At 64.0% G+C, this 219,358-nt stretch carries 217 protein-coding genes, 4 tRNA genes and 1 pseudogene; 88 read left to right on the top strand and 134 right to left on the bottom strand.

Annotated elements, in window-relative coordinates:
- The 3 genes from J2S96_RS14015 to J2S96_RS14005 form a co-directional block, all read right to left on the bottom strand.
- Window positions 1-207: hypothetical protein (locus J2S96_RS14015; RefSeq protein WP_306864534.1), on the bottom strand; the 207-nt coding region annotated here is incomplete at its 3' end.
- A gap of 24 nt (window positions 208-231) precedes the next feature.
- Window positions 232-3,315, bottom strand: coding sequence for a S8 family serine peptidase (locus J2S96_RS14010; protein ID WP_306864531.1), 3,084 nt, complete (start codon window positions 3,313-3,315; stop codon window positions 232-234).
- Window positions 3,316-3,716: 401 nt separating this feature from the next.
- Window positions 3,717-3,902: a hypothetical protein gene (locus J2S96_RS14005; RefSeq protein WP_306864528.1), complete on the bottom strand. Its 186-nt coding sequence runs from the start codon at window positions 3,900-3,902 to the stop codon at window positions 3,717-3,719.
- A 352-nt stretch (window positions 3,903-4,254) separates the two neighbouring features.
- On the opposite strand from J2S96_RS14005, the gene purS reads away from it, so the two are divergent.
- The 3 genes from purS to purL are packed head-to-tail and all read left to right on the top strand — an operon-like array spanning window position 4,255 to window position 7,578.
- Window positions 4,255-4,506, top strand: a complete 252-nt coding sequence (purS, locus tag J2S96_RS14000) for a phosphoribosylformylglycinamidine synthase subunit PurS (RefSeq protein ID WP_306864524.1) — start codon at window positions 4,255-4,257, stop codon at window positions 4,504-4,506.
- A gap of 1 nt (window position 4,507) precedes the next feature.
- A complete protein-coding gene (purQ, locus tag J2S96_RS13995; protein WP_306864521.1) occupies window positions 4,508-5,263 on the top strand; it encodes a phosphoribosylformylglycinamidine synthase subunit PurQ in 756 nt (251 codons plus the stop codon).
- Window positions 5,260-7,578, top strand: a complete 2,319-nt coding sequence (gene purL / locus J2S96_RS13990) for a phosphoribosylformylglycinamidine synthase subunit PurL (protein WP_306864518.1) — start codon at window positions 5,260-5,262, stop codon at window positions 7,576-7,578. The genes purQ and purL overlap by 4 nt, the downstream gene beginning before the upstream one ends.
- Before the next feature lie 63 nt (window positions 7,579-7,641).
- Here purL and J2S96_RS13985 read toward each other — a convergent pair whose 3' ends face one another.
- Window positions 7,642-8,586 carry a hypothetical protein gene (locus J2S96_RS13985; RefSeq protein ID WP_306864516.1) on the bottom strand — a complete coding sequence of 315 codons (945 nt, stop codon included), beginning with the start codon at window positions 8,584-8,586 and terminating at the stop codon, window positions 7,642-7,644.
- A 124-nt stretch (window positions 8,587-8,710) separates the two neighbouring features.
- Complete coding sequence (locus J2S96_RS13980) at window positions 8,711-9,004, bottom strand: DUF503 domain-containing protein (RefSeq protein WP_306864512.1); 294 nt, start codon at window positions 9,002-9,004, stop codon at window positions 8,711-8,713.
- 82 nt (window positions 9,005-9,086) lie between these two features.
- On the opposite strand from J2S96_RS13980, the gene J2S96_RS13975 reads away from it, so the two are divergent.
- Window positions 9,087-9,941, top strand: a complete 855-nt coding sequence (locus J2S96_RS13975; protein ID WP_306864510.1) for a DUF1206 domain-containing protein — start codon at window positions 9,087-9,089, stop codon at window positions 9,939-9,941.
- 101 nt (window positions 9,942-10,042) lie between these two features.
- Here the strand turns inward: J2S96_RS13975 and J2S96_RS13970 are convergent, their stop codons facing one another.
- The 10 genes from J2S96_RS13970 to J2S96_RS13925 form a co-directional block, all read right to left on the bottom strand.
- Window positions 10,043-10,936: a carbohydrate ABC transporter permease gene (locus J2S96_RS13970; RefSeq protein WP_306864507.1), complete on the bottom strand. Its 894-nt coding sequence runs from the start codon at window positions 10,934-10,936 to the stop codon at window positions 10,043-10,045.
- Window positions 10,936-11,961 carry a carbohydrate ABC transporter permease gene (locus tag J2S96_RS13965; protein ID WP_306864505.1) on the bottom strand — a complete coding sequence of 342 codons (1,026 nt, stop codon included), beginning with the start codon at window positions 11,959-11,961 and terminating at the stop codon, window positions 10,936-10,938. Before J2S96_RS13965 ends, J2S96_RS13970 begins: the two co-directional genes overlap by 1 nt.
- Window positions 11,958-13,367 carry an N-acetylglucosamine/diacetylchitobiose ABC transporter substrate-binding protein gene (gene ngcE, locus J2S96_RS13960; protein WP_306864502.1) on the bottom strand — a complete coding sequence of 470 codons (1,410 nt, stop codon included), beginning with the start codon at window positions 13,365-13,367 and terminating at the stop codon, window positions 11,958-11,960. The genes J2S96_RS13965 and ngcE overlap by 4 nt, the downstream gene beginning before the upstream one ends.
- Window positions 13,368-13,569: 202 nt before the next feature.
- Window positions 13,570-14,199 (bottom strand): hypothetical protein, encoded by a 630-nt coding sequence (locus tag J2S96_RS13955; RefSeq protein WP_306864499.1) that lies wholly within the window; start codon window positions 14,197-14,199, stop codon window positions 13,570-13,572.
- An 82-nt stretch (window positions 14,200-14,281) separates the two neighbouring features.
- Window positions 14,282-14,683, bottom strand: coding sequence for an MmcQ/YjbR family DNA-binding protein (locus J2S96_RS13950; protein ID WP_306864497.1), 402 nt, complete (start codon window positions 14,681-14,683; stop codon window positions 14,282-14,284).
- A 47-nt stretch (window positions 14,684-14,730) separates the two neighbouring features.
- A complete protein-coding gene (locus J2S96_RS13945; RefSeq protein WP_306864494.1) occupies window positions 14,731-15,558 on the bottom strand; it encodes a polysaccharide deacetylase family protein in 828 nt (275 codons plus the stop codon).
- A 69-nt stretch (window positions 15,559-15,627) separates the two neighbouring features.
- Window positions 15,628-16,053, bottom strand: coding sequence for a CoA-binding protein (locus J2S96_RS13940; RefSeq protein WP_306864491.1), 426 nt, complete (start codon window positions 16,051-16,053; stop codon window positions 15,628-15,630).
- Between the two features lie 12 nt (window positions 16,054-16,065).
- Entirely contained in the window at window positions 16,066-16,863 is a 798-nt protein-coding gene (locus J2S96_RS13935; RefSeq protein WP_306864489.1) for a hypothetical protein, read from the bottom strand.
- Window positions 16,860-17,414: an RNA polymerase sigma factor gene (locus J2S96_RS13930; protein WP_306864571.1), complete on the bottom strand. Its 555-nt coding sequence runs from the start codon at window positions 17,412-17,414 to the stop codon at window positions 16,860-16,862. Before J2S96_RS13930 ends, J2S96_RS13935 begins: the two co-directional genes overlap by 4 nt.
- A gap of 388 nt (window positions 17,415-17,802) precedes the next feature.
- Window positions 17,803-19,092 carry an adenylosuccinate synthase gene (locus J2S96_RS13925; RefSeq protein ID WP_306864485.1) on the bottom strand — a complete coding sequence of 430 codons (1,290 nt, stop codon included), beginning with the start codon at window positions 19,090-19,092 and terminating at the stop codon, window positions 17,803-17,805.
- 443 nt (window positions 19,093-19,535) lie between these two features.
- Between J2S96_RS13925 and J2S96_RS13920 the strand changes: the two genes are divergently transcribed.
- Together J2S96_RS13920 and J2S96_RS13915 are read left to right on the top strand one after the other, a co-directional pair.
- The gene (locus J2S96_RS13920; protein ID WP_306864483.1) at window positions 19,536-21,227 is read left to right on the top strand and encodes a phospholipase C; all 1,692 of its coding nucleotides are present in this window, start codon (window positions 19,536-19,538) and stop codon (window positions 21,225-21,227) included.
- Between the two features lie 207 nt (window positions 21,228-21,434).
- Complete coding sequence (locus J2S96_RS13915; protein ID WP_306864480.1) at window positions 21,435-22,067, top strand: uracil-DNA glycosylase; 633 nt, start codon at window positions 21,435-21,437, stop codon at window positions 22,065-22,067.
- 80 nt (window positions 22,068-22,147) lie between these two features.
- On the opposite strand, the gene J2S96_RS13910 is transcribed toward J2S96_RS13915, so the two are convergent.
- From J2S96_RS13910 to J2S96_RS13895, 4 genes are all read right to left on the bottom strand, one after another.
- The gene (locus J2S96_RS13910) at window positions 22,148-22,567 is read right to left on the bottom strand and encodes a DUF3151 domain-containing protein (protein WP_306864477.1); all 420 of its coding nucleotides are present in this window, start codon (window positions 22,565-22,567) and stop codon (window positions 22,148-22,150) included.
- Entirely contained in the window at window positions 22,567-23,598 is a 1,032-nt protein-coding gene (fbaA, locus tag J2S96_RS13905; protein WP_306864567.1) for a class II fructose-bisphosphate aldolase, read from the bottom strand. Before fbaA ends, J2S96_RS13910 begins: the two co-directional genes overlap by 1 nt.
- Window positions 23,599-23,774: 176 nt before the next feature.
- Window positions 23,775-24,707 carry a hypothetical protein gene (locus tag J2S96_RS13900; RefSeq protein WP_306864474.1) on the bottom strand — a complete coding sequence of 311 codons (933 nt, stop codon included), beginning with the start codon at window positions 24,705-24,707 and terminating at the stop codon, window positions 23,775-23,777.
- A gap of 128 nt (window positions 24,708-24,835) precedes the next feature.
- Complete coding sequence (locus J2S96_RS13895; protein WP_306864471.1) at window positions 24,836-25,537, bottom strand: TrmH family RNA methyltransferase; 702 nt, start codon at window positions 25,535-25,537, stop codon at window positions 24,836-24,838.
- A gap of 105 nt (window positions 25,538-25,642) precedes the next feature.
- Between J2S96_RS13895 and J2S96_RS13890 the strand changes: the two genes are divergently transcribed.
- Together J2S96_RS13890 and J2S96_RS13885 are read left to right on the top strand one after the other, a co-directional pair.
- Window positions 25,643-26,473, top strand: coding sequence for an HAD-IIA family hydrolase (locus J2S96_RS13890; protein ID WP_306864468.1), 831 nt, complete (start codon window positions 25,643-25,645; stop codon window positions 26,471-26,473).
- Window positions 26,474-26,484: 11 nt separating this feature from the next.
- The gene (locus J2S96_RS13885) at window positions 26,485-27,216 is read left to right on the top strand and encodes a tyrosine-protein phosphatase (protein WP_306864564.1); all 732 of its coding nucleotides are present in this window, start codon (window positions 26,485-26,487) and stop codon (window positions 27,214-27,216) included.
- Window positions 27,217-27,250: 34 nt separating this feature from the next.
- On the opposite strand, the gene J2S96_RS13880 is transcribed toward J2S96_RS13885, so the two are convergent.
- Window positions 27,251-28,303, bottom strand: coding sequence for an alpha/beta fold hydrolase (locus J2S96_RS13880; protein ID WP_306864465.1), 1,053 nt, complete (start codon window positions 28,301-28,303; stop codon window positions 27,251-27,253).
- 65 nt (window positions 28,304-28,368) lie between these two features.
- Entirely contained in the window at window positions 28,369-28,941 is a 573-nt protein-coding gene (gene pyrE, locus J2S96_RS13875) for an orotate phosphoribosyltransferase (RefSeq protein ID WP_306864462.1), read from the bottom strand.
- Between the two features lie 125 nt (window positions 28,942-29,066).
- Between pyrE and J2S96_RS13870 the strand changes: the two genes are divergently transcribed.
- Window positions 29,067-29,708 carry an NADPH-dependent F420 reductase gene (locus tag J2S96_RS13870; protein WP_306864459.1) on the top strand — a complete coding sequence of 214 codons (642 nt, stop codon included), beginning with the start codon at window positions 29,067-29,069 and terminating at the stop codon, window positions 29,706-29,708.
- Between the two features lie 54 nt (window positions 29,709-29,762).
- On the opposite strand, the gene J2S96_RS13865 is transcribed toward J2S96_RS13870, so the two are convergent.
- The 6 genes from J2S96_RS13865 to J2S96_RS13840 form a co-directional block, all read right to left on the bottom strand.
- Window positions 29,763-30,662, bottom strand: coding sequence for a sugar phosphate isomerase/epimerase family protein (locus J2S96_RS13865; RefSeq protein ID WP_306864456.1), 900 nt, complete (start codon window positions 30,660-30,662; stop codon window positions 29,763-29,765).
- Window positions 30,659-31,879 carry a Gfo/Idh/MocA family protein gene (locus J2S96_RS13860; RefSeq protein ID WP_306864454.1) on the bottom strand — a complete coding sequence of 407 codons (1,221 nt, stop codon included), beginning with the start codon at window positions 31,877-31,879 and terminating at the stop codon, window positions 30,659-30,661. The genes J2S96_RS13865 and J2S96_RS13860 overlap by 4 nt, the downstream gene beginning before the upstream one ends.
- A complete protein-coding gene (locus J2S96_RS13855; RefSeq protein WP_306864451.1) occupies window positions 31,876-32,721 on the bottom strand; it encodes a sugar phosphate isomerase/epimerase family protein in 846 nt (281 codons plus the stop codon). Before J2S96_RS13855 ends, J2S96_RS13860 begins: the two co-directional genes overlap by 4 nt.
- A 2-nt stretch (window positions 32,722-32,723) precedes the next feature.
- A complete protein-coding gene (locus tag J2S96_RS13850) occupies window positions 32,724-33,557 on the bottom strand; it encodes a carbohydrate ABC transporter permease (protein ID WP_306864561.1) in 834 nt (277 codons plus the stop codon).
- Window positions 33,558-33,640: 83 nt separating this feature from the next.
- A complete protein-coding gene (locus J2S96_RS13845) occupies window positions 33,641-34,636 on the bottom strand; it encodes a carbohydrate ABC transporter permease (protein ID WP_306864449.1) in 996 nt (331 codons plus the stop codon).
- Between the two features lie 12 nt (window positions 34,637-34,648).
- The gene (locus J2S96_RS13840) at window positions 34,649-36,004 is read right to left on the bottom strand and encodes an ABC transporter substrate-binding protein (protein ID WP_306864447.1); all 1,356 of its coding nucleotides are present in this window, start codon (window positions 36,002-36,004) and stop codon (window positions 34,649-34,651) included.
- 185 nt (window positions 36,005-36,189) lie between these two features.
- Between J2S96_RS13840 and J2S96_RS13835 the strand changes: the two genes are divergently transcribed.
- The 4 genes from J2S96_RS13835 (at window position 36,190) to J2S96_RS13820 (ending at window position 40,759) form a co-directional block, all read left to right on the top strand.
- On the top strand, window positions 36,190-37,209 hold the full coding sequence (locus J2S96_RS13835; protein ID WP_306864558.1) for a LacI family DNA-binding transcriptional regulator: 1,020 nt from the start codon (window positions 36,190-36,192) through the stop codon (window positions 37,207-37,209).
- 166 nt (window positions 37,210-37,375) lie between these two features.
- Window positions 37,376-38,197, top strand: a complete 822-nt coding sequence (gene nadE / locus J2S96_RS13830; protein ID WP_306864444.1) for an ammonia-dependent NAD(+) synthetase — start codon at window positions 37,376-37,378, stop codon at window positions 38,195-38,197.
- Between the two features lie 253 nt (window positions 38,198-38,450).
- Window positions 38,451-40,226: an AMP-binding protein gene (locus J2S96_RS13825; RefSeq protein ID WP_306864441.1), complete on the top strand. Its 1,776-nt coding sequence runs from the start codon at window positions 38,451-38,453 to the stop codon at window positions 40,224-40,226.
- Window positions 40,227-40,252: 26 nt separating this feature from the next.
- Window positions 40,253-40,759, top strand: a complete 507-nt coding sequence (locus J2S96_RS13820) for a MarR family winged helix-turn-helix transcriptional regulator (RefSeq protein WP_306864438.1) — start codon at window positions 40,253-40,255, stop codon at window positions 40,757-40,759.
- 71 nt (window positions 40,760-40,830) lie between these two features.
- Here the strand turns inward: J2S96_RS13820 and J2S96_RS13815 are convergent, their stop codons facing one another.
- The 7 genes from J2S96_RS13815 to J2S96_RS13785 all read right to left on the bottom strand — a co-directional run bounded on the left by J2S96_RS13815 (window position 40,831) and on the right by J2S96_RS13785 (window position 48,420).
- Window positions 40,831-41,610 carry an enoyl-CoA hydratase gene (locus J2S96_RS13815; protein ID WP_306864435.1) on the bottom strand — a complete coding sequence of 260 codons (780 nt, stop codon included), beginning with the start codon at window positions 41,608-41,610 and terminating at the stop codon, window positions 40,831-40,833.
- Between the two features lie 40 nt (window positions 41,611-41,650).
- Complete coding sequence (mmsB, locus tag J2S96_RS13810; protein WP_306864433.1) at window positions 41,651-42,571, bottom strand: 3-hydroxyisobutyrate dehydrogenase; 921 nt, start codon at window positions 42,569-42,571, stop codon at window positions 41,651-41,653.
- On the bottom strand, window positions 42,564-43,610 hold the full coding sequence (locus J2S96_RS13805) for an enoyl-CoA hydratase/isomerase family protein (RefSeq protein ID WP_306864428.1): 1,047 nt from the start codon (window positions 43,608-43,610) through the stop codon (window positions 42,564-42,566). Before J2S96_RS13805 ends, mmsB begins: the two co-directional genes overlap by 8 nt.
- On the bottom strand, window positions 43,610-45,109 hold the full coding sequence (locus tag J2S96_RS13800) for a CoA-acylating methylmalonate-semialdehyde dehydrogenase (RefSeq protein ID WP_306864425.1): 1,500 nt from the start codon (window positions 45,107-45,109) through the stop codon (window positions 43,610-43,612). The genes J2S96_RS13805 and J2S96_RS13800 overlap by 1 nt, the downstream gene beginning before the upstream one ends.
- Before the next feature lie 241 nt (window positions 45,110-45,350).
- Complete coding sequence (locus J2S96_RS13795; protein WP_306864423.1) at window positions 45,351-46,736, bottom strand: cryptochrome/photolyase family protein; 1,386 nt, start codon at window positions 46,734-46,736, stop codon at window positions 45,351-45,353.
- Window positions 46,737-46,819: 83 nt separating this feature from the next.
- The gene (locus J2S96_RS13790; RefSeq protein WP_306864420.1) at window positions 46,820-47,509 is read right to left on the bottom strand and encodes a fasciclin domain-containing protein; all 690 of its coding nucleotides are present in this window, start codon (window positions 47,507-47,509) and stop codon (window positions 46,820-46,822) included.
- Between the two features lie 137 nt (window positions 47,510-47,646).
- On the bottom strand, window positions 47,647-48,420 hold the full coding sequence (locus J2S96_RS13785; RefSeq protein WP_306864555.1) for an IclR family transcriptional regulator: 774 nt from the start codon (window positions 48,418-48,420) through the stop codon (window positions 47,647-47,649).
- Window positions 48,421-48,669: 249 nt separating this feature from the next.
- Here J2S96_RS13785 and J2S96_RS13780 point away from each other — a divergent pair, with 249 nt between their 5' ends.
- The 6 genes from J2S96_RS13780 (at window position 48,670) to J2S96_RS13755 (ending at window position 53,700) form a co-directional block, all read left to right on the top strand.
- Window positions 48,670-49,386, top strand: a complete 717-nt coding sequence (locus tag J2S96_RS13780) for a CoA transferase subunit A (RefSeq protein ID WP_306864417.1) — start codon at window positions 48,670-48,672, stop codon at window positions 49,384-49,386.
- A 27-nt stretch (window positions 49,387-49,413) separates the two neighbouring features.
- The gene (locus J2S96_RS13775; protein WP_306864415.1) at window positions 49,414-50,097 is read left to right on the top strand and encodes a CoA transferase subunit B; all 684 of its coding nucleotides are present in this window, start codon (window positions 49,414-49,416) and stop codon (window positions 50,095-50,097) included.
- A complete protein-coding gene (locus tag J2S96_RS13770; RefSeq protein WP_306864413.1) occupies window positions 50,094-51,314 on the top strand; it encodes an acetyl-CoA acetyltransferase in 1,221 nt (406 codons plus the stop codon). Before J2S96_RS13775 ends, J2S96_RS13770 begins: the two co-directional genes overlap by 4 nt.
- 48 nt (window positions 51,315-51,362) lie before the next feature.
- On the top strand, window positions 51,363-51,929 hold the full coding sequence (locus J2S96_RS13765) for an HdeD family acid-resistance protein (RefSeq protein WP_306864410.1): 567 nt from the start codon (window positions 51,363-51,365) through the stop codon (window positions 51,927-51,929).
- A 64-nt stretch (window positions 51,930-51,993) separates the two neighbouring features.
- Window positions 51,994-52,800 carry an exodeoxyribonuclease III gene (locus tag J2S96_RS13760; protein WP_306864407.1) on the top strand — a complete coding sequence of 269 codons (807 nt, stop codon included), beginning with the start codon at window positions 51,994-51,996 and terminating at the stop codon, window positions 52,798-52,800.
- 30 nt (window positions 52,801-52,830) lie between these two features.
- Window positions 52,831-53,700 carry a hypothetical protein gene (locus J2S96_RS13755; RefSeq protein ID WP_306864404.1) on the top strand — a complete coding sequence of 290 codons (870 nt, stop codon included), beginning with the start codon at window positions 52,831-52,833 and terminating at the stop codon, window positions 53,698-53,700.
- A gap of 153 nt (window positions 53,701-53,853) precedes the next feature.
- On the opposite strand, the gene J2S96_RS13750 is transcribed toward J2S96_RS13755, so the two are convergent.
- The 5 genes from J2S96_RS13750 to J2S96_RS13730 all read right to left on the bottom strand — a co-directional run bounded on the left by J2S96_RS13750 (window position 53,854) and on the right by J2S96_RS13730 (window position 58,560).
- Window positions 53,854-54,912, bottom strand: a complete 1,059-nt coding sequence (locus J2S96_RS13750; RefSeq protein WP_306864402.1) for a LacI family DNA-binding transcriptional regulator — start codon at window positions 54,910-54,912, stop codon at window positions 53,854-53,856.
- Between the two features lie 119 nt (window positions 54,913-55,031).
- Window positions 55,032-55,238 carry a hypothetical protein gene (locus J2S96_RS13745; RefSeq protein WP_370873110.1) on the bottom strand — a complete coding sequence of 69 codons (207 nt, stop codon included), beginning with the start codon at window positions 55,236-55,238 and terminating at the stop codon, window positions 55,032-55,034.
- A 62-nt stretch (window positions 55,239-55,300) separates the two neighbouring features.
- Entirely contained in the window at window positions 55,301-56,167 is an 867-nt protein-coding gene (locus J2S96_RS13740) for a carbohydrate ABC transporter permease (RefSeq protein ID WP_306864397.1), read from the bottom strand.
- 5 nt (window positions 56,168-56,172) lie between these two features.
- Window positions 56,173-57,192 (bottom strand): carbohydrate ABC transporter permease, encoded by a 1,020-nt coding sequence (locus J2S96_RS13735; protein ID WP_306864393.1) that lies wholly within the window; start codon window positions 57,190-57,192, stop codon window positions 56,173-56,175.
- Between the two features lie 87 nt (window positions 57,193-57,279).
- On the bottom strand, window positions 57,280-58,560 hold the full coding sequence (locus tag J2S96_RS13730) for an ABC transporter substrate-binding protein (protein ID WP_306864391.1): 1,281 nt from the start codon (window positions 58,558-58,560) through the stop codon (window positions 57,280-57,282).
- 128 nt (window positions 58,561-58,688) lie between these two features.
- On the opposite strand from J2S96_RS13730, the gene J2S96_RS13725 reads away from it, so the two are divergent.
- Complete coding sequence (locus J2S96_RS13725; RefSeq protein WP_442319934.1) at window positions 58,689-60,554, top strand: glycoside hydrolase family 13 protein; 1,866 nt, start codon at window positions 58,689-58,691, stop codon at window positions 60,552-60,554.
- A 34-nt stretch (window positions 60,555-60,588) separates the two neighbouring features.
- Here the strand turns inward: J2S96_RS13725 and J2S96_RS13720 are convergent, their stop codons facing one another.
- The 8 genes from J2S96_RS13720 to J2S96_RS13685 all read right to left on the bottom strand — a co-directional run bounded on the left by J2S96_RS13720 (window position 60,589) and on the right by J2S96_RS13685 (window position 63,613).
- The gene (locus J2S96_RS13720; protein WP_306864388.1) at window positions 60,589-61,200 is read right to left on the bottom strand and encodes a hypothetical protein; all 612 of its coding nucleotides are present in this window, start codon (window positions 61,198-61,200) and stop codon (window positions 60,589-60,591) included.
- Window positions 61,197-61,916, bottom strand: a complete 720-nt coding sequence (locus J2S96_RS13715) for a hypothetical protein (protein ID WP_306864384.1) — start codon at window positions 61,914-61,916, stop codon at window positions 61,197-61,199. Before J2S96_RS13715 ends, J2S96_RS13720 begins: the two co-directional genes overlap by 4 nt.
- Window positions 61,913-62,296: a hypothetical protein gene (locus tag J2S96_RS13710; protein WP_306864381.1), complete on the bottom strand. Its 384-nt coding sequence runs from the start codon at window positions 62,294-62,296 to the stop codon at window positions 61,913-61,915. The genes J2S96_RS13715 and J2S96_RS13710 overlap by 4 nt, the downstream gene beginning before the upstream one ends.
- Window positions 62,293-62,484: a DUF2273 domain-containing protein gene (locus J2S96_RS13705; RefSeq protein WP_306864378.1), complete on the bottom strand. Its 192-nt coding sequence runs from the start codon at window positions 62,482-62,484 to the stop codon at window positions 62,293-62,295. Before J2S96_RS13705 ends, J2S96_RS13710 begins: the two co-directional genes overlap by 4 nt.
- On the bottom strand, window positions 62,481-62,954 hold the full coding sequence (locus J2S96_RS13700; RefSeq protein ID WP_306864375.1) for an Asp23/Gls24 family envelope stress response protein: 474 nt from the start codon (window positions 62,952-62,954) through the stop codon (window positions 62,481-62,483). Before J2S96_RS13700 ends, J2S96_RS13705 begins: the two co-directional genes overlap by 4 nt.
- Window positions 62,955-63,255: 301 nt before the next feature.
- A tRNA-Phe gene (locus J2S96_RS13695) sits at window positions 63,256-63,331 on the bottom strand.
- Window positions 63,332-63,382: 51 nt separating this feature from the next.
- Window positions 63,383-63,456: transfer RNA gene (locus J2S96_RS13690), tRNA-Asp, on the bottom strand.
- Window positions 63,457-63,540: 84 nt separating this feature from the next.
- Window positions 63,541-63,613: transfer RNA gene (locus J2S96_RS13685), tRNA-Glu, on the bottom strand.
- 264 nt (window positions 63,614-63,877) lie between these two features.
- Here J2S96_RS13685 and J2S96_RS13680 point away from each other — a divergent pair.
- Window positions 63,878-64,786: a DMT family transporter gene (locus J2S96_RS13680; protein ID WP_306864372.1), complete on the top strand. Its 909-nt coding sequence runs from the start codon at window positions 63,878-63,880 to the stop codon at window positions 64,784-64,786.
- A gap of 36 nt (window positions 64,787-64,822) precedes the next feature.
- Here the strand turns inward: J2S96_RS13680 and J2S96_RS13675 are convergent, their stop codons facing one another.
- Window positions 64,823-65,743, bottom strand: coding sequence for a carbohydrate kinase family protein (locus J2S96_RS13675; protein WP_306864367.1), 921 nt, complete (start codon window positions 65,741-65,743; stop codon window positions 64,823-64,825).
- Between the two features lie 28 nt (window positions 65,744-65,771).
- Window positions 65,772-66,827: a LacI family DNA-binding transcriptional regulator gene (locus J2S96_RS13670; protein WP_306864364.1), complete on the bottom strand. Its 1,056-nt coding sequence runs from the start codon at window positions 66,825-66,827 to the stop codon at window positions 65,772-65,774.
- Window positions 66,828-66,985: 158 nt separating this feature from the next.
- On the opposite strand from J2S96_RS13670, the gene J2S96_RS13665 reads away from it, so the two are divergent.
- Both J2S96_RS13665 and J2S96_RS13660 read left to right on the top strand, forming a co-directional pair.
- Window positions 66,986-67,528: a metallopeptidase family protein gene (locus J2S96_RS13665; RefSeq protein ID WP_306864361.1), complete on the top strand. Its 543-nt coding sequence runs from the start codon at window positions 66,986-66,988 to the stop codon at window positions 67,526-67,528.
- Between the two features lie 10 nt (window positions 67,529-67,538).
- Window positions 67,539-68,459, top strand: a complete 921-nt coding sequence (locus J2S96_RS13660) for a cation diffusion facilitator family transporter (RefSeq protein WP_306864359.1) — start codon at window positions 67,539-67,541, stop codon at window positions 68,457-68,459.
- Window positions 68,460-68,539: 80 nt separating this feature from the next.
- Here J2S96_RS13660 and J2S96_RS13655 read toward each other — a convergent pair whose 3' ends face one another.
- Together J2S96_RS13655 and J2S96_RS13650 are read right to left on the bottom strand one after the other, a co-directional pair.
- Entirely contained in the window at window positions 68,540-71,338 is a 2,799-nt protein-coding gene (locus J2S96_RS13655; RefSeq protein ID WP_370873112.1) for a PEP/pyruvate-binding domain-containing protein, read from the bottom strand.
- 42 nt (window positions 71,339-71,380) lie between these two features.
- Complete coding sequence (locus J2S96_RS13650) at window positions 71,381-72,430, bottom strand: universal stress protein (RefSeq protein ID WP_306864356.1); 1,050 nt, start codon at window positions 72,428-72,430, stop codon at window positions 71,381-71,383.
- A gap of 397 nt (window positions 72,431-72,827) precedes the next feature.
- Between J2S96_RS13650 and J2S96_RS13645 the strand changes: the two genes are divergently transcribed.
- On the top strand, window positions 72,828-73,568 hold the full coding sequence (locus tag J2S96_RS13645) for an FAD-binding protein (protein ID WP_306864546.1): 741 nt from the start codon (window positions 72,828-72,830) through the stop codon (window positions 73,566-73,568).
- A gap of 97 nt (window positions 73,569-73,665) precedes the next feature.
- On the opposite strand, the gene J2S96_RS13640 is transcribed toward J2S96_RS13645, so the two are convergent.
- Window positions 73,666-74,310 (bottom strand): copper resistance CopC family protein, encoded by a 645-nt coding sequence (locus tag J2S96_RS13640; RefSeq protein WP_306864354.1) that lies wholly within the window; start codon window positions 74,308-74,310, stop codon window positions 73,666-73,668.
- A 114-nt stretch (window positions 74,311-74,424) separates the two neighbouring features.
- Between J2S96_RS13640 and J2S96_RS13635 the strand changes: the two genes are divergently transcribed.
- From J2S96_RS13635 to J2S96_RS13625, 3 genes are all read left to right on the top strand, one after another.
- Window positions 74,425-75,867 carry an NCS2 family permease gene (locus tag J2S96_RS13635; protein WP_306864352.1) on the top strand — a complete coding sequence of 481 codons (1,443 nt, stop codon included), beginning with the start codon at window positions 74,425-74,427 and terminating at the stop codon, window positions 75,865-75,867.
- 74 nt (window positions 75,868-75,941) lie between these two features.
- The gene (gene hutG, locus J2S96_RS13630) at window positions 75,942-76,913 is read left to right on the top strand and encodes a formimidoylglutamase (RefSeq protein WP_306864349.1); all 972 of its coding nucleotides are present in this window, start codon (window positions 75,942-75,944) and stop codon (window positions 76,911-76,913) included.
- A gap of 129 nt (window positions 76,914-77,042) precedes the next feature.
- Window positions 77,043-77,264: a hypothetical protein gene (locus J2S96_RS13625; protein WP_306864347.1), complete on the top strand. Its 222-nt coding sequence runs from the start codon at window positions 77,043-77,045 to the stop codon at window positions 77,262-77,264.
- A gap of 118 nt (window positions 77,265-77,382) precedes the next feature.
- On the opposite strand, the gene J2S96_RS13620 is transcribed toward J2S96_RS13625, so the two are convergent.
- The 4 genes from J2S96_RS13620 to J2S96_RS13605 all read right to left on the bottom strand — a co-directional run bounded on the left by J2S96_RS13620 (window position 77,383) and on the right by J2S96_RS13605 (window position 82,168).
- A complete protein-coding gene (locus tag J2S96_RS13620) occupies window positions 77,383-77,631 on the bottom strand; it encodes a hypothetical protein (protein WP_306864345.1) in 249 nt (82 codons plus the stop codon).
- Window positions 77,632-77,814: 183 nt separating this feature from the next.
- Window positions 77,815-79,407, bottom strand: coding sequence for a histidine ammonia-lyase (hutH, locus tag J2S96_RS13615; protein ID WP_306864342.1), 1,593 nt, complete (start codon window positions 79,405-79,407; stop codon window positions 77,815-77,817).
- Window positions 79,408-79,493: 86 nt separating this feature from the next.
- Entirely contained in the window at window positions 79,494-81,236 is a 1,743-nt protein-coding gene (locus J2S96_RS13610) for a urocanate hydratase (protein ID WP_306864340.1), read from the bottom strand.
- Between the two features lie 128 nt (window positions 81,237-81,364).
- The gene (locus J2S96_RS13605) at window positions 81,365-82,168 is read right to left on the bottom strand and encodes an IclR family transcriptional regulator (protein ID WP_306864337.1); all 804 of its coding nucleotides are present in this window, start codon (window positions 82,166-82,168) and stop codon (window positions 81,365-81,367) included.
- A gap of 297 nt (window positions 82,169-82,465) precedes the next feature.
- Here J2S96_RS13605 and J2S96_RS13600 point away from each other — a divergent pair, with 297 nt between their 5' ends.
- Both J2S96_RS13600 and J2S96_RS13595 read left to right on the top strand, forming a co-directional pair.
- Window positions 82,466-83,938 carry an amino acid permease gene (locus J2S96_RS13600; RefSeq protein ID WP_306864334.1) on the top strand — a complete coding sequence of 491 codons (1,473 nt, stop codon included), beginning with the start codon at window positions 82,466-82,468 and terminating at the stop codon, window positions 83,936-83,938.
- An 82-nt stretch (window positions 83,939-84,020) separates the two neighbouring features.
- Window positions 84,021-84,655: pseudogene (locus J2S96_RS13595) on the top strand (LysE family translocator).
- A gap of 27 nt (window positions 84,656-84,682) precedes the next feature.
- Here J2S96_RS13595 and J2S96_RS13590 read toward each other — a convergent pair.
- Entirely contained in the window at window positions 84,683-85,366 is a 684-nt protein-coding gene (locus tag J2S96_RS13590; RefSeq protein ID WP_306864331.1) for a hypothetical protein, read from the bottom strand.
- Window positions 85,367-85,652: 286 nt separating this feature from the next.
- On the opposite strand from J2S96_RS13590, the gene J2S96_RS13585 reads away from it, so the two are divergent.
- Together J2S96_RS13585 and J2S96_RS13580 are read left to right on the top strand one after the other, a co-directional pair.
- Window positions 85,653-85,904 (top strand): hypothetical protein, encoded by a 252-nt coding sequence (locus tag J2S96_RS13585; protein WP_306864328.1) that lies wholly within the window; start codon window positions 85,653-85,655, stop codon window positions 85,902-85,904.
- A 2-nt stretch (window positions 85,905-85,906) separates the two neighbouring features.
- The gene (locus tag J2S96_RS13580) at window positions 85,907-86,119 is read left to right on the top strand and encodes a helix-turn-helix domain-containing protein (protein WP_306864326.1); all 213 of its coding nucleotides are present in this window, start codon (window positions 85,907-85,909) and stop codon (window positions 86,117-86,119) included.
- On the opposite strand, the gene J2S96_RS13575 is transcribed toward J2S96_RS13580, so the two are convergent.
- A complete protein-coding gene (locus J2S96_RS13575; protein ID WP_306864323.1) occupies window positions 86,116-86,859 on the bottom strand; it encodes a 3-hydroxybutyrate dehydrogenase in 744 nt (247 codons plus the stop codon). The genes J2S96_RS13580 and J2S96_RS13575 overlap by 4 nt on opposite strands.
- Window positions 86,856-88,241, bottom strand: a complete 1,386-nt coding sequence (locus tag J2S96_RS13570; protein ID WP_306864320.1) for an MFS transporter — start codon at window positions 88,239-88,241, stop codon at window positions 86,856-86,858. The genes J2S96_RS13575 and J2S96_RS13570 overlap by 4 nt, the downstream gene beginning before the upstream one ends.
- Window positions 88,242-88,370: 129 nt before the next feature.
- Here J2S96_RS13570 and J2S96_RS13565 point away from each other — a divergent pair, with 129 nt between their 5' ends.
- Window positions 88,371-89,267 (top strand): LysR family transcriptional regulator, encoded by an 897-nt coding sequence (locus J2S96_RS13565; RefSeq protein ID WP_306864317.1) that lies wholly within the window; start codon window positions 88,371-88,373, stop codon window positions 89,265-89,267.
- 49 nt (window positions 89,268-89,316) lie between these two features.
- On the opposite strand, the gene J2S96_RS13560 is transcribed toward J2S96_RS13565, so the two are convergent.
- From J2S96_RS13560 to J2S96_RS13550, 3 genes are all read right to left on the bottom strand, one after another.
- The gene (locus J2S96_RS13560; RefSeq protein WP_306864315.1) at window positions 89,317-90,219 is read right to left on the bottom strand and encodes a spermidine synthase; all 903 of its coding nucleotides are present in this window, start codon (window positions 90,217-90,219) and stop codon (window positions 89,317-89,319) included.
- A gap of 90 nt (window positions 90,220-90,309) precedes the next feature.
- Entirely contained in the window at window positions 90,310-90,813 is a 504-nt protein-coding gene (locus tag J2S96_RS13555; protein ID WP_306864312.1) for a GNAT family N-acetyltransferase, read from the bottom strand.
- Window positions 90,814-90,828: 15 nt separating this feature from the next.
- Window positions 90,829-91,512, bottom strand: coding sequence for an O-methyltransferase (locus J2S96_RS13550; RefSeq protein WP_306864309.1), 684 nt, complete (start codon window positions 91,510-91,512; stop codon window positions 90,829-90,831).
- 146 nt (window positions 91,513-91,658) lie between these two features.
- On the opposite strand from J2S96_RS13550, the gene J2S96_RS13545 reads away from it, so the two are divergent.
- Entirely contained in the window at window positions 91,659-91,865 is a 207-nt protein-coding gene (locus tag J2S96_RS13545) for an antitoxin MazE family protein (protein WP_306864307.1), read from the top strand.
- On the top strand, window positions 91,862-92,182 hold the full coding sequence (locus J2S96_RS13540; protein WP_306864306.1) for a type II toxin-antitoxin system PemK/MazF family toxin: 321 nt from the start codon (window positions 91,862-91,864) through the stop codon (window positions 92,180-92,182). The genes J2S96_RS13545 and J2S96_RS13540 overlap by 4 nt, the downstream gene beginning before the upstream one ends.
- A 91-nt stretch (window positions 92,183-92,273) precedes the next feature.
- Here J2S96_RS13540 and J2S96_RS13535 read toward each other — a convergent pair whose 3' ends face one another.
- A complete protein-coding gene (locus J2S96_RS13535; protein ID WP_306864301.1) occupies window positions 92,274-92,600 on the bottom strand; it encodes a thiamine-binding protein in 327 nt (108 codons plus the stop codon).
- Between the two features lie 70 nt (window positions 92,601-92,670).
- Between J2S96_RS13535 and J2S96_RS13530 the strand changes: the two genes are divergently transcribed.
- Window positions 92,671-93,291 (top strand): TetR/AcrR family transcriptional regulator, encoded by a 621-nt coding sequence (locus J2S96_RS13530; protein ID WP_306864298.1) that lies wholly within the window; start codon window positions 92,671-92,673, stop codon window positions 93,289-93,291.
- A gap of 56 nt (window positions 93,292-93,347) precedes the next feature.
- Here the strand turns inward: J2S96_RS13530 and J2S96_RS13525 are convergent, their stop codons facing one another.
- The 4 genes from J2S96_RS13525 to J2S96_RS13510 form a co-directional block, all read right to left on the bottom strand.
- Window positions 93,348-93,659: an AzlD domain-containing protein gene (locus J2S96_RS13525; protein WP_306864295.1), complete on the bottom strand. Its 312-nt coding sequence runs from the start codon at window positions 93,657-93,659 to the stop codon at window positions 93,348-93,350.
- On the bottom strand, window positions 93,656-94,408 hold the full coding sequence (locus J2S96_RS13520) for an AzlC family ABC transporter permease (RefSeq protein WP_306864292.1): 753 nt from the start codon (window positions 94,406-94,408) through the stop codon (window positions 93,656-93,658). The genes J2S96_RS13525 and J2S96_RS13520 overlap by 4 nt, the downstream gene beginning before the upstream one ends.
- Window positions 94,405-94,899: a DoxX family protein gene (locus tag J2S96_RS13515; protein WP_306864290.1), complete on the bottom strand. Its 495-nt coding sequence runs from the start codon at window positions 94,897-94,899 to the stop codon at window positions 94,405-94,407. Before J2S96_RS13515 ends, J2S96_RS13520 begins: the two co-directional genes overlap by 4 nt.
- Window positions 94,900-95,048: 149 nt before the next feature.
- Window positions 95,049-95,948 carry a glycerophosphodiester phosphodiesterase gene (locus J2S96_RS13510; protein ID WP_306864287.1) on the bottom strand — a complete coding sequence of 300 codons (900 nt, stop codon included), beginning with the start codon at window positions 95,946-95,948 and terminating at the stop codon, window positions 95,049-95,051.
- A 50-nt stretch (window positions 95,949-95,998) separates the two neighbouring features.
- On the opposite strand from J2S96_RS13510, the gene J2S96_RS13505 reads away from it, so the two are divergent.
- Entirely contained in the window at window positions 95,999-97,360 is a 1,362-nt protein-coding gene (locus J2S96_RS13505; protein WP_306864285.1) for a DUF445 domain-containing protein, read from the top strand.
- A gap of 121 nt (window positions 97,361-97,481) precedes the next feature.
- Here the strand turns inward: J2S96_RS13505 and J2S96_RS13500 are convergent, their stop codons facing one another.
- From J2S96_RS13500 to J2S96_RS13485, 4 genes are all read right to left on the bottom strand, one after another.
- Window positions 97,482-98,387 (bottom strand): biotin-dependent carboxyltransferase family protein, encoded by a 906-nt coding sequence (locus J2S96_RS13500; RefSeq protein WP_306864282.1) that lies wholly within the window; start codon window positions 98,385-98,387, stop codon window positions 97,482-97,484.
- On the bottom strand, window positions 98,387-98,980 hold the full coding sequence (gene pxpB / locus J2S96_RS13495; RefSeq protein ID WP_306864280.1) for a 5-oxoprolinase subunit PxpB: 594 nt from the start codon (window positions 98,978-98,980) through the stop codon (window positions 98,387-98,389). Before pxpB ends, J2S96_RS13500 begins: the two co-directional genes overlap by 1 nt.
- 64 nt (window positions 98,981-99,044) lie before the next feature.
- Window positions 99,045-99,794 carry a LamB/YcsF family protein gene (locus J2S96_RS13490; protein WP_306864278.1) on the bottom strand — a complete coding sequence of 250 codons (750 nt, stop codon included), beginning with the start codon at window positions 99,792-99,794 and terminating at the stop codon, window positions 99,045-99,047.
- On the bottom strand, window positions 99,778-100,581 hold the full coding sequence (locus J2S96_RS13485; RefSeq protein WP_306864276.1) for a hypothetical protein: 804 nt from the start codon (window positions 100,579-100,581) through the stop codon (window positions 99,778-99,780). The genes J2S96_RS13490 and J2S96_RS13485 overlap by 17 nt, the downstream gene beginning before the upstream one ends.
- Window positions 100,582-100,714: 133 nt before the next feature.
- Here J2S96_RS13485 and J2S96_RS13480 point away from each other — a divergent pair, with 133 nt between their 5' ends.
- The 3 genes from J2S96_RS13480 (at window position 100,715) to J2S96_RS13470 (ending at window position 102,940) form a co-directional block, all read left to right on the top strand.
- Window positions 100,715-100,861 carry a hypothetical protein gene (locus J2S96_RS13480; protein ID WP_306864274.1) on the top strand — a complete coding sequence of 49 codons (147 nt, stop codon included), beginning with the start codon at window positions 100,715-100,717 and terminating at the stop codon, window positions 100,859-100,861.
- Between the two features lie 32 nt (window positions 100,862-100,893).
- Window positions 100,894-101,607: a DNA alkylation repair protein gene (locus J2S96_RS13475; protein WP_306864271.1), complete on the top strand. Its 714-nt coding sequence runs from the start codon at window positions 100,894-100,896 to the stop codon at window positions 101,605-101,607.
- A gap of 61 nt (window positions 101,608-101,668) precedes the next feature.
- A complete protein-coding gene (locus J2S96_RS13470) occupies window positions 101,669-102,940 on the top strand; it encodes a macrolide family glycosyltransferase (RefSeq protein ID WP_370873105.1) in 1,272 nt (423 codons plus the stop codon).
- A 14-nt stretch (window positions 102,941-102,954) separates the two neighbouring features.
- On the opposite strand, the gene J2S96_RS13465 is transcribed toward J2S96_RS13470, so the two are convergent.
- From J2S96_RS13465 to J2S96_RS13445, 5 genes are all read right to left on the bottom strand, one after another.
- Window positions 102,955-105,339, bottom strand: a complete 2,385-nt coding sequence (locus J2S96_RS13465) for a glycoside hydrolase family 65 protein (protein WP_306864265.1) — start codon at window positions 105,337-105,339, stop codon at window positions 102,955-102,957.
- 40 nt (window positions 105,340-105,379) lie between these two features.
- The gene (locus J2S96_RS13460) at window positions 105,380-106,117 is read right to left on the bottom strand and encodes an HAD family hydrolase (protein WP_306864262.1); all 738 of its coding nucleotides are present in this window, start codon (window positions 106,115-106,117) and stop codon (window positions 105,380-105,382) included.
- Window positions 106,118-106,134: 17 nt separating this feature from the next.
- Window positions 106,135-107,145, bottom strand: coding sequence for a LacI family DNA-binding transcriptional regulator (locus J2S96_RS13455; protein WP_306864259.1), 1,011 nt, complete (start codon window positions 107,143-107,145; stop codon window positions 106,135-106,137).
- A gap of 166 nt (window positions 107,146-107,311) precedes the next feature.
- Complete coding sequence (locus J2S96_RS13450; RefSeq protein WP_306864257.1) at window positions 107,312-107,929, bottom strand: alpha/beta hydrolase; 618 nt, start codon at window positions 107,927-107,929, stop codon at window positions 107,312-107,314.
- 134 nt (window positions 107,930-108,063) lie between these two features.
- Window positions 108,064-108,801, bottom strand: a complete 738-nt coding sequence (locus J2S96_RS13445; RefSeq protein WP_306864255.1) for a GAF and ANTAR domain-containing protein — start codon at window positions 108,799-108,801, stop codon at window positions 108,064-108,066.
- A gap of 728 nt (window positions 108,802-109,529) precedes the next feature.
- Here J2S96_RS13445 and J2S96_RS13440 point away from each other — a divergent pair.
- From J2S96_RS13440 to J2S96_RS13415, 6 genes are all read left to right on the top strand, one after another.
- Window positions 109,530-109,721, top strand: coding sequence for a hypothetical protein (locus J2S96_RS13440; protein WP_306864252.1), 192 nt, complete (start codon window positions 109,530-109,532; stop codon window positions 109,719-109,721).
- Window positions 109,722-110,219: 498 nt separating this feature from the next.
- Window positions 110,220-111,032 (top strand): DeoR/GlpR family DNA-binding transcription regulator, encoded by an 813-nt coding sequence (locus J2S96_RS13435; RefSeq protein WP_306864248.1) that lies wholly within the window; start codon window positions 110,220-110,222, stop codon window positions 111,030-111,032.
- On the top strand, window positions 111,029-112,036 hold the full coding sequence (locus J2S96_RS13430) for a 1-phosphofructokinase family hexose kinase (RefSeq protein WP_306864245.1): 1,008 nt from the start codon (window positions 111,029-111,031) through the stop codon (window positions 112,034-112,036). The genes J2S96_RS13435 and J2S96_RS13430 overlap by 4 nt, the downstream gene beginning before the upstream one ends.
- Window positions 112,037-112,038: 2 nt before the next feature.
- Entirely contained in the window at window positions 112,039-114,054 is a 2,016-nt protein-coding gene (locus tag J2S96_RS13425; RefSeq protein WP_306864242.1) for a PTS fructose transporter subunit IIABC, read from the top strand.
- A gap of 34 nt (window positions 114,055-114,088) precedes the next feature.
- A complete protein-coding gene (ptsP, locus tag J2S96_RS13420; protein ID WP_306864239.1) occupies window positions 114,089-115,810 on the top strand; it encodes a phosphoenolpyruvate--protein phosphotransferase in 1,722 nt (573 codons plus the stop codon).
- 34 nt (window positions 115,811-115,844) lie between these two features.
- Window positions 115,845-116,123, top strand: a complete 279-nt coding sequence (locus J2S96_RS13415) for an HPr family phosphocarrier protein (protein ID WP_306864236.1) — start codon at window positions 115,845-115,847, stop codon at window positions 116,121-116,123.
- Window positions 116,124-116,257: 134 nt separating this feature from the next.
- Here the strand turns inward: J2S96_RS13415 and J2S96_RS13410 are convergent, their stop codons facing one another.
- Window positions 116,258-117,211 carry a DNA topoisomerase IB gene (locus tag J2S96_RS13410; RefSeq protein WP_306864233.1) on the bottom strand — a complete coding sequence of 318 codons (954 nt, stop codon included), beginning with the start codon at window positions 117,209-117,211 and terminating at the stop codon, window positions 116,258-116,260.
- Between the two features lie 31 nt (window positions 117,212-117,242).
- Complete coding sequence (locus J2S96_RS13405) at window positions 117,243-117,722, bottom strand: Dps family protein (protein WP_306864232.1); 480 nt, start codon at window positions 117,720-117,722, stop codon at window positions 117,243-117,245.
- 324 nt (window positions 117,723-118,046) lie between these two features.
- Between J2S96_RS13405 and J2S96_RS13400 the strand changes: the two genes are divergently transcribed.
- The 4 genes from J2S96_RS13400 (at window position 118,047) to J2S96_RS13385 (ending at window position 119,284) form a co-directional block, all read left to right on the top strand.
- Entirely contained in the window at window positions 118,047-118,217 is a 171-nt protein-coding gene (locus J2S96_RS13400) for a hypothetical protein (protein WP_306864229.1), read from the top strand.
- Window positions 118,218-118,307: 90 nt separating this feature from the next.
- Window positions 118,308-118,484: a CsbD family protein gene (locus J2S96_RS13395; protein ID WP_306864225.1), complete on the top strand. Its 177-nt coding sequence runs from the start codon at window positions 118,308-118,310 to the stop codon at window positions 118,482-118,484.
- A gap of 66 nt (window positions 118,485-118,550) precedes the next feature.
- Window positions 118,551-118,979 carry a hypothetical protein gene (locus J2S96_RS13390; RefSeq protein ID WP_306864221.1) on the top strand — a complete coding sequence of 143 codons (429 nt, stop codon included), beginning with the start codon at window positions 118,551-118,553 and terminating at the stop codon, window positions 118,977-118,979.
- Between the two features lie 38 nt (window positions 118,980-119,017).
- Window positions 119,018-119,284 (top strand): DUF7218 family protein, encoded by a 267-nt coding sequence (locus tag J2S96_RS13385; protein ID WP_306864218.1) that lies wholly within the window; start codon window positions 119,018-119,020, stop codon window positions 119,282-119,284.
- A 174-nt stretch (window positions 119,285-119,458) separates the two neighbouring features.
- Here J2S96_RS13385 and ku read toward each other — a convergent pair whose 3' ends face one another.
- Entirely contained in the window at window positions 119,459-120,337 is an 879-nt protein-coding gene (ku, locus tag J2S96_RS13380) for a non-homologous end joining protein Ku (protein ID WP_306864216.1), read from the bottom strand.
- 38 nt (window positions 120,338-120,375) lie between these two features.
- Here ku and J2S96_RS13375 point away from each other — a divergent pair, with 38 nt between their 5' ends.
- Window positions 120,376-122,883 carry an ATP-dependent DNA ligase gene (locus J2S96_RS13375; protein WP_306864214.1) on the top strand — a complete coding sequence of 836 codons (2,508 nt, stop codon included), beginning with the start codon at window positions 120,376-120,378 and terminating at the stop codon, window positions 122,881-122,883.
- A 62-nt stretch (window positions 122,884-122,945) separates the two neighbouring features.
- Here the strand turns inward: J2S96_RS13375 and J2S96_RS13370 are convergent, their stop codons facing one another.
- Window positions 122,946-123,206 (bottom strand): hypothetical protein, encoded by a 261-nt coding sequence (locus tag J2S96_RS13370; protein ID WP_306864211.1) that lies wholly within the window; start codon window positions 123,204-123,206, stop codon window positions 122,946-122,948.
- A 664-nt stretch (window positions 123,207-123,870) separates the two neighbouring features.
- Here J2S96_RS13370 and J2S96_RS13365 point away from each other — a divergent pair.
- Window positions 123,871-124,674, top strand: coding sequence for a putative protein N(5)-glutamine methyltransferase (locus J2S96_RS13365; RefSeq protein ID WP_306864208.1), 804 nt, complete (start codon window positions 123,871-123,873; stop codon window positions 124,672-124,674).
- Window positions 124,675-124,928: 254 nt separating this feature from the next.
- Entirely contained in the window at window positions 124,929-126,515 is a 1,587-nt protein-coding gene (locus tag J2S96_RS13360; protein ID WP_306864205.1) for an MFS transporter, read from the top strand.
- Between the two features lie 107 nt (window positions 126,516-126,622).
- Here J2S96_RS13360 and J2S96_RS13355 read toward each other — a convergent pair whose 3' ends face one another.
- Window positions 126,623-127,150, bottom strand: coding sequence for a hypothetical protein (locus J2S96_RS13355; RefSeq protein WP_306864201.1), 528 nt, complete (start codon window positions 127,148-127,150; stop codon window positions 126,623-126,625).
- A 167-nt stretch (window positions 127,151-127,317) separates the two neighbouring features.
- On the opposite strand from J2S96_RS13355, the gene J2S96_RS13350 reads away from it, so the two are divergent.
- From J2S96_RS13350 to J2S96_RS13340, 3 genes are read left to right on the top strand one after another with little or no spacing between them, the layout of a single operon-like run.
- The gene (locus tag J2S96_RS13350) at window positions 127,318-128,037 is read left to right on the top strand and encodes a response regulator transcription factor (RefSeq protein WP_306864198.1); all 720 of its coding nucleotides are present in this window, start codon (window positions 127,318-127,320) and stop codon (window positions 128,035-128,037) included.
- Window positions 128,034-129,401, top strand: a complete 1,368-nt coding sequence (locus tag J2S96_RS13345) for a sensor histidine kinase (protein WP_306864196.1) — start codon at window positions 128,034-128,036, stop codon at window positions 129,399-129,401. Before J2S96_RS13350 ends, J2S96_RS13345 begins: the two co-directional genes overlap by 4 nt.
- Window positions 129,402-129,410: 9 nt before the next feature.
- A complete protein-coding gene (locus J2S96_RS13340; protein ID WP_306864193.1) occupies window positions 129,411-129,824 on the top strand; it encodes a VOC family protein in 414 nt (137 codons plus the stop codon).
- On the opposite strand, the gene J2S96_RS13335 is transcribed toward J2S96_RS13340, so the two are convergent.
- Window positions 129,821-130,339 carry a GNAT family N-acetyltransferase gene (locus J2S96_RS13335; protein ID WP_306864192.1) on the bottom strand — a complete coding sequence of 173 codons (519 nt, stop codon included), beginning with the start codon at window positions 130,337-130,339 and terminating at the stop codon, window positions 129,821-129,823. The two genes, J2S96_RS13340 and J2S96_RS13335, sit on opposite strands and share 4 nt — an antisense overlap.
- The gene (locus J2S96_RS13330) at window positions 130,336-130,791 is read right to left on the bottom strand and encodes an SRPBCC family protein (protein WP_306864188.1); all 456 of its coding nucleotides are present in this window, start codon (window positions 130,789-130,791) and stop codon (window positions 130,336-130,338) included. The genes J2S96_RS13335 and J2S96_RS13330 overlap by 4 nt, the downstream gene beginning before the upstream one ends.
- Before the next feature lie 216 nt (window positions 130,792-131,007).
- Here J2S96_RS13330 and J2S96_RS13325 point away from each other — a divergent pair, with 216 nt between their 5' ends.
- Window positions 131,008-132,102: an FUSC family protein gene (locus J2S96_RS13325; RefSeq protein WP_306864187.1), complete on the top strand. Its 1,095-nt coding sequence runs from the start codon at window positions 131,008-131,010 to the stop codon at window positions 132,100-132,102.
- Here J2S96_RS13325 and J2S96_RS13320 read toward each other — a convergent pair.
- From J2S96_RS13320 to J2S96_RS13275, 10 genes are all read right to left on the bottom strand, one after another.
- Window positions 132,068-132,844 (bottom strand): SDR family NAD(P)-dependent oxidoreductase, encoded by a 777-nt coding sequence (locus J2S96_RS13320; RefSeq protein WP_306864184.1) that lies wholly within the window; start codon window positions 132,842-132,844, stop codon window positions 132,068-132,070. The genes J2S96_RS13325 and J2S96_RS13320 overlap by 35 nt on opposite strands.
- Window positions 132,845-133,151: 307 nt before the next feature.
- Complete coding sequence (locus J2S96_RS13315) at window positions 133,152-133,361, bottom strand: YegP family protein (protein WP_306864181.1); 210 nt, start codon at window positions 133,359-133,361, stop codon at window positions 133,152-133,154.
- A gap of 62 nt (window positions 133,362-133,423) precedes the next feature.
- Window positions 133,424-134,386, bottom strand: coding sequence for a class C sortase (locus tag J2S96_RS13310; protein ID WP_306864179.1), 963 nt, complete (start codon window positions 134,384-134,386; stop codon window positions 133,424-133,426).
- A 100-nt stretch (window positions 134,387-134,486) separates the two neighbouring features.
- Window positions 134,487-135,959: a SpaH/EbpB family LPXTG-anchored major pilin gene (locus tag J2S96_RS13305; RefSeq protein WP_306864176.1), complete on the bottom strand. Its 1,473-nt coding sequence runs from the start codon at window positions 135,957-135,959 to the stop codon at window positions 134,487-134,489.
- Between the two features lie 43 nt (window positions 135,960-136,002).
- Window positions 136,003-139,389: a DUF7927 domain-containing protein gene (locus J2S96_RS13300; protein WP_306864174.1), complete on the bottom strand. Its 3,387-nt coding sequence runs from the start codon at window positions 139,387-139,389 to the stop codon at window positions 136,003-136,005.
- 171 nt (window positions 139,390-139,560) lie between these two features.
- Window positions 139,561-142,074 (bottom strand): SpaH/EbpB family LPXTG-anchored major pilin, encoded by a 2,514-nt coding sequence (locus tag J2S96_RS13295; RefSeq protein WP_306864171.1) that lies wholly within the window; start codon window positions 142,072-142,074, stop codon window positions 139,561-139,563.
- 592 nt (window positions 142,075-142,666) lie between these two features.
- Window positions 142,667-143,023 (bottom strand): GNAT family N-acetyltransferase, encoded by a 357-nt coding sequence (locus tag J2S96_RS13290; protein WP_306864168.1) that lies wholly within the window; start codon window positions 143,021-143,023, stop codon window positions 142,667-142,669.
- Window positions 143,020-144,318 (bottom strand): acyltransferase family protein, encoded by a 1,299-nt coding sequence (locus J2S96_RS13285; RefSeq protein WP_306864165.1) that lies wholly within the window; start codon window positions 144,316-144,318, stop codon window positions 143,020-143,022. Before J2S96_RS13285 ends, J2S96_RS13290 begins: the two co-directional genes overlap by 4 nt.
- Before the next feature lie 179 nt (window positions 144,319-144,497).
- A complete protein-coding gene (locus J2S96_RS13280) occupies window positions 144,498-145,724 on the bottom strand; it encodes an amidohydrolase (RefSeq protein ID WP_306864162.1) in 1,227 nt (408 codons plus the stop codon).
- The gene (locus tag J2S96_RS13275; protein ID WP_306864160.1) at window positions 145,721-147,148 is read right to left on the bottom strand and encodes an MFS transporter; all 1,428 of its coding nucleotides are present in this window, start codon (window positions 147,146-147,148) and stop codon (window positions 145,721-145,723) included. The genes J2S96_RS13280 and J2S96_RS13275 overlap by 4 nt, the downstream gene beginning before the upstream one ends.
- A 146-nt stretch (window positions 147,149-147,294) precedes the next feature.
- On the opposite strand from J2S96_RS13275, the gene J2S96_RS13270 reads away from it, so the two are divergent.
- Together J2S96_RS13270 and J2S96_RS13265 are read left to right on the top strand one after the other, a co-directional pair.
- Entirely contained in the window at window positions 147,295-148,296 is a 1,002-nt protein-coding gene (locus tag J2S96_RS13270) for an Lrp/AsnC family transcriptional regulator (protein WP_306864157.1), read from the top strand.
- Between the two features lie 276 nt (window positions 148,297-148,572).
- On the top strand, window positions 148,573-151,368 hold the full coding sequence (locus tag J2S96_RS13265; protein ID WP_370873111.1) for an aminotransferase class I/II-fold pyridoxal phosphate-dependent enzyme: 2,796 nt from the start codon (window positions 148,573-148,575) through the stop codon (window positions 151,366-151,368).
- A gap of 32 nt (window positions 151,369-151,400) precedes the next feature.
- Here J2S96_RS13265 and J2S96_RS13260 read toward each other — a convergent pair whose 3' ends face one another.
- On the bottom strand, window positions 151,401-151,793 hold the full coding sequence (locus tag J2S96_RS13260; protein ID WP_306864155.1) for a DUF1304 domain-containing protein: 393 nt from the start codon (window positions 151,791-151,793) through the stop codon (window positions 151,401-151,403).
- Between the two features lie 70 nt (window positions 151,794-151,863).
- Here J2S96_RS13260 and J2S96_RS13255 point away from each other — a divergent pair, with 70 nt between their 5' ends.
- Entirely contained in the window at window positions 151,864-152,142 is a 279-nt protein-coding gene (locus J2S96_RS13255; RefSeq protein WP_306864153.1) for a YciI family protein, read from the top strand.
- Window positions 152,143-152,358: 216 nt separating this feature from the next.
- Here J2S96_RS13255 and J2S96_RS13250 read toward each other — a convergent pair whose 3' ends face one another.
- Window positions 152,359-152,796, bottom strand: a complete 438-nt coding sequence (locus tag J2S96_RS13250) for a GAF domain-containing protein (RefSeq protein ID WP_306864150.1) — start codon at window positions 152,794-152,796, stop codon at window positions 152,359-152,361.
- A 45-nt stretch (window positions 152,797-152,841) separates the two neighbouring features.
- Window positions 152,842-153,828, bottom strand: coding sequence for a homocysteine S-methyltransferase (gene mmuM / locus J2S96_RS13245; RefSeq protein ID WP_306864147.1), 987 nt, complete (start codon window positions 153,826-153,828; stop codon window positions 152,842-152,844).
- 148 nt (window positions 153,829-153,976) lie between these two features.
- On the opposite strand from mmuM, the gene J2S96_RS13240 reads away from it, so the two are divergent.
- The 3 genes from J2S96_RS13240 to J2S96_RS13230 are packed head-to-tail and all read left to right on the top strand — an operon-like array spanning window position 153,977 to window position 155,973.
- Complete coding sequence (locus tag J2S96_RS13240) at window positions 153,977-154,426, top strand: hypothetical protein (RefSeq protein ID WP_306864144.1); 450 nt, start codon at window positions 153,977-153,979, stop codon at window positions 154,424-154,426.
- On the top strand, window positions 154,423-155,175 hold the full coding sequence (locus J2S96_RS13235; protein ID WP_306864141.1) for a cyclase family protein: 753 nt from the start codon (window positions 154,423-154,425) through the stop codon (window positions 155,173-155,175). Before J2S96_RS13240 ends, J2S96_RS13235 begins: the two co-directional genes overlap by 4 nt.
- Before the next feature lie 30 nt (window positions 155,176-155,205).
- The gene (locus tag J2S96_RS13230; RefSeq protein WP_306864138.1) at window positions 155,206-155,973 is read left to right on the top strand and encodes an IclR family transcriptional regulator; all 768 of its coding nucleotides are present in this window, start codon (window positions 155,206-155,208) and stop codon (window positions 155,971-155,973) included.
- Between the two features lie 9 nt (window positions 155,974-155,982).
- Here the strand turns inward: J2S96_RS13230 and J2S96_RS13225 are convergent, their stop codons facing one another.
- From J2S96_RS13225 to J2S96_RS13215, 3 genes are all read right to left on the bottom strand, one after another.
- Window positions 155,983-156,762: an IclR family transcriptional regulator gene (locus J2S96_RS13225; RefSeq protein WP_306864136.1), complete on the bottom strand. Its 780-nt coding sequence runs from the start codon at window positions 156,760-156,762 to the stop codon at window positions 155,983-155,985.
- A gap of 31 nt (window positions 156,763-156,793) precedes the next feature.
- Window positions 156,794-157,063 carry a hypothetical protein gene (locus J2S96_RS13220; RefSeq protein WP_306864133.1) on the bottom strand — a complete coding sequence of 90 codons (270 nt, stop codon included), beginning with the start codon at window positions 157,061-157,063 and terminating at the stop codon, window positions 156,794-156,796.
- 74 nt (window positions 157,064-157,137) lie between these two features.
- Complete coding sequence (locus J2S96_RS13215) at window positions 157,138-158,577, bottom strand: amino acid permease (RefSeq protein WP_306864130.1); 1,440 nt, start codon at window positions 158,575-158,577, stop codon at window positions 157,138-157,140.
- Window positions 158,578-158,896: 319 nt separating this feature from the next.
- Here J2S96_RS13215 and J2S96_RS13210 point away from each other — a divergent pair, with 319 nt between their 5' ends.
- The 3 genes from J2S96_RS13210 to J2S96_RS13200 are packed head-to-tail and all read left to right on the top strand — an operon-like array spanning window position 158,897 to window position 162,757.
- A complete protein-coding gene (locus tag J2S96_RS13210) occupies window positions 158,897-159,949 on the top strand; it encodes a homoserine dehydrogenase (protein WP_306864128.1) in 1,053 nt (350 codons plus the stop codon).
- Complete coding sequence (locus tag J2S96_RS13205) at window positions 159,942-161,363, top strand: aldehyde dehydrogenase family protein (RefSeq protein WP_306864125.1); 1,422 nt, start codon at window positions 159,942-159,944, stop codon at window positions 161,361-161,363. Before J2S96_RS13210 ends, J2S96_RS13205 begins: the two co-directional genes overlap by 8 nt.
- Window positions 161,360-162,757, top strand: coding sequence for an aspartate ammonia-lyase (locus J2S96_RS13200; protein ID WP_306864122.1), 1,398 nt, complete (start codon window positions 161,360-161,362; stop codon window positions 162,755-162,757). The genes J2S96_RS13205 and J2S96_RS13200 overlap by 4 nt, the downstream gene beginning before the upstream one ends.
- Window positions 162,758-162,779: 22 nt before the next feature.
- Here J2S96_RS13200 and J2S96_RS13195 read toward each other — a convergent pair whose 3' ends face one another.
- Complete coding sequence (locus tag J2S96_RS13195) at window positions 162,780-163,238, bottom strand: Lrp/AsnC family transcriptional regulator (protein WP_306864541.1); 459 nt, start codon at window positions 163,236-163,238, stop codon at window positions 162,780-162,782.
- Between the two features lie 75 nt (window positions 163,239-163,313).
- Here J2S96_RS13195 and J2S96_RS13190 point away from each other — a divergent pair, with 75 nt between their 5' ends.
- A complete protein-coding gene (locus J2S96_RS13190) occupies window positions 163,314-164,033 on the top strand; it encodes an HAD hydrolase-like protein (RefSeq protein ID WP_306864118.1) in 720 nt (239 codons plus the stop codon).
- A 61-nt stretch (window positions 164,034-164,094) separates the two neighbouring features.
- A complete protein-coding gene (locus J2S96_RS13185; RefSeq protein ID WP_306864117.1) occupies window positions 164,095-164,304 on the top strand; it encodes a dodecin in 210 nt (69 codons plus the stop codon).
- Window positions 164,305-164,393: 89 nt separating this feature from the next.
- Here J2S96_RS13185 and J2S96_RS13180 read toward each other — a convergent pair whose 3' ends face one another.
- The 3 genes from J2S96_RS13180 to J2S96_RS13170 form a co-directional block, all read right to left on the bottom strand.
- Window positions 164,394-164,666 carry a hypothetical protein gene (locus J2S96_RS13180; RefSeq protein WP_306864115.1) on the bottom strand — a complete coding sequence of 91 codons (273 nt, stop codon included), beginning with the start codon at window positions 164,664-164,666 and terminating at the stop codon, window positions 164,394-164,396.
- On the bottom strand, window positions 164,663-164,869 hold the full coding sequence (locus J2S96_RS13175) for a hypothetical protein (RefSeq protein WP_306864113.1): 207 nt from the start codon (window positions 164,867-164,869) through the stop codon (window positions 164,663-164,665). The genes J2S96_RS13180 and J2S96_RS13175 overlap by 4 nt, the downstream gene beginning before the upstream one ends.
- Window positions 164,870-165,013: 144 nt before the next feature.
- Window positions 165,014-165,901: a helix-turn-helix transcriptional regulator gene (locus J2S96_RS13170; RefSeq protein WP_306864111.1), complete on the bottom strand. Its 888-nt coding sequence runs from the start codon at window positions 165,899-165,901 to the stop codon at window positions 165,014-165,016.
- A gap of 165 nt (window positions 165,902-166,066) precedes the next feature.
- On the opposite strand from J2S96_RS13170, the gene J2S96_RS13165 reads away from it, so the two are divergent.
- The 5 genes from J2S96_RS13165 to J2S96_RS13145 are packed head-to-tail and all read left to right on the top strand — an operon-like array spanning window position 166,067 to window position 170,847.
- On the top strand, window positions 166,067-166,912 hold the full coding sequence (locus J2S96_RS13165; protein WP_306864108.1) for an aldo/keto reductase: 846 nt from the start codon (window positions 166,067-166,069) through the stop codon (window positions 166,910-166,912).
- Between the two features lie 38 nt (window positions 166,913-166,950).
- Complete coding sequence (locus tag J2S96_RS13160) at window positions 166,951-167,922, top strand: aldo/keto reductase (protein WP_306864105.1); 972 nt, start codon at window positions 166,951-166,953, stop codon at window positions 167,920-167,922.
- Complete coding sequence (locus J2S96_RS13155; RefSeq protein WP_306864102.1) at window positions 167,916-168,923, top strand: NAD-dependent epimerase/dehydratase family protein; 1,008 nt, start codon at window positions 167,916-167,918, stop codon at window positions 168,921-168,923. Before J2S96_RS13160 ends, J2S96_RS13155 begins: the two co-directional genes overlap by 7 nt.
- Window positions 168,924-168,942: 19 nt before the next feature.
- Entirely contained in the window at window positions 168,943-169,773 is an 831-nt protein-coding gene (locus tag J2S96_RS13150) for an aldo/keto reductase (protein WP_306864100.1), read from the top strand.
- A 3-nt stretch (window positions 169,774-169,776) separates the two neighbouring features.
- A complete protein-coding gene (locus J2S96_RS13145) occupies window positions 169,777-170,847 on the top strand; it encodes a lactonase family protein (RefSeq protein WP_306864097.1) in 1,071 nt (356 codons plus the stop codon).
- A gap of 32 nt (window positions 170,848-170,879) precedes the next feature.
- Here the strand turns inward: J2S96_RS13145 and J2S96_RS13140 are convergent, their stop codons facing one another.
- From J2S96_RS13140 to J2S96_RS13125, 4 genes are all read right to left on the bottom strand, one after another.
- Window positions 170,880-171,830 carry a carbohydrate kinase family protein gene (locus tag J2S96_RS13140; RefSeq protein WP_306864095.1) on the bottom strand — a complete coding sequence of 317 codons (951 nt, stop codon included), beginning with the start codon at window positions 171,828-171,830 and terminating at the stop codon, window positions 170,880-170,882.
- Between the two features lie 145 nt (window positions 171,831-171,975).
- Window positions 171,976-172,782, bottom strand: coding sequence for an ATP-binding cassette domain-containing protein (locus J2S96_RS13135; protein WP_306864091.1), 807 nt, complete (start codon window positions 172,780-172,782; stop codon window positions 171,976-171,978).
- Window positions 172,779-173,822, bottom strand: coding sequence for an ABC transporter permease (locus tag J2S96_RS13130; RefSeq protein ID WP_306864086.1), 1,044 nt, complete (start codon window positions 173,820-173,822; stop codon window positions 172,779-172,781). Before J2S96_RS13130 ends, J2S96_RS13135 begins: the two co-directional genes overlap by 4 nt.
- An 82-nt stretch (window positions 173,823-173,904) precedes the next feature.
- Window positions 173,905-175,023, bottom strand: coding sequence for a substrate-binding domain-containing protein (locus tag J2S96_RS13125; protein ID WP_306864084.1), 1,119 nt, complete (start codon window positions 175,021-175,023; stop codon window positions 173,905-173,907).
- 164 nt (window positions 175,024-175,187) lie between these two features.
- Here J2S96_RS13125 and J2S96_RS13120 point away from each other — a divergent pair, with 164 nt between their 5' ends.
- Together J2S96_RS13120 and J2S96_RS13115 are read left to right on the top strand one after the other, a co-directional pair.
- A complete protein-coding gene (locus tag J2S96_RS13120; protein WP_306864538.1) occupies window positions 175,188-176,195 on the top strand; it encodes a LacI family DNA-binding transcriptional regulator in 1,008 nt (335 codons plus the stop codon).
- Window positions 176,196-176,232: 37 nt separating this feature from the next.
- A complete protein-coding gene (locus J2S96_RS13115) occupies window positions 176,233-176,526 on the top strand; it encodes a putative quinol monooxygenase (RefSeq protein WP_306864081.1) in 294 nt (97 codons plus the stop codon).
- A 38-nt stretch (window positions 176,527-176,564) separates the two neighbouring features.
- Here J2S96_RS13115 and malQ read toward each other — a convergent pair whose 3' ends face one another.
- Complete coding sequence (malQ, locus tag J2S96_RS13110; protein ID WP_306864535.1) at window positions 176,565-178,715, bottom strand: 4-alpha-glucanotransferase; 2,151 nt, start codon at window positions 178,713-178,715, stop codon at window positions 176,565-176,567.
- A gap of 358 nt (window positions 178,716-179,073) precedes the next feature.
- Between malQ and J2S96_RS13105 the strand changes: the two genes are divergently transcribed.
- The gene (locus tag J2S96_RS13105) at window positions 179,074-180,102 is read left to right on the top strand and encodes a PHP domain-containing protein (RefSeq protein ID WP_306864078.1); all 1,029 of its coding nucleotides are present in this window, start codon (window positions 179,074-179,076) and stop codon (window positions 180,100-180,102) included.
- A 194-nt stretch (window positions 180,103-180,296) separates the two neighbouring features.
- On the opposite strand, the gene J2S96_RS13100 is transcribed toward J2S96_RS13105, so the two are convergent.
- From J2S96_RS13100 to J2S96_RS13060, 9 genes are all read right to left on the bottom strand, one after another.
- A complete protein-coding gene (locus J2S96_RS13100) occupies window positions 180,297-181,340 on the bottom strand; it encodes a HoxN/HupN/NixA family nickel/cobalt transporter (protein WP_306864075.1) in 1,044 nt (347 codons plus the stop codon).
- Window positions 181,340-182,332, bottom strand: a complete 993-nt coding sequence (locus J2S96_RS13095) for an urease accessory protein UreD (RefSeq protein WP_370873104.1) — start codon at window positions 182,330-182,332, stop codon at window positions 181,340-181,342. The genes J2S96_RS13100 and J2S96_RS13095 overlap by 1 nt, the downstream gene beginning before the upstream one ends.
- Window positions 182,329-182,946, bottom strand: a complete 618-nt coding sequence (ureG, locus tag J2S96_RS13090) for an urease accessory protein UreG (RefSeq protein WP_306864069.1) — start codon at window positions 182,944-182,946, stop codon at window positions 182,329-182,331. The genes J2S96_RS13095 and ureG overlap by 4 nt, the downstream gene beginning before the upstream one ends.
- A 16-nt stretch (window positions 182,947-182,962) precedes the next feature.
- Window positions 182,963-183,634 (bottom strand): urease accessory protein UreF, encoded by a 672-nt coding sequence (locus J2S96_RS13085; RefSeq protein ID WP_306864066.1) that lies wholly within the window; start codon window positions 183,632-183,634, stop codon window positions 182,963-182,965.
- 186 nt (window positions 183,635-183,820) lie between these two features.
- The gene (gene ureE, locus J2S96_RS13080; protein ID WP_306864063.1) at window positions 183,821-184,300 is read right to left on the bottom strand and encodes an urease accessory protein UreE; all 480 of its coding nucleotides are present in this window, start codon (window positions 184,298-184,300) and stop codon (window positions 183,821-183,823) included.
- A gap of 19 nt (window positions 184,301-184,319) precedes the next feature.
- Window positions 184,320-186,083 carry an urease subunit alpha gene (gene ureC, locus J2S96_RS13075; protein ID WP_306864061.1) on the bottom strand — a complete coding sequence of 588 codons (1,764 nt, stop codon included), beginning with the start codon at window positions 186,081-186,083 and terminating at the stop codon, window positions 184,320-184,322.
- On the bottom strand, window positions 186,080-186,463 hold the full coding sequence (locus J2S96_RS13070; protein ID WP_306864059.1) for an urease subunit beta: 384 nt from the start codon (window positions 186,461-186,463) through the stop codon (window positions 186,080-186,082). Before J2S96_RS13070 ends, ureC begins: the two co-directional genes overlap by 4 nt.
- A gap of 9 nt (window positions 186,464-186,472) precedes the next feature.
- Window positions 186,473-186,775, bottom strand: a complete 303-nt coding sequence (locus J2S96_RS13065) for an urease subunit gamma (RefSeq protein WP_306864056.1) — start codon at window positions 186,773-186,775, stop codon at window positions 186,473-186,475.
- 202 nt (window positions 186,776-186,977) lie between these two features.
- The gene (locus J2S96_RS13060) at window positions 186,978-187,586 is read right to left on the bottom strand and encodes a DedA family protein (RefSeq protein WP_306864053.1); all 609 of its coding nucleotides are present in this window, start codon (window positions 187,584-187,586) and stop codon (window positions 186,978-186,980) included.
- Between the two features lie 95 nt (window positions 187,587-187,681).
- Here J2S96_RS13060 and J2S96_RS13055 point away from each other — a divergent pair, with 95 nt between their 5' ends.
- Window positions 187,682-189,079, top strand: a complete 1,398-nt coding sequence (locus J2S96_RS13055; protein ID WP_306864051.1) for a CoA transferase — start codon at window positions 187,682-187,684, stop codon at window positions 189,077-189,079.
- Between the two features lie 55 nt (window positions 189,080-189,134).
- Here the strand turns inward: J2S96_RS13055 and J2S96_RS13050 are convergent.
- Window positions 189,135-189,207: transfer RNA gene (locus J2S96_RS13050), tRNA-Lys, on the bottom strand.
- A 218-nt stretch (window positions 189,208-189,425) separates the two neighbouring features.
- Between J2S96_RS13050 and J2S96_RS13045 the strand changes: the two genes are divergently transcribed.
- The 3 genes from J2S96_RS13045 (at window position 189,426) to J2S96_RS13035 (ending at window position 191,956) form a co-directional block, all read left to right on the top strand.
- Window positions 189,426-190,085: a hypothetical protein gene (locus J2S96_RS13045; protein ID WP_306864048.1), complete on the top strand. Its 660-nt coding sequence runs from the start codon at window positions 189,426-189,428 to the stop codon at window positions 190,083-190,085.
- Window positions 190,086-190,323: 238 nt separating this feature from the next.
- Window positions 190,324-190,941, top strand: a complete 618-nt coding sequence (locus J2S96_RS13040) for a DUF47 domain-containing protein (protein ID WP_306864045.1) — start codon at window positions 190,324-190,326, stop codon at window positions 190,939-190,941.
- A gap of 1 nt (window position 190,942) precedes the next feature.
- Window positions 190,943-191,956 carry an inorganic phosphate transporter gene (locus J2S96_RS13035; protein ID WP_306864043.1) on the top strand — a complete coding sequence of 338 codons (1,014 nt, stop codon included), beginning with the start codon at window positions 190,943-190,945 and terminating at the stop codon, window positions 191,954-191,956.
- Window positions 191,957-191,974: 18 nt separating this feature from the next.
- On the opposite strand, the gene pstB is transcribed toward J2S96_RS13035, so the two are convergent.
- The 4 genes from pstB to pstS form a co-directional block, all read right to left on the bottom strand.
- Window positions 191,975-192,754 carry a phosphate ABC transporter ATP-binding protein PstB gene (gene pstB / locus J2S96_RS13030; protein WP_306864040.1) on the bottom strand — a complete coding sequence of 260 codons (780 nt, stop codon included), beginning with the start codon at window positions 192,752-192,754 and terminating at the stop codon, window positions 191,975-191,977.
- 48 nt (window positions 192,755-192,802) lie between these two features.
- Window positions 192,803-193,912, bottom strand: a complete 1,110-nt coding sequence (gene pstA, locus J2S96_RS13025) for a phosphate ABC transporter permease PstA (protein WP_306864037.1) — start codon at window positions 193,910-193,912, stop codon at window positions 192,803-192,805.
- Window positions 193,912-194,844 carry a phosphate ABC transporter permease subunit PstC gene (gene pstC / locus J2S96_RS13020; RefSeq protein WP_306864035.1) on the bottom strand — a complete coding sequence of 311 codons (933 nt, stop codon included), beginning with the start codon at window positions 194,842-194,844 and terminating at the stop codon, window positions 193,912-193,914. The genes pstA and pstC overlap by 1 nt, the downstream gene beginning before the upstream one ends.
- 139 nt (window positions 194,845-194,983) lie before the next feature.
- The gene (gene pstS / locus J2S96_RS13015) at window positions 194,984-196,108 is read right to left on the bottom strand and encodes a phosphate ABC transporter substrate-binding protein PstS (protein WP_306864032.1); all 1,125 of its coding nucleotides are present in this window, start codon (window positions 196,106-196,108) and stop codon (window positions 194,984-194,986) included.
- Window positions 196,109-196,389: 281 nt separating this feature from the next.
- Between pstS and J2S96_RS13010 the strand changes: the two genes are divergently transcribed.
- Window positions 196,390-197,520, top strand: coding sequence for an FUSC family protein (locus tag J2S96_RS13010; protein ID WP_306864030.1), 1,131 nt, complete (start codon window positions 196,390-196,392; stop codon window positions 197,518-197,520).
- Window positions 197,521-197,562: 42 nt separating this feature from the next.
- A complete protein-coding gene (gene radA / locus J2S96_RS13005) occupies window positions 197,563-198,936 on the top strand; it encodes a DNA repair protein RadA (protein ID WP_306864028.1) in 1,374 nt (457 codons plus the stop codon).
- A 464-nt stretch (window positions 198,937-199,400) separates the two neighbouring features.
- On the opposite strand, the gene J2S96_RS13000 is transcribed toward radA, so the two are convergent.
- Window positions 199,401-201,014, bottom strand: coding sequence for a peptide chain release factor 3 (locus tag J2S96_RS13000; protein ID WP_306864025.1), 1,614 nt, complete (start codon window positions 201,012-201,014; stop codon window positions 199,401-199,403).
- Window positions 201,015-201,352: 338 nt separating this feature from the next.
- On the opposite strand from J2S96_RS13000, the gene J2S96_RS12995 reads away from it, so the two are divergent.
- Both J2S96_RS12995 and disA read left to right on the top strand, forming a co-directional pair.
- Window positions 201,353-201,649 (top strand): hypothetical protein, encoded by a 297-nt coding sequence (locus J2S96_RS12995; protein ID WP_306864024.1) that lies wholly within the window; start codon window positions 201,353-201,355, stop codon window positions 201,647-201,649.
- A gap of 235 nt (window positions 201,650-201,884) precedes the next feature.
- On the top strand, window positions 201,885-202,961 hold the full coding sequence (gene disA, locus J2S96_RS12990; RefSeq protein ID WP_306864022.1) for a DNA integrity scanning diadenylate cyclase DisA: 1,077 nt from the start codon (window positions 201,885-201,887) through the stop codon (window positions 202,959-202,961).
- Here the strand turns inward: disA and J2S96_RS12985 are convergent.
- Window positions 202,958-203,641 carry a hypothetical protein gene (locus tag J2S96_RS12985; RefSeq protein WP_306864019.1) on the bottom strand — a complete coding sequence of 228 codons (684 nt, stop codon included), beginning with the start codon at window positions 203,639-203,641 and terminating at the stop codon, window positions 202,958-202,960. The genes disA and J2S96_RS12985 overlap by 4 nt on opposite strands.
- Before the next feature lie 160 nt (window positions 203,642-203,801).
- Here J2S96_RS12985 and J2S96_RS12980 point away from each other — a divergent pair, with 160 nt between their 5' ends.
- A complete protein-coding gene (locus J2S96_RS12980; protein ID WP_306864016.1) occupies window positions 203,802-204,770 on the top strand; it encodes an A/G-specific adenine glycosylase in 969 nt (322 codons plus the stop codon).
- A 21-nt stretch (window positions 204,771-204,791) separates the two neighbouring features.
- Here J2S96_RS12980 and J2S96_RS12975 read toward each other — a convergent pair whose 3' ends face one another.
- Entirely contained in the window at window positions 204,792-205,448 is a 657-nt protein-coding gene (locus J2S96_RS12975) for a class I SAM-dependent DNA methyltransferase (protein ID WP_306864013.1), read from the bottom strand.
- A gap of 464 nt (window positions 205,449-205,912) precedes the next feature.
- Between J2S96_RS12975 and J2S96_RS12970 the strand changes: the two genes are divergently transcribed.
- Window positions 205,913-206,095, top strand: coding sequence for a hypothetical protein (locus J2S96_RS12970; protein WP_306864011.1), 183 nt, complete (start codon window positions 205,913-205,915; stop codon window positions 206,093-206,095).
- Window positions 206,096-206,115: 20 nt separating this feature from the next.
- Here the strand turns inward: J2S96_RS12970 and dhaM are convergent, their stop codons facing one another.
- From dhaM to lysS, 9 genes are all read right to left on the bottom strand, one after another.
- Window positions 206,116-206,811, bottom strand: a complete 696-nt coding sequence (dhaM, locus tag J2S96_RS12965) for a dihydroxyacetone kinase phosphoryl donor subunit DhaM (protein WP_306864008.1) — start codon at window positions 206,809-206,811, stop codon at window positions 206,116-206,118.
- Window positions 206,808-207,458 carry a dihydroxyacetone kinase subunit DhaL gene (dhaL, locus tag J2S96_RS12960; protein WP_306864006.1) on the bottom strand — a complete coding sequence of 217 codons (651 nt, stop codon included), beginning with the start codon at window positions 207,456-207,458 and terminating at the stop codon, window positions 206,808-206,810. Before dhaL ends, dhaM begins: the two co-directional genes overlap by 4 nt.
- Window positions 207,459-207,460: 2 nt before the next feature.
- Entirely contained in the window at window positions 207,461-208,462 is a 1,002-nt protein-coding gene (dhaK, locus tag J2S96_RS12955) for a dihydroxyacetone kinase subunit DhaK (RefSeq protein ID WP_306864003.1), read from the bottom strand.
- A 106-nt stretch (window positions 208,463-208,568) separates the two neighbouring features.
- Complete coding sequence (locus J2S96_RS12950; RefSeq protein WP_306864001.1) at window positions 208,569-209,078, bottom strand: amino-acid N-acetyltransferase; 510 nt, start codon at window positions 209,076-209,078, stop codon at window positions 208,569-208,571.
- A gap of 23 nt (window positions 209,079-209,101) precedes the next feature.
- Window positions 209,102-211,204 carry a S9 family peptidase gene (locus tag J2S96_RS12945; protein WP_306863998.1) on the bottom strand — a complete coding sequence of 701 codons (2,103 nt, stop codon included), beginning with the start codon at window positions 211,202-211,204 and terminating at the stop codon, window positions 209,102-209,104.
- Window positions 211,205-211,358: 154 nt separating this feature from the next.
- On the bottom strand, window positions 211,359-213,851 hold the full coding sequence (locus J2S96_RS12940; RefSeq protein WP_306863995.1) for an ATP-dependent Clp protease ATP-binding subunit: 2,493 nt from the start codon (window positions 213,849-213,851) through the stop codon (window positions 211,359-211,361).
- A 358-nt stretch (window positions 213,852-214,209) separates the two neighbouring features.
- Window positions 214,210-214,536, bottom strand: coding sequence for a histone-like nucleoid-structuring protein Lsr2 (locus J2S96_RS12935; protein ID WP_306863992.1), 327 nt, complete (start codon window positions 214,534-214,536; stop codon window positions 214,210-214,212).
- Window positions 214,537-214,674: 138 nt separating this feature from the next.
- Window positions 214,675-214,851, bottom strand: a complete 177-nt coding sequence (locus J2S96_RS12930) for a hypothetical protein (RefSeq protein WP_306863989.1) — start codon at window positions 214,849-214,851, stop codon at window positions 214,675-214,677.
- A gap of 2 nt (window positions 214,852-214,853) precedes the next feature.
- Window positions 214,854-216,380, bottom strand: coding sequence for a lysine--tRNA ligase (gene lysS / locus J2S96_RS12925; protein ID WP_306863986.1), 1,527 nt, complete (start codon window positions 216,378-216,380; stop codon window positions 214,854-214,856).
- 77 nt (window positions 216,381-216,457) lie between these two features.
- Between lysS and J2S96_RS12920 the strand changes: the two genes are divergently transcribed.
- Genes J2S96_RS12920 through J2S96_RS12910 form a run of 3 tightly spaced genes read left to right on the top strand, consistent with a single transcriptional unit; the run spans window position 216,458 to window position 219,074 of the window.
- Window positions 216,458-217,345, top strand: coding sequence for an alpha/beta fold hydrolase (locus J2S96_RS12920; RefSeq protein WP_306863984.1), 888 nt, complete (start codon window positions 216,458-216,460; stop codon window positions 217,343-217,345).
- Between the two features lie 9 nt (window positions 217,346-217,354).
- Window positions 217,355-218,209, top strand: a complete 855-nt coding sequence (locus J2S96_RS12915) for an alpha/beta fold hydrolase (RefSeq protein WP_306863982.1) — start codon at window positions 217,355-217,357, stop codon at window positions 218,207-218,209.
- A gap of 31 nt (window positions 218,210-218,240) precedes the next feature.
- Entirely contained in the window at window positions 218,241-219,074 is an 834-nt protein-coding gene (locus J2S96_RS12910) for an alpha/beta fold hydrolase (protein ID WP_306863979.1), read from the top strand.
- The last annotated feature ends 284 nt before the right edge of the window (window positions 219,075-219,358 follow it).

Here is a 219,358-nt window from a genome sequence, read left to right as displayed (position 1 = left end):
CCGCAACAAACCCACCGCGCCGGGAGCCCCTCCCACAGCCGGAATCAACAACAAACAAACCACCCCGCTGTCACAAACAGCTTGATAGATACCGCAAAAAAGGCCCAAAGGTGACCGGGCGTCGGTGAAACCCGCCCCAAAGGTGACCGGGCGTCCGGGGAAACAGGAAAGCGGCCGGCAGATATCCCGCCGGCCGCTTTCCTTCATAGCTGTCAGGCTGTCAACGCCGCGCTACAGCGCGTTGTTTGACTGGTCCTCTCCTTGATTCTGCAGTTTGCCCTTGCCATGCTGGCCTTCCTGGTCGTCGTTCGGCACCACGGACACGCTGCCGCTTGCCGAAACCAGGACGGACACGAATGTTGGCGAGCTCGTGCCGGCAAAGGTGAGTCGACCAATGTAGGAGCCCGGGGTCAGCTTGCTCCATGCGAAGGTGATCTTCCCGGATTTCCCGTTCTTCATCTTGATCGGGTTGGGTGTGACCGTGGCGTTGCCTTGGTCTGCGCCGAGAATCGCGGCATCAACACTGGCCTTGGTGGGCCGGTTGTTGGGGCTGGCATACAGGTTCGCGATGATGGTGTAGGTCCCGGGTTCCGGGTTGTCGAGCGAGAGGGACTCGCTGGCACTCGGAGTCGCTGCCGTGAACAACTGACCTGACGGCGACAGGACATACAGATCGAAATCCGCTGTGGGATCCGAGGAGATCACCGAGAACTTCGCGAAAGCCGTTCCGGGGGCAACCGTGGCGGTCTTGACGAAGTTCGAGGCGTTGTTTGCCACAGCCACGGGACCGGGAACAAGCTCAGCCGGCGAGGAATCGGCCTTGGAGAGCCCGTCAATGGTCACGGCCGTGGGCGAGTCGGAACCGGAGACGATGTTGATGTCCGCCGAACCGCTTGCTTGCTGGGACGTGAAGGCGACGCTCTTGGAGGCGAGTACCGACTGCGGGCGGACCGCAATCGGAGAGACCACCGACTTGTTGGCGCCTTCCCACTTGAGCGATCCCATCGCGAATGTACCCAGTGCCGCGCTCTTGTTTTCGAAGGTCACCGTGAAGGTCCTCTTCTGGCCGACTTCGTTGAAGTTGAGTACGGACGGAGTGACCTTGACGTCAACTCCAGGCACATTGGCCGTGGCCCGGTATTGGCCGGGGGTCAAGGCCGTGACGGTGCGGGTGACCTCGATCTTGCCCACGAGGTTACCCAGGGCGAAGGAGGGAAGGTTCATGTCGCGCGGCAGTGTAGAGCCAAGTCCCGGAATGCCGAGGTCCACGCCGGTGCCCTGGACGAACTTCTGGTAGTCCTCGGTTCCGGCGTCGTAGACCAGACCCGGTTCCAGCACACCGGCAGGGTTCATCTCTCCCGCACCAGTAGCGAAGACGTCCTGGTTCTTGGTTCCATTGGCCAGCTTGACGTCACTCGCCGTCGTCATCATGGCCGACTTGACCGTCGCCGGCGACCAATCGGGATTCTTCGCCAGGATCAAGGCGCCGAAACCGGCGATGTGCGGGGACGCCATGGAGGTTCCGGACATGAATCCGTATTCATCGCCATTGCTGCCGATGGGCGAAACCCCTGCCAGCACAGCAACGCCGGGAGCCGAAACGTCCGGCTTGAGCAGATCCGAATCGGTGGCGAGCAACGGGCCGCGGGAGGAGAATCCGGCGATCTGCGGCTGAGCCTCGAGGGGCAATCCGGTGGTGTCGTGGTCAATCAGGGAAACAGTAATTCCGGGGTTGGCGGCGACCTTGTCCTTGATGGCCTGTGAGTCCGGTGGATTCACATGCACGGTGGGCACTGCGTGCTTGTCCGTGTCCAACGAGGAGGTGGTGAGGTTGACGAGGATCATGCCCACCCCGCCGCCGCGGAGCACCTCTGCGCTCTTCGCGACCCGGTCGACCACCCCGCGGTCACACACCACTACCTTGCCGGCGATTTTCGCCGGGTCCAGGGACCCGGGCGCACAAAGTGCTGCGTTACCGGTTCCCGAGGCGGCGTTTGCGGAGAGCACGACGCCGGCCCCGCTCACCTGGTGGTTCATGATGCTGGCTCCACGGAACTTGGCGCCGTCGGAGAATTCGACGGTCCCCTGGAGTGCCTGGGAGAAGGAAGTAGCCGCAACCGTGGTCATCCAAGGTGCGCCGTGGTTGACGGTGCTGGCCTGCGGGCCCGAGTTACCGGCGGACGCGGCCACAAAGATGCCGGCAGACGCAGCTGAGAGGAACGCGAGCGAGACCGGGTCGGTGGTGGTGTCCGTCGCACCCGAAATGGAGTAATTCAGGACGTCCACGCCGTCGGCAATGGCCTGGTCAATGGCGGCGATGGCCGCGGAACTGTAGCAGCCACCCGAATTGGGGTCCGTGTCTTCCCAACAGACCTTGTAGATCGAGAGTTTGGCAGCTGGCGCCACGCCGCTCGTCTTGCCGAAGCTGCGGCCATCCACGAACGTTTCCACACCAGGGTTGCCTGCGGCCGTACTGGCCGTGTGCGTACCGTGGCTCGCGACGTCGATGGGCGAGATTTGTTCCTGGGGAGCCCGCTGGGCGGGCGGAACCGACTGCAGGAAAGCATCTGCAAAGTAGTGGGCTGCGAGCACTTTGGAATTGCAGGCCGTGCCGTCAAAGGAGGCTCCGGTGTCGGTGCCTTTCTGGCAGTCGCCTACGAAGGTATCTCCGTTGGCCTTCAGCATGGCGATCTTGCCGTCACTCGTGCGGTACGGGACGCCCACTTGGGGTTTCCCGACCAGCGGCTGGACGGGATCGCCGGCGAAGAACTTGCTTGTCGGCGTGTAGCCGGTGTCGATGACGCCCACCACGGTGCCCTTGCCGGCTTGGTCCTGGCCGCCGAACTGGGTATTCCAAACCCCGTTCGGTCCACTGAGGTTGAGGAAATCGGTGGTGGAGTAGTCAGGAGCTGACTGGGTGTCCGGGGCCACGAGGAGAACATCCGGGTTCTTCGCGAGATTGACGGCCTGGTTTGCGGAAAGGGTGGCGCTGAAGCCGTTGATCGCCGTGGTGTAGTCGCGATTGATGCTCACGTTCTGCTGCTTGGCCACGTCCTGCTGCTTCTGCTGCAAGTGGGCCTGGTATTGCTTCACTTCGGACTTGCCGACGTCGAGTTTCTTGCCCGCCTGCGGTTTGGTGGACACGTACCCAGGCGTTCCGCCGTCGTAAGTGGCCGCCGGCTTCTCTGCCAGCACCACGACGTAGCGGCCATCCTGATAAGACTTGGGGTCGACATTCCGGGCAATTCCGGTAGCGGTTGAACCGAAGGCCGTTGAGCCGGAAGCCGGCGCAGCTTGAGCGGGTGTCAACGCCACCGAGGAGAGCAGAACCGGTAATCCGGCGGCTAGTGCCGCAGCTTTTCGAAGCCCCCCGCGTCCAATAAAGCTCTTTCCTTGTGAATTCACGAGTGATTGCACCTTTCCGGGCGATCGTGGCGGTCATGTCAAGATCAAACAACTAAGGATGGACGCCGATTGACAGTTCTTGTAATCAGCTAAAGTCCAGCCGATTCATAGAGTACAGAGCGATAGTCGAATATGGCATAGGACTCATTTCACGTTTTTTGTCATGTCATTTGGCATCAGAATACATCCGCACGCAGCGGCAGGCACGAGCCGTCGGTACGGGCCTTGCCTGCTGTACCGATATTCGGATTTTGGTGACCATGACGGGTCGAAAGAGCCTCCGCGCTCCTGCCGAATTCGCGCCTTCAGCACTAAGAATGGACTCCTCGCAACGCGTCGCTGATTTTGGCCCTTGTCGAAGCATCCGGAGGAACGGAAATGCGGTTTTCACGGGCAGCCCGGTCCGCCCTGATTCTTTGGACGACCATCCGCCCCAGGCCCGCGAAAACAGCAGCAAGGACCACGGGCAAAACCATCGACTTAGCGTTCTCGGCCATGCCGCAATCCTAGTGACGCAAACCACCCCGGGCCAGAGTCCGCCGTCGCGCACTGTCCGGAACCGTCGGAGGCGCCTTGAAACCCCCGACGACGGCGGGTTACCGCCGCGAATTGGCGCACACGTTGTGGCTGGTTGCCGCCCCTTCACCGATCGCCCGCAAATAGGGTATGTAGCGATTTGGCCGGTAGAATGGGCATGCAAGCTCGCGGAGCGCCCCCTTATTCCGTAAGACACTGCCACCGAACACTGTTGCTGAACACTGTTCGGAAGCAGTTCAGGCGTGAGACGGCACCACTCCGCGGCAGCCTTTAACCAAGGTTTAACCAACGCTCACGCACAGGAGTTACCGGATGCCCCGGATCGTCGTCGACGTCATGCCCAAGCCCGAGATTCTGGACCCTCAGGGGAAGGCCATCGTGGGCGCACTGCCCCGCCTCGGCTTCACCAGCTTTAGCGCCGTCCGCCAGGGCAAGCGCTTCGAACTGACCGTCGACGGCGAGGTGACCGAAGCAATCCTCACCCAGGCCCGCGAGGCTGCCGAGACCCTGCTCTCCAACCCGGTGATCGAAGACGTCGTCAACGTCGAGGTCGTCGAGGCCTGACATGACTGAACTTCCTTTGATCGGCGGAGCCCCTGTGGCCGTCGAACCCCAATTGAGCGGGGCCAAGATCGGCGTCGTCACTTTCCCCGGCACCTTGGACGACCGCGACGCCGCCCGTGCCGTGCGCCTCGCAGGCGGCACCGCCGTCGCGCTCTGGCACGCCGACACCCACTTGGCCGATGTGGACGCCGTGATCATTCCGGGTGGTTTCTCCTACGGTGACTACCTGCGCGCCGGCGCGATTTCGCGCTTCGCTCCGCTGATGTCGCGCATCATTGATGCTGCCAACAGCGACGCCAAGCTGCCCGTGCTGGGTATTTGCAACGGCTTCCAGATCCTGACCGAGTCGCACCTGCTCCCGGGCTCCATGATCAAGAACGACCACTTGAAGTTCTTGTGCCGTGACCAGGTGCTGCGCGTGGAAAACAACAACACCTTCTGGACCTCGGACTACGAGGCCGGTGAAGAAATCACGGTTCCGCTGAAGAACCAGGATGGCCAGTACATCGCTGACGACAAGACCCTGGACGCCCTTGAGGCCGAGGGCCGCGTCGTGTTCCGATACGTCGGCTGGAACCCGAACGGTTCACGCCGCGACATTGCCGGCATCAGCAACGCCGCGGGCAACGTGGTAGGCCTCATGCCGCACCCGGAGCACGCGGTGGAGCCCGGATTCGGTCCGGAGTCCAACGCCGGCACGGATGGCTTGGGTTTCTTCACCTCCGTCCTGAACAAGATCGTGGGAGGCGCACAGTGACTACCTCAGCTGAAACCGTCAGCAAGAAGTTCAACATCGACACCGTCGAGAACGCGGCCAAGACGCCGGACACCGAGCTCCCCTGGGCCGAACTCGGCCTCAAGCAGAACGAGTTCGACGAGGTCGTGAAGGTCTTGGGCCGCCGGCCCACCGGCGCCGAGCTCGCCATGTACTCCGTCATGTGGAGCGAGCACTGCTCCTACAAATCCTCGAAGAACCACCTGCGCCAGTTCGGCGAAAAGGTGACCGAGGAGATGAAGAAGGACATGCTCGTGGGCATCGGCGAAAACGCCGGCGTCACCAACCTGGGCGACGGCTGGGCCGTGACGTTCAAGATCGAGTCCCACAACTCGCCGTCGTTCGTGGAGCCCTACCAGGGTGCCGCGACCGGCATCGGCGGTATTGTCCGCGACATCATCTCCATGGGCGCCCGCCCGGTGGCCGTGATGGATCCGCTGCGTTTCGGCGCGATCGACCACCCGGACACCGCCCGCGTCATGCACGGTGCAGTTGCCGGCATCGGCGGCTACGGCAACTCGCTTGGCCTGCCGAACATCGGCGGCGAAATGGTGTTCGACTCGGTGTACCAGGGCAACCCGCTGGTCAACGCGCTTGCAGTGGGCGTCATGCGCCACGAAGACATCCGCTTGGCTAACGCCTCCGGCAAGGGGAACAAGGTAGTCCTCTTCGGTGCACGCACCGGCGGGGACGGCATTGGCGGTGCCTCGGTGCTGGCTTCGGAGTCCTTCGACGACACCAAGCCCTCCAAGCGCCCCGCCGTCCAGGTAGGCGACCCCTTCGCCGAAAAGGTGCTCATTGAGTGCTGCCTGGAACTGTTCAAGGGTTCGCTGGTTGAAGGCATCCAGGACCTCGGCGCGGCCGGTATCTCCTGCGCCACGTCCGAGCTCGCCTCCAACGGCGACGGCGGCATGCAGGTTGAACTGACCTCTGTGCTGCTCCGCGACCCCACGCTGACGCCGGGCGAAATCCTGATGTCCGAGTCGCAGGAACGCATGATGGCCGTTGTCACCCCTGAGAACGTCGCTGCCTTCGAAGCCGTGATGGACAAGTGGGCCGTGGAGTACTCCTGGCTGGGCGAGGTCACCGATTCCGGCCGCCTCATCATCACGTGGGAAGGCGAAGTCATTGTGGACGTCGACCCGCGCACCGTTGCCCACGACGGACCGGTCTACGACCGTCCGTTCGCGCGTCCGTCCTGGCAGGACTCGGTCCAGGCGGACACCTTCACGGGGTCCGTCCAGGACGCCGGCCGGCCCTCGACCTCCGGGGAACTGGCGGCGGCCGTCACCGAGCTCATTGCTTCGCCGAACATGTGCAGCAAGGCCTGGATCACCAAGCAGTACGACCGCTACGTCGGCGGCAACACCGCCATGGCGTTCCCGGACGATGCCGGAGTGATCCGGGTGGACGAGGAAACCGGCCTTGGCGTGGCACTGGCCACCGACGCCAACGGCCGCTACACCTTCCTCGATCCGTACCACGGCGCACAGTTGGCCCTGGCCGAGGCCTACCGCAACGTCGCCACGTCCGGCGCTGTGCCGATGGCCGTCAGCGACTGCCTGAACTTCGGCTCCCCCGAGGACCCGGACGTCATGTGGCAGCTCGCCGAGGCTATCCGCGGTCTGTCCGACGCGTGCATGGAGCTCGGCGTCCCGGTCACCGGCGGCAACGTCTCGCTGTACAACCAGACCGGCACCGTCCCGATCCACCCCTCCCCTGTGGTTGCAGTGCTGGGCAAGCTCGACGACGTCGCGCGCCGCACCCCCTCGGGCTGGAAGGAAGACGGCCAGGCCATCTACCTTCTCGGCACCACGGCCGCGGAGCTGGACGGCTCGGAATGGTCCAACCTGCGCGGACACCTCGGCGGCTTGCCGCCGAAGGTTGACTTGGCCCTGGAGCGCCAGCTCGGCGAGATCCTCATCAACGCTTCGCGCGACGGCATGATCGATGCCGCGCACGACCTCTCCGAGGGAGGCCTTGCGGCTGCTCTGGTGGAATCCTCGCTTCGCTACGGCGTCGGCGCCCGGATTGCATTGGGCGAACTCATGGAGCGCGACGGCGTGGACCTGTTCACCGCATTGTTCTCCGAGTCCCAGGCCCGGGCCATCGTGTCCGTTCCGCGCTCCGAGGAAATCCGCTTCAAGGACATGTGCACGGCCCGCGGCTTCGCGCACCTCCGGATCGGCGTCGTGGACGCTGCCGGCGGCAAGCTGGAGATCAACGGCGTGGACGAGCTGTCCCTGGACGCGCTCAACGAAGCCCACGAGGCCACGCTGCCGAAGTACTTCGGATAACCGTCGAATGCTCCGTAACTGTCGTTTTGAACCCTCAGAATGACAGTTACGGAGCAATCGTTTTTAAGAACGGGCAGGACGCCAACCGGCTTGGATCAGTGCGGTCCGGATCTTCGCCACGGCTGGCTTGGCATCGTTCACCATGTGGCGCTTTGAGATCCGGACCTCCGTCCAGCCCAAAGCCGCATACCGTTCCGAGCGGCTGATGTCCCGCACCACCTGTGCTTCGTTGCCGTGGTTCTCGCCTTCGTACTCGATGCCGATCCTGTACCTTTTGTACGACAAGTCAGGCTGCAGGACCCTCCCGCCGTCCCGGGCCTCAACCGGCACGTTGAGTTCAGGCTCCGGCAAACCTGCCCTGACAACGGCTAGCCGGAGCAATGACTCCTGCGGAGAATCGGAGCCCACGCGGATCAAGCGGATCGCTTCCTTGGCTTTGCGCAGGCCCCGCTTGCCTTTGTGGCGATCAATCATCCGCTGAAGGTCCGCGAGAGTGCACAGCGGCTCGTGTCTTCCTTCGAATTCAACCCGTGGCATCCGCACACAACTGTCGCCCATCACCACCAACTCGTCGACGGTCAGCATCTCGGCCATGTCCAGCCAAGTGCGCTCCACGGTGGTGACAAGGACGCCATCAACCGTGGTGACCTCGTCGGCATAGAGCTTCATCCGATGGACGACGACGTGGGGACGGTTGAGGTGGGCGGCGCCCTCCGGTCTGATCACGTGGAACATGTGGGTTGGCTCCTTCTGGCGACGTCGGGGCAGGTCAAGAAGCTCTGCCGCGGTGAGATGGGACGCGGCGCATCGCTCATTGACCTCGACGAAAGGGCGCACGCGGATATACAAGGGGAGTTCCGCCGTCGGGGTCTCCGAACGGATCCCCTTGCCGAGCCTGTTCAGGGAACCGTGCCGCAGACGCCGGGGGCTGACACCTTCCCGGGCCGCCTCGGAAATAGTGAACGGCCGGGTCTGGAGAGTCAACGGCAGGCGACGCGGGGTTTTCATGGGCCCATCAGAACAGAAAAGAGCCCACCCCTGCAGAAGTTATCCACAGCCTCCATCGATTGCTCCAGAACGGTCGTTTTGGGCCCTGAAAACGACCGTTGCTCAGCAATCGATGCACAAAGGGTCAGTCTTCGCTGTGGAGATCCCGGCGTCGGGCGCTCAACAGCTCCAGTTCTGGGCGCGCAGCAACAAAGCGTTCGACGGCGTCGAGCACCTCCACGAGATGCGCGCGGTCTGCTGCCACTGCGGCTGCGCCAACGAGCGCACGGCGATGCTGCTCCATGTGCCCGGTCTCGGCGGCGGAGACTTCGAAACGCCGCTTCAACTCGGCGATCAGCGGACGCACGAGGGAGCGTTTCTCCTTCAGGCTGTGCACGTCGCCGAGGAGGATGTCGAACTCGATCCACGCGATCCACATGCGGCCATCGTATCCAGTAGTCAGCGCTCCCTCCCGCATCGGGGCCTACGGTGGCAAGATGAAGGCAGACTAAAGGAGCTCCATGGGCGCAGACGATCACACGAACAAGGCACGCAATGCAGTTTCACGGGGCGCCGGTTCGGTGGAGCACACAGTGGACGACGCCCGGGATTCACGGACCGTCCGGGTCGTAGCGCGGGCAGGCTTCGTTGCTTTGGGGCTGATACACCTCCTGATCGGGGGAATCGCTTTGGGGATTGCGTTGGGCTCATCCGGCCAGGCCGACCAAAGTGGAGCGGTAAGCCAGTTGGCAGCCACGCCCGGCGGCGTCGTCCTTTTGTGGGCGGGACTGGTGGCCTGCGGCGTCCTTGCGCTCTATATGGCGAGCGACGCCGTGCTGGGGTGGAGCGGGGGCAGCTCCAAGCCTTGGATGAATCGCCTCAAGGCCGCCGGGCAGGCGATCGTCTTCGCAGTGGTCGCGGTGACCTTCGGCAGTTTTGCGCTCAGCCGTCCCAGCAACAGCAGCGAGAAATCCCGTTCGACCAGCGCAGACCTCATGTCCAGCGCTCCCGGCACAATCCTCCTGGTCATCATCGGGGTGGCACTGCTGGCAGCCGCCGGCACGTATATCTTCCTGGGGATTACGCGCAAGTACGAAAAGAACCTGAAGGGAAAACCGTCCGGCGCCTTGGGAGATGCGTTTACGGTGCTGGGCGTCGTGGGCTATTGCGCAAAAGGGGTAGCGCTCGGCGCCGTCGGCTTGCTCATCCTAATCGCCACAGCTGCGCACGACCCCTCCCAACAAGGGGGCCTCGACGCCGCCCTCAAAGCCTTCCTGAAACAACCCTTTGGCGGATGGGTGCTGGTGTTCGTAAGCCTCGGACTCATGGCCTACGGCGTCTACTCTTTGTTCCGCTCCCGTTACCAGCGGCTCTGACGGCGGGCGCGCCTCTTGGAGCGAAGCAGCGGCAAAACGCCCGACGGCGGCACCCACCGAGGGTGGAAACCGCCGTCGAGTGTTTATTTAGCCGTGTTGTGCTACTTGGAGGTGCCTTGTGACACCGAACCTTGCAGCTGGCGTTGGAAGATGATGTAGACGATCAGCACCGGAACCACAGTGACCGTGACGGCTGCGAACAAGGCGCCGAAGTCCACTGCATAGCCCATCTGGCCGGCGAAGGCCGCCAGACCTTGCGACAGCACGCGGGGTCCGGCCGCGTTGATCGCCACCGGAATCAGGAACTGGTTCCACAGGCCCAGGAAGTTGAAGATGGCCACGGAGGCGAGTCCGGGCTTGGCCATCGGCAGCATGACCTGGAAGAACGTCCGCCATTCCCCTGCTCCGTCCAGGGCGGCCGCCTCGGTGATTTCATGCGGCAGCGATTTGAAGAAGGAGAAAAGGAAGAACACCGTGAACGGAAGCGCGAAGCCGACGTACACAAGGATGAGGCCGGGCAAAGTGTTGAGCAGGCCGATGTTCCGCATGACGAAGAACAAGGGCACCATGGCGAGGAAGATCGGGAAGGTGAGCCCGGCAAGCATGAGGTAGTAGATCGCTTTGCTGCCGAAGAAAACATAACGGGCCAAGACATAGGCACACATGGCGCCAAGCACCATGACGATCACCAAAGCGGACCCAACGACAATCACAGAGTTGAGGAAGTAGCTCCCGATTCCGGCCTCGGTCCATGCCCGGACGTAGTTGTCGAATCGCCACTGGGAAGGCAGGGCAAACGGCGAGGCGAAAATCTCGCTCGACGTCTTGAACGAGGACATGAAGGTCCACAGCAGCGGCAGGATCACGATGAGCGACCAGATGCTGAGCGCCGTGTGCGAAACCGCGCCGACCACCCGGTCTCCCGTGGTCATGGCTGGCTTGCGGGAGTTGAAGTGCAGGGCCTTCATTTCCGGGCCGGCGATTTTTGTAGTCATCAGAGGGACACATCCTTGTCGCCACCAGTGAGCCTGTTAACCAGGAACACCAGGCCGGAGAAAATCAGGGTGGCTACGGCGAGGACAACGCCCATGGCGCTGGCCAGGCCGAACTGGCCCTTCGTGAATGCCGTGAAGAAGAGCTGCTGGGACATCACCAAAGTCGAGTTGTCAGGTCCACCACCGGAGTTCAGGGCGGCCATGTAGACGAAGGCGTCCAGCGCCAGGATCCCCATATAGATGTAGGCGGTCTGGATGTTGTCCCGGATCAGCGGGATGGTGATGGACACGGCAGTGCGTAAACGCCCGGCCCCGTCAATCCTGGCCGCCTCAAACAGCTCGGCAGGGATTCCCTTGATGCCCGCGACGAACAGCACCATGTAGAAGCCGATGAAACCCCACACGATCACGAACATCGTGGCGATCATGGCGGTGCTCTTGTCGCCCAGCCAGGCGTAGGACCTGAACTGGTCCATCCCCAAGGAGGTGAGGATGCCGTTGAGCAGGCCTCCGGACGGATCGTAGATCTGGCCCCACATGATGCCGATGGCAATTGCCGGAATCGTATAGGGGAAGAAGGAGACAACCCGGTAGAAGCTGGAGTTGCGCAATCCCCTGATCTGGCCCTTGCTGCTGCCCCCCACAGTGACCAAGGTTGCGAGTACAAGGCTGAGGACGATGGTAATGATGGGCAGGAAGATGACCAACAGGATGTTGTTTCCCATGGCCTTCATGAAGACGTCATCCGAAAAGAGCCTCTGGTAGTTCTGAAGGCCAATGAAGTTTTGCTTGGGCGAGAACCCCGACCAGTCGGTCAAGGAGTAGCCGAAGGCCTGGATGAAGGGCCAGATCACAAACATGATGTAGATCGCCAGGGGCAGGCCAAGGAAGACCACAAAAAAGCTGACCTTGTCGAACGTCAGGGGTTTACGCCGCCTCTTGTAGACGGGTGGAGCGGTATCCGGACCGACGACGGCGGACGCACCGTCGCCGACCCGGATTGTTTTTGCTTTCACTGAAGTCACTTCACTTCAATCTTTGTGACCGAACTGTCGTTGCGGACCTTGTCGGTAATCTTCTGCAGGTCCGATGTCAAAGTGGCGACGTCGGACTTTCCATCGAGGAACGTGTTCCAGACAACCAACTGGTCCTTGTTCATACCGTAGAGGTCGACAAAGTTCCACGTGAAGATGTTCGATCCGGCATCGCTGAGCAGCTTGGTCTGGGAAACCAGTGCGGTGGAACCGAAACCGTCGGCGGGAATGGTGTCCTTGACGATGGTGGGGGCCAGCTTGGTCTTGGCAAAGTTGGTGGCAGCATCCTTGGACAGCATGACACGCAGCAGTTCCTTGCCGCCAGCAACGTTTTTGCCCTGGGACGGAACAACGAAGGGCTCGCCCGAAGCGCTGTGCATTGCCTCGTAAGGAAGTTTGGATCCTGAGGTCACGGTAGGAACAGGAGCCCCGGTCATCTTGAATCCGGACTTGGTCTGGTCCTTCATCTCGTTTTCTATCCACGAGCCGGACGGGTAGAACAGGGCGTCCTGGGCGTTGCTCCACTGCGCCTGCGCTGCGGTGAACTGCGTGCCCGAGCCACCTGGCTTGAAGTGGCCCGCCTTGACGATCTTGCCCAGGGCGGTGAAGACGCTCTGGATGGCCGGGTGGGACCAGGCATCCGGTTTCAGGTTTTCAAGGCCGAGGCGAACGTCGTTGCCGCCTTCCTTGATGGCGGAAGCGATCGCCATTTCCTGGTAGTAAGTGGCAGCTTCCTTGCCCCAGACGAACAGGTATTTGCCTTTGGCCTTGGCCTGCTCGCCGAGGGCGTACATGTCATCCCAGGTCTTCGGCACGGTCCAGCCGTTGTCCTTCAGGAACGAATCCGAATACCACATGGCGTAAACGGTCAGCACGTAGTTCAGGGCAGCCAGCTTGCCATTGAAAGTACCCGGGGCGAGTACTCCGGCATAAAGGGTGTCCTTGATGACCTTGCCTTCGAGGTTCTTGGCCTCGACCACGCTGGTGAGGTCTTCGAGCTGGGCCAGGATGGTGCTGAAGCCGATTGCCTTGGCGCCGGAGTTGTCGATCAGGTCCGGCGGGTTACCGCCAACGAATCGCGGCTGGAGTTCCTGCGCAATGTCCGTGGACGGGGAAATCTTGGCGGTGGAACCCGGATGGGCGTTCTCGAAGCCCTTGCCCGCGAACTCAACGTAGTCGATTCCATAGCCGCCTTTGAAGATCACGGCGTCAACGGTGGACTTGTCTGCCATGCCGAACGGATTGGTATCTGAAACGGTGCCCGTAGGACCGGTGCTTCCTCCGCCGCCACCTGCCGCGCAGGAGGCCATCGAGCCGGCCAACGGCACAAGCACGGCGGCGGCAAGCGCGCCGCGGAGGAAACCGCGGCGTGCAAGGGGCTGCTGCTGAACGTTCATCCTAAAACCCTCCAGAGACTCGTAGTGCCGAACTCTGACGGCTCCTTCGCCGGCAGTCGCTCGGTCCGGGCACCGCCGCTGCGACGCACCCTTCGTGTGACATACTTCACCACGAGTGATTGAAAAGCAATATTTGAGGGCAGTTTCAATCAACTTTTGTCAAAACGTGATCTGACGCTCCAGCCCTCCGTGCGTGAACGGTTTAGCCCTGTAAATCCAAGGAATTTGCGCACTGAGCGATGGCCTCACGCGCCCACTGCTGCTGTTGTTCGGTTCCTACCCGCTCAGCCCACTGTTCGGCGAGCTGAAACTCCACCATCGCCTGGGTGCGCCGCCCGTCGTCGTACATCGCCCACCCGAGGTTGCTGTGCAATGCAACCATCCACCGCTTGGTGCGGGAATCCTCGACGGCGGAGGCGTACTCAAGCGCGCTCCGCGTCCATGATTCCCGGTGCCCGGAGTCCGCGATCGCCAGCATATGAAGTGCGTCCACAGTGAGGAAATCTTCGCCCAGCAGGTCTCCCATCTCGGCAGCCTGCTCAAAGAGCGGAACTGCCATGGCCGGGTGCCCGGCGGAGTTCAGGAGGCGTCCGCGCTCCAAGAGTATCCGGACCGCAATGGTGGGCTCCTCTTCGGCGTCGATCCCGTCCAGGAGCGCATCCGCCTCCTCGAAACGGCCCTGCAGGCCGATGGCCCGGCCCAATTGGGTCGCCAGTTCGGCCCGCTCAAAGGGGTCGAAGGCAGGATCCGTCATGGCGTCGCGGAAGCGGGCTTCCGACAACGATGGGTCCTCGAAATTCCACAGCTCATCGAGGGTCTTTTGTTCCAGCATCTGGCTTCTCCTGGGTGGTTCGAGGGGATGGAAGGTGCGGTCCATTCACAATCTAGCCGAAGCTGCAGACGGGGTCCGCGTGTCAGTCCTTGGCGAGCCGGGCCCAGCCCAGTTGCTCCCGCTGCTTGCGGCTCAACGAGGAAACCACCAGGTCGTAGGAGTCCTCCACCATGTCCCGGACCATCGAGTCAGGGAGGGCCCCGTCCAGGCGCACGCCATTCCAGTGCGTCTTGTTCATGTGCCAGGCGCCGGTGATTTCCGGATGCGCCGCGCGTAATTGCACAGCCAAAGCGGGATCGCATTTGAGGCTTACCGCCAGGTCTTGCTCGTCCAAGGCAGAGGCTGCGAACATCTTGCCTTCCTGCTTGGGACCACCGGAAACGGTTGACCGGACTTTGAAGACCGAGGTCTCCGGACCGAACGGGAAGTCTTCATAGGCCCCGGGGAAGCCAAGGCAGATTTGTCGGAGTGTGGCAGCGTCCATGTAGCGAGACTAGCGGAGCGCGACGATGGATGAACGGACCGACCGCCTCACGCAACGCCCAGGAAGTCCTCGAGGAGCACCACTTCCAGTCCGGCAGCCACTTGCGCGGAGCGGAAAGCCTCGAAGTCAGCAGCAAATTCGGGGCGGAAGTGCATCAGGACAATGTCGCCGGGCCTCAGGGAATGGCCGTACTGGTAGTCCATGCGCCCTGCATTGGCCTTCGCCTCCCACGTGATGATGGCTTTCAGCCCGGCGGCGGCCACGGCTTGCCGCATGGCGGTCGAATAGGAACCCCCGGGAGGCCTGAACAGGGTGGGCTTGCGGCCGTACTGCTGGACCGCGAAATCCTGCATGCCTGTAATGTCGTCAAGCTGCCGCTGGTAGCCCCATTGCGTTGTCATATTGACGTTGTGGCTGACCGTGTGGTTTTCAACCAGGCTCCCCTGCTCCATGAATGCTTTGAAGAACGCAGGGTTGTCGCGGACGGTGTTGCTCGTCAGGAACAGTGTGGCCGGGTAGTCGTTCTCCTTGAGGAGCCGGACGCTTTCCGGCGATTTGACGGCCCCGTCGTCGATCGTAAGGAACACCACGGGATGTTTAGTGGGGATCTTGGTGATCACCGGAGCCAGGCCGCCTTGGATAGGCGGCAGCTTGAAGTCCGGCTCGAAAGGGTTCCGGAGCCGCCCGGGGGCGGCGGGGCTTGGTGTCGGACTCATCGCGGTGCTTGCGGACGACGACGGCGAGGGGCCCGCCGTCGGGCTTCCCGCGGACTGGTTACCGGGAACCGCGCATGCCCCGACTCCGGTCACGAGGGAAGCGCCGAGGAACCCGAGCGCAGTGCGCCGGCTGGCTGTAGAGGGGTGGTCGTCACACATGGGGACTTCCTGGTCTCGAGGGGTGGTTGCTCCCGGATGGTAACAGCGCCCGGTGAACGGTGGGCGACGTTAGATGCCCCTCCGCCAGCCCATCTGCGCAGGACAAGCGTTCATCACAACGTCGAGGCCCGCAGCTTTGGCCCGCTCTGCTGCATCCTCGTCAATGACTCCGAGCTGGAGCCACACGGCTTTCGCACCCACGGCAATCGCTTGGTCCACTACCGCGCCCACGCGCGAGGAGTTAACGAAGCAGTCGACGACGTCGATGGGCTGCTTCTCAAGGGGCACGTCCGCAAGGAACTTGTAGCCGGTCTCGCCGTGGACGTCTTCCCCTTTTTGGTTGATCGGGATGATCTCCATACCCATGGTGTCGCGAACGAAAAGAGCTACTTCGAACGCCGATCGCCATTCATTCGTGCTGAGTCCCACGATTGCCCAGCGTCCCTTTGTTCGCATGAGCCGGTCAATGACCGCCGGATCGTTGACGTGTGTCATGACTCCAGCCTACTAGCGGGACAGCAGTCCATGGAGCCAACGCAACGACTCCCCCGCGGGCTTCAGGGAAACGTCGTCTTGGGCCTTCCCGGCTGCTTGCTGAAACCCGTTTTGGAGGTCCTTCGCCGACGGAACGGACGGAATCGCAGACCTGGGCTGCGGCAGGATTTCCTGTGCGCCGTTCTTAGGTTCCGGGTGTGAGGCCTTGGGCTCTTCGGATTTCCCCCAGCGTGGCTGGTTATCCGGGGCGGTATCGGCCGATGGTCCTGTTTGCTCTTGCGCAACCTCGCCGGTGTTGGCCGGGGCGGGCGTCACCGGCTCCGCCGAGGGGACCGCCACTTGGGCCGCCGGCGGCAGATCCACGGGAGCCGGGCGCGTCGTGACTTTCGGGGAGTCCTGGGCGAGGGCTGGAGGTACCAGCGAAGGCGGAGCCGTGCTCCAACCGGGCGCCCACCCGGAAATCAGGACCTGCATGAATTCCGGTGTTCCCTCGCTGAATCCGCCACTCGCTGCCGCGACGCCACCAACACCCAGTCCCATGGCGGTCAGGACGGCAGCACCAATCAAAGCGGGGCGGTGCTTGCGCAAGTGACGGCGTTTGCCGAGCTCGTCGAAGGGAACACTGCTTGCAGGGTCACCAGCCAACATCGCCGCGAGTGCTGGCCCGGGGACCGGCGCCGGAGTGGCAGCGAAGGACTCCAGTGCTTTCAATGAGTCCTTGAGTTCGGGAGCGTCCGTGAGGCCAGCCTCAAGCATGAGCTCGAGGATGATCGCGTCGCGGTCAATGTCCTTGCAATCCCAACGCATCATGGGGCCACGTATTCCTTTACTACCGAGTGCTCACGGAGTGCATTCAACCCCCGGCGCTGCAATTGCTTGATTGCGCCCTGGCTTTTCCCCATGATTTCGGCGACTTGGTCAACAGTCAGACCGGCAACGATACGAAGCGTCAGCACTTCCCGCTGATCCTCCCGAAGAAGATCCAGCAGCGCCATGACTTCACCGGGCGCCACACGGTTCATCGCTTCGGCTTCGGCCGAATCCGACTGGCGGGTGTCACGCTCAGGTTCAAACTCGTGGTGCTCTGGCGCCCTGCTCTGCCGACGGTGGTCATCCACCATCCGGGCATGGGCCACCGAGAACACGAAGGTCCGCAGACCGTTGACGCCACCCGTGATCGTCCCGAGGCGGGGCAGCACGGCAACAAAAACGTCCTGTGTGACAGCCTCCGGATCCGAAACACCTTTTGCTGTCAGGTAGCCAAGCACCTGGCCTGCCAAGGCCTGGTAAACAGCGCTGAACAGTTCAGTCTCCCGGCCGCGAAGGTCCACCAATGCTGCATCGGTCAAGGCGTCGGTCACTGAAGCGTGGCTTTCGTTGGGGAGCGGATATCCGGATCGAGGAGAAATCCTCGGTGCCGCCCAAACGCCGCAGGGCCGGGCAACCTCACCTAGCTTAACCGCTGCTCCCGGCGTGCCCACGAACCAGCCTTCGGTTCCCTGGGCTTGCTTCTCCAGGATTTTCTGCACGTCCACAAACCCCTTCAGACATGAAAGGCCGAGCTGAAACATGATGGGGGACAAATTTCAGCTCGGCCTTTCAAAGAGGTAATCGCCAAGGCACCCCAAAGGGTTACGCGGATTCCAAAAGTTTTTTCCACGCCTGTTTTTTGGTGCGCATGCCGAGGAAACGTCGACGGCGGGCCGCCGAAAAGGGCGACCCGCCGTCGTCGTAGTTCGGCTTTGGTGGCTAGTCCTCGATGAGGTCGTGCACGACGATCGTCTGGTCCCGGTCCGGGCCCACCCCGATCGCGGAGAAGCGCGTGCCGGACAGCTTCTCAAGGGCCAGCACATATCTGCGGGCGTTCTCGGGGAGGTCTTCGAGCGTCTTGGCGCCGGTGATGTCCTCGGTCCAGCCGTCGAAGTACTCGAAAATCGGCACCGCGTGGTGGAACTCGGTCTGGGTCATGGGCATTTCATCGTGGCGAACACCGTCGACGTCGTAGGCCACGCAGACCGGAATCTGCTCGATTCCCGTGAGGACATCCAGCTTGGTGACGAAGTAGTCGGTGAAGCCGTTGACGCGGGATGCGTGGCGCGCCAGGACGGCGTCGTACCAACCACAGCGGCGGGGGCGGCCGGTATTGACTCCGAACTCGCCGCCGGTCTTCTGCAGGTACATGCCCATTTCGTCGAAAAGCTCCGTGGGGAACGGACCGGCGCCGACACGGGTGGTGTAAGCCTTGATGATGCCGATGGAGCGCGAGATGCGGGTGGGTCCGATGCCTGAGCCAACAGACGCACCGCCGGCAGTCGGGTTCGAAGACGTCACGAACGGGTAGGTGCCGTGGTCGACGTCCAGGAACGTGGCCTGGCCGCCTTCCATGAGGACCACTTTGCCCTCGTCCAGTGCATTGTTGAGGACCAGCGTGCTGTCGATCACCAGCGGCCGCAGGCGTTCGGCGTAGGACAGGAAATACTCCACGATCTCGTCCACCACCACGCTTCGGCGGTTGTAGACCTTGACCAGCAGCTCGTTCTTCTGGCGTAGCGAACCTTCCACCTTCTGGCGCAGGATCGATTCGTCGAAGACGTCCTGGACCCGGATACCCAGGCGGGCCACCTTGTCCATATAGGCCGGGCCAATGCCCCTACCGGTGGTACCAATTGCACGGCTGCCAAGGAAGCGCTCCGTGACCTTGTCCAGCACCTGGTGGTACGGCGCTACGAGGTGGGCATTGGCTGAGACGCGTAAGCGGGACGTGTCCGCGCCGCGGGCTTCCAGACCGTCGATCTCCTGGAACAGAGCCTCAAGGTTCACCACACAGCCGTTGCCGATGATCGGAACTGCGTTGGGGCTCAGGATGCCGGCAGGAAGGAGCTTGAGCTCATACTTCTCACCGCCCACCACAACGGTGTGCCCGGCATTGTTGCCGCCGTTGGGCTTGACCACGTAGTCAACGCGGCCACCGAGCAGGTCTGTTGCTTTGCCTTTGCCTTCGTCACCCCACTGGGCTCCGACGATCACGATAGCTGGCATGGGATCCTCCCCCATTCTTTCGGGCCGGTCGTGGCGGGATCACCACGGCTCAGCGCCGTACATGAGAACGCCCCGAATCTTTCAGCCCCGCCCGCAGACTTTCGCAAAAGTTCACCGGCGAGATCAGCAAGAGTTCCGGGGCTCTTACCAGCCAAGTTTAGCCGATGCGGCCCTCGGACCGGTTGTCACACGGCCGCCGGGCGACATGAAACGGGCAACCGCACACCCGGAAGTTCCCCGTGAGCAGAATGTGAACTCTTCCCAAACAGTCCGCATCGAGCTCCCAAATCGACCGCACGGCCCCAACGGAGCCGCTAGATTCTTTGTGAATCCTTACCCCCAACTCACCCAACCGGCTCGCAGTGGTTGCCGTTACAAGCCCACACACGACAAAAATTGCGAGCCAGTTGGGCGGGCCCTGCCCGTGAATTTGAAAGGAAATCATGAGAAAGCACACCAAACGCGTGCTGTCCGCAGCCGGCGTCGGCACCCTCGCCGTGTCCACGATCGCTGCCGGCATGATCGGGTTCGGCATGACGCCGGCCTCGGCAGATAGCGACCACAAGGGAACCGCGACGCCCATCAAGCACGTCGTCGTAATTTTCGGCGAGAACGTTTCCTTCGATCACTACTTCGCGACGTATCCCCAAGCGGCCAACACCCCTGGTGAAACCCAGCAGGGCACCGGCACAGCGGCTCCGGCGTTCACGGCTGCCAAGAGCACGCCGAAGAACATCGCCACCCTCGCGCACGACAATCTGTTGGCGCCCAACAATCCCAACTCGGTCCAGCCCCAGCGCCTGACGCCCGGCCAGGCAATCACGTGCGACCAGGACCACGAATACACCGCGGAGCAGAAGGCCTACAACAGTGGCCTGATGAACAAGTTCGTTGAGAACACCAGCATGGACGCGTGTTCGGGTGGCCAGTTCGGCCGCCCCGGGCTCACCATGGACTACTACGACGGCAACACCGTGACCGGGATCTGGAACTACGCCCAGAACTTCGCCATGAGCGACTCGCACTTCAGCACCGGCTTCGGCCCGTCCAGCCCCGGCGCGCTCAACCTCGTGTCCGGCCAGACCCACGGCGTCACCGAATTCACTGCAACCGGGCAGCCCGTCCAGCCCGCAAGCAGCGATTACACCGTGAAGTTCCCTGACGCCAACGGCGTTGGCACCATGACGGAAGACCCGGATCCGGTCTACGACGACTGCTCCAACAAGAGCCACGCAACCAAGAACAACCTTGCCGGCATGCAGGGCAAGAACATCGGTGACCTGCTCAACGAGAAGGGGGTCAGCTGGGGCTGGTTCCAAGGCGGATTTGCCCCGACAACGCCCGCAACGGACACCACGCCGGCTGCTTGCCTGAGCACCCACACCAACGTTTCAGGCGCCAAGGTCACGGACTACAGCCCGCACCACCAGCCGTTCCAGTACTACAAGTCAACGTCCAACCCGCATCACCTTGCCCCGGCAAGCGTGGACGAGATCGGGCACAACGGCCAGGCCAACCACCAATACGACACCACGGACTTCGCCAAGGTGGTCAACTCGGACAACATGCCCGCAGTCTCCTTCCTGAAGGCGGGAAGCTCCCAGGACGGCCACGCCGGCTACTCCGATCCACTGGACGAGCAGAAGTTCATCACGCAGCAGGTCAACGCCATCCAGAACTCCAAGAACTGGGAAAACACGGCCGTTGTCCTCGCCTACGATGACTCGGACGGCTGGTACGACCACGTCGCGGCCGGCGTGAAGAACTCCTCCAACACCACTGACGACGCCGCATGGTGCCTCAACGCCTACAACAAGGGTGTCCCGATGGCCGGAGGCTACGCGGACCGTTGCGGCCCGGGCCCGCGCCAGCCGCTCGTAGTGATCTCGCCCTTCGCGAAGAAGAACTTCGTGGACCACACCCAGACGGACCAGTCATCCATCCTTCGCTTCATCGAGGACAACTGGCACACCGGCCAAATCGGCGACTCGTCGGCAGATGCTAAAGCCGGATCCATCAACGCCATGTTCAACTTTGACAAGGGGCGGGACGTAAAGCTCATCCTCAACGAATCGAACGGCACCGTGGTTTCCCGGACCAAGGAAAGCGACGACCAGAACGAGAACCAGCAGTAGCAGGCTCTTGTCGAAACGGCACCGTCCCGCATCCATCGGGACGGTGCCGTTTTACGTTAACGTGCGGCTTGATGCGCGGCCCGTTCATTCCCGCCGCCGTTCCGGTAGAGTTGAGCGGCCCCCAACATGCACCCATTCCGGCCGGTCGGGCCAACCGCTCCCCGCCGGATAAATGCGCCTAGCTACACGTAGGAGACCCAAGCCCGTATGCAAGACCTGGCGATTGAATTAACCGAAGAGCAGCTCTGGAACCGACGTTCCGAACCCCACATCGCCGAGGTCACGGAGCTTTGCGATTCCCTCAAGGAACAGAAGCCCGGCAGCGAAGTCCTCTACGTAGATCCCGCGCACAGCGTCGACGAATGCCGCATCATCAGCCTTTTCTCCAACACCCGCACTACGACGGGCTCGGGCTTCATCGTCCCGGGCGATGCGGATGCCACCACCCGCATGGTGGGAATGCAGTGGCAATTGGGCCTGCGTCCTGAACTCATGATGCCGTGGAACGTCTACCCGTGGATCGAGCCCGACGGCGAGCCGGGCAAGCTGACGCCCGCCAACATCACCGAAGGCCTCAAGCCGCTCCTGCGCCTCCTGGCGATCGCTCCGCGCACATCCGCGCTCGTGGCCCACGGCAATGAAGCCCATCGTTTGGCGGACCAGCTCATGAAGGCCGCGCCGCAGAGCATCCACCGCCGTGGTTTCAAGACGTTCAAGGTCCGCTCGCTGGGTGGGCGCTCCTTCGCTGGCTCCCCCACGCGGCAGCAGGAGTTTTTGGACCTTATCCACAAGGCCTACGCCGAGGCCATGGCCCGGACAGGCCTCACCCCGGTCTCCTAAGTTCCGCCAGCCCAGCTGGAAGCACGACGGCGGCCGCCCACCTTACTGGGCGGCCGCCGTCGGCGTTTAATTCAGTTGCCTTAGCCTTCGATCGCTGCCTTCGCGGCGGGATCGGAGTCGTTCAGGAACTTCTCAATCCGCTCCGGTTCCTCAGCTTCGCCGATGGCCGCGGATGCCCGGCCGAGGGAGTACAAAGCGCGCAGGAATCCCCTGTTGGGTTCGTGCTCCCACGGGATGGGCCCGACGCCGCGCCAACCGTTGCGGCGCAGGGAGTCCAGTCCCCGGTGGTAACCCACACGGGCATACGCGTAGGAATCGATGGTCCGGCCCTCGGCCCAGGCTTCCTCGGCCAGGATCGCCCACAGCAGCGAAGACGTGGGGTACTTCGCCACGAGGTCCAGGGCCTCCTGCCCCAAGGCAAGGTGCTGGTACACCTCGGTCTCGGCGGGCAGGAGCGTCGGCTCAGGGCCCATCAGGTTCTTGCGGAATTCATCGGACATTAGAAGGTCTTGCCTACCGAGCCGAGCTGCTTTGCGGCTTCCACGACGCGGGCGGACATGCCGGCCTCTGCGGAGGCTCCCCAGACGCGGGGGTCGTAGGCCTTCTTGTTGCCCATTTCGCCGTCGACCTTCAGGACGCCGTCGTAGTTCGAGAACATGTGGCCGGCAACAGGGCGGGTGAACGCGTACTGGGTATCGGTGTCGATGTTCATCTTGATGACGCCGTAGGAAACGGCATCCGCGATTTCCTGCTCGGTGGAGCCGGAGCCGCCGTGGAAGACGAGGTCGAACGGGTTGGTCTTGCCGATCTTGGCGCCTACCTCGGCCTGGATCTGCTTGAGCAGTTCGGGACGCAGCTTGACGTTGCCCGGCTTGTACACGCCGTGGACGTTGCCGAAGGTCAAGGCGGTGAGGTAGCGGCCGTTCTCGCCGGCGCCGAGGGCCTCGATGGTGGCGAGGGCGTCTTCCGTGGTGGTGTAAAGCTTCTCGTTGATCTCGTTCTCGACGCCGTCTTCCTCCCCGCCGACCGTCCCGATTTCAACTTCGAGGATGATCTTGGCGGCGGCAGCGCGCTCCAGGAGTTCGCGGCCGATGCGCAAGTTGTCTTCCAACGTCTCGTGCGAGCCGTCCCACATGTGCGAGTTGAAGATGGGGTCCTTGCCGGCCTTGACGGCTTCCTCGGAAGCAGCCAGCAGCGGGAGGACGAAATCAGCCAGCTTGTCCTGCGGGCAGTGGTCCGTGTGCAGGGCGATGTTCACGTTGTAGTTCTTGGCGACCTCGCGGGCGAAAGCCGCGAAGCCCAAGGAGCCGGCAACCATGTCCTTGACGGATGCGCCGGACCAGTAAGCCGCACCACCGGTGGAGACCTGGATGATGCCGTCCGATTCGGCCTCGGCAAAGCCGCGGATGGCGGCGTTCAGGGTCTGCGACGAGGTGACGTTCACTGCCGGAAACGCGAAGCCGCCGGCCTTCGCGCGGTCGATCATTTCGGAGTAAATCTCTGGGGTTGCGATGGGCATGCTGACTCCTATGCTGATTTTCGTCTGTGGGTTTTTTGACCCTGGAGTAGACCTATACGGCTAGGCACCATCCTAGCGACTTCGAATCCGGCACCGTGTTTCCGGTCACGGAGACGGGTAACACTTGCGGACGTTTCGCCGAGATGGCACTTCGCGGCAATGTGGCTGCCCAGGACTGCCGCGAAGTGTCAACTCGATTGCCAGCCGCGGCTTTTCAGCGCTGCCAGAACCTTGGGCACGACGGCGGGCCGGTCCCCTTTGAGATCGTCTTTGGACACGCGCACCTCAAGCCAGCCGTACTCGCGCGTCAGGTTCTCCCGCCGGATGTCGCTCAGGTACTGTCCGGTTTCACCATGGCCAGCGCCGTCGTACTGGATTGCTACGCGCTCCTGCACGTAGGCCGCATCAGGCCAAAGAACCGGAGCTCCATGGATACCCCACAACACGTGGTTCAACGCCGGTTCGGGGAGGCCGGCCCGCACGAGGGCCAGGCGCAGCATGGTCTCCGGAGGAGAATCCGAACCGACACGGACCAAATCGAGGGCAGCCCTGGCCAGTCGGACTCCCCTGATGCCCGGGTGACTTTCAACCATCGCCTGCAGATCATCGATGCTACACACGGCCTCACGCGGTGCCGGAAATTCGGGTCCGTGGGAACATACCAAGGAGTCTCCCGCAATGACCAGCTCGTCCACCCTCGCCATCGAAGCCAAGTCAAGCCAGGTCCTCGCGGGCGAGGTGAGCCTGACGCCGTCGTACTCCACCAGCTCACCGGGGAGGAAGGTCAGTAAGTGGCCCACCACATTCACCCTGCGGGGCGTGCTGAATCCTGGCCGCCGGGATATATGGACGCGCCAATCTTCTCCGAGTCGCCACGCCAGGGCCGCGCCCCACACCCGGGCTGCCGAGACGTGGGTCAGGAACGAGGTGTCGTCCAGATCCGTGTAGGCCCGCAAGGCCGTGGCGCCCTTCGCCCCGGAATCCAGGGGCATCCGAATGCCGCGCGAAATCGTGGCCAAGTCCTTTGCCCGGGTACGTGTTCGGCTGATTCCGGCCTTGTCCGAGGCACGGAGGGCAAAGGATCCCGTAGTCAGGTGATGGGGAAGCGGAGCCCTTCGCATGCCCCATTCTTGCCGATTCGCCGGGGTCCATGGAGAGTTATCCACAGGTCACGGCGCGACGACGTGCCGAGATGGCAGTTCGCGGCAATGTCGCTTCCGAGGACTGCCGCGAAGTGCCAACTCGGCGCTCAGGAGACCCGCTGGCCGAAGTTGTGCCGGCGGATCCAGGCGTGCATTGCAATGGCTGCGGCCGACGCGGCGTTCATGGAGCGTGTGGAACCGTACTGCTCGATCGACAGCGTTGCGACGGCGGCGTCGTGCACCTCCGGCGTCAGGCCGGGACCCTCCTGCCCGAACACGAGCACGCAGTTGCGCGGAAGGTCGTAGGTTTCCAGCGGCACGGAGTCGGGGAAGATGTCGATGCCGATGATCGCCAGCCCTTCCTCCTGCGCCCACGCCACGAAGTCCTCCACGGTGGGGTGGTGGCGGACGTGCTGGTACCGGTCGGTGACCATGGCCCCGCGACGGTTCCACCGGCGTCGTCCGATGATGTGGACTTCTTTGGCGAGAAACGCGTTGGCGGTTCGCACCACCGTGCCGATGTTCAGGTCGTGCTGCCAGTTCTCAATGGCAATGTGGAAATCGTGCCGGTGGGCGTCCAGGTCCGCGACGATCGCTTCGTGCTTCCAGTACCGGTACTTGTCCACGACGTTCCGCCGGTCCCCGTCCGCAAGCAAGTCCGGGTCCCAGTGCTCACCTTCCGGCCAGTCGCCTTGCCAGGGCCCGACGCCGACCTCGGGTTTCGCTTCTGACCCGCCCTCGGCGGGGGCGACAGGAGACGGGAAAGCAGTGGACTCAGTAGGGGCAGGATTCTGGGGCCGGTCATTCACTCCTCAACCCTAGCCCGGGGCGCCGTCACGCAGGACTCCGGGTGTCTCGGAGACCGAAAGATGAAAGACTTGGGGCGAGAAGCAGCCAATACGCGGAGGAAAAGCATGGAGAACGCACCCGAGGTCCCGACGAGCCCAAACCTTTACCGCAGCGGACACGAAATCGAATGCTGGCTCACGGATATGGACGGTGTCCTGGTCCACGAAAACCAGGCGGTGCCCGGAGCGGCTGAACTGATCCAACGTTGGGTGGACACCTCCAAGCGATTCCTCGTCCTCACCAACAACTCCATCTTCACCCCGCGGGACCTGGCAGCCCGGCTGAGCTCCTCCGGCCTCGAAATCCCGGAAGAGAACATCTGGACGTCGGCCCTGGCCACGGCACAATTCCTCAAGGACCAGGTACAGGGCTCGGAGTCGGGGAATCGCGCTTACACCATCGGTGAGGCAGGACTGACGACGGCGTTGCACGAGGCCGGCTTCATCCTCACCGACCAGAACCCGGACTTCGTGGTGCTCGGTGAGACCCGCACCTACTCCTTCGAAGCGATCACCATGGCCATCCGGCTGATTCTCGCCGGGGCGCGTTTTATCGCCACCAACCCGGATGCCACCGGACCATCGAAGGACGGACCGATGCCCGCCACCGGCGCCATCGCCGCACTCATCTCCAAGGCGACCGGCCGCGAACCCTACATCGTGGGCAAGCCGAACCCCATGATGTTCCGTTCCGCGATGAACCAGATCGACGCCCACTCCGAGACCACGGCAATGATCGGTGACCGCATGGACACCGACATCATCGCGGGCATGGAAGCCGGGCTGCACACCGTCCTGGTTCTCAGCGGCATCACCCAGCGCGAGGACATCGCCGCCTTCCCGTTCCGGCCGAACCAGGTCCTGAACTCGGTAGCGGACCTCAAGAACCAGATCTAGGCAGAAGGGGCATCGGTGCCGTGGCTGTCCTGAACCTCCGTTCCTTGGCCGGCGGCCGCATTCTGAGGGGCAGCCAGCCGTTTGGCATGGACACCGCGGCGACGGCCGCCTTCCTGGAACTTCATGGCATCCAGGCTGTCGTGGATCTCCGGAGCGGATTCGAACGCGCCATTGTTCCGTGGCAACTGGGCAACGGCTCAGGGCTCAAGAATGCAGAGCCCAACGCTGCAGTGCCCAACCATGAAGTGGAGCTCGTGGAGAACCCGCTCGACCCGCGTACCGCCTCGGACGGCCTCCAATCGATCCACACGGCCGAAGACCTTGGTGAGCTCTACCTGGGCTGGGTACGGGCCCGCCCGGATTGGGTGGCCGAATCGCTGCGCCCCGCCGCTCGAGGAAAACGGACGCTCATCCACTGCTCGCTCGGCAAAGACCGCACGGGCGTCGTCTCCGCTATGGCACTCCTCGCGACGGACACTGAGCGCGCGGCCGTCGTGGCGGACTACGCCGCAAGCACCGCCGCCCTCCCCACGATGCTGGCAACCATGGCAGCAGCCTGGCGGTCGGCTGTCCCCGAGGTTCCGGAGGAGTCCTTCAGTCCTTCGCTCATGCTGCTCCAGTCCCCCGAGGCCGCGATGGAATACTTCCTGGACCGTTTCGGGCACGAGTTCGGCAGCGCGGCGGACTACTTGCGCGACGCCGGCCTCAGTGGTTCCGAACTGGATGGACTGCGGCGCAGGTAGCGGTTTAGCAGGGGCGCTGGTCAAGGGAGCGCTGTCAGTAGAACACCACCCGCGAGCCCGCCCGGGGCAGCGGAAAGAGCTCGTTCTCCAGGTCTTCGATGATCGGATTGTAGATAAAGGGATTCCACTGGGGACTCGCGTGGGCGGGCCGTGCGCCGTCGGTCCTGCGCCCCGTGGACGCGATGTTGAGGGGAAATGCCTTGGCCCACGCGGCCCGGGCCGTCGCGTAGTTCACCGTGTCATCATTCGGGTTTCCGATGAATGCCATGCGGGTGTCCCCCAGCCTGTCGACAAACCGCGAGCCGTCGAAGTGGTAGATGTAATCCGATTCGCTCTGGATCAGCACACTCGACGGCGCGATCGGCGAGAGCTGCTCCAAGGTCTGGTCCCAGATCTGCCCCCACGTGCGTTCGTGCTTATTGACCACGCGCTCGCCCAACTCGTAGCCGCCGCGGAGGACCGAGGGAACCTGGAACCCGCTCTCGTACAGGAACACCACGCCGTCGAACCAGCTTTGGTCGAGGATGTCGTACTTACTGAACGGCGAAGAATCCAAGAGGATCAGCTTGACGCTGACGCCGCTCCGTTCACGCAGGAGCGCGGCCACTTCAGTGGCCAGCATCCCGCCGAAACTGTGTCCATAGAAATAGAGGGTGTTCAGCTTGTGCGCACTGACATAGTCCAGCACGGCGTCCGCCACATCGGCGACTTCCAACCCCAGGTTGGAGTATCCGACGGCGGCCATCTGGCCCCGCTGCCGCAGGGAACCGCGGAGCGAGTTGAGGATCCATTGGGCCTCTTCCCAGCTGGTTTTGTAGCCGGGAAAAAGAATCCAACTCGAGTTGGGGTAGTACGACGCTGCGAAATCGTCTCCCACCGGGAGGATCTTGGTGATGCGGCGTTCCGCCTGGACCTGGCGGGTGAACAGCATGTCCGCCGCGAGGGCTGTGGAAGCACCCGCTCCGATCAGGAACGAACGTCGGGAAAAACTCTTCAGTTCGGCGGCTTGCCGGAGGACCCGGGCAAGCGAGCCCGGATCCTGCCAGCGCTGCTGCTTCCGGGGAAATTTCCCCTCCTGATAGTTCACGCAGCCAGCTTAGGCTTTTCGGCCGACGGGCACACGGCCCCCTCAAACCCGCCTACGGTTGGGAGTCAGTCGAGTCCCAGCTCGTCCTTCCCGAAGGCGAAAAGGTACGGCACGCCGGTTTCGGCCTCGATCTTTTCCTTGGCGCCAGTGTTGCGGTCCACGATGACGGCCACGGCCACGACGTTGCCGCCCGCCTTGCGGACGCCTTCGACGGCGGTCAGGGCCGAGCCGCCCGTAGTGGACGTGTCTTCGAGAACCACGACGTTGCGGCCCTCCACCGAGGGGCCTTCTACTTGGCGGCCCATCCCGTATGACTTTTGAGCCTTGCGCACCACGAAGGCGTCAACCGCGCGGCCGGCGTCGGCGGCGGCGTGCATCACGGCCGTACCGACCGGGTCTGCGCCCATGGTCAGGCCGCCGGCGCACTCAACGGCGATTCCGGCGTCGTCGATCATGGAAAGCATGACCTGGCCAACCAGCTTCGAAGCCTCGTGGTGGAGGGTGACCCGCCGCAAGTCGATGTAATAGTCCGCCTCGGCACCGCTGGAAAGAGTCACCTTGCCGCGGACAACCGCCAGTTCTTTGATCAATTCAAGGAGGCGGGCACGGGCAGCGGTGGTGGTACTGGTGGAAGTCATGGGTCCAATTCTACGTAAAGCCGCGCGGCGCAAGGGAAAGCGCGCATCACACCCTGCGACAAAGCCCCCGCGTCACCGGCCGTAACCTTCGAAATATCTGCGTCGGGGGCGGTGTTGGTGCACATATGACAACAATCGGAATCATCGGTGCAGGACACATTGGCAGCCAAGTCGCCCGCAAGGCGGTGGAACTCGGCTATGACGTAGTGATCAGCAACTCGCGGGGACCGGAAACCCTGGCGGAACTGGTGGCGGAGCTTGGCGCACATGCCCGGGCCGCAACACCGGCCGAGGCAGCAGCGGCGGGCGATTTCGCCGTCGTGACCGTTCCCCTCCGGAGCTACCGGGACATCCCCGTGGAGCCGCTCGCAGGCAAGATTGTGATCGACACGAACAACTACTACTGGGAACGGGACGGCCGCATCCCGGAGCTGGACAAGGGAGAGGCCACCACGTCCGGCCTGCTTCAGAAACACCTGCCCACATCCAAGGTCGCCAAGGGCTTCAACCACATCATGGCGCGGGAGATCGGCTCCGACGGCACCCCGGCGGGCACCGTAAACCGCCGCGCATTAGCCACCGCCAGCGACTACCCCGAGGCCGCCGAACTTGTGGCGAAGCTCTACGACGAATTCGGCTTCGACACCGTCAACATCGGGACGCTCGACGAGAGCTGGCGCGTGGAGCGTGACCGCCCGGCCTACGTGGTGCGGCAGAACGCTGCCGAACTCACGGCCAATCTGGCGAAAGCAACGCGCACCATCTAGGCACCACAACACAGCAGCCGCTTGCCTCGGAAGGGCCAGCGGCTGCTGTGTTGTTCAAGCGTCAACGACGTCGAACCCCGCCAACGCGGCTGCCTTGCGAACATACTCGAGGTTGGAGGCCGTCCGTTCCGCCAAGGGAAGTTCGGTGGAAAAGTCCTCCAGCGTGACCCAGGAGTCGTAACCAACCTCTGCGAGCGCGCGGAAGTAGCCCAGGACGCTTCCCTGCCCCTCGGCCAAAGGAGCCCATTCGTTCGCCCAGACGGCCGCACCCGATTCATCCTTCGAGTCGGTGCGGACCCAGCGCGCATTCTTCACGTGGACATGTGCCAAGTAGGGGCCCAGGAGCTGGAGTGCGGGCAACGGTGATTCCCAACCCTCGATCAGCAAGTTGCCGAGGTCATGGATAACGCCAACATGCTCCGGTTCCAGCCCTTCCAGCAAGCGCCGGGCCGCGGAGGCGGACGCCGTCACGGTTCCATGGTGCAGTTCCACGAGCGCTTTGACGCCGTGGTGTGCCGCCCGGGAAGCAACCCATTCGTAGTGTTCCCTGGTTGCGGCAAACAGTTCCGGGTAGGGCAGCCCTGTAGGTTCCGCGCCGCCCATGTTGGAGTTGCCCAGCGGCAACACGTTCACGCGGACCTGCCTGGCACCCAAGGCCGCGGTGGCGGCGAGCACCCGGTCGACGTCGTCGTGGTTGTCGCAGCGGGCGTAGCCGCCGAGACCCGAGAACTCCAACCCTGCCTCTGCGGTGAGGCGGGCGATCTCCGGGATCGCGTCCTCCAGGCCAGTCATGGGCCAAGTGGCACGGTTCCCCGCCCAGAATCCCGGTTCCGCCGCCTCTGCCTGGTCCGTGACGCGCCATTCGATGCCGTCCCACCCCTGGGCGGCAAGCTTGGTAGCGGCCTCCTGCGGCGACCACTCGGGCGTGGATGCGGTGAAGACGGAGAACTTCATGCGGACACCTCTTCGCGATTGGTTCCCGCTCCCGGCTGTGAAGCGGCCCCACCGGTGCGGACCTCCACGTTGTTGTACTTGCCGGCGATGACATCGGCTATCAACACCGGCTGGCCCAGCGTTGCCGAGACATAGAGGGCACGCACGGTAGCCAAAGCAGTCACAGCGTCCCGGACAGTAACGCCCGCAGGGCGTCCTTCGCGGATCGCCGCGATGATGTCGCGGTACTGCCGGACATGTCCGGCCGGGTACACCGTGGGATCCAATGCCTCGACCGTGTCGTCCGGGTATTTGGCGAGCTCGACGGCGGCCTGGTTCCCGCCGCCAAGGATGCCCATGGCGCTGCTTTCCGAAGGATCCGCGGCGTCGGATGCGTGGAAGTACGCGAGGTCGTCGTTATCGATCACCGCGGAACCCTTGCTGCCCATCACCTGGAGGCGGACCGTCAGGCCCGGGTACGCCGCCGTCGTCGCGTGCAACACGGCGAGGGCACCGGACTCGAAGGTCACGGTAGCCACAGCGGTGTCTTCCACCTCGACGCTTTCGTGGGCGAGAAGCGCGGTTTTGGCACTGATCTCGAGAGGCCGGCCGAGGAACCACAAGAGCAGGTCAACGGTGTGGACACCCTGGTTCATGATGGCGCCTCCGCCGTCCATGGCCCAGGTTCCCCGCCAGGCACCCGAATCGTAGTAGCTCTGGCTTCGCCACCAGCTGACCGAGGCGACGGCGGAGGTCAGCCTGCCGAAGCGTCCGGCTCGAGTGGCCTCGTCCACCACCCGGCTGGCCGGATCGAAGCGGTGCTGGCTGATCACGGTGGCCACCAAGCCCTTGGCCTCGGCGGCTTCGGCCTCACCAAGGATTTCGTCTGCCTTTTCCAAGTCGACGCCAAGGGGCTTTTCGATCACGACGTGCTTGCCGGCGTCGAGGGCGTCCAGCGCTTGCTGGATGTGCAGTCCGCTGGGCGTCGCGATGATGACCAGGTCCACGGGCGCGGAAGCGAAGGCCTCGGCCAGCGTCGCGAAGAGCGCCGGTTTCGGATCGCCCTGGGCTTCGATCTTTGCGGCGAGCGCCTCGGAAGCCTCGGGAACCACGTCCACAAGCGCGGTGACGACGACCTCCGGGAACTCGCGTACCGCCGCCGCGTGGGTGCGGCCGATAACGCCGCACCCTACGATTGCGGCCCGGATCTGCGCGGGAGCGTTTGACGTTTCGCTCACTTCGTCTCCACTCCTGCTTCATTGAGGACTTTCGCGAACGCCCTCGCCGCAATGCCGAACGCCGCCGGACCGGAGAAGCCGCCCAGCCCATGGGCGCCGGCCAAGTGTGGTTCAAGGCTCGCGAAGCCGCTGTATCCGTCGGCCTTCAATGCCTCGACCGTGCGGAGGACATCGCCGTCGCCCTCGCCCGCCGGAACCACGTGGGCATTCGAAAACAAGGCATCCTTCACCTGCAGGTATTCAAGGTGCGGGCGGAGCTTGGCGTAGGCGTCGTCGAAGGGCTTGACGCCCACCTGGACGAAGTTGGCCGCATCCCAAGCCACTTTGAGCGCGGGAGACGCCACCGTTTCGATGATGTCCAGGACCCGTTCGGGGATGTCCCCGTAGATGTCCTTCTCGTTTTCGTGCAGAAGTACGACGCCGGACTCTTCCGCCACGTCCGCGAGGGCACGCATGCGTTCGATGACCGCGTCCCGGATGCTCTCCACTGCGACGCCCTCGCCGTAGTAGAAGGAGAAGATCCGGATGTAGCGGGATTCCAGGACCTGCGCGGCATTGATCGCCCGGCGGAGCCGTTCCACCTCGTGCTCCACGGGAAGGGAAACGTCCACTTTCCCGATCGGCGAGGCGATCGCGGAAACCTTCATGTCCGCGCCATCCAACAATGACTTCAGTTCGCGAAGCTGCGCGTCATCCAGGTCCACGATGTTGGTGCCCCACGCGCTGCGGACCTCAATGTGCTTGGCTCCCAGTGCCTGCATCACGGCAATTTGGATTCTGGGGTCGTCGTCGATCTCGTCGCCGAAGCCCGAGAGCTCCCATTCAACCACTGGCGTGCTCATATTTATTTGACTCCTCCGGCGGTCAGGCCGCCCACTAGGTAGCGCTGGAAAATCAGGTACAGGATGACCACCGGGGCAGCACACACAAGGGACGCCGCCATCATCTGGCCGTAAAAGGGAATCGCGCCGCCCTCCTGCGAGGCACCGAAGACCTGGAGCGCGACGGCGGCCGTCTGGCTTTCGGGACGCGTCATGACCGAGGCGAACAGGACGTCGTTCCAGCCGAGCAGGAAGGCGAAAATGCCGGAAACGACGACGCCGGGCCAGCTCAGCGGGAGGATGATCCGCAACAGCACACCCATGTTGCTGGCGCCGTCGATCCTTGCCGCCTCTTCGAGTTCGCGCGGCAGGCCGCGCAGATATGTGACCATTACCCAAGTGGAGAACGGCATCGCGAATGTCAGGTACGTCAGGAACAGGCCCCACTGCGTGCCAATGACCTGGATGCCCAAGTAGGTGGCGGACGAAGAGAACAGCACGAAGACCGGAAGCACCATGAGGGTACCTGGAACCGACTGCAGTCCGAGGAGCGCGCGAAGGATCGTCAGGCGGCCGCGGAACTGGTAGCGGACCAGGACGTAGGCCGTGGCGATCGACATGAGGGCGGAAACCACGGCGGTGGAACCGGCCACGAGCACGCTGTTGGCCAAGCCCGTGGCCAGTCCCACACTCGACCAGATCGTGGAGTAGTTCTCAAAGGAGAAGCTGGACGGGAAGAACTCGCCCCGGGCCACGCCGATGTCCGAATTGACGGACGCCAGGAAGATGTACGCCACCGGAATGAGCACCAAGGCGCACAACACCGTCAGGATGATGGCGAGCATGGGCCCTGGCATGAGCCGGGTGACTTCGTGCTGGCGTTTGGAGCCCGGGCGGAAGTCTTCGCTCGGCCGGCGTCCCGCGGCGGTAGTTGCGGTGCTCACTTTTTGCCTCCGGGAGTTTCGGCGTCGTCGAGTTTGACGGCCCGCAGATAGATGAACAAGGGGATTGCGATCAGGATCAGCGAGATGAACGCCATGGCCGCACTGAGCCCGAACCGGAAACTCTGGAAGCTGGTGACGTAGGTGAGGATCGGGAGCAGCTCCACGTCAGACGGCGCAGGTACTCCGAACAGGACGAACGGCAAGGTGAAGTTGTTGATGTGGTGCAGCATGCCGATCAGAAACGCCAAGGAGAGCGGACCCTTGAGATAAGGGAAGACCACATACCGGAGTTTGTTCCACCACAGCGCGCCGTCAAGGGCCGAGGCCTCGTGGACCTCATGGTCCACTGACTGGAGCCCTGACAACGCCAGCAGGTAGACGAAAGGCCACGATGCCCAGATCTGGACCAGGATCAGCGTCCAATATGACTGGGGCCCGTTGAGCCACAGACCGGCGTCGATGCCCACCGAATGCAACATCGAGTCGATGACGCTCCCCGGCTGGAACATGGTCCGCCACACCGTTGCCACCACGAAGGACGGGAGGACGTACGGGATCAGGAAGATGGAACGGATCAAGGCCCGGCCCTTGAACGCGTTTTGGGTCGCGACGGCGCCGGCGATGCCAAGCGGGATGGTGACCACCATGGCGAGCAAGGAGTAACTGACGCTGAGCCAGATGGCATGCAGCAAAGGTGACGCGGTCAGCGCTTCGACGAAGTTCTGGACTCCGATGAACGGAGCGCTGACCCACTGGCGCAGCGAATACTGGTCCAGGTCCAGCCCCGACATGAAGATCCCGAGCAGGAGCGGCACCACGATGATGACAATCATCAGGAGCCCGCCTGGAATCAGCATCCACAAGGGGCGGTTGCGTTCGCTCAGCCCCTTGCGGCGCCGGAGGGTGCCGTCCGGTGACTGCGGGCCCGGCTTGGCGGCGCGGGAAGTCTTGCGGCGTGTGGACTTGCCCGCAGTCAATGAATCGGTGGACATGTCAGTTCCTACTTACTTCGATGCCCGGTCGAGCGAGGCCTGGCCCTTGGATTGTGCATCCTTGAGGCGGGCCTGGAGGGCCGAGTCGTCGACGGAACCCTTGGAGAGGTCCGGGATCGACTGGACTACTACGTTGAGGAGAGCTAGCTGGATGTCGCCCCAAGCTCCGGTGAACGGCGTGGCCTTGGATTTCGCTGCGGTATCGGCAACCGGTTTGAGCGCGGGGTTGTCCAGGGCCTTCAGCGCTTCAGCGTTGGCCGGCAGGTCGCCGAAGATCTTCTGGAAGTTCAACTGCTCGTCCTTGGACGTGATCAGGTTGATGTAAGCGAAGGCAAGGTCCTTTTGCTTCGAGTAGTCGGCAACAACCACGTTGTCACCGGACAGGATGCTGGCTGCATTCGCTCCGTCGCCCTGGGGGGACGTCTGGCCGGGAGCCGTCGTCGGCATGGCAGTGTAGGCATACTTGCCCGCAACAGCCGACTTGTCGAGCGTTGGGAGGGAACTCGACGTCGTCATCATCAGGTATCCGGCTTTGCCGGAGGCGAAGGCCGCAACAGCGTTGCTGTTGCTCCACCCGATGGAAGCGGGATCTACGATCTTGTCTTTGGTAAGCCATCCGAAGTAGGTTTCGTAGGCTTTCTTGACGGTCGGGTCGTCAAGCTTGAGCGTCTTGCCGTCCACCAGGGGGTTGCCTGCCTGGACGGACATGGCCCAGATGAACTTCCAGGGGTCAAAGTTGTCCTTGTACCCGGTGGCCAGGCCGAAGGTGCCGGTGGCCGGATCGGTCATCTTCTTGGCCTGGGCTGCGAGTTCGTCCCAGCTGGTGGCGGGCTTGTCGATCCCGGCGGCTTTCAGGAGGTCCTTGTTGTAGGCCATCACGAACGGCCGGCTGACAAAGGGAATACCCGCTTGGTGCTGCGCATCCGGCCCGGAAATTCCGAGGGCCGCCGGGTTGAACCTGTCTTTCCCGCCTACCTTCTTCCAGTCGTCGTCGGACAAGGTCACGAAGGCTTTGGTTGCATACGCGGTGGGCGTGAAGGTGGTGCCGAGGCTGTAAACATCAGGTCCTTGGCCCGATACGACGGAGGTCTGGATGCGGGTCAGTTCATCGTTGGCCGAAGCGAAGGTTTCGAAGCTGATGTCGGCACCGGTTTGCGCCTTGAACTTGGCCGCAATGTCGGTGAACCACTGCTTTTGCTGGGCGGAGTACTGGTTGTTGACGCCTGTCAGGACGCTCAGCTTCTTGCCCTTGCCGTCAACGGGTCCGGGACTCCCTCCGGAGCTGCTGCTGCCGCCTCCGCAGGCGGTCAAAGCCAGGGCGGCTGTTAGGACAACAGCGGCGAATTTGGCGGACGATGCAAACTTCATTGTTTTCCTCCCTGGAGCCCGATGGCCTCATCGGCGTGGTGCACGTCACATCGGGGTAATTGCTCCGAGTCTAGGCATGCGAAACAGCAATGACAAGCGATTGCCAAAAATTGTCATCAGTGCTGCAATTGTGGGACAAGTCACTCGTTCTTGAGCGGCTGCGGCAGATGAGGAACACCCAGACGATGGCAGAACTCCAGCTCCAGTCACCGGGCAGGCAGCCCACGATCCGCGATGTTGCAGAGCTTGCGGGGGTGGCAACGTCAACGGTCTCTAGGGCCTTGAGCAATCCGGGGAGAGTGAACCGTGTGACGCGCGAGCGCATCGAAGAAGCAGCCGCGCAATTGAACTACATTCCCAGCTCCCAGGCCCGCGGGCTGAGCTCCGGACGCACCCAAACGGTTGCCGTCCTGGTTCCGGATATCACTAATCCGTTCTACTTCGACATCATTCGCGGGGCGCAGCACCAATTGAAGGCGGCCGGCTACACGCAACTGCTGGTAGACACCGAGGAATCCGCGGAGATGGAGGCAGATGCGCTGCAGAAAATGCGCCGTTCAGCAGACGGATTCATCCTCGCCGCGTCCCGCCTGACGGACGCCCAGCTGGCCGAGGCGGCGGCACAGCAGCCCCTCGTCACCATCAACCGGGCTCCGGCAATTGCACCCACCGTGGTGATCGATACGCCGTCGGCCATCATCCAGGCACTGGAACACCTGGTCTCGCTGGGGCACACGAGGATTTGCTTCGTCGGCGGGCCGGCAACCTCCTGGTCAAACGCCAAGCGGTGGCAAGCGTTTCAGGATGAAACCGCTGAACGGAAGCTGACCACCTTCAGCGTGGGGCCGTTCCCGCCCAAGACCACATCCGGAGCGGCCGCAGCGGACGCCGCCGTGCACACCGGGGCCACTGCGTGCATCGTCTTCAATGACCTGCTGGCCATCGGAATGCTGCAGCGGCTACGCGAACGCGGCATCCGAGTCCCCGAGGACATGAGCATCGTCGGGTGCGACGACATTTTCGGCGCCGATTTCTGCAACCCTCCGCTGACCACCATGGCTTCTCCCATAGAGCAAGCCGGTCGCGTGGCCGTCTCCATGCTCCTTTCCCGGCTGAATCCCCAGTACGGCGGCACCAGCCGGCGCCTGGCGGTCATGCCCACGCACCTCACGGTCCGGGCATCGACGGGCGCCGCGCCGTCCTAGTCACCCCGACGCCCGGTCACCTAACGCACGTTTCACCCCGACGCCCGGTCACCTACCGCGCGTTTCGACCCGACGCCCGGTCACCTACCGCGCGAGCGTCTTCCGATGACCGACTTCGGGGCGACACAGTTGAGTGTTCCAAGCACTCGTTATTAGTGTTGGTGACATGCGCACACTCCAGGCCGAAATCATCGCGGAAATGGGCGTCCAGCCCCGGATCGACCCTGCCGAGGAGGTCCGCAAACGCGTCACGTTCCTGAAGGAATATCTCAAGGCCACGCAGACCAACGGCTTCGTCCTAGGCATTTCCGGCGGTCTCGACTCCTCCCTCGCCGGACGGCTTGCCCAACTGGCCGTCGAGGAACTCGAAGCCGAGGGCGTTGAGGCTAATTTCGTTGCGGTCCGGCTCCCCTACGGCACCCAGCACGATGAGGACGATGCCCAAGCGGCACTGGACTTTATCCAGGCCAAGACGGAATGGACATTCAACATCTCCCGCGCGGTTGACGGCTTCGAGGACGAGTTCGAAAAGACAACCGGCGCGCGCATCTCGGACTTCCACAAGGGCAATACCAAGGCCCGCGCCCGCATGCTGGCCCAGTATGCGCTCGCTGGTGAATACAACTACCTCGTCATCGGCACCGACCACGGCGCCGAGTCCGTCACCGGCTTCTTCACCAAATACGGCGACGGCGGCGCGGACATCCTTCCCCTCTTCGGCCTCAACAAGCGGCAGAACCGCGCACTGCTCGCCGAACTTGGCGCGCCCAACCGGATCTGGGAAAAGGTCCCCACCGCGGACCTCCTGGACGGCTCCCCGGGGCGCACGGATGAAGACGAACTCGGCATCACCTACGACCAGATCGACGATTACCTCGAAGGCAAGGAAGTCACCGAAGGCGCCGCTGCGACCATCGAGGACAAGTATCTGCGCACCCGCCACAAGCGCACTGTTCCGGTCACAATTTTCGACACATGGTGGAAGTAGGACGCCCCTGAACCGAGGCGCCGCCGTCACGCTGTGCAACTTTTAGCACTGCCCGACGGCGGTCTGCCGGGCCGTTCCGGGGCACCGCCGTCGTCATTCCTGCAAAAGTGTGCACTGCGTGACAGGGCGCTGCCGTCAAGCCCGGCCTCTTCCAAACCCTTGGATGTCCTAGTATATTGCAGGTGAGGCGGATCACGCGGCAGTTCGTTCCCGGTCCGCGCTGACTCCATCCAGGCAGGGCGAAAGGCAGACAATGACAGTCACCGACGACTTCCGTGCAGCCCGCGACCGGCTCATCGAGCTACGCACCAATTACTCCCAGGCACGCAACGACTTCCAGTGGCCCCGCTTCACCGAGTTCAACTTCGCCCTCGACTGGTTCGACCAGATCGCGGCCAACCCCGGCACGGCCAACAAGCCCGCGCTGGTGATCGTCGAGCAGGACGGCAGCTCCACCCGCCGCAGCTTCGCCGAGCTCTCCGCACGGTCCTCGCAGCTCGCCAACTGGCTTCGCGCCAAAGGCGTCCGCCGCGGTGACCGAATGATCATCATGCTCGGCAACCAAGTGGAGCTGTGGGAACTGATGCTCGCCGGGATCAAACTCGGCGTGGTCCTGATCCCCACCACCACGCTCATGGGCCCGCGCGACATCGCGGATCGCGTGGAGCGCGGGGGCGCCCGCTGGGCCGCCGTCGGGAGCGCCAACATTGCCAAGTTCGCCGAGGTGCCGGGCGATTACACGCTCATTGAAGTGCACGACGGCGGCCGGGCGGATAGCCAGAACACGGATAGCCAGAACACCGCCAGCCAGAACACGGGCAGCCGGCACACCGATGCCCTCCAGTACGCCGAGGCGGATTCCGCGGAGACCAGCTTCGTCCCGGATGCCCCGACGGCGGCCGACGAAACCATGCTCCTCTACTTCACTTCGGGCACCACGTCACGGGCCAAATTGGTGGAGCACACCCACACGTCCTACCCCGTGGGACACCTCTCCACGATGTATTGGATTGGCTTGGAACCCGGAGACGTCCACCTCAACGTGGCTTCCCCCGGCTGGGCCAAGCACGCGTGGTCCAATGTTTTCACGCCGTGGATCGCGGAGGCCTGCGTGTTCGTCTACAACTACGACCGCTTCGATGCCAAGGCCCTCATGGAACAGATGGGGCGCGAAGGCGTCACGAGTTTCTGCGCCCCGCCCACCGTGTGGCGCATGCTCATCCAGGCAGACCTGACCCAGCTCAAAACCCCGCCCACAAAAGTGGTTTCGGCTGGCGAACCCCTCAACGCCGAGGTCATCGGACAAGTGGAGAGGGCTTGGGGCCAGACCATCCGCGACGGCTTCGGGCAGACGGAGTCGACAGTCCAGGTGGCCAACACCCCGGGCCAGCCGGTCAAGACCGGCTCGATGGGACGGCCCCTGCCGGGCTACGACGTCGTTCTCGTTGACCCCGCCACAGGTGAAGAGGCCGACGACGGCGAGCTGTGCTTGCGCCTGGACCCCCGCCCCGTCGGGCTCATGAAGTCCTACTTCGGGGATCCGGAAAAGACCGCAGAGGCTTTCCGCGACGGCTATTACCACACGGGCGACATGGCCAGCCGGGACAGGAACGGCGTTATCACCTACGTGGGCCGCGGGGACGATGTCTTCAAGTCTTCGGACTATCGCTTGTCCCCCTTCGAACTCGAGAGCGTCCTGATCGAACACCCCGCGGTGGCGGAGGCCGCCGTCGTCCCTTCCCCGGATCCGGTCAAGCTTTCGGTGCCCAAAGCGTTCGTGGTGCTTGCCGCCGGGTTCGAGCCAGGTCCGGCCGTGGCGGAGGACATCCTCAGGTACTGCCGGCAGCACCTGGCGCCGTTCAAGCGCATCCGCCGGCTCGAATTCGGCGAGTTGCCCAAGACGATTTCCGGAAAGATCCGGCGTGTGGAACTCCGAGGCACGGAAGAGGCCCGCCACGGCGACGGTCCCCTGCCTGCCGGCCTGGGCGTCGAGTACACCGAGGACGAGTTTCCGAGTCTGAAAGAATAGGCCACCAACCAATGTCAGGAGGCACCGTGGGCAGCCCGCTCCCCCGCGACCCCATCGCCGACGCCCAGCGAAACTGGGAACGCCACGGCTGGGGCGATGTCGCCGCGCCCATGGCGGCCATCACCGCGATCATGCGCACCCAGCAGATCCTCCTGGCGCGGATCGAGGGCGTGTTGAAGCCGTACGGCCTGACCTTCGCACGTTACGAACTCCTGGCCCTGCTGAGTTTCGCGCGCAGCGGCGCGTTGCCCATGAACAAGGCCAGTGCGCTGCTCCAAGTGCATCCGACATCGGTGACCAACGCCGTCGACCGCCTCGAAAAGGCAGCGCTCGTGGTCCGCTCTCCGCACCCCACCGACGGACGCACCACGCTGATCGAGCTCACCGCGGAGGGCCGCACCCTCGCGAAGCGCGCGACGGCGGCCCTCAACAACGAAGTCTTCGGCCAGTCCGGTTTCGGGGACGAAGACGTCGAGCACCTGATTCGCGTGCTGGGAGACTTCCGCAAGGCGGCGGGAGACTTCACGGACTGAGCAGAGCCATCCGTTGCTGAGTAAGTGCCGTTTTGAGCCCTCAAAACGGCACTTACTCAGCAATCGATGGGTTATCGGTGCTTGAACTCCGGCTGGCGTTTCTCGGTGAATGCTGCCATGCCTTCCTTCTGGTCCTCGATGGCGAACAACGAGTGGAAGATCCGTCGTTCAAACTGGATACCCTGGGACAGGCCGGTTTCGAAAGCTGCGTTGACGGCCTCCTTCGCCATCATGGCAACCGGTTTGGACTTGGATGCGATCACTTCGGCGGCTTTCACGGCCTCCTCCACTACTGAATCGGTCGGGACCACGCGGGACACGAGACCCGAACGCTCGGCTTCCTCGGCGTCCATGAACCGCCCGGTGAGGATCATGTCCATCGCCTTCGCCTTGCCCACGGCACGGGTCAGCCGCTGCGAGCCGCCCATCCCTGGAAGGACGCCGAGGTTGATTTCCGGTTGGCCGAACTTGGCATTGTCCCCTGCGATGATGAAATCGCACATCATTGCAAGTTCGCAGCCGCCACCCAGGGCAAAGCCGGACACCGCGGCAATGACGGGAACGCGGAGGCGCGTAAGGTCTTCCCAGCCGCGGAACCAGTCGGCGGCATACATTTCCATGTATCCCTTGGATGCCATCTCCTTGATGTCGGCGCCGGCAGCGAAGGCCTTCTCCGAGCCGGTGATCACCACGGCGCCCACCCCGGGGTCCGCATCCATCTCCGACACAGCCGCCACGATCTCATTCATGGTGGCCTGGTTCAACGCATTGAGCGCTTTCGGACGGTTCAGGGTCACCAAGCCCACCCGTCCCCGGAGTTCCACCAGGATGTTTTCGTATTGCTGCGCCAAGCCGTGCCCCTTTTGTTGTGATGTCCTTTGCCCGCCAAGGCTACTTGGCGGACTTGTCCCGGATGTCCGTAATGATGCCGGAGAAATCCCGCCCGGCTCCACCTTCGGCCGCGAAAGCGTCGTAAATCTGCGAGGCCAAGTGCCCCATTCGCCCGTCCACTCCGGTGCTCTCAAGCGCATTGACCGCGAGCCGGAGATCCTTGGCCATGAGCGCTCCGGCGAATCCGGGTTGGTAGTCGCGGTTGGCCGGGCTCGTGGGGACCGGTCCGGGAACCGGGCAGTTGGTGGTCAGGGCCCAGCATTGTCCCGAGGCATTGGAGGCGACGTCGAACAATGCTTGGTGCGTCAGGCCCAGCTTCTCGCCCAGGACGAAAGCCTCGCTGACGGCAATCATGGAAACGCCCAGGATCATGTTGTTGCAGACCTTCGCGGCCTGGCCGGCTCCGTGGTCGCCGCAGTGCACGATTCTGCGGCCCATGAGTTCCAGGATCGGCTTCACCGTTTCGAAGTCCTCGGGCAGCGCGCCCACCATGAAAGTCAGGGTCCCGGCTTCAGCGCCTACTACGCCTCCGGAAACCGGTGCGTCCACGGAGCGGTGGCCGGCCTCCAGGGCAAGCGCAGCTGCTTCGCGGGCCTCGTCAACGTTGATGGTGGAGCAGTCCAGGAACAGCGTGCCCGGCGCAGCTACCGAGAGCAGGCCCGGTGCTCCGTACACTCCCCGGTAAGCGTCCAGGACGTGCTTGCCGCTGGGCAGCATGGTCAGGACAACGGATGCCCCGGCCACGGCCTCCGAGGCGGAGTCCACCGTGGCAATGCCGTGTTCACGCGCCGTCTCGAGTGCCGCCGGCACGGGATCGTACGCGACCACCCGGTGTCCGGCCTTGACCAGGTTCACGGCCATGGGGCCGCCCATGTGGCCAAGGCCGAGGAAAGCGATGGTGCCGGAAACTGCGTCAGACATGGTCGGACTCCTTTGAATGAAGTTTGAGTTCACGGTCGCCGAGCGAGGCGAAGAAGCCCTCGACGGCGGCTGGCGACACCTCCGCCAGGGAAGCTGGCTTCCATTGTGGGTTGCGGTCCTTGTCAATCACTTGGGCGCGGATCCCCTCGCGAAAATCCGGCCCTGCCAGGCACCGCACGCCAACGCGGTATTCCTGTTCCAAGGCCTCCTCGAGGGAGAGTCCCCGGACTCGCCGCAGCGATTCCAGGGTGACCTTCACGGCTGTAGGCGACTTCGCCTCGATCGTGTCCGCGGCTGCAGCGGCCTCCCCGCCGGAGGCACGGAGCCTGGCCACGATTTCCCCGGCGTCATCGGAAGAATAGGCATCGTCGATCCAGTCGCGCTGACCGGTCAATGACGAGGCTGGCGGTTCCTGCATGAAGCGCTCGACGGCGGCTTCCGCAGTCGAGCTTTCGAGCGCTTCCGCGAGCGCGGGCAGGCTTTCGGACGGGACAAAGTGGTCCGCGAGCCCGAGGAACAAGGCGTCGGCCCCGCTCAAGTGGGCGCCCGTGAGGGCTGCGTGGGTGCCCGATTCCCCGGGCGCGCGGGCCAGCAGGAACGTCCCGCCGACGTCGGGCACAAAACCTATGGTGGTTTCCGGCATGCCGGTGCGGGTCCGCTCGGTGACAACCCGGACCGATCCGTGGGCGGAGATCCCCACACCGCCGCCCAGGACGAGCCCGTCCATGAAGGCCACGTAAGGCTTCGGGTACCGGGCGATGAGCGAGTTCAAGCGGTACTCCGCAGCCCAGAAGTCTGTCGTCTGGTCCCCGTGGCGCAGCATGTCGTCGTAGATCGCCACGATGTCGCCACCCGCGCACAATCCACGATCCCCGGCGCCGTGCACCAAAACCGTCTTGACGGCGTCGTCGTCGGCCCAAGCAGTGAGCTGCTCCAGCATGGCGTGCACCATGCCGGATGTCAGGGCGTTGACCGCTTGGGGCCGATTCAGGGTAATAACGCCAAGGTGGCCGCGCTTCTCGAACAGAACCTCAGCCATTAGCTGCCGGCCGGCATCACGAAGCTGGCGCCCTGGCGGATGCCGGAAGGCCAACGGGTGGTGACCGTCTTGGTCTTGGTGTAGAAGCGGAAGGCGTCCGGACCGTGCTGGTTGAGGTCGCCAAAACCCGAAGCCTTCCAGCCGCCGAAGGTGTAGTAAGCGATCGGCACCGGAATCGGGACGTTGACACCCACCATGCCTACCTCCACCCGGCTGGCGAAGTCACGGGCGGAGTCGCCGTCGCGGGTGAAGATCGCGACGCCGTTGCCGAACTCGTGCTCCGAACAGAGCCGCAGCGCTTCCTCATAGTCAGCCGCGCGGAGGACACTCAGGACAGGGCCGAAGATCTCGTCCTTGTAGATGGACATGTCCTTCGTGACGTTGTCGAACAGCGTCGGACCAACCCAGAAGCCACCTTCGTAGCCGTCCACTGTGAGGCCGCGGCCATCGGTGACAAGGGTTGCGCCTTGGTCGACGCCGGCCTGGATGTAGCCCTCGATCCGTTCTTTCGCCGAGGCTGCCACCACCGGGCCGAAGTCCGAATCCTTCGCCAGGCTGGGGCCCACTTTCAGTCCCTTGATGCGCTCCTGCAGCTTGGAAACGAGCTGGTCCGCGGTCTCCTCGCCCACCGGGACTGCCACGGAGATGGCCATGCAGCGTTCGCCGGCGGAGCCGAAACCGGCGCCGATGAGGGCGTCCGCGGCCATGTCGAGATCGGCGTCGGGCATGATCACCATGTGGTTCTTGGCACCGCCGAAGCACTGGGCGCGCTTTCCGTGGGCCGCCGCCGTGGCATAGATGTACTGGGCAATCGGCGTCGAACCAACGAACCCGATGGCCTTCACGCGGGGATCCTCGAGGAGGGTGTCCACGGCTTCCTTGTCGCCATTGATGACGTTGAAGACGCCGTTCGGCAATCCGGCCTCGGTGAAGAGCTCGGCCAGGCGCAGCGGCACCGAGGGGTCGCGCTCCGAGGGCTTGAGGATGAAGGCATTGCCGGCCGCCAGCGCGGGGCCGGACTTCCAGAGCGGAATCATGGCCGGGAAGTTGAAAGGCGTGATGCCCGCGACGACGCCCAGCGGCTGGCGCAACGAGTGGACGTCGATGCCGGCTCCGGCGTTGTCGGAGAATTCACCCTTGAGCAGGTGCGGCGCGCCTGCCGAGAACTCCACCACCTCGATGCCGCGCTGGATATCGCCCTTGGCATCGGGGAAGGTCTTGCCGTGCTCCGAGGAGAGCAGGGTAGCGAGTTCGTCCATGTGTTCGTTGACAAGATCCACGAACTTCAGCAGGATCCTGCCGCGTCGCTGCGGGTTCATGGCGGCCCATTCGAGCTGGCCCTTCTCCGCGTTCGCGATCGCGTTCCTGACCTCGTCGGCGCTGGCCAAGGGAAGCTTCGCCTGAACTTCGCCGGTGCAGGGATCATAGACATCACTGAAGCGCCCGGAGGTCCCGTCGATCCTCTGGCCATCAATGTAGTGGGAAAGTTCGCGCACCATGGAATGCTCCTTTGCATGTGGGGAAATGCCCGCCATCGGCCTCGAAAGCACATGTCCAACTGCGCTCCGGGACGTCTTTGATCCCGAATATACTCGGACTTCCTACTAATTTCTAGAGCGCTCGCGCTCCCGCCCGCAACACCTGACCACTTTCGGGGAAGGCCCGACGGCGGAAACCCCAGCGGGCCGGGCGGCGTCGGTCCGTGCCCCGTTCAAAAGTGGTAGATAGTTGTGGCCCGGCTCAACGAGGCAGCGAGCCGAAAGCATCCAACGCCTCCCGGCGCGAGGCTTTAAGGTCAACCACCGGATCCGGATAATCCGCAGTAGAGAGCTCGGGGATCCACTTGCCGACGTATCTGCCGTCCGGATCGAATTTCGCTGCCTGGGTCTCCGGGTTGAAGATCCTGAAGAAGGGCGACGCGTCCGCGCCGGAACCGGCTACCCACTGCCAGTTCGCGGGATTGGACGCAGGATCGGCATCCACCAGGGTGTCCCAAAACCATTGCTCGCCCACCTGCCAGTGGATGCCAAGGTTCTTGACGAGAAGGCTGGCGGAAACCATGCGGACCCGGTTATGCATCCAGCCCAAGTGCCACAATTGCCGCTGGCCGGCGTCCACCAAGGGGAATCCGGTGCGACCCTCCTGCCATGCGCGAAGGAGGTCGGCGGCATCCTGGGTCTCCGGGCTGCCCGCCTCGGCCCTCGGCCAAGCCCACGGATAGTGGTCGAACCCAGGCCGCAAATTGGCTGTGGCCAGGTCCGGGTGATGGAAGTATTGATGCCAGCAAAATTCGCGCCACCCGAGTTCCGAGGCGAAGACTGCCGCACCGTCGCCCAGTTCCCGGCGCCGGCCTTGCAGGGCGTGCCACACCTCGAAGGGACTGAGCTGTCCCCAGCGCAGGAAAGGCGACAACCGGCTGCTGCCCGGCAGGTCCGGACGGTCCCGGTTCACCGAATAGTCGGCAATCCCGTGCTCCACGAAGTCATCAAGGAACTCGTGCGCCTGGACCGGACCCGGCTGCCAGCTTTCGGACAATCCGCCCGACCAATCGGGGTTCCTCGGCAGCAATCCCCACGTGTCCAGGTCCTCGGACTCAGGAAGCTGGCCGGAGAACCCCCGGCCCGGTTCCGGAGCTTCCAGGGGTTCGCGGAAATCCATCCCGGACACGGTCCGCCAAAATGGCGTGAAGACCTTGAAGGGTCCCCCCTGCTTGGTGGTGACATCCAACGGTTCATGCAGCAAAGAGGCCTGGAAACTCTCTGCATGCATCCCGGATTCGCGGGCCCAGGCCTTGATCCCGGCGTCGAGCGTTCGCTCTGCCCCGCCATAACGGCGGTTCCAGTACAGCGATCCGGAACCCATCGCCGTCGCGGTTTCCCGGATGACCTCTGCCGCCGGTCCGCGTCGCAGCAGGAGCGGCACGCCCAAGCATGCGAGGTCATCGCGGAGGGCGAGGAGGGAATGATGCAGCCACCAGCGGGACGCGCCGCCGGGCGGCCTGATGCCCGGCGATTCCTCGTCGAAGACATAAAGCGCGACGGCGGCACCGTCGTCGGCTGCCGCCCGCAGCGCCGGGTTGTCCGCGGTCCGGAGGTCGTCCCGGAACCACACGATTGACGGCTTCACTCATCCTCCTCGGATTTTATGCAAAGGCCATGCCCCCTAGGACGAATCTTAGGGGGCATGGACAATACGGAAGCTACTGGGATTTATTTCGGCATCAGGACGGAGTCGACCAGGTACACCGTGGCGTTGGCGGTGTGGACGCCACCGCAGATCACGGCGGAGCTTCCATCAACCTTGAGTGCGTCCTTGGTCCCCGTGACGGTCACTGAGTCGCCCTCAACCGTCTTGTGGGTTCCCACGATCTGGTCCGGGGTCAGCTGGCCGGGGACCACGTGGTACGTGAGGATCTTGCTCAGGAGGGCATCGTCGGTCTTGAGGCTGTCGATGGTCGCGGCGGGGATCTTGGCGAAGGCGCTGTCCACAGGAGCGAAGACCGTGAACTGGCTGCCGTTAAGCGTGTCCACCAAGTTCACTTTCGGGTTCAGCTTGCCGGACACAGCGGCCGTGAGGGTCTTGAGCAGCGGGTTGTTGGAAGCAGCCACGGCTACGGGGTCTACAGCCATGCCCGCAACGGAACCTGCACCGCTCGGAACCTGGGAAGCGTAGCTTGCGCAGCCCGGGCCAACCAGGTCTTTGGTCGGATCCATCGCGGCACTTGCCGAGGCGGAGGGGCTCGCTTCCATGGTCGAAGACGAGCTGGATGCGCTGGACGAGCTAGGAGCGGCGGACGACGGTGCTGCCGTGGAACCGGAGCCGCCACAAGCAGTGAGGCCCAGCAGGGCGGAAGCGGCGAGACCGGCGATCGCAAAAGACGTGCGCTTTGTAGCAAGCATGACATTTCTCCTTCAAACGGACTGACATTCGGGGCCGGTTGATTCCGGTGTGTGAAAGGACTTCACCCTGGCGGGCTAAGTACTTATGCCAGCTATTCGGAGGTGCGGCTCGGGTGGATGGGTAGGGTTTGAAAAAATTATTGAGGGAGCCCCGCGGAGCTCATGCGGTGGGCTTCTTCCAGGAGCAACTTGCCGAGGAAGGCCTGCCGTTCAGGACGGAACCGCGGCTCGATGCCCGTGAGGGACAAAGCGCCGATTGGGCGGCCCAGTTGATCGAAGACGGCGGCCGCCATTCCCCAGCTCCCCTCGAGGACTAAACCGGGATTCACCGAGTACCCGGCCATGCGGGTCTGCTCGAGGTTCCTGCGCACCACGCACTCGGTGTGGCCCGCAGCGAAGTCCCCCGCATGTTGTTCCCAGCCGGACAGGATCATTTCCTGCTCCTTGTCCGGCATGAACGCCATGATTGCCGTACCGGCCGACGCCACGCCGAGCGGAAACCTGACGCCCTCGTGCAATACGAAGGAGCGCACGGGGAAGCTGCCCTCCTCGCGGAGGACGCACACGGTTTCGTGGCCGCGACGGATTGAGTAGAAGGCACTTTCCCCGCTCTCCTCGGCGAGGCGGCGCAGGCTGGGCCGGGCCAAGTCCTCGAACGGGAACCGCGCAGCCGCCACCGACCCCAGCAGGAAGATCTCCGGTCCCAGGATCCAGTTGCCGGTCCGTTGATCGTGGTCCAGGAGGCCTTCGGCGGCGAGTGACGCGAGCAAGCGGTGCACGGTCGGGCGCGTCAGCCCCGACTCGCGGACCAGGCCGGCGATGGACATGCCCTCCGGCTTGCGCCCCACGAGGCGCAGGAGGGCCGCGACCCGCCCCACTACCTGGGCGCCCTGGACCGGCTTGTTTTGCAACTGTCGAGCAGGCACCCCGTTCCCCTTTCCGAAGTTTTCCTCCACAATGTGGACACTTCTAAGACTAGCGTCCACACTATGCAAGTTCAGCCCTCCCGGCCAGGCGAAGCCGTTGACCCTAGGCATAACGCCACCCTAAGCTCCTTTCCCAGACGACTTGCCCAGACGACTTGCCCCGACCGCCGGTTGGGACCGTGTCCACAAAGTGGATAGCGCCGGGCAACCCTACTCAAAGACGAGGACAACGCCATGGCCAAAATCCAGCCCAGCGCCGCCATTGCACTGCAGGACGTCCTGCGCGACGGCCAGACGATCGCCGTCGGCGGCTTCGGGCTCAGCGGCATCCCCGCGGACCTGATCGACGCCGTCCGCGAGTCGGGAGTCAAGGACCTGACAGTGGTCTCCAACAACATGGGTATTGACGGGAAAGGGCTTGGCGTCCTCATCGAAGCCGGACAGGTCCGCAAGGTCGTTGCCTCATATGTGGGCGAGAACAAGCTCTTCGCGGAGCAGTACCTGTCCGGCCAGCTTGAGGTCGAGTTCGCTCCCCAGGGCACCCTCGCCGAGCGTCTCCGCGCGGGCGGCGCAGGCATCCCCGCCTTCTACACGCGGACCGGCGTCGGAACCTTGGTTGCCGAGGGCAAGCCCCTTGAAGAGTTCGACGGCGTCACGTACGTCCGCGAGCGCGCGATCGTCGCCGACATCGCACTGGTCCACGCCCACACCGCGGACACCGACGGCAACCTCATCTACCGCTATACGGCCCGGAACTTCAACCCGGTCGTCGCGACGGCCGGAACCGTGACCATCGCCGAGGCCGAAGTGATCGTTCAGCCAGGCGCGTTGGATCCCAACCACATCGTGACGCCCGGCGTCTACGTCCAGCGACTGGTCCAGGCGAGCGGCCGGCCCAAGGACATTGAGCAGCGGACAGTCCGGCCCCGCACTGAAGCCCTGGCCGTCTAAGCACCCCACCAGCGAAGGAGCACCACCATGGCATGGACCCGCGACGAAATGGCCGCCATCGCGGCCGAGGAACTCAGCGACGGCGATTACGTCAATCTCGGCATCGGCATTCCCACCCTCGTGGCCAACAACCTGCCCGACGGCGTGCGGGTTGTCCTGCAAAGTGAAAACGGCCTCTTGGGCATGGGGCCCTTTCCCTATGAAGGCGAGGAAGACGCGGACCTCATCAATGCCGGCAAGCAGACCGTCACCGTCCTGCCCGGTGGCAGCATCTTCGACTCGGCGACGTCCTTCGGGATGATCCGCGGCGGCCACGTCAAGGTTGCAATCCTCGGGGCCATGCAAGTTTCCGGCAACGGCGACCTCGCCAACTGGACCATCCCGGGAAAGATGGTCAAGGGCATGGGAGGCGCCATGGACCTGGTTGCCGGCACCCCGCGTGTCGTGGTCCTCACGGAACACAATGCCAAGGACGGCAGCGCGAAGATCGTCAAGGAATGCACCCTGCCCCTGACAGGCGTAGGGGTGGTGGACCGCATCATCAGCGACCTCGCGGTGTTCGATCTGGAAATGAACGACGACGGCGCGCGCCAGCTCACGCTGACCCGCCTCGCTCCCGGAGTCACCGTAGAGGAGCTTCGCGGAAAGACCGAGGCCGCATTCGACGTCGCGTTTGAATCCGCCCCTGCTTTGGAAGGAACACCCGCATGAGCCTGAAAGACCAGTTCGGCAAAGATGTCCTCCTCACCGGGTGGGGACACAGCAAGTTCGGCAAACTCACGGAGGAGACGCTGGAGTCCCTGGTTGTCCAGGTGTCCGCGGAGGCCATCCGGAACTCCGGCCTTGAGCCACGGGACATCGACGAGATTTACCTCGGCCAGTTCAATTCAGGCATGCAGCCGCTGGGATTCACCTCTTCCCTGGCATTGCAGCTGTCCGAGGAACTTGCCAATGTGCCCGCGACGAGAACCGAAAACGCCTGCGCCTCGGGCTCGGCAGCGTTCCAGCAGGGCGTGAAGGCCGTCTTGGCAGGCACCGCCCGCAACGTCCTGGTGATCGGGGCAGAAAAGATGACCGACGCGGGAGCCGACGTAGTTGGAGCGGCGCTCCTTGGGGCCTCCTATGAAATGGCGGGAAAGGCCTCCACCACCGGTTTCACGGGGTTGTTCGCCGAAGTGGCAAAGCACTACGAAAAGCGCTACGGCGCGGGCCTGACGGGTGCCGGTTTTGCCGGGGGCGGCCTGGGCGACATCCTGGGTTCCATCGCCGCCAAGAACCACCACAACGGCATGGACAACCCCTACGCGCAGATGCACAGGGACTTCGGAGAGGAGTTCTGCCGGACCGTTTCCGAGAAGAACCCCATGGTTGCCGAACCGCTGCGCCGCACCGACTGCTCCCCCGTGTCCGACGGCGCCGCCGCCGTCGTGCTCTCCCTCGGCCCGGCGTCGGGCGCTGCTACCGACCCCGTACGGTTGGCGGGCTTCGGCCACGCGAACGACTTCTTCCCGGCAGAGCGCCGGGATCCCACGGAGTTCGCCGCTACGCGGGTCTCCTGGGAGCGCGCGCTGGGGATGGCCGGCGTCGGCATCGACGGACTCGACTTTGCTGAAGTGCACGATTGCTTCACCATCGCCGAACTGATCATGTACGAGGCCATGGGGCTGACGCCGCGCGGTGAAGGATCCCGGGCCGTGCGGGAAGGCTGGGTCTACAAGGACGGCAAGCTGCCCATCAACGTGTCCGGCGGCCTCAAGGCCAAGGGCCACCCGGTAGGCGCCACCGGCGTGTCGCAACATGTCATCGCGTCCATGCAGCTGACGGGCACCGCGGGAGCCATGCAACTGCCCGGCGCACGCCGCGGAGCGGTCCAGAACATGGGGGGTGTAGGCATCGCGAACTACGTCTCCATTTTGGAGTCGATCTAAGGAGCCCCGGCCCTTCACCAGCTACCGCGCCGGGTCTAAACTGACCCTATGTCCGACACCGCAGGACGCAAGTTGTTTCAGCATTCAGGAACGGCTCTGATCTTCCGGGGAGCCCTGGCTCTTCTCTTGGCCTTCCTTGTTGCCTCCCTGCCGGTCGCCACGGTGTTTGCCCTCGTCTACGTGTTCGGCGTCTTCGCCATCACCGATGGACTAACCAACATGGCCCATTACTTCTACGACCCCGCTCGCCACTCCCGCTGGAGCCTGATCGGTGGCTTCATCTCCCTGGTGACCGGCCTCGTAGCCGTTTCGTGGCCCGGCATCACCGCCGCGGCACTGGGCGTCCTCATAGGAGCATGGGCCCTGATCCTCGGGGTTTCGCAAATCATCCTTGCCATGGACACCCGCGCGAACGTCCCGCGTTGGTGGTCCTGGATGGCGACGGGCATAGTCACCACCGCATTCGGGGTTTGGGTACTGCTCAATCCGGGGCTGGGCTTTTTGGGGGTCGTGGCCCTCCTCGCGGCGTATTCAGCGGTTGCCGGCATCCTCTTGATCATTTCCGGCATCAAGCTCCGCAGGCGCGCCTCCTCTTCGGTGATGCTCGCCCACTAGCCCCCGCGCGAGCAATCCACCCCAAGGGGATGCGCCAAGGCCCAAGTTCGGTAAGTTAGTGGCTGTGAAGATAGCTACCTGGAATGTGAATTCGCTCCGCGCGCGTGCCGACCGCGTCGAGGCCTGGCTGCAGCGCAGTGACTGCGATGTCCTCGCCATACAGGAGACCAAGTGCAAGGACGACAACTTCCCGTGGGAGCTCTTCGAGCGCATGGGCTACGAAGTCGCCCACTTCGGCCTGAGCCAATGGAACGGCGTGGCGATCGCCTCGCGCGTAGGACTCGACGACGTGCAGCGCACCTTTGTTGACCAGCCCGCCTTCGGGAAAGCCGGCAAGGATCCGGCCCAGGAAGCCCGGGCGATTGCCGCAACATGCGGCGGGATACGGGTGTGGAGCCTGTACGTTCCGAATGGTCGTTCCCTGGATGACGAACACATGCCGTACAAGCTCAAGTGGTTGGACACCTTGAAGGGCCATGCCGCCGCTTGGATCGCCGAGAACCCCGAAATCCAGGTGGCCCTCATGGGCGACTGGAACATCGCCCCGCTGGATGAGGACGTGTGGGACATCGATTTCTTCCGGGCGAACGCTCTCACCCACGTCAGCGAACCTGAGCGCGAAGCCTTCCGCGCGTTCGAAGCGGCTGGTTTCACCGACGTCGCCCGCGCCTACACCCCGGGCCCCGGCGTCTACACCTACTGGGACTACACGCAGCTCCGGTTCCCCAAGAAGGAGGGCATGCGTATCGACTTCGTCATGGCTTCCCCTGCCCTGGCTGCCCGCGTTACCGGGGCATCGATCGACCGCGAGGAACGCAAGGGCAAGGGCGCCTCGGACCACGCTCCCGTGATCGTGGAGCTTACGGACTGAACAACAATTGACGGAGGAGGCGGGCCCGCGATGAGCGGAAAGCTATACGGGAGTCAGGCTGGACTCCCCTTCTCTTCGGCGTTACGCGTCTACGAACCGCTCGAAGCCTTCCCGGAGGACCAGCGGATACAGCTCGTGGCGAGCGGTACCCGCAGCGGTTCGCGGGCCGCCGTCGAAAATGCAGAGCTGCTCGCGTCCCTCGGGCGGGTCACCCGAGAGGGCGGGGACCCATTCCCCACGGGCAGCACCGACCTGGTCCGCATCACGCGTGTTCCTTCCGGAGATAGGAACGACCCCGACGCCGGGCGGCTGCTTTACTGCCCCAGCCAGCTGGTCATCCGGGCGGGATTGGCAGCCAATGCCCTCATGGAAGGCATCCACGGACCGCTCGCGGACTTGCTCATCCCCGTGCACCAGCGCGACAGGCACCAGGCGCGCATCGACCGCATCAACGCCAGCCACGACGCGAAACGCGTGCATACACGGGCCTCGACATGGGGCATACCCTTCAGCTGGTTCTCGCTGTTCCAGGAGTCGGACCGCAAAGACGTCGTGGAATCCGGCGGCCGGATCCTGACCGTCAGGGTCTGGGCCTCACTGACGGATGCCTTGGACCGCGCACGCTTTGCCGTGGCCAACCTCGCCCTCGCAGCCCCGGACCTGGACATGCTGGACGACCTCACCCAGCTCACCGAATGGCTCGAATTGTTCGACGTGCAGTCAATGGTCGAGCTGGACTACGGCGCCGTAGCGGACAAGGTGTACCCTGACGAGTCACCCATGGATGTCAGGTTGGGCATCGAATGCCTTGCCGAGGGCGACATGACTGGGGCGGCCGCCGCTTACCGCAGGCTGGCTTCCCGCTGGATCCCCATCAGGCAGCTGGCCCGGGCCTCCTAGTCCCCACCGCCACCCTCGCCTCGCAAGCTCGGCCAGGGAACCCCCACGGCGTGGCCCCACCCACCGCCACCCTCGCCTCGCAAGCTCGGCCAGGGAACCCCCACGGCGTGGCCCCACCCACCGCCACCCTCGCCACCCTCGCCACCCGCTGGCTCAGTCCTTGGGGCGGGGCGGACCGGTGGTTTCGCGGACGATCAGCCGGTGGGCTGCTTTCATCGACCGCACGGAACCTGCGGCCCCGGCCAATTCGTCCAACAGCATGCGCGTGCCCAGTTGGCCTTGTTCAACAGGGTCCTGGGCCACGGTTGTCAGGCCCATTGCCTCGGAGAATTCATGGTTGTCAATGCCGATGATGGACAGTTCTTCCGGCACGCGGACGCCACGGCGCCGCGCCTGCAACATGGCACCCATGGCCATTTCATCGGAAGCACAGAAGATTGCCGTCGGTTTGCGCCCGGGTTTGCTCCAGAGCTCGTCAAAGGCTTCCTGGCCGCTGCCCACGGTGAAGTTTCCGAAAATGTCCCACTCCGAAGGCATGGAACAGCCCGCGCTCGTCATGGCGTCCGTGAAACCGTCAACGCGCAGTCGCGGCACGGTGAAGTTCAGGTCGGAATCGTCCTGGCCATGGAGCAGCGCGATCTCCCGGTGGCCGAGGTTCAACAGATGCATGGTGGCTTCCACAGACGCAGCGTAATCGTCGATGCCGATGCTGGGGCAGTCCTCCACTGGACCGCCGACAATCACCAAGGGAATTTCGATCCTTTGGAGATCGGCGATTTCCTCGGGCGTCAGGGACATGCAGAGGACAAGGAGTGCGTCGATCTGCTTGTAGACCATCGTCTTGCTGAAGAGCCGTTCCCGCGCTCCGCGCTGGCCGCCCAGGTTGAACAGCGACAGGTTGTACCCGCGAGCGTGGAGCTCGCGGTCCACGCCCTCGATCGCCTTGAAGAAGAACCAACGGTCCACATAAGGGGCCAGCACCCCGATTGTCTTCGTACGGCCCGTAGCCAATCCGGAAGCGGACGACGACGCCACATAACCGAGTTCTCCGGCGACCCGCAGGATCTTTTCCCGGGTAGCAGGAGATACCCGGGGAAGGCCGCGCACTGCGCGGGAAACGGTGGCGGTGGAAACGCCCGCGGCCTGTGCGACGTCCTCAATGCTGGCACCTGCGTGGCCGCCACGCTGCGACCGTTCACTCGTTTTTGCCACTCAAGCCCCCTCAAAGATTCCGGGCGGAAGCCGGGGGTTCCTTCCCAGACGACGGATAACCAGCGTATTCCGCATGGTTGCCCTCCGCCGATTCCGCGCTGCTTATTTCGGCTCGCTGCTCAGCTGATGCGCCTGGACGTCCGAGCGGGGAGCCGCCGGCGAAGCCGAAGCATCCCCCATAGGGCCAGCACCACTGCCAGCAGGCCCAAGGCCCAGCCCAGCGCGGGCTGGGCCGTGAGCTCCGCGGCCACTGTGATGACCAGCAGGACCAAGGCCCAAAAGGCGAGAAAACCTATGACGAGGTCGAAATCTTCCGCAGATTTCACTCGCGTGTTCTGCTCCTTGGCCGGGCCGCCGAGGGACGGCCCGGCCGAATCCGGGGTGTGCGTCATTTGACGGCGCCGGCTGTCAGGCCCGCCACGATCTTGCGCTGGAAGACCAGCACGAGGATCACAAGCGGAATCGTCACGACCGTTCCGGCGGCCATGACGGCGGTGTAAGGCTCCTGGTGGGCCTGGGCACCGGCGAAGTAGGCGATAGCCACCGTGACGGTCTTGGTCTGCTCGTTGGACAGCTGGCTCGCGATGAGGAACTCATTCCACGAAGCGATGAACGCCAGGATTGCGGTAGTGAACACGGCGGGCGCAGCAAGCGGCATGATCACCTTGCGGAATGCCTGGCCCTGCGTGCAACCATCGATTCGAGCCGATTCCTCCAGTTCCCACGGCATCTCCCGGAAGAATGACGTCAAGGTGTAGACCGTCAGGGGAAGCACAAAGGAAATGTTCGGAATGATCAGTGCCTGATATGTGCCATACCAGCCGATATTGGTGAACAGCTGGAACAGCGGCGTCACCAAGGCCACGCCCGGGAACATCGATGCCCCGAGGACAAAGCCGAGGACAAGGAATTTGAAACGGAACTCAAGCCTGGACAGGGCATAGGCCGCAAACACTCCGAAAAGGAGGGCCACTACGGTGGTTACCCCTGCCACGAGGAGCGAGTTCAGGAGGTTCCGGCCGAAGTGGTTGCCCAGGTTTTCAGAGAACACCGTGGTGAAGTTGTCCCAGGTGACGTGGGTGAAGAAAGGCGTCGAATCGAAGGTGTATCCGACGTCGCGGAACGCGGTCACGATCATCCAGTAGAACGGAAGCAAGCACCAGATGAAAATGAGCGCTGCGCTGAGGTACGTGCGCCCGCTCGCCCAGCGTTCCCGCCGTCGGGCAGCTGTCTTGGGCGCGGAGTCAATGCTCACGGCGGTCATTTTTCCTGCCCCTTGGTCTTAGGCGTGGCTGAGGCGACTGCGTTGGCTCCCAGGAAACGAACGAAGATGAACGCAACGAGGAAGATGATCAGGAAGGTGATGGTGGACAGTGCTGCCGCTGAATTGAATCCCTGGCGGATCTGTTCAACCACCAGGATCGACAACGTTGTTGTGTTGTTCGAGCCCTGGGTCATGATGGCCGGGAGGTCATACATGCGCAGCGCGTCAAGGACACGGAACAGGACAGCAACCATGAGCGCCGGCTTCACCAGCGGCAAGGTGATCTGGGTGAAACGTTGCCAGGCCGAGGCGCCGTCGACCTTCGCGGCCTCGTACACCTCTGCCGGGATGATCTGGAGTCCAGCCAAAATGAGCAAGGCCATAAACGGCGTGGTCTTCCAGACATCGGAGATGATGATCGCCCAGCGTGCCGGCCATTCACTTCCGGTCCACAGGATCGCCGTCCCAAAGAGCTTGTTGGCGATGCCGTCGAAGGCGAAGATGAAGAACCACAGCTTTGCGGTCACGGCCGTAGGAATGGCCCACGGCACCAGGACAGCAGCACGGAGGGCACTGCGGCCGCGGAAACTCCGTGCCATGATAACGGCCATCCAGAAGCCCAGGACCGTCTCGAGCACCACGGTTACCGCGGTGAAGAAGAACGTCGTTCCCACGGCGCCCCAGAACTGGGAGCCAAGGGTGCCAGGCGCACAGGCAGCCGAGCCGCATTGCTGGGCCAGCCAGTGGACAAAGTTGTCAAAGCCGGCGGGTCCGCCTTGGACGAAAAGCTTGGTCGCCGGATCAAGGCCCTGGTCCTTCTGGAAGGCCATGATGATCGCGTTGACCACGGGGTAGACGATGACTACCGCGAGCAATACCAAGGCAGGGGAAATCAACCAGAACGCCCACCGGCCTTGGGATGTCGCCGCCCGGTCCTGTCCTACTTCTTTTTGAACTTTTTTGGTTTTGGGGCCTGGTGTCTCTGGCGCCCGCTTAGGCTGCGCAAGTGTGGACATGTCCCCTCCTTCCGGAATGTGGTGGCGTGTCCCTCGGGCGGCCGTTCGCGCTACGCGACAGCCGCCCGAAGGACACTGGGGGTGTCGCTACTGACTGGCCGAGTTGATGGCCGTATCCATATCCGTCATGGCTTGGTCTACGGACTTGTCACCCTTGATGGCAGCGTAGGCGTTGTCCTGGATGGCCTTGGTGACGGCCGGGTAGAACGGCGTGACCGGGCGCGGCACGGCATTCGAGATCGAGGTCTTCAGCACCGGCAGGTACGGCAGCTGCTGGACCAGGGTGGCATCGTCGTACAACGAACCGAGCACCGGGGCGAGTGAACCCTGGGTTGCGTAGAACTTCTCAGTTTCTTCACTGGTCATGAAGGCCAGGAAGTCCTTTGCGGTTGCCTTGTGCTGGGAGTAGACGCTGATAGCGAGGTTGTGCCCACCGAGGGAGGAAGCACCAGGGCCGCTCTTGCCCGGAAGCGGGGCCATGCCGAAGGTGTCCTTCACCTTGGAGGAGCCGTCCGTCTTGGCGAGGTTGTAGACATACGGCCAGTTGCGCAGGAAGAGCAGTTTGCCGTCCTCGAAGGATTGCCGGCCTTGTTCTTCCTGGTAAGTGACGGCTTGCGTGGGGATGTTTCCGTTCTTGTAGGCGGTGACCAGGTTGTTGAGGCCAGCCTTGGCCGCCGCAGAAGTCACCGTCGATTTGCCGTCGTCTCCAACGATCGTGCCGCCGGCCGTGTTGATGGCTTCAGCCGCGTTGACCGTGAGGCCTTCGTACTTGGCGAACTGTCCCGCGTAGCAGTCAATGTTGTGGGACTTCGCGATGGAACACATGCTCATCATCTCGTCCCAGGTCTTGGGCGGCGTGGGCACCAAGTCCTTGCGGTAGAAGAGGATGCCGCCGTCGGAGGTCTGGGGCGCCGCGAAGAGGGTGTTGTTGTAGGTGGCTGTCTTGACCGTGGCAGGCAACATCTTGGACGTGTCGATGCTCATCTTGTCCTGGAGCGGCTGCAGCCAACCCTTAGCGGCAAACTCAGCCGTCCAGATGACGTCCACGTCAACCACGTCGTAGTTGGCGTTTTTGGCCTGGAAGTTCTGGACGAGGTCGTCGTGTTGCTGGTCCGCCTGGTCGGACTGCTCCTTGAAGGTGACCTTCTGGTCCGGGTGCGCCGCATTCCACTTATCGACAAGCGGGCGGACAACGTTGCTGTTGTCCTTGCCTTGCACGTAGGTGATCGGACCCCGTGCGTCGAGGTTTGCTGCGGCATCTCCGCCGCTTGAGGCAGTGCTGCCGCCCCCGCCGCCACCACAGGCGGACAGGGACATGGCTAGCACGCCGGCAACAGCAGCCGGCAAAAGGTACTTGCGTGTGTTCATGCTGGGAACTCCTCAGTGAGTGGACCAGGTTTTTCCGCAGTGCGGTTGATGTGGTGAGCCTCACATTAGTAAGCTTCCGGGTAGTAATGCAAGCGTTTACATAAAAATATGTCCCTGAGAGGAATCCAGTGCCGCACACCCCGATCCCGACCCCCGGTTCCAGCAATTCCGCGTGGTGGGCAAGCGCCGTCGTGTACCAGATCTATCCTCGCTCTTTCGCGGATGCCAACGGCGACGGGATGGGCGACCTCGCCGGGGTCACAGCGAAACTGCCCTATCTGCAAACGTTGGGCGTGGACGCCGTATGGCTCTCCCCGTTCTACAAGTCGCCGCAGGCTGATGCCGGATACGACGTAGCGGACTACCGGGCCGTCGATCCCCTCTTCGGCACCTTGGATGACTTCGACGCCATGCTGGAGAAGGCACACAGCCTCGGCATCAAGGTGATCGTAGACCTCGTGCCCAACCACACCTCTGACGAGCACGCCTGGTTCCGCGAAGCCCTTGCCGCCGGCCCCGGCTCCCCTGAACGCGAGCGCTACATGTTCCACCCGGGCAAAGACTCCAAACCAGGCTCCGGGGACGGCGCCTTGGCCCCGAATAATTGGAAATCCATCTTCGGCGGCCCGGCGTGGACGCGCCTCATGAACGACGATGGCACTCCCGGCCAGTGGTACCTGCACCTTTTCGATACGAAGCAGCCCGATCTCAACTGGGAGAACCCCGAGGTCCACGAAGAGATGCGTTCGGTACTGCGCTTCTGGCTGGACCGCGGAGTCGACGGTTTCCGGGTGGATGTTGCCCACGGCCTCGTCAAAGAAGCCGGCCTGCCCGATTGGGAAGGCGCTGCTGCCATGGTCGAGGGTGGCTTGTCCGCACCGGGCGCCCATAGCGAAGCTGTCGAGCCACACACGGCACACCCGCACTCCGCCGCAGGAGCCGAGCCCGTTGCCGGGTCCGTCGCGACCGCCGTCGAACACAAGGTCAAGCCACCGCTGGACCCGCCGTCGCCCTTCTTCGACCAGGACGGCGTCCACGAAATCTACCGTGAATGGCACAAAGTCCTGGCCGAATACGATGGCGACCGCATGCTGGTTGCCGAGGCCTGGGTCGAGCCTGCCGAACGGTTGGCCCGATACGTGCGCAAGGACGAAATGCAACAAGCTTTCAACTTCGATTTCCTCCTGGCAGGCTGGGACGCCGAACGAATGGCGGAGGCAATCGAATCTTCGCTGTACGCGGCGGGATCCGTCCAGGCTCCCTCCACTTGGGTCCTGAGCAACCACGACACCGTCCGGCACCCCAGCCGTTTCGGACTGGCCGACCCAACCACCTTCCCCAAGGGAATCGCGGCGGAGGACGAGCAGCCAGACGCCGGCCTGGGTCTGGCACGGGCACGGGCGGCTTCCATGGTCTCCTTCGCCCTGCCGGGCTCGGCCTACTTGTACCAAGGTGAAGAACTGGGCCTTCCGGAGCACACGTCCCTGCCAGCCGAAGCGCGCCAGGACCCAACCTTCTTCCGGACCAAGGGCGTGGAGCGCGGCCGGGACGGGTGCCGCGTGCCGCTGCCCTGGAAATCCGCCGAGCCCGGCTACGGATTCTCGGAAACGGCATCCGCTGGTGCCGGCGGCGCCGGTGCTGCCGGCAAAGCGCCCGCGGCGCCCTGGCTGCCTCAACCCGAAGCGTTCGGCGAGCTCGCCGCAGACATCCAAGCCGGCGTCGGGGGCTCCACCTTGGAGCTGTACCGCTCGGTCCTGGCATTTCGCAGGTCCCACCGACTGGGCTCGGGCACGTTCCAGTGGGCCGAGGAGCACGATCCCGCCAATGGCGTCCTGGCCTTCCACAACAGGGACGTGCTGGTCGTGGTCAACATGGGCACTGCGGCTCTCCCCGTCCCGGCCGGGCTCCGAGTCGAACTGTCCAGCGATGGCGGCTCTGGCGGGACGTCGATTGTCCCGAACAGCGGGGCGTACCTCGTGGCGCGGACCAGGTAGCAGGGTCATCCGTCCATCAACCGTTGGCGTCAGTTCAACGGACGCGCTCAGCCCTGCTGAACCTGGTCCGCGCGCCGGCCCCGATGTGAATCAACACGGGGGTTTTGCGTCCCACCACCATGTCCAGCGCCTCCACCAGCCGGGAGACGTCTGCCGCCAGCGTGTGCGGGGAAACGCCCTGGCGCGGCTGGACCCGGATCCGGAGGCCCGGACGCCCGTTGACCTCGTAGGTCGCCACCGTCACGCCCGCAAGATCGGTACGGTCCGCAAGGGCATGCTTCAGCGCTTGCTCCGCAAGGTTCCCACCGATGTTTACATCGCCAGGAGTCCCGGCCTCGTCGTACTCCGACACGATGAGGTTGGCCCGGCCTTTGCCCTGCTGCGACACCCAGGCCACCATCAGCACGATCAACACAACAAGTACCGCTGCTGCTGCCACCCAAAGCCAGCTTTCCTCCCGCCCTGGGATACGGGTCTGCTCAGAGAGGTACTTGGCGTGTTCCCAGAGCCCCGCGGACCACCCTTGCCACCAAGTGCCCACGGCGGGAACGGTGGCAAGCAGAACCAGGAGAATGCCGATGGCCAGCAGCTTCAAGCCAAGGATGCCGATCAGGATGCGGTTGAGGACGTGCGGAGTGCCGTTCATGCCCCGATCACCCCGGACGTAGCGATATTGACCCGGACTGAAGGCATGGGCGAAGGTGCCATCCTGTGAAGTTCATCCTCGACGGCGGCCAGGATCCGTTCCTCGTGCAACGGCACGCCCGAGGTGGGCCGGACGTTGACCACAACCAGCCTCTGCGAAACCACCACCATGACCTGTTCCTGTGTGACATTCGCTGACATCCGGGCAACCCGGGCGAGTGCGGAAGCGATGACTTCGTCATCCACCACTACTCCGGCGCGTGGATCCTCGATCAAATGACGGGACTTTCTGCCCGGCAGGACTGCGTTCAAGAAGAACATCAGGCCCACCATCGCCACGACGCCGCCGAGTGCACCGAGCAGAAGAGGGGAAATCCCCGCGGGCAGCGCCGTAAGCCGTTCGGCAGCAGTTTGCGGGTCAATGAGCCACGGTGGTTGGCCGATGGCGCGCAAGGCGGATTCGAGGAGGGCATAAACGCAGGCCGCGATCACAAGAGCAGCGGCCAGCCCGGCCATTCCCGCCCGGGAGGAACGGGTTTCGCGCCTGAGGATGCGCTGGAGCCCGGCGTCGCGCCGGTCGTCGGAGGTGCCCGGTGTTTGAACGCCGGGGGTGTCGCCCTCGGCAGTGGCCGGATGCGCAGTGTGCGCGTGCTCAGGGTCCGGATGCGCAGTGGCCGAGTGATTGCGCCGGGCGTGCGGGGTCTGGGCATGGCTCATCGTACGCGGGCTCCTTCGCTGATGCGTGCGCCGCTGATCCGGATGTCCACGCGGCTCAGGGTGGAACCGCTGAGCTGGGTGACACGCTCAAGAATGGCCGTCTTGGCAGCGACTGCCCGGTCCCAAACCGTACCGCCGAATCCCTCTACCCTCGAGGGATCCCTGAGGACCTCCGTGAGCGAGGGAACCCGGATCGGGGCGGCAATCGAGAGTGCGAGGAGGCCGGCGTCGTCCGACCACTCGGCGCGAACATCCTGCGCCGAGATACCAAGCGCTTCCGCAGCGGCCGCCCGGGCCAAGGTGGTGAGGGCCTGGGTGCTGATTCGGTTGTGGCCAGCCAGGGAAACGGCGGGCTGCACAGCCCCAGCCGTGGAACTCATGACGATGAGCGGCGGCCGGTGAGCGCATCCAGCACGCTGCGCAGGTCAAGCTTTCCGTCCGCCGCGCGGCCCAGAAGTGCACCGATGCCCATGAAGAGAAGGGCGATGACAAAACCCCACAGCCCGAATTGGAAGGCCATGAACGCCACGAAGGCGCCGATCCCGATTCCGACAACGGTCAAGTTCACTGGAGTGGCTCCCTTTCCGATAATGCGCCCTTTGTTCCGGCCTTGACGGGCGGGGCAACGTAGACATCGTTGATCTCAACGTTGACCTCAATGACCTCAAGGCCCACCAACGATTCGACCGCCCGGTAGACGGCCGCGCGGACCTGGTTGGCGACATCATGCAAGGGGAACCCATAAATGGCCACAAGATTGAGGTCCACTGCTACTTGGGTTTCTCCGACCTCGGCGCGGACACCGGCGGCGTGGTCTTGGCTGCCGACGGCATCGCGGATGGCTCCCAAGGCGCGTGACGGAGCCGATCCAAGGGAATAGACGCCCGGAACTGCCCTGGCCGCGATACCCGCAACCTTGGCGACGGCCGAATCCGCGATCACCGTGCGGCCACTTCCTGCCACGGTTTGCCGGTCCTCGGATACCGGAGCCCCAACGGCTTCCGGTTCAGGCGCGGTGTAGCTTTCCTGCTGGTCCATTTAGCCCTCCCCTTCTCTTGGGTACCACCCTAGCGCTTGGCTAAGGCAAGGCGGAGACGTCGCACCCCTCGCTGTGAGATTCTGCTGGATCATTCCGCCCGCGTACGTTTCCAGTCGCGTGATTCCAAGGGTACGGGGTTTGTCCATTCGAATGATCGAGCAGAATCTCTCGCGTACTTGCAAAATTTGGCGCACGTCGACCGAAATGTCCGCCCTTTTAGGCATAAACGGAATAGTCCCAGGCTTTTCCTGCAGGTTAAAAGAAGAAAAGCGCCGGTTCCGAAGAACTGGCGCTTCCCAGTGGTGGCTCCGACCGGCGTCGATCCGGTGACCTTTCGATTTTCAGTCGAACGCTCTACCAACTGAGCTACAGAGCCTTAGGTGACAATGTCACCATGATTGCCGGAATTTCCTTCCGGCAATCAGAGCGACCCTGACGGGACTTGAACCCGCGACCTCCGCCGTGACAGGGCGGCGCGCTAACCAACTGCGCTACAGGGCCTTGCTTGTTTGCAGCATCTCTACCGCTTTTTTCAAGGCTTCCAGCCTACCAGACTTTTCAATCCGGCTTGACCAGTTCCTTGCGTACCCCCAACGGGATTCGAACCCGTGCCGCCGCCGTGAAAGGGCGGTGTCCTAGGCCGCTAGACGATGGGGGCCTGGAACAATCCGAATTCGCGACGGCAGGCAACACCACGCGGTTTCCCCGCTTGATTCCTGCTTCTCGCTCGTCCGAACTGGACTCTAAAACTTTAGAGCATAGTCGGGGATATTCCCAAATCGCCCACCGCGGAACGCAAACGGGCCTCAAAGCTCCTTTCAAGCCGCCCTTCAAAACTTCTGCGCCCGAGTTGGCGGTTTCTTGTTGGAAGACGTCCGAATTCCGCCAGTCCTTCCAGTTCGTCCCGGGCTAGATTGGCATCATGGCCACAAGCACCCCAACCTCTCCGGCGACCACCACGTCCCGGACCATCAGTAAGCTCGGCGTCGCCGCCGTCATCGTCACCGTAGTCCTTTGGGCGTCGGCCTTCGTAGGCATCCGGGCCGTAGGGCCCAGCTTCTCCCCCGGCTCCTTGACGCTAGGACGGCTGGTGGTTGCCGCCGTCGCACTCGGCATTGTCGCCCTGCCCAGGCTCAAGCGCTGGCCGCAAGGGCGCGAGTGGCTGCCCATCCTGGCCTACGGTGTCATGTGGTTCGCGGGTTACAACCTCGCCCTGAACGCCGCCGAGCATATGCTCGACGCCGGAACCAGCGCCATGCTCATCAACGTCTCGCCGATACTGATCGCCGTCCTCGCCGGCGTCATCCTGAAAGAAGGCTTTCCGCGTTGGCTGATCATCGGCAGCCTGGTTGCGTTCGGCGGCGTTGCACTGATCGCGCTCGGCTCGGGACAGCGCTCGACGGCGGATGTCGCCGGAGTGCTGTTGTGCCTTCTTGCCGCCGTGCTCGCCGCGGTGAGCGTGATTGTCCAGAAGCCCGCTCTGCGCAAGTTCTCCGCTGCACAGGCCACCTGGTTTGGCATCATGGTGGGCGCCGTGTGCTGCGTGCCCTGGGCCGGCCAACTGGTGGCCGAAGTGCAGGCTGCGCCCCTTCCGGCCACCCTCGGACTGATATACCTCGGGATCTTCCCGACAGCCATCGCTTTCACGACGTGGGCCTATGCACTGTCCCTTATCGAGGCCGGGAAACTTGCTGCCACGACGTACCTGGTTCCGGGCGCCACGATCCTGATTTCCTGGGCGGTCCTCAAGGAGATCCCAACCATCTGGGGACTGGTAGGCGGCGTCATATGCCTCGCGGGCGTCGGGTTGACCCGGCGTCGGTCCCGCTAGGACCACCTGCCAGCAAGGCGCCACCCTCCGCCGTCGCTACCTCGCCATCCCGGCGAGCAGCTCGCGGTGCGTGGGCGGGTTTGCTCCCTGGCGCCCCACGGTAATGGACGCGGCCATGGAGGCGGTCTGTCCGATGCGTTCCAGAACCGTGGGCGCGAGTCCTTGGCTACCGCGCAGCAGCAGTCCGAGGATCAGCGCCGACATGTAGGAATCGCCGGCGCCGATGGTGTCCGCCACCACCGAGGGCACCGCCGGAACCGTCAGTTCGGTGTGCGGCGTCGCCATGAGGGAACCCTCGGCGCCTCGCGTGACCACGGCCAGGCCTGCACCGAGGCCCAAGATGTGCCGGGCAGATTCTTCCAAGGACTTTCCGGGGTAGAGCCAGAACGCGTCGTCGTCGCTGAGCTTCACCACGCTGGTCAGCGGTACGAGCTCCTCGAAAATACGTCGGGCCTCGCCGTGGCTGCCCAGGAGGTCCGTGCGGATATTGGGGTCGTACGTGACGATGCACCCGCCTTGCGCCTGCTCCATGAGGGCCCTGACGACGGCGGCGCCGGGTTCGAGGAACGTGGCGATCGAGCCTGTGTGGAGCACCTTCGGAGCGTACGGGAGTGCGGCGGGAGCGAGCTTCCACTCGATGTCGAAGGTGTACTCGGCCGAACCGTCCGCGGCGATTTCCGCCGTCGCCGTCGCAGTTTTCGCCAGCGATTGCGATCCCGGCAGGACGACCACGCCGGCGCTTGCCAGGTGCGCCGCGATCGACTCACCCCGGGAATCACGCCCGACGGCGGTCAGCAGCCCGGCCTTCACATCGAGCCGCCCGAGGCCGTAGGCGACGTTCGCAGGCGAGCCGCCGGGGTATTCGGTCTGCCCCTCGGGCGAGTCGACGATGTCGATGAGCGCTTCGCCGACCACGACGACGTCGAGCGGCTCGGACGCAAGGTGCGAGTGGTTCATGCGTTTCCTGTTCCTTGGTTGGGGATTCTCAGTGGCTGCTGGTGACTTTAAGTGGCGCCGCCACGGAATGGCGTTCGACGAGGGGACATTCAAAGTATTCGGTATTGCCGCCGTCGCGTTCCCCGCCGGCCAGCAGGACTTCGATGGCGCGCCGGCCCATCTCCAGGAAAGGCAGCTCAAGCGTGGTCAATCCGGGCCGCAAGTGCGGGGCGAGCGTTTCCTGGTTGTCGAAACCCACCAGGGACACATCGTGCGGGATGGACAGCCCGAGCTGGGCCAGGGCTTGGTAGGTACCCCACGCGGTACGGTCGTTGGCGCAGAAGATGGCCGTGGGTGGCTGCGGATCGGACATGAGTGCGAGGGCGTTGTCGAAACCACCCGATTCATGCCCGTCGCCTATCCGGTGGAGTCCGGGTTCGGGGTGGACGCCAGCCTCCTCGAGCGCCCGGAGATAGCCCGCATAGCGCCCGGAGGCGGCCGGAAGCCCGCTATCCACCGCGCCGATGTTGATCATTGCGATGCGCCGATGACCCGCGTCCAGCATCCGCTTGGTGGCGGTATACCCGCCCAGCTCCTCCTCGGGAGCGATGCTCGGAAAGCGTCCGGAACCGTCTCGTGAATTGAGGACGACGGCGGGCACCTCCGCCAGGACATCCGGCACCTCAAGCACCCGGTGGTACATGGCGGCGTAGACCACTCCGGCCACCTTGTAGGACAGCATTGTCTCCAGCGAAGCTGCCTCGAGGGCCTTGTCACCGCCCGTGTTGACGGTCAGGAGGAGCAGCCCGGCCTCCCAAGCCCTTGATTGGGCGCCTTCGATGATCTTGCCGGCGAAAGGCGCGGTAGCCACGAAATCGCCGACGAAGCCGATCATCCCGGCGACGCCGTCCCGGAGCACTTTGGCGTGGGCGTTGGTCCGATAGCCCAATTCGTGGGCGGCATCATGGACCCTGCGCCGGGTTTCCTCCGAGAACCTGGTTCCGGCGGCGCCGTTGAGCACCAAGGAAACCGTCGCTTGGGAAACACCCGCAGCGGCAGCGACGTCGTTCATCGTCGTGCCGGAGCTGCGGCCGAATCGGGTCATGGGCTGGCCTGTCTGCTGAGAGTCCTGGGTGCCTGTCACAGGATCCGCACGACCGGCTGGGCTTAACCTGGAGCTGGTTATACGAATTACCAGCCCGGAAAACTGTAGCTGTCATCACATCCGGCGTCAACGACCGGGCCGCGGACTAGAGTCGGAGCATGCCCGCGAACCTACCTCCCGGCCTCCCTATTGTTCCCGGCGGAGATGCCCCTGGCGGCCCGCGCAGTTCCTCCCGCCTCCCTGGCACTGCGGCCGGCACTGGCACTGCGGCCGGCGTCGGGGCGGGTTCCGGCGTCGGAGCGGGATCCGGGGCGGCGCAGTTCGGTACCGCTCCGTTCGAGATGTCGCCGGAAGATTTCGAGGCGGCCGTCAGCGATGCTTTGCTCCTCATCCCGGACAAGGCGGCCCGGGCCATGGACAACGTGGCCATATTCATCGAGGACGACTACACCCCGCAGCCTGGAGACGCCCCGGACACGGTACTTCTGGGCCTGTACGAGGGCGTGCCGTTGACGGAACGGGACTCTTGGTGGGACGCCGGCTCCCTCCCTGACCGGATTACCATTTTCCGGCAGCCGATCCTGGATATCTGCGAGTCCCGCCAGGAAGTAATCGATGAGGTGGCCATTACCGTGATCCACGAGATCGCCCACCACTTCGGCATCGGCGACGACCGCTTGCACGAGCTCGGCTGGGGATAGCCTTGTAGGCATGGGGCACGATCACGACCACTCGCACGGCGTCACCGCAACCGGTAAGCATCGCAAACGGCTGGTCGCCGTCCTGGCCATCACCCTCGGAGTGGTCCTCGTCCAAGTGGCGGGTGCCGTCGTCTCCGGTTCCCTGGCGCTGCTTGCCGACGCAGGCCACATGCTCTCCGATGCCGCGGGTGTCTTCATCGCGCTCCTCGCTGCCTGGATAGCCACCCGGCCAGCGAGCGATCAACGCACCTACGGATACCAGCGTGCGGAGGTCCTTGCTGCGCTGGCCAACGCCCTCCTCCTGATCGTGATCTCGGTGCTGATCTTCGTCGAGGCGCTCCGCCGTTTCGGGGAGGCCCCCGAAATCCGCACCGACGTCATGCTCTTTGCCGCCATTCTGGGCGCCGTAGCCAACCTGGTTTCGCTCCTCATCCTGCGCGGGGCGCAGAAGGAAAGCCTGAACGTCCGGGGCGCCTACCTTGAAGTCCTCGGCGATCTCTTGGGTTCGTTCGCCGTCGTCGTGGCTGCGATCGTCATCATGGTCACGGGTTTCCGGGCGGCAGACCCCATCGCCTCCATGCTGATCTCCCTCATGATCCTGCCCCGGGCCTGGCACCTGCTGCGCGATGTGGTCGATGTCCTGCTGGAGGCCACGCCCAAGGGCGTCGAAGTCAAGATGATCCGCGAGCACATCCTCGCTGTTGAGGGCGTGGTGTCCGTCCACGACATCCACATCTGGACCATTACCTCCGGCGTTCCCGTCTTCTCGGCCCACGTGGTGGTTGAGGACCGGATCCTGGACGCCACCGGCGCCGACCGGCTCCTGGACCAGCTTGGTTCCTGCCTCGGCTCACATTTCGACACCGATCACTGCACCTTCCAACTGGAACCGGCCAGCCACTCGGCCCACGAATCCCACCAGCACGCGTAGGTACGCGTGCCCCGAAACCTGGGTGCGGGCCGGGAGCGGCGTGTCCGAACTCAGCTCCCGGCCCACACCCGCGGTCTCAGCTAGGTAGCCACCGTCCCCGCGGCGCCGTCCACCGTGAGCGTGTGGCCTGAAGCGATCCGTGACGTGGCATCCGGGACGCCTACGACTGCGGGAATCCCGTACTCGCGGGCCACGACGGCGCCATGTGAGTTGGGGCCGCCCATTTCCATCACGAGTCCTCCGGCGGTGAGGAAGAGGGGCGTCCAGCCGGGATCAGTGGAGGGCGCCACCAGGATTTCGCCGGGTTCCAGATGCGCGCCCACGGGGTCCATGATCACCCTGGCCGCTGCGGTCACCGTTCCCGCCGAAGCCGGGGTGCCCAGCAGCATGCTGTCCGAAAGTGCGCCGCCCGACGCCGGGCCGCCATTCCCGCGTCGCAGGAGGCCAGCTGGCAACGCTTCCGGCTCGGTGCCGTCGGAGAGCAGCACGCGTGGAACGTGCCGGCGCTTGAGTTCAAGGCCGTAGGCCTCGCGCCGATGCGCCACCGTCTCGTGGAGATCCTTGCCGTCCAGGCCGCGGCGGGCGTCGTTGAAATCCAAGAAAAAGACGTCGTCGGGGTTTTCTATGATTCCCGCGGCCGCCAAGGCCTCCCCTACTTCCGAAAGCCGGGCGCGAACCGCGGCGAAGCCAAGCACGAGGTGGTACTTGGGCAGTTCACGGAGTCCGGCAAACATGCGTGTCCGTCGAAGCGCCATCTTCACGATCCTGGCGTGGAGCGGACTCTTTGCCCGCGCACGGGCCACCAGCACGGCGACTTGTTCCTCGGCGTCGCGGGCTGCTTTTTCGAACTGTTTGTCCGGCGCCAGGCCGGGATCGTCGAGGCGGAGGTAATTGACCAGGACTCCGATGATGTGGGTGGGGTCGTCGGACCAGCGGGGCATGCCCAGGTCGATTTCCGCGATGGCCCGGTGCCCGTACTCGCCCAGGAACGAGGCCAATCCCGCCTGCGCAACTGCGGGCAGGCCGCCGTCGCGGTAGCTCTCCGCGAGCGCAGCGGGCTGGCCTCCGGCAAAGGCGTCGGCGGACGCTGGATCGTCGCGGATGCTGCTCGAGAGCCGCCACAATTCAAGATCCATCTCGGTGGTGACGTTGTTGGGCAGGCCGCGGATGACGGTTTGGAGTTCGCCCCAGCTGGCCTGTTCGCCAAGTAGCTTCCGGACCAGCCCGATCATCGCGAAGCCGAGCGCTACCGGAGGCAGGATATTGGGCAGGATGGGGAACAATACCTCCCGAAGTATCCGCTCTGCGTGGTCCAGCCTCTCACCGGGAGTGGCATCGGGAGGGATGTCATGCATGGCCTTCAGGTTCCCGCCCAGCCGCCCCACCTTGTCGAGCGCAACTTCCGGCCGGAAGAGCGCGCGCAACAGGGCCTCTGGAAGATGGAAGCGGAGCAGGATCGGGGCAACGTGCCTCAGCAGTTTGAAGGGCGTCTTGCTCGTGACGGCGAAACGCGGATCCTCGAACAGGGCGCGCATGATGGCCGCCGAGCGTGCTTCCATGACGTCGAAAATCCTGGGCACGATGGCCCGTCCGGCCTTGCTCCGGAACACCGAGGTGAGGTCAAAATAGATCCGTTGCCCCGCCTCGTAGTAGGGCGAAGGGCCGTCCCGCGGTTCGGGAACCCGGAATCCAGCCGCGCCAGCCACCGAGGACCCCAAGAGCCTGATGGCCGCCCGGCCCATGGGAGTCAGGGGGCGGGTAAGGCCTTGCGCAAGGCTGAAGCAAAGGTACGCGTGGGGACCGGGGACAACGGGCTGCCGGGTCATTTGCGGGTAGAGCGTAGTGATGGGCCGGGCTTGGGTGAGCCATAGTTTGCCATCGCCGCCGGCGGCCCATTCGATGTCCTGCGGAGCTTCGTAGTGCTCCTCGACGCGCCGGCCGAGGATAACGAGCGCCCTGATCTGGGAATCGGCAAGGCAGGCATCCCCCGCTGCTCCCTCTTCTGCCTGCCCCCCAGCGTTGAGCCGTTCGGTGCCACCGCCAGGAACGGAGCGAATTACCAGCTTCCGATCGCCGATCCTGCGTTCCGTGATCCTGCCGGTGAGGGAATCCACCACAAAGTGGTCCGGATTCACCGCACCCGAGACCACCGCTTCACCGAGCCCGGGGTTGGCGTCGATGACCGCCTCGCGGCGCCGCCCGGTCACGGGATTCGCGGTGAACAACACTCCTGCGGCCTCAGCCTCCACCATTCGTTGGACGACGACGGCGAGCGTCACCGTTCGGTGGTCAATCCCGTTGCTTGCCCGGTAGCTGACCGCGCGGTCCGTCCACAGGGAAGCCCAGCACTTCCGGACGGCTTGCAGCACCGCGTCGGCTCCGACGACGTTCAAGAAGGTGTCCTGCTGTCCGGCGAAGCTCGCAAAGGGCAGGTCCTCGGCGGTGGCAGAGGACCTGACGGCCACCGCCGATTCAAAGCCAAGCGCGGAGTAGGCCGAGCGAACGGCGTCTTCGACGTCTGCGGGAATGCCGGCGTCGAGCACCGCTGCCCTGGCGCGGGCGGCGAGGGCAGCGAGCGCTTCAAGGTGTTCCGGTGCCACGGCGTCCAGGGCCCGGAGAATGTCCGGGAATGCCGCAAAATCAGGGCCGCGGCCGGGGAAGTCCAGGCTCTCGCCGGCGGACCCGTGGCTTGCATCGGTTTGAAGCGCGCGCCGGTAAGCCTCGGTTGTCAGGCAAAACCCGGGCGGAACCGGAAGTCCGGCCCAGATCAGCTCCCCGAGATTGGCCGCCTTTCCGCCGACTTCTGGAAGCATGCTTGCCCGGATCCGGCGCAGCTCCACGACGAAGCGCGATGCTTCCCCGGGCTGTGCGTGCTCCACCACTGCCGTCCGCCTGCGTCCAACGGTCCTGGGGTTTGCGCCTTACGCAGCCAGCATGGGTCCGAAGTTGGGGCGGTCCGCCAGCCTGGGATCCTCGCGGTCGGGAACAACCAGCACCGGCCCTTTGGCATGGTGCAGGACTCCGTCCGAAGTCGATCCGAGGAGCATACCTGCGAAGCCTCCCCGCCCGCGCGTGCCCAGCACGACGAGTTCGACCCGGCGGCTCGCTTCCACAAGCACTTCCACGGGCGAACCATCAAGGAGTTGTGTTTCCGCCTGTAGCGTGGGGAAGTGGCTCTTGAGCCAGGCCAGGCCTGCGTCCAGCTGAACCCTGATGTCGTTGAAGAGTGCATCCCGGTCCAGGGGCGCCGGGACCCACGCCAGGGAGCCGCTGTACTCGGGGACGGCGCAGATGACGCGTAGTTTCGCCCCCATTCGCTGGGCCTGCTCCGCGGCTTCCAGGACGGCGACGCGGGCTTGTTCCGAGCCGTCCACACCGACTGCCACCACGTTCTCGATCACGTGGGGGCCGCTCTTCGCACGCTCGGCCTTGATGTGTTTGTCCTCCGTTGTCTCACCCAATCGGTCCGCGCAGAAGAGCGGGACTGTCACCGTGGGGCACTTGGAGTGCGCCGGCAGGGCACTGCTCACGGAACCCAGGAGCCTGCCCACAAAGCCGCCGCGTCCCCGGGTACCGAAGACCAAGAGCTCGGCCGTTTCGGACAAATCAAGCAGCACCCCGGAGGCATCTCCGTTCTCCACCGAGCCATCGACGTCGATGGCGTAGCCGGAGACCTTCTCAATGGCCTGTTTGACGATCGCCTCGGCGCCGTCCCGGATAACGGAGTCATCCACTGTTGCATAGCCGCCGTCCAGGCCGGAAGCCGCGAAGATCGGCACGGAGTAGGCAGTGACTACATGCAGGGGAAGCTGCCTGCGTTCGGCCTCGCGCGCTGCCCAAATGAGGGCGCATTGGCCGTGTTCGCTGCCGTCAACGCCAACCACAATTCCACCGGGGGCAATAGAGGGCTCCTCTCCGTTGCCTTCGGTCTCTGCTCGATGGCTCTCAGAGTGTTTGCCGTGCTGGTCCATGGGGCCTGCCTCCTCGCACTGCTGGCTGATATTGCGGCTATTCTGCCAGAGCCCGCGCCCACAACGTGTTTCTCGCTTGACTACCGTGAGTTGCGGCCTCCAATGCTCACTATTCTCGTTTGCAACGGCCGAATCAAGCGGGAAGAAGCGTATGTGGAAACCCGCCAGGTGCGTGGAAATACGCCGGATCATGGCGTGAAAAAGGCAGCGGTAGACATGCCGACGACGGGGCTATCCACCACGCGATTTCTTCTGTAATGTTCGAGGCACTGATGACCGGGGATAGTGTTTTTCAGCACATCAACGGCCATCATTCGCGACCGCTTGGGGACCCGGACGCCACACCGGTGTTGCCTTCGGCGACGCATCTTCAAAGAGGAGCCAAGCTGTGTCAACCATGCCTGCTGCGAGTACGGAACGCACCACCGCCGTGGTCATCGGTGCCGGCATGCCCGGCCTGGCCGTGGCCAGCGAACTCAGCCGCTACGGAGTGGATGCAATCGTGGTGGACGGAATGTATGTTCCCGGACCTTCGCAGCTGCCCAACACCGGCATCCTGCAGCGCTGTGACGCCGCCGACGCCGCATGCCTGAAGGAACGCAGCGAAATCCTGAGGCACCTGCGCAACTATGCAGCCAGTCACGGCTTAGATGTGCGGAGCTCCACGCAGGCCGTCCGCCTCGATCGCCTGGACGAAGGCGCCGCGGGGACCGCGATTTCCGGCACTGTAGTTTCGGGCTCTGTAGTTTCCGGCGCCGAGCTTGCCGGCCCGGATCTGGCAACATCGGACGTGGCAGCATCGGGCGCGGCAGCATCGGGCGTGGCTTCCTTCCAATGGGCCGTGCACACCGCCAACGGAGTGCTTTTGGCTGACCACGTGGTTGTCACCCGCTGCGGACAGAGCCAGTTGCGGCGGATGCTTGCAGAACTCGGTATCGCGATCGGACAGAACCTCGTCGCCGCCATGCGCGCAATAGGAATGTACCTGGTCGGCGTCGGCGAACTTGCCACTCCCACGCCAAAGGAAGTCCTGCGCCAAGCCAAGGTCGTCGGCCAGGCGATTTCCGCCAAAGTCCACCCGGACAGCGTCCACGGGGCCCCCACGGGCACCTTTGCGGTGATTCCTGCCCTGGCCTAGTTTCCGGGCCCTTCCTTCCTGACCCTCTTTGGATTCCCGGAACCCGCGACACGCCGGCAGCCGAGGGGCGTCGCCGAAAGCTCAAGCTCAAACAGGGTCAGGAAGGCGCGATCTCCTCGTCATCACCGGCATCGTCAGACTCGGAGTCACCACCCGCCAGCCGGCGCCGGGCGGTGATGCCCAGGAACACCAACAGGCCCACGGCCACCGCCGCGAAGACCACAATGCTCCAGGGGAAGGGCTGGGATGCATCGGGCACCTTCTCGGGTGTGGTCGTCGAACCCGGCGCGGCAGTGCCGGCGGTAGGCACCTCCGCCGACGGTGCGGTGCCCGCGGAGCCGCTGCCCGCCGTCGTACTTCCTGCTTTGGCGGTGAACGTGAAGGTGCCTTCGATGGGGTGTGAATCAGAGCTGACAACGCGCCAGATGACCGTGAATCCGCCGGCGGGCGCGCCGGGCCGCAGCTTCTGCGACACCACCGAGTCGACGATCTCGATGGAACCATCCGCCCAGTTCACGCCTGAGGCGTCCTTCACCTGGATCTGCGAGCCGAGCAGCAGGGGCCGGTTATTGAACGTGATGGACACAGAGTCCGGGACGCTGGCCACCGTTGAGCCGTTGGCCGGCGAGGTTGACTCGGCGACGTCGTGCGCGAAAGCGGGAGCCGCCGAGAACAGCGCGGCAGAGAAAAGGACCGCGGTGAAAGCGACGACGACGGCCAGCAGCTGGCGGATAGGGCGCATGAGTTGGTAACTCCCTTGATGTTGGATTCCTTACAGACTAGGCGAATTCGCGGGAGCGCCTAAGCCTTGGGCATAGGATTTGAGAGCACACTTCCCCGATCCCCGGAGACCCCCATGCTCAAACAGGGCTCAGCCATCGACCGCTACTTCAAGATCTCGGAGCGTGGATCCACCTACTCGCGAGAAATCCGAGGCGGTTTCGCCACCTTCTTTGCCATGAGCTACATCGTGGTCCTCAACCCCTTGATCCTTTCGGGATCGGACTCGAGTGGCGCGTCCCTGGGCTTCGCCGCCGTCGCCGCCACCACCGCATTCGTGGCCGGCATCATGACGATCCTCATGGGGGCCTGGGCCAAGCACCCCTTCGCCATAGCCACCGGCTTGGGCGTCAACGCCTTCGTGGCAGTCACGATCGCTTCGCACCCCGGCCTGACATGGCCGGACATGATGGGCCTCGTGATGCTCTCGGGCCTGACCATGCTGATCCTTGTGCTCACCGGTTTCCGGACCGCGGTCTTCAAAGCCGTGCCCGAGGCACTGAAGACCGCGATCGTGGTTGGCATCGGCCTGTTTATCGCCCTGATCGGCCTGGTCAATGCCGGCTTCGTGCGCCGTATCCCGGACGCTGCCGGCACCACGGTCCCCGTGGGCCTCGGCGTCGACGGGAAGCTGCTTGGCTGGCCCACCCTGGTGTTCGTCGTGGGCCTTGTCCTGACGATTGCCCTTGTGGTCCGCAAGGTACGCGGCGCCATCCTGATCGGGATCATTGTTTCCACGGCCTTCGCGGCCATCCTTGAATTCACCCTGCGCATCGGGCCGAGTTTCGACGGCAAGACCTACAACCCCCGCGGCTGGTCGCTTGTTGCGCCCAAGTTCACCGAGTGGGCCGCGCCGGACTTGTCCCTCATCGGCAAAGCAAACCCCTTCGGCGCGTTCCAGCATCTTGGCATTATCGGCGCCACTCTGCTGGCGTTCGTGATCCTGCTCAGCATCTTCTTCGACGCCATGGGCACCATGGTGGGCCTGGCCAGGGAAGCCGGCAACATCGACAAACACGGAAACATCCCCAACGTGGACCGTGTCCTGCAAGTTGACGCGCTCGGCGCGATCATCGGCGGCGGCTCGTCCGTGTCCTCCAACCAGATCTTCGTGGAATCCGGTGCCGGCATCGGCGAAGGTGCCCGCACCGGCCTGGCGTCGATCGTGACCGGCTTGCTGTTCCTGGTGGCCATGTTCTTCACCCCGCTGATCAACCTGGTCCCGTTCGAGGCCGTCGCTCCCGCTCTGGTGGTGGTGGGCTTCATGATGGTGTCCCAGGTGGGCAAGATCCACTGGCAGGACTGGGGCGTCGGCATTCCCGCGTTCCTGACCATGATCCTCATGCCGTTTACCTACTCGATCGCGAACGGCCTGGGCGCCGGATTCATCTCCTTCGCACTCATCCGTACCTTCCAGGGCCGGGCACGCGAAGTCCATCCGCTCATGTGGGCGGTGGCTGCGGCATTCCTGCTCTTCTTCGGGATCGGCCCCGTCGAGGAAATGCTGGGCGTCAAATAGGCCTTTCCGGAATACCGGACAGCCTCCGAGTGCAAACCGTGTTTTTCGGTGCCACCATGCGCTGAGCTTGAATCATGGAGATTTCCCCCGCTTTTGCCGATGTCCGCCCGACGCCGTGGAGCGGCCGCTACGACGGCGACGGCAATGAGCACCGCCGCTGGTGGCAGGCCGTGGCGCCGCACACTCCCGATGTCGCCGCCCCAGCCGGCACGGGAGCGGGCCCCCGGCCTGCCGTCGTCGTGGGCTTCCGCAGCGACGAAGGCGTACGGCGCAACCAAGGCCGGATGGGTGCGGCGGCCGCGCCGGAGGCTATCCGCCAAGCCCTGGGTCCGCTGGCATTCCATCTGGACCGGGATGTGTCCGACGCCGGCGACATCGTGGTGGAGGACGGCTCGCTGGAGGCGGGCCAGGAGCGCGCGGGACGCCTGGTTTCGGAATTGCTCGACGCCGGCAACCTCACCGTGCTCCTCGGCGGCGGGCACGAAACTGCCTTCGCCAGCTACCTGGGCGTGGCCGGCTCGCAGGCTGTGGCAAGCGGCAAGCGTCTTGGAGTCCTGAACCTGGATGCGCATTTCGATCTCCGGGACGAGCCGGCGCCAAGCTCGGGCACGCCGTTCCTGCAGATGGCCCGAGCGGAAGCCGCGGAGGGCCGCGAACTGAACTACGCCGTCGTCGGGATCTCCGAGCCGAACAACACGCGCACCCTGTTCGACACGGCGGACCGCTTGGGCGTGAAGTACCTGTTGGATGAGGACTGCTCTGCGGAGGCCGTGCAGGATTTCGTGGCGCGGTTCCTCGACACCGTGGATGTCCTCTACCTGACGATTGACCTGGACGTGCTGCCGGCGTCGGTTGCCCCAGGGGTGAGCGCCCCTGCGGCCTATGGCGTGCCGCTGCCGGTCATCAGCGCGGTGTGCAAGCAGCTTGGCGCAAGCGGAAAACTCCTGCACTTGGATGTCGCTGAGCTCAACCCCGAGTTCGATATCGACTCGCGGACCGCAAAGGTGGCCGCTCGCTTGGTGAACACGTTGCTCGCCCAGGTGTGAAGTTCAGGCGCGCCATGCCCCGCCGGTGATGCAGATCCCAGAATGACGGACATCCCATGACACTTTGTTATCTTTTATCCAGGAATTGCCGCTTCCCCCCTCGCGGCATCCTGCAGAAGGAGGCCCCCAATGAGTACTGCCACGATTGAAAACAACGAGATCCATTTGTCCTTTGCGTCCGTCGACGAAGTCCACGCAGGACTCGACGAAGCCGTCAGCACGCTCATCGAAGCCGCTGCCACAAACGGCCGCTGCGGGATCCTCGTGACCCGCCGGAACCCCGGAAGCTACACGGTTGCCTTGGACGAGTCGGTCCCGTTCGGCCAGACCCTCGAGGTCCTCGCCGCCTAGGAGACCTAGTAAACGGAGGTGCCCAGTAACAGGCACCACGAAAAAACCGGGGCCTGTTTCCCAGACCACGCCAAGAAGGTGCGGAATGGGGAACAAGCCCCGGTTTTTTAAACCATCACTACACCCGGCGCAACTCCACGCCGTCGGACTTCGTGAAAAGCTGCTTGGCGGCTTCCTCGACGCCAGGTCCTGCGGGTTCAAGCCACACAACGTTGCCGCTGCCCGAGACTTCCTGCACCTCCCCGGCCGCGACCACATGTGCGTGCCTTACGACTTCGATCCGCTCCCCCACCTTCAGCATTCCCCAGTTGGAAACGACGGCGGACTGTGCGATTCGCCTGGACAAGACTGTCCCGCGTGCCTTCATTGAACTTCTACCCCTTTGTGGATGTTCGTTATTTCAGTTGTGCCCCGGCAGGCCCACGGCATCGTCGGCGTGGACATGCCGTACCCCATAAGTTCTACTACACAGAAAGCGCCCCGGGGCACGTTTTGCCAAACATTTCCGGGGCGCTTCCTATTGTTCATCCGAACAGTATTTTGTTCGGCGTCAGGCGAGGATTCCGACGGCGGATTCGGCGGCCGCGCGGACCGCACCGGCGCCTACCAAGCGGTCTGCCGCTTCCAGCTCAGGCGAGAGGAAACGGTCGGTTCCGGGACCGTCGACGACGCCGCGCAGCACCTCGATCACGGCCGCACCGGCAGGTCCCGGCGTAAGTTCGCCGTTGGACAGCTGGGTGCGGATGTCGAGGGCGCGTGCGCTGGCCACGAGTTCCACAGCCAGGACGCGCCGCAGGTTCTCCACGGCCTTGCGGAGCTTGCGCGCAGCGTGCCAGCCCATAGAGACGTGGTCTTCCTGCATTGCGGAGCTCGGGATGGAGTCGACCGATGCCGGTACGGCGAGTCGCTTGTTGTCCGAGACGAGGCCCGCCTGGGTGTACTGGGCGATCATGAGGCCCGAGTCCACGCCGGGATCGTCGGCAAGGAACGCCGGGAGGCCGTGCGAGCGGGCCGGGTCCAGCATGCGGTCCGTGCGGCGCTCGGCAATGGAGGACAAGTCCGCCACTGCGATGGCCAGGAAGTCCAGGACGTAGGCCACGGGGGCCCCGTGGAAGTTGCCATTGGAGGACACGCGGCCATCCGGGAGCACCACGGGGTTGTCGATGGCTGCAGCCAGTTCGCGGGTGGCAACCAGTTCGGCGTGGGTCACCGTATCTCGGACCGCACCGGCGACCTGGGGTGCGCAGCGGAGCGAATACGCGTCCTGGACCCGGGAGTCGCCTTCGCGGTGGGAGGCCACGATCGCCGAGTTGGACAGCACGCGGAGCATGTTCTCCGCGCTGGCGGCCTGCCCCGGGTGCGGGCGCAGGGCTGCGTGCAGTTCGGGCAGGAACACCTGGTCCGTCCCGAGCAGCGCCTCGACGCTGAGCGCGGCGGTGATATCCGCCGTCGTGAGCAGCATGCGCAAATCGGCGATGGCCATCAGGAGCATACCCAGCATGCCCTCGGTGCCGTTGACCAGCGCCAGGCCTTCCTTTTCCGCGAGGACCACCGGCTCGATGCCGTGCTCGGCCAGCAGCTCAGCGACGGTCCGCTGGCCGGCGCCTCCGAAGGGCTCACCGTCGGGGCCGGTTGCTTCGCCTTCGCCCATCAGGACGAGTGCGCAGTGGGACAGCGGCGCGAGGTCACCGGAGCAACCGAGCGAGCCGAACTCGCGAACCACGGGGGTGATGCCCGCGTTGAGGAGCTTGACGAACGTCTCAAGCACCACGGGACGGACGCCCGTACGGCCAGAAGCGAGGGTCTTGGCACGCAGGAACATGATGCCGCGGATGACTTCGCGTTCCACGGCCGGGCCCATGCCGGCGGCATGGCTACGGATGAGCGACTTCTGCAGCTGCGTGCGCAGCTCGTTGGGGATGTGGCGGTTGGCCAGGGCGCCGAAACCCGTGGAGATGCCGTAGGCGGGGGTCTCGCTGTGGGCGAGGTCGTCGATGTGCGCCCGGACTTTCGCGACCGTGTCCAGGGCTTCCTGGGAGATGGTCACCTTGGCGTCGTGGCGCGCGACTGCGACGACGTCCTCCGGAGTGACTCCGCTGGATCCGAGGGTGACGGTGAGCGGTTCGTGGGTAATCGTGGTCATGGTGTTGTTCCTAAGTCTCATCGATTGCTCCGCAAGTGTCGTTTTGGGGGGCCAAAACGACCTTTACGGAGCAATCGATGTGGTGGCTAAAGCGATTCGGTCATGGGGATGCGGACGCCGCGTTCCTTGGCGACCTCGACGGCGCGGTCGTAGCCGGCGTCGACGTGGCGGATGACGCCCATGCCGGGGTCGTTGGTGAGGAGGCGTTCGAGCTTTTCGGCGGCGAGGTCGGTGCCGTCGGCGACGGAGACCTGGCCGGCGTGCAGCGAGCGTCCGATGCCCACGCCACCGCCGTGGTGGATGGAAACCCAGGTGGCACCCGAGGAGGTGTTGATGAGGGCGTTGAGCAGGGGCCAGTCGGCGATCGCGTCCGAACCGTCGGCCATGGCCTCGGTCTCGCGGTACGGGGAGGCCACGGAGCCGGAGTCCAGGTGGTCGCGGCCGATCACGATGGGGGCCTTGACCTTGCCTTCCTTCACGAGCTGGTTGAACAGCAGGCCGGCCTTGGCGCGTTCGCCGTAGCCCAGCCAGCAGATGCGTGCCGGGAGGCCTTCGAACTCCACGCGGTCCTGCGCGGCGTCGATCCACTTGTGCAGGTGGGTGTTCTCAGGGAAGAGTTCCTTGATGGCTTCGTCCGTGACGCGGATGTCTTCCGGGTCACCGGACAGCGCGACCCAGCGGAACGGGCCCAGGCCCTCGCAGAACAGCGGGCGGATGTACGCCGGAACGAAGCCGGGGAACTCGAACGCGCGCTCGTAGCCGCCCTTGCGGGCTTCGTCGCGGATGGAGTTGCCGTAGTCGAACACTTCGGCGCCGGCGTCCTGGAACTCGACCATGGCCTGTACATGGCGGGCCATGGAGGCCTGCGCCTTCTTGGTGAAGCCTTCCGGATCGGCCTCGGCCTCGCGGTGCCAGTCCTCCACGGTGATGCCTTCGGGCAGGTAGGACAGGGGGTCGTGGGCGCTGGTCTGGTCGGTGACGACGTCGATGGTCAGCTCGCCGGCCTGGTGGCGGCGCAGCAGTTCGGGGAAGACCTCTGCGGCATTTCCGACATACCCGACGGACCAGCCGCGGCGCTCGGCCTTGGCCTTCTGGACCTTGGCGATCGCGGCGTCGAGGTCGGTCTCGACTTCGTCCAGGTAGCGCTTGCCCGCGCGGCGGCGCAGGCGGGACTCGTCCACATCCACGATCAGGCAGGCACCGTCGTTCAGCGTCACGGCCAGCGGCTGCGCGCCGCCCATGCCGCCGCAACCACCGGTCAGGGTCAGGGTGCCGGCGAGGGGGCCTTCGGTGGAGCCTTCGACGACGGGGGCCGAGTGCCTGCCAGCGTCTTGCCTAGCGGCCCTGAGCTTATTGCCCACCGCGGCGAACGTTTCGTACGTGCCCTGCAGGATGCCCTGGGTGCCGATGTAAATCCAGGACCCGGCCGTCATCTGCCCGTACATCATCAGGCCCTCGGCCTCGAGGCGGCGGAACTCGGGCCACGTCGCCCAGTCACCCACCAGGTTCGAGTTCGCCAGCAGCACCCGCGGCGCCCACTCATGGGTCCGGAACACGCCCACCGGCTTGCCGGACTGGACCAGGAGGGTCTCGTCCTTCTCCATCGTCTCCAAGGTGCGGGTGATCGCATCGAACGCGGCCCAGGACCGGACAGCACGGCCCGTGCCCCCATACACGACCAGGTCATCCGGACGCTCCGCGACCTCGGGGTCCAGGTTATTCATCAACATCCGCAGCGGAGCCTCCGTCTGCCACGACTTGGCAGTGAGCTCAGTGCCACGGGGGGCCTTGACCGGACGGGCTCCGGTAGTGAAATCGGCGGGTGCCATGATGACTCCTTCGTCTCTGGAGGTTGCTAGGTGGAAGTCCTTCTGTATCCAGTAGAGCCCCTCCGCAACAGTCTTGGAACGGCTTTATGGTGGGTGCTGTCCGGAATGCCAGACTCAACCGGGACGGGTCAGGACGGGCGGCCGTGGATGCGGATCGACAGCTCGTCCGCCGTTTTCTGGATTCGGGCAGCCAGCGCGGGCCATTCTTCCACCGGCACACGGTCCTCCAGGAATGTCACGGCGACTGCCGCCGTCGGCCATCCCAGGTGATCGGTGACGGCGGCGGCCACTGAGCCAAAGCCGGGCGTGACTTCGCCGTGTTCGGTGGCATACCCGCGCTGCCGGACCTGGTCCAAATGCGAGGACAGGGCCGAGTACTTCATGATGGGCGATTCCATCTCGTGCCGGGCCGTAAAGGCGGCGGCATTCGGGTACAGGGCCCTCACCTGCGATTTCGGCAGGGCGGCAAGAATCGCGCGCCCGCTCGCGGTGAGGTGGCTTGGAAGGCGGACCCCGACGTCGGTCACAAGGGACGGACGGTTCTTGGCCCGTTCCTCCACGATGTAGAGCACATCGCGGCCGTGCAGGACGGCCAAGTGCGCGCTCTCGCCGATCGCATCCACGAGTGCGGCAAGCATGGGGCGGCCGAGCCGTGACAACGGCTCTTGCCGCGAGTACGCCGAACTGAGTTCGAAGGCACTGATTCCCAGCCCATAGCGCTGCTCTTCATGGAGGTGAAGGACGAAGCCGTTGGCCTCCATGACTCCAAGCAGGTGATAAACACTGGACCGGGGCAGGCCAAGCGCGGTGGCGATGTTGGACGCTGCCATCGGGCCACGCCTGGAAGCGAGCAGCTTCAGGATGCGCAGGGTGTTCTCGGCGGCGGGGACCTTGGAAGTGGCCCGGCCTTGAGTGGACGGCTGTGTAGTCATGGCTCCTCTTCGAGTGCACGGTAATGCCCGGCTAGCCCCTTCCGCCACAAAGGCGGCAATGCAGGTGTCCGGGATCCCGTACTTAAGCGTGCGCCTCCCGGAGCGGACCTGAAAGCCAATCAGAACATTAAGCTGTCTGGAATTCCAGACATTCGTGGACAAGTCACCCCGGCTACCAACCATCCCGGCGCAGCGTCTGAGAACCGAGACAACGATGCGCCGTGAGGCCCATCACAGGGCGCTGCGGGATGGTCTGCTGGTTAACAGTCCCCCTCCCAATGACGAGAAGGTATTCGCATGCAGCAAGCCCCAACGGCCGAGAGGACATCACCGGCCAAAGCCGTTGAAAGCGCGGTTGGCACCGCGCTGAGCCGCGGCCTCAATGTCCGCCACATCCGCTTCATGGCCCTCGGTTCGGCCATCGGCACGGGCCTCTTCTACGGTTCCGCGTCCGCGATCCAAAAGGCCGGGCCCGCGGTTCTCTTCGCATACATGATCGGTGGCGCAGCCGTCTTCATGGTGATGCGTGCCCTCGGCGAAATGGCCGTCCGCCACCCCGTCTCCGGCTCGTTCGGCCAGTACGCCAGCCGCTACCTCGGGCCGCTGGCAGGGTTCGTCACCGGATGGACCTACGTCTTCGAAATGGCCATCGTCGCGATCGCGGACGTGACCGCGTTCAGTATCTACATGGGCTTTTGGTTCCCACAAGTGGACCGATGGATCTGGGTCCTGGCGATCATCCTGCTCCTTGGCGCCATGAACCTCCTGAGCGTCAAGGTCTTCGGGGAACTCGAGTTTTGGTTCTCGCTTATCAAGGTGGTGGCGATCATCGCCATGATTGCGGGCGGCGCTGCGATCATTGTGTTCGGCTTCCACTCCGGCAACGGCGGTGTGGCACCGGGGCTGGGGAACCTCGTTGACCATGGCGGCCTGTTCCCGAACGGTTTCGGCGGACTCTTGGCCTCGTTCGCCGTCGTCATGTTCGCCTTCGGCGGGATCGAGACGATCGGCATCACGGCCGGCGAAGCCGCCGACCCCAAGAAAGTCATTCCCCAGGCCGTCAACACCGTCCCGGTACGCGTGCTCCTGTTCTACGTGCTGACGCTTGGTGTGCTCATGAGCTTGTTCCCGTGGAATGAAATCGGGAACAACGGCAGCCCGTTCGTGCAGATCTTCAGCGGCCTCGGTATTCCTGCGGCGCCCCACATCCTCAATGCCGTGGTCATCACCTCTGCGCTCTCAGCCATCAATAGCGACATTTTCGGCGCCGGACGCATCCTCTTCGGACTTTCCCAGCAAGGACATGCTCCCAAGAGCTTCGGCAAGATCTCCAGGCATGGCGTTCCGTGGATGACCGTAGTCCTCATGGGCGGCATCTTGTTGGTTGGCGTGGTGCTGAATGCGGTGATCCCGGAGGACGTGTTCCTGGTGATCGCTTCCATCGCCACCTTCGCGACAGTGTGGGTGTGGGTCATGATCCTCGCATCGCACGTCGCCATGAAGCGCGAGATCAGGCGCAAAGGACTCCCGGCGTCGGAATTCGCGTCGCCATGGTGGCCGGCAGCGTCTGTGTTGACCATCGCCTTCATGGCCTTGGTGATCGTCATCCTGGGCGTCTTTGAGGACACCCGTGTGGCCCTATACGTCGGCGCTGTCTGGCTCGGGTTGCTGGTGCTCGCATACAAGCTGTGGGTTCGAGGTGGCGGCCGAGTGCGGGCCGACCTCGTCGACGAGACAGCCTCGATTCCCGTGGTCGCCGAACGCTCCTAGCGCGCCCGATGGGGACCAGGACGACGACGGCGGCCCGCCACCAGCCATCGACCGTCATCGCAGGCCCGCGCTATTATCAGGCATGGTTCCGCTCACCAACCTCCTGGCTTTTGCGCTGACCGCCCTGGTCCTCATCGCCGTCCCCGGTCCAAGCGTGCTGTTCGTGATTGGACGTTCCCTCGCCCTAGGCCGCAAAGGCGGGCTCCTCAGCGTCCTGGGGAACGCCCTGGGCATGATTCCGCAGATCATTGCCGTGGCATTGGGGCTCGGCACGGTCCTGGCCCAGTCGATCGTGCTGTTCACCATCATCAAGTTCGCCGGCGCAGCCTACTTGATCTACCTCGGGGTGCAGGCGATACGTCACCGCGGCGGGCGTTCGACGGCGGCCGGGCCGGCGCCGTCGCGATCCATGTGGCGTCTGATCCGCGAGGGCTTCATCGTCGGAGCGAGCAACCCGAAGTCGATCGTTTTCTTCGTGGCGGTGCTGCCCCAGTTCGTGGAGTATTCAAGCGGCAGTATTCCGCTTCAGCTCGCGGAGCTGGGGGTTGCTTTCCTGCTGATTGCACTGATTTCCGACAGCATCTGGGCCCTTGCCGCGGGCACCGCACGCCACTGGTTTGCCCGTTCCCCGCGCCGGATCGCCAGGTTGGTGCCACGGGCGGCGTCATGATGATCGGGCTCGGCGGAACGCTGGCCCTCACAGGCGCCAAGTCCTAGGCCGCAGGCCCTGATGCACTTGTGGAGTCAGCCGGCCGGAAGCCAATCCACGTGTGAATCCGAGTCGTAGACCCGGCAAACCCGCACGCTGTCCTGGGCAGCACCATCAACAAGCTTGGTGGTGATCTTCATGAGGATGTCGTACGACGCCACACCGGAGGCCCCCTTGGATGGCATGGGGTTTCCGGAGAAGGCGATGGAGACAACGGTGAAAGGCCGTGGCACTACCGTTCCGGTCACTATCGCGGAGTGTGCTGCATCGCTTTGCAGCCTGGCGGTGCAGCTGTCCTCGACACGCTGGACCCCGGCCGCGTCGAGGCCTTGGGCCGCAGGAGCAGGGGCCGCAGGAGCAGGGGCCGCCGGAGCAGGCACCACAGGAGCGGGTGCAGCCGGAGCAGGCGCAGGCGCCGGGCCCGGTGCGACTGGCGCATCGGGCTTGGGACTGTCCGTCGATGCAGGGACAGGCGCCTGGCTTGATGGCGCCGCGCTGGCCGGCGCGTTGGCGGCTGGCGCCGAAACGGTGGCGCCCGGCGTCGCGGTCGGCGTCTTGTTCGCACCAAGCGCGGAAGCCACTGCGCTGACGGCAGCCGACGGCGCCGCTCCGGCATTCGAACTCGACGATGTCTGCGTGGCGTTGAGGGTGATCGCCCCCGCCAACCCCACCGCCACCACTCCCGCAACGACGATTCCTGTTTTTGCCGCTCGCCTCATTGTTCCCCCTCCCAGACCTGACGGAACATTTGCTTCGAGCGTAGGGACTGTTCGCCCGCCCGGCATGCGTAGCCCCTACCCGTCTTTAGCCCGGACTACTTCGGCGACCACTCGTTTCCCTTCAGGTCCTTGTCCAAGTAGTGGTCCAAGTGACCTGAGTGACCCATGTGCAATAACGGGTGAAAGTCACTCATGTGTTGCGTGTGGTCGCTGCCTACGCTGGGCGCATCGAAGCTGCAAGGGAGTGGTCCAGATGTTCGATCCTTACGGAAAGCACGCTGCTCGGATGCGCATGCAGCACCGCCGCGCCCTGGCCGCGAGATTCAGGCAGGCACTCTCCCGCGCTTCGGTGCGGATCAGGACGGCATCATCCCCTTTCAAGGTGGGCGATTACGTGGCCGGCGACGATCCTTTCAACGGCCACCAAGAAGGGGTGGTTACCGAGATCAAGGGCTCATCGGTCGGCTTGCGAACCGTCACGCCAAGGAGTGGAACGGTGGTCTACTACGACTACCGCCAGTTGAAGAAGGCGTGGTGAACATGGCCACTGCCGGCATTCCAGCCAACCGATTCATGACAATCGCCGAGGTTGCCCAGGCCTTGCGGGTATCCCGGATGACCGTCTACCGCCTGGTGAACTCGCACGCCATCCACGCAGTGCGGTTCGGGCGGTCCTATCGCGTTCCGGAATCGGCGGTGGAGTCCTACATTGAGCATTCCGCCGTGGCCGAGGCCGAGGACAATCCCGGTTAGCGGGCGGACCAGCCTCCGTCCATCGTGTAGCTGGCCCCGGTGACCATGCCGGCGTCGTCGGACGCTATCCACGCGGCCAGCGACGCCACTTCCTCCGGCTCCACGAGGCGCTTGACCGCCGACTCGGTCAGCATGACCTTCGCCAGGACCTCGGATTCAGGGATGCCATGGAGCAGGGCCTGGTCCGCAATCTGCTTCTCGACGAGCGGTGTGCGCACGTAGCCCGGGTTGATGCAGTTCGAGGTGACCCCGTGCTGGCCGCCTTCGAGGGCCGTCACTTTGCTGAGGCCCTCAAGGCCGTGTTTGGCCGAGACATACGCGCTCTTGAACGCCGACGCCCGCAGCCCGTGGACCGAGGAAATGTTGATGATCCGGCCGAATCCGTTGGCGTACATGTGCGGAAGGGCGGCCCGGATGAGCAGGAACGGCGCCTCGAGCATGAGGGTCATGATGCGGCGGAAGTCCGCCGGCTCGAACTCCTCGATGGGGGCAACCTTCTGGATGCCAGCATTGTTGACGAGGATGTCGCAATCCAGGCTGAGTCCGGCGAGCGCCTCCGTATCGAGCAGGTCGACGGCCCAGGCGGTGCCGCCCAGCTTGTCGGCGAGCGCCGTGGCTCCCGCGGCATCGACGTCGGCCACTACAACTTTCGCGCCCCGCGCGGCGAGGGCCGTGGCACAGGCCGCGCCGATGCCGCTCGCTCCGCCGGTGACCAGGGCCTTGCGGCCCTCCAGGCTCACGCGTGCGCCCCGATGGGGAGGCCGTGGCGAACGGCGTCGGCTTTGTCGACGTCTTCCAGCGCCACGCCGCGGGTCTCTTTGAGCGTCAAGACGACGACGGCGGTAATTGCGCAGGAGATCGCCAGGTAAATGGCGGTGGGCAGCCACGATCCGGTGTCCTTGAGCCACTGGGTGGCCAGCAGCGGGGCGAGCGAACCGGCAAAGATCGAGGTGACCTGCGAGCCAAGGGAGACGCCCGAATAGCGCATACGGGTGGGGAAGAGTTCGGTCATGATTGCTGGCTGACCCGCGTACATGAAGCCGTGCAGGCAGAGGCCGATGGTGACGGCGGCAACGATCACCACGGCGTTCTTGGTGTCGAACATGGGGAAGGCGAAGAACGGCCAGGCGGCGCAACTGATGGCACCGACCAGGTAAACCGGCTTACGTCCCCAGGTGTCTGCCAGGCGGCCCAGCTGCGGAATGACCAGGAAGTGGACGACGTGTGCGATCAGCAGGGCGAGCAGCAAGGACGAGGTGTCGTACTTGTCCACGGTCTTGAGGTACACGATGGAGAAGCTCACCACGAGGTAGTACATGATGTTCTCGGCGAGCCTGAGTCCCATGGCCTGCAGGATGCCCTTGGGGTACTTGCGGATGACCTCACCGACGCCGTAGCTGACGGCTTGTTCCTTCTCCACTTGGGCCTTCGCTTCGAGGAAGATCGGGGCCTCGGTCACGTGGGTGCGAATGTAGTAGCCGACGAAGACGATCACGGCGGAGAGCCAGAAGGCCACACGCCATCCCCAGCCGAGGAAGGCTGCACTGCTCAGGGTGGTGGACATGATGAACAGGACCAGCGTGGCGAGGAGGTTGCCGACGGGAACCGCGGCCTGCGGCCAGCTTGACCAGAATCCGCGGGACTCCCTCGGGCTGTGTTCTGCCACCAGCAGCACCGCGCCGCCCCATTCGCCACCCAGTGCAAAGCCTTGGATGAAGCGGAGGGCCACGAGCATGGCCGGCGCCCAGTATCCGAGGTCGGCGAAGCCGGGAAGGCAGCCCATGAGGAAGGTGGAGACGCCGACAATCACGATGGTGAGCTGCAGGGTGGGTTTGCGGCCGAGCCTGTCACCGATCTGGCCGAAGACGATCCCGCCCAGGGGCCGGGCCACGAAGCCCACCGCGTACGTCAGGAATGCCTGGATGATGCCGTCAAGGTCGTTCCCGGTGGGCGGGAAGAAGTACTTGCCGAAAACCAGCGTTGCGGCGGTGGCGTAGAGGAAGAATTCGTACCATTCCACCACGGTGCCCACCATCGAGGCGGCAACGATTTTCTTCAGGCCTGCGCCTTTACCTTCTGGGCCATTGGCGGTTGCGCCTGCGGAGCGTTGTCCTACGCTCATGTCCATCTCCTTAGTGTCCACATTGACACGTGCTGTGATCCACAACACGAAATGCTCAAATGAGTATTGCCGCACATTACGGCTGCTTCAATAGCCAAAATGGCACCCGGTGTGTGCAGAATTGCAGATATGAATCCGAATCCCGACGATCTTCTGGTCCTCCTCGCGGTATCGCGCTCAGGTAAGTTCACGACGGCGGCCCAAGCCTTGGGACTGAACCACACCACCGTTTCCCGCAGGATCGCGGCGCTCGAAAAGGCTCTCGGCGGCAGGGTCCTCGCGCGGGCGGCAGGCGGTTGGGAAATCACGGAGCTTGGCGCCGAGGCCGTGGGCGTGGCAGAGCGGATCGAAGCGGCGGTGGGCGCGCTGGGATCCGAAGACCGCGCGCCGGACCCTATTGCCGGCGTCGTACGCATGACCGCAACTGACGGTTTCAGCGCATACATCGCGGCACCCGCCGTGGCGCGCTTGCGGCGATCGCATCCCGGACTCACCGTCGAGATCATCACCGTGACCCGTCGGGCGCTCCAGCAGCGTTCCGGCCTGGACCTTGAGGTGGTGGTGGGCGAACCCCAGGTGCACCGGGCCGAGGCTGTGCTGCTGGGCGAATACATGCTCGGAATGTATGCGTCGCGCGAGTACTTGGCTTTTCACGGCATGCCCGGCACAGTCGAAGAGCTCACGCGGCATCAACTGGTCTATTTCGTGGACTCCATGCTGCAAGTGGACGATCTCGATGCCCCTCGCCGGCTTGTCCCGTCCATGCGCGACGGCTTGAGCTCCACCAATGTCTTCGTCCACGTGGAAGCGACGCGCGCCGGGGCCGGCATCGGCTTCCTGCCGTGCTTCATGGCGGACCGGCACGCTGACCTGGTGCGGCTGCTGCCCTCGGATTTCGCGGAGCTGCTCCCCTACTGGATGGTCCTGCGGCCCGACTCGATGCGCCGCCCGGCCGTTGCCGCCGTCGTGCACGCCCTGCAGGAGGAGACGGCCGCCCATCGCGAGCTGCTCCTCGCGCGCCACTAACGAACGTCGACTGCTGAGAAGTGGTCGTTTTGGGCCCCGTAAACGACAGTTACGGAGCAGTCGATGGGGTCGGTACGGGGTCATACCGGATCTGGGCGCCCGCGACGAATGCCCGGACCCTGGCATCGTCCCAGATATGCGCGGGCACCGCCCCGCCGAGCAGCTTCCGGGCGAGTTGGGGATCGTCGCCGAAAGGCTCGTGACTACCGGCCATGATCATGTTTCCGTACCGCCGCCCCTTGAGCATCGCGGGGTCGGCAATGATCATGGTGTGCGCAAAGGTGTCTGCAATGGTGGCGGCGTCTTCACGGGCGTTCTTGAGGTCCGGGGCATCTCCGGAATTCACCACATAAAGCCCGCCAGGAGCCAGCACCCTTTGCGCATGATCGTTGAATTCGCGGGTTGTGAGGGCCCTCGGAGTGAGGGCGCCGGAGAAAACGTCCCGGATGATGAGGTCGCGGGTGCCCGGAGTGAGGCCTTCCGTAACCTCCCTGGCTTCGCCGACCCGGATTCGAAGCAACGGGGCCTTCGGGAGTTCGAACCAGCCGCGCACATATTCGGCCAGCTTGCCGTCGAGTTCCACCACCACTTGGCGTGCCTCAGGGTAGGCGGCGTGGAAGTACCGGGCCAGGGAACAGGCTCCGCCGCCGAGGTGCAAGGCACGCAGCTTGGGTTTGGATGGGCGCGGCCATTTGGACTCGACCAACGCAGCAATCCAGCGCATGTACTCAAAGTCCAGGAACAGCGGGTCCGCGACATCGATGTGCGAACTCATCACGCCATTGATCCTCAGAAGCCAGCCGGTGGAATTGTCCGGATCTGCCACGAGTTCGCAGTCGCCCGTGTCGATGTAGTAGACACCCGCCACGGGACCGTTCGGTTTCGTGCCCTCGGGCACCTCGATAACCCCGCCAGCTTGCCCGGGGCCCCTGCCCTTGCCGCGCTTCGCCACTACAGCTGCCCTGTTTCGGTCATGCTTCAACCCTAGTTGACGCCGGCGCCGTGCGGTCAGCCCCCGACGGCGGTGCGAACCTCCTCCTGGTCAGCCCCCGACGGCGGTGCGCACCATCCGGATTTCCGGCAGCTCGTGCCAGTCCGGGGGCAATAACTGGCGCCTACCGTCGGCCCGGAATCCATTCTTGCGATAGAAAGCCTGGGCGCGTGGATTGTCCTCAAGCACCCACAAGTAAGCGGCAGCGTTGCCGATAACCGCGTCGACCAATGCTTGCCCCACGCCCAAACCGTGAACACGTCGCAAGGTGTAGATCATCTGCAGTTCCAGCTCGCATGGCGAATCCTCATCGCGGGACTCGCCGGCAGAAGCGATGCCCACCACGGCACCGTCGGGATCATGGGCGAGCATCGGGCTGTAAGAGCCACCCAACGCTTCCCGCTGCCGCTCGATCCGAGTGTTGATAGTGGCCTCACGGAAGGCGAAGAACTCCTCGGGCAGGAGGTGCCCGTAGCTTTCCCGCCAGGCAGCCAAATGCATGCGTGTCAGGGCCTCAACATCGTCCACCATTGCCGGGCGGAGGGTAAATTCCATGCGCACAGCCTAACCTCACACCACCCGGGCTATCGCGAAGCCGTCCCAGCCCTTGGATCCAACCGTCTGGATTGCCGTTGCGTCAAGGCGCGGATCCTTGCCCATCATCTCCAGCGCCCCCACGATGCCAGGGGCATTCACCTCGTCCATGGAAGGATCCAGGATGGCGCCCTCCCAGATCACGTTGTCCATCACGATCACCGTGCCCGGCCTCCCGAGCCGAATCGCCCAGTCCAGGTAGGTGGAATCGTTCTCCTTGTCGGCATCAATGAAGACGAAGTCGAACGGGCCGTCCCGTGTGGGATCATCGGCCAGCGCCGCAAGCGTCTCCAACGCCGGGCCGATCCGGATATCGACTTTGTGGCCGATCCCAGCCATGTCGACGTTTGCCCGGGCGATTTCAGCGTGTTTCGGGAGGTATTCGCACGTGACCAGGCGGCCGTCGTCGGGCAGCCCCTGGGCCATCCAGATCGCACTGAAGCCGGCAAGCGTACCTATTTCCAGTACGCGCCGCGCGCCGGACAGCTGCACCAGGATCTTGAGCAGCTTGCCGGCGTTGGGCGCCACCTCGATGGGAGGCATCCCGGCGTCGAGGGCGGTCTGCACGGCGTGTTTGAGCGCAGCGTTCGGGCGGACGACGGCGGTGGACAGGTAGTCTTCGACGGCCACCCAGCCGGGCTGGGCCTTGTGTTCAAACATGGCCCCAGTCTGGCACCGGGGATGGGGAGGAGGGAAGGACCGGCCACTCCGCTTGTCGGCAAGGAGGCGTCCGGCACCGTCGTAACTGAAGGTGTCCGAGGACTCGCGCTCTACCACCCGCGCGTGTTACATGAACAATGGAAATCATGAGTGTGAGGGACCGAGTCAGTGAGCACAGGCGCCGGATGCGTGAAGCAGGCTTCCGGCCGATTCAGGTGTGGGTCCCGGACACCCGCTCCAGGTCCTTCGCTGAGGAGGCGAAGCGGCAGAGCGCCATTGTGGCGGAGTCCGACCGGCACGAGGACATTCACGAGTGGATCGACGCGGTTTCCGTGTCCTGGGACGAGGAGTGAGGAGCGAGATCTGGACGGTGGCCGGCGGGGAATACGCCTCCAAGCCCCGACCGGCGCTGGTCATCCAGGATGACCGGTTCGAGGACGTGGGCTCCGTGACGGTAATCCCGCTGACCTCCACCCTGAAAGATGCGCCGCTGCTGCGGATCCCGGTGGAACCCTCCGCCCGGACGGGCCTGACGCAGAAAAGCCAGCTCATGATCGACAAGCTGACCACTGTGCCCCTGGCCAACACTCACAAGCGGTTGGGGCACCTGACGGCAATGGAACTGGTCGCAGTGGAGCGGGCACTGCTGGTCTTCCTTGGCATTGCCTGACCTGGATCTCCGCACGGCGCGGCGCGCCCTAGCGATAAACCGCAACCCCTCCAGCTCACCGAGCACCCGTGCGAGCTCCGAAAGGAAGCGGCTATCCCTCGTTGATCGCCCGCTCCAGCCGCTCGACTTTGCCCGTAATCTCGCCCGCATATCCCGGCCGGATATCCGCTTTGATCACGAGAGAAACGCGGCTGCCATACTTGCCCACCGCCTCGGTGGCGCGCTTCACGACGTCGAACACCTCATCCCACTCACCCTCGATGGTGGTGAACATGGAGTCCGTCTGGTTGGGGAGCCCGGATTCGCGGACGATCTTCACGGCCTCGGCAACGGCGTCGTGCACGGAACCGTCCGCGGAGGCAGAAACGGCGCCAGCAGCGGGCTGGCCGGACGGGGCAACTGAAAAGGCAAGCAACATGAATCCAGTCTTTCACGCGCAAGAATGTCACAAAAGTGATTGGAGCCCCTCCGTTGCTACTGTGAACAGCATGGACCGGCCCTTGGAACGCAAGCCACTTAGAGCTGACGCTGCGCGCAATGTAGACAAGATCATCACGGCGGCGCGTGAGTGCTTCCGTGAGCTGGGCCCGGAGGTCCCGCTCCAGACGATCGCCGCCACCGCGGGAGTTGGCCCGGCTACCTTGTTCCGCAACTTTGCCGACAAAGAACAACTCGTCTTAGCCTCGCTGTCGCGGCAACTCAGGCTTCATGTGGACCCGGTGGTGGAAGAATCCCTCGCCGGCATGGATGCCGCCGTCGGGCTCATCAACGTGATCGACGCCGTGGTGAAGGTTGCCAGCGAAGACGCGAACCTGCTGGGCGCCGTCGCCGGCCGCCGCGGACTCTTGGTGGGCATCACGGGCGGCTTGATCGATTCCATGGCTGAACTCCTTAGCCGCGGCCAAGGCCAGGGTTCGCTTCGCCGGGACATTTCCATTGAGGACATGGTGCGCCTTGTTGCCATGCTGATCGGCGCCGTGGACACCATGGAGCCGGGATCCCGCGCTTGGGAACGGCCGGTTGCACTGCTCGAGGACGCCATCCGCACCGAACGGCCGTCGCGCCCGCTGCCGCAACAGACCCCGATCCCCGGGATGATTTTCCAGTAATCAGCGCACGACGGCGTTGCGCGCTGCGGCGACGGCTGGCACCACGCGCGTCGCGGTCAGCGCCAGCCGAGCAGTCGCAGGCCCGCCGCCGCGGCTGATCCGACAATGACCACCACAAGGAACGGGGCCCGGAGCCACAGCGCGACGGCGCCCGCAGCCAGTGCACCGAGCCGGGCATCGAAGGCCAGGGACTGCCCGGACGCTACCGCGTTGACTACGGTCAGGGATGCCAACAGGCCGATGGTGATGGTGCCGGCCACACGCATCATCCGGGGACTGCGCAGTAGTTTCGCCGGAACGAAATAGCCCGAAAGCTTGGTGAGGTACGCCAGCCCGCAGGCGATGAGGATCCAGAGCCAGAGATTCATTGGGCGTTCCTTTCGCGGCTGGCAGGATCCGCGTCTGAATGGCTGTGCGGGTAGGGATCGAGGTCCGGCTCCATCCCTTCGTCACTGCGCCCGTGGCTGAACCAGCCAATGGCCCCAGCCACGACGGCGGCCACAAGGATGGGTACGCCGGCGGGAACGAACGGGACCGCAACGATGGTCGCCAGTGCAGCGGCTGCGGCAATCGCCCACGGTTCGCGGCCCTTGAGCCTCGGCCACAGCAAGCCCAGGAACGCGGCCACGGCGGCGCCGTCGAGGCCCCACTGCTTCGGGTCACCCAAGGCATCCCCGGCCAGGGCTCCGACGGCCGTGAAAATGTTCCACAGCACGAAGATGCCGATGCCGGCGGTCCAGAAGCCGCGGCGTTGTTCATCCGGATCGGTTTGGCCTGACGCCGTGGCCGTGGATTCATCGATGGTGATGTGGGCTTGCGGGTACTTGAGCCAACCGCGGGGACGCAACAGCGCATTCATCTGCATCCCGTAGATGCCGTTACGCAGGCCCAGTAGAGCGGCGGCGGTCATGGCGGCAATGCCGGAGCCGCCACCGGCCACGACGCCGATGAACGCGAATTGCGAGCCACCGCTGAACATGAGCAGGCTGAACGCCATGGTCTGCCAGAAAGTGAATCCGGAGGCCGAGGCCAAGGCCCCGAACGAGATCCCATACAAGCCCGTTGCGATGCTGATGGAGAGGCCCACCTTCATCGCCGGGGATTCGAGGAGTTTCATTCGCCCCGTTTCGCTCCAGCCAGGCTCCATGCCCACAGGATCAGGGGGACCTGCAAAGGCAGGCGCAGTGTGTGTATCCGACGGGCGGACGCGCTTCCGGCGGGAGAGTAGGCGCGGCGGAGCGCGTCAACGTGGCCCGCCAGGAATGCCGTGAACATCAGCGTGGTGCCGAAGGCTGCGGCCTTGCGCGTGGCAGGAACGAGGAGCCCGACGGCGGCAGCCGCCTCAAGCAGTCCGCTCACCGCGATCCACTCCTCCCGGGACATGAGCGCCAGGGCGCCGTTATGCGGTGCGGCTGCGTTGTCGTTGCCTTGGCTGCCTTCGAGTTCGGAGCGCCCCGCCGCATGGTCCTCGCGGCAGAGATAGTCCGGGACCACCGGGGCGAAGAAACTCGGCTGCTGGAAGTGCTTCCGAGCACTGACGAGCAGGAGTGCACTCATGGCCGCCGCGGAGAGGGTCTGGGTTGTCCGGGCGGACCGTGATAAACGCATGTCTTCATGCAACCACAGCCCCGCCCGGCGCGGTAACCGGAAGGTAGCTGGCAGGACATCAACGGTCCGAAAGCATTCAAAATACTGGACCAAGTTCAGCATGATGCATATTTTGTTCCTGGCCGGACCTGGCGCCGACCACCGCCACCCTAAAGCTGGGCGAGGACCTGCGCGGGCTTGTTCGTGGTGATCTCGTGGATGCCAAGGCCTTGGCACAGGGCGACATCGTTCTCCGAATCAACGGTCCACACCCGGAAGCGGCGGCCGGACTCAAGCCAGCGCTGGACGGTGCGGGCGTGCTTGCGGACGTAGTCAATACCCGGGCCGGCCAGCCCAACTTCGCAGTCGTCCAGGATCCGTTCGCCCTCCTGCTGGGCTGCCTTCATCACGTTGGCCACCGCTCCCCCGGTGAAGGCGCCCAGACCGAGCTCATCGCGGACATCTTCCACCGTGACGTCGTCCACGAGCTGGCAAAGATGCTCCGCGGGCACGAACTGGAGCAGGTGCTTAATGGAATCCGGGCTGAAACTCATGAATGAAACCTGGATGTTGTCCACCATGGAGGTCTCTGCATCCCAGCCCTGGCCGCCCAGGAGTTCCAGCACGCGGTCTTCAAGCTTGAGCTGGTAAGGGCTCGGGTGCTTGAGCTCAATGGCCAAGCCGATGGCCCTGCCGGCACCGCGGAGGATATCCAGCAACTCCGGTAGCGTCAGTAGCTGGTCCGACTTTGCGCCGTACTGATCCGGAATCCGGGCGCCCTTCCAGGAGGAGAAGTCCAGCTGCCGCAGCTCTTCGAGGGTCTTTTCAGCCACGGGACCAGTGCCGTCCGAGGTACGGTCCAGATTGGCGTCGTGAAGCAGGACCACGTGCTGGTCACGGGTAAGGTGCACGTCGCACTCGACCCCGTCGGCGCCGTCGGCGATTGCCTTCAAATACGCGGCACGCGTGTGCTCCGCAAAGGCGGCACTGGCTCCGCGGTGGGCGTAGACCATGGGTCGCGTGTTTTGATCCGTGCTTTGGTCCGGACGACCGGGCGTGTCATTCGTCATGGGGACACCGTAGCCCACGCCCACGACGGCGACGGGGCTACGCTGGGCACATGCAGGTGAACTCTGAACAAATCCCGGCGACGGACAGCGATAGCGACCCCACTGGGGAGGCTACCGGGCGCACAGGTGCCAGGAACCGCTCCACGGTCGCGGCCGGCGTCGGGCAACGAAACACCGACGCCGAAAAGGCCGCCGCCCTGCGTCGGATGAAATCGGTGGCACTGGCGCTCCTGATTGTGATGGCGGTGGTCTTCACCGCAGCTTTCGCCTTGCAGAAGCAGTATCCGTGGCTGGAATATGTCCGGGCCGCTGCCGAGGGCGGCATGGTCGGAGCGCTGGCCGACTGGTTCGCCGTGACGGCCCTGTTCAAATACCCCATGGGCCTGAAAATTCCGCACACGGCCATCATTCCGCGGCGCAAGGACCAGATCGGGGCCTCGCTTGGGGAATTCGTTGAAACCAACTTCCTGTCCGAGCAAGTGGTCCAGGAGAAGCTCGCGAGCGTCGACATCGCCCGGAAAGCCGGCATGTGGCTGGCTTACCCCGGCGGCGCCGAGCGGATCGCCAAGGAAGGCTCAGCACTGATCCGCGGAGCGTTCACCGTGTTGAACGACGACGACGTCCAGGCCGTGATCGAGGGCATGGTCCGCAAGCACCTGCTCACTCCGCCATGGGGACCGCCTGTGGGCCGGATGGCGGAACGGATCTTTGCCGACGGCCATCATCACAAGCTGGTCGACCTATTGGTTGACCGCGCGGCGGATTGGGTGGAAGCGAACCACTCCACTGTGAACAGGCTCGTGTCCGACCGTTCACCCCTCTGGGTTCCGTCCTTCGTGGACGACATCGTGGGCGACCGGGTCTACAACGAAATCGCCAAGTTCATCCGGGCAGTGCAGCAGGACCCCGATCATCAGGTGCGCCGATCGATCGATACATACCTGAACGATCTTGCCCAGGATCTTCAGCACGATCCCGCAATGATTGCCCGGGCCGAGGTAATCAAGACCCAGTTCCTTGGCGATCCCGAGGTCCGCGAACTTGCCTCCCGCACGTGGGGCACCATCAAAAACGCGCTGCTCACCGCCGTCGACGATCCCGACAGCGAGCTGACACGGCGTTTCGAAAGCGCCGTCCGGGACTTCGGTTCGCGGCTTGTCAGGGATGACGAACTAGCGGGCAAGGTCAATGCGTGGATCGGTGATGCCGCCGGCTACCTTGTCAAGACGTACCGCTCCGACATTGCGGGTGTCATCACAGAGACCGTCGCGCGCTGGGATGCCGAGGAAACCTCGCAAAAGATCGAGCTCCAGGTCGGTAAGGACCTGCAGTACATCCGCATCAACGGCACCGTAGTGGGATCGCTGGCTGGGCTCGCGATCTTCGCCGTGGCGCACTTGGTGTTCGGCTGACGCGGGCTTGTCCGGCACGCCAGCTAGGGACATGCCCACCCCTGCCGCGAACCAACGGACATAACCCCAATATGTCCACTACTTGCAGCGAACGCAGCGCATGTCCCCGCGGAGCGGAGCGTCAGCCGAGGAAACGGATCCGCTGGCCGGGGCGGGCTTGGCCGAACAGGTCCAGATCCGGGCGCCGCACCACGGCAATCACCGGGTAACCACCTGTCACTGGATGATCCGCCAGGAATACCGTGGGAAGGCCCGACGGCGGCACTTGAAGTGCGCCGAGCACCATGCCTTCGCTGGGCAGTTCCTCAAGCCGGGTCTGGGTGAGCGGCCGGCCCATCAGCCGGGCACCGATCCGGTTGGAATCTGGCGACAGGATCCATTCCTGGCTGACGAGCCGGCGCCAGGAATCATCGTCGAACCAGTCTGCGCGGGGGCCTCGGTCCACGCGGGCCGCAATGGCGCGTCCAGGATCAGGGGCTCGGCGGATAGCGGGGAGGGCATACACATCGTTGAGGATCCCCACGCGGGCGCCGGAGCCTGTCCCGGAAACCCAGCCATTGCCCGCGGAAACACGCCCGATTCCCACATGCTCACCCGATTTCAAGGGTGCGGGACCTTCACCGGAGAGCATGTCCGTACTCCGCGAACCGAGCAGTTGAGGGGCGTCGATGCCGCCCTGTACAGCCAGGTAATACCGGAGTCCGAACAGCGGAGCACCGAAATCCAGCACAGCGCCCGGAGCCACCCGTATGGGCTGGTTCAGCGGAATCCCGGCACCATTGAGCGTCACGATCCCCTCGGCGCCTGCAACCGCGACCGTGGACGCCGTGACGAACCGCAGGCGAAGGCCGCCCAGCAATATTTCCAGCCCAGCCGCTCCTACAGGGTTCCCCACGAGCAGATTGGCAAGCCGGAGCGCTTGCCGGTCCAAGGCGCCGGATGGGCTCAGCCCCAAGGAAGCCCAGCCATTCCTGCCGAGGTCTTCCACCAAGGTGAGGGGGCCAGGGTTCACCACTACAATCCCCATCAGGCCTCCACGAAGCGGACCCGGTCCCCCGGGCGGATCAGCGCGGGCTCAGGCTTGGACGCATCCCACAGCACGGCCATGGTGGTTCCTATCAATTGCCATCCGCCCGGCGAGGATCGCGGGTAGACGCCGCTGAACTCGCCCGCCAGGCCAACAGAGCCGGCCGGTACGCCGGTGCGTGGCGTGTTCCTTCGCGGAACACCGAGCCGCTCATGCGTGGTGACCAAGTACACGAAGCCCGGGGCGAAGCCGGAAAAGGCGCCCGTCCACTCCGACTCCGTATGAAGCTTGACCATTTCGGCCTCGCTCATGCGGAGGAATTGTGCCGTCTCGGCAAGGTCGGGGCCATCGTAGGAAACCTCGATGGTCACTTCGCGGCCCGAACTGAGGACGTCGTCTAGCGGCTCCGCGGCCTCCAGCCACTCGCGGACTTCGGATGGACGTATCGTTCCGGGATCGAAAGTGACAAGGACGGTGCGGGCGGCGGGCACGACGTCGATGATCCCCCGGGGAACTGCCAGGCTCGCGGCCGCGCCGGCCCCGGTCAGCCCGCGGTAGTACGCGACGACGGCGGTCAGGTCGGGCAGTTCCACCAGGAGTGCGCTGTCGCCACACGGCAAAAGGGTCCGGCCTCCAGCGCCGGGCGAACCCGGAACCTCAGGCGAAGGATTCAATCTCCACTCCGGCTTCCTCAAGGCCAGCGCGCACCGCCGCAGCAAGCTCGACTGCGCCGGGGGTGTCCCCATGGATGCACAACGAGTCGGGGTCCACCCGCACCACCGTGCCGTCCACGGCCACAACCTCGCCCCGTCGGGCAAAGCGCACCGCTCGCTCAACCACCGCGGCGGCGTCGGTCACCACCGCTCCTTCCTGCGAGCGCGGCGCCAAGGTTCCGTCCGGCATGTAGCCGCGGTCCACGAAGGCCTCCCGGAATACCGGGTGCCCGGATTCTTCGGCCAGGCGCAGCAACGCCGATTCCGGCAGGCCAAGGACTGGAAGCCCCGGATCGTAGGCGTGAATCGCGGCAACCACAGCTTCGGCCTGCTCGACGTCGTGGACGATCCTGTTGTACAGGGCGCCGTGGGGTTTGACGTAGTCCACCGAGGCGCCCACGGCATGGGCCATCCCATCCAGGGCGCCGAGCTGGTAGAGGACATCGCCGAAGAGCTCATCGAAGGACATGTCCATCGATCGGCGCCCGAAGCCGTGCAAATCCCGGTAGCCCACGTGGGCGCCGACCCGGACGTCGAGCTCGAAAGCCGCACGGCAGCTGTCCAGCATGGTCACCGGGTCCCCGGCGTGGAAGCCGCAGGCGACGTTGGCGCTGCTGACAATCCGGAACATTGAAGCGTCGTTCCCCATGGCCCAGGAGCCGAACGACTCCCCCGAATCAGCGTTGAGATCCACTATTTCCGCCTTCCAGCGCGTTCTGGTGGGCAGCTGGGAGCAGCTCGCCCGGGATGGTGTCCGGCATAGGACCGAATGCTTCCCTCGCCGAGGCCGCAACGCCACGACCCATGGCGCGGTTCCCGACCCCGCCCACTACGGCCCCCACGCCGAAAGGCAATGCACGGCCGAGGAGGGCGGCACCTTGGCGCCTGACGAGGCGCTTGAGGAATGCGCGCTGGATGGCATCGCGAATGACTCCGAATCCTCCGCCCGGCAGCTTATTGGTCAGAGTCCTGCCCCAGGCCTGCGTGACGCCTTTGCCTGTGCCGAGCGAATGTCCGCTCAGGGCTCCCAGCAGGGCGGTGCCTTCTTCGCCGAGCATGATGGCCATGACCATGGTTCGTGCACGGTCCGGATCGGTCATGCGGATGCCGTGGAGTTCGGCCAGGGAAGCCGCGTAAAGCGCGGTTCCCTCCAGGAATCCGATGGTGGCAACCGCGGACAGGCCAAGGGAGGCCGCGGTGCCAATACCGGGCACGACGGCGGTAGCCCCGACTGCGGCACCCCCGCCTGTGACTGCGGCAAGGTAGTCCCGTTCGAGTCTGGCGGCCAGCTGCGCCGCTGTGGCATGCGGGTACTTGCGCTGCAGGCGGCGCAGGTTCGCCAAAACAAGGGGACGTTGGACCTCGACGGCCCGGAGCAGCACGTTGTGGACACCGGGCTTGGCATTTCCGCTGGCGTCGAACATGGCGTTGTGGGCCGTTTCCTGTGCGATCCTTACTGCCCGGTTGGGTCGCTTTGCCATTCTTCACCTCTGCATTCAGCCGTTGGATTCGTTCGGTAGTTCCTTGCCTAGCCTAGGCCACACGCCCCTTCCCCGGCGTAGACTTTAAGGCGTTCGCGGGAACAGTCCAACGAAGGACAGGGGAGTATCCGGAATGGAAAAGGCAACAGAGCCCAACGAAGTCCGTCACCACAGCGACGCCCCGGCCGAAGGGGAAACCGAGGGTTGGGTCCCCCACGATACCGGCCTACATAGCCAGGAACCCGCGGAAGGACCGGATACCGACGACATCACGGCGTAGTAGCGTTCAGCCTGCGAAATCGGGGGCCGGAAGTGGCTTCGCACGGGATGCTCATCTCCCCAGGGGATACTCAACCGGGGCAATTGTTGGCGCGTGTCCTTGAGGAATTGCGCGCTTTGGAGAAGCACGACGCCGCGAGCTTCCGCGCAGTCCGCCGCAGGGTTTCGGCGGAAATCGCCGCAATGGACGCCGCCGTCGTCTTCAATCTCGCCGAAGGGCTCGTACAGGCGGGCTTTGCCTGGGAGGGCTGGGAGTTCATCAATGCCCATCAGGCTGCTTTCGCTGAACTCACACCGGCCCGCCTTGAATACTTGGGACAAGGCATCGATACCTGGGGCCAGGCCGATGCCTTCGCGACCGTGTTGGTGGGTCCCGCGTGGCGCGAAGGCCTCATCTCGGACACCGACGTTGACGGCTTGGCGCGGAGCCCGGACCGTTGGTGGCGGCGCATAGCGCTTGTCTCCACTACCGTCCTCAACACGAGGTCCCGGTGGGGAACGGGCGATACGCAAAGGACGCTCGCCGTCGTCGGCATCTTGATCAACGATCGAGACGACACTGTGGTCAAGGCAGTCAGCTGGGCGCTGCGGTCCTTGGTGCCGTGGGATCCACGTGCTGTCCGGGCTTTCCTTGAAATGCACGAGACCGAGCTTGCCGCCCGTGTGAAGCGCGAGGTACGGACCAAGTTGGAGACCGGGCTGAAATCGCGCCGACGCAGTGTTCATGGCACCGACTTTTCCAAATGAAACATCCACTGTTAGCGGCGCTATGCACATAACCTTCATTTGCTTGCCTGCGGCTGGCCATGTGAACCCGACATTGCCGGTGGTGGCCGAGCTGGTTCGCAGGGGCCACCGGGTCACGTATGCCACGTCGGCGAAGTACGCCAAGGCCGTTGAATCCGCCGGCGCCGCGTTCTTTCCCAGTGGAGAGGACCTGGCGGCCTTCCTCCCCCCGCGAACGCGTTCGGCTGATGGCCAGGCACGGTCGGAGGGCGCTCCGGCGCCGGTGGAGGGTGGTCCGGCGCCGTCACCGATGGCGGGAATGTTCGCCGGCATGCCGTCCGGAATGATGTCGGGACTGCTGGAGCGGATCCTCAAAGGCGCAAGGGAAGAGTTTCCTAAGCTGCTTGCCCGGCTAGCCGAGGACCCGCCCGACGGGGTGGCCTACGACGCCATGACGATCTCAGGGAAGATGGCAGCCGCGAAGCTGGCCTTGCCGGATATTGCTTTGCTTCCGAGCTACGCCACCAATGAACATTTCTCGATGCGGGACCTGATGCCCGGCCCGCCGTCGCCAGGCGTGGTCGAGGCCTGGAAACAGGCCGCCCAACGGATCAACGATTTAGCGGCGGAGCACGGGGTGGGTCATCTGCAATTCATGGGAGGCCCTCCCGCGTCGTTGAATATCTCCTTCATTCCGAGGGAATTCCAGCCTTCGGGAGAGACCTTCGATGCGAGGTTCCACTTCGTGGGCCCCTGCCTTGGCCTGCGGGGCAAAGAGGAAGCCTGGCAGCCCAAGGTGTTGGACAGTCCGCTGTTGTTCGTCTCGCTGGGCACCACGCCGCTAAATGATCGCCCGGATTTCTTCCGGATGTGCGTGGAAGCGTTCGCGGGCACCCGCTGGCAGGTTGCCATGGCAATCGGAGAGCGCGTCGAGGAGTCCGAGCTGGGGGAGATTCCGGAAAACGTCGAGGTGCGCCCCTTCTTTCCCCAGCTGGAAGTCCTACCCCACGCCGGCGCTTTCCTCTCCCACACCGGGATGAATTCGACCATGGAGGCACTCTATTTCGGGGTGCCGTTGGTGGCCTTCCCGTTGCAGCCTGAACAGCATGCCAATGCACGCCGGGTGGAGGACCTGGGACTCGGACGGCGGCTCCCCCAGGAGGGGCTTTCCGCCGAACTGATCCGGGAGACGGTCATCGAGGTCAGCGAAGATCAGGCGATCCGCGGCAACCTCGAGGCGATGAAGGCGCGCGTCCGCGGTTCCGGGGGCGCGCCCGCAGCGGCGGACGCCATCGAGGACTTTCTTCTGAACCACGTTCCGCGGGACGAGGAGGCCCGTCCTCGTCCCGCGTAGAACCGTTCGGCTAATCAGACCCGCGCGTTTCCGATCACCGGAAGCCCCGCCGTCGGGAAGAGGCTCGGGAAGATCGACGGTTCGGGGATCGGCACTTCGTCGAGGGGCACAGTGACCCTCTCGACGCCGACGACGATCCGCTCACCGCGCACGCTCAGCTCCAGGGGCTCGGCACCGACGTCGGCCGCTGAACCGGCAGCACCGGGAACCAGCGCAAGGCTGATGGACCCGGGAAGGAGCTCGACGGACAACAGCCGCCCACGGATCTGTAACCGGAAGGACAGGCTGTCCCACCCGGCGGGCAGCCGCGGGTCGAAGTGCAGGGCCTGGCCCTGGTCCCGCATACCGGCGAAGCCGCACACCAAGGAACTCCAGATACCGCCCGTGGATGCGATGTGCACGCCGTCAACGGTGTTGTTGTGTGTGTTGTCCAGGTCGATGAACAATGCCTCGGTGAAGTGCTTGAGCGCGATGTCGGAGTAGCCCACCTCGGCCGCCATGATTCCCTGCACGCAGGCGGACAAGGTGGAGTCGCCGGTGGTGATGGGATCGTAGAAGTCGAAGGCGCGCTGCTTTTCCTCGGGTGTGAAGTCTTGCCACTGCAAGAACATGGCCAGCACCGTGTCCGCCTGCTTGAGGACCTGGTGCCGGTAGATCACCAACGGGTGGAAGTTGAGCAGCAGCGGGTACTTGGACCGCGGCGTGGACCAATCCCACGGCTCCAGGGTCATGAAGTCGTTGTCCTGGCTGTAGATCTGCATGTCCGGATCGTAGGGAAGGGACATGCGTGCGGCGGCCTGCTGCCACACCATGCGCTCGGTTTCCGGCACGTCCGGGTGCTCAAGCGCCGCGGCGGCCCGCAGGTTAAAGCGGGCCATGACATTGGTGTAGAGGTTGTCGTTGACCACGGCGGTGTATTCGTCCGGACCGGTCACGCCATGGATGTGGAACAGTCCGTCCTTGCCGAAGAAGCCCAAGGAAGCCCACATGCGCGCCGTTTCGATCAACAGGTCGGAGCCTACCTCGGCGCGGAAGCTGGCGTCGCCACTGGCCCACTGGTAGCGGTTGGCGGCGAAGGAAATCGCAGCGGCGATGTGGAACTGCGCGGTGCCGGCGGCGTAATACGCGCTGGCCTCAAGCCCGTTGATGGTGCGCCAGGGGAACAGCGCGCCCTCCACACTCAGCTCCTTGGCCCGGATCCGGGCATCGGGAAGCATGGCGTGGCGTGATTCGAGGACCTGCCGGGCAGCCACGGGATTGGTGTACGTCAGGTACGGCAAGAGGTACACCTCCTGGTCCCAGAAATAGTGGCCCTCGTAGCCGGAGCCGCTGACGCCCTTGGCGGGAATGCCCGCGACGCCGGCACGTGCTGTGGCTTGGGCAAGCTGGAAAAGGCTCCAGCGGACGGCCTGTTGCTGCTCGGGCTGACCGCCGATGGTGATGTCTGCGGTAGACCAGTAATCGCGGTAGTGGGCTGCGCCTTCGGCCAGGAGCGCATCGAACGGCAGGAGGCCCAATTCGGCATCGGACGCCAAGATCTCGCCCGCTTCCGCCGCGCTTGCGATGGCGCCGTTGACGACGTAGCTGACGCTCTTCTCCAAGCGGAACGTCTCGCCCTCATTCACGGCCATGACGTAGCGGACCGAGGACTCGTCCTCCCCCACCACGGTTTCGAACGGCTGGACTTCGGCGGAAATCCAGTGGTCCACGGCCATGCCGATGCGCTGCCGGGATTCGGCGGTTTCCCAGGCCAAGCGCAGGGATCCATCGGAGCCTTGGAGATGGAGCGGGAGCAACACCCGGCCGGCGTGGCGGCCCGAGCGGCGGGGATCGTGCGCCGACTGGTCCTCCACGGGCTGGTCCTGCCGATTGATGACCAAGGACGTGATGTCGGCAGAGACCTGGCGGTCCGTGGTGAGGCTCAGCTCGATGCCAAGGGAACCCCTGGATTCGAACCCGACGGCGCGGCGCTCCACCGTGGTGACGATCGCCCCTGAACGGCACTCCCACGTGATGGCGCATTCGTACACGCCCGTGGCGAAGTCGATGCTGCGGCGGTAATTCCGCACCGCGGACTCTGCCAGGCTCAGCTGCTCGCCGTCGATGACGACGTTGAAGTTGTTGGCGTCGGGAACGTAGACGATCCGCTGTCCCGTGCGGGCGAAGCCATAAGCGTTCTCGGCGTGCTTGATGTCCCACGTCTCGTGGAAACCGTTGATGAACGTGCCGGGAAGTTCGCTGTCCGCTGCCGCCCAATGGGCGCCGCGGATGCCCAGGTGGCCGTTGCCGAGGCTGAAAAGGGTTTCGAGCGTACCGGCGTCACCGGGAACGTGGATGCTCTCCACGAGCTTCCACGGTTCGCAGGGGAAGCGCAGCCGGTCGGAGCTGATGAGTGCCATGGACTGTTGGGTTCCTTCTGTTTCTGGTGAAACGGCTTGGTTATAGGAGATCTTCGAGGTCATCGACCACGAAAGTCGCTCCGGCGTCGAGCAGTGTCTGGTGGCCCGCCCCCCGGTCCACCCCGATCACCGCGCGGAAGTTCCCGGCGTTCCCCGCCTGGACGCCGGACACTGCATCCTCGACGACGACGCAGCCCGCGGCGGGAACGTCCAGCAGCTCGGCCGCGTAACGGAACGTTGCCGGGTCCGGCTTACCGGGAAGCCCGACGGCGGCAGCCACCTGGCCATCCACCACCACCGGGAAGTAGCCGTCCAGTCCCGCCGCCTTCAGGACGGCTGGTGCGTTGCGGGAGGATGACACGACAGCGAGCTTGAGTCCCAGCTCCAAGGCTGCGTGGATGAAGCGCACGGAGCCCGCGTAGGGCTCGACGCCGCGCGAATCCACAATCTCGTTGAAGATACGGTTCTTCCGGTTGCCCAGGCCCTGCACGCTGGTGTTGGCGGGATCGTCGTCGGCGGGTCCTTCGGGCAAAGTGATTCCACGGGAGGTGAGGAAATCCCGCACGCCGTCGAAGCGCGGCTTGCCGTCGATGTGGTCGAAGTAGTCGCTTTCCTGATAGCCGTCCGGATGGCCTGTTTCGGCCAGGTACCCGTCGAAGAGTTCCTGCCAAGCCTGCTCGTGCACGACGGCGGTCGGCGTCAGCACGCCGTCGAGGTCGAAAAGGAGCGCGGTGGCGCCCGTCCAGGCGTTCTTCTGGGTGGCTCGGGTATCAGTCATGGTGTGGAGTGGTCCGTTCAGCGCTGGCGGCGCGTGGTTTTGCGTTCAATGAGCTTCGTGTCAAGGAAATGGTTGGAGGGTTCGTGGGGGGCGTCGGCATTTTGGAGCCGGTCCACCAGCAGGTTGGCGGCGAAGGCCCCCTGGTCCGCCACTGGCTGAGCCAGCGTACTTAGGCCAAGGAACCAGCTCATCGGATGGTCATCGATTCCAATCACCGAGACATTCTTCGGGGCGGACAGTCCATGCTCACGCAAGGCCATCAACGCTCCGAACGCCGCCTCATCGCAGTGCGCGAAGACTGCCGTTGGGAGGCTTCGGTGCGCAATGAGTTCATTCATGGCTTTGCGTCCACCGTCGATCGTGGAGTCCGAGTTGATGACCAAGTCCGGATGAACGGTCAGGTGATGGTCTTTCAACGCACGGCTGAATCCCTTGAGCCTGTCGCTGGCCGTCAGCACCGAGTTCTCTTGGGTTTCGCGGCCGGAAAGCACCGCCAGATCCCAATGGCCCAGCCCCAACAGGTGGGAGGTGGCCCGCCAAGCCGCCAGTTCGTCGTCAATTCCTACGTTATCCCACGGTACGGAAGTCATCCCCACGCTCGCAACTGCAAGGCCGGACGCGGCCAGGAGGGCAACCTCGGATTCGCTCAAATCCACGTTGAGAAGCAACACGCCATCCACGCGTTGGGAAAGCCCGGGAAGGTCGCCGAAGATCTTCCGTTTGACGCTTGACTTGCCGTGGAGGCTGATCAGGACGGTGTCGAAACCGCTGTCTCCGAACACCTCCTCGGCCGCTTCGACGGCCTGGGCGAAGAACCAGGCCGTGGCGGTGGGAGCAATGATGGCGATGGAACGGGTACTTCCGCCGGCCAGCCGGGCTGCCGCGGAAGATGGTTTGTAGCCAAGCTTGGCGGCGGCATCGGCCACTTTGGCCTGTGCTTTTTCGGACACGTTCGGCAGGTTCCGCAGGGCGCGCGAAACGGTGCATATCGACAGGCCGGAAAGAATGGCGACGTCCTGGATTGTCACGCGGTGAGCCTTAACCATTCAACACGGCCTCAACCCTTTCATCTACTGGAATTTAGCGCCACAACCCTTGCACCGCCGAAGAAGAGTGTAAGCGCTTACAATTTTGGCAATCAACAATTTTGGCAATCAAGTGGCGTATTCCAGCGGCGGAAATGTGACGCGGGTCTCACCGAAGGACGTAAAAACGCAAAAACGCACTGACATCCGCCATTTCCCGGGCCGCGATCCGGTGTCCCATGCCGGGGTAGGTCCTCGCGGTGAGAGCCATGTTCTTGTTGAGCCATTCCTCGGTGTGCTCAATGGCATCCCTGAAAATCACGGGATCAGCCTTATCCCTGCCCCAGAAGAAGGGCGGCGGTGAATCGAAGGATTCGCTGAGGGCCAGGAGGTCGTTTTCCAGCACGAATCCTGAAAGGCCCACTGTCGCCTTGAAGCCTTCCGGACGGAGCCGCAAGAGGGTGCTGGCCATGGCCATACCTTGGGAATAGCCCAGGAGGCTCACGCTGCTGTGGTTGCCTTTGACGGAGTCGATCCAGGCGAACACCTTGTTGGTGGTGGTGATGACATCGGCAAAGTCGTTCGCCAGGAAGTAATCAAGCAGGAACCAGCCGTAGTGGTCGCCGATCGGCATGGGCCCACGGAGCGCAGCGCAAGTGAAGTCTTCCGGGAGCTGTGGGAAGAGAGCCGCCATTCGCTGCTCGTCAGTGCCGTACCCGTGCATCATCACAAGCAGCGGCGTCCCGGCGCGCTCATTTTCCGGCTTGGACCAGACGACTGTTTCCATGGGCCACAGCTTAGTGGCGGGCTCCTCGGCCCCGGACAACAACCCCGGCCGGGTGAAGCGGCACATTCGAAAGGCATGCGGGACGGCCGCGTGGAGAGCGGCAAAAATACCGCGGGGTCCAGCCAGGGAGTCGCTTACCCCTCGAAGTGCGACACTGGCATTTCGTTCGACAAGGACTGCAAGAGTGATTCCGCAACTTCCCTGAGCTTCTGGTTCCTGCCATTTGAGGCCCTGGTCAGAATCCTGAAGGCCTCCTCCTGGCTGCACCTGTTCTGGCCCATGATGACGCCAGTCGCCAGATCGATGGCGGTCCGGGAACGCATTGCCTGCTCGAGGTCTTCCGCACGTTGTTGCGTGGCGCCGATCCTCACCGCCAGCCGCAAGGCCTTTTCCGCTTGGCTTGCGAATTGCTCACAGCTGCGGATGGAAGCCTCATCGAAGGCGTCGCACTGCGGGGCGAAAAGGTTGATCGCCGCCGTCGCGCCCTCTTCCAGGCCCATTGGCACGCAGAGCACGGCGAGGTGACCGCGTTCCGCTATCGCGGTGCAATATTCAGGCCACCGGGAGTCCGCGGAGGTGTCCGGGACGAGGACGGACTTCCCGGTTCTCATCGCATCCAGGCACGGCCCGTCCCCGTAAAGTTGCTGCACTTCGTCAATGAGGCGGGCTTCGTGGGTGCTTCCAGCAACCGTCATAGATCGGCGACGCCGGCTCAACGTGACCCCGCACAGGACGTCCTGGCCGCGCGCCGCGGACACTGACGACGCCGTGTATACCGCCAGGTCTTCGAGGAAGCCGCCGACGTCTTCGCTGTCGATGACCAAATCCTGCAGGTGCCCCGCTACCGAGGCATTCAGACCTATTTCGCCCATGGCTTAGTCTACGAGCAACGGGACGCCAGTGGAGGAAAAAACAGGCTCCCAGTGCGAAGTCCACCACTTGGGCAAATACGGCGCCGGCCTTGCGCACCGGGGACGTGCAGTGCAGAATTCTTCTACAGTCCGGGCAGAATTTCCGGACAGGGCCGAAGACTTCGGCCTGTTTTCGCTCATGCAGCCGGGCGCCGCGTCACTCAACGTGAAGGTGCTGCCTGATGAGCATAAACCTGCTACCGGTTCGGAGTTAGTCGGTGTCGACCGTCTCCGAATCCGCGATTCCCCACGAACCGCATCAGCCAGGAACCTCTCCCCTCTGGTGTGCCGCGTGTGGAACAGACAAACACCTGGTCATCGAATCAATCCAGGCCCAAGGTCCAAGACTTTCCCAACAGCTTGCCGTGTTCTACACGTGCACTTCCTGCGGGCTTTCCTACAGCCATGCAGCAACCGTCCAGCAGGCGGGGGCCATCCTGAATCGTCGGGGGATTCAGGATGGCCCCCGCCTGCTGGAGTTCGGAAAACACTATTTTCACTGCGGCGAACCCCTCCGTGAAGTGAAAACCTCACTGCGACGCTTCGGGGCATCCCGGACCGGCCGGCCCCGATTGCGCAGCTCTCCCCCGGAAGCCCTCCTCCACACCAAGGTCCTGAGATGCAGTTGCGGGTTCGAGTTGGAAATACCCGCCTAGGCACGCTTTGCGGCATTACCCGAAGGAAGCACCATGAAGCTCGAAAGTACACAGCAGCGCCGGCCGGGGGACGACTCCCGGCAAGGGCCGGATGAGCTGGACCAACAGAGGAACAAGCATCGGCAAGAATCGGATTCCTCTACGCGGCCCCGTTTGCCCGAGCCTCCCGACCCGGACAACCTACCCATCGAGTACCCCTGGCAGCGGGAGATCGAGTGGCCGTAGGGCACCTTCCGGTCCGGCGCTAGGGCGGCCAGCCCCAAATCCGACTACCCCCTTCCGGGACTAGCCACCCTGCGTCGGGCCGGTTATATCGCCGGCGTGCCCGAGGTCGAGCGTGCCCCCATCCCCCACCCATCGTCGCGCCCGCCCGACGTCGAGCGTGCCGCCGCACAACGTCCGGCCCGCCTGCAACCGCGTACCGACTGTCGATTCTGCTGGATCATCCCGGCGTCCGAGCCAGCGACCCCCGCCATTCCGGGGCCGGCGGCCCGCCATCATCGGATGATCCAGCAGAATGCAACGCTCCCTGCTCTCAGAGCACGCCCGAGCACCCCAAAACTCCCCCGAACACCCGCCGGCAGAGCCTCACGCCAACTCCAAATCTTTGTTTATGTTGTTTTCTGTTGACAGACCAACATGAACAAAGATAGAGTCAAGCAATTCCACATCATGTGACCACAGTCACGGGTGTATCTACAGCTTGTACGCAATGGAGGGTATGTGTTCGCCGAAGAGCGCCAACAGCTGATCTCCGAGCTCGTCGCCGAGCGCGGACGGGTCAGCGTCACGGACCTTGCGGATCGGTTCAGCATCACCACCGAGACTGTCCGCCGCGACCTTGCTGTCCTCGAGTCCTCCGGCAACGTTCGCCGCGTACACGGTGGGGCAGTCCCCTCGGACCGCCTCAGCACCCGTGAGGAAAGCGTCGTTGAGCGTGCCGTCCAGCGCCAGCCGGAAAAGCTTCGTATAGCCGAGGCTGCCCTTGCCCTCATCCCCGAGTACGCGGCCGGCAGCATCCTGATCGATGCCGGTTCCACCACCGAGGCCCTCGCCCGCCTGCTGGACCAGCGCATTGCCCAGCAGACGGCGTCTTCCAACGGGAACGCCCCACGTGAAGAACTAGTCGTCATCACCCACGCCATCCCCATCGCCGGACGGCTCTCCGGCAACCCGCACATCGCCCTCCAGATCCTGGGCGGCCGTGTCCGCGGGCTCACCCAGGCCGCCGTCGGTCAGTCCACGGTCGAGGCCGCTTCCCGGTTGCGCCCGGACATCGCCTTCGTCGGCGCCAACGGTATCCACGCCACGTTCGGGCTCAGCACCCCTGACCCCGAAGAAGCCGCCGTCAAGGCCGCCTTCGTCACGTCCGCACGGCGCGTCGTCGTCCTCGCGGATTCCTCCAAGCTGGACGCGGAAACCCTGGTCCAGTTCGCTGCCCTAAAAGATGTGGACACCGTGATTACTGACCACGAACCCTCTGAAGAGCTCTCCGCCGCATTGGCCGAGGCCGGCGTCGACGTGGTGATCGCATGATCATCACCCTGACCGCCAACCCGAGCCTGGACCGCACCGTTGAGCTCCCGTCGCGATTGGCCCGCGGCGAAGTGCAACGCGCCGTCGCCGTCCACCAGCATTCCGGCGGCAAAGGCGTCAATGTCTCCCGGGCGCTGGTCGCCTCGGGCCTGGACACCGTCGCAGTCCTGCCGGGCGGGGATTCCGATCCCGTCCTCGCGGGACTGCTCGACGACGGCGTCCCCTACGCAGCGCTTCCCATCAGTGCGCCGCTGCGCAGCAACGTGACGCTCACCGAACCGGACGGCGTCACCACCAAGATCAACGAACCCGGCCCGGAGTTGAGCCTGGACGAGCAGGAAGCCCTGATCGGGCTGCTGCTGGACCGCTCCCGTGGCGCCAGCTGGGTGGTACTCGCGGGATCGCTCCCACCAGGAGTCCCTGCGGACTTTTATTCCACGGTCGCCCGCCGACTCCGTTCCACGTACAACGATCCCGCAAACGGCGGTCCGCCGCTCATCGCGATCGACTCCTCCGGGGCCCCGCTTGTTGCCGCCATCAGTGGCGATTCACGCGGCAACATCAGTGGCAAGCCCGATCTCTTGAAGCCCAACGCGGAAGAACTGGCCGAACTGGCCGCCGCAGCCGGCCTCACGGACGTCCACACGGCTGACGAACTGGAAGCAGACCCCGGCCTTGCTGCCCGGGCCGCCGCCGCGGTCGTCGGCAGCGGTGTTGGCGCGGTACTCGCAACACTCGGTTCCAAGGGCGCCGTCCTGGTAACCGCCGACGGCGCGTGGTTCGCCACGCATCCGCCGATCCAAGCCGTCAGCACAGTCGGTGCCGGCGATTCATCCCTTGCTGGCTACCTGCTGGCCGCCACCAACGGCGGAACCTCGCAGGACTGCCTCCGTCAGGCTGTGGCACATGGTGCCGCCGCTGCTTCGCTGCCGGGCTCCACTGTCCCGGCGGTACACCAAACAACTCCCGACGCCGTAACCATCACGGCCCTTCAGAAGGACTAACAGTGACCCAGCTCATCACCCCCCAACTGGTCAGCCTTGACCAGAACCTCGGCGATTCCCCCGCCGACGTCATCCGCTTCCTGGCAGGCAAAGTTGCCGCGGCCGGTCGCGCCTCCGAGGTTGAAGGGCTCTTCGCGGACGCCTTCGCCCGCGAGCAGAAGACCGCCACGGGCGTGCCCGGCGGGATCGCCATCCCGCACTGCCGCTCCGCTGCCGTGACCGAGCCGACCCTGGCAATGGCCCGGCTTTCGCACAAAGTGGACTTCGGGGCCAAGGATGGCCCCGCGGACATCATCTTCTTCATCGCCGCCCCGGAAGGAGCGGACCAGGAGCACCTGAAGCTCCTCTCCAAGCTGGCCCGTTCCCTCATCAAGAAGGACTTCACGGCAGGGCTTCGCGCGGCTGCCACCGAGCAGGAGATCGTCGACTTGGTTGACGGCGCGCTGGCCGACAAGCCGGCCGCGCATGCAGCACCAACCGTTGCGGACACAACGCCCGCCGCTTCCGCCGCGGCCCCCAAGCGCATCGTCGCCGTCACCGCCTGCCCCACCGGCATCGCCCACACCTACATGGCAGCAGATTCCCTCGTGGCAGCGGGGAAGGAAGCCGGAGTCGACCTGCAGGTTGAAACCCAGGGCTCGGGCGGATTCACCGCCCTTGACCCGGCCGTCATTGCCGCCGCCGACGCCGTGATCTTCGCAGTGGACGTGGATGTGCGCGGCAAGGAGCGTTTCGCGGGCAAACCCGTCATCAACGCACCCGTCAAGCGCGGCATCGACGAACCGGCCAAGATGGTCCAGGAGGCTATCGCTGCCTCCACCGACCCGCATGCCCACCGCGTGCCGCACTTCGGTGCCGAAGAGCGCGCCGAGCAAGCGTCCGAGGCCGCGAGCGAGCACCTCGGCACCAAGGTCAAGAAGGTTCTCCTGACGGGCGTGAGCTACATGATTCCGTTCGTCGCAGGTGGTGGCCTGCTCATCGCCCTGGGCTTCCTGCTGGCGGGGTACGACATTGCGCTTGGGACAAAGGCCAACGACATCCTGGCCCACAACACCCTCCTCAACCTTCCCAACGGTAACCTCGCCCTGTACCTCGGTACCGTTGCCTTCAAGATCGGTGCCCTGTCCCTTGGCTTCCTGGTCCCGGCTTTGGCTGGCTACATCGCTTACGGCATCGCGGACCGACCGGGCATTGCTCCTGGTTTCGTTGCTGGTGCGGTCTCCGGATTCATGGGTGCAGGCTTCCTCGGCGGCCTCGTAGGCGGTCTGCTGGCCGGTCTCACCGCCCACTGGATCGGTACCTTCAGTGTCCCGCGGTGGTTGCGCGGCCTCATGCCGGTGGTGATCATTCCGCTTTTTGCTTCAATTGTTGCTTCCGGCCTGATGTTCCTCGTCCTCGGCGGTCCGATTGCCTGGATAACTACTCAGCTCAACACGTGGCTGACCGGCATGACAGGCGCGTCGGCGATCGTCCTCGGTATCATCCTCGGCCTCATGATGTGCTTCGACCTGGGCGGTCCCGTCAACAAGGTTGCCTACTCCTTCGCCGTCGCAGGCCTCGGCGCGGGCAGCCTCTCGAACCCGGCCCCTCTGCAGATCATGGCTGCCGTCATGGCCGCGGGCATGGTTCCCCCTCTGGCGATGGCCCTGGCCACCGTGTTGAACAAGAAGGGCTTCAGCCTCGCCGAGCGCGAAAACGGCAAGGCTGCGTGGCTCCTGGGTGCATCCTTCATCTCCGAAGGCGCCATCCCGTTCGCAGCTGCCGACCCGTTCCGCGTCATCCCCGCAAGCATGGTGGGCGGTGCCGTGACCGGCGCCCTCTGCATGGCATCAGGTGTGACCTCGCAGGCTCCCCATGGTGGCATCTTCGTCTTCTTCGCGATCGGAAACTTGGCGATGTTCGTCATCGCGATTTTGGTAGGCATGGTTATCACCGCATTGGTCCTGCTCGCGCTGAAGCGTTGGGCAGTCCGGAAGCCCGAAGAGGCCGAACAGGTCCGCGTTCCGGTCGCAGCCTGAACGACCCGCCACTAAGCAAGTAGAGGACTAATCCATGCAGACCTTTTCAGGAGTAGGCGTAGCCCCCGGGCGCGTCCTGGGTCCGGTGCGGCAGATGCCGAAGCCGGTGCAGGAACCTGCAGCCTCGCCACAGGGAGCAAGCAACATTCCTGCGGACGTCACCGTCGAATCGCAAGGCCAGCGCATCAAGGATGCCGCCAAGGCCGTGCAGGCGGAACTCCGTGCCCGAGCCGCCACAGCGTCCGGCGAAGGCAAAGAGGTCCTGGAAGCAACTGCCCTCATGGCCGCCGATCCCATGCTGGTGAAATCGGCCATCAGGCTCCTCTCGCCCGAAACCCCGGGCGGCGCGCGTACCGCCGAACGGGCCGTGTGGGAGGCTGCCGCTACGGTGGCTGAATCGTTGAAGGCCCTCGGCGGCTACATGGCGGAGCGCGTGGCAGACGTCCTGGACGTCCGTGCGCGTATCGTCTCCGAGCTGCGCGGGCTGCCCGCACCGGGGATCCCGGCGTCGGACGTTCCGTTCATCCTGGCCGCCGAGGACCTCGCCCCGGCAGACACGGCCACCCTGGACCCCGCCAAGGTGATCGCACTGATCACCTCGAGCGGCGGCCCGCAGTCCCACACCGCCATCCTGGCTCGCGCCCTCGGCTTGCCCGCGATCGTTGCCGCGCCAGGTGTCGACGGGATCGGAGACGGCACTGAGATCTATGTCGATGGCGCCGCGGGCACCGTCACGGTGGATCCCGGTGAGGAACTCCGCCTTGCGGCCAAGACCTGGGCCACCCAGGCGTCTACCGTTGCCGCATTCAGCGGAGACAACGCTTTGGCCGACGGCTTCCGGGTTCCCCTGCTCGCCAACGTCGGTACCGGTGCTGACGCGGTCAAAGCCGCCGACGCCGGTGCCGAAGGCGTCGGGCTGCTTCGCACCGAATTCTGCTTCCTGGATCGCGACGACGAACCCACGGTCCAGGAGCAGATCGCCGCCTACAGCGCAGTGTTTGCCGCGTTCCCGGCCAAGAAGGTTGTTGTCCGGACGCTCGATGCCGGGGCGGACAAGCCCCTGCCGTTCCTCACGAACGCGGATGAGCCGAACCCAGCCTTGGGAGTCCGCGGGTACCGCACGGACCTCACGTCGCCGGGCGTCCTCGAGCGCCAGCTCAAGGCCATCGCCGCGGCAGAGGCCGCCAACCAGGCCGAGGTCTGGGTCATGGCCCCGATGATCTCCACGGCCGAGGAAGCCGCGCATTTCGCCGCGCTCTGCTCGGCCGCTGGTTTAAAGACTCCCGGCGTCATGGTGGAGGTCCCGTCAGCTGCCCTGACGGCGGCCACCGTGCTGCGCGAAGTCAGCTTCGCCTCGCTCGGAACCAACGATCTCACGCAATATGCGATGGCCGCGGACCGCCAACTCGGCCCGCTGGCCACGCTCAATGATCCCTGGCAGCCCGCCGTGCTGCAGCTCGTGAAGTTGACGGCCGACGGCGCCGCTGCCGCCAGCGCGGGCGGCAGCACCCGGCCCGTGGGCGTATGCGGCGAGGCAGCCGCGGATCCGGCCCTCGCCGTCGTACTCGTTGGACTGGGCGTCGCGACGCTTTCCATGAGTGCACGCGCCCTGGCTGCCGTTTCGGCCGTCCTTGCAACCGTCACCGTGGCACAGGCGCAAAAGCTCGCGACGGCGGCGCTGGCCGCCCCGAGTGCATCCGCCGCGCGCCAAACCGTTCGTGCCCAGCTGCCTATCCTGGACGAACTGGGTCTTTAGACTTTCCCCAAGCCCACAATCGAAGGAGCAAACAATGTCCGAACGTACCGCCACCATCGCCAGCCGCGTCGGCCTCCACGCACGCCCGGCAGCTATTTTCGCCGAAGCCGCCGGCGAACTGGACATCGAGGTCACCATCGCCCGCGAAGGCGAGCCCGCCGACGATGCCATGGACGCCGCAAGCATCCTCTCCCTCATGAGCCTCGGAGCTTCATTCGGCGACGTCGTCGTCCTTCGCGCCGAGGGTGCCGGGGCCGACGAAGCCCTGGACAAGCTCGTGAAGATCCTCGAAACGGACCACGACGCCGAGTAACCCACCGAGCATGCCCCCTCCTGGCCGTGGGGAATGGACATAGTCCTGCTATGTCCATTCTTCGCAGCCAAGAGGGGGCATGCTCTTTGCTTGTCCGGGCAAATTATGGTCTGTCAGCTCAAATTATTGACTGTTTAGGGCGGGTCGTTCAGATAGGCCGCAATATCCGGCTCGGTGGCTCTGAGCTGTTCAAGCTCACCGGCCAGGAAACCCTCCACGACGCGCGGATCGACGTAGGCTGCCCTCGCTACCGTTGGCGTGTTGCCGAGCGTTTCCGCGGTTTGCTTGATTGCCCCGACGACTCGTTGGCGGGCCGGTGCATTCGAAGCGGGGCCTGCGAGCGCCATGCCGGCGGTCACGGTCCCCTTCCAAGTGCGGAAGTCCTTGGCCGTGTAGTCCCCGCCCGTGATCTGGCGAAGGTACTCGTTGACCATTGTGGCATTCAGGCAGACCGGGCCGTTCCCGCCCTCGAAGACGAGCAGGGGTTCCTTGCCGGGCCTGGCCGCCAAGGGTCCGAGGAATCGGGCCAGCACAGGGTCCTCGATGGTGGAATCCCAGGTTTGGCCGCTTTTTCCGGGGAAATGCAGGGAAACCGTATCCCCGTCGACCTTCACGTGCTTGCACCTCAGCGTGGTGAGCCCGTATGAGCCGTTGCGACGCGTGTATCCATCGGAGCCAACGCGCAAGGCACCGAGGTCCATGAGCCGCACGGCTGCGGCCAAGGTCTTGGTCCTCGCCGAAGGGGACTCCCGCAGATGCCGGGCGACCACGCGGCGTGCCTGCGGCAGGAGGGCTCCAAGCCGGGCCGCACGGGCGAATTTTTCGGCATCTTGGCGAGCCCGCCATTCCGGGTGGTAGATGTATTGGCTCCGGCCGGCGTCGTCCACTCCCATTGCCTGGATATGCCCGTTCTCAAACGGGCATATCCAGACGTCGGACCACGCGGGAGGAATCGCCAACGCGTCGAGGCGCTTGCGCTCCTCACCTTTGATGAGCGATCCATCCGGGCGGTAGTAGCTGAATCCGCGGCCGGACCTTCGCCGGGAAATGCCCGGACTGCCAGGTTTGCTGCGGCGGAGTCGTGTCATGCCGTGGCGCCGTTTGCCTGCTCTCCGGTTCCTAGGCTTCCTGTGGGTCTGCCACGGACGCACTGGCTGACATGATCTCGGCACTGATCATCCAGGCGAGCTGCTCCAAGCGGGCAATGAACGCGTGGAGGAGGTCAGCCGTCGTCGGGTCTTCTTCATCTACTTCGTCGTGGACATCGCGCATGGTCTGGACCGTCCGCTCCAGGCGGTCGGTGATGAGCTTCACGGCATCCCTGGTTTGGGTCAATCCCTCGGGAAACTGCTCCAGCCTGGTTGCGCCCGCGATGGTGGTGCTCCGGCCGTCGGGAAGGGCATGGAGCGCCCGCATCCTTTCGGCGGTTTCGTCGGCGAACTCCCGGGCGGCTGCGACGAGTTCGTCAAGCTGCAGATGAAGGTCCCTGAAATTGGGACCAACAATGTTCCAATGAGCTTGTTTTCCTTGGAGTTGGAGTTCAATCAGATCCGTCAGGACCAGCTGCAGATTATCTGCCAGAGTTTGCGATGCTTTCACGTTTTCTCCTCCTAGGCGACCGTCCGAACAAGCCTGTGCCGGGAACCGGCGCAGGCCCTTCCGCTAGCCTACGACCAAACCCGGAAATCTTTATAAGTGTACTTAGTACTTGATTTGATAAGCGTGCTTAGTAGTACGATGGAGGAAGTCGGAGGTGGTTCGTAAGGGATGAAATTCCGGAGGGCCCATCCGCTGCAACAAGACCCCGCACGGGGTTCGGGGGCCTGGCGGGCATCACAGTTCGCGTGCGAACTGACAATCGAATACATGGCAAGGGGCCACGGCGCTTGCTGGCGGTCCCGCTGAAGTAAGGAATGTGTCATTGTGAACACTCTTCTGATCATTGCAGGCGTTGTGGCAGTTGTTCTTCTCCTCGTCGGCGGCTTCTCGCAGGCCGTAAGCTGGCTCCTCTGGGTCGGCGTGGTCCTCCTGATCGTCGCGGCCATCGGCTGGCTTCTGAGCTTCATGTCCGGCCACCGGTCACACGGAGTTTGACCGACAACGCTGTGAGGATGCTTGGCCAGCGGCCAAGCCCCACGCGTCGGGGGAATGAAGTAATCCACTACCAGCAAAAGGAGTACGTCCATGGGTGCAGATGACAAGATCCGCAACGCCGGAGAAAAGCTCGCAGGCAAATCCAAGGAAGCGGCTGGAGAGCTGACGGGTAACGAGCGGCTCGAAGCCGAAGGCAAGTTGGATCAGACCAAGGGCGACCTGAAAACGGCCGGCGAAAAGGTCAAGGACGCTTTCAAGAAGGACTAAATCCCCTCGAAGTGCAGCTTCCGCCTCGCGCGGGAGCGGCACTTCCCGCATCAAGGAGTTAAGTCGATGCCGACGATCTCTGACCCGATCGTTCCCGACGGCGCGTCTCACCCCAGGGCCGAACGAATCTGGTGCGCCAATTGCCGCACTGCCGAACACGTAGTCCTGGATTCCATCGAGCCACTCAAGCCGCCGGCGGCGGAGTTCGTGGATGTCGCATACACCTGCGTGGAATGCGATATGTTCTACGCCCACGCTGCGACCTTCCAAGACGTCGCAGCCATCCTGAACCAACGGGGAACCGTATCGGGTGTGCTGCAATTCGGCGGTGGATACATCCATTGCGGCGAACCGATGACGATTTCGGGAACCGGATTCCACAGCGTGTACGCGCCAATTTCCACCGAGGACCCCACTGTCAACCTTCTCGACGTGTACCTGGCGACAAAGGTGTTGCAGTGCCGTTGCGGGTTCCGGATGGAGCTTCCGTCTTAGCCAGGACTTAGCCAGGACCGTGACCGCAGGAGGAACGAATGCCGGAGAAAAAGAACCCCAGCCTCAAGGATCCGGAACTCTACGAAACTCTCCGGGAGGAGGGTGCGTCGAAGGAAAAGGCAGCCAGGATTTCCAATGCCGCTGCGAAGGAGGGCCGAAAGGAAATCGGCCGTCGTGGCGGCACCTCAGGCGATTATGAGGACTGGACCGTGCAGCAACTGAGGTCCCGCGCGAAGGAACTGGGGCTCACCGGATACTCGGGCAAGAAGAAAGCCGAACTGATCTCCGCGTTGCGAAACCACTAAGCCATCCAAGGGACATGTCCACTGCTGACCCGGGTCGCCGCCGACGTTCCCCTGGACATGCCCAGCGCCCGGGCCCAGCAGCGGACATATGCGTGTTATGTCCATTGCACACTTCCCACGAGGGGCATGTCCGCTCCCCGCCCCGCGCACCACCAAGCGCACGACGGCGGCCCGTCAGGCTTTCTTGACCCTCGCCTTGGGCTTGCTGGCCGCCTTTGCGGTGGCGCCGTCGTCGGACTCTTCTTCGGGCGATCCGGCAGAGGCTTTGCCGCGCTTCTTGTCGAGGCTGCGCTTGAGGGCTTCCATGAGGTCGATGACCTCGCCGCCTTCCCCCTCGCTGGCCGTGACACCGAACGTTTCCTCGGTGTCGATGGAGTCTCCCTTTTCGAGTTTGGCCTCGATGAGTTGCCGCAATTGAACCTGGTAGTTGTCGGTGTATTGCTCGGGCTCGAAGTCGCGCGCCATGGAGTCCACCAAGGCAGAAGACATCTCCAGCTCCTTGTCCGAGATCTTGACGTCGGTCTCCAGCGACGGGAAGTTGGCTTCGCGGACCTCGTCGTCCCAAAGCAGGGATTGCAGCATCAGGACGTCGCCCCGCACGCGCAGCGCGCCCAGCCTGGTCTTCTGCCGGAGGGCATACTGCACGATCGCCACGCGCTCTGTGTCCTGCAACGTGCGCAGAAGCAGCATGTACGCCTTGGGCGACTTCGAATCGGGCTCCAAGTAGTACGGACGCTCGTACATGATGGGGTCAAGCTGCTCGGCAGGAACAAACTCCACTACTTCGATTTCACGGCTGGCCTCGGCGGGAAGGGACTTCAAATCCGCGGCCGAGAGCACCACAGTGCGGCCTTCCTCTTCGTAGGCCTTGTCGATATCCTCGTAATCCACAACAGAACCGCAGACCTCGCACTTCCGCTGGTAACGGATGCGGCCTCCGTCCTTGTTGTGGACTTGGTGGAGACTGACATCGTGGTCCTCGGTGGCGCTGTAGAGCTTGACGGGTACGTTGACCAGCCCGAACGCGATAGATCCCTTCCATATGGCCCTCATGCACTAAGTGAACATCACAACCAGGCGGAGGTGAAGAGGTGGCAAGCAGCCAGAAGGAGCGCGTCAACGTTGAAGGCCATCAACTGACGCTCACCAACCTGGGCAAAATCATCTACCCGGAGACCGGCACCACCAAGGCCGAAGTGCTCGAATACTATGCCGCCGTGGCCCCGTTCCTGATCCCGGCTGCCGCCAACCGGCCCGCCACCCGGAAGCGTTGGGTAAATGGGGTGGGAACCGCAACCCACCCAGGGCAAATGTTCTTCCAGAAGAACCTCGACCAGTCCACGCCGTCCTGGGTTCCGCGTGTCACCATCCAGCACAGCGACCACAGCAACGTCTACCCGCTCGTCAACAACCTCGCGACGCTCACGTGGTTGGCCCAGATCGCCGCCTTGGAAATCCACGTGCCGCAATGGCAAGTGGACGCCGACGGCACCATGCTGCCCCCGGACCGCCTGGTCCTGGACCTTGATCCCGGTCCCGGAACGGGCCTTCCCGAATGCGTCGAAGTAGCCAAGTTGGCGCGCAGCATCCTGCAGGACATCGGCCTTGATCCGGTCCCTGTGACGAGCGGCAGCAAGGGGATCCACCTGTACGCCGGACTGGACGGAACCCGCAAGTGGGAGCAGGTCTCCGCGTTTGCGCACGAATTGGCACGCTCGCTCGAGGCTGACCATCCGGATCTCGTGGTCAGCGACATGAAGAAGACCCTGCGCAACGGCAAGGTGCTGGTGGACTGGAGCCAGAACAGCGGGAACAAGACCACCATCGTTCCGTACTCGCTCCGCGGGCGGGCCCACCCCATGGTGGCCGCGCCGAGGACGTGGCGTGAACTCGCCTCCCCCAAGCTGGAGCACCTGGACTTCACGGCCGTCATGAAACGCGTCAAAGAGGGAAAGGACCCCTTCGCCGCGGTGGCTGCCGGGCGGTCCGGCCATGCGCCCGGACACGGCGGCGCCGGCACCGCCGTCGAACGAACCGGCGTGAACCCGCGGCTGGCCAGCTACGTGGACAAGCGCGACCCCCAACGGACACCCGAGCCGTTTCCTGCCGCCGGGCACCACCCCGGTTCACGTCCACCCCAGCCCGACGCGGAACCCAATCCACCCGGCGGGATCTTCGTCATCCAGGAGCACCATGCCCGTCGGTTCCACCTGGATTTCCGGCTGGAACACAACGGCGTCCTGGCGTCCTGGGCCTTGCCGAGAGGCGTACCGGACACTCCGGCCAAGAACCACCTCGCGGTGCGTACGGAGGACCATCCCATGGAATACGCGGAGTTCGCGGGCATCATTCCAAAGGGCGAATACGGCGCCGGGACGGTCAGCATCTGGGACAGCGGCGAGTTCGAGTGCGAAAAATGGCGCGACGGCAAGGAAGTCATCGCCACCCTCACCGGCAAGCCCGGCGGCGGATTGCAAGGTACCCGCCGCTTCGCGCTCATCCACACCGGGGAATCGCCGTCGCAATGGCTGATCCACCTGATGAAGGACAAACCGGGCCATCGGGCGGTGCTGTCCCCTGGCGCCCAGCCGCAAACGAACGGAACCCCCAGCTACGCGCCCATGCTCGCGACCTCCGGAACCACCGCCGACGTCTCGTCCGGCGACTGGCTGTTTGAGCTCAAGTGGGATGGATTCCGGGCCATTGTTTCGAGTTCGGGCGGCAAGATCAGCGTGATCAGCCGCTCCGGGATCGACATGACTGCCACCTACCCTGAACTGGCGGATCCACGCTACTGGCCCCGCCACGATTTCGTCGCGGACGGCGAAATCGTCGCACTCAGCAAGGACGGCCGGCCCAGCTTCGAGTTGCTCCAGAAGCGGATGAACCTCTTCAAACCCGGCGACGTCGAACGCGCCCGCGCCGCGGTCCCAGTGCAACTCATGCTGTTCGACCTCCTGTACGACGCCGGCTCCCACGGCAGTTCCGACCTCACCTCGCTGCCGCTCAGCGAGCGCCGCGACCGGCTAGAGGCGTTCCGTTCAGGACTGCCAGCGAAGGGCTCCCCCATCCACGTGTCCGAGGTGCTGGACCATGATCTCGACGATCTCCTGGCCAGTGCCGCCGAGCTTGGCTTGGAGGGCGTCATGGCCAAGCGCGCGGAGAGCCGGTACCAGCCCGGGCGGCGCAGCAGATCCTGGGTCAAACTCAAGTTGGAACGCATGCAGGAAGTGGTGGTGGGTGGCTGGCGACCCGGAGCCGGGGCGAGGCTCGGGACCATAGGCGCGTTGCTGGTGGGGATTCCCGACGGCGACAAGCTGCGCTATGCCGGCCGGGTGGGCACCGGGTTCAAGGACTGGCAGTTGCGGGACATCCTGAAGCGCCTGGAGGGAATCGATCGCCGGGACTCTCCATTCCACGACATACCCGCCGAAGACGCACGCGGGGCGCAGTGGGTTTCCCCGGAGCTCGTGGGTGAGGTGACGTTCGGCGACTGGACCGGCACCGGGAGGATGCGGCATCCCGTCTGGCGCGGGTGGCGCCCTGACAAGTCCCCCGAGGATGTCGACACGCTAACAGCCGGGCGACACGGAAAATGACCTGCGACACCGGAATTCCAGTGTCGCAGGTCATTTTGCGTGTCGCTTATGAAATATAGAGCCTAGGACGAGTGCGGCATCTGCGGACGGCTAGTCCGGTGGACCGCCGTGACCGCGGCCTGCTGGCCCACGCGGCCATGGTTGGGGCCGCGATCCTTGGGGTGCTTGGTCTTCCCGCTACCGTCCGGCCACGCCGGTCCTTGAGTCGAGCCGAGCGTCATGGCCACAGCTGTCGGGGCCGGCATGGGCACCTTGTCCATGGACTCGGCCAGATGGCTGGCCACCTCGGAGTTGATTTGTGGCTCTACGCGCTTCGCAGCCATGGTTCTTCCTTTCTGCAGTGAAACGAAGGGATTTTCATACTAGGTGGGAGCGGTCCGCGGGATCTACCAGCGGACTTTCCTCTCAGACTTGGCCAGCTTCCCACTCGTTTGGGTGGGCTTGGGTTTGCTGCGCTCCGGCTTCCTGCCCGGCGTCGGTCTTCGGTGTGTTCGGTGCCATGCAGTGGACTCCTTTAAGCTCTCGATTCGCCGGAGGAGGTATCGGGACGCGACGCCCTCTGCGGGACCTTGGGTGTCCAATAGCAGCGACAGGAACGGCGCGGAGGCGAAGCCTCAACAGGCATGGATTTTTGTCGGATCAAAATTCAGCGGCATCGGCGAAAGCCTGCAGTGCCCCGACCGGCGTCTGCGAGCGGCCGGACCCGCTGGCCTATTCAAAAATCAGTGTTCCCATGCACCCACCCTAGACACTCCTGTCTCTGTTTGGGAACCCCGCTTTTTGGCCAAACCGTTTCGCGCGCGGCCCATACGTCCGCTCTCGGCTAGCATGGCATTTCCAGCGACCCGCGATGTCTTCGGCAGGGTCCCGACGCCAGGAGGTGAGACCCATCAAAACAGCAATGCACGGGTGCTCCCTTCCAACCCTTCAGCGAGCCTGAACCAGGTGGCGCGGAGAGCACCCCTCGGCTTCCCGAAAGGCTCTCCCATGTCAGCAACCACATTCCAGCATTCCCATTCCGCCGTCACGGCACGCCTCCGTTGGGCGGGTTGTGTTTTCGCCGAAGACGAGGCCCGGCTCTTGATCGCCGCGGCGCACGCCCCCGAGGTCCTTGAGCGGTTGATCGAACAACGCGCCTCAGGACTGCCCCTTGAATATCTCCTCGGCTGGGCGGAGTTCTGCGGCCAGCACATTGCGGTGGACCCTGGCGTCTTCGTTCCCCGCCGGCGCACGGAGTACCTCGTCCAGGAGGCGGCCCGCCTCGCCCGGCCGGGTGCCGTCGTCGTCGATCTTTGCTGTGGTTCGGGTGCCGTGGGCGCCGCTTTGGCTGCCTCCGCGGGCAGCATCGAGCTTCACGCCGCCGACGTCGACCCCGCCGCGGTGCGCTGCGCGCGACGCAACATCGCAGCGGCAGGCGGACACGTGCATGAGGGCGATCTCTATTCGGCACTCCCTGACGCTCTTCGCGGCCAGGTTGACGTTCTGGTGGCCAACGCCCCCTACGTCCCTACGGACTCGATCGGGATGATGCCGCCCGAGGCCAGGCTGCATGAACCGCTGGTGGCGCTCGACGGCGGCGCGGACGGTTTGGACGTGCAGCGCAGGATCGCGGAGGAGGCTCCTTCCTGGCTGGCTCCAGGGGGTTGGCTGCTGATCGAGACGAGTGCCCGGCAGGCACCGACGACGGCGGCCTTGTTCGGGCACGCGGGGCTGTCCACTCGGGTGGTCCATTCTGAAGAGTTCGATGCCACGGTGGTGCTGGGAAAACGGCAGGAAATCCACCGGAAATGATCAGCAAACTGTGCCAACGCGGCGCTGGACCAAACAATTTGGTAACGACGTCCCGAAACACCCAAAAATCCTCGTCATTCCGCGGCTGCGGGCGGTAATTGGATATCAGGAATATGTGCCCGACGTGGGCCGGAACAGCGCCCGGAGACGGACTCCGACTCTCAGTTTCAGCGAGTTTCGCGTAAAATTGAAACCCTGCCCAGAGCGGAGCAGCCGTATGTCGCAAGCAAATGATCTCCCTAGGAGAAACCCAAATGCCCACAGACCGAAGCATTACCGACTCTTCAGCAGGCGCTAGGAACGCCGCTGCAACGACCAAGTCCGCAGTAGGCGGCGCCTCAAAATTGAGACTTCCAACACGCCGTCGACTCAAGGTATCCGACGTCAACGTCGTTGACCAGCCAATGCTGAAAAAAGCACTCGGCGGCACGATTGTCGGCAACACCATGGAATGGTACGACGTCGGCGTGTTCGGCTACCTCATCACCACCATGGGGCCCGTCTTCCTACCCGAGGCCGACAAAGCCGTGCAGACCCTGTTCCTGCTGGGAACCTTCGCCGCAACCTTCGTGGCACGGCCGCTCGGTGGCGTTGTGTTCGGCTGGCTGGGTGACAAGGTGGGCCGCCAAAAGGTGCTCGCAACAACACTGATGCTGATGGCGGCAAGCACCTTCGCCGTCGGGCTCCTGCCGGGATACGCACAAATCGGCATCTGGGCAGCCGTATCGCTCGTTGTCCTGAAACTGATCCAAGGTTTCTCGACGGGCGGCGAATACGCCGGCGCCACCACGTTCGTGAGCGAATACGCCCCAGACAAGCGCCGTGGATTCTTTGCGAGCTTCCTGGATATGGGCTCGTACATCGGCTTCGCCCTCGGCGCCGCCCTGGTGTCCGTCCTGCAGCTCACCATCGGCCAATCGGCCATGGAAGAGTGGGGCTGGCGGCTGCCGTTCCTCGTCGCGGGTCCCCTCGGCGTCATTGCGGTGTATTTCCGTAGCAAGATCGAGGAATCCCCCCAGTTCCAAGCCACTCTGGATGCCCAGGAAGCCCTCGCCGCGGATGCCGCAGCGGGCGACGCCGCAGTAGCAAAGGGCCCCGTCGGCATCGTCAAGGCCTACTGGCGCCAGATTGTCCTCGCCATGATCCTTGCCGCAGCCGCCAACACTGTCGGCTACATGCTGACCTCCTACATGCCCACGTACCTGACCGACTCAAAGGGCTACGACCCCGTTCACGGCACGCTCCTGACCATCCCCGTGTTGGTCGTCATGGCTGTCTGCATTCCGCTGACGGGCAAGCTCTCTGACCGGATCGGCCGCCGGCCCGTACTGTGGATCGGTGCCATCAGCACGGTTGTGTTCGCCGTTCCGGCCTTCCTGCTCATCGGCATCGGCGATATCTGGTCCACGCTTGCCGGTTTGGCCCTGGTTGCCTTCCCGGTCACGTTCTACGTGGCAAACCTCGCGTCTGCGCTGCCTGCGCTGTTCCCGACCTCCAGCCGTTACGGAGGAATGGGCATCGCCTACAACTTCTCAGTGGCGATCTTCGGCGGTACCACGCCGTTCATTGTCGCTGCCCTGATCCAGGGCACCGGCAACGACATGATGCCCGCGTATTACCTCATGGGCACGTCCGTGGTCGGCGCAATCGCCATCTACTTCCTGCGTGAATCTGCGCAACGCCCGCTCCCGGGCTCCATGCCGAGCGTGGACACCCCGGCCGAGGCCCGCGAGTTGGTGGCCACCCAAGACACCAACCCGTTGATCGACCTGGACGAATTGCCGTTGGACGACGGCACCCTCGTAGCGGCGGATCCGGACCGGGACACCGTCTCGGCCTAGGCACACGGCCGGCGCGGACTGCGGGCGGCCCGCGCCGCCAGGGCAAGGCTGGTTATTTGTGGCGTGACCGCTGCGAATAACCAGCCTTGCTTTCGCTTAATTGCGGTCTAAGCCTTGCGGTCCGCCTTCTGCTCCTGCATCCGCTTTGCCTGCTCCTGGATCTTCTGGCCGTAGCCCCCGTTCAGTGCGGTGTCCCTGATGTGGGTGGCTTTCGCGAGCCGGTCGCCGTCCGCCGCATCCTTCAGCGCCTTCAGGTCGGCCTGCAGCGCGGCTGGAAGCTTTGCGGCCAGCTTCGGGCGCTTGTCCAGGATGAAGGTGGCGATCTTGGCGGCGCGTTGGCCGTAGTCTGGCTTGCTGCTGTCCCCGTTCACGAAGAACCGCAGGCCAACCGCCAGCGGGTGCCGCGCCAGAGCCGTTTTGGCCGCGACGGCGGCCGTCGCAGTGGGCTGGGAGGTGGCTGCCGCCGTCGTGCTTGTGCTGCCGGAGGTAGCCGCGTTGGCGGCAATCACGCCGCCGCCCAGCAGGAGGCCTGCTGCAAGGACGCCGACGACGGCGGTGCGGGCCTTTGTGCGTTTGCGGCCCGGGACCGGGGTGCTGGAGCTCGGGGTGCTGGGGGTCGGGGTGCTGTTGTCCATGGTCCGTGTCCTTCGTTCCGGCCGGTGGTTGATCCGCCGGCGCTCTTCACAGCACTCTGGTCGGGCCGCATGAACTGACTGTTCGGCCAATGTTCGAGGAATGTAAAACCGTCCCGGCAGCTCCCCAGGACGCCCCCGGGACTCCGTCCGTGCGGTTGAATGGACGCATGGAAGACAGCCGCGGATTGGTGCTGATTGCCGAAGATGAACAGGCAATCGCCGATATCCAGCGCCTCTATCTAGGCCGCGCAGGTTTCGGTGTGCACGTTGAGCGGGACGGGATTTCCGCACTTGAACAGATCAAGCGACTCAAACCGGTCGCAGTGATCCTCGACGTCGGGCTGCCCGGCATGGACGGGATCGAACTGTGCAGGAAACTGCGGCAGGCGGAGGACTGGACGCCGGTATTGTTCGTCACGGCCCGCGATGAGGAGGTGGACCGCGTCCTTGGCTTGGAACTGGGCGCGGACGACTATCTCACCAAGCCCTTTTCGCCGTCCGAACTGGTGGCCCGGGTCAAGGCAGTCCTGCGCCGCACCGAAGGCACTCCGCGCTCCAAACCGCTGGTGCTGGGCAGCGTCGAACTGGATCCGCTGAACAGGACCGTACGCGCCGGCGCCGAGGAACTCACGCTGACCGCCACCGAATTCGACCTCCTCGCGTACCTGATGGCGCAACCTGGCCGGGTCTTTTCCCGCGAGCAACTCCTGTCCGCGGTGTGGGGGCAGGCCAGCTATGCCGCCGGGCGGACAGTGGATGTACACATCGCTCAGCTCCGAGCCAAACTGGGCGAACACTCTCCCATCGCGACAAGCCGCGGCGTCGGCTATTCCGCCGCACTTCCCCAAACATCCGGTCACCGCCCCGCTGCCCGGGGCACCACGTGAAACGCTGGTTCGGAACACTGGCAGGACGCACGACGGCGGTGATCGCCGCCGTCGCGACCGTCGCAGTGGTGCTCGCCGGCCTTTTGGCCGCCCAACTGGTGAACGCCACGGCCGTTGATGAAGCCAAGAAGTATCTCGCGGTGGAGGCCGATTCCCTAAGCCAACAGTCAAGCCTTGGAAGCCTGCAGGACCTGCGCGCAGATCTGCTCACGCACGGCGCGAGGCTCGCGCAAATCAGCACCGACGGCCGCGTGACGGGTGGCGGCGCAAGGCTGGTTGATGCGAAGACTGTGGCGGATGTATTGGCTGGAAAATCCGTCTCGACGTCGGTCAACGGTCCGCAGAACACCGTGGTGCTCGAGGCCAGGCCCTTGGCATCCGGAGGTGGCGTGGTACTGGCGCAGCCCGTGTCCGAGATCCGCGCGGCTGCCGCTCCCCTGCTGAGCCGCATGCTGATCGCCCTTGCCGCCTGCCTCGTGTTCGCCATCGTGGCCGGGGGCCTCTTGGCGCAATGGTTGAGCCGGCCGTTGGTGCGTACGGCACATTCGGCCCATCGGCTCGCGGCCGGAGAACGATCCGTGGTTGTGCCGCCCGGCGGTCCGGCCGAAGTGGTGGAGGTTTCGCAGGCGCTGGCGGCCTTGGACGCCGCACTCCGGACCAGCGAGGGGCGCCAACGCGAGTTCCTGCTGTCCATCTCGCATGAACTCAGGACACCCCTGACCGCGCTGCGTGGCTACGCCGAGGCGCTTGCCGATGGCGTTATCACTGGAGACGACGTGGGTGGGGTCGGGCGGACCCTCGTGGCCGAAACCAACCGTCTGGACCGTTTTGTCCGCGATCTCCTGGACCTGGCACGGCTCGAGTCCGACGATTTCCGCGTGGAAATGCAGCCGGTGGATGCCTCCTTGGTCCTGCGCGAGAGTTGGCAGGCCTGGCAAGCGGTGTCCCTCCAGAACGGAATCGTCGGGCGGCTCGAACTGCCGTCCGGGCCTTTGCCGGCCCGCAGCGATGGCCAGCGGCTGCGGCAAGTGGTGGACGGGTTGCTGGAAAACGCACTGCGAGTGACTCCCGAGGGCTCTCCCGTTGTGCTCGCCGCGTACCCTTCCGGCAGTTGGATCACCGTGGAAGTGCGCGACGGCGGCCCCGGCCTCACGGAGGCGGATGCCGCCGTCGCGTTTGACCGCGGCGCGCTTTTTGCCAGATACAGCGGAGAACGGCCTGTTGGAAGCGGACTGGGTTTGTCCATCGCCGCAAGGATTGTGCAGCGGATGGGCGGCCGGATCAGTGTGCGCGCCGCGCCTGAAGGTGGAGCGGCATTCGTGGTGGAGTTACCCGGCATTCCCGCGGGCCCCCAGCAAACGTAGACTCGGCGCATGGCTGATGTTCCAGTAGGTTCGCTGCACCACGTAGAGATCTGGGTGCCTCACATTGGCCGTGCGCAGGAAGAGTGGGGCTGGCTACTGGGCGAACTGGGCTACGAACGATTCCAGGAGTGGCCCGAGGGCTGCAGTTGGAAACTCGGAGGCACGTACATCGTGATCGAACAGTCCACTGCGCTCACCGGAAGCACGCACCGCCGGACGGAGCCCGGGCTCAACCACCTCGCCTTCCACGCGGGCACCCCAGCGAACGTGGACCGCATCCGGGAGATAGGCGCCGACTCGGGTTGGTACGAGATGTTCGAGAGCAAATATCCGCACGCCGGCGGGGCGGACCACTACGCCGCCTACCTGGTGAATACCGATGGCTATGAGGTAGAACTGGTGGCGGAGGTAGGACCGTCCTAGGCAGTAACTGACCTCACGCGCCGCCGCATGGCGATCCTCGGCCACCGGTGGAGGCCCACCAGCGCTTCGCACTCGAGGATGCGCCTGAGTCCGTCGTCCAATTTTTCGGGGTCCAGCTCCTCGAAACCCAGCCTGCGATAGTAGGGCGCATTCCACGGAACATCGCGAAAAGTGGTGAGGGTCAGCCACTCCAAACCCTTCGCGTATGCCCACATTCCGGCAGCTTCGAGCAGCCCACCCCCGAGCCCTTGCCGCGCATGTGACGGGTGGACGCTCAACTGCTCCACGTGCGCATTTCCATCGAGGTCCCCAAGCAAGAGATAGGCCACGGGAACGTCCGCCGCGTCAACATAGACCAAAGCACCGCCGCGCGCCTGGAAGATAGCCAACTCCGTTACGGTCAGCGGCTCGTCGTCCGCGATGGCGTCCATTCCGCAAGAGCGGAAGATCTCGCCCGCGGCGGTCTCGATCCCGCGAAGCCGTTCCAGTTCGTCCGCCCTCGCCGCCCTGATCATGCGGCGGCACCGTTGCGGGAAAGATATTCGTTGCGTCGATCAATGAGGTTCCGCATGTACTTGCCCAAGAAAGCTTTCTCCGCGATTCGGCCCACCATGCCGAAAGGCGCCGCGAATTCGACGCGATCGATCATGAGTGTGCCGCCGCCGTCGGGAATGAACTCGTGCACGTGCCGGAAGAAACGGAAGGGACCACGCACTTGCTCGTCCGTAAACGAATCGGGGAATCGGAACTGGGTGATGCGGCTGCTCATCTGCAAGGGCAAGCCGAAATGCCAGGCCTGCCACGTGACCTCGTCGCCCTCCGAGAGGAGTCCGGACATAACTCCCGCAACGGCACGTTCCCGGGAGCTGGCCATGGAACCCACATGCGCGTCGACGTTGCGGGCGAGGTTGAAAAGCTCTTCGGGTTCCATTGCAATCTGCGTATGGCATGTGAAGGACACAGTCATGCTTCGATCCTGCCACTGTTTCGCCTTGCGCAAGTCATGGCTGATCTCGAGCCGGCGCAGCCGTAACCGAACCGGTCGGGCTCGTTGGAAGGCCGTCAGCCTGGTTCCGGGCGCCATTGCGCGAAACACAAAGCAACGTTGTGACCCAGCTAATGGCGCGGATCTTAGGGTCCTGATAACTTCCCAATGATCGGCTGAATTGATTGGTGGTACCCGTTGCGATCAATCCTGGCCCATGCCCGGGCGCTTCATACCGTTCCACCGGCAAGCAACGATCACCTTGCTGCCGTCCGCGTCGCACTGAGCGTCGCCGTGCCAGCGCTTGTCCTTCTCGCGGTTGGCCGGGCGGACCTCATCATCTACGCCGTGTTTGGCGCCCTGACCGGGATGTACGGGCGTGCCGAATCGCACCAACTGCGGCTCAAGCACCAGGCCCAGGCCGCCGCGGTACTCGTGACCGGCGCCTCTGTGGGCACCTTCTTGTCCGTCTCCCACATCCATTCATGGGGATTGGTGGTGGTCGAGGCGCTCCTGGCGGGGGTGGGTTCACTGTTCTCGGACAAGGTCCGGCTCAAGCCCAACGGCCCCTTCTTCGGAATTTTGGCCCTGGGAGCATGCGCTTCCGTTCCCGCGCAGATCCCGTTCCTTGCCGCAGTCCTGATCTGTGCGGCGTCGGCGGCGTTTTCCATGGTGGTGGGTTTCGCCGGGTGGCTCCGGTACCGCGTGTGGGAGCGCGGCGCCGTCCGGAACATTCCGGCATCCTCTGCGCAGCTGCGCCAAGCGGCCGGACTTCACGCAGCCAGGTATGTGCTCGCCGTCGGCGCGGCAGGCGCCTGCGGAGTGCTCACGGGCAGCGGCCACCCGCACTGGGCCATGGCCGCCGCCGCTGTTCCGCTGGCCGGAGCCGATATGCCCAGCCGGCTACACCGAGGCATCCACCGCATCGTGGGGACCTTCCTCGGACTGGCGATTGTCGCCGTCGTGCTCTTTCCGGGACCGCTGTCCCCGTTGCACTACTTCCCCGGGCAAACCACCATCATCCTGGCCCTGCTGGTGATCGGTTTCCAGTTCCCCACCGAATTGTTCATGGCCCGGCACTACGGCTGGGCCATGGTGTTCTTCACCCCGGTCATCCTGCTCATGACTCAGTTGGCAGCACCCGCGGATCCTGGTGTGCTCGTCCTGGAACGCGGAATTGAGACCCTCATGGGAGCCGTGATCGGGATTGCGGTGGCCGTGCTGGTCCAGAAACGCCGGGTTACCTTGCGGCGCCGGCTTACTTCGCGGCGCGGCGGGGCGGACCCGACGTAAGCTTCGCCGGCAGGAAACGCATGGCGGCAGTGATCACTTTGTAGCGCTTCGTCGGGATGGATACACCTTTACCCTTGAGGTTGTCTTCCAGCCCTTCCCGGACAACGCGCTCGGCCTTCAACCACAGGAAGCGCGGAGCCACAGATTTGTCCATGCCCATGCGATCGTGGAATTCCGTGTGGGTGAAGCCCGGGCAGACCGCAGTGACTTTCACTCCCCTGACGGCATAGGCAGTGTTCGCCCAGCGGCTGAAGCTGACCTGCCAAGCCTTGGCCGCCGAATAGCTGCCCCGGTTCGCGAAGGCCGCAACGCTGGCGACGTTTATGATCCTCCCGGACTTGCGTGCCAACATAACCTCCAAAGCCGCGTGGCACAGCTCCAAGGGCGTCTGGACGTGCAGCCGCAAATGCCGCTTTTCGTCTTCCACGTCGTTCTTCTCGAAGGAATTCAGCAATCCGATTCCGGCATTGTTGACCAGCACGTCCACGGGCCGCGAAGCGTCCCGTAGCCTGTCCGCGACAGCCGCGACCCCGTCGTCGGAGGTCAGGTCGGCCGGCAAGACTTCCGCGGAGATACTGAAGTCCCGCTCAAGCGCTTCGGCGCTTGCCCGCAGCCGGCCTTCGTCGCGGGCCACGAGGACAAGGTGGTGTCCGGATTCGGCCAGCTGGCGGGCAAATTGCGCACCGAGCCCGGCGGTAGCGCCGGTGACCAAAGCTGTGAGTTCGTTGGCTCGAGTTGTCATGCGCCCAGACTAGCCCCGTTGGCCTCGGTGTGGTCCGCATAGAGGGAAGTGGCGTGCGGCCGGTGGTCTCAGGCCCAGCCGCACGCCGTGCCGCGGTTCGCATGGGGACACACGGTCCGGGGCACTGCCCGGCATGCGGACCATCGAGAACCGAAGACTCCTCGCGGCCCCCAACAGGTCCGCCAAGAGTCTGCTTCCCTCGCATGCCCGGCACTATCTATGTGGTGCTCGGCAGTCAATCGTGCCGTGAACTTCGCAAAATGTTTGCGGGATCAGGGATCGACCGGCTCAGTGGCGACGCCAGGACTTAGTCGGCCGGGTCGTTTTCCGGCACCGGACCGGTGAGATCAACGATTCGCCCGTTGACTGCGGCTTCGCGCACCGACCAGATCCCTGCGATTGCCGCATCTTCGTCCTCAAAAGCCTCGGAGGTGAGCAGCACGTCGCCGCTTCCGGTGACGAGTTGGAACCGCAGGCATGCGTCCGCGTCAACATAGAGATTGAAATGTGAGGCCATTGTGGTGCTTCCTTGTCTGGAGTATGGGCACCTCAGGCCCTGGGCTGCCCGAGGCGTTTGCTTTATCGGCTGGGTCGGCGGTTCCATGGGCGGAATGCCAGATAGAACGCCAAAAGTCCGCCGATGAAGTACACGGCCCAGAAGGGGAACTCGACGTCGGTTTGGCGTCCTGCAAGGGTTTTCTGTTCCGGGGCGTCTTTGGGGATGTCTGCGATCCGTGAGGCATGGACCAGAAGCCTGTGTGAATTGACTCCAATGGGAGTACATGTCACCAAAGTGATGAAATCCTCGCCCGCGATGATTTTCAGCGAGGAAATGTCGTCCGGTTTCACCACCTCGATCCTATTCACCCGGTACAGGAAAGTGTGGTCCATCACCTCGGTGGAGAAGATATCTCCCGTTTTGGCGCTGTGAAGGGGATTGAAAAGCTCAGCGTTCGGGATCCCTGAGTGCGAAGTCAGGACACTGTGTGTCCCAGGTCCACCGACGGGAAGGGAGGAACCGTAAAGGTGGCCGACTCCCTTGGCCAGGACCTCATCGCTGGTCCCGTGAAAGATCGGCAGGTCGATTTTCACGGCGGGGTAGCGGAATCTGCCGATCACCTCGTCATTGGCTACGTTCAACTGACGTTCGTAGTCCGACAATTGGCCACCCAACAACGCGGGGGCCTGCGGGGAATACGGGTCCCGCAGCTGTCCCTGGGGGATGCGGAAGTTGTATTCGCGTGCCCGGTCCAACACCTTCGTCCGCGCCGATGGTTCGAGTTGTTCGACTTCCTGCGAATAGCCGGAAAGTTGGCTGTTGTGCGAAATCGAGCTGAACCAGTCTGCTGCCCGTGGGTAGAGGACCAAGCCAAGACCAATGGCGGCGATGACCATCATGACGATAAATCTCCGGTCAGCTTGACGGCAAGCTCGACCGGAGCGGATGCCCTTGCGCCCACGCAGCCCCTTGCGGGAGTGCCGGCGGGAGTTTTTCGGGCCGGGTTCTGTACCCTCCATGAATTCTTCGAGGGTTTGGGTCATTGGGGCCTCTTGGTCTGATGGACGGGAGCGGTATGGGGCATCCACCGCTTGGTGGATGCCCCATACCCTGCATCGAGGGATGCAGCTCGCGGAGGGATGCCTACTTTGCCTCGTTGCGCTTCCGGCGGCCGGTGACCATGAACAAGCCGGCCCCGGCCAGCACGAGGACCCCGCCTGCCGTCAGCGCCCAGGTCCCCGCACCGCCGGTGAGCGGCAGCTGGAATCCGGCGTTCTGCCTGACGTTATCGATCGTCACGGTGACGGTTGAGGGATCGTTGCTGGTGACCGTGGTCTCAACTGGCTGGGCAAGCAGTGTGTATCCGGCCGGGGCCTTGGTCTCCACTAGCCAGTACGACTGGTAACCGGGCTGGCCCGGTGCCACGGCCGCGCCGCTAGCGTAGTTGGAGTAGCGCAGCCCGGAGATGACCAGGTTGCCGGTGGCGTCGGTGGTCCAGGAACTGGCACCGCCGACGCTGATTGGGTTGGTGCCGGCAACGGCATCAGCCTGCGACGCGTAGACCGAAAACACGGCACCGGCCAGGGCAGCCGAACTCAAGGAATCCTTCTTGTGCAAGACGATGCTGCCCCACTTGGTGGTGCTCACCGGTGGAGTCACCACCGGGCCGCCGGGCTGGCCCGGAGTGATCGCGAAGCTGGCCGCGTTAGGGTAAATGAGGGCCGTGTTCGTGACCTCGCCGACCGTGTTCACCGCGGTGTTCACCGTGACCCGGACCTTGGCCGTAGGGTTGGCGGCCAGGATGGCCCGGCCGGACGCCGTGAAATCGACCGTAAGGGTCTTCGTGGTGGCGTCGAAGGTGATGGTGTAGTCGGTGTTCAGCGTCAGCGTGGCGCCGTTGGACAGAGCTACCGTCGAGTTCGCGTATGTGAGCTTCGGGTCGAGCTTGTCAACGATCCGGTACCCGTCGATTGGGTTGACGTTCGGGATGTCACTCGTGATGGTCCACTGGATGTTGTCGCCGAGCTTGATCGCGGAGGTGTCGCTCACCGTCTTCGTCGCGGTTGTCACGGCGTTCTTCGGGTAGACGTTCACATCGTACTTCCAGCTGTTCGCGCCGGTGGGGTCAGTCATCGGAAGGGTCACCAGGAACGGGGCCGATGGAGTGACACCGGCGGGGTAGCCGGTCTCCGTCACCAGGTACAAGCCCAGGGGAAGGTTCCCTAGGCTGGCCGTTCCCGTGGCGTCCGTCGTCGTAGTGGAGCCGGGGCTCGCCGCCTGCGCCGCGGCCTGGGCCGGGGTCAACGCAGCCGCCGCAGTCCAGCCGGCGTTGGTGGTCAGGTCAATGTTGTTCACCTTCTGCACGGTGAACGTGACCCCGGCCACCGGTTTGAGTGCCGCGGTCTGGGCGGGAGTCAGTGCCGTTCCGTTGTTGGGCAGGTTGGTCGGCGTCGCCGGCTTCTCGTACTTGTGGATGGTAAGCGAACCCGTCTTGGACGGATCGATGTTCGCGGTGTTCGCCGCGGATGCGCCTCCGGCTCCGAGGGCGAGCATCCCGGCTGAGGCTAGTGCGGCCAGAGATGCTATTAGGCCGCGCCCCACCTTCGATGGTTTCATCGTGTTCCTTTCTAATTCCCCCATTGATTTGCGCCGAGCTGCGCTAAGGAGTCTGGTTTTCTGGGGTCTTGTTGTTCCTTCGCCTGAGGATGAGGAGGGCAAAGGAAGTCATGAGGAGGAGAGTCCCGCCAAGGGTTGCCCCGAGGAGGCCCTCAGCGCCTGGCCCGCCGGCTGCCGGGAGTTTGACGGCGGCAATGTCGAGGACCGTGATCGTCAGACCGCTCACCGTCACTGCCGTGCCGGCGGTGGCCGGGTCCAGGGCGATGCTCCCGTTGCCTGCAACAGTGAACTTCACAGGGGTGGCAAGGAGTGAGAAGCCATTTGGGGCCTTGGTCTCCAAAAGCCAGTAAGTTCCCGGAGTAAGATTCCTGACCTCGACCAGTCCAGGTGACCCGGATACAGCGCTGCTGACCCCGCTCACCGTGGGTCCCATTTGGCCCCCCGCATCATTGCGGATCTCAAACGTCGAACCGGTCAATGGGATGGTGGAACCTTGGGTCGCGCCCGAACCCGCCTTCTGCACGAACAGGTGGCCCGTGGTGGAGTTCGTGGTGAAACATGCAGAGTCAAGCGGCGCCGCGCTGCCGGTGACGCAGCGGGCCGGCGGGATCACCCCGTTGCCCGTGGCCCCGTTCCTTAGGGTAACCAGCCAGGCATTCGAATTGACGGTCACCGAGTACGTCAACACCGCCGTGGCATTGCCGGGGAGGGTGAACGAGGGCGTAAGCAGCTTGCTGCCGGCTCCCGGGTTCGGAACCGATACCGGGGTGCCGCCATTGATGCTCAGCTTTGCCGAACCGACGGAGAATGCGGCGTTGTTCACTACCTGGCTGAGGTCATCGCTAAGGATGACCCCCGTGATGGGGTTGACGGTGGCATTGGTGGCCGTCACCGAATAGGTGATCACCCTGTTCGCACTGGGATCGCCCGGGTTGATGGACGTGCCCGAAGCGGGAGACGCGGCCTTGCCCAGCGTCCACGAGCCCACCGGATTGACCCTGCACGAGAGGTCGCTGTCCGGGCAGCTCGTTGGCGGGACGGTGACATTCGAAGGTGCCAGGTAGTTCTTGAGTGAAGCATTGCCCAGGGTACCGGCCCCATTGACCTCCACCCGATAGCGGACGACGCTATACGCCCCGGCTCCCACCGTGCCATTGATGGAAAGGGTTTTCGGGCTTCCCCCCGCGTTGTTGACGACCGCCAACGGGGTGGCGCCCGTAGATGTCGTAGTGATGGAACCGGCCAAAAGGCTCGAGTCATCCAGGATGTCTCCGAGCCAGTCGTTGTAACTGACAGTGGCCGGTGCCGTACCGCTCGTGTTGTAAAACCTCAGCGAGTACGTCAGAACCTGCCCGGACTGGACCATAGTCCCGGCAGGCGGGTCGACGGTCTTGGAGACCGACAGGTTGGGCAAGGGGGTAACGCAGGCGGAGTTGTCCGTCGTCGGGCCTTGCTCCTGCCCTGCCGGCACGGCAACCGAGTTGTACAGGCCAGTCCCGGGGCCGGCACACGCCGACGGAGACGAAGCATCCGTGTATCGGAACGTCACGGCGAGGCCGAAAGTCTGCGTGACGCCCGGGCCGATGCCGGAACCGGCCGGAGCCAGTGTGTACGGGCCGGCGGTCGACGACGAACCGCCAGCAGGTGCCCCGCTCCCCGACGTCGTCCAAGCAGCACCCGTGATCGCCAGGTTCGAAGCGAATGCCGGCGTGTCCGTCAACGGTCCGTAGCTGCCGGGCACCGACCCGGTGTTGGCAACGGTGATGGTGTAGTTGGCCACAAAGTTGCCGTTCGTGTCCGGACCAGTAACTGTGCCCGCCTGTTTCGCGACGTTGATGATGGGCAACGCATTGTTTGACAAGGTGCAGGTGATGTTCGCTCCGGCCACCGGCGTGATGCCTAACGATCCGATAAAGGCGGCACCATTCGGCAGGCCGGGCTGCAGACCGTACGAGTCGGTGCACGCGACGGTACTGGCATAGTTCGCAAGCTTGGCCGTTCCGGCACCCGCCTCGGTCAGGGTATACGTCGTTCCTGCAGCAGCCACATAGGCCCCGGTGGTGCCGGTTCCGGCAGTGACCGTAGACCCCGTGCCTGTCGTGGTCGAGTTCGCGGTGCTGTTGACCACGGTGCCGGCCGCGCCGCCCGTGCGGATCTGAACCGTGAACTGGTCCGTCGCAGCCTCACGGGGCGCACCGAGCGCCTTCGCCAACGTGATCCGGGGAGCCCGCACGGTCAAAGCGGCGTTCGCCGGCGGGTTCAGGTTGGTGACGATATTGCCAGGCCCGTTGACATAGGTGCCCTCTGCCGCCGCCGTCACGTTGAAGGTGATCGTGCAGGATGACTGACCAACGGCAAGGTCACCGCCGGTGGCGGTGAAAGTGTTGGAACCTTCGGCTGCAGTGCGGACAAAGGCCGCGCCTGCTAGCTGGACACACGTCCCACCGATCGCGGGGGTCGGGGCGATCACGACGCCGGCGGGCAGCGTATCCGTGATGCTCCAGTCGGTCTTCGCCATCAGATCGCTGGTATTGGTCACGGTGAGCGTCACGGTGGACGTCTGGCCGGGGGCGATGAGCGTTGGGCTGAACGTCTTGTCCAGCTGCGGGGTCACATCGACAATCTGGGGCAGGTCGAACGCCACATCGTTGCCCTGGCCGCTAGTCTGCGCGTTGTAAAGCGACAGCCCGAGGTTTGCGGTCGTGCCGAGGGGCACCATGTACGCTGCTGACTGCAGCTTCGTCACCTTGGCGGCGCTCGAAGTTGTGTCTGAACCGCACGGGTCCAGCCCAGTCGACAGCACCGTCGGGATGCCGTTGATGATGAGGGAGAAAGTCTCCTGCGCATGGTTCGAGAAGCAATTGATTTCGGCGAAGTATGCCGACACCGCGTAGTAATGACCCGGAATAGCCGGAACCCCGCTTGAGCTTGCCGTCCTGAATTCGGTGCCGGCAGCGATTTGGGCGGATTCGGCATTGGTGTACGCCGACAACGCCTGGTTGTCGGCAGCTTGTGCCGCGGTTTGGCCTTGTGCCAATCCGAGCTGCACGGCCATTTCCTTAAGGTCCTGCCACGCCCCGGGCGCGTTGTTCGAACACCCGGCGTCAGCTGACGATGAGGGCTGCGGAGAGAAGGAGTTGAGAATCCAGCCATTGCACTGTCCTCCGGCGGGCGTGTACTGCGGGTCCGCCGTGTATGTCATGTTGGCGGCAGCTGGACCACCGGTGTAGTTCAGAATGCTGATCGCCGCCGATGATGCGTTCTGGTTGGAAAAGTCCTCGGTATAGACCGGCGTACCGGCCTGGGGCACGCCCGGCGTCCCTGGCGTCGTCGCCGACGCGGGTGAAGGCAGGGCGCTGCCCAATCCGAGGGAAAGCATCGTGGCAACGAGGAGAATCGCCAGCAGCCTTGCTGGTAAGGACTTCTTCATGGTCTTTTCTTGCTTCACTTTCGGGAGCGGGCACGGTTCTAATCTTCAAGTGCGCGCTTCCGGCGAGATGTGTCGCAGAAAACAGATCAAATTTTTCGAGACTAGCCCGGAGAAACTGGCGCCCACTCAAAGAGTGGGCGATAACCCCGATTCGTGACGCGAAAACCGAAATTATTTTTCGTAGGGGCGCTTCCGGCGGCCGGTGACCATGAACAGGACCGCACCGGCCAGCACCAGGATCCCGCCGGCGGTCAGGGCCCAGGTCCCCATGCCGGTCGTCGCCAGCTGGAAACCGGCGTTCTGCTTGATGTTGTCGACCGTTACCGTCACAACGGACGGGTCGTTGCTCGTGACTGTGGTCTCCACGGGATCGCCGAGCAGCGCGTAGCCGTCCGGGGCCCTGGTCTCCATGAGCCAGTACGACCGGTAACCGACCTCTCCCGGGCCGACGTCGGTTCCATTGGCCCGTCTGGAGTAACGCAGGCCGGAGATCACCAGGTTGCCGCGGGCATCGGTGGTCCACGAACTGGCGCCTCCGACGCTGATCGCATTGGTACCGGCCAAGGCGTCAGCCTTGCTCGGGTAGACCGAGAAAACGGCGCCGCCCAAGGCCGCCGAGCTCTGGGCATCCTTCTTGTGCAAAACGATACTGCCCCACTCGGAGGTGCTCACGGGAGGAGTCACCAGCGGGCCGCCGGGCTGGCCCGGGGCGATGGCGAAACTGGCCGCGTGCGGATAGACGAGGGCCGTGTTCGTGATCTCACCCACCGTGTTCACCGCGGTGTTCACCGTGACCAGGACCTTGGCCGTGGCGTTGGCGGCAAGGATCGCCCGGCCGCTGGCCGTGAACTCGACCGTAAGGGTGTGCGTGGCCGTGTCGAACGCGATGGTGTAGTCAGTATTCCGCCCCAGTGCAGCGCTGTTGGACAGCGCCACCGTCGAGTCGGTGTAGCTCAGCTTCCCGTCGAGTTTGTCGACAATCCTGTAACCGTCGATCGGGTTCACGTTCGGAACATCACTCGTGATGTTCCATCGAACGTTGTCACCGAGCTTGACCACGGACGCATCATCAACAGTCTTAGTAGCCGTGGTTACGGCGTTCTTCGGGTAGACGTTCACGTCATACAGCCAGCGGGCCCCGCCGGTGGGGTCAGGCATCGGGAGCGTCACCAGGAACGGGGCCGAAGGCGTCACACCCGCCGGGTAGCGCGTTTCCGTCACCAGGTACAGGCCCAGCGGAAGGTTCCCCAAAGTTGCCCTTCCGGCCTCATCGGTTGTGGCCGTTGAACCTTGGGTAGCCGCCTGCGCGGCGGCCTGGGCGGGGGTCAACGCAGCCGCGGCAGTCCAGCCCGCGTTGGTCGTCAGGTCAATGTTGTTCACCTTCCGCACCGTGAACGTCACCCCGGCCATCGGCGTCAGCCCTTGCAATTGCGACGCCGTCAGGGCCGTCCCGTTATTGGGCAGGTTGGTCGCCGTCGCCGGCTTTTGGTACTTGTGGATCGTCAGCGAACCCGTTTGCGGCACAGGGTTCGTGATACCGATTCCGGAGTCAACCGTCTCCTGCGGAACAGGAACCCCCTCTGGGACCACCGGCGCGGGCGCCGCTGGTTGGGGGGCCGCTTTAGCGGACGGGTCCGACGTCGGCGCCATGCTCGGTGGGGGTGCCGCAGTTGCTGTCGGGGCGGGTGCCGGAAGGGCGGACGGCGCGCTGCTCGGAACCTCGGCTCCGGCAGAGGGCGCCGGGCCGTCCTGTCCAAGCCACATGACGACGCCCGCAATCGCGAGGCCCGCGAGGAACAGCGCAGCTGCTGCCACCTTCCAGAACCCGCCCACCGAACGAAGTCCCGCAGTGGCCCGATCGTGCCCTCCGGGAAGCAACGTCTCGGAAAAGAAGGGGCCGGAGAAGACTCCTTCAGGGCCAAGGGTCTCCAGAAGAGCCGTTCCCGGGAGGAACCCGGCGGCCGCTGCCGGTGTGAAGACAATCCCGGCCACCAACGGGAAGACGAATGCCTTCATGCCCGCTTGGACATCGTTGAGTTCAACCAGCAGGGCCGTGCACTTCGGACACTCCTTCAGGTGGGCCGTTATCCTCTCGCGCGACGTGCGTTTCAGGCCGTCCCGGACATATTTTCCGAGCTGGCTTGAAAATTCAACGCATGGGTCGTCGCCCGACACGCTGATGTGGCCTTGCAAGTAGGCCTGGCGGAGCCCCTCGCGTGCCCGGAGAACGAGGGAGGAGACGGCATTCGGGGTCAATCCGATGAAGGGCGCGGCTGCAGCAGGTTTCAGGCCTTCAATGTCCACATGCCAGAGGGCGGCCTGCCAGCGTTCCGGAAGAGACTTGAACGCCTTCGCCATGGTGCTGGACTCGAAGGCGTCCAGGACAGTGTCCTCGTCAACGGCAACGCTGTCCAAAAATTCGTCGTCACCCACCGCCTGCGTGCGCCTGGCCTTCCGGTTCCGGTCATGGGCAATCCGGCGCACGGCAGTCAGAAGATACGAGCGGAAGAACTGGTCCGGTCCCTTGCCTTCACTGAGGGCTTGGAAAATCGAGGCAAATGCCTCCGCTACGACGTCTTCCGCGTCACTGGGGTTGTCTGTCTGGGCGCGGGCGACAAAGCGGGCCGCTGCCACATGCCGCCGGTAGAGTACATCGAACGCCGCCGCGTCGCCGTCGCGCATCATGGCCAGAATATCCGGGTCGCTATGCGACCCTTCGGCCGACGTTGCGCCATTTGACCCGTCCTTTGAAACTTGCCCCATAGCAGCCCAGTGTGACAGAAACCGGACAGGTGACTTGAATCACTCCCCCTGCGGGCTACTCAAAGGCAGTGGGTTCACCCTCTGCAACACGAATCCGTTCCGAACGACACTTAACGGACATGAATGGACTCCGTTGGCGACGCGTGCCACCACAAGTCGTCCTTATTCATCTGGCGGACAAGTCGGTGGCCACGAGGGGTGAGACCATCGTCTTCACTGCATGGATCGTCAATGATTCCGGGTGCCGTCTCCACAATGTGCGCCTTGTCCCCCGTTCCTTTACCAATGAAGCAATGGAAAGTCTCGAGTACACATCCAAGCCTCCGGAAGCGGACCTCCACGTCGGAACGTTGTCCGCCGGAGAATCAGCGATGCTGAGCTTTTCGTATGTCGTCAGTGCCGCCGATCACCGGTACGGCGGCGACCTGATTAGCGCCATGGAGGTCACCAGCATGTCCCGCGGACGAATAATCCGCGACGAACACGATGCATTTGTGGCCCTCAACGAGCATCCCTATTCGTTGCCCGGCTCCCCAACAGGCGCTTCCGGCGGCCAATCGACGTCGAGATCGTAGCCCTCATGCTTGCGCAGGTAGGCTGCGATGAACGGGCAATGCGGAATGATCCGCTTGCCCGAGGCAAGCACATCGTCCAAGGCAAAGTGTGCCAGGACCTTGGCCAGCCCGCGGCCCTTGAACTGCGGGCGGGTTTCCGTGTGCAGGAAGTCGATGTGGCCGGGCTTATCCATAAACTGCGAGATCACGGCTACTTCACCGTCAACGAGAAGCTCGTAACGGTGGAATTTGTCGTTCCTGACTGTGGTGACGTGCGGGCTGAACGACTCTGCGGATGAATCCGTGAACTCAGTCATGTGTCGAGATTCGCACGTAAACCGGGCTCTGGCAATGGCGCTGCGGGGACATCGGTATGGACTCCGGCCGGCACCCGTCCCAGCAGTAAAACGCCCAGCGCGAAGCACGCTGCTCCCCCACCGAGGAGGGTCAGCGTGAGTCCGTGGAAGGCGGCGTCCACCACCGGAATGAAGACCACGACGCCGGCCGTCACCACCGAGACGTGGGTCCTACCGCGGGCGTGGCTGGCCGCCGTCGGGCGCTCTTCAAGCCTGCCGAACAGCAGCAGGACCGGGAGCAAGAGCAGGAGGACCCCGAGCAGCACCAGCGGACGGGACCACCACCATTCGGCGGTACCGGCCGCCGGCTTGGGGAAGTCGGTGAGGAGAAGCAAGCCGGACATGGCTGCGAGCAGCGGCAAATGCCACAGATAAACCGTCATGGACCACCGGCCCGCCACGGCCACCACCCATCGGATCCAGCGCACGTCCGCCGCCCAGGCAAGCCCGGGGCGAAGCAACTGCAGGGTTGCCGCCTGGGACAGGCCCAGTAGAAGCATGCAGAAATTGGGCGGATTCAGGTCCACGATCATGTTCCCGGAGTAGACCCCGATGCCGGTCACGAACCCCAGCAGCAGGTTGCTGCCGATGACCAACCCCGCGAACCAGCCCCGGCTGCGTCCAGCGAAGATGCCGTCGGCAATGAAGAAGCCGAATTGCTGGACCGCGCACCATACAAAGAGCATGTTGACCGAGGCGAGCATCGGAAACGTCCCGCGCAGCGAGTCCAGGGTGATCACCGCGGCGACAAGCGCGCCGAGAGTCAGCCATGGAGAGTGCGCGTGCAGCCGGGCCAGCAGGGGAACACTCAGTTGAGTCGCGAGGTACGCGGCCAGGAACCACAAGGGCATGCCCGCGCCAGTCACAATGAGCTGGACCACCTCCGGATCGACGCCAAGTAGCCGCGCCGCCCACAACCCCACGAACATCGAGGCCAGCAGCGCAGTCGCCGGGCGGATGAGGCGCAAGAGCCGCAGTTGCGCATAGTCGACGCCGGTGCCGCCGCGTGCGCGTAGGCGGCGCCACGATTCCAGTCCCGTGATTCCGCCAAGGACGAAGAACAGTGGCATCACTTGGAAAACCCACAAGACGGGTTCGAACCAGCGCTGTTCCATGAGCGTGTTTTCGGTGGTGACGGTGCCGTCCGGGTGCAGGACCGGGCTGACCATCATGCAATGCGAGAGCACCACGAGAACCAGGCAGAAGAACCGGGCGAGATCGATCACGGGATCACGTGGGCGGCCGAATGCAGCCATGCCCGCGGACGTTCCTTGTTGTCCCGAGTATCCCATCGCTCTCCCTCGCGAATTGCTGAAACCATTGTGCGCCCGCTCGACGGCGGGAACCAGAGCGGGCGTCGGCGGGAATTCGTGGGTGCGGCCCGGGGGCTATGTTCCGGAACGCAGCCGCCGGGCCGCACCCACGGTCTCGGCGTCTAGGAACGGGGGCTCAGCAGCCGCTCCCGTTGGCGGTCATCCAGCGCTGCTGCACCCGCGGCCATGGCCAGGCCGAAGGCGCCGTCCAAAACCGCCCGGTCCGCCGATGCGGAGGAGCCGTGGGCAGCGAACTCGGCAGTGTGGTGGGCGGCCCCGTGTACCTCATAGCCGAGCAGCGGATGGATGCTTGGGACCAGTTGCGAGACGTTGCCCATGTCCGTGGAAGCCACTGGTTTGTGGTCAAACGCGACAGCCCTGCCTCGGGCAGACATCGCTTCCCGGTAAGCCTCGGAAAGGTAACGGTCCTGCTTGAGTTCGGCGTAGGCATTGCCCGTTGGAGTGACCTTGAGCGTGCTTCCGCTGGCAAGCGCGCCCGCTTCCAGGCAACGCTGCACGCGTTCCTCGATGATGCGCAGATTCTTGAGGCTGGGTGATCGCATCTCGACGTTTGCCCGGGCCCGCTCCGGTATGACATTGACGGCGCTGCCGCCTTCGGTCACGATCAACGAAACAACCGAGCCGGCCGGAAGTTGCTGCCTCGCCAAGGCGATGGCGGTCTGCGCAATCACGAGCGCGTCGAGTGCATTTATCCCTTCGGATGGGGCGGCAGCGGCATGGGCCGGCCGCCCTTCGTAAAGCACGTCCCACATACCCATGGCCAAAGATGAACCGCCGATGACGTCTTCGGCGCCGGCGTGGGCCATCATCGCCAGGGAGACGTCTTCGAAGAAGCCCTCGCCAATGAGATCGACCTTGCCGCCGCTTGTCTCTTCGGCCGGAGTGCCAAGGACCTTGACCGTGATACCGAGCTCATCGGCGACGGAGGCGAGCGCGAGTGCCGCGCCCACGGCACAGGCGGCATTCACATTGTGTCCGCAGGCGTGCCCGATGGTCGGTAACGCGTCGTATTCAACGCACAACGCGACCACTAACTCACCGGTGCCGAAGGTCGCGCTAAAGGAAGCGGGGAGCAGCGGCTGCGGACCGTCAAAGCTGAAGCCCGCAACCCGGAGCAGCCTGCGAACCCGCTTGGCGGCCCGGAATTCCTGCCCGCTGAGCTCGGGATCGGCGTGGATCGCGTGGCTCAGGCCAAGGATTTCAGCTTCCCAACGCGCCAGCGCGGCAGAGACGGAGCGCTCGACGGCGTCCGGAGACGCGGTGCCGGTGCCGGCGGTTTCCAAGGACCTGGCCTTCATGGCAGCGGCTTTCATGGCAGCGGCTTTCATGCTGCGACTCCGGCGGATCCAGCGGATTGGCGCTTCGGGTAGCGGGCGGCGGCTGCCGCGGCAATCAGGGACGCGATGGCCAACGCAATCCAGATCGTCAAGATGCCGCCCTCGCTGATGTGCCCGGCCTGGACGGAAGACGAGGAGATGAGCTTCACGACGGCGGCGCCCACCGCGATGCCGACGGAAAGTGCCAGTTCGTTGAGGCCGGCCGCCGTCGAGGTTTCCTCCAGTGGAACGCCCTCAACGGACAGGGCCCGGGTCCCCGCCTGGTACATGCCAAGGTTCAGGTTGAACATGGCGAACCCGGCGCAGTAGCCGGCCAGGGAGGAGTGCGCAGCTGCCATGACCAAGAAGCCGGCCGCCAGCAGGACGCCGGCGAACACCAGCGTGGCACGCTCGCCGAACAGGCTGAGTGCCCTTGAGGTGAGGAGCGAGGAAAGCAGCGAGAGGACCGATGCCGCCGCTAGGACGATGGCGATCATGAGGGGGCTCAACTCGAATCCATAGCCGGCGTCGTCCGGGTTGGCGTGCAGGAAGATGTCGTTCGTGCCGAAGTAGCTGATGGAGGCAAAACCAAAGAAGAAGGTTGCCAGCGAGACCGTCCGGATGCGCGGGAGGGCAAGCATCCGCAAGTCCATGAAGCGTTTCCCGTTGACGCTTCGAGCGTCCAGGACCACCCAGTAAGCCAGCAGCGCGAGGCCGATAATGCCGGATCCGAGGGTCTTGGCATCCACCCAACCCCAATCCGGGCCCATCGAAAGGGCCACCACAAAGCCGATCAGCCCAAGGGAACACGCCAGCAGCGGCACGAGGGCGAGTCCCTCGCCCGTGGGGGTCCCGGCGTCGGGCAGGACGAAGGAGCAGACCAGGGCGACGACGGCGAACGGCACCGCCACCCAGAACCCGAGCGTGGGATCGTCGACTCCGATGATCCCCGCAAGCAGGCCGCCTGCGCCGACCATGATCATGAGCATCCCGATCATGACGCTGACGCCGGTGCGGGTCTGCCCGGGGTTGCTCACCCGCAGGATGCCCATCATCAGCGGAATGAAGCCAACCACGCACGTGAGCATGACGACGCCGGCCGTTACCGTCCATAGCGACGGCCACAAAGCCATCATGACGACGCCCGCCGCGACTACCGCCGTCGACCACCGGAGCACGAGCCGGTAGCCGTAGCTGTCGCCGAGCCGCGAGATGATCGGCGTGAGCACGGCGAAACTCACATTGGAGATCAGGAAAATGCCGTTGATGGTGGGGTCATCGATCGAAAAGCTCGGCCCCAAGGCGGGAAGGATGGGGTTCAGGTAGCCCTGGGTGACCCCACTGAGTGATTCGATCAGGGCCATCGCCACGATCATTCCGGTGATGGTCCGGCGCGCTATGGCCGCTGTCGGTGGAGGTGCTGTCTTGCTTGCCATGTGCTTCCTTGAGTGTCGGGGGCGTCGTTGCCTGGGAGTTGCGATGCGAGCGGGTGATGCGAGTCACAACGTTAGGTTCGCCGTCTACACTGGCTAGGAATTTGTTTGAAATCTTCTAATAGGCGCGAATTTTGAAAGAATCAGCCATGATCTCCGAAACTGATCTTGAAATCGTCAATGCGCTTCAGATCAACCCCCGGGCGGACTGGAGCCGTGTTGGGGATGTCCTCGGGCTGTCCGGGCCCACGGTCGCGCGCCGCTGGAACGCCCTTGCTGAGGAGGGGCTGGCGTGGATCACCCCGGCTCCCGGGGCACGGTATTTGAGCGCGGGCTGGTCGGCGTTCATCAGCCTTTCCTCACTTCCGGGCGAGAACCAAGCCCTGGTCCGGAAGCTCTGCGCGGAGCCGGCATTCGGCACCGTGTCCCTCGTGTCCGGCTCCCACGATCTTTTCGTGGATTGCTTCGCCTCAAGCCATGAAGAACTCATGGATATCGTGACGGGCTCCTTCGCGGTCCTCCCCGGAGTGACCCACCGCGAGGTCGTTTTCGTCACCAAGCTGTACCGGCAGGCTTCCGACTGGCGCAGCGGCACCCTGGAACCGTCGCGGGCCCGGCTCATGTCGGCGGAGCCCCTGCCCGCCCCGGCCGCCTACGCACCGGACAGGCTCGATGCATCACTGTTGGAGGAACTGGCCAAGGACGGGCGTGCCAGTTGGGCGGACTTGGGAGTCGCCTGCGGCGTCTCGCCCCAAACCGCACGACGGCGGGTGGAGCGGTTCCTCGCGTCCGGCTACATGACGCTGAGGTGCGACACGTCCGCTTCTGCCCAGCAAGGGCTGAGGGAAGTGAGCCTGATCCTGAACGTGCCCGCACACCATGTTGACGCCGTCGGGCGCTATTTCGCGGCCCTGCCGAATTGCAGGCTCAGCGCCCAGGTTCTGGGCGCCCAGAATCTGCTCGTGACACTGTGGGTCCGCGACTATCTGGAAGTCCAAAGCCACGAGCGTGAACTGGCGGAGCGCGCGCCCGGGAGCGCGGTGATCTCCCGGCAAGCCGTGGTTCGCAACTACAAACGCCTCGGGCACGTGTTGGACGCGTCCGGACGCAGCCGCAGCGTGGTCCCTTTGCCGCTGTGGCGCGAGGCGTAGCCCCGACGCCCGGTCACCTCTGACAGGAAATTCCCCGACGCCCGGTCACCTCTGACGGGAAATTCCCCGACGCCCGGTCACACCAGGATCGCGCGCGTCTGGCAACCCAGACGGCAACCCCGGCAATGGGCATGCGCTCCCGCGAGTCCCCGCGTTTAGTTGATAGTGCTATCAATCCATGACAAAGGAGTCATCGTGGCACGCGCCGATTTCGCGACAGTGCAGTCAGCCCCCTCCCACCTCGTTCCAGTTCCGTCCATTGCCGGTGGCGGATCGCTGGGCACCAGCACGGCGAGGCCAAACGCACACGACGATTCAGAAGCCGGCAGCGAGGTGCCCAGCAGCGCCTGGCGGGTGCGCGCCGATGCCTGGGAGTTCCTTGGCTATGCCGTCAAACAGCTCGCTGCCGCCAGCGTCCGGCCAGCGGCGGGCGTCCGGCCGCCCCTGGAGCTGCCGCGCGAGGTCCGGCGGATGCTGCCGCTGCTGGAACGCCTCGAAATGTACTGGGCATCTCCAGGGCAGCACTATGTCATGGAACTGCGGCGAGGCCTGGAGGCCGGGGACTACGCTGAAGCGCTAAGCCTCATAGAACCGGTGGCACGGCGCGTTGCGGGCCACAACCACCACCTCCCGGAACCGGCAGCGGATGGTGAACGCGAAGCGGAGCGGATTGATGACACCGCGGAAACACGCAAGCGGTTCGAAGTCCTGGTGATCGATGACGTCTCCAGCGCCGACCGTGAAGCTCTTCAGACAGAGCTACTCAGCCAGCGGCGTCCCGCCGACGCCTTCAATTACGAGCTCGTTTTCGTGCCGAGCTTCGAGGACGCCATCGTGGCTATCCTGCTCAACCCCGACATCCAGGCGTGTGTATTGCGGCCGGGGTTCGTTCCCCACAGCAAGCAGCGCCTCAGCCGGGACGTGCGCAGTTTCCTGGATGGATTCTTGGGCAAGGCACTCCCCCAGCGCCCCCTGGACCGCATCCTGAGCTTGGCGGAGAAACTGGGCGAACTCCGTCCCGAACTTGACCTCTACCTGGTGGCGGGAGTGGGGATCGAGGAACTCGCCGGTTCGTTGACCCGGCAATTCCGCCGGATATTCCGGCGCCAGGACGGACTGGAACTCCACCTTTCCTTGCTGGCCGGTGTCGCCGAGCGGTATGAGGCGCCGTTCTTCCAAGCGGTCCAGCACTATAGCCGCAAACCCGCCGGTGTTTTCCATGCCCTCCCGGTGTCGAGGGGCGGATCGGTCATCCATTCCAAGTGGATCAACGATCTGGGTGAGTTCTATGGCCTCAACCTGCTTCTTGCCGAAACCTCCGCGACGTCCGGTGGGCTCGATTCGTTGTTGGATCCGCACGGGTCCCTCAAACAGGCCCAAAAGCTCGCGGCCCGGGCATTTGGTGCCCGGAAGTCGCTCTTTGTCACCAATGGAACCTCGACGGCCAACAAGATCGTGCACCAATCGATCCTGGCACCCGGCGACGTGGTTCTCGTGGATCGGAACTGTCACAAGTCGCACCACTACGCCCTCATGCTGGCCGGCGCGCAGGTCTCATATTTGGACGCCTACCCCTTGAACGATTACTCGTTCTACGGGGCGGTCCCCCTGGAAAGCATCAAGCGCATGCTCCTGGATTACCGCAGGGCAGGCAGGCTCCACGAGGTCAAGATGCTTGCGCTCACCAACTGCACGTTCGACGGCATCGTGTACGACGTCCAACGCGTCATGGAGGAGTGCCTCGCCATCAAACCGGACCTGGTGTTCCTCTGGGACGAAGCGTGGTTCGCGTTCGCGGGTTTCCACCACATCTACCGCCGCCGCACGGCCATGGCTTCGGCCAGGTCGCTCGAAAAATCCTTCGCGGATCCGGCCTACGCCCGACGCCACGCCGAGCAATTGCGCGAGCTTGCGGCGGCAGGCGCGGCCCGCGGGGCGGCTTCGGGCGGCCACGAGTCCGACGACGGCGGCCCGGTTTCCGGCGTCGGGCACGTGGCCGATGAGGTGCTCCTGAAGACGCGGCTGCTGCCCGATCCGGCGAAGGCCCGCCTGAGGGTCTACTCGACGCAGTCCACCCACAAAACCCTGACTTCACTCCGGCAAGGGTCCATGATCCACATCTTTGACCAGGACTTCGGCCAGTTGAACGAGGAGAGTTTCCGCGAGGCGTACATGACGCACACCTCCACTTCGCCCAACTACCAGATCCTTGCTTCCTTGGATATGGGCCGGCGGCAGGTGGAGTTCGAAGGCTACGAACTCGTGCAGCGCCAGGCCGACCTGGCCGTCAGCATTGCCCATGCCGTGGCGAGGCATCCCCTGCTGAAGAAGTACTTCCGGGTCCTCGGAACCAAGGACCTCATCCCTGGGCAGTTCCGCGAAACCAACCGTCAAATGCCGCTTCGCGACGGGCTGGCGGCCATGTCGGAAGCTTGGGAACGCGACGAATTCGTCGTTGATCCGAGCCGTTTGACCCTGCATATCGGCCTCACTGGCGTGGACGGAGATACCTTCAAGCACGACTACCTGATGGACAAGTACGGGATCCAGGTCAACAAGACCTCCAGGAACAGCGTGCTTTTCATGACGAACATCGGCACCTCCCGAAGTGCCGTTGCCTACCTCGTGGAGGTCCTGGTCAAGCTGGCCGAGACTTTCGAAGACGAGCAATCGGGCCTGAGTGGCTTGGGGCAGCAGGCCCGGCGCGCCCGGGTTGCCGCCTTGACCAGCACGCCGCCGCCTTTGCCGGACTTCAGCCGGTTCGCCGAACGGTTCCGAGTGGATGCACAGACGCCGGACGGCAACATGCGTGAAGCCTATTTTGAGAGCTATAAGCCCGGCGCCTGTGAATACTTCAGCGCTGCAGAACTTACTCGAAGGGTGGCAGCGGGCGAGGAAATGGTTTCCGCGTCGTTCGTCACCCCTTACCCGCCTGGCTTCCCTGTCTTGGTTCCTGGGCAGGTGATTACAGAGGAGATCCTGGCCTTCATGTCGGCATTGGACACGCGGGAGATCCACGGCTTCAATGCGGAGCGGGGGTTCAGGGTTTTAACAGGCGGCGGCGTGGCCTAGCGGGCGGCGGCGGTCCCGGCGAGGCCTTCCGCTCACCCGAGCGCGACGGCGAGGACGCCGAGCAAGACGGCGAGCAGCGGCGTCGTACCTTGGAGAACCGCGGCACGGAGGTACTTCTTGCCGCTCAAGGCAAGCACGATTGCCGCCAGCAGCATGGAGCCGCAGGAGCTGAAGACTAGCGTCCAACCCACCTGCGGGTGGCCGAGCGCGACGAAGACAATGCCGGCGAGCGCGCCGACGGCGAGGAAGAGGTTGTAGAAACCCTGGTTGTACGCGAGGGGCTTTGTGGTTTCGGCGTCGGATTGGGAAGCGACGCTGAAGCGCTTCCACGTGGCCGGACGGCTCCAGGTGATGGACTCCATGCTGAAGATGTAGACGTGCAACAAGCCGGCAAGCAGGGCGAAAAGCAGGGAGGCCAGGATCATGTGCTGATCCTAGCCTCCGCGTCGCTTGGAACGGCGGAGTGAACCAGCAGTGGTAGGTAGGATCGGTTATATGGAATTCGTCGTGATGTACAGCCTGCGCAATGGCGTTGACCGCTCGCGCGTTCTCGAGACCTACCCCCGCCACAAAGAATATTACGAGGCGTTCCGTGCCGCAGGCGGCGGCCTTATTGCTCTCGGACCATTCCAGACCCCGGATCCTGCCGCCGGGTCGATGGGGATCTTTACCTCGCGCGAGGATGCCGAACGCTTCATCGCAGGTGATCCCTTCACCACCGAAGGGCTCGCCGACCCTCGAATCCTCGAGTGGAACGCCGTGCATTTCGGCTAAGAAGCACTCGGAGGATCTTTGGGGCGCGCCACCGTCCCCGCGCGCCACTGTCCCCGCACATGAGCCGGCGGTCTACGGTCGAGAGCTCCTCCAGGGCCTGTACGTTGATCAGGTTCTGCCGGTGCGCTTGGTCTAGCCGCGTGAGGGCGCTGGCCATTTCGCTGAAGTGCCGGGCGTTTTCCAGCGCGACGGCTGCGTGGGTGCCAATGGATTCCATCAAGGCAATGTCATCACTGCTGAACAAGTGCGCGTGCCTGTCGGCGACCAGAGCGCACCGATTACCTTCCCTTCCGCCCGAAGGGGAACACCCATGATGGCCCGGACGCCCTCGGCCGCCACAGCAGTGTCGCTGGATTCCAGATGCGATTTGGACTCGTCGTTTAAGTAATCGGCGCTCTGGGCGGGCGCCTCGCCGGTCGCGACTGCGCCGAGCACGCCTTCGCCTAGCGGCATGCGGATGTTGCGGAAGAGTGCGGTTGTTGCGCCGTCGGTCACCCGGACGTAGGACTCACCGCTGTCATAGTCGTTCAGGCTCAAGTAGGCGACGTCACTGCCGATCAATGACCGGGTGCGCCGGACGATGGCTTTGAGCACTGCCTCCACATCGCGGATGCCCGTCGGGTCGGTGGCCGTATCGTAAAGGACTCGCAGCAAGCCCTCCCGGCGCCAGAACCGTCATTGGCACTCATGAAGCTAATGCTAGTGGGTGGGCGGAGTTCCGCGGTCCCGGTTTTGCGCGGACAGCACGGCGACGGCGGCAATATCGTGCGGCGTCGTCCTGCAGCACCCGCCGATGAGGCGGGCCCCAAGCGCCTTCCAGGCGGCCACGCTTTCCGCAAGTCTCGAATGCTGTTTGCCGTCCGCGCTGTCCCCAGCCGCGACAGGGGCCCAGGTCTTGGTAAGCGCGTCGTAACTTTCTCCCGAATTCGGATACGCGATCAACGGGATTGAGGTGACTTCGCTCAAGGCCTCGAGTGATGGAGAGACCAATTCCAACGGCACGCAATTCACCCCGATGGCAACAACTCGCGGCTGCGAGGAACAAAGCGTGGCCACCTCGGACAGTGGCGTGCCGTCGCTGATGTGCTCCCCATCCCGGAGCGTGAACGAAAACCAGGACTCGACGTCGAATTCCTCCACAAGGGCCAACAGTGCCTCTGCCTCCGCAAAGGAAGGCAACGTCTCAATGGCCAGCAAGTCCGCTCCAGCCTCCACCAGCGCAGCGACCCGAGGCCTGTGAAACTCCATGAACTCGCCCGGGCCGAGGATGTAGTCACCGCGGTACTCCGATCCGTCCGCGAGGTAGGCGCCATAGGGGCCCACGGAGCCCGCAATCAGCAGGGGACCGGCATCCGGGTTTTCGTCCAGGTAATCACGCCGAGCTTCATCGGCCAGCCGCACGCTCAAGGCCACCAACCCCAAGGCTTCTGCCTCGCCAATACCGCGCTGGACAAATCCTTGGGGCGTGGCCTGGTAGCTCGCCGTTATGGCGATCGCGGCCCCCGCGCCGAAGTAATCCTGGTGAACCTGCTTGATCAACTGCGGCTGTTCCAAAAGGACCCTTGCCGACCACAGCGGGTCTCGCAAATCGCAGCCGCGCGCCTCAAGTTCAGTGGCGAGTGCGCCATCCAGCGTCAGGACCGAACCGACGTCGAGCATGCGGGAAAGCGTAGTACTAACGGACATGTTTCAGGTCTCCAAAGCAGTTCGGCGTCACTCTTTCTTGTAAAGAGTGTGATCGTAATACGCATTTTCTATTGCTTGTAATGATCATCACTCTATGTCACCATGGCAGTCAAGCAATCTGCGAGATCCGCAAGGAAGAGGCATTCCCTTGAACATTGAGATGAAATCAGTACGTAAGTTGCGCGTACATTGGCCCGTTACGTCGGAGACCTTCTCGCGGCTTGCCGCGGGCGAAGCCGAGGCGTTTAAGGACGACCAAGGCATCGCGGCGCTGCTCCAGGCCTTGACCGAATTCGTTGACCTGGGGGACTTCGGAAAGTACCGGCACGTCTTTGAGTCCGGCTTGGGTTTCGAAGGGTTTACCGTGACCGAGCACGCCAACCCCACGTTGGGCAAGGTGGGGATGCAGACAATTTCGCCGACCTTCGTTTTCACGACGTACTTCGAGGCTGCGCTAGACGACGCCGCGGTGGACCGGTTCACCCGTCGCATTATGGAAATCCACCCTTGGGAAGTTCCGGTCATCGAATTGTCCGGACCCATCAGCGTCTCCAGCACCGCGCTGGAGGCAGCCATCGGGACCACGGCCGCATCATGATCGAATCCACCTGCGCTAGTCTTTGGGAGGGCCTGGGGCCCTTGCTCGCCGGAAGATCATTTACCGACCTCACGCACGCGTTCCATCCAGGCCAACCGCACTTCCCTTCTTTCCCCGACGAGACAAGGGAAGCTGTGTTCGACCTCGAAAAAGGCGATGGTTTCACAGCCCACCGCTACTCGATCGTCGGGCAATGGGGAACCCACGTTGATCCGCCCTCGCATTTCATCCGCGGCGGGCGGACCTTGGACCAAGTTCCCGTCGAGGACATGCTCCTTCCACTGGTCATCCTGGACATCGCCAACCGGGTCAAGGTCAACGCCGACGCCACCCCCACGCTGGAGGACATTCAAGCGTGGGAAAGCCGAAACGGCGAAATCCCCGCGGGCTGCTTCGTAGCATTGCGGACAGGCTGGAGCCAGCGCTGGCCCGACACAGCGGCCATGGCCAACAAGGACAGCGACGGTGTCAGCCACACCCCGGGCTGGTCGCAGGACGTGCTCACTTATCTGATTGAACGGCGATCGGTTGCTGCCGTTGGTCACGAACAGACCGACACTGATCCAGGACTAGCTACCTCCCGCCACGATTTCAGCTTGGAGACCTACGTTCTCGCCCGGGACCGGTGGCAGATCGAGCTCCTGGCGAACTTGGACGGACTTCCCGAAAAGGGCGCCGCCCTCATTGCCACCTGGCCGAAACCTCTGGAGGGTAGCGGTTTTCCTGCAAGGGTCTTTGCCATCCACTAAGACGCAGCCCCCGCCGCTAGAATCGGATCCATGTCCAAGACATCCAGCATGGGCCGGGGAATCATGGCCCTCCTTGCAGTCGGCTCCCGCACCAAAGAAGGACTGCCAGGCGGAACAGTGGCCGACATTGCAGCCGATCTGGGCAAAGACCGCAGCCAGGTTTCGCGCAGCCTTCGGGGTGCGCAGCAGGAAGGCTTCCTGGAACGCACGGAGCAGCGGTCGTACACCCTGGATTGGTCACTCTTTACCGACGCCCAGCTGTTGACCGAGCGGCGGCTGCAGACCGACGGCGCCACGGCGCTAGAAGGCTTGGCTGCCGAGACGAACGAAGGTTGCTTCCTTGGGGTGCTCAACGGGGACAGCACGGTCACCATCGGCGAGCGCGTCCCGGCAGGTAGCGATCTGGTGGGTTCATGGCTGGGCCGGCCGTACCCCGCTTACTGCAGCGATGCTGGCCAGGCACTGCTATGGCAGGCGTCAGATTCCGAGGTACGGACTATCTTGGCGGATGTGGCTTTCGTAGGCCATGGACCCAACACGCCTGTTGACATCGAGGACTTCCTGACCCGCCTGCATGCGGCTAGGCGGCGCGGGTATTCCATCGTCGATGAGGAGGCCGAGCCGGGCTTGTATTCATTGGCCGTTCCGGTCCGAGACTTCAAAGACGAAGTGGTTGCTGCACTGCAGGTCGTTGGTCCCAAGGCACGCTTGGAGCCCAAAAGGGAGGCTGGCGCAGCAGCCCTGGTGTCCTGGGGAAAGTGGCTTGAGTCGGCTCTGGGTCACTCCTCCTCGCAGTAGCAAGCCCGGCTAGGACCGGTCCTCGGGACCGGGGTGACTGGTTCCGAGCCGATTTGCGGCCTCCGCCAAGACCTTGGCGATTTTCCCTGCCCTGGGCTCGATCTCCGGCCGGCTGCCCAGGACACTAAGCGATGCGAGGATGGTTCCCTCAGGGCTGCGGACGGGAACGGCCAACTCGTAGACGCCGTGCTCAAATTCTTCCGCCGCCAGAATGAAGTCGCGGGCTCTGTCTCGATCCATCAATTCGGAAACTTCCCCGGGCGAGTGGGCCGCCCCGGGGCCACCGACTCCGATGAAGTTGACGTCCTTGAGCAGTTCTTGGATGGCGGCCTGATTGTGGTCCCACAGGAGTGCACGGCCAGATCCGGTGCACCACGCAGGCGTCACCATCCCGGGCTTCACAAAGCTGCCAGGGAGGGCGTCATTGCTGGACGCGCGCAGGAGGGTTGCCCGGTAGCCGACCCGGACAGAAATCCTTGATCGAAGGCCGAACGATGCGACCAAAGCCTCCAACTCGGTTCTTGATTCGCGAATCCATCCGGTATTGAACGATGCCGCTAGTGAGAAAAACCGTTGTCCCGTCCTAAACGGCCCCCGTTCGACCCGTTCCAGAAGTCCCAGATCACACAATTCCTGGGTGAGGCGCGACACGCGGCTTTGTTCCATGTCCAGCTCCGATGCGAGCTGGGAAACGCCGAGAAGCCGCCGACCCCACTTCTCCCGGTCCGCGACTAGGCGCACAATCCGGAGCCCTTGCGCCATGGACGACGCTTCCGAGGAAGAATCCACTCTCGCTGCTCCTTCCGCCCGACAACCACGCCTATTCTGACATGCTCGCGCAGTTGACCAGGATCCGGCTCCCTCCGGCCCACACCGTGTAAAGGTCTGCGAGGATTGCTGAGTTCGCTGTTTCCATCTCCGTAATGGTGATTTCTTCGCCGCCCCGTTTTCCGAACAGCACGGCGGCGATATTACGCATCTCCCACGCGCTCTGCGGGTCGCAGACAAGCTCTTCGATGTCATGGTCCACACCGGCGGCAATCTCTTGCGGCGATCTGCCCGCTTGGTGCATCAAGTGCTGTGAAATCATGATTTATCCGTTGCTCGGCTTCGCGCCCGGGGACACAAAAGTCCCCGGGCCGCGAAACTGAATAGAAGATGCTGTCATTCCGCCTCGGCCGCGCGTGCCTTGCGTCCGTATTTGAAATGGAAGAAGGCGTAGCAGGCTCCCACAAAGGGGATTCCAAAGTAGAGCGCGGCGACCTGGTTGGGGTCGAACGCAATGCCGATCAACGAAATGAAGCAGAGCGAGAAGGCCAAGATCGGGATCAGGGGGAACAACGGGGCTTTGTAGGGAAGACCAGCGACGTCGCCGCCATTCTTCACGAATGCCCTCCTGTGGAAGAAATGTGATGCGGCGATGGACATCCACACGCCGACGACGGCGAACCCTGCCACCGACACGAGGGCCAGGTACACCGTCTCGGGCGCGGCCACGCTGCTGATCAGCGAAGCTAGTCCACCCACCATGCTCACGGAGAGCGCAATCATGGGGATGCCCCGTCGGGTCAGCTTCCGCAAAGCCTTGGGCGCATGTCCTTCGTCCGCGAGCGAGTACAGCATGCGCGCGCAGGAGAAGAGCCCGCTGTTGCCCGCGGAAAGGAGCGCCGTAATGATGACAAAGTTCATCGCGTCGGCGGCAAAGGGAATACCGATTGAGGAAAAGACCGTCACGAACGGGCTCTGGTCCAGGCCGACCTGGTCGAACGGGATTGTGGCAGCGATGACCGCGATGGCCCCGACGAAAAAGATCAGCAGGCGCACAACGGTGCTGCGCATGGCCTTGGGAATGCTTTTCGCGGGATCCGCCGTTTCGCCTGCCGCCACGCCGATGAGTTCCGAGCCGGAGAAAGCGTAGAACACTGCAAGCGCGGTGACGAGGACGCCCGTAAATCCGTTGGGAAAGAGGCCGCCTCCGGTGTTGAAGTTCTCAAGGAGGAAGGGATGATTTCCGGACTCGCTCAGCGGGTGGAAACCAAACAGTGCAGCGCCGCCGAGCACGATCAGGACGATGATGGCGCCGACCTTGATGATGGCGAACCAGAACTCCGTTTCTCCGAAGAATCGCGAAGAGACGGCATTGAGGCCGAAAAGCACGGCCGCAAAGATCACGCACCAAACCCACACGTCGATGCTTGGAAACCAACGCTGCATGAGGAGGCCTGCCGCCGTGAATTCAGACCCGATGGCTACCGCCCAGCAAAGCCAATAGAGCCAGGCCGTGGTGAAGCCCGTGGCTGGCCCGATCGAGCGCGATGCGTAGATGTGGAACGCTCCCGAGACCGGGTATGCAATGGCAAGTTCGCCAAGGCATGCCATCACCAGATAGACCACGAAGGAGCCAATCAAATAGGCGATGACCGCGCCGAGCGGCCCGGCTTGGGAGATCGTATAGCCGGAACTCAAGAAGAGCCCCGAACCGATCACGCCACCCATGGCGATCATGACCAGATGCCTGTGTCCCATTGACCGGCGAAGCCCGGATTCAGGCGACGGCAGGGCTGGACGCTGCTGTTCTAGCGTGACGGGTGATAAGGATTCCATGATGTCTCCCGGGTCGGTGGTCAGTTCGATGGTCGGATCAAAATGCGGACGTGCGCGTGAACTTCAAGGGGGATCGAAAGGTCATACGGATAGCCGGAGCCGCGAAAAGAGGATGGTGATGAAGATAACACAACGCGGCCTCATTGGTCATTAAAAACATTTGACCATGCATATGTTGCACATATTACTTGTCGGCGTGCATGTCGAAACGGCATGCGGATGGTCGGTTCGCCCTGCTTTTCGGTCGGAATCACATGCCCTGACTGACATGGAATGCAGTGAATATTGGATCACCGATGTAACTGACTGAAGGAGCACCATGACCACCTATGACATTGCCCTGATCGGTTTTGGCGGCGTCAACAGGACCCTGGCAGAACTGATAGCAACCCGCGCAGAGGGCCTTCGATCCGAGCTGGGCTTCGGCCTCCGCGTCGTTGCCATCACCGATCTCCGGCTCGGTTCCCTGGTCCGGCCAGACGGCATTGATCTCTTCTGGGCCCTGGCACTCGGAGACGGGAGTGAAACCTTCGCCGAGCACGGGGGATCCGCGGATACCAACAATGAGTCGGTCATCCGCACCTGCACCGCCGACATCATCTGCGAAGCCACCTTCACGAACCCCGACGACGGCGAACCGGCAGTCTCGCACGTACGTTGGGCACTCGAATCCGGTAAGAGCGTCTGCACCACGAACAAGGGCCCCGTTGCCCTTCGCGGAGCCGAACTCACCTCCTTGGCCGAACAAAACGGTGTCCACTTCGAGTTCGAGGGAGCCGTCATGAGCGGAACTCCGGTGATCCGGTTGGCTAAGCAGATGTTCGCGGGCCTCAAGCTAAACGGCTTCGAAGGCATCCTCAACGGCACGAGCAACTATGTCCTCGGCCAGATGGAAGCCGGCCTTGATTTTGAGGCGGCCATCGTCGAGGCGCAGGAACTTGGCTACGCGGAGGCAAACCCTGCCGCGGACATAGAGGGCTACGATGTCCAGCTCAAGGTCCTCATCCTCGCTAACGAATTGCTCGACGCGGGCATCGAACTCAAGGATGTCCAGCGGCAAGGTATCTCGACCGTCACCGCCGAAGATATCCAGAAGGCATCCCGGGAGCGGCGCCGCTGGAAGCTCGTCGGTTCGGCCCGGCGGAACCCTGACGGCACTGTCACAGCTGGCGTAACCCCGGTCGCGCTCCCCCTCGACCACGGGCTCTCCGGGGTTTCGGGAGCGACGAACGCCGTCTCCTTCGACACTGACCTCCTTGGTCCGGTCACCGTCTCCGGACCCGGCGCCGGTCGCGTAGAGACCGCATATGCCCTACTGTCGGACATCATCGCGATGCACGCAGCCAAGTCAGGGGTGGCCGCACATGTCTAGTTCCACGCTTTGCGCCCAGGAAACCGTAGTGCCGAAGTTCCGTGAAGTAACGAGTCCCTACGATGGCAGGATCGTCGGCGCGGTTCCTCTGAGCGATGTTTCTTCCGTGGAAGCCGTCCTCGAAGTGGCCCGGTCCGGCGCGCGGAAAGCGCAGGCCCTGTCTCGCAACGCACGCGGCAAGATCCTCGACGCCGCAGCTACGGCCATCGAGCACCGCAACGAGGAGTTCGCACAGACCATAGTTGCCGAGTCGGGGAAAACCATTCGCCAGGCACGAAAGGAAGTGCTGCGAGCTGTCAACACGCTAAGGCTGTCCGCAGTCGAAGCACGCAGGAACGCCGGCGAAGTCATCCCGTTTGACTCATACGAGGGCTCGGAAGACCGGACGGGCTGGTACTCGCGGGAACCGCTCGGCATCATCGCAGCCATCACGCCCTTCAATGACCCCCTCAACCTGGTGGCGCACAAGATCGGTCCGGCCATTGCTGGGGGAAACGCCGTTGTCCTCCAACCCTCGGCGCTGACTCCCCTCTCGGCGCAGCTGCTCGCGGACGCCTTGGTGGACGCCGGGCTCCCACAAGACGTTCTGACCGTTGTTCACGGTGACCGGGAGGTGGCCGAAACCATCATCCGGTCCAGGGATGTGCGAATGGTCTCCTTCACCGGCGGGTTTTCCACCGGGGAAAGCATTGCCCGAGCCGCCGGCCTGAAGAAGCTATCCATGGACCTCGGCGGAAACGCGCCAGTCATCATCATGAGCGATGCAGACATTGACGACGCCGTGGATTCCTGTGTCTCCGGAGCGTTCTGGGCCGCTGGCCAGAACTGTGTAGGGGTACAGCGGATACTGGTAGCCACATCCTTGTACGCTGACTTCCGCCGCCGCTTCCTGGAAGCGACGGCCCGATTGGTTGCCGGAGATCCATGGGATGAGGGGACGGACGTTGGCCCGATGATCAGCTCCGCCGCGTTGCTCGAACTCCAAGCGAAGCTGGATGAGGCGATCCAGGACGGTGCAACCGTTCTTGCCGGCAACATGGCGGAGGGCAATGTGCTTCGGCCGACTGTCCTGGAAACCGTCCCGGCGGACAGCAGGCTCTGGAAGGAAGAAGTGTTCGGACCCGTGGCCATGCTGCATGCCTTCAACACCTTCGAAGACGCCATCGAAGTAGCAAACGCCATCGAATTCAGCCTGCATGCCGGCATTTTCACGGATTCCTTGGGAAGCGCGATGCAAGCGGCCAAGCGGCTCGATGCAGGCGGGGTGATGATCAATGATTCTTCGGACTACCGCTTTGACGGCATGCCGTTTGGAGGGTCCAAGTACGGAAGCATGGGCAGGGAAGGGGTCCATTTCGCTTACGAAGAGATGACCCAGCCGAAGGTGGTCTGCATAAGGAACGCGAAGCCATGAAAACCCGCAACGAGGCTGACTCGCTGGGAAACATTCCCGTACCGGACAGCGCATACTGGGGGGCGCATACCGCCCGCGCGCTGGGAAACTTCACCATTAGCGGCATCCCCGTTTCCTCCCACCCCCACTTGGTTCGCGCTCTGGCAATGATCAAGAACGCCGCGGCGGTGGCCAACTGCGAACTAGGCGTGCTTTCACCCCGGCAAGCAGCAGCAATCCGTGAATCGTGCCAGGAAATCCAGGACGGACTTCACCACGAACAGTTTTGCGTTGACGTTATTCAAGGCGGTGCGGGAACGAGCACCAACATGAACGCCAACGAAGTGATCGCGAACCTCGCCCTGGAAAAACTGGGCCACCGCCGCGGCGACTACCAGCACTTGCACCCCATTGACCATGTCAATCGATGCCAATCGACCAATGACACCTATCCAACAGCAATCAAACTGGCCCTCACCTTCGCGGCTGCGGAGCTCAATCAGGAACTCGGCCACCTCGCAGAAACGGCCAGAAGCAAAGGTGCCGAGTTCGGCGCTGTGGTGAAGATGGGCAGGACCCAGCTTCAGGACGCGGTACCGATGACCCTTGGCCAGGAGTTCAACGCCTTCGCCGCCACTTTGGAGGAAGAGCGCTCACGGCTCCATGAGTCGACCGAGCTGATGCGTGAGTGCAGTCTGGGCGCCACGGCCATCGGCACCGGCATCACCGCCGAACCCGGCTATCGGTGCTTGGCCCTGCGGGCACTCTCTGAGATCTCCGGCGTCACATTCGTTCCTGCCGCCGATCTGGTCGAGGCCACGTCCGATGTCGGGGTTTTCATGCACATGTCGGGCATGCTGAAACGGACGGCAATCAAACTGTCCAAAATCAGCAGCGACCTTCGCTTGCTGTCCAGCGGACCGCAGAACGGCTTTGGTGAAATCACTTTGCCTCCTCGCCAAGCCGGGTCATCCATCATGCCGGGGAAGGTCAACCCTGTGATTCCGGAGACGGTGAATCAAATCGCGTTCGCCGTTGCAGGAGCCGACACAACGGTCACCATGGCGGCAGACAACGGCCAGCTCCAGCTCAATGCCTTCGAGCCGGTTATCGCGCATGTCCTGCTTCAAGGCGTCTCGTGGCTCAAACAAGGAGCACGCATTCTCCGGACGCACTGCTTGGAAGGCATCGAAGCGAACATTGCGCGTATCGCGGGCCAGACAGCAGCATCCGCAGGCCTTGCAACAGCACTGGTACCGGCCATCGGCTATGTAGCGGCAGCGGAAGTAGCAAAGGAAGCCCTCCGGGATGGATCGACCATTCTCGACGTGGTCACAGAAAGAAAACTCCTGGACCGGGCCGTTGCTCGATCGATCCTTGAATCCGCTGCATTCCAGCCAAGTGCACCCACATGAAAGCGGTTTGACCGCTAAAGGGTCACGAGGTCGGATCCACCTCACGCCGGATGAGACTGGAAAGCGTCATGGCCGTCACTGTATCCGTGACACCTGGAAGGGCGGCGATCTGCTCCCAAATCTCTTGGACTCTCTCCAAGGACCGGGCTTCAAGCCTTACCAGAAGATCAAAGTCACCACTGACGACATCGCACAAGACCACTTCCGGAATCGAGCGCAAAACAGTGACGACGTCCGAACCCCGAACGCGGTCCTTCCTGTAAACCATGAGGAAGGCCGAGACGGGGCTTTGCCCGGATGTGCCGGCAACCACCGTATATCCCTGGATATACCCTTGCCGTTCCATCCGGTCCACCCGCTGCCGCACGGCGTTCCTTGAAAGCAGGACTTTGCTTGCCAGTTCGGCATGACTAATGCGTGCGTTCTTGGTGAGTTCCGCAAGGATCCTCTGGTCGATGTGATCAAGACTCACTCGGTCGATGCCAACCCTTCAAAAAGTAAATTCCCGTGCACAACCCACGCAGAACCAGATCCACGACCGAAAGCTCCAAAAAAGATGATACTTCCGCATCACACCCGCCCGCCGATCGGCGACATCACCTGCGTCCTGTTCGACATGGATGGAACGCTCATCGACTCGGCGGCAGGAGTTACTTCCAGTGCCGCCCAGGCCTTGGAATCCGTAGGAGCGCCTGTCCCGTCACCGGATGAACTGCTCGGGTTCGTCGGACCGCCGATGGTGGATTCATTCAGAACAGTCTCCGGGCTGGATGAAGCGACTGCCCAGAGAGCCCTCCAACATTACCGCAAGGCATACGCGGATCACGGCGCGGAGCAATCCAGTCTGTACGAAGGGGTCATCGAGTTGCTGGAGCAACTGGAGTTGGCCGGAATCCCAATGGCTGTTGCTACCTCCAAAGTGGAAGATCAGGCACTGCGCCTCGCACGACGCTTCGGAATCGAGAGCAGCTTCATCAGCATTTGCGGGGCGTCGGACGTTGAAAAAAGAGCGACCAAGGCAGAGGTCATCGGTGAAGCACTGCTCCGGCTCGCCTCCCAGGGCATCGACGTCTCTCGCCCGGTAATGGTCGGCGACAGAAGCTACGATGTCGCAGGAGCAGCCCAACACGGAATTTCCACGTTTTACGCGCTCTGGGGATACGGGGGGAATGAGGAAGCGTCGCACGCTGCCGCCGTCGTCGCCTCACCCGCAGCCTTGCTGCCGATGGTCCTGGCAGCAACGAGACCCCTAGTCCCCCGGCCCCGCGTCGGCTAGTCTGCTTTCACGGCCTGCCAGACCCGCAGTTCAGGCTAGAGGACGATCATGAGGAGCAAGAATGGCTGACCACACATATAGCGTTTCCGAAGTTGTTGGAACCTCGTCCGAGGGCGTCGACGCCGCGATCAAGAACGGCATTGCGGCCGCAAGCCAGACCCTTCGGAACCTTGACTGGTTTGAGGTCAAGGAAATCCGCGGCCACCTAAACGAAGGCGCAGTTGCCGACTGGCAGGTAACCATCAAGCTCGGGTTCCGCCTGGAGCGTTAGTACGAGCGTTCGGCCGCAACCCCCGAGAAAGACGATGGCCGTCAGCCTTTCTGTGGAAAGGTTGACGGCCATCTGTTGCGAGGCTGGACTCACCCGCGGGTCCAGACTTGGACGGGGTCACCGCCACAGAGGAGTCGCCGGCCACGGCCGGCAAAGTCGATCCACAGGAATTCGTGGTCGGAGGAAACTTCGTCCACAATGCCGGCGTCGAAGCCCCAGTTGTCATCGTGGATCCAAACGGTCTCGCCGGGGCTGAGTTCGGACCACTTCGACGGCGGCAGGCGAAGTGCCGCTCCAGCGGGCCGCTGGGCCGACGTCGTGAAGTGGCTTGGGCCCCACGCGCCCACGGTTTCGGGACTCATCGGGACTGGGCGACCAGGTACTTGCGGTGCCAGACTGTTGCCGCACCGTTGTGGGACGGGAAGACGTGGCCTTCGAAGAACGTGCGCACCACGTGGGGCTCGCACTCAGGGCTCCACTGGCCGGATGCAGGGCAGTGCGATCCCGTGGATCCCGCCGACCCGGCGGTTGTTGCCCGCTCCCTCAGCAGCGCGATGCGTTTCATCGTTGAATTCCATCCTTGATATGCGAAAAGGTCTGGATTCAGCGTAAGCGCGTTTTAAAAGCCGCCCAATGGGCACATAGACAGAATTGCGCTACTTCACTATGCAACAGCACAGTGACGTAGAGCACTTTTGCTGAAACGTCCTCAGCTCTCGTCCATTGCATGACGCTCGGCCCACTCCGGGCTCGACGTCGTCGTTCCCGCACCGAAGCTGCCCAACAATTTCAGGGCATCGTCCGACGGCGACCCGGCCTTCGCGGAGTAGACCCGCAAGACTTGGTCCGGGTCCTGCGGGAGGGCCAGATTCTCGAAGTTCAGTTCCACGTCCCCGACGGTGGGGTGGTGCAGGCGGACTGTCCCGGCTGAACGTGCCGCAACTCGATGACCGGCCCACCACTGCCGGAAGTGCTCGCTGTTCACGGCAAGTTCGCCTACGAGCTGGTTGGCTTGGGGATCATCGGGATGCCGCCCCGTGTCCGCACGCAAGGAACCGGCTGCCTCCGCGGCAACCGTCTTCCAGTCCCGGAACAGTTCGCGTGCCTGCGGATCCAGGATCAGCCAGCGCGTGAGGTTTCGTTCGGCAGCAGGCATGGCCGGGAAGTCGGCAAACAGCAAGGTCGCCATGCGATTGGCTCCAAGCACGTCACTGCGTCGGCCAAGCAGGAGCGCCGGAACGTCGCCGACGGCGTCCAGAAGTTGGCGCAGTGCCGGCCGCACGCGGGGCGTGGGAGTCGGCGCTTTGGCGCTCTCGGCGCAGTGCTCAAGCAGGTCCATCATGTGCGAGTGCTCGCTGGAATCCAGGCGGAGTGCCCTGGACACCGATTCAAGAACGGCCCGGGACGGATGGATATGGCGGCCCTGTTCAAGGCGCGTGTAATAGTCCGTGCTGACATCGGCCAAACGGGCAATCTCTTCCCTGCGCAGCCCGGGAACGCGGCGTGCACCGGACGCCTCCGGCAAGCCTGCATCCTCGGGGGACATCCGTGCACGCATGGCTTTGAGGAATTTTCCGAACTCTGCGCTTTGACCCATGACCCTATTCTTCCCTCACGAAAGGGCCTGTTTCCACAGCCAAGGTAGGACTGCGAGTCCTAGGAAAAACAGGGGGCGTCAAAACTACTGATTGTTGCGTCGATAGTGCATAGGCTCGAAAAAGCCAGTTAGGCGATCCACCCACCAGCGACGAAAAGGCCGGACATGTCCAACGCTCAGAATTCAACCGTTCCCGGGCTCGTCTTGAACAACTCGGTCACCATCCCCCAGTTGGGCTTCGGCGTCTTCCAGGTCCCACCTGCCGAGACCCAGAAGGCCGTTGAGGACGCACTGGAGGCCGGCTACCGGCACATTGACACCGCAGCGGCGTACCAGAACGAATCAGGCGTAGGCGCGGCAATCAAGGCTTCCGGCATTGCCCGGGAAGAACTCTTCATCACCACCAAACTCCGCAACGGGGAACAAGACCGGGCCGCAGCGGCATTCGATCAGAGCCGCCGCGAACTCGGCCTCGACGTCATCGATCTCTACCTGATCCACTGGCCGGTTCCCTCCCAGGGCCTCTTCGTGGACGCGTGGAAGGCGTTGGAAAAGATCCATGCCGACGGCGGTGCCCGCGCTATCGGTGTCTCCAACTTCCTGCCCGAACACCTCGATACGCTCCTCGCGTCGGCCGACGTCGTTCCCGCAGTCAACCAGATCGAGCTGCACCCGACCTTCCAGCAGCGGGAACTGGCAGCGAAGACCCGCTCGCACGGGATCGCCGTCGAGGCCTACAGTCCGCTGGGGCAGGGAGCGGACCTGGGCTCGGCAACGGTCACCGAACTCGCCGAAACACACAACGCCACCCCGGCGCAGATCGTGCTGGCCTGGCACCTCGGAACCGGCAATATCGTCATTCCCAAGTCAGTCCACCCCGAGCGGATCCGCCAGAACCTCGCGGCGGCGTCGTTGCAGCTCACCCCGGAGGAACTGGAAGCCATCAGCGCGCTCGACGCCGGCGCCCGCCTCGGCGCCGACCCCGCCGTCGCGTCCTTCAGCCAGATGTAGTGCCCCAAGGAAACCAGCAGCGTAAGGAAACCAAAACCATGCAGTACACCCACTTGGGCCGCTCAGGCCTCAGCGTCTCCCGCTTGTGCCTCGGAACCATGAACTTCGGCCCGCAGACGGAGGAATCCGTAGCGCACTCCATCATGGACTCAGCCCTGGACTCCGGCATCAACTTTTTCGATACCGCCAATGTCTATGGCGGCGCGGAGCACCGCGGATGGACCGAGGAAATCCTGGGCCGCTGGTTCGCCAAGGGCGGCGAGCGCCGTGAGCGCGTCGTCCTGGCCACTAAGCTCTACGGAACCATGACGGACCGCCCCAACGAGTCCAAGCTTTCGGCCCTCAACATCCGGCGTGCCTTGGACGCCAGCCTCAAGCGCCTGCAGACCGATTACATCGACATCTACCAGTTCCACCACGTGGACCGGAACACGCCGTGGGACGAGATCTGGCAGGCCATCGAAGTTGCCGTCCAGCAAGGCAAGATCCTGTATTCCGGAAGCAGCAACTTCGCCGGCTGGCACATTGCCCAGGCCCAGGAGGCCGCCGCGCGGCGCAACTACAACGGACTCGTCAGCGAGCAATCCATCTACAACCTGCTCACCCGCAACGTGGAACTGGAAGTCATCCCGGCCGCCCAGCAGTACGGCCTCGGGCTGATCCCGTGGTCGCCACTTCACGGCGGGCTTTTGGGCGGGGTACTCAAAAAAGAACGCAACGGCGTCCGTCGCCTTGAGGGCCGGGCGGCCGAAACCCTGAAGAAGCACGAAGACCAGATCCGCCAGTACGAAGACTTTGCAGATGACCTTGGCCACGAGCCCGGCGACGTGGCCTTGGCCTGGTTGCTGCACCAGCCGGCCGTGACCGCACCGATCGTGGGTCCGCGCACGCAGGAGCAGTTGGATGCTGCCATCGGGGCCTTGGACGTCACCCTGGACGCCGATGCCCTCAAGCGGCTCGACGACATCTTCCCGGGCCACAGGACCGCACCGGAGGACTACGCGTGGTGACGTCGGCACCGTTGCGCCTTCTGTTCATTGGCGGGACAGGGACCATCAGCGCGGCGGCGGCGGAGCGCGCCGTCGCGCTGGGGCACCGGCTCACCATGCTCAATCGCGGCCTCAGTTCAGAAAGGCCTGCCCCTCCGGGCACGGAACTGCTCCAGGCGGACATCCGCAACGCTGCCGAGGTGGCGGAGGTGCTGAACGGGCGAGAGTTCGACGTCGTCGCGGACTTCATCTCTTTCACGCCTGAGCACGTGTCCAACGCCGTGGAGCTGTTCCGCGGCCGGACCGGCCAGTACGTGTTCATCAGTTCGGCTTCGGCTTACCAAAAGCCCCCTGCACACTTGCCGATCCTCGAGTCGACCCCGTTACGGAACCCGTTCTGGAAGTACTCACAGGACAAGATCGCGTGCGAAGACCAACTCGTAAGGGCCTATCGGGAAGAGGGATTCCCCGTCACGATCGTTCGGCCGTCGCATACCTATGACCGCACGCGGATCGCCCTGCTGGGCGGATGGACGGACATCCACCGGATGCGGGAAGGCCTGCCTGTGATAGTCCACGGCGACGGAACCTCACTGTGGACCCTCACCCACGCGGAGGATTTTGCGGTGGCCTTCGTTGGCCTCCTCGGCCGCCCACAGGCTGTGGGAGAGAGCTACACCATCACCTCGGACGAAGCACTCCCGTGGGACCAGGTCTACCGGCTGTTCGCCACGGCAGCAGGTGCACCGGAACCCGAATTGGTGCACATCGCCTCGGACACCATCGCAGCCCACGCCCCGGACCTTGGCCCCGGGCTCCTCGGGGACAGGTCCCACTCCGTCGTCTTCGACAACACCAAGATCAAGTCCCTTGTGCCCTCGTATCGGGCAGAAATTCCGTTCGCGGCAGGCGCACGGGAGATCGTCCGGTGGCATGATGAACATCCAGGCATCAAGCACGTGAACCAGGACTTCATGAAGCTCAGCGAGCAACTGGTCCAATGGGCGCGGAGGCCGATCTAGCAACTGAAAGGACAGGACCATGGCACTTGCTCCGACCGTCAGGCTCAATGATGGAAATGCCATTCCGCAGATCGGCCTCGGAACCTGGCCGCTAGACGACGCCGAGGTTGCCAGGGCTGTGGTGTCCGCCGTCGAGCTTGGCTACCGGCACGTCGACACGGCGTACCGGTACGGTAACGAGGCCGGCGTCGGGCAAGGCGTGCGGGACTGCGGCATCCCGCGCGAGGAACTCTTCATCACCACCAAGCTGGACGGAACCCATCAGGGCCGCGATCGCGCCGTCGAGGGACTTGAGGGATCCCTCAAGCGGCTCGGACTGGACTACGTGGACCTCTTGTTGATCCATTGGCCGCTCCCGCAGCGGAATGAGTTCGTGTCCACTTGGAAAACTTTCGAGCGGCTCCAAGCTGAGGGGAAGGTGCGATCGATCGGCGTGTCCAACTTCAAGCCAGCGCACCTTGAGCGGCTCCTCGAAGAGACTTCGGTGGTGCCTGCCGTCAACCAAATCCAGATCTCGCCGTCCATCACCCGGATCGACGAGCGTGCATTCAACACCAGCCATGGCATCGCCACGGAATCGTATAGTCCGTTAGGGGCCGGCCGCGATCTCCTGAACGCGCCGGTCTTGGCCGCGATCGGGAAGAAGCACGGAAAGACTCCTGGACAGGTCGTTTTGCGCTGGCACATCCAGGAGGGGCTCGTGGCCATCCCGAAGTCCGCAAACCCGCAGCGCATGAAGGAGAACCTGGACGTTTTCGACTTCACGTTGGATCACGACGATCTGTCCGCGATAGCCACTTTGGACGCCGGTGCCGACGCGGGTGTCGACTCGGACGTACAGGGACACTGACGCATGGCAGAGGACACCGACGGAACGCTCATCTGGGTAGGTTCCTACACCTCGGACAGCAACGGGCAAGGATCCGGCATTGGTGCGGTTGCAGCCCGTGAAGACGGCAGCCTTCGTTGGCTGGGCACCGCAGTCGAAGCACCTTCCCCGTCGTTCCTTGCCATTCACCCCACCCTCCCGGTGGTCTATGCGGTAGCCGAGGCCGCTCAGACAGTCCGGGCTTACCGGCGCACCGGGCTGTTCGGCCTCGAGGCCCTTGGGGACGCCTGGCCCGCGGGCGCCGCCGCCTGCCACGTCGCCGTCGACCCTTCCGGCCGCTTCATCGTGGTCGCCTGTTGGGGCGACGGCAACGTTCTGCTCTACCGGCTCGACGACGACGGCGGGATCACCTCGCGCTTTGCCGCGCCGGCGGCCAAGGATCCTCACGCAGGCGTCGACGGCGGCATCGATATCGCCACGGGCGGTGGCCGGGTGAGTCGCGCCCACGCAAGCCTCATGCTTGATGACGGCCGGATCATGACCACCGACCTTGGCTTCGACCTCGTACGCGTGTGGAACTACTATCCCGACTCCGGCTTGCTCCTGGACCACGAAATCGCCCTCCCCATGGGCAGCGGGCCGCGGCACTTGGTCCAGCACCCCTCAGCCTCGGCCGTATTCGTCGTCACGGAGTACTCCATCGAGGTGGCGGTGCTCCTGCCCGGCGCGGACGGCCGCTTCGTGCTTCACCGTCGCGGTCCCGCGACGGCCGGTGGGGCTGCCGACGGCGACGCAGCTGCCGAAATCGCGCTGTCCCCGAGCGGTCGTTTCGTCTACACCGGAATCCGCGGCTCCAACCGGATCTCGGTATTGTCCGTCGAGGGCAGCGGGACACGGCTCCGTCCCGTTGCCGACGTGCCCAGCGGAGGGGACTGGCCCCGCCACCACCTGGTCCGCGGCGGCTGGCTCCACGTGGCGCACGAACGCTCGCAGGAAGTCACCACGTTCGGCCTTGACGCGTCTACCGGCGTCCCGGGGGAAGTCCTCGATCGGCTGGAGACAGGTTCGCCGACTGTGCTGCGGGTGGCGGGCTAAACCGGAGGATTCCTAGCTGGCCGCTTTGGCGGTCACGCGTTGATGTACTTCCCTGGTTGATGTTCAGGCAGCGCTGCGTGCAGTTCGGCCAACGTCGGTGGGTTGGCGCCGGCGCGGCTTACGGTGATCGCCGCCGCCGCGGAAGCGTTGCGTCCTATCCGTTCGAGCACGGACGGGGCGAGTCCTTCGCCGGAGCGGTTCAATAGGCCGTGGATCAATGCGGACATGTAGGAGTCGCCGGCGCCGATGGTATCGGCTACCTGTGTACGCACGGCGGGGATGCTCAGTTGTGTGGCGACGGTGGAGAGCAAAGACCCGGCGGAACCGGTGGTGATGACTACTAGTCCGGCGCCCAGGCCGAGAATCCGCGATGCGATGTCCTCCAACGGTGTTCCCGGATATAGCCAGAGCGCGTCATCGTCGCTGAGTTTGACCACATCTGTCAGCGGGACGAGTTCTTCGAAGATTGTCTTGGCTTCGTGGTGGCTGCCCAGTAGCGCGGGCCTGATGTTGGGGTCGTAGGTGATCAGGCGCGAGTCGTGGCATTGAAGCATCAAGGTCCGGACTGCGGCGGCACCTGGGGCGAGGAACGTGGCGATGGAGCCCGTGTGGAAGACCTTGGGGAGGAATCTTGGCACGGCCTGGGTCAGGTTCCATCGGATGTCGAATTCGTAACTCGCGGAGCCGTCGGCGGCGAGTGTCGCCGTCGCTGTGGCTGTCCGGTCCAGGGACGTTGATCCCGGCAGCAGTTGCACACCGGCGCTGCTCAGGTGTTCCGTGATGATCTGGCCGTGCCGGTCCTCTCCGATCGCGGTCCGCAGGCCTGTGCTGACGCCGAGCCGGCCGAGACCGTATGCGACGTTCGCCGGTGACCCTCCTGGGTGTTCGATAGTGCCGCCCGTGGAGGTAACGACGTCTATGAGGGCTTCGCCGACGACGATGACGTCCAGCGGCTGCGCCGGGCGCGGTTCATGGGGGTTCATGCTTTTCTTTCTTCACGCGTCCGGGCAGGACGTTTCCGGTGTCTGGGTTGTTTGGGCTGGCTCTGCTCGTGAAGCTTCTTTGGGGAGTTGACGGTTGGAGTCCACGGGCAGAGCCTGCACCGGACGATGCGGTTCGGTCTGGTGCTTATGCCGTGGCGGCGCCCGTCATGATGGCGACTGCATCGGTCATGTTGTGGGACTCGGGGGTGATGGTGGCAGCGCATTTGCCAAGGCGTTGGATATGGATCCGGTCTGCGACATCGAAAACGTGAGGCATGTTGTGGCTGATCAAGATGACGGGCAGGCCACGGTCGCGCAGGTCCCTGACGAGCTGCAGCACCTGGTTTGATTCGCGGACACCTAGGGCCGCGGTCGGCTCGTCGAGCACAACGACTTTGGAGCCGAAGGCTGCCGCCCGGGCGACGGCCACCGCTTGGCGCTGCCCACCGGAGAGGTTTTCAACAGCAACCGTGACGTCCTGCAAGGTGGAGATCCCGAGGCGTGTCAGTTCTTCTTTGGCCCGTTTACGCATCCCGTTGGTGTCCAGGACACGGAAGAGTTTCCCGAAGATGTTCGAGAGGCGTTCTTCCCGGCCAAGGTAGAGGTTCGAGGCCACGTCCAAGGCCGGGGAAACCGCCAAGTTCTGGTAGACGGTTTCTATGCCATGGGTGCGTGCGTCCTGGGGGCGTTTGAAATGAACCTGTTCACCTGAGAGCAAGATTTGGCCCTCGTCCGGGATTTCTGCTCCGGTAAGGCATTTGATGAGGGTCGATTTTCCTGCGCCGTTATCGCCGATGATTGCCAGTACTTCCCCTGGGTAGAGGTCGAGGCTGACCCCGTCCAGGCCCACCACCCTGCCGAAGGTCTTGACGAGGTTCCGGGCTTGAAGGATCGGGGTCCGGTTCGGATCCCGGGGCGGGACGGACGGGACTGAGGCTTCTGTGACGGTCATGACTTCACCTTTCGGATCCACTGGTCCACGGACACGGCGACGATGACGAGGATGCCAACCGCCAGGGTTTGGTACAGGACGTCGAGGCCGGCCAGGGAGAGGCCGTTGCGGAAGACACCGACGATGAGGGCACCGAGCAGCGAGCCCCAGATGGAGCCGCGCCCGCCGAAGAGACTGGTTCCGCCGATGACAACGGCGGTGATGGAGTCGAGGTTCAGGTCGACCCCGGCGTTCGGGCTGGCCGCGTTCGTCCGGCCGATCTGGATCCAGGCACCTACTGCGAGCACTGCTCCGGCCGCCAAGTACACGCTCATCAGCACGCGGCTGACGGGAATGCCGGCCAGTCGGGCAGCTTCTTTGTCATCGCCCACGGCGTAGACGTGGCGTCCCCATGCCGTCTTGCCCAGGATGAAGGCCACGATGCCGTAGAGCAGGAGCATCAGCACCACCCCTATGGAGATGCGGACCCCTCCGATCGGGAACGTGCTGCCGGTCCACGTGAGCAACTCCGGCATCTTTGATCCGCGCACTGTGGCGCCGTTGGAGTAGAGCAGGGTCAGTGCGATGAAGATGTTCAGGGTTCCCAACGTGACGATGAATGGAGGGAGCTTGAGCCGTGTGACCAGGAGGCCGTTGAGCGCCCCGGCGACAAGGCTCGTGGCAAGCCCCGCAAGGAGGGCGAGGATAGCTGGGAAGCCATTGTTGACGGCAGTCTGGGCAACCACCATGGAAGCCAGGACCATGACGGCGCCTACCGAGAGGTCAATGCCCGCGGTCAGGATGATGAGGGTCTGGGCAATCGCCAGGGTACCGATGACGGCGACCTGCTGGGTGATCAGGGACAGGTTCTCCGGCCGGAGGAACCTGTCGTTGAGGATCCCGAAAACAATGACGGCCAGGAGCAGCACGATGGCCGGGCTCAGGGCCGGGTAACGGTGGAGAATGTTCCGGATCCGGGTCAGCGGGGTGCTGCGGTCAAGGAATTCTTCCGCGAGGTCCGCGTGGGCTGGCGGCGGTCCGGCGGTTTGTTGCTGGGTCACTTTTGCTCCTGCATTAAGCATTGAGGGATGTATCGGGGGCCGGTTCCGGGGCCGTGGACCCCGGAACCAGTACGGGTTTTGGCTATTTGCCCCAGCAGATCTTGGCTGCGGCAGTGGTGTCGATACTCTCCAGTCCGGAGACTGCTTTGTCGGTGACGAGCGCGGACCCGGTGTTGAAGAAGTCCAGCCCGGCGGACGTCGAGGGCTTCTTTCCCGTGGTGGCGAGGTCCTGGATCGCCTGGACGCCCAGCTGGGCCATCTTCACGGGGTATTGCTGAGCCGTGGCACCGATGATGCCGGACTTGACGTTGTTCACGCCGGTGCAGCCGCCGTCGATGGAGACCACCAGCACGCCCTTTTCCTTGCCCGCGGCCTTCAGCGCCTCATAGGCGCCTGCAGCGGCCGGCTCGTTGATCGTGTAGACGACGTTGATGTTCGGGTTCTTTGACAGCAGCGTTTCCATCGCCGTGCGGCCGCCGTCTTCGGCGCCCTGGGATGCCTGGTTGCCGACGATCTCGTAGTCCCCGCCCTTGCCTCCGGTGTACTTGCCGGCCTTGTCCTCGTCACCGTTTTTGGTCTTGTCCTTGGTGTCGATGCCCATGCCGGTCAGGAAGCCCTGGTCCCGGTTGTAGTCGACGGAGACGACCTTGTCGCTGAACAGGTCGATCAGGGCGATGGTGGCCTTCTTGCCGTCAAGCTGTGCGGCGGTCCACTGGCCGATCTGCTTGCCGGCGGCGAAGTTGTCTGTGGCGAAGGTGATGTCCACGGCGCTGGCCGGGTCCGGCGGGGTGTCCAAGGCAATCACGTACAGCCCGGCATCGCGGGCCTTCTTGATGGCATCGACGACGGCCGGCCCGTTCGGCGTGATCAGGATGCCTTTGTCGCCCTTGGAGATCGCATTCTCGATGGCCTGAATCTGGGTGTCCTCGTCGCCGTCGGACTTGCCCGCTGCCAGCTTCAGATCAATGTTTCCGCCCTCAGCTGCCTTCTTCGCGCCGTCTTCCATGGCCACGAAATAGGGGTTGGTGGTCGTCTTGACAATGAGCGAGACGCCGATCTTGGCCCCGGCGGAGGCACCACTGGCGCCAGGAGCCGAAGACCCGCCGCCACATGCCGTCAGGCTCATGGCGCCGAGCGTCAGAACAGCACCGACGGCGAGGAAGCGGTGGACGGCAGGCCCGAAGGCTTTGGAACTCAACATTGAATCTCCTTGGTATAGGCACCTTCCGTGCCTGACAACGATGTCATGTAAGGTGTAGCCCAGATCACAATGTAGAGTCAACAGTTGTTCGTAAAAGAAGGAGCAGGGCGTTGACAACGTTGTCTAACCGTTATGAAACCGAACCCGCGAAACAGCGCCCCACCATGCGAGACGTCGCGGCCCTGGCTGGGGTGGGAACCAAGACCGTCTCCCGTGTCGTCAATGATGAACCCGGCGTGTCGGAAGCCAAGAGAACGCGCGTCCTGCGGGCTGTTGAGCAGTTGAATTACCAGGTGGACATGGCCGCGGGCAGCCTTCGCCGCGCCGGCCGCAGGACGCTATCCATCGGGTTGCTGCTTCCCAGCGTGGCCAATCCGTTCAGCGGGGAGATCCACCGGGCGATTGAAGACGCGTTGGCTCCCCGCGGCATAGCCGTGTTTGCCGCAAGCTTGGACGATGACCCGGAGCGGGAGAAAGCCCTCGTCGCCGCGTTCATCCGGCGGCGGGTCGACGGCCTCGTCCTCACCCCGATTGCCAAGAGCCAGGCCCACGTCATTCCGCAACATTCCCATGACCTGCCGATCGTTTTCATCGACCGCGAACCAACCGGGATCGACGCCGACGCCATAGTAAGCGACAACGCCATAGGCGGTTCACGTGCGGCTGCCCATCTGCTCAGCCACGGCCATACCAGGCTGGCATACCTGGGAGACCGCACGGACATCCAGACCGCGCGGGAACGCCGCAGGGGATTCCTGGAGGAACTCGGCCGCTCCGGGATCCCCGCGTCCCAGGTCCCCACCATCGAGGACCTCCACGACGAGGAAGCAGCCCGCCGCGCGGCGCACGAACTGCTCAACTCCCAAGAACCGCCCACCGCCATATTCTCCAGCCAGAACCTAGTCACCTTCGGCGCCATGAGGGCACTGAAGGAAGAGGGCATGAGTCACAAAGTGGCCCTCGTCGGTTTCGACGACTTCGCCCTGGCGGACATGATGGAACCGGGCATCACGGTCATTGCGCAGCACCCGGAACGCATCGGAAAACTTGCCGCCGAAAGGATCCTTGCCCGGCTCGACGGCGACCAAAGCCAGCCCAGCACCTGGGTTGTCCCCTCGGAATTAATCGTGCGGGGTTCGGGTGAGCTCCTACCGCCACCCCAAGCTATCTGACCCCTCACGCAATGCGCCATAAAACAAAGGACACGACATGACCAAGACGTTGTACGCAGAATTCACGGTCAAGCCCGGCTGCGAAGCCAGGGTGGCCGAAATGATGCGCGAGCTCACTGAACACGTCCGCGCGGAACCCGGAAACGTGGTCTTCTCGCCCTACACGAGGGAATCCCGACCCAACGAGTACTTCGTCTTCGAGGTTTACCGCGACCAGGCTGCATTCGAGGAGCACATCGGAGCCGACTACGGACGCAAATTCAACGAAGAACTCGCAAGCCTCATTGAGGGCGACGGATCAGAACTGACCTGGCTTCAGCCGATTCAGTGACCTCGGTTGTTGGCGGTGCTTAAGGCTGCGCTAGCGGGCTAACGTCGAACCGCTTGGTCCACAGCCGCCAGCAGGGAGTTGAACCGAGGGTTCGCGTCGAGGTCGTCGATGAGCACGGCACGTCCGTGGTCGTCGGCCAAGGGTACTTGCCAGTTGGGGTATACGTCCGACGTCGTTCCCGGCTGGTTCTGCACGCGCCGTTCTCCCACGGCGTCCACCAACGCGACGCCCAGCAGGACCGACGGCGCGAGGGCCAGCAGCCGATGCAGCGCCTCGATGACCTGCTCCTCGCCAAGCGGCACTCCGCCCGCGGGCAGCAGGCCCCGTTCCCGCAACAAGCCCATCATCTTGTCCAGGCCGGCCTCGTGTTCTGCTCGTTCCTCGGCCACGCTCCGTTCGAGCAAGCCCAGCCGGCTGCGGAGCTCCACGTGATCACCGGCGAGATACCCCGCGGTCGGCGGGAGGTCGTGGGTGTTAACGCTCGCGAGGGCCTGCGTTCGGTAGCGTTCAGGCGGGAGGGGTGAGTCGCCGTCGTACTCGAACCAGAGGATGGACGTGCCCAGGATGCCGCGCGCGGCAAGGTAGTCCCGCACCCACGGCTCGAAGACGCCCAAGTCTTCACCGATGACCACCGCTCCAGCGCGGTGCGCCTCCAAGGCGAGGATGCCGATGAGGGCCTCGTGGTCATAACGGACATAGGCGCCGTCGCGGGCAGTGTTGCCGGCGGGCACCCACCACAAGCGGAACAGCCCCAGGATGTGGTCCACGCGGATTCCGCCGGCATGGCGGAGGACGGTGGAGAGCATCGCGCGCAAGGGCGCGTAGCCCGCTTCGGCCAGACGGACAGGGTGCCACGGCGGTTGGTTCCAGTTCTGGCCGAGCTGGTTGTACATGTCCGGCGGTGCGCCCACGCTGATACCCGGCGCGAAGCTGCTGCGCAGGGTCCAGGCGTCGGCGCTGCTCAGGTCCGCTCCGACTGCGAGATCGTGAACCACCCCCAGCCGCATGCCGGAACGCCTCGCAGCGGCCTGCGCCGATTCGAGCTGCTCGTCGCAGATCCACTGAAGCCAGCGGTGGAAAGCAATCCGATCGGCCAAAGCCTGACGCATCGACTCAACCTTGGGCGAGCCGAGTGTGGCAGCAGGGTCCTGCCAGAAGGGGTCCTCCGGCGACCGGTCCTCGCGGATGGCGCACCAAAGGGCGAAATCGTCCAGGCCCTGGCCGGCCTCACGGCAGAATTCCTCGAAGGCGCGTTGCCGGGCAGGAGAAAGCTTGACGGAGTGAAGGAGCTCCAGGGCGGCAAGCTTGGCGGCGAAAATCTGGTCACGGTCCAACCGTTCCGCATCTTTATTGAGCGCGTGGACCTGCTCCAAGATCCGGTCCACTGTGGCGCGCTTCCTCGGCTTCACATATGCCAATTCTGGAATTTCTTCGATGCGAATATAAATCGGGTTGAAGAACCGCCTGGTGGACGGAGAATACGGCGACGCTTGAACGGGAGGCACCGGATCGGCAGCGTGCAGGGGGTTTACCAAGACGTAGTCGGCACCGCGCGCGCCGGCCAAGGACGCCAAGTCGGCCAAGTCCGCGAAATCCCCGATGCCCCATGAGCGCTTCGAGCGTACCGAGTACAGCTGCGTGGCGAGTCCCCAGCCATGCCGCTCCTCGAGCTGCGTCGCCGTCTGCAACCGGGCTGGAACCACGGCGAGAACCGCGGTGGCCGTCACGCCGTCGGACTCGGCCGTGAGCGAGTGCCAGCCGAGTGGTAAACCGGCCGGCAGCTCAAAGGTGGCACGGCCTGTGGGCACTCCATCCACGTCGCGCGGCGGCGCCCAGTCCTCCTGTTGAATTGCGGCGAGTTCCGTTCCGTCCTCGAGCGAGACCTTAAGGCGGGCGGGCGAGCCGTCGCGGACGTGGACGTGGACAGTCGCCGTCGTTCCCTCCTGGATGACGACCGCGGGAGGCAGCATCCGCCGCCACGGTGCCACTTCGACTTCTGCCAGGGCGGCTTCGATCTGCTCGTTGGAATGAGCGGCGACTCCCAGGGCACCCAGTACCTGGACCAACGTGGTGGGAGAAACGTCGTGTTCCATTCCGTCCCAACCGTGGAAAGATGTCCCGACGCCATGAGCGTCCGCAAGCCGGTGAAGCAGGCCCTCGTCAATGGCGATGTTCGGGGAGGATGGCATCGTCATAGGGTCGGTGTCTTGTTGGATGGGAGAGTTGGTCATGTCCGCCTCGTCTGCGATGTGATTCGTCCGAAGGTGCATACCGCCCCGCGTGCAACACGAGCGAGGCAACTGGTTCCGATTATTGCAGGGCAGTCGGGACCGTCCCAGTTATTCCGACACCATGACACCCCCAAACCGGGAACCCTCACTCACATACACACCCCAAAACCCAAACGCCCGGCCACATATTGGCACCCAAACCCAAACGCCCGGCCACATACAGACGCACAAGCCGAAACGCCCGGTCACATACAGGCGCGCAAACCGAAACGCCCGGTCACATACATAGGGGCGCGGCGTGGTACATGATTGAGCCATGGACGCAATCGACGCGCTCAACGAAACCGCCTTCTGGCTGGAACGGGAACTTGCAGACAGCTTCAAGGTCCAGGCGTTCCGCCGAGCTGCGGGCATCATCGCAGAGCTGAGCCAGGAGGATCTGGCTGCCCGGCTGAAAGATGGCCGCCTCAAACGGACCAAGGGAATCGGCAGCAGGACCTACGAGGTGATCAGCCAGGCCGTGGACGGCCGCGTTCCGGATTACCTTGAGAACCTCCGGCGTCGCGGCGCCGAGCCCTTGGCGAACGGTGGACGTAAGCTCAACGCCGAGCTCCGAGGCGACCTGCACAGCCACAGCAACTGGTCAGACGGCGGCTCGCCGATTGACGTCATGGCCGATGCGGCTCGCATACTCGGTCGGGAATATATTGCCTTGACCGATCATTCTCCCAACCTCACGATCGCCAACGGGCTGAGTCCGGAGCGCTTGATGGAGCAGCTCACCGTTGTGGATGGGATCAACGAGCGCTACGGACAGGAGCCGGGCTTCCGGCTATTGACCGGAATCGAAGTGGACATCTTGGAAGGTGGCGGGTTGGACCAGTCCGAGGACCTGCTCGGTCAGTTGGACGTCGTGGTGGCCAGTGTGCACTCCAAGCTCCGCTCCGAAAAGGGGCCCATGACCCGGCGGATGCTCGCGGCCATCGAAAACCCGCACACCAATGTCCTCGGCCACTGCACCGGTCGCTTAGTTAAGGGATCGCGGGGAACCAGGCCACCGTCGGAGTTCGATCCCCGGGAAGTCTTCGCTTCGTGCGCCGAGCACTCTGTCGCCGTCGAAATTAATTCGAGACCCGAGCGTCAGGATCCGCCGGACGAACTAATCCAGATCGCCCTCGATGCAGGCTGCCTTTTCAGCATCGACAGTGACGCCCACGCTCCCGGTCAGCTCGATTTCCTGCAGTACGGCGCAGAGCGGGCGGAAGTCAATGGGGTCCCAGCTGAGAGAATCGTCACGACGTGGCCGCTTGCCCGGCTGCTGGAGTGGCTGCAGTCCAAGCAATAGCACCCCGCGCCAGCCGTCGTCAGGTGACATCGGTGACCGGGCGTTCGTCAAAACGGTCCCAAAGGTGACCGGGCGTCCCTGGATTCCGGCCCAAAGGTGACCGGGCGTCCCTGGATTCCGGCCCAAAGGTGACCGGGCGTCCCTGGAATCCGGCCCAAAGGTGACCGGGCGTCGGGTTGGGCCGCAGCGCATCGTTAGCGGCGCAGGGCCGCCCGGAATCGCAGGGCAGCGACCACCCAAACGACGGCGAACAGCGCAATCAGCACCAGCCCGGCGTCGCCGAGGTCTATCGCGCCCAGCCACGTGGTGACGGGATCGCTCAGCCCGAAGGCCGCATTGAGGAAGCCGCCCAGCGTGATGACCGAGATGAAGAGCGCCGAGAAAGCCGAGATACCGGTGATGATGGCGTTGAATCCAAGCTTTCGCTGGGGATCATGGATGGCGGACGTGTACATGCGCATCATGGCGACGCCGTTGATGGAATCGCAGAGGGTCATGGCCGCCGTGAACGCCAGCGGCAGCGCCAGCAGAGTGACAACAGGCACGCCCGCGAGGGACGCCGCCGCGGTGAGCACCAGCAGGCCGATGGTGGTGGCAGTGTCGAAGCCGAGCCCGAACAGGAACCCGATCACGTAGATATTCCGGGGACGTTGGACTTTGGACAGCGGCTTGGCCAGAAGCCGCGCGATCAACCCTTTGGTTTCGAGGTCGTCGACGGCGACCGCTCCGCCGGCCTGGGCGGCGCGGTACAGCTGCACGGTGCGCAGGAATGCGGACCCGTTAAAGATGCCCATTGCCAGGAGGAAAATCCCCGAGACGCCGCTGCCGATCAGCCCCAGCACGAGGTGTCCGGCGGTGCCGTCCTCCATGAGCTGGCCCGCCAGTCCGGCGCCGCCCACCACCATCACCCCGGCCAGGATGACCACGGAGCTGTGGCCCAGGCTGAAGGCGAGGCCGACACTCACGGGATCCTGGCGCTGTGCGACGAATTTGCGTGTGGAATTGTCGATCGCGGCGATGTGGTCCCAGTCGTAGCTGTGCTTGATACCGGCCACATAGGCTGTCAGCACGAGGCCCAGGGCCAGCGGCTGCCCACCACCGGAGCCACCCACCAGCAGGAGTACGACGGCGGCGACGTGCAGGAGGACGACGGAGCCGAACAGGACCGCGAGGCGCGACTTCATCGGGAGATGCTCCCGCCGGCGGTACATCGAGGCGAACTCCGCGAGCGAGGTCATCAGTACTTCCTGAGGTTCAGCGGCGCCCTGCCGTACCAGCGTTCGCGCAAAAGGCCGGTACAGGCTCCAAGCAATCGATTCAGTTCCTCGGTGCTGTTCGAAAGGGACCGCAGGAACATTCCCGTTGTGCCTGCGAGAGTTCGGGTCAGCGACAAGCCTGAGTACGCGCCATACTCCGCCGTTAGCCGGTTCAGTTCATCGGCGAGCGCCTGGTCAACCCGGGGATCCACCACAACGAGCGAACCCAGGTGGCTATAGCCCTCCATGAAACCCATGCCGGTCACATCAGCCAGGGGCGGCCGGATGAGGAGGTTGTCGAGCGCGAGCAGCACCGCGCCGTCGTCGCCCTCCACCTGGATCTCATTCCGAAGCCGTAGTTCCCGGTATTTGAAGGAAACGCCGTCCGGTGACCAGCCGGGAGTGATGACTTCCGCCATGACGAAGCTCGACGTCGGACGCACAGTAACGTGCGTATCCTGCCGATAGCTGGCCTCCCGGTAGGCGATGAGCTGATCGGGAGCCAACTCGAGTTGCGCCCCCTCCCCCAGCCGGATCGACATCCGCTGCTCGGCAAAGGACCCCGGAGTCCGATAAATCTTCGTGGCCGATTGGGTCGTCAAGAGCAGAGAAGCCCCAGCCTCGACCTCCACATCGACAACATAGAGATCCGCCCCCAAATATGCTCCGCCCGGATTGACCATGACATAACAAACTTGCCCGCTCTGATCCAAGTAGTGCGGCCTCAAAACCCGCAAGGCACCCTGATGAAACTGCTGCACGGCCACTGAACGCCCAGCACGCTCGGCAATGCGCAAACTCAGCTCCCCGCGCGGCGGCACAACCGAAGAGGCAGCGGAGCCGGATTTGGGGGCCGCGGCGTGGTGGGCACCGCGAAGCGGGCACGGCCCCAAATCCGGCGAAGCCGCCGGAGGTGAGGACACGCGCCCCGGTGAGATACCCGCCCGACTCTCGCCGAGGACCGCCCCGCTCATTGGGCCAGGTCGAGCATCAGGACGTCGTGCCTTATCCACTCGATGACCTTGTCCAACCCTTCGTCCGTCTTCAGGTTGGTGAAGCAGAAGGGCTTGTCGCCGCGGAATTCCTTGGAGTCCCGCTCCATCACCGAGAGGTCTGCCCCGACGAACGGGGCGAGGTCGGTCTTGTTGATGATGAAAAGGTCCGACTTGATCATGCCCTGGCCGGCTTTGCGGGGGATTTTCTCTCCCTGGGCGACGTCGATGATGTAGATCGAGAAGTCCACGAGTTCGGGGCTGAACGTGGCTGAGAGGTTGTCGCCGCCGGATTCGACGAAGATGACCTGGAGATCGGGGTGCCGTCTCTTGAGTTCCTCGATGGCGGCTGTGTTCATGGAGGTGTCTTCGCGGATGGCGGTGTGCGGGCAGCCGCCGGTTTCGACCCCGATAATCCGGTCCTCGGGCAGGATGCCGTTGGCGGCGAGGATCTTGGCGTCCTCGATCGTGTAAATGTCGTTGGTGATGGCGGCCATGGAGATTTCCCGGCTCATGTGGCGGGTCAGGCGCTCCACGAGCTGCGTTTTGCCGGCGCCAACCGGGCCGCCGATGCCGATCTTGATGGGTTCAGACATGTGTCCTCCTATGGTTTTAGCTCATGAACATGCGCGCACGTTGCCATTCGTGCCGCATCTGCGAAATTTCCAGCCCGGGGCTCACGGCCCCGAAATCGTCCCGGCCGAGGCGCCGGACATGTTCGACGGCGGCAGCGACGTCGTCGTGCGCTTTGCGCAGCAGCCGCTGCCCGGAGTTCTGGCCGAGAGGAATGGCTCGCACGGCGTTCTGCGTCAGGGAGGTGACAGTCGCGAAAAGGTACCCGGCGAGCGCTTCTTCGAACGGCACTCCAAGCGAGCGCGCGACGACGGCGAACGCCAGCGTCTGGTGGCCGGCCGCCCGGCCTGTGGTCACCAAGGCCCGGTACGCCTCCAGCTCCGCCGACGGAAAGACTTCCGTCCCGATTTCCAGCAACCGCGCACCCATCTTCGTACTTGCCTCCCGGATTTGCCGGGGCAGGAGCTGGGCACTCAGATGCTCATCCAACTCCCCCACGTCGGCGTCCTCGTACAGGAACCGGATAGCCAGACCGTCCGAGTAGGTCAGCTGTTGCGAAATGAACGCCGACAACCAAACCCCAAAACTCCCTTCATCAGCCACGCCCCCCCGCTCGATGTACGTCTCAAACCCCAAGGAGTGCGCAAAAGCCCCGGTAGGCAACGCGGAGTCGCACAACTGCTGAAGCGCCAGCTGATACGCCGAGCTCATAGCCAGCCCCCAAAGGTGAGGTACAAGGCGGAGGCGGGTGATAGGGGCCGCGGCGTGGCGGGCACCGCGGTGGGGCCACAGCCGCGAGGGCCCCGACCCGAGCTTGCGAGGGTTGGGAGCGGCTGGGGACGGGCACGGCCCCTATCACCCGCCGGAGCAATCGCGACCCCACCAGCCCGGGGAAGCCTAGTGCGTGTGTTCAGCATGGCGAAACGGCACCGGCATTACGCGTTCCTGGCGCTCGTACGGCACGCCGACGTGTTTGAGGTAGTCCTCGACTGTGTGGTCGTACTGGCACACCATGACTTCGGCCCCGTACTCGGACGATGCGTCAAAGAACTGGGCCTGCAGGTGCCGGTTGCCGAGGGAGTGCGCCACCACACCCATTTCGTAGATGCTGCGTGCGGCGATGACCAGGACATCGCTGGGCAGTACGGAAACCACGATCATGTTGGCGTCCTCCACGGCGAGGATGTCGCCGTCGCGCAGGTCCCCCGAGCCTGCCGGGAGGCGGATGCCCAGCTCCTTCCCGTGGTCCGTGGTGACGCGCTGAATGCGTTTAACCAGTTGGGCACTCGGCAGGACGACCTTCTCCTTGTGGAGGCTGGCGTACCGTTCAGGGTCGGGCAGCTCGTGCAGGTTGCCGAGGATCTTTTCGATGATCATGTGCTTCTCCTCGGACGATCTAGAAAAGGAAGTAGCGCTGGGCCATGGGCAGCACTTCGGAAGGCTCACAGGTGACGTCTTCGCCGTCGACCGTCACTTTGTAGGTTTCGGGGTCGACGGCGATGTCGGGCGTCTCGCCGTTGAACTTGAGGTCCGCTTTGCTCAGGTTCCGGATGCCGGACACCGCCCGGATGACGCGTTCCAGTCCGAGCTCCTGCGGGACGCCATTCGCGATTGCCGCCCTGGACAGGAAGGTAATGGAGGACTGCTGCAACGCCTTTCCGTGAGTGGCAAACATCGGGCGCATGGTGCGCGGCTGCGGGGTGGGAATGGAACCGTTCGAATCGCCCATGAGTGCGTAGGCAATCTGGCCGCCCTTGAGGACCAATTCCGGCTTCACCCCGAAGAAGGCGGGGTTCCAAAGGACGAGGTCGGCGAATTTGCCCACTTCCACCGAGCCAATGGACTCTGCCATGCCCTGTGCGATCGCCGGATTGATGGTGTATTTGGAGATGTAGCGCTTGATCCTGAAGTTATCGCTTTCATCCGTGCCGTCCCCGTTCGGGTCCTTAAGGACACCCCGCTGCCGTTTCATGGCGTCGGCCACTTGCCAGGTGCGGATGACCACTTCGCCCACGCGGCCCATGGCCTGGGAATCCGAGGACGTCATGGAGAAGATGCCCAAGTCCTGGAGCACGTCTTCGGCGGCGATGGTTTCGGCACGAATGCGGGAATCGGCGAACGCCACGTCTTCCGGGATGTCCGGGTTGAGGTGGTGGCACACCATGAGCATGTCCAGGTGCTCTTCGATGGTGTTCCGCGTGTACGGCAGCGTGGGGTTGGTGGATGCCGGAAGGATATTGGGCAATCCGGCGATCTTGATGATGTCCGGGGCGTGCCCACCGCCGGCGCCTTCCGTGTGGAAAGTGTGGATCACCCGGCCGTCGATGGCCTTGATGGTGTCCTCCACGAATCCGCACTCGTTGAGGGTGTCGGTGTGGATGGCTACCTGCACATCATATTCGTCCGCGACGCGCAGGGACATGTCGATCGACGACGTCGTGGCGCCCCAGTCCTCGTGGACTTTCAGGCCGACTGCTCCCGCGCGGATCTGTTCGGCCAGCGGCTCGATCGCGGACGCGTGGCCCTTGCCGAGGAGGCCGATATTGATCGGCAACCCCTCCACGGCCTGGAGCATCCGCGAAATGTGCCATTTGCCGGGCGTGATGGTGGTCGCCTTGGTGCCTTCGGCCGGTCCCGTGCCGCCACCCACCATGGTGGTGATGCCGCTGCACAGGGCCGTGGGTACTTGGTCCGGGGAAATGTAGTGGATGTGGGTGTCCACGCCGCCTGCAGTGAGGATCTTGCCCTCCCCGGCGATCATTTCGGTGCTGGCGCCGATCACGATGTCCACCCCGTCGGCGATCTGCGGGTTGCCGGCCTTGCCGATCTTGAAGATGTGGCCGTCCTTGAGCGCCACATCGGCCTTATAGATTCCGGTGTAGTCCAGGACCACAACGTTCGAAATGACGGTGTCCGGGACGTCGAGCGTCTGGTCCGACGCCGCGTTGGATTCAGGCAGGCGGCCGTCGCGGGTCACTTGGCCGTTCTGCCCCATGCCGTCGCGGACCACTTTGCCGCCACCGAACATGACCTCTTCGCCGTAGACCGTGTAGTCCTTCTCGATCTGGAGGAAAAGTTCGGTGTCCGCCAAGCGGATCGAGTCGCCCGTCGTCGGGCCGTAAAGTTCCGAGTACTGTTTGCGGGAGATTTCAAAGCTCACTGGGCTGTCCCTTCTTCGCTTGCCCCGGTCGCTGTGGCGGCGGCAGCACCGCCGTCGTGCTTTCCGGCGTCAGCGTCAAGGGGACCGTTGACGGCATTGCGGAGGCCATACACTTCGCGGCTGCCCGCAAGAGCCACGAGTTTAACGGTCTTCGAGTCGCCGGGTTCGAACCGCGCGGCCGTACCGGCGGGGATGTCCAGGCGACGGCCGTAAGCGGCTTCGCGGTCGAAGTCGAGCGCGGGGTTCGCCTCGGCAAAGTGGTAATGCGAGCCCACCTGGACGGGGCGGTCGCCACGGTTGACGACGTCGACGGCGATTGACTCGCGTCCGCTGTTGCAAGCGATGGGCTCCGCTTGGAGACGGTATTCACCGGGAATCATGTTGTGCTCCTAGCGGATGGGGTTGTGGACGGTGACGAGCTTGGTGCCGTCAGGGAAAGTGGCCTCAATCTGGACGTCATGGATCATCTCGGGCACTCCCTCCATGACATCCTCACGGCGAAGAAGGGTGGTCCCGTAGCTCATGAGCTCGGCGACGGTCCTCCCGTCACGGGCGCCCTCGATCAGTTCGTAGCTGATGATCGCAACGGCTTCCGGGAAGTTGAGCTTCAGGCCGCGGGATTGCCGACGGCGGGCAAGGTCGGCCGCGACCACGATCATGAGCTTTTCCTGCTCACGGGGCAAAAGATGCATCGGTTCTCCTAAAAGTTGCGTGCTGCAGAAGCGGACATCAGATCACTCGAGGCTCAGATAGGCCGAGGACGTCGGGGCAGCTACTACGGTTATAACGCCAAACATCAGGCATATCCAGTTCGCCCTTTCACCACACCTCCCTAACGAAATGTGACCAGCTTAAAGCCTTGAGGTTTCCGCCGGATTTCCGTGATTTGCTTCATCAGGCCTTCTTGGCGCGGTGCTTCCTGACCTGCCAGACAAGCAGAATCACCGCCACAATTACCGCCACGACAACCGCGGCACCACGGCCTACCGTGCGCTCCACTTCCGCATACGAATTTCCGGCCACATAGCCCAGGGTCACGAACAAAGACCCCCAGACAATGCCGCCGCTGAAGTTCCAGAACGCGAAACGTTTGTATGGCATGCGGCTGAGTCCGGCGAGCGCAGGCATGACGGCACGAAAGAAGGCAGTGAACCGCCCCAGGAACACCGCGAGGCCGCCTTTGTCCTTGAGGAAGTCTTCGGCTTTCTGCAACTGGGCGCGTCTTTTGTCCAGGATTTTCAAGGCGATCACCCGCGGACCGAAGTGCTTGCCTATTTCATAGCCCACGGTGTCACCCGTGATCGCGGCAACCACCACAATGACGATCATGGCCCACAATTCGAAGAGCCCACGGCTCGCAATCACCCCGCCGACCACCGCCGCCGTTTCACCGGGAATCACGAAGCCCACAAAGATTGCATCCTCAGCGAACACGAGGGCGAAAACGATGCACGCGATCACGAGCGGGCTGGTGTTCATGAGTCCGTCCAAAAGCGCTTGCATGAAGAACAGTTTGGCAGGAGAAGCCGTCCTTGGGCAGGAAGTGTCAGATCCGGCTTCCGTTGCCCATCCGTGCACACCCGTTGAGAATGGTGCGTGTGGACAACAGCTTCGCCGATGTGGCCTCCCGCATGTGGCACGCAACCGGCGCCGATGAAGACAAGGCGGGTTGGCCGGCCGCCCAGCTGACGATCACCGGCCCCCGGGCGGTCCTCCCTGCCGCTTTCGACGTGACCGGGCTGGCGACCGGGGCGGTTGCCGTCGCCACGGTGGCCGCAGCGCAGTTTCTCGCTGCCCGCCGCCAGTCGAAGCAACCGGGGGTGACAGTAGGCAGTCGGGAGGCGTGCGCCGCGTTCGCGTCCGAGAGGCTGTTCACTCCGGTCGGCTGGACCCGGCCGCCGCTGTGGGACCCGATCGCCGGCAACTATCGTGCGGCGGACGCCTGGATCAGGCTGCACACCAACTACGCCAATCACCGTGCCGCCGTCGAGCGGGTGCTGGGCGCCTATGACCGCGAAGCAGTTCAAGCCGCGGTGGCCGGGTTGCGTGCTGAGGAATTGGAAACGGCGATCGTGGAGGCGGGTGGATGTGCCGCCGTCATGCACAACCGCGGCCAGTGGATGGCCTCGCCACCAGGTGCGGCAACAGCTGACGCGCCGCCGCTGACCGTCGTCGAGCGCCTCTCATCCGGCGCCGACGCACCGAACACCAGCGTGCAACTGCCTTTCGAAGGGTTGCACGTGCTCGACCTGACGCGGGTGATCGCTGGACCCGTGTGCACCAAGTTCCTTGCCGGCTACGGTGCGGACGTGCTGCGGATCGACCCGCCGGGCTTTGGCGAGGTGCCCTCGCTACTGCCTGAGACCACGCTCGGCAAACGTACCGCCGCCTTGGATCTCACCGCCCCAGCGGACCGCGCGACGTTCGAGGAACTGCTCGCGAATGCCGACGTGCTCGTGGCGGGACTGCGAGGCGACGCCCTGAAAGGCTTGGGCTACGACGACGAAGCCCTGGCCGCCGTGAACCCCGGCCTGATCATCGCCAGCCTGGATGCCTACGGTTGGGATGGCCCCTGGCGCAATCGCCGCGGGTTCGACAGCCTGGTCCAGATGAGCTGTGGCATCGCCGACGACGGAGCCGCCGCCACTGCCCAAACGGAACCGACACCGCTTCCCGTCCAAGCTCTCGACCACGCGACCGGCTGGCTATTGGCCACGGCTGTCGCCCGCGCTTTGACCCGTCGGCTCACCCACTCGAGGGCAGCACGCATCCATGGCTCACTCATCGGCACGGCAAACCTGCTGTACTCGCTGCCCCCGCACCACGACCACCTGGCCTTAGCCGCGCCCCAAGACCTCGCACTCGTGGCAACCACCACGGATTGGGGGCCAGCGCGACGCGTGCCGCTTCCAGGGCGAATCGACGGCGTCCCCGCACACTGGTCGCAGCAGGCAGGACCGCTGGGCCGCCACAAGGCCCAGTGGGTTACGCGGTAACGTCCGCCTGGCACAAGTAAACCCCCGGAACCGCACGGTTCCGGGGGTTTCAGGGTGGGCCCTGTGGGGATCGAACCCACGACCCACGGATTAAAAGTCCGATGCTCTACCAACTGAGCTAAAGGCCCCTGCCGACTGTAGAAACAGCCATAAATACTGTACCTCAAGCTCAAGGCCGTTTTGACACGGTCAGCACCCGCGCCGTCGTGACCTCTTTTGGCCGGGTCCCCGACGGCGACACGCGGCCGCAACGGCGTGTCGCGGCAATTCCAGAATCAAAGAAGGTCAGGAAGGAACGCTTCTCGTCAAGAGTGCACGAGCGAAAGCACAGGAGTAGCGTTGGGGCATGAGCGAACAACCGGAACCTCCTGTTTACGGCGGAGCAAATAGGCACCACAAGCCGAAACCCTTCGCGCCGGTTGACTTCGAGCCGTTTGCCGGCGGAGCGGACCCCGCGCGAGTGTCCGAAGCCGCACACCTTGCGGCGCAAGCACTCGTGAAGCGCGGGCGGGACAGCGACGATCCGAAGATCACCAAACGCCTTGTGAAGCTCGCCGACGAGCAAGGCCTGGATGCCATCGCCGAAATGTGGGCCGAAAGCCCCGCCCGGTCCTTGCCCGGCGCGTTGTGGCGGCTCTACGCATTGCGCGCGGCCACCATGCAGAACTCCGAGCGCATCTCCGTATACTTCAAGGCCGGCCGGGACACCGCCCAGGTTTCCCACGTTGTGGCGGGGGCCGCCGAGCCGCCGGGAGCCGACGAGATGAAGCAGATGGCGGACGCCATCCTTTCGGGAGCGTTCGACGGCGATTTCGACGTCGCGCTGGAACGCTCAGCCGCGTTTTGCCGCGTCGTCGCCCTCGGCCAAGCCACGCTGGCAGACAGCGCAGAGCATTCCAACGAAGGCCATGCAAGCAAACTGACCCGGAACTCGCACCAGCTCGTGAAGACCGCGGAAGATCTCGAGCACGCTGCCAATGCCTGGCGCCTCGGGGAGCTTGACTGACATGAAACATCAGGGCGACGGGCCGCCACAACCACCCCCGGCGCCAGCTGTCAAGGTTGACTTAGCTCGGCCGACGTAGAAAACTGAAACTGGTGTCGAACCGCGAAACCCCCGGGCTTCAACTTATAGCCGCTTCGAGCGGCCTACCGCCGAGAGGCGTATCCGGTTCGGCACCATTTTTATGCCCTTCGGCGAAGACGCCGCCCTGCTCCCCGTCCCCCCGCCTACCGGAAGCCAAATGAAGCTGCGTCTCTTCCCCCACGAACCCGCCGGGTTGCAATTGTTGTCGCAGATGGCCAGCCAGATTCTTGAGGCAACCGGGACGCTTTCCGAGATCTTCGGAGCCCCTGTCGCGGAGCACGAACGGCTTGTGGAGGAGTTGCACGAGCACGAGGCGAAATCCACGGATCTGCATTTCGCCCTGCTGACCCACATGCGCACGAGCTTTGTGAACCCCCTCCCCCGCGAGGACATGTACGCCCTCTCCCGTTTCCTCAACGAAGCCATGGAGAAGCTGGACGCCGCGGGTGAACTCGTAGCCCTGTACAAACTGGACCGGCTCCCCAAGCGGGCGGCGGACCAGCTGGAGATCATCAGCCGCCAGGCAGAGCTCACGGTCGATGCCATGCGCCAGTTGGACGATCTGGACGAACTTGAGGACTACTGGATCGAGGTCCTGAGGCTGGCCAAGCGTGCCGAGCGCAGCCACCGGACCTGGGTGGCCGAGATGCTCCGCGACATGAAGTCCGCCCAGTTTTCGAGGAATCGCGACGTAGCCAACCAACTGGTGGACGTGACCAAGGATATGCGCCGTGTCGCCACCCAGGTAGGCAGCATCATCGTCAAGGAAGCATGAGGTGGCGGTCGCGTTCTTCGTCCTCGTGGTGGTGTTGGCGGCTGGCTTCGCATTCCTGAATGGCTTCCGTGACGTCTCTACCGCCGTCGCGCTCTCAGTGCGGACCCGTGCCCTCACTCCGTCGGTTGCCGTTGTGTTGGCGGCTGTCTTCAACTTTGCCGGCGTGCTGCTCAGCGGCGGATTCGCGATGATCTTCAGCCAGTCATGGGTGGTGCTCCCAACGGGGATGGGCGGCCTGACTGTGCTCACCTCAGGGCTGTGCAGCGCCATCCTTTGGGGAATCTACGCTTGGTGGCGCGGTGTGCCGCTCTCGTCGACCCATGCCCTGGTGGGAGGCCTGGTGGGAGCCGGAGCTGCAAGCGCGGTGATGGGAGGCAACTCCATCAACGGGGCGGACAGTATTCTGCTGACGCAAGTGGTCCTGCCGTTGCTGCTGTCCCCCGTGATTGCCTTCCTTGGCGCCTACCTTCTGGTGTGGCCTGTCACGTGGTCGGCGCGCTACACCCAGCCCGACGTTGTGCATAGCCGCTTCCGCCATGCGCAGTCCGTCTCGGCGGCGGCCGTTGCGCTGGGCCACGGCCTGCAGGACGGACAGAGGTCCGTAGCGGTGATCCTGCTGGGCGCCGTGGCTGCCGGAGCGTCCGGCCCGGACGACCTCCCAATCTGGGTCATCCTGCTGGTGGCCGTCATGCTCACCGCAGGAACGCTTTGTGGCGGCTGGCGCATCTCGTACACCTTGGGCTACAAACTGACGCGGGTGGACCCCATGCGGGGATTCATTGCCCAGAGCCTGACCTCCCTGATGCTGTTCGTCGGGGCCATTGGCTTCAACTTGCCGCTTTCCACAACGCACACTGTCACGTCGGCAGTGCTCGGCGCGGGAACCAACCAGAACTTTTCCGTCACCAACCGTCGGATGGTGCTACGGATCCTGGGGTTCTGGGTCGCGACGCCCATCGTTACCGCCGCGGTGGCATTCATCCTTGGGCTGGCGCTCTCGCCGCTGTCGCGCTGAGCCCGAGGGCCGCTGGGCCTATCCGAACCGGCCGGAGACGTAGTCTTCCGTGGCTTTCTGGGACGGGTTGTTGAAGATCGTGGTGGTGTCCGCGAACTCAATGAGCTTGCCCGGCTTGCCGGTGCCTGCGATGTTGAAGAACGCGGTCTTGTCGGAAACGCGTGCGGCCTGCTGCATGTTGTGGGTCACGATCACCACGGTGTATTCGTCCTTGAGCTCATTGATGAGGTCTTCGACGGCCAAAGTGGAGATCGGGTCCAGCGCGGAGCAGGGCTCGTCCATGAGGATGACCTGCGGCTCCACGGCGATGGCACGGGCGATGCAGAGTCGCTGCTGCTGGCCGCCGGAAAGTCCGGAGCCCGGCTTCTCGAGGCGGTCCTTGACCTCGTTCCACAGGTTGGCGCCGCGCAGGGACTTCTCCACGAGTGCGTCTGCCGCGCCCTTGCTGATCTTCCGGTTGTTCAGCTTCACGCCGGCCAGCACGTTGTCGCGGATGGACATGGTGGGGAACGGGTTGGGCCGCTGGAAGACCATGCCGACCTGGGTGCGGACCGTCACGGGATCGACGCCGGGGCCGTAGAGGTTGTCGCCGTCGAGCAGGACTTCTCCTTCGACGCGCGCGCCGGGCAGCACTTCGTGCATACGGTTCAGGGTGCGCAGGAAGGTGGACTTGCCGCAACCGGACGGACCGATGAACGCCGTGACCGATTTGGCTTCGATGTTGATGTTGACGCCTTCAACGGCCAGGAAATTGCCGTAGTAGACGTTCAGATCCTTGACGTCGATCCGCTTAGACATGGTGTTCCTTCGGTGCTGTGGTTGGAAGTTTGCGTGTGGCCTGGCAGCTCAACGGCCAGCCTTGGGGGCGAAGATCCGGGCGATCAGCCTGGCGCCGAGGTTCAGGAGCATCACCAGGATGATCAGGACCAGCGCGGCACCCCATGCCCGCTGGCTCGACGGGTCCGGATTGGACGGCGAGGTCGGGTTCAGGATCTGCGTATAGATGAACGTCGGCAACGAGGCCATCCAGCCGCCGAACACATTGTTGTTGATGGAGGTGGCGAAACCTGCGGTGACGAGGATTGGTGCCGTCTCGCCGATCACCCGGGCGATCGCCAAGGTGACGCCGGACGCGATCCCGGAAATCGCCGTCGGGATGACCACCTTGAGGATGGTGCGCCACTTGCGGACACCAAGGGCGTAAGCCGCCTCGCGGAGCTCGTTCGGGACGATCTTGAGCATTTCCTCGCTGGAGCGGACTACCACCGGGATCATCAGGACCGAGAGCGCGACGGCGGCGACGGCACCGGTCTTGGTGCCCGGGCCTACCACGGCGAAGAAGAAGGCTGCCGAAAACAGACCTGCCACGATCGAGGGGATGCCGGTCATGACGTCGACGAAGAATGTGATGGCCCGGGCAAGGGCTCGGTCGTTGCCGTATTCCACCAAGTAGATTGCGGTCAGCAACCCCACAGGAACCGAAATGACCGTGGCGAGCAGGGTGATCTGCACGGTGCCCAGGAGAGCGTGATAGACGCCACCGAGGACCTTTGTGCCGTTATCGACACTTTTGTTGTCGATGGTACCTGTGATGCCGTTCATCGATGTCGACAGGAAGCCAGGGGTGATGATGCCCGGGATGCCGTTCACGAGGACGGTCCAGATGACCGAGATCAGGGGAAGCAACGCCACGAGGAACGAGCCGACGATCAGGCACGTGGCAAGCTTGTCGCTCGCCTTGCGTCCGCCTTCGACCGCTGCGCTCCAGCCGACCAGGCCGATCGTGAAGAGGATAGCGGACACGAGGCCCCAGCCGAAGGCGTTGAAACCGATCAGGGCAAGGATCGCTGCGCCGAGTACCAAGGCGACGGCCAGGACGACATAAGGGGCGAAAGCGGGCAACTGGCCCTTGGTCAGTGCGGAGCGTTTGCGCGCCACGGGGGCTGTGACAGTCATTAGTTGGCTCCCGAGAATTCTTTGTGTCTGGTGATGATCCAGCGTGCAATCATGTTGACACCCAGGGTGATGACGAACAATACCAAGCCCGCTGCGATCAAGGTACTGACTTTGAGTCCGCTGGCTTCAGGGAAGTTCAAGGCGATTTCCGCTGCGATGGTCTGGTTGCCGGACTGGATCAGGCTTGCGGTCAGGGCGCCGGAGGAGAGGACCAGCGCCACGGCCATGGTCTCGCCAAGGGCGCGGCCCAGGCCCAGCATGATGGCACTCACGATGCCGGGGCGGCCGAACGGCAAGACTGCTATTTTGATCATTTCCCAGCGGGTCGCGCCGAGGGCAAGGGCAGCTTCTTCATGGAGATTCGGGGCCTGGAGGAAGATCTCGCGCGACAGTGAAGTGATGATCGGCAGGACCATGACGGAGAGGACAATGCTCGCGGTCAGGATGGTCTTGCCGGTAGCCGAGGCGGGGCCTTGGAAGATCGGCAACCAGCCCATGTTGCTGGCCAGCCAGCCGTAGGCCGGCGAAATCTGGGGGGCAAGGAATGCCGCGCCCCATGCGCCGTAGACCACGGAAGGAATCGCAGCGAGGAGGTCCACCACGTAGCCAAGGCCCGAGGCGAGCCTGCGGGGCGCGTAGTGCGAAATGAACAGGGCCACGCCGATTGCAACGGGGGTAGCGATCACCAGCGCGATGACTGCGGCGATGAGGGTCCCCACCACGATCGGTCCGATGTAGGCAAAGAAGCCCTGGCCGCCTTGGATGTCGGCGGGCGGAGCCACAAGTGCGGGAATGGCCTGGATTACAAGGAAAAGTGCGACGCCGAAGAGAACCACGAGGATCAGGCATCCCGCGGCCAAGGTAGCTCCGGAGAAGACCTTGTCCCCGGCGCGTCCGGCACCTTGGGAAGTGGTCAAGGAGTTGGTGGTCACTTCACGATCCTTCAGATTCACTCAAAAATGGCCAAGTTCCCCGCCCCGTCCGGTGATGTTTCACCAGCCTGGGACAGGGAACCTCGATATTCAGGGTAGTGGTGCCGCGGTCCGCGGAACCACTACTCCATTGTCGTCCTTAGGCCTTGGCCTTGATGGAGTCAACAGCGGCCTTCGCCTTGTCCTGCAGCGCCTTGGAGAGCGGAGCGGACTTGGCGGAGCCGGCTGCGGCCTGCTGGCCGGCGTCGGAGACTACGTAGCTCTCGAAAGCCTTCACCAGGTCGGCAGTTGCCTGCTTGTCGTAGGTGGTGCAGACGACGTGGTAGGAAACCAGGACCACCGGGTAGGCCGAGGAGTCCGTGGTGGTGCGGTCAAGCTTGATGGAAAGGTCGCCGGTGGGGCGGCCTGCAACGGGCTTGCCCAGTTCAACAGCCTTGGCGGCAGCGTCAGCGGAAATCTTGACGAAGTCCGAGCCAACCTTGATCTCCGCGGTGCCGAGCTTGCCGGAAACTGCGGAGTCGTCAGCGTAGGTCACGGCACCCGGGGTGTCGGTGACGGTCTTGACGACGCCCGAGGTGCCCTTGGCGTTCTCGCCCTTCAGGGAAGCAGGCCAAACGCCGGCTGCCTTGTCGGTCCAGACGGAGGGTGCAGCGGCCGCCAGGTAGTCAGTGAAGTTCTGGGTGGTTCCGGAGTCGTCAGAGCGGTTGACCGGGGTGACCTTGAGGTCCGGAAGCGTAACGCCGGCGTTCAGGGCGGCGATTGCCGGGTCGTTCCAGTTGGTGATCTGGCCGCGGAAGATCTTGGCAACCGTGGTGGCGTCGAGCTTCAAGTCCTTGACGTTCGGGATGTTGAAGGCAACGGCGATCGGCGAGATGTAGACCGGGATGTTGATGGCGCCGTCGGTGCCGCACTTGGTCTTGGAGCTGGCAAGCTCAGCGTCCGTCAGGTAAGCGTCGGATCCAGCGAACTGTGCGGAGCCATCGAGGATGGCCTTGCGGCCTGCGCCCGAGCCGTCCGGGGAGTACTGGACCGTGGCACCCGGGTTCGCGGAAGCGAAGTTGGTCTTCCAGGCGTCCATTGCGGCGCCCTGCGCCGAGGAGCCGATACCGGTCAGGGTGCCGGTGACCTTGACGCCGGCGGCGGCGCTCTGCGTAGCTGCCGGAGCGTTGCCGGTGGCGTTGTCTGAACCGCAAGCGGTCAGCGCAAGCGCGCCGACTGCGAGGACCGCGATTGCCGCGTTGCGGCCGAAGCGAGTTGCCTTCACTTGGATGTACCCCTTCCAGGGATTCTCTGATGCGTGCCGTGGGAGAAAGTCGGCATACGAAAGATTTGCGTACGTATTTGTACCTTGATTGACGCTATGAGCCGCAGGTAACAGGATCGGCCGTCCAAGGTGAACGGGAAGTGAACGGCTGTGGTCCATTGGCTTACAAGTGCAGCGTCACCCTTGCGCTCGGCAAGTCAAGCGGGATTAAGTGACGCCCCTCACTTCGCGGTTTCCTCGAAGGCCGCACGCGGTGGAGCGGTCCTGAATAGACTTGAGCCATGACCGCCCCCCAAGGACTTTCAACGAGCAAGAAATTCCTGAGGGCGCGGCTGCGTACCGGCTTCGTCCGCAGCCGGAACTCGTTGGTTCCAGCAGTCCAGATGACGGTGTGTGCCGTGGGCGCCTATGCGTTCGCTGAATACATACTCGGGCACTCGGGACCCCTTTTCGCCGCGACGTCGTCGTTGATCGCGCTCGGCTTCTCGCGGGACCCGCGGCTTCGCCGGGTCGTGGAAGTCGGACTTGGCTGCACCCTCGGGATCGTCGTGGGCGATCTGCTCCTCCACTGGCTGGGTTCGGGGATCTGGCAGGCCGCCGTCGTCCTTCTGTTTTCCATCCTGTTGGCACGTTTCCTGGACGGCGGATCCATTTTCACCACCCAACTGGGCCTGCAGTCGCTGCTCGTGGTGCTGTTGCCCGCGCCGGCCGGGGGACCTTTCACACGCAGCATCGACGCGGTGGTGGGTGGGGTTTTCGCGCTTCTCGTCACCATGCTGGTCCCCAAGGACCCACGTAGCGAGCCCCGCCAGGACGTCCGCAAACTCCTGCACGAGCTCTCGGAAGTGCTCCGCGAGTGCGCCGAGGCCCTGATCAACAGCGACTCCACCCAGGCGTGGCACGCGCTCATCCGCGGGCGGAACTGCCAGCCCCTGGTGGACCGCATGCGCCAATCCCTCAAGGCCTCCGGCGAAGTGGCCACGATCGCTCCCGCGTATCGGCGGCACCGCGAGGAGCTGACCAGGCTCGCGGATTCGCTGGATTCCATCGACCTCGCCCTCCGCAACGGCCGGGTGTTCGCCCGGCGGCTCACGAGCGCCATCAACCATGCCGCACTGACAGACGAGGCAACGGACAGCATTTCCGAGGTCCTGCTGGACACCTCCGCAGCGGTCGAGGAACTATCGCTAGGCCTGGCGGAAGTGCATGACGGCGCGCGCCGCGCCCACCTTCGCGGCGCGCGGCAGGATTTGGCGGACATTTCCACGCGGCTGCACCCCAAAATGCTCCACGTCCAGAAGCTCGAGGGCGAAACCGTGGTGATGCTCTTCCGCCCGCTCATGGTGGATTTGCTCGAAGCCGCGGGCATGGACCCCCGCGAGGCTAGGGACATACTTCCTGAGCTGCAGTGAGGGCGGCCTTGACTGTCCTACCCCTCCACTAGCCTTGTACGCATGGCTTCCAAGACTTCACGCGCATCCAAGTCGCCCGCATATAAATGTGCCGAATGCGGATGGACCACGGTCAAGTGGGTGGGGCGCTGCGGTGAGTGCCAGGCGTGGGGCACCGTCGAGGAAACCGGCAGCACCGTTGCGCGTACGACGGCGGCAACAACGGTTTTGGAGCCGGCGCGCCGGATTGCCGAGGTAGACGGGACCACGGCCGCGTTCCTGCCCACCGGCGTCGACGAACTCGACCGCGTCCTGGGCGGCGGACTCGTTCCAGGGGCGGTGATCCTGCTTGCCGGGGAACCCGGCGTCGGGAAGTCCACCCTCCTGCTGGATGTCGCCGCGAAGTTCGCCCGCACGGGGCAAGACGTCCTGTACGTCACGGGCGAGGAATCGGCGGCCCAGGTCAAGCTCCGTGCGGAACGGATTGACGCGGTGGCGCATACCCTCTATCTCTCGGCGGAGGCGGACCTCGGGCAGGCTCTCGGGCAGGTGGAGAAACTTGAGCCGAAACTGCTGATCGTGGACTCGGTGCAAACGCTCAGCAGCGCGGATGTCGAAGGTAGCGCGGGCGGCGTTTCACAGGTCCGGGAAGTCGCGGCGTCCATTATCGCCGCCGCCAAGCGCCGGAATATGACAACCCTGCTGGTTGGCCACGTGACGAAGGACGGCTCCATTGCCGGTCCACGCCTGCTGGAGCATCTGGTGGACGTCGTGTGCCAGTTCGAAGGCGAACGCCATTCGCGCTTGCGCTTGTTGCGCGCGGTCAAGAACCGCTACGGGGCCACGGACGACGTCGGCTGTTTCGATCTGAACGAAGCCGGCATCGAAGGCCTCGCCGATCCCAGCGGCCTCTTTGTATCGCGGACACGCGAGCCGGTCTCCGGTACCTGCATCACCGTGACGATGGAAGGCCGGCGCCCCCTGCTGGCCGAGGTGCAGTCTCTCCTTGCCGAAAGCGCCAGTTCACAGCCGCGCAGGGCCACGAGCGGCTTGGAGAACTCGCGCGTCGCCATGCTCCTTGCCGTGCTCCAACAGCGGGCCGGCTGCATCCTGCACAAGGACGACTCCTACGTGGCCACTGTCGGAGGGGTGAAATTGAGCGAACCCGCCACCGACCTTGCCGTTGCGCTTGCCGTGGCCTCGGCGAAGGCCCGCAAGGCATTGCCTCAGCGGCTCATCGCCTTCGGTGAGGTCGGCCTCGCAGGCGAGGTCCGTCCCGTTCCCGGGATCAACCAGCGCATCCACGAGGCGCAGCGGCTTGGTTTCACCCACGCAGTGGTGCCCGCCAGCCCTAACGGACCAGGGCCCATCCCGGAGGGTTTCTCGGTCCGCGAGGTGGCGCACCTGGCCGAGGCCTTGGAGTTGCTCATCACCTAGCGTCCCCTCCTCGCCCTCCAAGGGACATGCCCCCTGTCTTCACTCCCCCCGGGACATGCCCCCTGTTCGAGCCAAGGAGTGGACATAAACGTAATATGTCCAGTCTTCGGCTCACCCGAGGGGCATGTGCACGAGGCAAAGGTGAGCATGTCCAGTCCTAGGTGCCAGCGCGGGGCATGTGCGGTCGCTAGCGCGGGACACGTCCATTGGATTGTGCGCGGATCATTCGCGCTGACAGCAAGGTCGAACGCCCAGTGAACTTCTGACCCCCACCCTCCGAGCATGCCCGCTGTTCGAGCCAGGGAGTGGACATAAACGTAATATGTCCACTCTTCGGCTCACCCGAGGGGCATGTGCACGAGGCAAAGGTGAGCATGTCCACTCCTAGGTGCAACCGAGGGGCATGTGCGGAGGAAGGCTTCCCGAGGGACATGTCCGGAGGAAGGCTTCGGTCCGGAGGACGGCTATTTCGCCGGGTTGTGCGTGCCAATCGGGACGAGCGTGAGCGTCGGGTGGTTCTTCTCGATCCGGCGCAGCGCCCAGACGTCGTTGAACAACGCCAGGTATTCGCCGTCGGACCTCAGCAGCACCTCAGCACCCGGGACGTTGGCGAGCGCCGGCATGGCCTCCGCCGTCGAGATCCTCGCCATCGAATACGGAAGGCGTTCCAAGCGCATCGGGGCGTTGAAGTCGTGGGCCATGCGGTCTTCGACAACCTCAAACTGCATGGGACCGACGGCGGCGAGCACGGGTGCCTGATCGCCTCGGACGTCGGAACGAAGCACTTGGATGACGCCTTCGTGTTCAAGCTGTTCGATGCCGCGGCGGAACTGCTTGAAGCGGCTGGGGTCCTGGGACCTGGCGACTTGGAAATGCTCGGGCGCGAAAAGCGGGATGGCGGGGAATTCGACAGGTTCGTCCAGGAACAGGCTGTCCCCGACGCGAAGTGAGGACGCGTTGACCAAGCCAACGACGTCGCCGGGGTAGGCCTCGTCGATGACTTCCCGTTCGCGCCCGAAAACCTGCTGGGCGTACTTGGTGGCGAAGGACTTACCGGTGCGTGTCTGAGTGACCACCATGCCGCGCTCAAAGACGCCCGAGCACACGCGGATGAACGCAACGTGGTCGCGGTGGGCTTTGTTCATCCCGGCCTGGACCTTGAAGACGAACCCGGCGAAGGGAGCGTCAACGGAACGGGGTTCGCCGTCCACGTCCGGACGGGGTGCGGCCGGAGGCGCGAAATCCACCAACGCATCCAGGATTTCCTTGACCCCGAAGTTCAAGGCTGCCGAACTGAAGAGGATGGGCGTTGCCGTTCCAGCATGGAAACTGTCCACGTTGAATTCGAGGTTTGATTGGATGACCAGTCCGGCTTCGTCGACCGCGTTGCTCCAGTCGTTGCCCTGCGCCTCGGCTGCCTCTTCCGGAGTGAAGTACTCGGTGATGGCAATGTTGGCGCCGGCGTTGTTGCGCGCGAACCGTGCGAAGCGGTCATTTCGCAGATCCCAGACTCCACGGAAGTCCCCTGAAATGCCCACGGCCCAAGTCAAGGGCATGGGCTGGAGTCCGGTGCGTTCGGTGATCTCGTCCATCAGGGCGAGGGCATCCAGCCCGGGGCGGTCCCATTTGTTGATCACCGTAATGATGGGCAGGTTCCGCTGCTTGCAGACCTCGAAGAGCTTCATGGTTTGAGTTTCCAGGCCCTTGGCGGCGTCCACGAGCATCACTGCGCAGTCGACGGCGGCCAGGACGCGGTAGGTGTCCTCGGAGAAGTCGGCGTGCCCCGGGGTGTCCAGGAGGTTGATCACCGTGTCCCTGTAGGAGAACTGCAATGCCGCCGAGCTGATGGAAATACCGCGGTCCTTCTCCATCTGCATCCAGTCGGAGACGGTTTCCTTGCGGTTGGCCTTGCCGCTCGATGCACCGGCGGTGCCGATGACCTTGGCGTGTAGCGCGAGGGCTTCCGTGAGAGTCGACTTGCCGGCGTCAGGGTGCGAAATGACCGCGAAAGTCCGACGCCGGGAGGCCTCATGGTGAATTTCCTGGACTCGGGCTGGGCTCAGGACTTCTTGGGACACGGTGCTACTTTCGCTGCGATCTGGGCGTTGCCCGCACAGGAACGACGGGCCGAACGTGGAATGGAGGCTGGAAACGTGCCCCGTGCCGGACGGAGACCAGCTCAGGGAGCGGCACGATTTGTGCGCCAGCCAAGATACCAAGTTTATCGCAGCCCGGGACCGCACCGGAGGCGGGGTCTTAATGCGAGCGCTTAACAGGATTGAAACGAGGTGCACAAACCTCCGAAATCACCTGCCGATAGTTTGAATCAACGGCGGACTTGCCCGGCTCATTTTGGCGCCACCCGTCAGGAAAACACCCACCCAGCCGGCTATGGCATGAAAGGAACAAGGCATCAATGAAACCAGGGAATGACTTGTTCTACGATCCCCTCGGCCCCTCCCCAGCGACGAACCCCGCGACGAACCCCAAGTCGTTCGCGGAGGCAGGCTCCGCCGGATTCGCGGAGACGAACCCCACTCCGGCCAGGAACCAGTCCCAGCAGCCATACCATCCGGACGCCAACAGAGGCCGAACCCACCCTCCTGCGATGCAAACGCACCCGGACACCGCCAAGTCCACGTCCCGGGAAGCCGCGCTTCAGAGTGTGCGACGGGACCTTGAGCGGCTCGCGCGGCTCAGGAGGTCTGCCTGAGGGTTCCGGTGCCCGGGCCCAAAGTGCCGATCCGGCGGCCGCCGTCGAACGCGTTTCCAAGCCCTCGCCACATAACCCGCTTTGGGGCACTTTGAGGCTTGCCCGTGCGGTTGTTGCCGGTCTATACCTCTATCATTGAGCTTGCGGGAAATCTGGCATTTTGATCCCGTGGACTCATTGCTGAGAACCGGCACACTTGTGGGCGCCCCTGCCCGCACCTTTGAAGGGAACACCTATGGCTCGGAGCCCCGAAGATTCGCTCAAGGCGACTCTGGGCAGGGTGGCCCCCGGAACACCGTTGCGCGACGGCCTGGAACGCATCCTCCGTGGGCGCACCGGCGCCCTGATTGTGCTGGGAACGGACCGGACCATCGAGTCCATCTGTTCCGGTGGCTTCGAAATCGGCATCGAGTTCTCCCCGACGCGGTTGCGCGAGCTCGCGAAGATGGACGGTGCCATCGTTTGCGACAAGGACGCGGGGAACATCCTTCGGGCCGCAGTACAGCTGGTACCGGACTCCAGCATTGAGACCCACGAATCAGGAACGCGTCACAGGACGGCCGAGCGCGTGGCCATCCAGACCGGAGTTCCCGTGATTTCGGTCAGCCAGTCCATGCAGATCATCGCCCTTTACGTCAATGGCCTGCGGCACGTGCTGGAGGGTTCTGAGAAGGTCCTGGCCCGCGCAAACCAGGCTCTCGCGACGCTTGAGCGCTATAGCGCCCGCCTCGACCAGGTCACCAGTGCCCTGTCGGCGCTCGAAATCGAGGCCATGGTCACCATCCGGGATGTGGCTGTCACTCTGCAGCGCCAGGAAATGGTCCGGCGCATTGCCGAGGAAATCTCGCAATATGTCCTGGAACTGGGTGAGGACGGCAGGTTGCTCTCATTGCAGCTGGAAGAGCTCACTACGGGCCGCGGCCCGGGCAGCGATGTGATCATCCGCGACTACGCCGGGGCCGACGCCTCGCAGGAGGACATTGACGGCGCGATGCAGGCCCTCCTGGATCTAAGCCCCACAGAGCTGATTGATTTGGGCAAGATTGCCGGAATCATCGGGTTCGCCGGAGGCATGGACGTGCTCGACGCCGGCGTGCAGCCGCGTGGCTACCGCCTCCTTTCCGGACTGAAGTCGGTTCCGAAAGCCGTGGCCGACCGCTTGGTAGAGCACTTCGGTGGACTCCAGTACCTCATGGCCGCCACGATCGAGGACCTCATGACCGTGGATGGCATCGGCGACCAGCGTGCCCGGACCGTCCGCGAAGGACTCAGCCGGATGGCCGAAGCCAGCCTGCTGGACAGGTTCCTCTAACCCAGCTGGAAGACAGTCTTGGTGCTCGCCTTGTTTCCGAGGATGGCCTTGAAGGTGTAAGTCCCGGTGGCCGGCTTGGCCGAGATTACCCCACAGCCCTCGGTCGTCCGGTTACGTTGCCACGGGAAGTTGGCGATCTCGCTCTTGCCTGGATCGATCTGCTTCACGAGGTCATCGCTCTTCGCTTGGCAGTCCTTGGAGGAGAAAATCCGGTCCTCGCCGCTCATCACCAGGAACTCCATCTGGGACGTGCCTACGTTGACCTGGCACGGCGCTGATCCGCCGTTGGTGATCTTCATGCTCAGCACGGGGTTCTGCCCGGCCGCGTAGGCCGGCTGGTCCGTAGACGCCGTTACCGTCACCAGATTCAAGTCGCACACCGGGGTGGGCGTGGGCGTTGCGGTTACCGCGGTGGGATCCTCCGAGGGGGTCTGGATCGCAGGGGTAGCTCCGGCCGCCGGGGCCCGCGAGGCACCTGAATCAGCCTTGCCTGAAAGGGAGGAACTCATGGCCACTGCACCGGCAACGAGCATCGCCAGGACCAGCAGGAGGGCACCGAAGACAACCAGCCGCCGACGACGGTAGACCGCGGGGCTCGGCCGTCGCCTTTGTGCCAGGGCAGGGCTCTTTGCCGAAGACGACGTGCGCGCCCTCGGCGGTTGCTTGCCCTTGTTGACCATGCTTCTAGGCTAGGCAACGCAAGAGCTGGATGGCACCGCACCACGCCGCCCGGGCGCGATCAGGGGCAGTGTGACGTACGTCATTCCGCCGGCTCCACTACAGTGGATGGCAGGAATCGGCCGCCAACAAGGCCTGCCACGAACCGCAGCGAGGATCTCCATGTCACTGCCAGGCGCCGCTGAGCTTGCCGGCACCAACCACCTCACGGACTTGCACCAATCCATGGACCGCTGGTTCTCCGAGGTGGCCCGGGTGTTGCCGTGGAGGTCATCCGACTGCAGCCCATGGGGAATCCTGGTCAGCGAGGTGATGCTGCAACAGACACCGGTAGTCCGCGTCCTGCCCGTGTGGGAAGACTGGATGGAACGCTGGCCGGAACCGGCGGATCTGGCGAAGCAGCCCTCGGGCGTGGCCGTGCGACATTGGGGCAGGCTCGGTTATCCCCGCCGCGCGCTCAGGCTCCACGCGGCCGCCGTCGCGATCGTTGAACAGCACGCCGGCAGGGTGCCGGACTCACACGGATCGCTGTTGAGCCTTCCCGGCGTCGGCGACTATACGGCCTCGGCTGTGGCTGCCTTTGCGTTCGGGCGCCGCGAAACCGTGGTGGACACGAACATCCGGCGTGTCCATGCCCGGCTCGTTTCCGGACTCGCGCTGCCTGCTCCGTCGCTCACCGCGTCGGAGATGCGCCTCGCCCAATCGCTCATGCCCGACGACGTCGAGCTCTCTGTCCGCTGGAACGCTTCCGTCATGGAACTCGGAGCGCTGGTGTGCACCGCCCGCTCCCCCAAGTGCTCAGCGTGCCCTGTCCGCGACTCCTGCGCGTGGCTCGCCGCTGGTGAGCCGCCGCCTACGTACACGCCCAAAGGCCAGGCGTGGCACGGCACGGACCGTCAGCTACGGGGTGCCGTCATGGCCGTGCTGCGTCTGGCCGATTCCCCCGTAGCCCCGGAACTGTTCGAGCGCCCGACCGCTGACCTCGGTTTCGCCGCCGAGGGAACGGCCGTGCCGTTGGCTGCCCTGCACCGCTTGAATTCGGCCCCGGAACAGCTCGAACGCGCCCTCGAGGGGCTCCTGCGCGACGGCCTGGCGGAGATGCACGACGGCGGACTGCGGCTCCCGGCCTAGCCTTCCGTTGCGGTGCTTCCTTCACGATGCGGCCGGTTTGCGCGCCAGAACATACGCCTGCGCGGTTTTCTCGTGCCTGTCGTCAGGTTCGCGGAGAAGCTGCGCTTCGACAACTAGGCCGGCCAGAAGTAGGAGTTCCGTGATGCCTTCGGGAGGCAATCGGTAGGCATCGAGATCGATCTCGTGGCCATACGCGAAGCGCAAGTGTCTGGGCTCGTCCCCCGCCTGGAACGCGAGCAGCAGCAGGCCGCCATCCTGGAGGGTCCGGTGGAACTCCGCGAACACCCTCGGCAAACGGGACGGAGGCGTGTGGATGATCGAATACCAAGCGACAATCCCACCCAAGGTGCCGTCCGCCAGCCCCAACGCTTCAATGGACCCTTCATCAAACTCCAAGCCGGGGTGATCCCGGCGGGCGACGGCCACCATCTCCGGCGACAGGTCGACGCCGAAAGCCGCCAAGCCCAGGGAATGGAGGTGCGCCGTAATCCGGCCGGGCCCGCAACCGAGGTCGGCGACCGCCCCTCCTCCAGCGGACCCCACAAGCTCGGCAAAGGTGCCGAGCATCGCCCGGTCGAAGGGTTTGTTATCGAGCTCGTCGCGCAGGAGTTCAGCGTAATCGGCAGCCACCGTGTTGTAGGCCGCGCGGGTGGCATGCACATCCGATGGTTCAGTCATGCCATAAACCCTAGTCCTGGCGGCCAGCTGCTTCGCGCGCCCGGCCGTGACATGGCCCAGGTCGCGGACGCGCAACGATCCGTAGGGGTCTGTAACGATGTGCCTGCCAGTTGAAAAGCATCCCGTTCCGGTCCGCGGCCGCGGGATTATCCTCAAGTATGCGCAGGTTGTGGGCCGCCATTGCATTGACCACGACGGCGGCGCTCTGGTCGGGATGCCAACCTCAAGTCGCCGTTTGCCCGGCAATTGCCATGGCTCCCGTGGTCTCCCTGACTATCACGGCGGAATACGCGCCAACTGTCAGAACCGTCCATTTGAAAGCCTGCCAAGACGGGAACTGCCGCGAGGCGGACTTGGATCTGCGACCCGGCAGCGTGTCGGTGCCTCAATCCTGCAGCCCTGAACCCGGGGGGTCATGCTCTGCCGTCACGTCTCCGGACGCCACCCGCTACGGCTTCCTCAATATGGGAACACTGACGACTTCGCCCATCGAAGCCGAAGTGACGGGGACGGGTGCAAACGGCGCGGCCTTGCCGCTCAGGACACTCAACTTCACCCCTAAAAGCGCCAAACCCTGGGGAGAGCAATGCCAGGCCACCATCACCGCTAGCCTCTTGCTCGATGCCCACGGGCTTCGGCAGTCCTGAACCCCGAAACCCATGCGGCCTCAAATCTCGCCGAACCCCTCTTCCACCAACCGCCGGACATAATCCACGGCTTTGGATGCATCGTTGCCCCAGGCTTCGACCCTGAGCTTGCCACCCTTGCCCACGGCGAGAGTCATGAGTTCCATAATCGACGTGCCATCGACGCCGTTCACCGTTGCCTCAACGTCCAGACCGGCCAGTCCGCCCGCAATTTTCGCGGCAGGCCGGGCATGCATTCCCATGGGGTTGATGAGCTCGAACTCACCGCTTTCCGTGGGTTCGCCCTTCCCTTGGGATTCCATGGAGCCGCTGGCAGCAAAGGCGGGCTCCGGACCGAACCGAACCGCCTCCGCGGCGGCCTTCGCCGCGGCCGCCGCTGCACCACCTTGGGCGGCCACCGCGGCGGCAACCAGGCCCTCCACCAAGGGGGCATCGGCAAGGAAGACCTTCTCCGGCTCGCTGCAGAACTCGGCCGCTGACTCTGCCGTCATGACCGCGGAACCAAGGTCGGTCAGAACCACCACGCCGTCCCCTGAAGCTTCCCCGAGTCCTGTCTCGAAGGCGGCGACCGTCTTCTCCAAGTCCGTGCCAATACGGCCGTCATCCGTACCTCCGACTGGATAGAACCTCACATCGGGGGCCATCTGGGCGGCCAATTCCACCGCGCCTTCCGCAATCTTCGGGCTGTGCGAGATCACCACCAATCCCACAGTCATTCAGCAGACTCCTCGGGGAATCCCGCAGCAGTGGCGGCTGCACGCAGCAACAGGGCAGTAGACACAGCCCCTGGATCGCGGTGACCGGCGCTGCGTTCACCAAGGTAGCTGGCACGACCCTTGCGGGCTACCAATGGATCAGTCGTGACTGCCCCAACCTCGGCAGCCTCGGCCGCCGCAGCCAGGACCGCCAGTGCATCTCCGCCGGCCACCAAGACCTCGTCCGCCGCTTCCACAGCCGGAGACCAGGCATCCACCATGGTCTTGTCGCCCAGTTCCGCCTTGCCGCGGGCAACAATTCCGTCCCGGGCCGCAGTCAAAGCTGCTGCGAGCGCCGCAGCATCAATGTCCGCACTCTCTCCCAGCGCCGTGGCCGCCCGAAGGTAAGCGGTTCCATACAGCGGTCCGGCTGCCCCGCCTACCTTGGACATCAGGGCCATCGCAGCCAGCTTCAGGGCTGCGCCGGGTGTCTCCGGCGGAGTCTGGGCAAGTTTCTCCATGACTGCCTGGAACCCACGGTCCATGTTTTCGCCGTGGTCGGAGTCGCCTATCGCGCGGTCCAAGGCAATCAGCTCCTCCCGGTGCTCGGACATGCGCCGAGCGGAGAGTGTCAACCATTGGACCGCCCATTCGACCCCCAGGCCCACTGTCACATCCCCCAACGCAGGGCCGGAGTGTGTACAGGTGCGTCCCAGAGTGCGGTCAGTTCGTCATCGAGCCGCAACACCGAGATGGAGCAGCCCTGCATCTCAAGCGATGTGACGTAGTTGCCCACCAGCGAGCGTGCCACTCTGGCTCCTCTTTCCCCGAGGATCTGCGCAGCGCGGCGGTAGACGATGTACAGCTCACTCAGTGGTGTGCCGCCCATGCCGTTGACGAAGAGCAGCACTTCTTCGCCGGCTTTGATCCCGAGATCCTCCAGGACCGGGTCCAAGAGGCGGCTCGTGATGGCGTCGGCGCCCTCCATGGCGATCCGGTGCCTGCCCGGTTCACCATGAATGCCAATGCCGATTTCGATTTCGTCCTCCGCAAGCTCAAAGCTGGGTACTCCGGCATGCGGCACGGTGCAGCCGGACAGGGCGACGCCCATAGTGCGCACGTTGCGGACAACTCCCTCCGCCACGCCCGCGACGGCTTCCAGCGAATCCCCACGCTCCGCGGCTGCGCCGGCGATCTTTTCAACCAGCACTGTGCCACCCACACCGCGCCGGCCAGCTGTGTAAAGAGAATCCTCCACGGCGACGTCGTCGTTGACGAGAACCGAGCGGACACTGATTCCTTCAGCCTGGGCCATCTCCGCCGCGGTCTCGAAGTTCAGCACGTCACCGGTGTAGTTCTTCACGATGTGTATGACGCCGGACCCTGAATCGACTGCCGCAGTGGCCGGAATGATCTGGTCAGGCGTGGGCGAGGTAAAGACGGCACCCGGCACGGCGGCGTCGAGCATTCCGTGCCCTACAAAGCCGGCATGAAGCGGCTCATGGCCGCTCCCTCCTCCCGACACGAGCGCCACTTTGCCGGCTACGGGCGCTCCTTTCCGAAGGACGAAGATGGGGTCCGTACGGACGTCCACGAGGTCGGCATGGGCCATGCCGAAACCCTCGACAGACTCGTCCACCACCGAGCGGGGATCGTTGATGAGCTTTTTCATGGGGCGCTCCTGGGGCGTTGCTGGTAGGTGATTTGACCCTACTACCAGCGTCCCGGGCACGGTAGGGGAACGGCCCCCAGGCAGGGAAACAGGAGAAAAGTCCGAGCTAGAGGACCTTGATCATACGGGTGTTGCCCAGGGTATTGGGCTTCACCCGGGCCAGATCGAGGAACTCGGCCACGCCTTCGTCATGGGAGCGGAGCAGTTCCGAGTAGACCTGGGGGTCGACGGCGGTTTGGTCCGCCATGACTTCGAATCCGTGGCGCTTGAAGAAGTCCACTTCGAACGTCAGGCAGAAGACCCGCGCAACGCCCAACGCGCGAGCGTCCTCCAGGAGCTGCTGGACAAGGACGTGGCCCACGCCCTTCCCCCGCCAGTTGTCGTCCGCCGCCAACGTGCGCACTTCGGCCAGGTCTTCCCACATGACGTGCAAGGCTCCGCAACCGATCACGTCGCCGTCGGACGATTCGGCAATCCGGAACTCCTGGAGGCTCTCGTAGTAGGCCACGGTCTCTTTGGCCATCAGGATTCGCTGCTCCGCCAGTGGCGCCACAAGCCTCTTGATTGCGGCAACATCACCGGTGCGGGCGGGGCGGATACTGAAGGTCGAAGTCACAGCCCAATCTTATGTGCAACCGCCTAGAGCCCCAGGTCCCCAGGAACAGGAACCTCTTGCCCAAGGACATGCGTGGCCAGGAAGTGCTCCACGACGCCGTACCAGATCTTGGCGTGCTGCGGCTGGAGGATCCAATGGTTCTCGTCAGGGAAGTACAGAAAGCGGTGCTGGGTCTCACCGTTCTCGTCGGCGGGGAGCCCGGAACTGGAAAGAAGCTCATACCAAAGCCTTAGGCCTTCGCCGATCGGCACCCGGTAGTCCTTGTCCCCGTGAACCACCAGCATCGGGGTGCTGATTTTCGCGACATGGAGATGGGGCGAATTGTCCAGTGCCATCTCCGGGGTCATTTCCTTGAGCCAATACTGCGAAGCGTCCGTGGTGCGCCCGAACTGGTCCATGGCCCACAAACTGGCGTGCGTCACGATCGCCTTGAATCGGTCCGTATGCCCGGCCACCCAGTTGGCCATGTATCCCCCGAATGACCCACCCATGGCGGCTGTCCGCGTCTGGTCAATGTCGGGCCGCTGGACCACCGCGTCGGTGATGGACATGAGGTCCGTGAACGGCGCTTTGCCCCACTCGCCCCAGCCGCGCTGGATGTACTGCTGGCCGTACCCGGTGGACAGAGCCGGGTCCGGCAGCAGTACGGCATACCCCTTGGACACGAGCAGCCAGGGATTCCATCGCCAGGTCCAGGCGTTCCATGAGCCCAACGGGCCGCCATGGATCCACAACAGCAGGGGGGCCGGGTTCGTCGCCGATGCGCCTTCCGGGAGAGCGAGGTAAGCCGGAACCCTCGAACCGTCAGCCGCGTGCGTGTCCACCCGTTCCAGCGAGCCCTTGATCCGGGGGCGCTCAGCGGGTGCGGGGAGCCGTTCGACGGCGCCCGTGGCGAGTTCGATCCGGACAGCTTCCGCCGGGAATTCATATGAGCTGCGCAGCGCATACGCGCTCAGCCCGTCGGGGGAAACGACGACGTCGGTGTACGCCTCCGCGTCCGGCGTCACGCGGGTGACCGTACCGTCGGCGACGGCTACCCGGAAGACCGGCCTGGCGCCGTCGTCGTCGGCCGTAACGAGGAGCGAGCGCCCGTCCGGAAGCCAGGCCTCGGGGCTTCCCCAGCGGTCCCAGGCGGGCGCGAGCGGCTCAAGGTCGAGCGTCTCTCCCCCGCCGACATTCAAGAGGTTGAGTTTGACCTCGGGCGCCTGCCCGGGGGTACTGTCGCTTTCGCTGACTACCGAGAGCATTTTGTTGTCAGGGCTGACCGGGCCGGGGAAGTAACTCATTCCCTCGTGATCGAGGAGCACCTTGAGCGAGCCGGAAGCGACGTCTACGGCGGCGAGCACAAAGCGTGTGTCGGCCTTCGCCAACGGCTTGGCGAGGCTCGTATAGATCGTCTTCCCGTCCGGGCTGGCCACCGCGTGGGTGTTGCGGAGGTTGCCGCCGACGTCGGGCGTCAGGTTGCGCAGCTTGAGGGGTGCGGTAGTGTCCACGGTCGCGGGCTTGCCAGACTCTTCCGCGACTCCGCTTTCCACCGCGAACAGCCGGGGCTGGGCCGGACCCAGATCTGCGTCCCAATAGCGAACCGGGTAGCCGGTGTGCAGAATGGCCGCCACCTTGTTGTCCTTGCGGCTCTTGCGCCGCTCTTCGTCATTTTCCTCATCGCTGGAACCGGCAAGGACCGGGGCGGTCACGAAAGTGGCATCCGCCGCAGACGCGGCCAGCACGCTGCCGACTCCGCCAGCGCGGGTGTGCACCACCCGGGCCTCGCCGCCGTCGGCTGGCAGGAGCCACAACGCGCTCACGGGATCGGATTCGGGACTGTCCGGATCGGGTCGCTCCGAGGTGAAGTAGAGGTCGCCGTTGGTGGCAAAAACCGCACCGGCTTCTCCCTTGGCACTGCGCGTGATGCGACGGGCACGCTTCTTTCCGGCAGGATCAAGCTCCCAGAGGGCAGTGACGTACTCAGTGCCTTTCGCGTTGAGCGTGGAGACCGTAGTGACCAAGCGGCTTCCGTCGGCGCTGAGGGCCAGGCCGCCGACGCGGGGGATGGCAAGATAGTGGTCGAGGTCGTGGAAGGGAGTTTCGGGTTGCGTGCTCGGAGTCTCGGAGCCATTCGAATCCATGCTCTGATTCAACACGAAATGTGCTGAATATCACAAAAAGTTCACTCAGAGTGAAACACTTATTTCAGATCGCGGGCCTCGGTAACGCAAAACCCCGCCCGCTCCTTTTGGGAGCGGACGGGGCCTTGAACCGGAAACCCGGCGGAACCGGAGACTAAGCGCTTGGTGCGATTTCCGGGATGCGCGGCTTGGCATTGCCGGCAAACGTGAACTTGGCGTCGTCGCCTTCGCCGTCCACGTCGACCACGACGATGTCACCGGGGTGCAGCTCGCCGAAGAGGATCTTCTCGGAGAGCTGGTCCTCGATCTCGCGCTGGATGGTGCGGCGCAGCGGCCGGGCACCCATGGCGGGGTCGTAGCCCCTGGTCGCCAGGAGGACCTTGGCGGCCGTAGTGAGCTCGATGCCCATGTCCTTGTCCTTGAGGCGGGCCTCGAGGCGCGTGACGAACAGGTCCACGATCTCGATGATCTCGTCCTGCGTGAGCTGCGGGAACACCACGACGTCGTCAACACGGTTGAGGAACTCGGGACGGAAGTGCTGCTTGAGCTCCTCGGTGACCCGTGCCCGCATCCGGTTGTAGCCAGTGGTGGTGTCCGTGCCGGACTGGAAGCCCGTTGCGACGCTCTTGGAGATATCGCGGGTACCCAGGTTGGTGGTCATGATGATGACCGTGTTCTTGAAGTCCACCACGCGGCCCTGGGAGTCGGTCAGGCGGCCGTCTTCCAGGATCTGCAGCAGCGAGTTGAAGAGATCGGCGTGGGCCTTCTCCACTTCGTCGAACAGCACCACGGAGAACGGACGACGGCGGACCTTCTCGGTCAACTGACCGCCCTCTTCGTAGCCGACGTAGCCCGGAGGGGCACCGAACAGCCGCGAAACCGTGTGCTTTTCCGAGTACTCGGACATGTCCAGCGTGATGAGGGCATCCTCTTCGCCGAACAGGAATTCGGCCAGCGCCTTGGCGAGCTCGGTCTTGCCCACCCCGGTGGGGCCGGCGAAGATGAACGAGCCACCGGGACGCTTGGGGTCCTTCAGGCCTGCACGGGTGCGGCGGATCGCCTGGGAGAGGGCGCGGATGGCCTCGTCCTGGCCGACGACGCGCTTGTGCAGTTCCTCCTCCATCTTGAGCAGGCGGCTGGATTCTTCCTCGGTGAGCTTGAAGACCGGAATGCCGGTGGAATTCGCGAGAACTTCGGCAATCAGCTCCTCGTCCACTTCGGAAATATCGTCCATGCCGCCGGACTTCCAGTTGCGTTCCTTCTCGGCACGCTCGGCAATGAGCTTCTGCTCCTTGTCGCGCAGCGAGGCGGCGCCTTCGAAGTCCTGGGCGTCGATGGCCGATTCCTTCTCCATCTTCACCTCGGCGATGCGCTCATCCATGGCCTTGAGCTCCGGCGGGGCCGTCATGCGGCGGATGCGCAGCCGTGCACCGGCTTCGTCGATCAGGTCGATCGCCTTGTCCGGGAGGAAGCGGTCCGAGATGTAGCGTTCAGCCAACGTTGCCGCAGAGGCGAGGGCGCCGTCCGTGATGGTCACCCGGTGGTGCGCCTCGTAGCGGTCGCGCAGTCCCTTCAGGATCTCGATCGCGTGCGCGACGGAGGGCTCCTTGACCTGGATCGGCTGGAAGCGGCGCTCCAACGCGGCGTCCTTCTCGATGTGCTTGCGGTACTCATCCAGGGTGGTGGCACCAATGGTCTGGAGTTCACCGCGGGCCAGCATCGGCTTGAGGATGGACGCGGCATCGATGGCACCCTCGGCAGCACCGGCGCCCACGAGCGTGTGGATCTCGTCGATGAAGAGGATGATGTCGCCGCGGGTGCGGATTTCCTTCAGGACCTTCTTGAGGCGCTCTTCGAAGTCACCGCGGTAGCGGGAACCGGCCACAAGGGAACCGAGGTCAAGCGTATAGAGCTGCTTGTCCTTGATGGTCTCCGGGACGTCTCCGCGGACAATCGCCTGGGCAAGGCCCTCGACGACGGCGGTCTTGCCGACGCCGGGCTCACCGATCAGCACGGGGTTGTTCTTGGTGCGGCGGGAGAGGACCTGCATGACGCGTTCCATCTCCAGCTCGCGGCCGATCACCGGATCAAGCTTGTTTTCCCGCGCAGCCTGGGTCAGGTTGCGGCCGAACTGGTCCAGCACCACCGAACCGGCCGGTGTGCCTTCCTGTTGGCCCGGACCTGAGCCTGGACCCGCGGTTTCTTTACCCTGGTATCCGGAGAGCAGCTGGATGACCTGCTGGCGGACGCGGTTGAGGTCGGCGCCAAGCTTGACCAGGACCTGGGCTGCGACCCCCTCACCCTCGCGGATGAGGCCGAGCAGGATGTGCTCGGTACCGATGTAGTTGTGGCCGAGCTGCAGGGCCTCGCGGAGCGAGAGTTCGAGCACCTTCTTGGCGCGCGGGGTGAACGGGATGTGACCGGACGGGGCTTGCTGCCCTTGGCCGATGATCTCCTGCACCTGCTCGCGGACGCCATCGAGCGAAATGCTCAGGGACTCAAGCGCCTTGGCGGCAACGCCTTCACCCTCGTGGATCAGACCCAAAAGGATGTGCTCGGTACCGATGTAGTTGTGGTTGAGCATGCGTGCCTCTTCTTGGGCAAGCACAACAACGCGACGGGCACGGTCCGTAAATCTCTCAAACATTTCGCCACACTCCTAGCTACGACGTACTTTGATGCTACGTGCCAGCGGTGGAATTTTGGTGCGTGTTCGCCACAGGGGAAACCTGGCCGGACCGGGAATAACCTCGCTCGACCCGTCCGTGGACCTTGGGACTGCGGCGGAGACCAAATCGGCAAGCTTCCACAGCCCGCAGGAACCGCGCCCCGCGGCGCGGCCAGCCGCCGTCGTCCTTCCCAGCAAACGCAACGGCTGCCCACCGGACATTCCCAGTTCGTTCCAAGTCTTCCCCGGAATAGTGGCGCATAACACCGTTATCCGGTCGAACGGACGGTTAAATGACAATACCCCGGCCTGAGGGCCGGGGTATTGATACTTGGGGTCAGGAATTGGCCTTCTGGTAGGCTTCCTGAATTTCGGCCTGAATGCGGCCACGGCTGTTTACGGTATAACCGTTCTCGCGCGCCCATTGACGGATCTGTGCCGAGTCCTGGTTTCTCCCTGCGGCAACGCGGCTACGCGTTGCACGACCGGTCGATGTCTTGCGCGCCTTCGCTACAAACGGTGCAAGAGCGTCCCGCAGCTTGGCAGCGTTGGCGCTGGACAGGTCCATTTCGTAACTGACTCCATCAAGGCCAAAGCGGACAGTTTCATCCGCGGAGCCCTCATCCAGGTCGTCAACGAGGATAATTTTGACTTTCTGTGCCATGAAAAGACTCTCTTTTGGGGGGGCGGATATGCAGAATAGCTGGACTACTAATTAAAGATTATCGTCCAGCGCATGGCACCCCGTCAAAGACACTGCCAAAGACACTATTAAATCTTCGGGAGCGCTCCGCGGAAAGAGCTATTTGGCAGGCGTAGAGCCGCCGTCTGCCGGCTTGGCAATTCCAAATCCGGCCTCTTCCTGGGCACGGGCTTCTGCTTGGCGCTCCGATTTGTCCGCGTTGAAGATTGCCTTCATGGCAAACCAAAAGAGAAGCCCGACGACGACGGAGGGTGCAAGAACGGCAATGTATTCCATGGTCAGTGCCCTTCGGGCTTGAGGAGTGGGAACAGAATGGTTTCCCGGATGCCTGCTCCGGTGAACAGCATGACCAAACGGTCGATGCCAAGGCCGATGCCGCCCATGGGCGGAGCACCGTACTCGAGGGCACGAAGGAAGTCTTCATCCAGCTGCATGGCCTCGACATCGCCGGCGGCCGAACGACGCGACTGCTCCGTCAAGCGTTCGCGCTGGATAACGGGGTCGATCAGCTCGGAGAAGGCCGTGCCGCGTTCCATGCCGCCAATGATGAGGTCCCAGGCCTCGATCAGGCGGCCGTCCTCCCGATGGGGGCGGGCAAGCGGCTGCGCGGACGGCGGGTAGTTGTAGACGAACGTCGGGTTGAGCAGTGTGGGTTCGACGATCTCGCCGAACAACTCGACGACAAGCTTCTCGGCGTCCCACTTGGGGTCCACCTTGACCTCGTGCTTGGCTGCGATGGTCTGCAGTTCCGCCACCGTGGTGTCCGGGGTGACCTCCTCGCCGATGGCTTCCGAGAGCCCGGGGTAAACGGCAACCCAAGCCCATTCGCCGTCGAGGTCGATCTCTCCGGCGTCAGTCTGGATAGTGCGGGTGCCCACGACGTCGGCGACGTTCAGGATGATTTCCTTCATCCGCTCGGCCATGACGAACTGGTCAGCCCACGCCTCGTAGCATTCCAGCGTCGTGAATTCGGGGCTGTGAGTGGAGTCGACGCCTTCGTTGCGGAAGACGCGGCCCATGTCGTAAACGCGGTCGATTCCGCCCACCACGGCGCGCTTGAGGAAGAGCTCGGTAGCGATACGCAGTGTCATCTTCTGGTCGAAGGCATTCATGTGCGTCTCGAACGGACGGGCAGTGGCACCACCGTGGACGAGCTGCAGGATGGGCGTCTCCACCTCCACATAGCCGCGACGGTCCAAGGTGTCGCGAACCGAGCGGGTGATCGCAGCGCGGGTGTAGACCATTTCCCGGGCTTCGTCGCGGACCATCAGGTCCACATAACGCTGCCTGACACGGGTTTCCTCATTCAACCCGGCGTGCAGCACGGGCAACGGGCGCAAGGCCTTGGAGGCCATGGACCAGGAATCGGCCATGACGGACAGCTCGCCCCGCCGGGAGGAAATGACTTCGCCCTTGATGAAAACATGGTCCCCGAGGTCCACCAGCGCTTTCCAGTCCGCGAGGATTTCCTCGCCGACGTTCGCCAGGCTGAGCATCGCCTGCAGCCGCACGCCCTTCCCGTCAACGCCGCCCTCCTGGAGGGTGGCAAAGCAGAGCTTTCCGGTGTTGCGCACGAATACGACGCGCCCGGTGACACCCACGGTGTCGCCGGTGGTTTCGTCCGCCTGGAGATGGGCGTACTTTTCGCGGATCTCAGCGAGCGAATGCGTCCGCTCAACACCCACCGGGTAGGCCTCGGTACCGCGCTCGATCAGCTTGCTGCGCTTTTCCATGCGGATGCGCATCTGTTCGCTGGCGTCGGCGGGCTCGGCGGGGTGCTGGGATGGGGTGTTTGCGGAAGTCACAATCCACAAGTTTACCGGGGATTCCTTAGAGTTCCCTATCTTCCCCTCCCGCCCCTGCAGCAACATAGACTCGGGCTGTGGAGACATGGACAGTTGAAACGGACGACAACAGCGGCTACCTTGAGGTGCACACCTTCCGGCCGACAGCCGGGGGGTCGATTCCCGGCGCTTCGAGCGCTACGGAGAAGCCCGGCGTCGTGCTTGTTCACGGCACTTTGGTGACAGATTCCCTTTACTGGCCGTTCGCCCGGAACCTGAGCGTCCTGCTTGGCCGGCCGGTGCATTCCTACAACCGGCGAGGCCGTGGCCGTTCGGCGCCGCAACCGCCTGGCTATTCCGCTGCGACGGAGACCAGCGACTTGCTTTCCGTGATGGAGGCAAGCGGATCCACCGATGTCGTTGGGCACAGCTATGGCGGATTCGTCGCGCTCCAGGCGGCGCTGCGTGCACCCATATCCCGGCTGGTCACTTACGACGCCGCGGTTTCCCTTTCCGGCAACCTGAACGGGCGCTGGCGGCCGCAACTGGAAGCAGCCGTCACGGCTGGCCAACTCGACCATGGGTGGGCGCATCTGGTCCAAGGACTCGGGACCGCCGGTCCGATTTCCTACTTGCCGCTCGGCGCGCTGCGGGCAATCAGCATCCTCTCAGCCAAGACGCGGTTGGGATCCGAGATGAGGGGTCTGTTGCCGACGGCGGTGCTGGAGATGCGGGCGATCATGGACGCCGACTTGGATATTCAAGACTATTCGGGGTTGAAAACACCAACCCTGATGCTCAGTGGAGGGTGGAGTCCGGCGTACTTTGCCGAAATCGCGCGGCAGCTCGCGGCGGCCGTTCCCGTGGTGGATTTCGCAATAGTCCCCTTGCAGTTCCACGAGGGTCCCCTCCGGCCCGGAAAGCAGCTCGCGGTGAGAATTGCCCGCTACCTGGCGCAAGGAACGGCGAACGCGCCGTCACCCTAGGATGAAACGGTGAGAGAACGTGAGGTCCCCACGCCCGACGGCGGCAAACTCGCCTTGTACAGTTACGGCTCCGTGGACGCACCCGGAGAGCGCCGCGTGGTGCTCATTGGCGGCGCATTCCTGACCGCGCTCATCTACCGGCCTTTTTCCATGGCGCTCTCCAAGGGCCTTGGCGAAGGCTGGGCGGTGGACGTCTACGACCGCAGGGGCCGGGGCGGCTCGACGGAACTACCGGCAAACTACTCCATGGCCACCGAGATCGCCGACGTCCGCAGCATCATGGACGCCACCGGCGCCAGGAACCTCCTCGGCCACAGCCTTGGCGGATCGGTGGCATTGAACGCCGTACAGGAGTTCGCGGGAACAAACTATGAGCCGGACAAACTTGCCGTGTACGACGCCGCCGTGAACATCGACGGGAGCATGGACACGGGCTGGCTGGACGGCTTTGCCCGATCCGTGGATAGCGGAAACGTGGGGCGTGCCATGGCCAGGATGAAAAGGGGGATGCAGCCCGGCAGCGCTTTGGCTCGAATCCCGGAGCCCATCCTGGCAGTACTCATGGCACTCATTTCCCACACCAAGGTCAACAGGCTCCTGAGGGGACTCATGCCAACGGGCGTGGCCGAACTGAAAGCTGCCTACGACGAAGCTGCGCGCCCCCGGGACTTCTCCGTACTCCCTCGAAGCACGCGATTTATCGTGGGCAGCAAGAGCCCTGAATACTACAAGGTCACGGCAGAGCGGCTGTACGCAGCCGTCCCTGGAAGCACGCTGATGGTATCGCCCAAAGGCTTCCACGGATCCATTCCTGCAGCGGTCAAGGAACTCGTGACGGACATCTCCAACTATTTCAAGGACTGACGGAACCCTGCGGCTCCGTTAGGCTCGAAGCATGACGCGCGAGAACATCAGAACGGCCGACGGCGGAACCCTCGAGCTCTTCACGACCGGCGGTGAGCTTGCCTCCGGCGGCTCAGGTGTCGTCGTCGTGCCCGCCTCCATGGTGACCGCCGCGGACTACTCCAAGTTTGCCCAGAAGCTCAGTGCGGCCCTTGGCCGCCCGGTCCACACCTTCAACCGACGCGGCCGTGGTGAATCATCGCCCCAGCCCGAGGACTACACCCTGGACGTCGACATCCGGGATCTGTCCGAAATCATGAAGCACACGGCCAGCACCGATGTCTTCGGCCACAGCTTCGGTGGCGCAGTGGCCCTGCACGCGGCACGCACGCTGCCGGTGGAACGCCTCGCGGTCTACGACCCCGCCGTCTCCGTCAACCACAGCGTTAAGGCCGAGTGGACGAGCGAATACGAGCGCGCCACCGCGACCGGAGATTTTGACCGTGGGCTCGCTGTGCTCGTGAAGGGCGTCGAGACAGAGGGCGCCTTCGCTCGGATGCCGCTCTCCATGTTGACGCTCGTGAACAAGCTGACGGCCGGGACTCCCATGGGCAAGCAGATGCGTGAGCTCATGCAGGCCGGCGTGCGTGAGATCAAGGCGGTCATCGCCGCGGACATGCCCGCGGAACCGTTCCTCGAGCTTCCGTTGGAGACGCTCATTGTGGTCGGCGAAAAGAGCCCGGCCTACTTCGGTGTGGCGTGTGGCCAGATCCACGACGTGCTCTCCGGATCGAGCTACACCATCCTCCCGGGCCACGGCCACGACGGAGTGATCCGCGCACCCGACAAGCTCATCACCGAGCTCTCCGATTTCTTCTCTGGCTAGACGCTCGCTCACGTATGTATGGTTCCGGCCGGACGCCGGCTCACATATGACGGGTTCTGGCGGGACGCCCGCTCACATCCGGTCGGTCCAGACGGGACCCCCGCTCACGTATGCGCGGCCCTGGCCGGACGCCCGCTCACATATGACGGGTTCTGGCCGGACGCGGGCTCATGTGGGGGGTTTGTGGGGTTAAATGGTTCAGGCCCCGGCACGTGGGTGCCCGGGGCCTGAACGGTGAATGGTTGTCCGGCGGTGTCCTACTCTCCCACACCCTCCCGGGTGCA

The sequence above is a fragment of the Arthrobacter bambusae genome (assembly GCF_030812595.1).
In the GTDB taxonomy this organism is placed as follows: domain Bacteria; phylum Actinomycetota; class Actinomycetes; order Actinomycetales; family Micrococcaceae; genus Arthrobacter; species Arthrobacter bambusae_B.
This window is presented reverse-complemented; position numbering and strand designations above follow the sequence as displayed.

Coding starts and splice junctions, on each gene's coding strand:
- J2S96_RS14005 (WP_306864528.1), bottom strand. CDS start 3,902: ATGGCCGAGAACGCTAAGTCGATGGTTTTGCCCGTGGTCCTTGCTGCT.
- purS (WP_306864524.1), top strand. CDS start 4,255: ATGCCCCGGATCGTCGTCGACGTCATGCCCAAGCCCGAGATTCTGGAC.
- purQ (WP_306864521.1), top strand. CDS start 4,508: ATGACTGAACTTCCTTTGATCGGCGGAGCCCCTGTGGCCGTCGAACCC.
- J2S96_RS13985 (WP_306864516.1), bottom strand. CDS start 8,586: ATGAAAACCCCGCGTCGCCTGCCGTTGACTCTCCAGACCCGGCCGTTC.
- J2S96_RS13980 (WP_306864512.1), bottom strand. CDS start 9,004: ATGTGGATCGCGTGGATCGAGTTCGACATCCTCCTCGGCGACGTGCAC.
- J2S96_RS13975 (WP_306864510.1), top strand. CDS start 9,087: ATGGGCGCAGACGATCACACGAACAAGGCACGCAATGCAGTTTCACGG.
- J2S96_RS13970 (WP_306864507.1), bottom strand. CDS start 10,936: ATGACTACAAAAATCGCCGGCCCGGAAATGAAGGCCCTGCACTTCAAC.
- ngcE (WP_306864502.1), bottom strand. CDS start 13,367: ATGAACGTTCAGCAGCAGCCCCTTGCACGCCGCGGTTTCCTCCGCGGC.
- J2S96_RS13955 (WP_306864499.1), bottom strand. CDS start 14,199: ATGCTGGAACAAAAGACCCTCGATGAGCTGTGGAATTTCGAGGACCCA.
- J2S96_RS13950 (WP_306864497.1), bottom strand. CDS start 14,683: ATGGACGCTGCCACACTCCGACAAATCTGCCTTGGCTTCCCCGGGGCC.
- J2S96_RS13945 (WP_306864494.1), bottom strand. CDS start 15,558: ATGTGTGACGACCACCCCTCTACAGCCAGCCGGCGCACTGCGCTCGGG.
- J2S96_RS13940 (WP_306864491.1), bottom strand. CDS start 16,053: ATGACACACGTCAACGATCCGGCGGTCATTGACCGGCTCATGCGAACA.
- J2S96_RS13935 (WP_306864489.1), bottom strand. CDS start 16,863: ATGATGCGTTGGGATTGCAAGGACATTGACCGCGACGCGATCATCCTC.
- J2S96_RS13925 (WP_306864485.1), bottom strand. CDS start 19,092: ATGCCAGCTATCGTGATCGTCGGAGCCCAGTGGGGTGACGAAGGCAAA.
- J2S96_RS13920 (WP_306864483.1), top strand. CDS start 19,536: ATGAGAAAGCACACCAAACGCGTGCTGTCCGCAGCCGGCGTCGGCACC.
- J2S96_RS13915 (WP_306864480.1), top strand. CDS start 21,435: ATGCAAGACCTGGCGATTGAATTAACCGAAGAGCAGCTCTGGAACCGA.
- J2S96_RS13910 (WP_306864477.1), bottom strand. CDS start 22,567: ATGTCCGATGAATTCCGCAAGAACCTGATGGGCCCTGAGCCGACGCTC.
- J2S96_RS13900 (WP_306864474.1), bottom strand. CDS start 24,707: ATGCGAAGGGCTCCGCTTCCCCATCACCTGACTACGGGATCCTTTGCC.
- J2S96_RS13890 (WP_306864468.1), top strand. CDS start 25,643: ATGGAGAACGCACCCGAGGTCCCGACGAGCCCAAACCTTTACCGCAGC.
- pyrE (WP_306864462.1), bottom strand. CDS start 28,941: ATGACTTCCACCAGTACCACCACCGCTGCCCGTGCCCGCCTCCTTGAA.
- J2S96_RS13870 (WP_306864459.1), top strand. CDS start 29,067: ATGACAACAATCGGAATCATCGGTGCAGGACACATTGGCAGCCAAGTC.
- J2S96_RS13865 (WP_306864456.1), bottom strand. CDS start 30,662: ATGAAGTTCTCCGTCTTCACCGCATCCACGCCCGAGTGGTCGCCGCAG.
- J2S96_RS13855 (WP_306864451.1), bottom strand. CDS start 32,721: ATGAGCACGCCAGTGGTTGAATGGGAGCTCTCGGGCTTCGGCGACGAG.
- J2S96_RS13850 (WP_306864561.1), bottom strand. CDS start 33,557: ATGCCAGGGCCCATGCTCGCCATCATCCTGACGGTGTTGTGCGCCTTG.
- J2S96_RS13845 (WP_306864449.1), bottom strand. CDS start 34,636: ATGTCCACCGATTCATTGACTGCGGGCAAGTCCACACGCCGCAAGACT.
- J2S96_RS13840 (WP_306864447.1), bottom strand. CDS start 36,004: ATGAAGTTTGCATCGTCCGCCAAATTCGCCGCTGTTGTCCTAACAGCC.
- J2S96_RS13835 (WP_306864558.1), top strand. CDS start 36,190: ATGGCAGAACTCCAGCTCCAGTCACCGGGCAGGCAGCCCACGATCCGC.
- nadE (WP_306864444.1), top strand. CDS start 37,376: ATGCGCACACTCCAGGCCGAAATCATCGCGGAAATGGGCGTCCAGCCC.
- J2S96_RS13825 (WP_306864441.1), top strand. CDS start 38,451: ATGACAGTCACCGACGACTTCCGTGCAGCCCGCGACCGGCTCATCGAG.
- mmsB (WP_306864433.1), bottom strand. CDS start 42,571: ATGTCTGACGCAGTTTCCGGCACCATCGCTTTCCTCGGCCTTGGCCAC.
- J2S96_RS13805 (WP_306864428.1), bottom strand. CDS start 43,610: ATGGCTGAGGTTCTGTTCGAGAAGCGCGGCCACCTTGGCGTTATTACC.
- J2S96_RS13800 (WP_306864425.1), bottom strand. CDS start 45,109: ATGGTGCGCGAACTTTCCCACTACATTGATGGCCAGAGGATCGACGGG.
- J2S96_RS13790 (WP_306864420.1), bottom strand. CDS start 47,509: ATGCTTGCTACAAAGCGCACGTCTTTTGCGATCGCCGGTCTCGCCGCT.
- J2S96_RS13780 (WP_306864417.1), top strand. CDS start 48,670: ATGGCCAAAATCCAGCCCAGCGCCGCCATTGCACTGCAGGACGTCCTG.
- J2S96_RS13775 (WP_306864415.1), top strand. CDS start 49,414: ATGGCATGGACCCGCGACGAAATGGCCGCCATCGCGGCCGAGGAACTC.
- J2S96_RS13770 (WP_306864413.1), top strand. CDS start 50,094: ATGAGCCTGAAAGACCAGTTCGGCAAAGATGTCCTCCTCACCGGGTGG.
- J2S96_RS13765 (WP_306864410.1), top strand. CDS start 51,363: ATGTCCGACACCGCAGGACGCAAGTTGTTTCAGCATTCAGGAACGGCT.
- J2S96_RS13755 (WP_306864404.1), top strand. CDS start 52,831: ATGAGCGGAAAGCTATACGGGAGTCAGGCTGGACTCCCCTTCTCTTCG.
- J2S96_RS13735 (WP_306864393.1), bottom strand. CDS start 57,192: ATGTCCACACTTGCGCAGCCTAAGCGGGCGCCAGAGACACCAGGCCCC.
- J2S96_RS13730 (WP_306864391.1), bottom strand. CDS start 58,560: ATGAACACACGCAAGTACCTTTTGCCGGCTGCTGTTGCCGGCGTGCTA.
- J2S96_RS13720 (WP_306864388.1), bottom strand. CDS start 61,200: ATGAACGGCACTCCGCACGTCCTCAACCGCATCCTGATCGGCATCCTT.
- J2S96_RS13715 (WP_306864384.1), bottom strand. CDS start 61,916: ATGAGCCATGCCCAGACCCCGCACGCCCGGCGCAATCACTCGGCCACT.
- J2S96_RS13710 (WP_306864381.1), bottom strand. CDS start 62,296: ATGAGTTCCACGGCTGGGGCTGTGCAGCCCGCCGTTTCCCTGGCTGGC.
- J2S96_RS13700 (WP_306864375.1), bottom strand. CDS start 62,954: ATGGACCAGCAGGAAAGCTACACCGCGCCTGAACCGGAAGCCGTTGGG.
- J2S96_RS13680 (WP_306864372.1), top strand. CDS start 63,878: ATGGCCACAAGCACCCCAACCTCTCCGGCGACCACCACGTCCCGGACC.
- J2S96_RS13675 (WP_306864367.1), bottom strand. CDS start 65,743: ATGAACCACTCGCACCTTGCGTCCGAGCCGCTCGACGTCGTCGTGGTC.
- J2S96_RS13670 (WP_306864364.1), bottom strand. CDS start 66,827: ATGACCCGATTCGGCCGCAGCTCCGGCACGACGATGAACGACGTCGCT.
- J2S96_RS13665 (WP_306864361.1), top strand. CDS start 66,986: ATGCCCGCGAACCTACCTCCCGGCCTCCCTATTGTTCCCGGCGGAGAT.
- J2S96_RS13660 (WP_306864359.1), top strand. CDS start 67,539: ATGGGGCACGATCACGACCACTCGCACGGCGTCACCGCAACCGGTAAG.
- J2S96_RS13650 (WP_306864356.1), bottom strand. CDS start 72,430: ATGGACCAGCACGGCAAACACTCTGAGAGCCATCGAGCAGAGACCGAA.
- J2S96_RS13645 (WP_306864546.1), top strand. CDS start 72,828: ATGCCTGCTGCGAGTACGGAACGCACCACCGCCGTGGTCATCGGTGCC.
- J2S96_RS13640 (WP_306864354.1), bottom strand. CDS start 74,310: ATGCGCCCTATCCGCCAGCTGCTGGCCGTCGTCGTCGCTTTCACCGCG.
- J2S96_RS13635 (WP_306864352.1), top strand. CDS start 74,425: ATGCTCAAACAGGGCTCAGCCATCGACCGCTACTTCAAGATCTCGGAG.
- hutG (WP_306864349.1), top strand. CDS start 75,942: ATGGAGATTTCCCCCGCTTTTGCCGATGTCCGCCCGACGCCGTGGAGC.
- J2S96_RS13625 (WP_306864347.1), top strand. CDS start 77,043: ATGAGTACTGCCACGATTGAAAACAACGAGATCCATTTGTCCTTTGCG.
- J2S96_RS13620 (WP_306864345.1), bottom strand. CDS start 77,631: ATGAAGGCACGCGGGACAGTCTTGTCCAGGCGAATCGCACAGTCCGCC.
- hutH (WP_306864342.1), bottom strand. CDS start 79,407: ATGACCACGATTACCCACGAACCGCTCACCGTCACCCTCGGATCCAGC.
- J2S96_RS13610 (WP_306864340.1), bottom strand. CDS start 81,236: ATGGCACCCGCCGATTTCACTACCGGAGCCCGTCCGGTCAAGGCCCCC.
- J2S96_RS13605 (WP_306864337.1), bottom strand. CDS start 82,168: ATGACTACACAGCCGTCCACTCAAGGCCGGGCCACTTCCAAGGTCCCC.
- J2S96_RS13600 (WP_306864334.1), top strand. CDS start 82,466: ATGCAGCAAGCCCCAACGGCCGAGAGGACATCACCGGCCAAAGCCGTT.
- J2S96_RS13590 (WP_306864331.1), bottom strand. CDS start 85,366: ATGAGGCGAGCGGCAAAAACAGGAATCGTCGTTGCGGGAGTGGTGGCG.
- J2S96_RS13585 (WP_306864328.1), top strand. CDS start 85,653: ATGCGCATGCAGCACCGCCGCGCCCTGGCCGCGAGATTCAGGCAGGCA.
- J2S96_RS13580 (WP_306864326.1), top strand. CDS start 85,907: ATGGCCACTGCCGGCATTCCAGCCAACCGATTCATGACAATCGCCGAG.
- J2S96_RS13570 (WP_306864320.1), bottom strand. CDS start 88,241: ATGAGCGTAGGACAACGCTCCGCAGGCGCAACCGCCAATGGCCCAGAA.
- J2S96_RS13565 (WP_306864317.1), top strand. CDS start 88,371: ATGAATCCGAATCCCGACGATCTTCTGGTCCTCCTCGCGGTATCGCGC.
- J2S96_RS13555 (WP_306864312.1), bottom strand. CDS start 90,813: ATGGAATTTACCCTCCGCCCGGCAATGGTGGACGATGTTGAGGCCCTG.
- J2S96_RS13550 (WP_306864309.1), bottom strand. CDS start 91,512: ATGTTTGAACACAAGGCCCAGCCCGGCTGGGTGGCCGTCGAAGACTAC.
- J2S96_RS13545 (WP_306864307.1), top strand. CDS start 91,659: ATGAGTGTGAGGGACCGAGTCAGTGAGCACAGGCGCCGGATGCGTGAA.
- J2S96_RS13535 (WP_306864301.1), bottom strand. CDS start 92,600: ATGTTGCTTGCCTTTTCAGTTGCCCCGTCCGGCCAGCCCGCTGCTGGC.
- J2S96_RS13530 (WP_306864298.1), top strand. CDS start 92,671: ATGGACCGGCCCTTGGAACGCAAGCCACTTAGAGCTGACGCTGCGCGC.
- J2S96_RS13525 (WP_306864295.1), bottom strand. CDS start 93,659: ATGAATCTCTGGCTCTGGATCCTCATCGCCTGCGGGCTGGCGTACCTC.
- J2S96_RS13520 (WP_306864292.1), bottom strand. CDS start 94,408: ATGAAACTCCTCGAATCCCCGGCGATGAAGGTGGGCCTCTCCATCAGC.
- J2S96_RS13515 (WP_306864290.1), bottom strand. CDS start 94,899: ATGCGTTTATCACGGTCCGCCCGGACAACCCAGACCCTCTCCGCGGCG.
- J2S96_RS13510 (WP_306864287.1), bottom strand. CDS start 95,948: ATGACGAATGACACGCCCGGTCGTCCGGACCAAAGCACGGATCAAAAC.
- J2S96_RS13505 (WP_306864285.1), top strand. CDS start 95,999: ATGCAGGTGAACTCTGAACAAATCCCGGCGACGGACAGCGATAGCGAC.
- J2S96_RS13500 (WP_306864282.1), bottom strand. CDS start 98,387: ATGGGGATTGTAGTGGTGAACCCTGGCCCCCTCACCTTGGTGGAAGAC.
- J2S96_RS13485 (WP_306864276.1), bottom strand. CDS start 100,581: ATGGCAAAGCGACCCAACCGGGCAGTAAGGATCGCACAGGAAACGGCC.
- J2S96_RS13480 (WP_306864274.1), top strand. CDS start 100,715: ATGGAAAAGGCAACAGAGCCCAACGAAGTCCGTCACCACAGCGACGCC.
- J2S96_RS13465 (WP_306864265.1), bottom strand. CDS start 105,339: ATGGCACTCATCAGCTCCGACCGGCTGCGCTTCCCCTGCGAACCGTGG.
- J2S96_RS13460 (WP_306864262.1), bottom strand. CDS start 106,117: ATGACTGATACCCGAGCCACCCAGAAGAACGCCTGGACGGGCGCCACC.
- J2S96_RS13450 (WP_306864257.1), bottom strand. CDS start 107,929: ATGGAAACAGTCGTCTGGTCCAAGCCGGAAAATGAGCGCGCCGGGACG.
- J2S96_RS13445 (WP_306864255.1), bottom strand. CDS start 108,801: ATGGGCGAAATAGGTCTGAATGCCTCGGTAGCGGGGCACCTGCAGGAT.
- J2S96_RS13440 (WP_306864252.1), top strand. CDS start 109,530: ATGAAGCTCGAAAGTACACAGCAGCGCCGGCCGGGGGACGACTCCCGG.
- J2S96_RS13430 (WP_306864245.1), top strand. CDS start 111,029: ATGATCATCACCCTGACCGCCAACCCGAGCCTGGACCGCACCGTTGAG.
- ptsP (WP_306864239.1), top strand. CDS start 114,089: ATGCAGACCTTTTCAGGAGTAGGCGTAGCCCCCGGGCGCGTCCTGGGT.
- J2S96_RS13415 (WP_306864236.1), top strand. CDS start 115,845: ATGTCCGAACGTACCGCCACCATCGCCAGCCGCGTCGGCCTCCACGCA.
- J2S96_RS13410 (WP_306864233.1), bottom strand. CDS start 117,211: ATGACACGACTCCGCCGCAGCAAACCTGGCAGTCCGGGCATTTCCCGG.
- J2S96_RS13395 (WP_306864225.1), top strand. CDS start 118,308: ATGGGTGCAGATGACAAGATCCGCAACGCCGGAGAAAAGCTCGCAGGC.
- J2S96_RS13390 (WP_306864221.1), top strand. CDS start 118,551: ATGCCGACGATCTCTGACCCGATCGTTCCCGACGGCGCGTCTCACCCC.
- J2S96_RS13385 (WP_306864218.1), top strand. CDS start 119,018: ATGCCGGAGAAAAAGAACCCCAGCCTCAAGGATCCGGAACTCTACGAA.
- ku (WP_306864216.1), bottom strand. CDS start 120,337: ATGAGGGCCATATGGAAGGGATCTATCGCGTTCGGGCTGGTCAACGTA.
- J2S96_RS13370 (WP_306864211.1), bottom strand. CDS start 123,206: ATGGCTGCGAAGCGCGTAGAGCCACAAATCAACTCCGAGGTGGCCAGC.
- J2S96_RS13365 (WP_306864208.1), top strand. CDS start 123,871: ATGTCAGCAACCACATTCCAGCATTCCCATTCCGCCGTCACGGCACGC.
- J2S96_RS13360 (WP_306864205.1), top strand. CDS start 124,929: ATGCCCACAGACCGAAGCATTACCGACTCTTCAGCAGGCGCTAGGAAC.
- J2S96_RS13355 (WP_306864201.1), bottom strand. CDS start 127,150: ATGGACAACAGCACCCCGACCCCCAGCACCCCGAGCTCCAGCACCCCG.
- J2S96_RS13350 (WP_306864198.1), top strand. CDS start 127,318: ATGGAAGACAGCCGCGGATTGGTGCTGATTGCCGAAGATGAACAGGCA.
- J2S96_RS13340 (WP_306864193.1), top strand. CDS start 129,411: ATGGCTGATGTTCCAGTAGGTTCGCTGCACCACGTAGAGATCTGGGTG.
- J2S96_RS13335 (WP_306864192.1), bottom strand. CDS start 130,339: ATGATCAGGGCGGCGAGGGCGGACGAACTGGAACGGCTTCGCGGGATC.
- J2S96_RS13330 (WP_306864188.1), bottom strand. CDS start 130,791: ATGACTGTGTCCTTCACATGCCATACGCAGATTGCAATGGAACCCGAA.
- J2S96_RS13320 (WP_306864184.1), bottom strand. CDS start 132,844: ATGACAACTCGAGCCAACGAACTCACAGCTTTGGTCACCGGCGCTACC.
- J2S96_RS13315 (WP_306864181.1), bottom strand. CDS start 133,361: ATGGCCTCACATTTCAATCTCTATGTTGACGCGGACGCATGCCTGCGG.
- J2S96_RS13310 (WP_306864179.1), bottom strand. CDS start 134,386: ATGACCCAAACCCTCGAAGAATTCATGGAGGGTACAGAACCCGGCCCG.
- J2S96_RS13305 (WP_306864176.1), bottom strand. CDS start 135,959: ATGAAACCATCGAAGGTGGGGCGCGGCCTAATAGCATCTCTGGCCGCA.
- J2S96_RS13300 (WP_306864174.1), bottom strand. CDS start 139,389: ATGAAGAAGTCCTTACCAGCAAGGCTGCTGGCGATTCTCCTCGTTGCC.
- J2S96_RS13295 (WP_306864171.1), bottom strand. CDS start 142,074: ATGATGCGCGACGGCGACGCGGCGGCGTTCGATGTACTCTACCGGCGG.
- J2S96_RS13290 (WP_306864168.1), bottom strand. CDS start 143,023: ATGACTGAGTTCACGGATTCATCCGCAGAGTCGTTCAGCCCGCACGTC.
- J2S96_RS13285 (WP_306864165.1), bottom strand. CDS start 144,318: ATGGCTGCATTCGGCCGCCCACGTGATCCCGTGATCGATCTCGCCCGG.
- J2S96_RS13280 (WP_306864162.1), bottom strand. CDS start 145,724: ATGAAAGCCGCTGCCATGAAAGCCGCTGCCATGAAGGCCAGGTCCTTG.
- J2S96_RS13275 (WP_306864160.1), bottom strand. CDS start 147,148: ATGGCAAGCAAGACAGCACCTCCACCGACAGCGGCCATAGCGCGCCGG.
- J2S96_RS13270 (WP_306864157.1), top strand. CDS start 147,295: ATGATCTCCGAAACTGATCTTGAAATCGTCAATGCGCTTCAGATCAAC.
- J2S96_RS13260 (WP_306864155.1), bottom strand. CDS start 151,793: ATGATCCTGGCCTCCCTGCTTTTCGCCCTGCTTGCCGGCTTGTTGCAC.
- J2S96_RS13255 (WP_306864153.1), top strand. CDS start 151,864: ATGGAATTCGTCGTGATGTACAGCCTGCGCAATGGCGTTGACCGCTCG.
- mmuM (WP_306864147.1), bottom strand. CDS start 153,828: ATGTCCGTTAGTACTACGCTTTCCCGCATGCTCGACGTCGGTTCGGTC.
- J2S96_RS13235 (WP_306864141.1), top strand. CDS start 154,423: ATGATCGAATCCACCTGCGCTAGTCTTTGGGAGGGCCTGGGGCCCTTG.
- J2S96_RS13230 (WP_306864138.1), top strand. CDS start 155,206: ATGTCCAAGACATCCAGCATGGGCCGGGGAATCATGGCCCTCCTTGCA.
- J2S96_RS13220 (WP_306864133.1), bottom strand. CDS start 157,063: ATGATTTCACAGCACTTGATGCACCAAGCGGGCAGATCGCCGCAAGAG.
- J2S96_RS13215 (WP_306864130.1), bottom strand. CDS start 158,577: ATGGAATCCTTATCACCCGTCACGCTAGAACAGCAGCGTCCAGCCCTG.
- J2S96_RS13210 (WP_306864128.1), top strand. CDS start 158,897: ATGACCACCTATGACATTGCCCTGATCGGTTTTGGCGGCGTCAACAGG.
- J2S96_RS13205 (WP_306864125.1), top strand. CDS start 159,942: ATGTCTAGTTCCACGCTTTGCGCCCAGGAAACCGTAGTGCCGAAGTTC.
- J2S96_RS13200 (WP_306864122.1), top strand. CDS start 161,360: ATGAAAACCCGCAACGAGGCTGACTCGCTGGGAAACATTCCCGTACCG.
- J2S96_RS13190 (WP_306864118.1), top strand. CDS start 163,314: ATGATACTTCCGCATCACACCCGCCCGCCGATCGGCGACATCACCTGC.
- J2S96_RS13185 (WP_306864117.1), top strand. CDS start 164,095: ATGGCTGACCACACATATAGCGTTTCCGAAGTTGTTGGAACCTCGTCC.
- J2S96_RS13180 (WP_306864115.1), bottom strand. CDS start 164,666: ATGAGTCCCGAAACCGTGGGCGCGTGGGGCCCAAGCCACTTCACGACG.
- J2S96_RS13175 (WP_306864113.1), bottom strand. CDS start 164,869: ATGAAACGCATCGCGCTGCTGAGGGAGCGGGCAACAACCGCCGGGTCG.
- J2S96_RS13170 (WP_306864111.1), bottom strand. CDS start 165,901: ATGGGTCAAAGCGCAGAGTTCGGAAAATTCCTCAAAGCCATGCGTGCA.
- J2S96_RS13165 (WP_306864108.1), top strand. CDS start 166,067: ATGTCCAACGCTCAGAATTCAACCGTTCCCGGGCTCGTCTTGAACAAC.
- J2S96_RS13160 (WP_306864105.1), top strand. CDS start 166,951: ATGCAGTACACCCACTTGGGCCGCTCAGGCCTCAGCGTCTCCCGCTTG.
- J2S96_RS13150 (WP_306864100.1), top strand. CDS start 168,943: ATGGCACTTGCTCCGACCGTCAGGCTCAATGATGGAAATGCCATTCCG.
- J2S96_RS13145 (WP_306864097.1), top strand. CDS start 169,777: ATGGCAGAGGACACCGACGGAACGCTCATCTGGGTAGGTTCCTACACC.
- J2S96_RS13140 (WP_306864095.1), bottom strand. CDS start 171,830: ATGAACCCCCATGAACCGCGCCCGGCGCAGCCGCTGGACGTCATCGTC.
- J2S96_RS13135 (WP_306864091.1), bottom strand. CDS start 172,782: ATGACCGTCACAGAAGCCTCAGTCCCGTCCGTCCCGCCCCGGGATCCG.
- J2S96_RS13125 (WP_306864084.1), bottom strand. CDS start 175,023: ATGTTGAGTTCCAAAGCCTTCGGGCCTGCCGTCCACCGCTTCCTCGCC.
- J2S96_RS13120 (WP_306864538.1), top strand. CDS start 175,188: ATGCGAGACGTCGCGGCCCTGGCTGGGGTGGGAACCAAGACCGTCTCC.
- J2S96_RS13115 (WP_306864081.1), top strand. CDS start 176,233: ATGACCAAGACGTTGTACGCAGAATTCACGGTCAAGCCCGGCTGCGAA.
- malQ (WP_306864535.1), bottom strand. CDS start 178,715: ATGCCATCCTCCCCGAACATCGCCATTGACGAGGGCCTGCTTCACCGG.
- J2S96_RS13105 (WP_306864078.1), top strand. CDS start 179,074: ATGGACGCAATCGACGCGCTCAACGAAACCGCCTTCTGGCTGGAACGG.
- J2S96_RS13100 (WP_306864075.1), bottom strand. CDS start 181,340: ATGACCTCGCTCGCGGAGTTCGCCTCGATGTACCGCCGGCGGGAGCAT.
- J2S96_RS13095 (WP_370873104.1), bottom strand. CDS start 182,332: ATGAGCGGGGCGGTCCTCGGCGAGAGTCGGGCGGGTATCTCACCGGGG.
- ureG (WP_306864069.1), bottom strand. CDS start 182,946: ATGTCTGAACCCATCAAGATCGGCATCGGCGGCCCGGTTGGCGCCGGC.
- J2S96_RS13085 (WP_306864066.1), bottom strand. CDS start 183,634: ATGAGCTCGGCGTATCAGCTGGCGCTTCAGCAGTTGTGCGACTCCGCG.
- ureE (WP_306864063.1), bottom strand. CDS start 184,300: ATGATCATCGAAAAGATCCTCGGCAACCTGCACGAGCTGCCCGACCCT.
- J2S96_RS13070 (WP_306864059.1), bottom strand. CDS start 186,463: ATGATTCCCGGTGAATACCGTCTCCAAGCGGAGCCCATCGCTTGCAAC.
- J2S96_RS13065 (WP_306864056.1), bottom strand. CDS start 186,775: ATGCATCTTTTGCCCCGTGAGCAGGAAAAGCTCATGATCGTGGTCGCG.
- J2S96_RS13060 (WP_306864053.1), bottom strand. CDS start 187,586: ATGCAAGCGCTTTTGGACGGACTCATGAACACCAGCCCGCTCGTGATC.
- J2S96_RS13045 (WP_306864048.1), top strand. CDS start 189,426: ATGAGCGAACAACCGGAACCTCCTGTTTACGGCGGAGCAAATAGGCAC.
- J2S96_RS13040 (WP_306864045.1), top strand. CDS start 190,324: ATGAAGCTGCGTCTCTTCCCCCACGAACCCGCCGGGTTGCAATTGTTG.
- pstB (WP_306864040.1), bottom strand. CDS start 192,754: ATGTCTAAGCGGATCGACGTCAAGGATCTGAACGTCTACTACGGCAAT.
- pstA (WP_306864037.1), bottom strand. CDS start 193,912: ATGACTGTCACAGCCCCCGTGGCGCGCAAACGCTCCGCACTGACCAAG.
- J2S96_RS13010 (WP_306864030.1), top strand. CDS start 196,390: ATGACCGCCCCCCAAGGACTTTCAACGAGCAAGAAATTCCTGAGGGCG.
- radA (WP_306864028.1), top strand. CDS start 197,563: ATGGCTTCCAAGACTTCACGCGCATCCAAGTCGCCCGCATATAAATGT.
- J2S96_RS12995 (WP_306864024.1), top strand. CDS start 201,353: ATGAAACCAGGGAATGACTTGTTCTACGATCCCCTCGGCCCCTCCCCA.
- disA (WP_306864022.1), top strand. CDS start 201,885: ATGGCTCGGAGCCCCGAAGATTCGCTCAAGGCGACTCTGGGCAGGGTG.
- J2S96_RS12985 (WP_306864019.1), bottom strand. CDS start 203,641: ATGGTCAACAAGGGCAAGCAACCGCCGAGGGCGCGCACGTCGTCTTCG.
- J2S96_RS12980 (WP_306864016.1), top strand. CDS start 203,802: ATGTCACTGCCAGGCGCCGCTGAGCTTGCCGGCACCAACCACCTCACG.
- J2S96_RS12975 (WP_306864013.1), bottom strand. CDS start 205,448: ATGACTGAACCATCGGATGTGCATGCCACCCGCGCGGCCTACAACACG.
- J2S96_RS12970 (WP_306864011.1), top strand. CDS start 205,913: ATGGGAACACTGACGACTTCGCCCATCGAAGCCGAAGTGACGGGGACG.
- dhaM (WP_306864008.1), bottom strand. CDS start 206,811: ATGACTGTGGGATTGGTGGTGATCTCGCACAGCCCGAAGATTGCGGAA.
- dhaK (WP_306864003.1), bottom strand. CDS start 208,462: ATGAAAAAGCTCATCAACGATCCCCGCTCGGTGGTGGACGAGTCTGTC.
- J2S96_RS12945 (WP_306863998.1), bottom strand. CDS start 211,204: ATGGATTCGAATGGCTCCGAGACTCCGAGCACGCAACCCGAAACTCCC.
- J2S96_RS12940 (WP_306863995.1), bottom strand. CDS start 213,851: ATGTTTGAGAGATTTACGGACCGTGCCCGTCGCGTTGTTGTGCTTGCC.
- J2S96_RS12935 (WP_306863992.1), bottom strand. CDS start 214,536: ATGGCACAGAAAGTCAAAATTATCCTCGTTGACGACCTGGATGAGGGC.
- J2S96_RS12930 (WP_306863989.1), bottom strand. CDS start 214,851: ATGGAATACATTGCCGTTCTTGCACCCTCCGTCGTCGTCGGGCTTCTC.
- J2S96_RS12910 (WP_306863979.1), top strand. CDS start 218,241: ATGACGCGCGAGAACATCAGAACGGCCGACGGCGGAACCCTCGAGCTC.